This window comes from Fodinicurvata fenggangensis DSM 21160, from assembly GCF_000686045.1.
GTDB lineage: Bacteria > Pseudomonadota > Alphaproteobacteria > Kiloniellales > DSM-21159 > Fodinicurvata > Fodinicurvata fenggangensis.
On sequence record NZ_JMLV01000002.1, the window covers coordinates 1 to 224,414 of the forward strand.

Annotated in this window: 235 protein-coding genes, 3 tRNA genes and 2 pseudogenes (1 of these 240 running past the window's edge); 149 read left to right on the forward strand and 91 right to left on the reverse strand. The window is 63.0% G+C overall.

The genetic code is table 11. The features are described from left to right. The 17 genes and pseudogenes from BP38_RS0103055 to BP38_RS0103130 form a co-directional block, all read right to left on the reverse strand. Positions 1-541: phage tail protein (locus BP38_RS0103055; RefSeq protein ID WP_026986526.1), on the reverse strand; the 541-nt coding region annotated here is incomplete at its 3' end. Positions 542-737: 196 nt separating this feature from the next. After that, entirely contained in the window at positions 738-1,412 is a 675-nt protein-coding gene (locus BP38_RS0103060; RefSeq protein ID WP_026986527.1) for a hypothetical protein, read from the reverse strand. A gap of 197 nt (positions 1,413-1,609) precedes the next feature. Next, positions 1,610-3,256: a DNA primase family protein gene (locus tag BP38_RS21615; RefSeq protein WP_051608913.1), complete on the reverse strand. Its 1,647-nt coding sequence runs from the start codon at positions 3,254-3,256 to the stop codon at positions 1,610-1,612. Positions 3,257-3,392: 136 nt separating this feature from the next. Continuing rightward, positions 3,393-3,968: a hypothetical protein gene (locus tag BP38_RS21620; protein ID WP_026986528.1), complete on the reverse strand. Its 576-nt coding sequence runs from the start codon at positions 3,966-3,968 to the stop codon at positions 3,393-3,395. Between the two features lie 119 nt (positions 3,969-4,087). Further along, positions 4,088-4,783 (reverse strand): class I SAM-dependent methyltransferase, encoded by a 696-nt coding sequence (locus BP38_RS0103075; RefSeq protein ID WP_026986529.1) that lies wholly within the window; start codon positions 4,781-4,783, stop codon positions 4,088-4,090. Beyond that, positions 4,780-5,145: a DUF4031 domain-containing protein gene (locus BP38_RS0103080; RefSeq protein ID WP_026986530.1), complete on the reverse strand. Its 366-nt coding sequence runs from the start codon at positions 5,143-5,145 to the stop codon at positions 4,780-4,782. Before BP38_RS0103080 ends, BP38_RS0103075 begins: the two co-directional genes overlap by 4 nt. Further along, positions 5,146-5,706 carry an aminotransferase-like domain-containing protein gene (locus tag BP38_RS23070; RefSeq protein ID WP_026986531.1) on the reverse strand — a complete coding sequence of 187 codons (561 nt, stop codon included), beginning with the start codon at positions 5,704-5,706 and terminating at the stop codon, positions 5,146-5,148. Continuing rightward, a complete protein-coding gene (locus tag BP38_RS23075) occupies positions 5,679-5,897 on the reverse strand; it encodes an Acb2/Tad1 domain-containing protein (RefSeq protein ID WP_245602308.1) in 219 nt (72 codons plus the stop codon). The genes BP38_RS23070 and BP38_RS23075 overlap by 28 nt, the downstream gene beginning before the upstream one ends. Positions 5,898-6,153: 256 nt before the next feature. Next, positions 6,154-6,216 (reverse strand): annotated as a pseudogene (locus BP38_RS23290) (hypothetical protein); the annotation flags it as partial. Further along, entirely contained in the window at positions 6,213-6,587 is a 375-nt protein-coding gene (locus tag BP38_RS0103095; RefSeq protein WP_155992173.1) for a hypothetical protein, read from the reverse strand. The gene BP38_RS0103095 and the pseudogene BP38_RS23290, both read right to left, overlap by 4 nt. Beyond that, positions 6,584-7,135 (reverse strand): hypothetical protein, encoded by a 552-nt coding sequence (locus tag BP38_RS0103100; protein ID WP_026986534.1) that lies wholly within the window; start codon positions 7,133-7,135, stop codon positions 6,584-6,586. Before BP38_RS0103100 ends, BP38_RS0103095 begins: the two co-directional genes overlap by 4 nt. Further along, entirely contained in the window at positions 7,132-7,548 is a 417-nt protein-coding gene (locus BP38_RS0103105; RefSeq protein WP_026986535.1) for a DUF4326 domain-containing protein, read from the reverse strand. Before BP38_RS0103105 ends, BP38_RS0103100 begins: the two co-directional genes overlap by 4 nt. Next, positions 7,548-8,228 (reverse strand): hypothetical protein, encoded by a 681-nt coding sequence (locus tag BP38_RS0103110; RefSeq protein ID WP_026986536.1) that lies wholly within the window; start codon positions 8,226-8,228, stop codon positions 7,548-7,550. The genes BP38_RS0103105 and BP38_RS0103110 overlap by 1 nt, the downstream gene beginning before the upstream one ends. Next, positions 8,228-9,514, reverse strand: coding sequence for a CHC2 zinc finger domain-containing protein (locus BP38_RS0103115; RefSeq protein ID WP_026986537.1), 1,287 nt, complete (start codon positions 9,512-9,514; stop codon positions 8,228-8,230). The genes BP38_RS0103110 and BP38_RS0103115 overlap by 1 nt, the downstream gene beginning before the upstream one ends. Continuing rightward, positions 9,511-9,906 carry an ASCH domain-containing protein gene (locus tag BP38_RS0103120; RefSeq protein ID WP_026986538.1) on the reverse strand — a complete coding sequence of 132 codons (396 nt, stop codon included), beginning with the start codon at positions 9,904-9,906 and terminating at the stop codon, positions 9,511-9,513. Before BP38_RS0103120 ends, BP38_RS0103115 begins: the two co-directional genes overlap by 4 nt. A 2-nt stretch (positions 9,907-9,908) precedes the next feature. Continuing rightward, positions 9,909-10,436, reverse strand: coding sequence for a hypothetical protein (locus BP38_RS18725; RefSeq protein ID WP_051608914.1), 528 nt, complete (start codon positions 10,434-10,436; stop codon positions 9,909-9,911). Then, the gene (locus BP38_RS0103130) at positions 10,424-11,083 is read right to left on the reverse strand and encodes a hypothetical protein (RefSeq protein WP_026986539.1); all 660 of its coding nucleotides are present in this window, start codon (positions 11,081-11,083) and stop codon (positions 10,424-10,426) included. Before BP38_RS0103130 ends, BP38_RS18725 begins: the two co-directional genes overlap by 13 nt. A 76-nt stretch (positions 11,084-11,159) precedes the next feature. Between BP38_RS0103130 and BP38_RS18730 the strand changes: the two genes are divergently transcribed. Further along, positions 11,160-11,360 carry a hypothetical protein gene (locus BP38_RS18730; protein ID WP_035723499.1) on the forward strand — a complete coding sequence of 67 codons (201 nt, stop codon included), beginning with the start codon at positions 11,160-11,162 and terminating at the stop codon, positions 11,358-11,360. A gap of 5 nt (positions 11,361-11,365) precedes the next feature. Here BP38_RS18730 and BP38_RS18735 read toward each other — a convergent pair whose 3' ends face one another. Beyond that, positions 11,366-11,611: a hypothetical protein gene (locus tag BP38_RS18735; RefSeq protein WP_035723502.1), complete on the reverse strand. Its 246-nt coding sequence runs from the start codon at positions 11,609-11,611 to the stop codon at positions 11,366-11,368. A gap of 95 nt (positions 11,612-11,706) precedes the next feature. On the opposite strand from BP38_RS18735, the gene BP38_RS0103145 reads away from it, so the two are divergent. Continuing rightward, the gene (locus BP38_RS0103145; protein WP_035723505.1) at positions 11,707-12,423 is read left to right on the forward strand and encodes a helix-turn-helix domain-containing protein; all 717 of its coding nucleotides are present in this window, start codon (positions 11,707-11,709) and stop codon (positions 12,421-12,423) included. A gap of 89 nt (positions 12,424-12,512) precedes the next feature. Beyond that, positions 12,513-12,848 carry a hypothetical protein gene (locus BP38_RS0103150; protein ID WP_026986542.1) on the forward strand — a complete coding sequence of 112 codons (336 nt, stop codon included), beginning with the start codon at positions 12,513-12,515 and terminating at the stop codon, positions 12,846-12,848. 59 nt (positions 12,849-12,907) lie between these two features. On the opposite strand, the gene BP38_RS0103155 is transcribed toward BP38_RS0103150, so the two are convergent. Genes BP38_RS0103155 through BP38_RS18745 form a run of 5 tightly spaced genes read right to left on the reverse strand, consistent with a single transcriptional unit; the run spans position 12,908 to position 15,095 of the window. After that, entirely contained in the window at positions 12,908-13,342 is a 435-nt protein-coding gene (locus tag BP38_RS0103155) for a DUF6941 family protein (RefSeq protein WP_026986543.1), read from the reverse strand. Beyond that, a complete protein-coding gene (locus BP38_RS21625; RefSeq protein ID WP_051608915.1) occupies positions 13,339-13,749 on the reverse strand; it encodes a helix-turn-helix domain-containing protein in 411 nt (136 codons plus the stop codon). The genes BP38_RS0103155 and BP38_RS21625 overlap by 4 nt, the downstream gene beginning before the upstream one ends. After that, positions 13,721-14,224 carry a hypothetical protein gene (locus BP38_RS0103165; RefSeq protein ID WP_155992175.1) on the reverse strand — a complete coding sequence of 168 codons (504 nt, stop codon included), beginning with the start codon at positions 14,222-14,224 and terminating at the stop codon, positions 13,721-13,723. Before BP38_RS0103165 ends, BP38_RS21625 begins: the two co-directional genes overlap by 29 nt. A 44-nt stretch (positions 14,225-14,268) precedes the next feature. Continuing rightward, entirely contained in the window at positions 14,269-14,637 is a 369-nt protein-coding gene (locus tag BP38_RS0103170; protein ID WP_026986545.1) for a hypothetical protein, read from the reverse strand. Next, complete coding sequence (locus BP38_RS18745; RefSeq protein ID WP_026986546.1) at positions 14,634-15,095, reverse strand: helix-turn-helix transcriptional regulator; 462 nt, start codon at positions 15,093-15,095, stop codon at positions 14,634-14,636. Before BP38_RS18745 ends, BP38_RS0103170 begins: the two co-directional genes overlap by 4 nt. Before the next feature lie 175 nt (positions 15,096-15,270). Here BP38_RS18745 and BP38_RS0103180 point away from each other — a divergent pair, with 175 nt between their 5' ends. The 8 genes and pseudogenes from BP38_RS0103180 (at position 15,271) to BP38_RS18750 (ending at position 19,272) form a co-directional block, all read left to right on the forward strand. Continuing rightward, positions 15,271-15,594: a hypothetical protein gene (locus BP38_RS0103180; protein WP_026986547.1), complete on the forward strand. Its 324-nt coding sequence runs from the start codon at positions 15,271-15,273 to the stop codon at positions 15,592-15,594. Beyond that, positions 15,591-15,857, forward strand: coding sequence for a hypothetical protein (locus BP38_RS0103185; protein ID WP_026986548.1), 267 nt, complete (start codon positions 15,591-15,593; stop codon positions 15,855-15,857). Before BP38_RS0103180 ends, BP38_RS0103185 begins: the two co-directional genes overlap by 4 nt. Next, positions 15,854-16,972, forward strand: coding sequence for a DUF5131 family protein (locus BP38_RS0103190; protein WP_026986549.1), 1,119 nt, complete (start codon positions 15,854-15,856; stop codon positions 16,970-16,972). Before BP38_RS0103185 ends, BP38_RS0103190 begins: the two co-directional genes overlap by 4 nt. Next, the gene (locus tag BP38_RS0103195; protein ID WP_026986550.1) at positions 16,969-17,505 is read left to right on the forward strand and encodes a hypothetical protein; all 537 of its coding nucleotides are present in this window, start codon (positions 16,969-16,971) and stop codon (positions 17,503-17,505) included. The genes BP38_RS0103190 and BP38_RS0103195 overlap by 4 nt, the downstream gene beginning before the upstream one ends. Before the next feature lie 2 nt (positions 17,506-17,507). Continuing rightward, positions 17,508-17,759: a hypothetical protein gene (locus tag BP38_RS0103200; protein WP_026986551.1), complete on the forward strand. Its 252-nt coding sequence runs from the start codon at positions 17,508-17,510 to the stop codon at positions 17,757-17,759. A gap of 118 nt (positions 17,760-17,877) precedes the next feature. Then, positions 17,878-18,114 carry a hypothetical protein gene (locus tag BP38_RS0103205; RefSeq protein ID WP_026986552.1) on the forward strand — a complete coding sequence of 79 codons (237 nt, stop codon included), beginning with the start codon at positions 17,878-17,880 and terminating at the stop codon, positions 18,112-18,114. Then, positions 18,107-18,250 (forward strand): annotated as a pseudogene (locus tag BP38_RS23295) (helix-turn-helix domain-containing protein); the annotation flags it as partial. The gene BP38_RS0103205 and the pseudogene BP38_RS23295, both read left to right, overlap by 8 nt. Before the next feature lie 17 nt (positions 18,251-18,267). After that, positions 18,268-19,272, forward strand: coding sequence for a tyrosine-type recombinase/integrase (locus BP38_RS18750; protein ID WP_051608916.1), 1,005 nt, complete (start codon positions 18,268-18,270; stop codon positions 19,270-19,272). A gap of 10 nt (positions 19,273-19,282) precedes the next feature. Here the strand turns inward: BP38_RS18750 and BP38_RS0103215 are convergent. After that, positions 19,283-19,358, reverse strand: a tRNA-Ala gene (locus BP38_RS0103215). 150 nt (positions 19,359-19,508) lie between these two features. After that, positions 19,509-19,853, reverse strand: a complete 345-nt coding sequence (locus tag BP38_RS0103220) for a TIGR02300 family protein (RefSeq protein WP_026986553.1) — start codon at positions 19,851-19,853, stop codon at positions 19,509-19,511. 134 nt (positions 19,854-19,987) lie between these two features. On the opposite strand from BP38_RS0103220, the gene aroA reads away from it, so the two are divergent. Genes aroA through rpsA form a run of 3 tightly spaced genes read left to right on the forward strand, consistent with a single transcriptional unit; the run spans position 19,988 to position 23,933 of the window. Beyond that, positions 19,988-21,373 carry a 3-phosphoshikimate 1-carboxyvinyltransferase gene (aroA, locus tag BP38_RS0103225; RefSeq protein WP_081816430.1) on the forward strand — a complete coding sequence of 462 codons (1,386 nt, stop codon included), beginning with the start codon at positions 19,988-19,990 and terminating at the stop codon, positions 21,371-21,373. Positions 21,374-21,405: 32 nt separating this feature from the next. Continuing rightward, entirely contained in the window at positions 21,406-22,083 is a 678-nt protein-coding gene (gene cmk / locus BP38_RS18755; protein ID WP_035723508.1) for a (d)CMP kinase, read from the forward strand. A 44-nt stretch (positions 22,084-22,127) separates the two neighbouring features. Next, the gene (gene rpsA, locus BP38_RS18760) at positions 22,128-23,933 is read left to right on the forward strand and encodes a 30S ribosomal protein S1 (RefSeq protein ID WP_281174377.1); all 1,806 of its coding nucleotides are present in this window, start codon (positions 22,128-22,130) and stop codon (positions 23,931-23,933) included. 88 nt (positions 23,934-24,021) lie between these two features. Here rpsA and BP38_RS0103240 read toward each other — a convergent pair whose 3' ends face one another. Beyond that, positions 24,022-24,429, reverse strand: a complete 408-nt coding sequence (locus BP38_RS0103240; RefSeq protein ID WP_026986555.1) for a DUF2442 domain-containing protein — start codon at positions 24,427-24,429, stop codon at positions 24,022-24,024. Beyond that, positions 24,422-24,628: a DUF4160 domain-containing protein gene (locus BP38_RS0103245; protein WP_245602309.1), complete on the reverse strand. Its 207-nt coding sequence runs from the start codon at positions 24,626-24,628 to the stop codon at positions 24,422-24,424. The genes BP38_RS0103240 and BP38_RS0103245 overlap by 8 nt, the downstream gene beginning before the upstream one ends. A 302-nt stretch (positions 24,629-24,930) precedes the next feature. Here BP38_RS0103245 and ihfB point away from each other — a divergent pair, with 302 nt between their 5' ends. The 11 genes from ihfB to BP38_RS0103300 all read left to right on the forward strand — a co-directional run bounded on the left by ihfB (position 24,931) and on the right by BP38_RS0103300 (position 33,893). Further along, positions 24,931-25,209 (forward strand): integration host factor subunit beta, encoded by a 279-nt coding sequence (gene ihfB, locus BP38_RS0103250; protein ID WP_026986557.1) that lies wholly within the window; start codon positions 24,931-24,933, stop codon positions 25,207-25,209. A 54-nt stretch (positions 25,210-25,263) separates the two neighbouring features. Further along, the gene (locus BP38_RS18765) at positions 25,264-25,605 is read left to right on the forward strand and encodes a LapA family protein (RefSeq protein ID WP_162175115.1); all 342 of its coding nucleotides are present in this window, start codon (positions 25,264-25,266) and stop codon (positions 25,603-25,605) included. 36 nt (positions 25,606-25,641) lie between these two features. Continuing rightward, positions 25,642-26,580 (forward strand): bifunctional Delta(1)-pyrroline-2-carboxylate/Delta(1)-piperideine-2-carboxylate reductase, encoded by a 939-nt coding sequence (gene lhpI / locus BP38_RS0103260; protein WP_026986558.1) that lies wholly within the window; start codon positions 25,642-25,644, stop codon positions 26,578-26,580. 60 nt (positions 26,581-26,640) lie between these two features. Then, a complete protein-coding gene (pyrF, locus tag BP38_RS0103265) occupies positions 26,641-27,357 on the forward strand; it encodes an orotidine-5'-phosphate decarboxylase (protein WP_026986559.1) in 717 nt (238 codons plus the stop codon). 89 nt (positions 27,358-27,446) lie between these two features. After that, the gene (locus BP38_RS0103270) at positions 27,447-28,244 is read left to right on the forward strand and encodes a hypothetical protein (protein ID WP_026986560.1); all 798 of its coding nucleotides are present in this window, start codon (positions 27,447-27,449) and stop codon (positions 28,242-28,244) included. Further along, on the forward strand, positions 28,241-28,891 hold the full coding sequence (locus BP38_RS0103275) for a phosphoribosylanthranilate isomerase (protein ID WP_026986561.1): 651 nt from the start codon (positions 28,241-28,243) through the stop codon (positions 28,889-28,891). The genes BP38_RS0103270 and BP38_RS0103275 overlap by 4 nt, the downstream gene beginning before the upstream one ends. A gap of 153 nt (positions 28,892-29,044) precedes the next feature. Next, on the forward strand, positions 29,045-30,259 hold the full coding sequence (gene trpB, locus BP38_RS0103280) for a tryptophan synthase subunit beta (RefSeq protein ID WP_026986562.1): 1,215 nt from the start codon (positions 29,045-29,047) through the stop codon (positions 30,257-30,259). Beyond that, positions 30,256-31,101: a tryptophan synthase subunit alpha gene (gene trpA / locus BP38_RS0103285; protein WP_211250225.1), complete on the forward strand. Its 846-nt coding sequence runs from the start codon at positions 30,256-30,258 to the stop codon at positions 31,099-31,101. Before trpB ends, trpA begins: the two co-directional genes overlap by 4 nt. Beyond that, positions 31,098-32,123: an acetyl-CoA carboxylase, carboxyltransferase subunit beta gene (accD, locus tag BP38_RS18770; protein WP_081816432.1), complete on the forward strand. Its 1,026-nt coding sequence runs from the start codon at positions 31,098-31,100 to the stop codon at positions 32,121-32,123. Before trpA ends, accD begins: the two co-directional genes overlap by 4 nt. Beyond that, complete coding sequence (locus tag BP38_RS0103295; RefSeq protein ID WP_026986564.1) at positions 32,107-33,417, forward strand: bifunctional folylpolyglutamate synthase/dihydrofolate synthase; 1,311 nt, start codon at positions 32,107-32,109, stop codon at positions 33,415-33,417. The genes accD and BP38_RS0103295 overlap by 17 nt, the downstream gene beginning before the upstream one ends. Then, positions 33,417-33,893, forward strand: coding sequence for a TspO/MBR family protein (locus BP38_RS0103300; RefSeq protein WP_026986565.1), 477 nt, complete (start codon positions 33,417-33,419; stop codon positions 33,891-33,893). Before BP38_RS0103295 ends, BP38_RS0103300 begins: the two co-directional genes overlap by 1 nt. 18 nt (positions 33,894-33,911) lie before the next feature. On the opposite strand, the gene BP38_RS18775 is transcribed toward BP38_RS0103300, so the two are convergent. Further along, a complete protein-coding gene (locus BP38_RS18775) occupies positions 33,912-34,475 on the reverse strand; it encodes a GNAT family N-acetyltransferase (RefSeq protein WP_081816433.1) in 564 nt (187 codons plus the stop codon). A gap of 235 nt (positions 34,476-34,710) precedes the next feature. Next, positions 34,711-35,655, reverse strand: a complete 945-nt coding sequence (locus BP38_RS0103310; protein WP_026986566.1) for a LysR family transcriptional regulator — start codon at positions 35,653-35,655, stop codon at positions 34,711-34,713. A 153-nt stretch (positions 35,656-35,808) separates the two neighbouring features. Here BP38_RS0103310 and wrbA point away from each other — a divergent pair, with 153 nt between their 5' ends. From wrbA to BP38_RS0103345, 8 genes are all read left to right on the forward strand, one after another. Then, complete coding sequence (gene wrbA / locus BP38_RS0103315; RefSeq protein WP_026986567.1) at positions 35,809-36,414, forward strand: NAD(P)H:quinone oxidoreductase; 606 nt, start codon at positions 35,809-35,811, stop codon at positions 36,412-36,414. 48 nt (positions 36,415-36,462) lie between these two features. Beyond that, positions 36,463-37,182 carry a pirin family protein gene (locus BP38_RS0103320; protein ID WP_026986568.1) on the forward strand — a complete coding sequence of 240 codons (720 nt, stop codon included), beginning with the start codon at positions 36,463-36,465 and terminating at the stop codon, positions 37,180-37,182. A gap of 40 nt (positions 37,183-37,222) precedes the next feature. Beyond that, positions 37,223-38,194: a glutathione S-transferase family protein gene (locus tag BP38_RS0103325; protein WP_026986569.1), complete on the forward strand. Its 972-nt coding sequence runs from the start codon at positions 37,223-37,225 to the stop codon at positions 38,192-38,194. Positions 38,195-38,294: 100 nt separating this feature from the next. Continuing rightward, on the forward strand, positions 38,295-38,540 hold the full coding sequence (locus BP38_RS22490) for a hypothetical protein (protein ID WP_155992177.1): 246 nt from the start codon (positions 38,295-38,297) through the stop codon (positions 38,538-38,540). A 60-nt stretch (positions 38,541-38,600) separates the two neighbouring features. Then, positions 38,601-39,299: a pyrimidine 5'-nucleotidase gene (locus BP38_RS0103330; RefSeq protein WP_026986570.1), complete on the forward strand. Its 699-nt coding sequence runs from the start codon at positions 38,601-38,603 to the stop codon at positions 39,297-39,299. A gap of 124 nt (positions 39,300-39,423) precedes the next feature. Further along, a complete protein-coding gene (gene dapD / locus BP38_RS0103335; protein ID WP_026986571.1) occupies positions 39,424-40,284 on the forward strand; it encodes a 2,3,4,5-tetrahydropyridine-2,6-dicarboxylate N-succinyltransferase in 861 nt (286 codons plus the stop codon). 14 nt (positions 40,285-40,298) lie between these two features. Next, positions 40,299-41,450 (forward strand): succinyl-diaminopimelate desuccinylase, encoded by a 1,152-nt coding sequence (dapE, locus tag BP38_RS0103340; protein WP_026986572.1) that lies wholly within the window; start codon positions 40,299-40,301, stop codon positions 41,448-41,450. Further along, a complete protein-coding gene (locus BP38_RS0103345) occupies positions 41,447-42,019 on the forward strand; it encodes a hypothetical protein (RefSeq protein ID WP_026986573.1) in 573 nt (190 codons plus the stop codon). The genes dapE and BP38_RS0103345 overlap by 4 nt, the downstream gene beginning before the upstream one ends. A 6-nt stretch (positions 42,020-42,025) precedes the next feature. Here the strand turns inward: BP38_RS0103345 and BP38_RS0103350 are convergent, their stop codons facing one another. The 4 genes from BP38_RS0103350 to apaG form a co-directional block, all read right to left on the reverse strand. Then, on the reverse strand, positions 42,026-43,471 hold the full coding sequence (locus BP38_RS0103350) for a TrkH family potassium uptake protein (RefSeq protein WP_026986574.1): 1,446 nt from the start codon (positions 43,469-43,471) through the stop codon (positions 42,026-42,028). 105 nt (positions 43,472-43,576) lie between these two features. Continuing rightward, positions 43,577-44,062 (reverse strand): DUF3291 domain-containing protein, encoded by a 486-nt coding sequence (locus tag BP38_RS0103355; protein WP_026986575.1) that lies wholly within the window; start codon positions 44,060-44,062, stop codon positions 43,577-43,579. Positions 44,063-44,254: 192 nt separating this feature from the next. Next, positions 44,255-44,878: a GTP cyclohydrolase I FolE gene (gene folE, locus BP38_RS18780; protein WP_051609020.1), complete on the reverse strand. Its 624-nt coding sequence runs from the start codon at positions 44,876-44,878 to the stop codon at positions 44,255-44,257. A 150-nt stretch (positions 44,879-45,028) separates the two neighbouring features. Beyond that, positions 45,029-45,421 (reverse strand): Co2+/Mg2+ efflux facilitator ApaG/CorD, encoded by a 393-nt coding sequence (apaG, locus tag BP38_RS0103365; RefSeq protein ID WP_026986576.1) that lies wholly within the window; start codon positions 45,419-45,421, stop codon positions 45,029-45,031. Between the two features lie 174 nt (positions 45,422-45,595). Here apaG and BP38_RS0103370 point away from each other — a divergent pair. From BP38_RS0103370 to greA, 4 genes are all read left to right on the forward strand, one after another. Further along, positions 45,596-45,669: transfer RNA gene (locus BP38_RS0103370), tRNA-Gly, on the forward strand. 26 nt (positions 45,670-45,695) lie between these two features. After that, on the forward strand, positions 45,696-46,694 hold the full coding sequence (dgcA, locus tag BP38_RS0103375) for an N-acetyl-D-Glu racemase DgcA (RefSeq protein WP_051608920.1): 999 nt from the start codon (positions 45,696-45,698) through the stop codon (positions 46,692-46,694). Positions 46,695-46,860: 166 nt separating this feature from the next. After that, positions 46,861-50,121 (forward strand): carbamoyl-phosphate synthase large subunit, encoded by a 3,261-nt coding sequence (gene carB, locus BP38_RS0103380; protein WP_026986578.1) that lies wholly within the window; start codon positions 46,861-46,863, stop codon positions 50,119-50,121. A gap of 115 nt (positions 50,122-50,236) precedes the next feature. Next, positions 50,237-50,713 (forward strand): transcription elongation factor GreA, encoded by a 477-nt coding sequence (greA, locus tag BP38_RS0103385; protein WP_035723515.1) that lies wholly within the window; start codon positions 50,237-50,239, stop codon positions 50,711-50,713. A gap of 54 nt (positions 50,714-50,767) precedes the next feature. On the opposite strand, the gene BP38_RS0103390 is transcribed toward greA, so the two are convergent. Further along, the gene (locus BP38_RS0103390) at positions 50,768-51,268 is read right to left on the reverse strand and encodes an Lrp/AsnC family transcriptional regulator (RefSeq protein WP_026986580.1); all 501 of its coding nucleotides are present in this window, start codon (positions 51,266-51,268) and stop codon (positions 50,768-50,770) included. 332 nt (positions 51,269-51,600) lie between these two features. Between BP38_RS0103390 and BP38_RS0103395 the strand changes: the two genes are divergently transcribed. From BP38_RS0103395 to BP38_RS0103430, 8 genes are all read left to right on the forward strand, one after another. After that, entirely contained in the window at positions 51,601-51,963 is a 363-nt protein-coding gene (locus tag BP38_RS0103395) for a helix-turn-helix domain-containing protein (protein WP_026986581.1), read from the forward strand. Positions 51,964-52,179: 216 nt separating this feature from the next. Beyond that, positions 52,180-53,145: a thioredoxin-disulfide reductase gene (gene trxB / locus BP38_RS0103400; protein WP_026986582.1), complete on the forward strand. Its 966-nt coding sequence runs from the start codon at positions 52,180-52,182 to the stop codon at positions 53,143-53,145. Positions 53,146-53,324: 179 nt separating this feature from the next. Next, on the forward strand, positions 53,325-54,212 hold the full coding sequence (locus tag BP38_RS0103405; protein WP_026986583.1) for a LysR family transcriptional regulator: 888 nt from the start codon (positions 53,325-53,327) through the stop codon (positions 54,210-54,212). A gap of 415 nt (positions 54,213-54,627) precedes the next feature. Beyond that, a complete protein-coding gene (locus BP38_RS0103410; protein ID WP_026986584.1) occupies positions 54,628-54,825 on the forward strand; it encodes a hypothetical protein in 198 nt (65 codons plus the stop codon). Positions 54,826-54,948: 123 nt separating this feature from the next. Then, positions 54,949-56,052 (forward strand): PA0069 family radical SAM protein, encoded by a 1,104-nt coding sequence (locus BP38_RS0103415; protein WP_026986585.1) that lies wholly within the window; start codon positions 54,949-54,951, stop codon positions 56,050-56,052. A gap of 163 nt (positions 56,053-56,215) precedes the next feature. Further along, positions 56,216-56,395, forward strand: a complete 180-nt coding sequence (locus BP38_RS0103420) for a hypothetical protein (protein WP_022727608.1) — start codon at positions 56,216-56,218, stop codon at positions 56,393-56,395. Between the two features lie 35 nt (positions 56,396-56,430). Next, positions 56,431-57,072, forward strand: coding sequence for a ribonuclease HII (gene rnhB, locus BP38_RS0103425; RefSeq protein WP_026986586.1), 642 nt, complete (start codon positions 56,431-56,433; stop codon positions 57,070-57,072). A gap of 172 nt (positions 57,073-57,244) precedes the next feature. After that, entirely contained in the window at positions 57,245-58,282 is a 1,038-nt protein-coding gene (locus BP38_RS0103430) for a site-specific DNA-methyltransferase (RefSeq protein ID WP_051609021.1), read from the forward strand. Between the two features lie 27 nt (positions 58,283-58,309). On the opposite strand, the gene mutY is transcribed toward BP38_RS0103430, so the two are convergent. After that, the gene (gene mutY, locus BP38_RS0103435; protein WP_051608921.1) at positions 58,310-59,401 is read right to left on the reverse strand and encodes an A/G-specific adenine glycosylase; all 1,092 of its coding nucleotides are present in this window, start codon (positions 59,399-59,401) and stop codon (positions 58,310-58,312) included. A 78-nt stretch (positions 59,402-59,479) separates the two neighbouring features. Here mutY and BP38_RS18785 point away from each other — a divergent pair, with 78 nt between their 5' ends. The 9 genes from BP38_RS18785 (at position 59,480) to BP38_RS0103480 (ending at position 68,414) form a co-directional block, all read left to right on the forward strand. Beyond that, positions 59,480-59,995 (forward strand): DUF721 domain-containing protein, encoded by a 516-nt coding sequence (locus BP38_RS18785; protein WP_051608922.1) that lies wholly within the window; start codon positions 59,480-59,482, stop codon positions 59,993-59,995. Between the two features lie 189 nt (positions 59,996-60,184). Continuing rightward, on the forward strand, positions 60,185-60,805 hold the full coding sequence (locus BP38_RS0103445) for a DsbA family protein (protein ID WP_081816435.1): 621 nt from the start codon (positions 60,185-60,187) through the stop codon (positions 60,803-60,805). Positions 60,806-60,863: 58 nt separating this feature from the next. Then, entirely contained in the window at positions 60,864-64,349 is a 3,486-nt protein-coding gene (gene smc, locus BP38_RS0103450; protein ID WP_026986590.1) for a chromosome segregation protein SMC, read from the forward strand. 190 nt (positions 64,350-64,539) lie between these two features. Continuing rightward, positions 64,540-64,884, forward strand: a complete 345-nt coding sequence (locus BP38_RS18790) for an AtpZ/AtpI family protein (RefSeq protein ID WP_051608924.1) — start codon at positions 64,540-64,542, stop codon at positions 64,882-64,884. 28 nt (positions 64,885-64,912) lie between these two features. Beyond that, positions 64,913-65,668: a F0F1 ATP synthase subunit A gene (locus BP38_RS0103460; protein ID WP_022727616.1), complete on the forward strand. Its 756-nt coding sequence runs from the start codon at positions 64,913-64,915 to the stop codon at positions 65,666-65,668. A 72-nt stretch (positions 65,669-65,740) separates the two neighbouring features. After that, positions 65,741-65,965 carry a F0F1 ATP synthase subunit C gene (locus tag BP38_RS0103465; protein ID WP_022727617.1) on the forward strand — a complete coding sequence of 75 codons (225 nt, stop codon included), beginning with the start codon at positions 65,741-65,743 and terminating at the stop codon, positions 65,963-65,965. Between the two features lie 76 nt (positions 65,966-66,041). Then, positions 66,042-66,629 (forward strand): F0F1 ATP synthase subunit B family protein, encoded by a 588-nt coding sequence (locus BP38_RS0103470; protein WP_051608925.1) that lies wholly within the window; start codon positions 66,042-66,044, stop codon positions 66,627-66,629. Next, positions 66,629-67,111, forward strand: a complete 483-nt coding sequence (locus tag BP38_RS0103475; RefSeq protein ID WP_026986593.1) for a F0F1 ATP synthase subunit B family protein — start codon at positions 66,629-66,631, stop codon at positions 67,109-67,111. Before BP38_RS0103470 ends, BP38_RS0103475 begins: the two co-directional genes overlap by 1 nt. Before the next feature lie 85 nt (positions 67,112-67,196). Further along, positions 67,197-68,414: an argininosuccinate synthase gene (locus tag BP38_RS0103480; RefSeq protein ID WP_026986594.1), complete on the forward strand. Its 1,218-nt coding sequence runs from the start codon at positions 67,197-67,199 to the stop codon at positions 68,412-68,414. Between the two features lie 282 nt (positions 68,415-68,696). On the opposite strand, the gene BP38_RS0103485 is transcribed toward BP38_RS0103480, so the two are convergent. Next, the gene (locus tag BP38_RS0103485; RefSeq protein ID WP_026986595.1) at positions 68,697-70,064 is read right to left on the reverse strand and encodes a glutamate--cysteine ligase; all 1,368 of its coding nucleotides are present in this window, start codon (positions 70,062-70,064) and stop codon (positions 68,697-68,699) included. A gap of 156 nt (positions 70,065-70,220) precedes the next feature. Beyond that, positions 70,221-70,985 (reverse strand): 16S rRNA (uracil(1498)-N(3))-methyltransferase, encoded by a 765-nt coding sequence (locus tag BP38_RS0103490; RefSeq protein WP_026986596.1) that lies wholly within the window; start codon positions 70,983-70,985, stop codon positions 70,221-70,223. 72 nt (positions 70,986-71,057) lie between these two features. On the opposite strand from BP38_RS0103490, the gene ubiA reads away from it, so the two are divergent. Both ubiA and BP38_RS0103500 read left to right on the forward strand, forming a co-directional pair. Next, positions 71,058-71,993 carry a 4-hydroxybenzoate octaprenyltransferase gene (ubiA, locus tag BP38_RS0103495; protein WP_051608926.1) on the forward strand — a complete coding sequence of 312 codons (936 nt, stop codon included), beginning with the start codon at positions 71,058-71,060 and terminating at the stop codon, positions 71,991-71,993. Continuing rightward, the gene (locus tag BP38_RS0103500) at positions 71,993-72,673 is read left to right on the forward strand and encodes a class I SAM-dependent methyltransferase (RefSeq protein ID WP_026986598.1); all 681 of its coding nucleotides are present in this window, start codon (positions 71,993-71,995) and stop codon (positions 72,671-72,673) included. Before ubiA ends, BP38_RS0103500 begins: the two co-directional genes overlap by 1 nt. An 84-nt stretch (positions 72,674-72,757) precedes the next feature. Here BP38_RS0103500 and BP38_RS18795 read toward each other — a convergent pair whose 3' ends face one another. Beyond that, positions 72,758-72,970, reverse strand: coding sequence for a DUF4170 domain-containing protein (locus tag BP38_RS18795; protein WP_051608927.1), 213 nt, complete (start codon positions 72,968-72,970; stop codon positions 72,758-72,760). 181 nt (positions 72,971-73,151) lie between these two features. On the opposite strand from BP38_RS18795, the gene BP38_RS0103510 reads away from it, so the two are divergent. Next, on the forward strand, positions 73,152-74,654 hold the full coding sequence (locus tag BP38_RS0103510) for a UbiD family decarboxylase (RefSeq protein WP_026986599.1): 1,503 nt from the start codon (positions 73,152-73,154) through the stop codon (positions 74,652-74,654). A 70-nt stretch (positions 74,655-74,724) separates the two neighbouring features. On the opposite strand, the gene nhaC is transcribed toward BP38_RS0103510, so the two are convergent. Beyond that, on the reverse strand, positions 74,725-76,263 hold the full coding sequence (gene nhaC / locus BP38_RS18800) for a Na+/H+ antiporter NhaC (protein ID WP_051608928.1): 1,539 nt from the start codon (positions 76,261-76,263) through the stop codon (positions 74,725-74,727). 146 nt (positions 76,264-76,409) lie between these two features. Further along, a complete protein-coding gene (locus tag BP38_RS0103520; protein ID WP_245602310.1) occupies positions 76,410-77,096 on the reverse strand; it encodes a class I SAM-dependent methyltransferase in 687 nt (228 codons plus the stop codon). A gap of 139 nt (positions 77,097-77,235) precedes the next feature. On the opposite strand from BP38_RS0103520, the gene gloB reads away from it, so the two are divergent. Together gloB and BP38_RS0103530 are read left to right on the forward strand one after the other, a co-directional pair. Continuing rightward, on the forward strand, positions 77,236-78,006 hold the full coding sequence (gene gloB, locus BP38_RS0103525) for a hydroxyacylglutathione hydrolase (RefSeq protein ID WP_026986601.1): 771 nt from the start codon (positions 77,236-77,238) through the stop codon (positions 78,004-78,006). 193 nt (positions 78,007-78,199) lie between these two features. Beyond that, a complete protein-coding gene (locus BP38_RS0103530; protein WP_026986602.1) occupies positions 78,200-78,625 on the forward strand; it encodes a cupin domain-containing protein in 426 nt (141 codons plus the stop codon). 33 nt (positions 78,626-78,658) lie between these two features. Here BP38_RS0103530 and phbB read toward each other — a convergent pair whose 3' ends face one another. The 3 genes from phbB to BP38_RS0103545 all read right to left on the reverse strand — a co-directional run bounded on the left by phbB (position 78,659) and on the right by BP38_RS0103545 (position 82,099). Then, positions 78,659-79,381 carry an acetoacetyl-CoA reductase gene (gene phbB / locus BP38_RS0103535; RefSeq protein ID WP_026986603.1) on the reverse strand — a complete coding sequence of 241 codons (723 nt, stop codon included), beginning with the start codon at positions 79,379-79,381 and terminating at the stop codon, positions 78,659-78,661. 165 nt (positions 79,382-79,546) lie between these two features. Then, complete coding sequence (locus tag BP38_RS0103540; RefSeq protein ID WP_026986604.1) at positions 79,547-80,722, reverse strand: acetyl-CoA C-acetyltransferase; 1,176 nt, start codon at positions 80,720-80,722, stop codon at positions 79,547-79,549. Positions 80,723-80,854: 132 nt separating this feature from the next. Next, positions 80,855-82,099, reverse strand: a complete 1,245-nt coding sequence (locus tag BP38_RS0103545) for an alpha/beta fold hydrolase (RefSeq protein ID WP_026986605.1) — start codon at positions 82,097-82,099, stop codon at positions 80,855-80,857. Between the two features lie 436 nt (positions 82,100-82,535). Between BP38_RS0103545 and phaR the strand changes: the two genes are divergently transcribed. Beyond that, a complete protein-coding gene (gene phaR, locus BP38_RS0103550; RefSeq protein ID WP_026986606.1) occupies positions 82,536-83,183 on the forward strand; it encodes a polyhydroxyalkanoate synthesis repressor PhaR in 648 nt (215 codons plus the stop codon). A gap of 20 nt (positions 83,184-83,203) precedes the next feature. Here phaR and BP38_RS0103555 read toward each other — a convergent pair whose 3' ends face one another. Then, the gene (locus tag BP38_RS0103555; RefSeq protein ID WP_081816437.1) at positions 83,204-84,955 is read right to left on the reverse strand and encodes a putative bifunctional diguanylate cyclase/phosphodiesterase; all 1,752 of its coding nucleotides are present in this window, start codon (positions 84,953-84,955) and stop codon (positions 83,204-83,206) included. Positions 84,956-85,635: 680 nt separating this feature from the next. On the opposite strand from BP38_RS0103555, the gene BP38_RS0103560 reads away from it, so the two are divergent. Next, positions 85,636-85,962: a helix-turn-helix domain-containing protein gene (locus BP38_RS0103560; protein WP_245602311.1), complete on the forward strand. Its 327-nt coding sequence runs from the start codon at positions 85,636-85,638 to the stop codon at positions 85,960-85,962. 47 nt (positions 85,963-86,009) lie between these two features. On the opposite strand, the gene hisI is transcribed toward BP38_RS0103560, so the two are convergent. Continuing rightward, positions 86,010-86,420: a phosphoribosyl-AMP cyclohydrolase gene (gene hisI / locus BP38_RS0103565; RefSeq protein ID WP_035723522.1), complete on the reverse strand. Its 411-nt coding sequence runs from the start codon at positions 86,418-86,420 to the stop codon at positions 86,010-86,012. Further along, positions 86,420-87,523: a CobW family GTP-binding protein gene (locus BP38_RS0103570; protein WP_026986610.1), complete on the reverse strand. Its 1,104-nt coding sequence runs from the start codon at positions 87,521-87,523 to the stop codon at positions 86,420-86,422. The genes hisI and BP38_RS0103570 overlap by 1 nt, the downstream gene beginning before the upstream one ends. A gap of 327 nt (positions 87,524-87,850) precedes the next feature. Here BP38_RS0103570 and BP38_RS0103575 point away from each other — a divergent pair, with 327 nt between their 5' ends. The 3 genes from BP38_RS0103575 to BP38_RS18805 are packed head-to-tail and all read left to right on the forward strand — an operon-like array spanning position 87,851 to position 89,887. Beyond that, positions 87,851-88,582: a hypothetical protein gene (locus BP38_RS0103575; RefSeq protein WP_026986611.1), complete on the forward strand. Its 732-nt coding sequence runs from the start codon at positions 87,851-87,853 to the stop codon at positions 88,580-88,582. Next, complete coding sequence (locus tag BP38_RS0103580) at positions 88,545-89,288, forward strand: TIGR04283 family arsenosugar biosynthesis glycosyltransferase (RefSeq protein ID WP_051608929.1); 744 nt, start codon at positions 88,545-88,547, stop codon at positions 89,286-89,288. Before BP38_RS0103575 ends, BP38_RS0103580 begins: the two co-directional genes overlap by 38 nt. After that, entirely contained in the window at positions 89,285-89,887 is a 603-nt protein-coding gene (locus BP38_RS18805) for a TIGR04282 family arsenosugar biosynthesis glycosyltransferase (protein WP_035723525.1), read from the forward strand. The genes BP38_RS0103580 and BP38_RS18805 overlap by 4 nt, the downstream gene beginning before the upstream one ends. Positions 89,888-89,900: 13 nt before the next feature. On the opposite strand, the gene moaB is transcribed toward BP38_RS18805, so the two are convergent. The 3 genes from moaB to BP38_RS0103600 form a co-directional block, all read right to left on the reverse strand. Continuing rightward, positions 89,901-90,437 carry a molybdenum cofactor biosynthesis protein B gene (gene moaB, locus BP38_RS0103590; RefSeq protein ID WP_026986613.1) on the reverse strand — a complete coding sequence of 179 codons (537 nt, stop codon included), beginning with the start codon at positions 90,435-90,437 and terminating at the stop codon, positions 89,901-89,903. A 38-nt stretch (positions 90,438-90,475) separates the two neighbouring features. Next, entirely contained in the window at positions 90,476-92,329 is a 1,854-nt protein-coding gene (locus BP38_RS18810; protein ID WP_051608930.1) for a lytic transglycosylase domain-containing protein, read from the reverse strand. Between the two features lie 139 nt (positions 92,330-92,468). Then, entirely contained in the window at positions 92,469-93,344 is an 876-nt protein-coding gene (locus tag BP38_RS0103600) for a uracil-DNA glycosylase (protein WP_035723528.1), read from the reverse strand. 219 nt (positions 93,345-93,563) lie between these two features. Between BP38_RS0103600 and BP38_RS0103605 the strand changes: the two genes are divergently transcribed. Then, positions 93,564-95,216 carry an electron transfer flavoprotein-ubiquinone oxidoreductase gene (locus BP38_RS0103605; protein WP_026986615.1) on the forward strand — a complete coding sequence of 551 codons (1,653 nt, stop codon included), beginning with the start codon at positions 93,564-93,566 and terminating at the stop codon, positions 95,214-95,216. Between the two features lie 39 nt (positions 95,217-95,255). On the opposite strand, the gene chrA is transcribed toward BP38_RS0103605, so the two are convergent. Next, positions 95,256-96,485: a chromate efflux transporter gene (gene chrA / locus BP38_RS0103610; RefSeq protein ID WP_035723531.1), complete on the reverse strand. Its 1,230-nt coding sequence runs from the start codon at positions 96,483-96,485 to the stop codon at positions 95,256-95,258. A gap of 223 nt (positions 96,486-96,708) precedes the next feature. On the opposite strand from chrA, the gene BP38_RS18815 reads away from it, so the two are divergent. Then, positions 96,709-98,502 (forward strand): tetratricopeptide repeat protein, encoded by a 1,794-nt coding sequence (locus BP38_RS18815; RefSeq protein ID WP_051608931.1) that lies wholly within the window; start codon positions 96,709-96,711, stop codon positions 98,500-98,502. A gap of 24 nt (positions 98,503-98,526) precedes the next feature. Next, a complete protein-coding gene (locus BP38_RS0103620; RefSeq protein WP_051608932.1) occupies positions 98,527-99,408 on the forward strand; it encodes a 4-(cytidine 5'-diphospho)-2-C-methyl-D-erythritol kinase in 882 nt (293 codons plus the stop codon). Positions 99,409-99,419: 11 nt separating this feature from the next. On the opposite strand, the gene pdxR is transcribed toward BP38_RS0103620, so the two are convergent. Further along, positions 99,420-100,949, reverse strand: coding sequence for a MocR-like pyridoxine biosynthesis transcription factor PdxR (gene pdxR / locus BP38_RS0103625; RefSeq protein WP_026986618.1), 1,530 nt, complete (start codon positions 100,947-100,949; stop codon positions 99,420-99,422). 120 nt (positions 100,950-101,069) lie between these two features. Between pdxR and BP38_RS0103630 the strand changes: the two genes are divergently transcribed. After that, a complete protein-coding gene (locus tag BP38_RS0103630; RefSeq protein ID WP_026986619.1) occupies positions 101,070-101,753 on the forward strand; it encodes a pyridoxamine 5'-phosphate oxidase family protein in 684 nt (227 codons plus the stop codon). Between the two features lie 135 nt (positions 101,754-101,888). Beyond that, entirely contained in the window at positions 101,889-102,779 is an 891-nt protein-coding gene (locus BP38_RS0103635) for a dihydrodipicolinate synthase family protein (RefSeq protein WP_026986620.1), read from the forward strand. 5 nt (positions 102,780-102,784) lie between these two features. Here the strand turns inward: BP38_RS0103635 and BP38_RS0103640 are convergent, their stop codons facing one another. The 5 genes from BP38_RS0103640 to BP38_RS0103660 all read right to left on the reverse strand — a co-directional run bounded on the left by BP38_RS0103640 (position 102,785) and on the right by BP38_RS0103660 (position 107,655). After that, positions 102,785-103,627 carry an aldo/keto reductase gene (locus BP38_RS0103640; protein ID WP_162175117.1) on the reverse strand — a complete coding sequence of 281 codons (843 nt, stop codon included), beginning with the start codon at positions 103,625-103,627 and terminating at the stop codon, positions 102,785-102,787. A 184-nt stretch (positions 103,628-103,811) separates the two neighbouring features. Continuing rightward, a complete protein-coding gene (locus BP38_RS0103645; RefSeq protein ID WP_026986622.1) occupies positions 103,812-105,176 on the reverse strand; it encodes an MBL fold metallo-hydrolase RNA specificity domain-containing protein in 1,365 nt (454 codons plus the stop codon). A gap of 318 nt (positions 105,177-105,494) precedes the next feature. Beyond that, on the reverse strand, positions 105,495-105,974 hold the full coding sequence (locus tag BP38_RS0103650) for a hypothetical protein (RefSeq protein ID WP_035723534.1): 480 nt from the start codon (positions 105,972-105,974) through the stop codon (positions 105,495-105,497). Between the two features lie 2 nt (positions 105,975-105,976). Continuing rightward, entirely contained in the window at positions 105,977-107,332 is a 1,356-nt protein-coding gene (locus tag BP38_RS0103655) for a carboxymuconolactone decarboxylase family protein (RefSeq protein WP_026986624.1), read from the reverse strand. A 77-nt stretch (positions 107,333-107,409) separates the two neighbouring features. Beyond that, entirely contained in the window at positions 107,410-107,655 is a 246-nt protein-coding gene (locus tag BP38_RS0103660) for a glutaredoxin family protein (protein ID WP_026986625.1), read from the reverse strand. A gap of 21 nt (positions 107,656-107,676) precedes the next feature. Here BP38_RS0103660 and BP38_RS0103665 point away from each other — a divergent pair, with 21 nt between their 5' ends. Continuing rightward, positions 107,677-108,711 (forward strand): LysR family transcriptional regulator, encoded by a 1,035-nt coding sequence (locus BP38_RS0103665; protein ID WP_026986626.1) that lies wholly within the window; start codon positions 107,677-107,679, stop codon positions 108,709-108,711. A 68-nt stretch (positions 108,712-108,779) separates the two neighbouring features. Here the strand turns inward: BP38_RS0103665 and BP38_RS0103670 are convergent, their stop codons facing one another. The 5 genes from BP38_RS0103670 to BP38_RS0103690 form a co-directional block, all read right to left on the reverse strand. After that, the gene (locus BP38_RS0103670; RefSeq protein ID WP_026986627.1) at positions 108,780-109,784 is read right to left on the reverse strand and encodes a pyridoxal-phosphate dependent enzyme; all 1,005 of its coding nucleotides are present in this window, start codon (positions 109,782-109,784) and stop codon (positions 108,780-108,782) included. Positions 109,785-109,803: 19 nt separating this feature from the next. Beyond that, positions 109,804-110,487 carry an amino acid ABC transporter permease gene (locus tag BP38_RS0103675; RefSeq protein WP_026986628.1) on the reverse strand — a complete coding sequence of 228 codons (684 nt, stop codon included), beginning with the start codon at positions 110,485-110,487 and terminating at the stop codon, positions 109,804-109,806. Positions 110,488-110,498: 11 nt separating this feature from the next. Then, positions 110,499-111,191: an amino acid ABC transporter permease gene (locus tag BP38_RS0103680; protein ID WP_026986629.1), complete on the reverse strand. Its 693-nt coding sequence runs from the start codon at positions 111,189-111,191 to the stop codon at positions 110,499-110,501. 139 nt (positions 111,192-111,330) lie between these two features. After that, positions 111,331-112,119: an ABC transporter substrate-binding protein gene (locus BP38_RS0103685; protein ID WP_026986630.1), complete on the reverse strand. Its 789-nt coding sequence runs from the start codon at positions 112,117-112,119 to the stop codon at positions 111,331-111,333. 32 nt (positions 112,120-112,151) lie between these two features. Continuing rightward, the gene (locus BP38_RS0103690) at positions 112,152-112,889 is read right to left on the reverse strand and encodes an amino acid ABC transporter ATP-binding protein (protein WP_026986631.1); all 738 of its coding nucleotides are present in this window, start codon (positions 112,887-112,889) and stop codon (positions 112,152-112,154) included. Between the two features lie 465 nt (positions 112,890-113,354). Here BP38_RS0103690 and BP38_RS0103695 point away from each other — a divergent pair, with 465 nt between their 5' ends. Both BP38_RS0103695 and BP38_RS0103700 read left to right on the forward strand, forming a co-directional pair. Next, positions 113,355-113,777, forward strand: coding sequence for a VOC family protein (locus BP38_RS0103695; RefSeq protein ID WP_026986632.1), 423 nt, complete (start codon positions 113,355-113,357; stop codon positions 113,775-113,777). Between the two features lie 112 nt (positions 113,778-113,889). Beyond that, the gene (locus BP38_RS0103700; RefSeq protein WP_051608934.1) at positions 113,890-114,957 is read left to right on the forward strand and encodes a DUF2332 domain-containing protein; all 1,068 of its coding nucleotides are present in this window, start codon (positions 113,890-113,892) and stop codon (positions 114,955-114,957) included. A gap of 15 nt (positions 114,958-114,972) precedes the next feature. Here the strand turns inward: BP38_RS0103700 and BP38_RS18820 are convergent, their stop codons facing one another. The 4 genes from BP38_RS18820 to BP38_RS0103720 form a co-directional block, all read right to left on the reverse strand. Beyond that, on the reverse strand, positions 114,973-117,069 hold the full coding sequence (locus BP38_RS18820; protein ID WP_162175118.1) for a PAS domain S-box protein: 2,097 nt from the start codon (positions 117,067-117,069) through the stop codon (positions 114,973-114,975). Between the two features lie 20 nt (positions 117,070-117,089). Next, positions 117,090-117,380 (reverse strand): circadian clock KaiB family protein, encoded by a 291-nt coding sequence (locus BP38_RS0103710; protein WP_026986634.1) that lies wholly within the window; start codon positions 117,378-117,380, stop codon positions 117,090-117,092. After that, on the reverse strand, positions 117,367-119,079 hold the full coding sequence (gene kaiC / locus BP38_RS18825) for a circadian clock protein KaiC (protein WP_051608936.1): 1,713 nt from the start codon (positions 119,077-119,079) through the stop codon (positions 117,367-117,369). Before kaiC ends, BP38_RS0103710 begins: the two co-directional genes overlap by 14 nt. Before the next feature lie 254 nt (positions 119,080-119,333). After that, complete coding sequence (locus BP38_RS0103720; RefSeq protein WP_322098937.1) at positions 119,334-119,612, reverse strand: DUF1674 domain-containing protein; 279 nt, start codon at positions 119,610-119,612, stop codon at positions 119,334-119,336. A 12-nt stretch (positions 119,613-119,624) separates the two neighbouring features. Between BP38_RS0103720 and htpX the strand changes: the two genes are divergently transcribed. The 5 genes from htpX to BP38_RS0103745 all read left to right on the forward strand — a co-directional run bounded on the left by htpX (position 119,625) and on the right by BP38_RS0103745 (position 124,745). Then, positions 119,625-120,497 carry a zinc metalloprotease HtpX gene (gene htpX, locus BP38_RS0103725; RefSeq protein ID WP_026986636.1) on the forward strand — a complete coding sequence of 291 codons (873 nt, stop codon included), beginning with the start codon at positions 119,625-119,627 and terminating at the stop codon, positions 120,495-120,497. Between the two features lie 299 nt (positions 120,498-120,796). After that, positions 120,797-121,939, forward strand: a complete 1,143-nt coding sequence (locus BP38_RS0103730) for a DUF2336 domain-containing protein (protein ID WP_026986637.1) — start codon at positions 120,797-120,799, stop codon at positions 121,937-121,939. Between the two features lie 61 nt (positions 121,940-122,000). Beyond that, positions 122,001-123,560, forward strand: coding sequence for a PAS domain-containing sensor histidine kinase (locus BP38_RS21630; protein ID WP_162175119.1), 1,560 nt, complete (start codon positions 122,001-122,003; stop codon positions 123,558-123,560). Positions 123,561-123,660: 100 nt separating this feature from the next. Next, positions 123,661-124,392, forward strand: a complete 732-nt coding sequence (locus tag BP38_RS0103740) for an AzlC family ABC transporter permease (protein WP_051608939.1) — start codon at positions 123,661-123,663, stop codon at positions 124,390-124,392. Next, entirely contained in the window at positions 124,389-124,745 is a 357-nt protein-coding gene (locus tag BP38_RS0103745; protein ID WP_026986639.1) for an AzlD domain-containing protein, read from the forward strand. Before BP38_RS0103740 ends, BP38_RS0103745 begins: the two co-directional genes overlap by 4 nt. Before the next feature lie 6 nt (positions 124,746-124,751). Here the strand turns inward: BP38_RS0103745 and BP38_RS0103750 are convergent, their stop codons facing one another. Genes BP38_RS0103750 through rpmH form a run of 7 tightly spaced genes read right to left on the reverse strand, consistent with a single transcriptional unit; the run spans position 124,752 to position 130,514 of the window. Continuing rightward, complete coding sequence (locus BP38_RS0103750) at positions 124,752-125,957, reverse strand: phosphoglycerate kinase (protein WP_026986640.1); 1,206 nt, start codon at positions 125,955-125,957, stop codon at positions 124,752-124,754. A gap of 42 nt (positions 125,958-125,999) precedes the next feature. Next, positions 126,000-126,911 carry an acetylglutamate kinase gene (gene argB / locus BP38_RS0103755; RefSeq protein WP_026986641.1) on the reverse strand — a complete coding sequence of 304 codons (912 nt, stop codon included), beginning with the start codon at positions 126,909-126,911 and terminating at the stop codon, positions 126,000-126,002. Positions 126,912-126,940: 29 nt separating this feature from the next. Then, a complete protein-coding gene (gene yihA / locus BP38_RS18835) occupies positions 126,941-127,624 on the reverse strand; it encodes a ribosome biogenesis GTP-binding protein YihA/YsxC (protein ID WP_035723535.1) in 684 nt (227 codons plus the stop codon). 5 nt (positions 127,625-127,629) lie between these two features. Further along, a complete protein-coding gene (gene yidC, locus BP38_RS18840) occupies positions 127,630-129,609 on the reverse strand; it encodes a membrane protein insertase YidC (protein ID WP_081816442.1) in 1,980 nt (659 codons plus the stop codon). Between the two features lie 23 nt (positions 129,610-129,632). Beyond that, entirely contained in the window at positions 129,633-129,944 is a 312-nt protein-coding gene (yidD, locus tag BP38_RS22070; RefSeq protein WP_081816443.1) for a membrane protein insertion efficiency factor YidD, read from the reverse strand. Beyond that, complete coding sequence (gene rnpA, locus BP38_RS0103770; RefSeq protein ID WP_026986642.1) at positions 129,941-130,375, reverse strand: ribonuclease P protein component; 435 nt, start codon at positions 130,373-130,375, stop codon at positions 129,941-129,943. Before rnpA ends, yidD begins: the two co-directional genes overlap by 4 nt. Positions 130,376-130,379: 4 nt before the next feature. Beyond that, a complete protein-coding gene (rpmH, locus tag BP38_RS0103775; RefSeq protein WP_022727677.1) occupies positions 130,380-130,514 on the reverse strand; it encodes a 50S ribosomal protein L34 in 135 nt (44 codons plus the stop codon). Positions 130,515-130,928: 414 nt separating this feature from the next. On the opposite strand from rpmH, the gene BP38_RS22495 reads away from it, so the two are divergent. The 4 genes from BP38_RS22495 (at position 130,929) to BP38_RS0103795 (ending at position 136,114) form a co-directional block, all read left to right on the forward strand. Next, positions 130,929-131,870, forward strand: a complete 942-nt coding sequence (locus BP38_RS22495) for a hypothetical protein (RefSeq protein ID WP_155992179.1) — start codon at positions 130,929-130,931, stop codon at positions 131,868-131,870. Positions 131,871-132,405: 535 nt separating this feature from the next. Next, entirely contained in the window at positions 132,406-133,197 is a 792-nt protein-coding gene (locus tag BP38_RS18845) for a TVP38/TMEM64 family protein (RefSeq protein WP_081816444.1), read from the forward strand. Beyond that, on the forward strand, positions 133,194-134,621 hold the full coding sequence (locus BP38_RS0103790; protein WP_026986644.1) for a dihydrolipoyl dehydrogenase family protein: 1,428 nt from the start codon (positions 133,194-133,196) through the stop codon (positions 134,619-134,621). The genes BP38_RS18845 and BP38_RS0103790 overlap by 4 nt, the downstream gene beginning before the upstream one ends. Positions 134,622-134,677: 56 nt before the next feature. Continuing rightward, positions 134,678-136,114 (forward strand): sensor histidine kinase, encoded by a 1,437-nt coding sequence (locus BP38_RS0103795; RefSeq protein ID WP_162175120.1) that lies wholly within the window; start codon positions 134,678-134,680, stop codon positions 136,112-136,114. Positions 136,115-136,239: 125 nt separating this feature from the next. Here BP38_RS0103795 and BP38_RS0103800 read toward each other — a convergent pair whose 3' ends face one another. Continuing rightward, positions 136,240-136,623, reverse strand: a complete 384-nt coding sequence (locus BP38_RS0103800; RefSeq protein ID WP_155992181.1) for a hypothetical protein — start codon at positions 136,621-136,623, stop codon at positions 136,240-136,242. A 584-nt stretch (positions 136,624-137,207) separates the two neighbouring features. On the opposite strand from BP38_RS0103800, the gene BP38_RS0103805 reads away from it, so the two are divergent. Further along, on the forward strand, positions 137,208-137,903 hold the full coding sequence (locus BP38_RS0103805) for a response regulator transcription factor (protein ID WP_026986647.1): 696 nt from the start codon (positions 137,208-137,210) through the stop codon (positions 137,901-137,903). A gap of 52 nt (positions 137,904-137,955) precedes the next feature. Here the strand turns inward: BP38_RS0103805 and BP38_RS0103810 are convergent, their stop codons facing one another. From BP38_RS0103810 to BP38_RS0103825, 4 genes are all read right to left on the reverse strand, one after another. Then, complete coding sequence (locus tag BP38_RS0103810) at positions 137,956-138,339, reverse strand: MerC family mercury resistance protein (protein ID WP_026986648.1); 384 nt, start codon at positions 138,337-138,339, stop codon at positions 137,956-137,958. A gap of 32 nt (positions 138,340-138,371) precedes the next feature. Then, positions 138,372-139,244: a class I SAM-dependent methyltransferase gene (locus BP38_RS0103815; RefSeq protein WP_026986649.1), complete on the reverse strand. Its 873-nt coding sequence runs from the start codon at positions 139,242-139,244 to the stop codon at positions 138,372-138,374. 29 nt (positions 139,245-139,273) lie between these two features. Further along, on the reverse strand, positions 139,274-139,642 hold the full coding sequence (locus BP38_RS0103820) for a DsrE family protein (protein WP_026986650.1): 369 nt from the start codon (positions 139,640-139,642) through the stop codon (positions 139,274-139,276). A gap of 201 nt (positions 139,643-139,843) precedes the next feature. Next, the gene (locus BP38_RS0103825; protein ID WP_026986651.1) at positions 139,844-140,173 is read right to left on the reverse strand and encodes a DMT family transporter; all 330 of its coding nucleotides are present in this window, start codon (positions 140,171-140,173) and stop codon (positions 139,844-139,846) included. 210 nt (positions 140,174-140,383) lie between these two features. On the opposite strand from BP38_RS0103825, the gene BP38_RS0103830 reads away from it, so the two are divergent. Further along, a complete protein-coding gene (locus BP38_RS0103830) occupies positions 140,384-141,097 on the forward strand; it encodes a hypothetical protein (protein WP_026986652.1) in 714 nt (237 codons plus the stop codon). A 16-nt stretch (positions 141,098-141,113) separates the two neighbouring features. Here the strand turns inward: BP38_RS0103830 and BP38_RS0103835 are convergent, their stop codons facing one another. From BP38_RS0103835 to BP38_RS18850, 3 genes are all read right to left on the reverse strand, one after another. Beyond that, positions 141,114-142,322: a class I SAM-dependent rRNA methyltransferase gene (locus BP38_RS0103835; RefSeq protein ID WP_026986653.1), complete on the reverse strand. Its 1,209-nt coding sequence runs from the start codon at positions 142,320-142,322 to the stop codon at positions 141,114-141,116. Between the two features lie 42 nt (positions 142,323-142,364). Then, positions 142,365-143,567 carry a multidrug effflux MFS transporter gene (locus tag BP38_RS0103840; RefSeq protein WP_026986654.1) on the reverse strand — a complete coding sequence of 401 codons (1,203 nt, stop codon included), beginning with the start codon at positions 143,565-143,567 and terminating at the stop codon, positions 142,365-142,367. Positions 143,568-143,688: 121 nt separating this feature from the next. Then, positions 143,689-144,075: a thiol-disulfide oxidoreductase DCC family protein gene (locus tag BP38_RS18850; RefSeq protein ID WP_051608941.1), complete on the reverse strand. Its 387-nt coding sequence runs from the start codon at positions 144,073-144,075 to the stop codon at positions 143,689-143,691. Between the two features lie 74 nt (positions 144,076-144,149). Here BP38_RS18850 and dapB point away from each other — a divergent pair, with 74 nt between their 5' ends. Then, on the forward strand, positions 144,150-144,947 hold the full coding sequence (dapB, locus tag BP38_RS0103850; RefSeq protein WP_026986656.1) for a 4-hydroxy-tetrahydrodipicolinate reductase: 798 nt from the start codon (positions 144,150-144,152) through the stop codon (positions 144,945-144,947). A 2-nt stretch (positions 144,948-144,949) separates the two neighbouring features. On the opposite strand, the gene BP38_RS18855 is transcribed toward dapB, so the two are convergent. Beyond that, positions 144,950-145,510 carry a DUF2244 domain-containing protein gene (locus tag BP38_RS18855; RefSeq protein WP_081816445.1) on the reverse strand — a complete coding sequence of 187 codons (561 nt, stop codon included), beginning with the start codon at positions 145,508-145,510 and terminating at the stop codon, positions 144,950-144,952. A 296-nt stretch (positions 145,511-145,806) separates the two neighbouring features. On the opposite strand from BP38_RS18855, the gene BP38_RS0103860 reads away from it, so the two are divergent. The 5 genes from BP38_RS0103860 to BP38_RS0103880 all read left to right on the forward strand — a co-directional run bounded on the left by BP38_RS0103860 (position 145,807) and on the right by BP38_RS0103880 (position 150,914). Beyond that, the gene (locus tag BP38_RS0103860; RefSeq protein WP_026986657.1) at positions 145,807-147,126 is read left to right on the forward strand and encodes a tetratricopeptide repeat protein; all 1,320 of its coding nucleotides are present in this window, start codon (positions 145,807-145,809) and stop codon (positions 147,124-147,126) included. Between the two features lie 8 nt (positions 147,127-147,134). Then, the gene (locus BP38_RS18860) at positions 147,135-148,370 is read left to right on the forward strand and encodes an MFS transporter (protein WP_035723536.1); all 1,236 of its coding nucleotides are present in this window, start codon (positions 147,135-147,137) and stop codon (positions 148,368-148,370) included. Positions 148,371-148,606: 236 nt separating this feature from the next. Further along, positions 148,607-149,299, forward strand: coding sequence for an NnrU family protein (locus BP38_RS0103870; protein ID WP_035723537.1), 693 nt, complete (start codon positions 148,607-148,609; stop codon positions 149,297-149,299). A 53-nt stretch (positions 149,300-149,352) separates the two neighbouring features. Then, positions 149,353-150,129, forward strand: coding sequence for an ABC transporter ATP-binding protein (locus BP38_RS18865; RefSeq protein ID WP_035723540.1), 777 nt, complete (start codon positions 149,353-149,355; stop codon positions 150,127-150,129). Then, positions 150,126-150,914, forward strand: a complete 789-nt coding sequence (locus tag BP38_RS0103880) for an ABC transporter permease (protein WP_026986659.1) — start codon at positions 150,126-150,128, stop codon at positions 150,912-150,914. Before BP38_RS18865 ends, BP38_RS0103880 begins: the two co-directional genes overlap by 4 nt. A 129-nt stretch (positions 150,915-151,043) precedes the next feature. Here the strand turns inward: BP38_RS0103880 and BP38_RS0103885 are convergent, their stop codons facing one another. Next, positions 151,044-151,439, reverse strand: coding sequence for a (R)-mandelonitrile lyase (locus tag BP38_RS0103885; RefSeq protein WP_026986660.1), 396 nt, complete (start codon positions 151,437-151,439; stop codon positions 151,044-151,046). Between the two features lie 363 nt (positions 151,440-151,802). Between BP38_RS0103885 and murJ the strand changes: the two genes are divergently transcribed. The 7 genes from murJ (at position 151,803) to BP38_RS21635 (ending at position 158,923) form a co-directional block, all read left to right on the forward strand. Continuing rightward, positions 151,803-153,377 carry a murein biosynthesis integral membrane protein MurJ gene (gene murJ / locus BP38_RS0103890; RefSeq protein ID WP_026986661.1) on the forward strand — a complete coding sequence of 525 codons (1,575 nt, stop codon included), beginning with the start codon at positions 151,803-151,805 and terminating at the stop codon, positions 153,375-153,377. 66 nt (positions 153,378-153,443) lie between these two features. Next, complete coding sequence (gene trpS / locus BP38_RS0103895) at positions 153,444-154,472, forward strand: tryptophan--tRNA ligase (RefSeq protein WP_026986662.1); 1,029 nt, start codon at positions 153,444-153,446, stop codon at positions 154,470-154,472. A gap of 352 nt (positions 154,473-154,824) precedes the next feature. Then, positions 154,825-155,736, forward strand: coding sequence for a sulfite exporter TauE/SafE family protein (locus BP38_RS0103900; protein ID WP_026986663.1), 912 nt, complete (start codon positions 154,825-154,827; stop codon positions 155,734-155,736). After that, a complete protein-coding gene (locus BP38_RS0103905; protein WP_035723542.1) occupies positions 155,733-156,479 on the forward strand; it encodes a TIGR02186 family protein in 747 nt (248 codons plus the stop codon). The genes BP38_RS0103900 and BP38_RS0103905 overlap by 4 nt, the downstream gene beginning before the upstream one ends. Positions 156,480-156,520: 41 nt before the next feature. Continuing rightward, a complete protein-coding gene (locus BP38_RS0103910) occupies positions 156,521-157,048 on the forward strand; it encodes a universal stress protein (protein WP_035723545.1) in 528 nt (175 codons plus the stop codon). A 130-nt stretch (positions 157,049-157,178) separates the two neighbouring features. Then, positions 157,179-157,736, forward strand: a complete 558-nt coding sequence (locus BP38_RS0103915; protein ID WP_026986666.1) for a NifU family protein — start codon at positions 157,179-157,181, stop codon at positions 157,734-157,736. An 83-nt stretch (positions 157,737-157,819) separates the two neighbouring features. Further along, positions 157,820-158,923, forward strand: a complete 1,104-nt coding sequence (locus tag BP38_RS21635; RefSeq protein ID WP_162175121.1) for a glucosaminidase domain-containing protein — start codon at positions 157,820-157,822, stop codon at positions 158,921-158,923. A gap of 43 nt (positions 158,924-158,966) precedes the next feature. Here the strand turns inward: BP38_RS21635 and BP38_RS18875 are convergent, their stop codons facing one another. Further along, positions 158,967-160,043 (reverse strand): polysaccharide deacetylase family protein, encoded by a 1,077-nt coding sequence (locus tag BP38_RS18875; protein WP_081816477.1) that lies wholly within the window; start codon positions 160,041-160,043, stop codon positions 158,967-158,969. 197 nt (positions 160,044-160,240) lie between these two features. On the opposite strand from BP38_RS18875, the gene BP38_RS0103930 reads away from it, so the two are divergent. From BP38_RS0103930 to BP38_RS18910, 24 genes are all read left to right on the forward strand, one after another. Then, on the forward strand, positions 160,241-160,870 hold the full coding sequence (locus BP38_RS0103930) for a malonic semialdehyde reductase (protein WP_437123988.1): 630 nt from the start codon (positions 160,241-160,243) through the stop codon (positions 160,868-160,870). Further along, a complete protein-coding gene (gene tsaB / locus BP38_RS0103935; protein WP_035723548.1) occupies positions 160,867-161,583 on the forward strand; it encodes a tRNA (adenosine(37)-N6)-threonylcarbamoyltransferase complex dimerization subunit type 1 TsaB in 717 nt (238 codons plus the stop codon). The genes BP38_RS0103930 and tsaB overlap by 4 nt, the downstream gene beginning before the upstream one ends. Continuing rightward, positions 161,580-162,116: a GNAT family N-acetyltransferase gene (locus tag BP38_RS0103940; protein ID WP_051608943.1), complete on the forward strand. Its 537-nt coding sequence runs from the start codon at positions 161,580-161,582 to the stop codon at positions 162,114-162,116. Before tsaB ends, BP38_RS0103940 begins: the two co-directional genes overlap by 4 nt. Positions 162,117-162,302: 186 nt before the next feature. Further along, a complete protein-coding gene (locus tag BP38_RS0103945; RefSeq protein WP_026986670.1) occupies positions 162,303-162,707 on the forward strand; it encodes a Ros/MucR family transcriptional regulator in 405 nt (134 codons plus the stop codon). Between the two features lie 102 nt (positions 162,708-162,809). After that, positions 162,810-163,283: a Fur family transcriptional regulator gene (locus BP38_RS18880; protein ID WP_051608944.1), complete on the forward strand. Its 474-nt coding sequence runs from the start codon at positions 162,810-162,812 to the stop codon at positions 163,281-163,283. Between the two features lie 57 nt (positions 163,284-163,340). Continuing rightward, entirely contained in the window at positions 163,341-164,177 is an 837-nt protein-coding gene (locus BP38_RS18885) for a GNAT family N-acetyltransferase (RefSeq protein ID WP_051608945.1), read from the forward strand. A gap of 20 nt (positions 164,178-164,197) precedes the next feature. Continuing rightward, on the forward strand, positions 164,198-165,088 hold the full coding sequence (locus BP38_RS18890) for a lysophospholipid acyltransferase family protein (protein ID WP_155992225.1): 891 nt from the start codon (positions 164,198-164,200) through the stop codon (positions 165,086-165,088). Between the two features lie 74 nt (positions 165,089-165,162). Continuing rightward, positions 165,163-166,572, forward strand: a complete 1,410-nt coding sequence (gene miaB / locus BP38_RS0103965) for a tRNA (N6-isopentenyl adenosine(37)-C2)-methylthiotransferase MiaB (protein WP_026986671.1) — start codon at positions 165,163-165,165, stop codon at positions 166,570-166,572. Beyond that, positions 166,569-167,600 carry a PhoH family protein gene (locus BP38_RS18895; RefSeq protein WP_051608947.1) on the forward strand — a complete coding sequence of 344 codons (1,032 nt, stop codon included), beginning with the start codon at positions 166,569-166,571 and terminating at the stop codon, positions 167,598-167,600. The genes miaB and BP38_RS18895 overlap by 4 nt, the downstream gene beginning before the upstream one ends. Further along, positions 167,597-168,130 carry an rRNA maturation RNase YbeY gene (gene ybeY / locus BP38_RS18900; protein WP_081816446.1) on the forward strand — a complete coding sequence of 178 codons (534 nt, stop codon included), beginning with the start codon at positions 167,597-167,599 and terminating at the stop codon, positions 168,128-168,130. Before BP38_RS18895 ends, ybeY begins: the two co-directional genes overlap by 4 nt. After that, complete coding sequence (locus tag BP38_RS0103980; protein WP_081816447.1) at positions 168,127-169,086, forward strand: hemolysin family protein; 960 nt, start codon at positions 168,127-168,129, stop codon at positions 169,084-169,086. Before ybeY ends, BP38_RS0103980 begins: the two co-directional genes overlap by 4 nt. Further along, positions 169,083-170,687 carry an apolipoprotein N-acyltransferase gene (lnt, locus tag BP38_RS0103985; RefSeq protein WP_026986673.1) on the forward strand — a complete coding sequence of 535 codons (1,605 nt, stop codon included), beginning with the start codon at positions 169,083-169,085 and terminating at the stop codon, positions 170,685-170,687. The genes BP38_RS0103980 and lnt overlap by 4 nt, the downstream gene beginning before the upstream one ends. Before the next feature lie 169 nt (positions 170,688-170,856). Further along, positions 170,857-171,321, forward strand: coding sequence for a helix-turn-helix domain-containing protein (locus BP38_RS0103990; protein WP_026986674.1), 465 nt, complete (start codon positions 170,857-170,859; stop codon positions 171,319-171,321). A gap of 113 nt (positions 171,322-171,434) precedes the next feature. Continuing rightward, positions 171,435-172,607: a methionine adenosyltransferase gene (metK, locus tag BP38_RS0103995; protein WP_026986675.1), complete on the forward strand. Its 1,173-nt coding sequence runs from the start codon at positions 171,435-171,437 to the stop codon at positions 172,605-172,607. 8 nt (positions 172,608-172,615) lie between these two features. Further along, entirely contained in the window at positions 172,616-173,311 is a 696-nt protein-coding gene (gene trmB / locus BP38_RS0104000) for a tRNA (guanosine(46)-N7)-methyltransferase TrmB (RefSeq protein ID WP_026986676.1), read from the forward strand. A 168-nt stretch (positions 173,312-173,479) separates the two neighbouring features. After that, positions 173,480-174,043 carry a ribosome maturation factor RimP gene (rimP, locus tag BP38_RS0104005; protein ID WP_245602314.1) on the forward strand — a complete coding sequence of 188 codons (564 nt, stop codon included), beginning with the start codon at positions 173,480-173,482 and terminating at the stop codon, positions 174,041-174,043. A gap of 5 nt (positions 174,044-174,048) precedes the next feature. Further along, complete coding sequence (gene nusA, locus BP38_RS0104010) at positions 174,049-175,584, forward strand: transcription termination factor NusA (RefSeq protein ID WP_026986678.1); 1,536 nt, start codon at positions 174,049-174,051, stop codon at positions 175,582-175,584. A gap of 10 nt (positions 175,585-175,594) precedes the next feature. Further along, on the forward strand, positions 175,595-176,254 hold the full coding sequence (locus tag BP38_RS18905; protein WP_245602315.1) for an RNA-binding protein: 660 nt from the start codon (positions 175,595-175,597) through the stop codon (positions 176,252-176,254). After that, positions 176,211-178,865: a translation initiation factor IF-2 gene (gene infB, locus BP38_RS0104020; RefSeq protein WP_437123989.1), complete on the forward strand. Its 2,655-nt coding sequence runs from the start codon at positions 176,211-176,213 to the stop codon at positions 178,863-178,865. The genes BP38_RS18905 and infB overlap by 44 nt, the downstream gene beginning before the upstream one ends. A gap of 40 nt (positions 178,866-178,905) precedes the next feature. Next, positions 178,906-179,364, forward strand: a complete 459-nt coding sequence (gene rbfA / locus BP38_RS0104025; protein WP_026986680.1) for a 30S ribosome-binding factor RbfA — start codon at positions 178,906-178,908, stop codon at positions 179,362-179,364. Continuing rightward, positions 179,348-180,274, forward strand: coding sequence for a tRNA pseudouridine(55) synthase TruB (gene truB, locus BP38_RS0104030; RefSeq protein WP_026986681.1), 927 nt, complete (start codon positions 179,348-179,350; stop codon positions 180,272-180,274). Before rbfA ends, truB begins: the two co-directional genes overlap by 17 nt. Positions 180,275-180,292: 18 nt before the next feature. Beyond that, complete coding sequence (gene rpsO / locus BP38_RS0104035; protein ID WP_026986682.1) at positions 180,293-180,562, forward strand: 30S ribosomal protein S15; 270 nt, start codon at positions 180,293-180,295, stop codon at positions 180,560-180,562. A gap of 232 nt (positions 180,563-180,794) precedes the next feature. Continuing rightward, entirely contained in the window at positions 180,795-182,915 is a 2,121-nt protein-coding gene (gene pnp / locus BP38_RS0104040) for a polyribonucleotide nucleotidyltransferase (RefSeq protein WP_026986683.1), read from the forward strand. A gap of 148 nt (positions 182,916-183,063) precedes the next feature. After that, a complete protein-coding gene (locus BP38_RS18910; RefSeq protein ID WP_211250226.1) occupies positions 183,064-183,480 on the forward strand; it encodes a hypothetical protein in 417 nt (138 codons plus the stop codon). A 10-nt stretch (positions 183,481-183,490) separates the two neighbouring features. On the opposite strand, the gene BP38_RS0104050 is transcribed toward BP38_RS18910, so the two are convergent. Beyond that, positions 183,491-184,441 (reverse strand): radical SAM protein, encoded by a 951-nt coding sequence (locus BP38_RS0104050; RefSeq protein ID WP_051608950.1) that lies wholly within the window; start codon positions 184,439-184,441, stop codon positions 183,491-183,493. A 265-nt stretch (positions 184,442-184,706) separates the two neighbouring features. Here BP38_RS0104050 and BP38_RS0104055 point away from each other — a divergent pair, with 265 nt between their 5' ends. Beyond that, the gene (locus BP38_RS0104055; protein WP_155992185.1) at positions 184,707-185,978 is read left to right on the forward strand and encodes a multidrug effflux MFS transporter; all 1,272 of its coding nucleotides are present in this window, start codon (positions 184,707-184,709) and stop codon (positions 185,976-185,978) included. Between the two features lie 166 nt (positions 185,979-186,144). Beyond that, a complete protein-coding gene (gene lpdA / locus BP38_RS0104060; RefSeq protein WP_026986686.1) occupies positions 186,145-187,545 on the forward strand; it encodes a dihydrolipoyl dehydrogenase in 1,401 nt (466 codons plus the stop codon). A 6-nt stretch (positions 187,546-187,551) separates the two neighbouring features. On the opposite strand, the gene BP38_RS0104065 is transcribed toward lpdA, so the two are convergent. Continuing rightward, on the reverse strand, positions 187,552-187,902 hold the full coding sequence (locus BP38_RS0104065) for a 4a-hydroxytetrahydrobiopterin dehydratase (protein WP_281174380.1): 351 nt from the start codon (positions 187,900-187,902) through the stop codon (positions 187,552-187,554). A 59-nt stretch (positions 187,903-187,961) separates the two neighbouring features. On the opposite strand from BP38_RS0104065, the gene BP38_RS0104070 reads away from it, so the two are divergent. The 4 genes from BP38_RS0104070 (at position 187,962) to BP38_RS0104085 (ending at position 193,967) form a co-directional block, all read left to right on the forward strand. Beyond that, entirely contained in the window at positions 187,962-188,375 is a 414-nt protein-coding gene (locus BP38_RS0104070) for a metallopeptidase family protein (RefSeq protein WP_026986688.1), read from the forward strand. A gap of 130 nt (positions 188,376-188,505) precedes the next feature. Next, positions 188,506-191,199 carry an AMP-binding protein gene (locus BP38_RS0104075; protein ID WP_026986689.1) on the forward strand — a complete coding sequence of 898 codons (2,694 nt, stop codon included), beginning with the start codon at positions 188,506-188,508 and terminating at the stop codon, positions 191,197-191,199. 88 nt (positions 191,200-191,287) lie between these two features. After that, the gene (locus BP38_RS0104080; RefSeq protein ID WP_026986690.1) at positions 191,288-192,709 is read left to right on the forward strand and encodes a homospermidine synthase; all 1,422 of its coding nucleotides are present in this window, start codon (positions 191,288-191,290) and stop codon (positions 192,707-192,709) included. Between the two features lie 163 nt (positions 192,710-192,872). Next, on the forward strand, positions 192,873-193,967 hold the full coding sequence (locus BP38_RS0104085; protein WP_026986691.1) for a hypothetical protein: 1,095 nt from the start codon (positions 192,873-192,875) through the stop codon (positions 193,965-193,967). 46 nt (positions 193,968-194,013) lie between these two features. Here BP38_RS0104085 and BP38_RS0104090 read toward each other — a convergent pair whose 3' ends face one another. Continuing rightward, entirely contained in the window at positions 194,014-198,888 is a 4,875-nt protein-coding gene (locus tag BP38_RS0104090; protein ID WP_026986692.1) for an NAD-glutamate dehydrogenase, read from the reverse strand. A 313-nt stretch (positions 198,889-199,201) separates the two neighbouring features. On the opposite strand from BP38_RS0104090, the gene BP38_RS18915 reads away from it, so the two are divergent. The 9 genes from BP38_RS18915 (at position 199,202) to cyoD (ending at position 209,184) form a co-directional block, all read left to right on the forward strand. After that, entirely contained in the window at positions 199,202-200,092 is an 891-nt protein-coding gene (locus BP38_RS18915; protein WP_051608952.1) for a MurR/RpiR family transcriptional regulator, read from the forward strand. 193 nt (positions 200,093-200,285) lie between these two features. Further along, positions 200,286-201,656: a glutamine synthetase family protein gene (locus BP38_RS0104100; RefSeq protein WP_026986693.1), complete on the forward strand. Its 1,371-nt coding sequence runs from the start codon at positions 200,286-200,288 to the stop codon at positions 201,654-201,656. A gap of 12 nt (positions 201,657-201,668) precedes the next feature. Further along, positions 201,669-203,060: an aldehyde dehydrogenase family protein gene (locus BP38_RS0104105; RefSeq protein WP_026986694.1), complete on the forward strand. Its 1,392-nt coding sequence runs from the start codon at positions 201,669-201,671 to the stop codon at positions 203,058-203,060. A gap of 57 nt (positions 203,061-203,117) precedes the next feature. Continuing rightward, positions 203,118-204,293, forward strand: coding sequence for an iron-containing alcohol dehydrogenase (locus tag BP38_RS0104110; RefSeq protein ID WP_026986695.1), 1,176 nt, complete (start codon positions 203,118-203,120; stop codon positions 204,291-204,293). Next, a complete protein-coding gene (locus tag BP38_RS0104115) occupies positions 204,293-205,162 on the forward strand; it encodes a type 1 glutamine amidotransferase (protein WP_035723553.1) in 870 nt (289 codons plus the stop codon). The genes BP38_RS0104110 and BP38_RS0104115 overlap by 1 nt, the downstream gene beginning before the upstream one ends. Positions 205,163-205,303: 141 nt before the next feature. Continuing rightward, complete coding sequence (gene cyoA, locus BP38_RS18920; RefSeq protein WP_211250227.1) at positions 205,304-206,218, forward strand: ubiquinol oxidase subunit II; 915 nt, start codon at positions 205,304-205,306, stop codon at positions 206,216-206,218. Continuing rightward, entirely contained in the window at positions 206,208-208,247 is a 2,040-nt protein-coding gene (gene cyoB / locus BP38_RS18925) for a cytochrome o ubiquinol oxidase subunit I (protein WP_081816449.1), read from the forward strand. The genes cyoA and cyoB overlap by 11 nt, the downstream gene beginning before the upstream one ends. Beyond that, a complete protein-coding gene (gene cyoC / locus BP38_RS0104130) occupies positions 208,244-208,855 on the forward strand; it encodes a cytochrome o ubiquinol oxidase subunit III (RefSeq protein ID WP_026986697.1) in 612 nt (203 codons plus the stop codon). Before cyoB ends, cyoC begins: the two co-directional genes overlap by 4 nt. Then, positions 208,852-209,184 carry a cytochrome o ubiquinol oxidase subunit IV gene (gene cyoD / locus BP38_RS0104135; RefSeq protein WP_026986698.1) on the forward strand — a complete coding sequence of 111 codons (333 nt, stop codon included), beginning with the start codon at positions 208,852-208,854 and terminating at the stop codon, positions 209,182-209,184. Before cyoC ends, cyoD begins: the two co-directional genes overlap by 4 nt. Before the next feature lie 12 nt (positions 209,185-209,196). On the opposite strand, the gene cobT is transcribed toward cyoD, so the two are convergent. After that, positions 209,197-210,231: a nicotinate-nucleotide--dimethylbenzimidazole phosphoribosyltransferase gene (gene cobT / locus BP38_RS0104140; RefSeq protein WP_026986699.1), complete on the reverse strand. Its 1,035-nt coding sequence runs from the start codon at positions 210,229-210,231 to the stop codon at positions 209,197-209,199. A gap of 176 nt (positions 210,232-210,407) precedes the next feature. Here cobT and cobS point away from each other — a divergent pair, with 176 nt between their 5' ends. The 4 genes from cobS to BP38_RS0104160 all read left to right on the forward strand — a co-directional run bounded on the left by cobS (position 210,408) and on the right by BP38_RS0104160 (position 213,414). Next, positions 210,408-211,160: an adenosylcobinamide-GDP ribazoletransferase gene (gene cobS, locus BP38_RS0104145; RefSeq protein WP_035723558.1), complete on the forward strand. Its 753-nt coding sequence runs from the start codon at positions 210,408-210,410 to the stop codon at positions 211,158-211,160. Positions 211,161-211,179: 19 nt separating this feature from the next. Continuing rightward, positions 211,180-211,824 carry a histidine phosphatase family protein gene (locus BP38_RS18930; RefSeq protein ID WP_051608953.1) on the forward strand — a complete coding sequence of 215 codons (645 nt, stop codon included), beginning with the start codon at positions 211,180-211,182 and terminating at the stop codon, positions 211,822-211,824. Between the two features lie 47 nt (positions 211,825-211,871). Beyond that, complete coding sequence (locus BP38_RS18935; RefSeq protein ID WP_051608954.1) at positions 211,872-212,621, forward strand: lipid-binding SYLF domain-containing protein; 750 nt, start codon at positions 211,872-211,874, stop codon at positions 212,619-212,621. Positions 212,622-212,775: 154 nt separating this feature from the next. Next, positions 212,776-213,414, forward strand: coding sequence for an SCO family protein (locus BP38_RS0104160; protein WP_026986702.1), 639 nt, complete (start codon positions 212,776-212,778; stop codon positions 213,412-213,414). Positions 213,415-213,417: 3 nt separating this feature from the next. Here BP38_RS0104160 and BP38_RS0104165 read toward each other — a convergent pair whose 3' ends face one another. After that, positions 213,418-213,744: a DUF167 domain-containing protein gene (locus BP38_RS0104165; RefSeq protein ID WP_026986703.1), complete on the reverse strand. Its 327-nt coding sequence runs from the start codon at positions 213,742-213,744 to the stop codon at positions 213,418-213,420. Positions 213,745-214,042: 298 nt separating this feature from the next. Between BP38_RS0104165 and BP38_RS0104170 the strand changes: the two genes are divergently transcribed. Next, positions 214,043-214,456, forward strand: a complete 414-nt coding sequence (locus tag BP38_RS0104170) for a universal stress protein (protein ID WP_026986704.1) — start codon at positions 214,043-214,045, stop codon at positions 214,454-214,456. A gap of 46 nt (positions 214,457-214,502) precedes the next feature. Next, positions 214,503-216,152 (forward strand): BCCT family transporter, encoded by a 1,650-nt coding sequence (locus BP38_RS0104175; protein ID WP_026986705.1) that lies wholly within the window; start codon positions 214,503-214,505, stop codon positions 216,150-216,152. 82 nt (positions 216,153-216,234) lie between these two features. Here the strand turns inward: BP38_RS0104175 and BP38_RS0104180 are convergent, their stop codons facing one another. Beyond that, positions 216,235-218,280 carry an ATP-binding protein gene (locus BP38_RS0104180; RefSeq protein WP_026986706.1) on the reverse strand — a complete coding sequence of 682 codons (2,046 nt, stop codon included), beginning with the start codon at positions 218,278-218,280 and terminating at the stop codon, positions 216,235-216,237. A gap of 105 nt (positions 218,281-218,385) precedes the next feature. Between BP38_RS0104180 and BP38_RS0104185 the strand changes: the two genes are divergently transcribed. Then, complete coding sequence (locus BP38_RS0104185; protein ID WP_035723560.1) at positions 218,386-218,754, forward strand: group I truncated hemoglobin; 369 nt, start codon at positions 218,386-218,388, stop codon at positions 218,752-218,754. Between the two features lie 203 nt (positions 218,755-218,957). Then, positions 218,958-219,392 (forward strand): GFA family protein, encoded by a 435-nt coding sequence (locus tag BP38_RS0104190; protein ID WP_026986708.1) that lies wholly within the window; start codon positions 218,958-218,960, stop codon positions 219,390-219,392. Positions 219,393-219,644: 252 nt separating this feature from the next. Here BP38_RS0104190 and BP38_RS0104195 read toward each other — a convergent pair. Further along, a tRNA-Gly gene (locus tag BP38_RS0104195) sits at positions 219,645-219,719 on the reverse strand. 132 nt (positions 219,720-219,851) lie between these two features. Between BP38_RS0104195 and BP38_RS0104200 the strand changes: the two genes are divergently transcribed. From BP38_RS0104200 to BP38_RS0104225, 6 genes are all read left to right on the forward strand, one after another. Beyond that, positions 219,852-220,397: a prolyl-tRNA synthetase associated domain-containing protein gene (locus tag BP38_RS0104200; RefSeq protein WP_051608955.1), complete on the forward strand. Its 546-nt coding sequence runs from the start codon at positions 219,852-219,854 to the stop codon at positions 220,395-220,397. 165 nt (positions 220,398-220,562) lie between these two features. Further along, positions 220,563-221,507, forward strand: a complete 945-nt coding sequence (gene trxA / locus BP38_RS0104205) for a thioredoxin (protein WP_035723564.1) — start codon at positions 220,563-220,565, stop codon at positions 221,505-221,507. Beyond that, on the forward strand, positions 221,504-222,190 hold the full coding sequence (locus tag BP38_RS0104210) for an LON peptidase substrate-binding domain-containing protein (RefSeq protein WP_026986711.1): 687 nt from the start codon (positions 221,504-221,506) through the stop codon (positions 222,188-222,190). The genes trxA and BP38_RS0104210 overlap by 4 nt, the downstream gene beginning before the upstream one ends. Positions 222,191-222,222: 32 nt before the next feature. Next, positions 222,223-222,426 carry a Trm112 family protein gene (locus BP38_RS0104215; protein WP_026986712.1) on the forward strand — a complete coding sequence of 68 codons (204 nt, stop codon included), beginning with the start codon at positions 222,223-222,225 and terminating at the stop codon, positions 222,424-222,426. 27 nt (positions 222,427-222,453) lie between these two features. Next, positions 222,454-222,837: a gamma-butyrobetaine hydroxylase family protein gene (locus tag BP38_RS0104220; RefSeq protein WP_026986713.1), complete on the forward strand. Its 384-nt coding sequence runs from the start codon at positions 222,454-222,456 to the stop codon at positions 222,835-222,837. A gap of 85 nt (positions 222,838-222,922) precedes the next feature. Then, positions 222,923-223,429 (forward strand): PAS domain-containing protein, encoded by a 507-nt coding sequence (locus BP38_RS0104225; protein ID WP_026986714.1) that lies wholly within the window; start codon positions 222,923-222,925, stop codon positions 223,427-223,429. Between the two features lie 21 nt (positions 223,430-223,450). Here the strand turns inward: BP38_RS0104225 and BP38_RS0104230 are convergent, their stop codons facing one another. Further along, positions 223,451-224,414, reverse strand: the 3' portion of a protein-coding gene (locus tag BP38_RS0104230) for a UbiH/UbiF/VisC/COQ6 family ubiquinone biosynthesis hydroxylase (protein ID WP_051608956.1). It continues 329 nt past the right edge of the window; the window shows 964 of its 1,293 coding nt (coding positions 330-1,293); its start codon lies off the right edge, out of view — the gene reads right to left on this strand; it ends in the stop codon at positions 223,451-223,453.

The window sequence follows — 224,414 nt, forward strand, 5'->3', positions numbered from 1 at the left end:
GGCGCCGGTCGTACTGCCGCTGCAGGTTCCTGGGCAGCCGCTCCTCGACGAGGAACTGCAGGGCGGCCCGCACCTGCTCGTCGATCATCGTGTCCGGCACCGAAGGCCCGAACAGCGGATCGATCGGCAGGCGGTCCTTGCCCCTGCGCTTCATGACCAGCTTCTGGCCCTGCCGCGTCGTGACGATGAAGCTGCCCTTGTAGAGCTTGCGCGATCCCCAGGCCTTGGCCGTCACACCCTTGCGGGTCTGCCGCGCCGAGAAATGGATCAGGTTGCGTGGCCGCCCGGAGGCGATGATCCGCGCCTCCAGCCGCTGGCGCGAGGCGTGCAGGATCTGCAGCGACTTGCGCGCCGTCGTCACCTTGATGCCCATGATCTTCGCGATCTTCCGGGCCGCCTCGGTGCGGGTCTGCCGGGCCGTCTGGTTGATGGCCTGGCGTGCGACCTCGCGCCCGTCCTTCTCGCCCATGGCCCGCAGCATGGCGTTCCACTCGCGATCGTTCCACTTGACCTGGAAATCACTGCGCCGGCGAGCGGCCATGATCCGGTCTCCGAAAACGCACGACGGCGGCGCCGCCGGGCCCGAGGGGGCAGATCCGGTGGCAACCGCCGTCGTCAGTTGAACAGGGAGGCTTCACGTCTGGGAGACGGACGCTCAAACGAAAAACGCCCGGCGGGAAAATCCAGCCGGGCGCACTTCAGCGTCACGAACACTCTGTCAATACACTTCATGGAAGTCAAGCAATTCTGCGCATCCTGTTTTCGCGGGCCGACAGGGGGTCCTCCTCCCAGGGCCGCTCCGGCAGGTCGAACGGCTTCAGCACCAGACGCCGCAGCGCCTTCTGCTCGACCTCGGCCTGGAGCGTCCGCAGCGCCTGCCACCACATGCGGTAGATGATGCGGCGCCGGCCGATCTCCGCGCCGTTGTCCTCCAGCTCGAGGACGCAGTAGCGGGCCTTGCTCTTCGGCGCCGTCATCTCCTGCACCCGCATGACGTTGCGCTTGCGGTCGAACACCCGCTTCGCCTTCATGCGCACCACCGGCAGGTCCCGGCCCCAGTCCGGGGCCGCGCCGTTGCGGGCCGCCTCCTGTACCAGCAACAGCGACGGCCGCTCCAGAACCCGGTCCGCCGTCAGCCACAGGGTCTCTGCATCGGGATGGACCTGCGGGCCGTGGCGATCGCTGCTGCCCGTCCCGTCCACGAAGGTCCCCAGCACCGAGTAGCGCTCGACGGCCCAACAGCCATCCGCGCTCACCCCCGGCCGGAAGTCCTGCGGCCCGGTGCGCAGGTACTTCAGCGCCTGGTCCGCCCGCTCCCGCGCCACGGCCCAGTGCAGGGCCTCGTCTATCCGCAGCTCTTGGCCTGTCCGACTGACAGGACTGAACCCCTTATTTTCAAACTGTTCAGTCATTTTCCTGTGTGTTTCCAATCCATTGAATAGTCTGAATGGTTAAGCCCAAGGTTCCGCGCGTACGAGACAGCTTGAAGGAAGCCCCATACGCGCGGGAGCTACCGGGAACTGTTCAATCCCTTCAGGATCATGATTTCCCCCTGTCGATCAGTGCCTTATGGCTGAACAGTAGTTTCATCGACTGAACCCTTTACCCTTCAGTAATCGGCCGGATCGAGCCCGCTGCGCCCGACGATGCGGTCCAGCTGACGGAAATTGAGCGTGACCTCCTGGTACTCCTGGCGGCCGGTCTTGCTGCTGCGCGCCTTTTTCACCCCCCGGTCGCGCAGGCAGAGGCCGAAGCGCGTGTTGCTGACCGGCTCACGCCCGTTCGCCTTGGCCCACTCCGCATAGGCCTCGAAGAAGTCGGCCGAGGTGATGCTGTGTCCCTTGGCCTCGTCGCCCGCGATCACGACGTCCTTGAAGAAGTCGGCCAGCGGGTCGTTCTCGGCCCGGTACTCTTCCGATGCCTGGGTGACCACATCCGGCGGCGCAAGGCCCTGCTCCCGGTACAGGCGATAGCCCTCCAGCATCCAGTTGAAGATCCCCGTCGCCTCCTCCTCCAGGATACGCTCGGCCAGTTGCGTGTCCTTCGCCTCCTCCGGCACCTGCACCGGCCAGGGCAGCACCTGGATCCGTCGCCAGGTCCCGTGGTCCTGGCCCTGGATCTTCGGTGGGTTGTTGAAGGACAGGATGATCTTGTGCGTGGGATCGAACTCGAACTGCGCGCCGTGCAGCGGCCGCACCGTGATCGGCTCGCCCCCGGCCTGTGTCTTGATGGAAGACTCGGACAGCTTGGTCCCGCTCTCCGGCTCGCTGGCCAGAGCCAGCCGCTTGTCCACCAGGCGCACCAAGTCCGGCGTGGCATCGCCCCCGGACTTGAACTTGTCCTGGGCAAAGGTCGAGAACGGCAGGGTCACCGTATAGTCGCCCAGCACGTGCCGGAAGATCGACAACAGGGTGGACTTGCCGTTCGCCCCTCGGCCGTACCAGCAGAAGATCACCTGCTCCCCCACCAGGCCGGTCAGGCAATAGCCGGCGACCCGCTGGATATAGGCGCGGATCTCCGCCTGGGGCTGCACCTGCCCCAGGAAGGTGCGAAATCGCGGACAATCCGCCCCCGCGTCATAGGTGACAGGTACCAGGTATGTGCTCAGGTCCTGCCGGTCGTGCGCGTCACAACGGTGGCCGCCGTCCGGCAGCAGGCGCAGGGTCGTACTCTCCAGGGTCAGCAGGTTGGGGTCCGCGTTGAAGTCCTTTTCCGAGCGTAGCAGGTACGGTGATGCCATCTGCAGCATGGACGCCACCCGGGACGAATTGCCCGATTGCACGGCCCAGGCGAAGTGCCGAGAGATGCGCTCCCGACGTTTCTTCTGCGCCGCCTTGAACTCGGTCTCGCTGTCGAAATCGCCCACGTCCGGTGGCGGGTCTCGCTCCAGCGCCCGCGCTTCCTCGATGATCGATCGGCTGACCTGGTGGGCCAGTTTCTGCGCCCGCTTCCAGGCGCCCTGCTGGCGCCAGACGCGTCCGTCCCAACTGGCCCAGCCGTCCCGCATGTCGCGGTGCAGCTCCTCCAGCACGACCAGGTCATGGCCATGCCGCGCCAGCAGCCGGTGCGCGTTCCCCCAGTCGTTCAGCGGCAGGTCCGCCAGCTGGCGGTCATCCACCGGCGCCGGTTCCCCCGGTGCGGCATTGGCCAGGGCCTCGAACACGGCCATCGCCCCCGACAGGGTCTCATCATCCTCCCCCAGCACATCAGGGGTCGGGGATTCGCTGTTCAGACCCTTCCGGTTCTCGTCGCTCACGACGCACCCCCTTGCATCCGGAGAAAGCGCCGTGGTTGGATAGCTACAATTCTGCCTAGTAACAGGAGTTCTGGTTTAATGCGCCAGGTTGCGTTCCCACAAAAGCCGCCGGATAGGACGAAACAACCCCCCGTGCCTAACCGAAAAGACGAGAAACCAGCGCCTCCACCGCCGCGGCCGCGTCCAGAGCCGCCCAAACGGCCGCCGCAAAAGCCAGGAAAGAAGCCCTGAAGGCCAGACTGGCAGACGCCTTCACACTCTCCGCTCGCCTGCTCATGTCGGTTTCGTTGCGATCCATCGCTCGCTGTAGCCAAGCCAATTGGTCGGCGCGGGCCTCCACAAGAGTCACGGCGTCCCGGAAGTCCTGATACCATTGTTCTGGCGCATTGCCTGGCAAAGTGAAATGGCCGGGACGGAATGCCCGCCAGGCATAGACCGCCGCCAGACCCAGGGCCACGCCTGCACCTACCAGGAAGATGCCCACACCCAAGGGCAGCCCACCAGCCTGGAAAAGGCCGGCGGTCGTTCCGAACAGGATCATCGCCGCCGTCGTGTAGACCGAGAAGATCACAAGGGCGCGTTGATCGGCTGCCAAGGCCGTTTGCAGCTGGGCCTGCAGGTGCAACTCCCCTTCGCGCAGAGCCTCTTTCACAACTTCCTCGGAAACATCCTGCAGGTCCGGCACTTCGCTCAGGTAATCGCGTTCCGTCATCGGCTGGTTCCTCTCGTGTTGCGGACAGCAGAGGTGCTGTGCAGGCCGTATCGTAATACCTATCCTGGACCTTCACTAGATCACCTCCCCCTCACCTTTTGTCAGTGTCCTGGCCTCGCTCACTGCGCCTTCGCCTCCTGCGGCTCATAGTCCGCCAGCTTCTCCAGGCGCTTGCGACAGGGCGGAATCCAGTCGAAGGCCGGCCCCTGGAAGCCATGGCGGGAGCGATAGACGGGCTGGACCCACACGATCCAGCAATAGCTGGTGGCCGAAGACGCCTGGCGGTCCAGCCGGCCCTTCAGCATCGGCACCCGCTCGCAGAACTGCAGGATCCACTCCGGCGGCCGTGGCTCGAACAGCCGCTTGTAGCGGCCTCCGCCCTCCAGAAAGGCCGTTCGCACCAGCAGGGCCACGCCCTCCCGCGCGACCTCGAGGCCCCGCAGAGCGAAATCCTCCGCCTTGTTGAAGGGCGGATTGGTGATGATCCAGTCCGGTTGGTGCTTGTGGTGCCGGAAGTCGATGGGCGGATCCTGGTCCAGCAGCGTCCCGTCCGCCAGGAAGTCATAGACCGCGCCATGGCCATAGTCGTGGATGTCGCTGGACGTGACCTGCCGGAAGTATTCGGCCAGCGGTCGGGCCATGTAGCCCTCGCCGCAGGCCGGCTCCCACACCGTATCGCGCTCGATCGCACCATAGGTGGCCAGGTGTTCGCACAGCGCCCGCGTCCCCCAGGGCGGCGTCGGGAAATAGTCCAGGCCTTCCGGCGCGTCACTGCGGTTCTGCATGACGGCCATGGAGGTGTTCTGACCACTCATTCCGCTGCTGACTCCCCAACCTTTAATGCCCTCGCCTTGGCAACCAGATCCAGCTTCCGCTGACCCGACGCGATCAGGCCGGGCGAGCACTCCTCTTCCCCCAGAGCGATCAGCTGCCGTCCGGCATGCGCCAGGGCCTCATAGCGATCGCACTCCACCGCCCCGTCCTGGACGGCCATGGCCCGCTTGCTTTGGCTGATGTCGAAGTGCACCCAGCTGGCCTTCGGCGGTTGCTGCAGCCACCGGCGCGCCACGCCGATGCGATCGGCCATGGCCAGCAGCTCTTCCCGGCTGTCCGCCCACATGTGGCACATCTTCATCCGGCCATAGGGTATGGCCACGTCGTCCACATAGACCGCCATCTAAGCCGCCTCCCCTTTGTCGCTCTTGGTGTCCCCGCCCTTCGTCCGCCGCAGGTGACAGCGGGTATGGTGCTCGGCGCAGTACGGCGAGCCCTCTTGCACCGCCGCGCCGCACTTGTCGGCGTCCGTGAAGGGTCCGTTCCCCGCCAGGTACTGACAGCTGCGCGGGCGCCAGCCGGTCGACTGGGGCCGGAGAGCTGTCTTCAGCAGCTGGGCCGCACGCTCCGGATCCCGCTGCGGTGGGCCGCCGGGCTGTGTCCCGGCCTCACCTTCCGTGCTGCTGCCGGGCGGCGCCTGGCGCGTGTTGGCGGTCAGGGCCCCGGTCGCGGTGATGCGGATCCGCCGCGCCGACTCGCTGATGACCAGCACCTCGATCCAGCCCCGCCGGCGCAGCTCGGCCATCCACTGGACGCCGGTGGTGAGCGATCGGCCGATGCGCTGTGCGATCATGCGGTTCGAGGGCGCCGGCAGCCGCCGGGCCGCCAGATCGGCCAGCCAGCCATAGAGCTGCTGCAGCTCGCCCTCGATGCCGTCTATGCGGTGATGTGCTTCACCGCCCACATGACCGCTTCCTCGGCCTTGGTCTTGGCCAGGCTGAGTTCGCGCGACTGACCTGCAGCCTCGATCTGATCCAGAAGCTCCTGCCCCTTGTCCTTGATCGCCTGCATCTGCTCTTTCTCGGCCTCGCTCAGAACCCGGTACTGATGACGCATGGTGTTGTTCTGGGTGCGGTGATCGCTCGTGCTCTCCATGATTCTCATCCTTTTTGAAGGTAGTGGGTGCCGGGTTCTCTCCCCCCGGCGAAGTCACGTCCATTCTCTCAGACGTTGCAGATGCCGACCGCCCGGCATCAGGCCTACTCCCGGCATCGTCAGACGGGGCCTTCGTCTCGATGATGCCCGGCTCACCGCCCTCTTCCGGTTTCGCTTGGGGTTCCGTCTCCTCTGGCACAGGGCGCTGCAGAGCCCGTTTCACCGTCCGCTGGCTCACCCCGAAGGTCATGGCGATGGTCGCCACCGTGGTGCCCTGTGCCGCCATGTGCTGGATGGTCTCCCGCTCCTCCTGGGTCATGACAGCCCCTCCGCCCAGGCGATCAGCTCACGCCGCTCCTTATCAGTGGTGTTCTCTTTGCCAGCCAGCGTGGCCTTCAGCTCCTGGACCGCATGAAACAGGGCCGCGTCTCGGGTCTCGGCGAACTTCCCCCACTTCGGCCCGACGTGGTATCCGCCGCCCCAGCTCGACAGCTGGAACTGAGTCGCCCACATCCACAGGCCGTCATCGTGCTGGTGCAGCTCGATCCGCGCCTTGTTCCAGGCATTGCGCGGATGCGGCAGACACAGCGTTTCGTGCGCTTCTCCGTCCACGGTCGGTCCATAAGGATCGACAGGCTTGCGAATGGCTGGAGGCATCAGGGCATCGAAGATCGAGAGCTGCTGCATCACGCCACACCTCCCAGCCAGGCCCGGTCCCGGTCGATCCACTTGATCAGCTGCACCTTCGCGTGACTGATCGCCTGCCGGCGCTCGCCGCAGGCCTCGAAGACGCCCTGCTCAGAGTAGAGTGCGAACTGGGCTTGCCACCGCAGCACCTGGCGAATGTGCAGGCTGCCGTCCGCTTCCTGTGACCTGAGGGACGGGCAGTGCTCCATGCAGATCGCCGCGCAGCGTTTGTGCAGCAGCGGCTCGACCTGGAGGATGTCACCGGGCTTGAAGGCATGCAGATAAGGCCTGGCCTGCGACAGGCTGACCTTCGTAGCGGTCTTGAGCAGGCGCCCGCAAAGATCGCAGCGGCCGTGCGCGATCGCGGCACGCTGACGAACCACATGGGGCGAGCCAAAGCGGGGCTTACCTTCGCCCCGCTCTACCTTTTGACAGATCGCCAGACGGCCGCCGGCATAGGGACAGGCATCGAGGAAGAAATCCTCCTCAGCCGTCCAGGCGACAGTCCAGGGCACCGGCACGCCACCATAATGCAGGAGTTCCGGCATCATCCACCCTCCCGGTTCGCCAGGTCCAGCAGCACGTCGGCATGACAGGGCTTGTCCAGCGAGCACCAGCAGGCCAGGTCCCGTCCGCGCAGCTCGGGCAGTCTCTCCAGGATGGCCGTGCGTGTCGGGTATCCGGCCGCCGCCTCGAGCGCGAACGATATCTTGCCGGTGTAGGTTCCACCGCCGGTCAGCCCGCTGTCCAGCAGGTGGCGATAAGCATCCACACAGCAGCGATAGGGATGGACAGCGCCGTTCTCGTCCTCCCAGACGTGGCGCTCGAAATCGGGCGAATGCGGGCAGCCATAAGGCCAGCTGCAGGACGTGATATTGCCGAAGACCGAAGGCCGCCCGACATAGACGGCCCCCGCCGGCATCCGCCACCCCTTGGTGCGCTTGCGCTGGATCCGCTGTGGCATCAGGCGACCTCTTTGCTATCGATGATGGGTGAATCCGCTTCGACACATTCGCGCCGGCGCAGTGCACGGCAGATACCTGTGGTCAATTCCCGGCCGGCACAGAGCCACCTCAAGAGGTCCATCATGTCGCGCCGCGTGGCACGCTTCGGCACCGCAATCCGCAGGTTGCCGCAGAGCTGGTACAGCTCATCACGCCACAGCATGTCGAGAGCGGCCGCAGGCAAGGTCTTGTTCAGGGCCGGCTTATCGATATTCCATCGCTCCAGGCCGTCAAAACCGCCTTCCACGGCCCGGCGCTTTCTGGGGTATACCCACACTCCCATTCGGCGCAGATCGTCCGGCAGGTTGCGCATGAAGTACTGCCCGTCCCGTTCGTAGTGCGCAGCCCATTGGTTGGTGCGCTGCTCGACCAGGAATTTCTCATGGATCGCGGCATAGGCATGATGCGCCACGTCCTGCATGGCCCGCATCTGGTCTTCCAGCCGGTGCAGTTTGTCCCTCGCGGACTTGATCTCGACCGCCACAATCTCGGCCGGGCTCACAGCCAGGACATCAATGCGATTGCCCAACTGCCAAGCATTGATCTCGTGGATGATGCGCGCCTCGGGCCGGTTCCGGCGCAGGTGCGCAACGACCTCGGTTCGGATCTCGGCTTCGGCTTCGCTGCGATACGCTGGCATCACGCCGCCTCCCCGGCCGTCACGGCCCCGCCGCGGACGTACCAGTCCGCGAAGTCCAGGCCCTCCGGCGGCCGCGTGCGGCGCACCCGCCGGCCCTCGTGCCGGCCCCGGCGCTCGGCCCGGTCATAGACCGCGCGTGCCGAGTCTGGATCCTTGTTGTCGCTGTCCTCCGCGATCACCCAGGTGGCACACCCGGGCGGCAACCACAGGCCCGGCTGGCTCAGGTCCGGATCGCGTGCCGGCAGGTAATTCCGCCGCTGCTTGCCCGTGCGTGGATCCTCGACCCAGGGCCGCTGAGGGTGCTGCACGCGCCGCGCGCTGCTGTCCCCCGGCCCGGCCAGGTTGTTCAGGCTCAGCGCCGCCCAGAAGGACGGCAGCTCGCGGATCTGCCCGTCGGCCTCGGCCTGCGCCATGGCCAGATAGAGCGCCAGCGTCGTCTCGATGCCCTCGGCCGTGACGATCTCCGCGCCGCCGGCCGTCAGGCGCAAGGCCCCGCCGCTGTAGCGCCCGATGATCTTCTTGGTGGCCCAGGGCTGGCCGTCCGCAGAGCGGCCCCAGATGCGCCGGCCCTTGCCGTCGGCCTCGCCCGTCCCGTCGAACAGCCAGGTGCAATGCACCGCCGTGATCTGCCCGCCGCCCTCGGCACGGCAGCCCGGGCCCTGCACCGCCGCCACCAGGGCCGGGCCGCTGCCCGCCTGGACCGGTGCGCCGCGCTCGTCTTCGCCCCAGTAGGGCAGCGCAGCGTGACAGCGTAAGGACGCGGGCAGCCCGCCGATCAGCGCGAAGTCCGCCGGATCCAGCCCCAGCCGGTTGGCCAGGTAACGCTCCGCTAGGGTTCCGGCGATCGGCCCTGCGCCGCGCCAGATATCCAGCACCCGTTTCGATTGCCGGTGCCGTGCGTCCTGGTCCTTGGCCAGGCGCCGGCGGCTGTCTTCTTCAGCCCGCGCCTTGGCCCGGGCCTCCGCCTGGGTCCGCTGCGCCTCCGGCAAGCGCGCCAGGCCGGCCATGTCCTCCAGTAATTCCAGGGACTCACCGAAGGACAGGCCGGCCAGCCGCTGCGCCAGCTCCAGCACGTCGCCATGCGCCCCACAGCCGAAGCAGTGGAAGAAGTCCTGCCCCTCCCGGATCTTGAAGCTGGGCGTCCGCTCGTTATGAAAAGGGCAGCAGGCCACCCGCTCCCGGCCCCGCCGCTTCAGCGGCAGGCCCAGCCGCTCCGCCACGGCCGCCAGCTCCAGGCGGTCCTTGACGGCGGTCACGCGTGCTTCGGTGTCCCGGCGATCGGTCATGACGACAACTGCTCCCTCCAGTTGAAGAAGCCGAGCGCACCGCGAACCAAGATGAAATCAACCGGTCGGGCATTGGCGAGAACGAAGCCAAAGCGCCCAACGAACCACGGGCTGTCGCTTACCTCGACGCAATCGATAATCTCGGCCGTTCCGATGATCCCGCCACGAAGAAAGTCGCGCGGTGAAGAGGCCGGAATCCTCTCCCAACCTATGCAGCTTGCCGCGCTGTAGAATTCCTCTTGAGTGCAGCCCTTGGCGGCATGAATGCACACCGGCCCGCGATATCGTGTCCTCCAGTCGCGGTTCTCGATGTCCTTTCCGGCATGCAGGATGGCCCAGGCCCAGGGCTGCCGGATCGAAAGGGCCAGCTTCGGAAGTTCTGAATACAACATGCCTACAGCCGCTCTGCCGTACCGGGCCGCGAGATCGGCCCGTCGCACCCGGCCCCGATCTGCCCGGGGTCTTCGGCCACGAAGTCCTTGAAGTGGATCCAGCCCTTGGCGCAGTGGAATCCCCACTGCCGCACCCGCGGCCCGGTGATGAAGAGGCTCCAGCACACCCGGCTTTCCATCCGGTGATAGTCCGGCCGGATCAGCTCGAGGCGATGCGGCGTTACCGCCCGGCGGAATGTCAGGCTGCCCGGCTGCCGCAGCTGGCGCCCGCCCTTCAGAACCTCCACATAGCCGCCGGCCAGGATCAGGCTGGCACTGCACCAGGGATGGTCGTGCAGGGCGCGGTCGTCGTCGTCGCGCAGCACCTGGTGCAGGTAGATGTTGAACAGCCGGTTGCGTGGCAGGATCCACCAGCGGCGCATGTACGGCGCCCGCTCACCGCCGATCACGAAGTCCGGCGGCCGGTGATCGATCCGCCGCAACAAGAAATGCAGCAGCCGCTTGGCCGCCGGCTTACTCAGGATCCGCATGGCTCGATCTCCCTTCCTCTCAGAACACGCGCCGCCCCCGGCCGGCCCAGACGGTCGCGCCGCACGCTGGTCCGGGCGTCCAGGTCCTGGGGCAGCAGCAGCGCCAGGGTCAGGACGATGCCCAACCCCGCCTTGACCGCGCCCGCCTTCAGCGCCAGGGACCGCGCAGCACCCGGCGCAGCCGTATCTCCATCCAGTGGTGCAGCCGCGCCAGGGCCGTGTGGCGCCAGGCCTTCCGAGTGTGATGCCACGCCCGCCGCTGATGCCGCCGCCGCAGGCGCAGGTGAATCTGTCGTCGGATTCTGGGCAGCAGCATCGGCGGCCAGCTCCTCTTCCAGTCGTGTCAGGGAAGCGCGGATGCGCGTGATCTGGTGCGCGACCGAGGACTCCTGCGCCTCGAGGACGGGCGCGAAGAGGTAGTCCAGGAAGCCCTCGCCCCACAGGTCGACCATGGCCAGCAGGTGACGGAACTGGGGCACCTGCCCGGCCTTCCAGCTCTCGGCCGTGCGCACGCTGACCCCGATCGTCCGCGCCAGAACCTTCGCCGGCCAGTCGCGCAGCCAGATGGCCAGCCGCCCGCCGACCTCGGCCACAGGGCTGTCGGGATCGCCGGCCTGCTGAAGTAAAGCGATGGTAGCCGCCGACATGGATTTACACTCCCGTTTCTGTAGGCTGAGCCAGAAGGAGAGAAGAGCCGCGCACCACGGAAAGGGAGCGACCACCATGCCGACGACCACACCGCCCGCCGGCCCCAGGGGTCAGGCCGGAGAGAGCGAACCGCAAAGGCTGCGCCGTCATGCGCAGCGCCTGCGGCGAGAACTTCAGGACCGGCCTTATCTTCAGCCAGACCTGAGAGAGGCCATGACCGAGGGTGCTGACTGGCTCGAGTCGGCAGCGAACAGCCTGGATGCGGACGGCGCGTAATGACATCAGGCCGCCTCGCTTTCCGGCTTGGGCCTGGGAATGTCGTCGGGCCACTCCAGGTCTTCGGGCCAGTTGTTCGAAAACCACTGAACAACCTTGCCGTAGGTGGCAATCGTGCAGGTTCTCCCCTTCCGAAGGCGGTCGAAGAACATGCCCTGGTCATAAGCCAGCGTCGCGACCCTCGCGTGAGACCGGCCCGTGTGCTGGCAGTAGGTATCTGCCAGGCGGATTATGTGTGTCGTGAAGTCCATGCGCGGATACTGCGGAACATTTACCGCGCTGTCAACATGGAATGAGGAATACTTACCGCGTGACCGAACAGGCGAAAGTGCGGCATAAATTCCGCATGAAGTTTCCAAGACTGGTTAAGCTTATTGACGAGGCAGTGCAGGCCCGTGGCTGGAGCGACAAGGCTGCTTCACGGAACGCGGGCCTGAATGAAGAGGCCGTGCGCTCAATCAAACGCGGTCACGAGCCCAGCCCAAAGACATTGATGGCACTGGCCAAGACCCTGGATATTGAGGAAAGCGTGCTGTTCGGATCTCTCGCAGCGGACGATCCGCAAGCGAGTAGCGCGGTCACCCCGGACCATCCCCCACTTTACAACGGCACCTTGAAAAGCGGTTTCATCGAAGTCGGAAACGAGGAGTATGCCAGCCTGCCAAGGTTCGATGCCAAGCTGTCCGCCGGTCCCGGTTCGCTCATGGAACAGGATCCCGAACCCTTGGGCTATCATTTGGTGGAAGCGCAGTGGCTGAAGGCCATTACGAGCACCATTCCCAAGAATCTGATCATCGTTATGGTCGACGGCTACTCTATGGAGCCGACCTTCTACAGCGGCGACTGGGTGCTCGTCGACACCACACAGCGCCGCGTGTCCGACCAGGCCATATTCGCGCTGCGGGTCGCGGAAGTGATGTGGATCAAGCGCCTGCAGCCCATGCTGAGTCTCCAGAAGATCCGCATGATATCCGACAACGAGCGCTACTACCCCGAGGATCTGGACGAACACCAGCTGCAGATCATCGGCCGCGTCGTCGGCTTGGTTGCACGACGGATCTGACCCCACAACCAAGCTGGACAAGGCTCGACCTGTCGCGCACACTTCCGGCTGCATCGACTGGGGTCATACAATCGAACAGGGGGAATCACATGGCACTCATCACCTGCCCGGAATGCTCGAGCCAGGTCAGCGACACCGCCTTCAAGTGTCCACAGTGCGCCGCACAGCTGCGCACACCCAAGCGGGGCTTCTGGGGCAAGCTGTTCAAATGGGGCTTCATCGTCTTCAACGTGATCATGGTGGTCTGGCTGGTCGGCTACTGGATGGAGCTCGGCGAGATGACCAGCGGATCCGTCAGCGATGCCGAGCGCACCGGCCAGGCCATCGGCGGCACCATCGGGACCGGCCTGCTGCTCGTGCTCTGGGTCATGGGCGACATCATCCTGGGCTTCCTGGTGCTCTTCACCCGGCCGAAGGCAGCCTGAGCCGCAAAGCAAAAGCCCCGCCAAATGGCGGGGCAGACAGCTTCGAGCTGATGTCAGCATCAAGTCTTGTGCATCTTGTCGACACGCACCTCCAGCTTGCCTACCTCGATCACGTTGTCCTCGATCTGCGCCGTCACCTTCAGCTGACCTTCCTGGCTGATGACGGCCCCCTCGAAGACGATCTGTTGACTGACGGTGAACTGTTTCACCTTGTCGGAGTCACCTTCTATGGTTTTCAGGTCCTTGGGGTCCAGGCCCACATCCACGACACCCGAGGTCTCCTCCCCACCGGGGAAGGTAAAGGTCATGTGAATCTTGTCCGGAACCGGCTCGCGCTCGAAGACCAGGTCGATGACCATGCAGAGCTGCGGCAGGGTATAGGGCAGCTCCCGCTGCACCGTCATGGCGCCGGTGTAGACCCCCACATAAGTATGCTTGCGGGAGACCTCCTGGCGGATGTCATCGCAGAACAGGACGTAGCCGTGAATGCTCATGGCTCGGCCGGCTCCAGGGGCTTCACCCTAGCCGGGCCGCCGGAGACCTCGCCCTGGAATGAGAAGCGTGTCAGGCCGGGATCGTCGGTGCTCTCGGTCTCCGGCTGATTGCCAAGCCGCACCCAGCTTGGGCGCGGCTGCTCCGTGTCTTTCACCAACCGGAACTCGATATCACGGCCCAGGGCATCAGCCATTTCAGCGATGCTCCTCAGGGTCAGGTTGGCACTGCCGTTCAGGCGCCGCGTGATCACCGACTTGTTGACGCCGACCCGGTCGGCCAGTTCCTGCTTTGTCACGCCGTTCTCTTTCTTCTCGTCCAGATAGGCGTTCACAAGGGCATCACGGACACCGCCTATGAAGCGGATGACCTTCCGGCGTTTAGGTGTGATGGCAAGTCGATAGGACATCTTCAACCCTCGTGCTCTGCAGATGCTTCGGTTCGTCCAGCGGCAGAGACTCCCGAAAGCGCAGAACCGCTTCCTTCATGGGCCTCGAGAGCCTTTGCTGCTTCATGACTTTCTTCATGTTGGCCGTGACCCCGATGAAAATATCGTAGGCCGCGAACCACCCCAGGATCCTGAGGTCCGTGGTCTTGAACTCCCAGATCCCCAGCGCGGACGCCGATATCGCCTTGATATCAGCATCGTGGTTCAAGCGTTCGCCCATCTGTATCTTCTCCAGGAGATCGACGAACTGTTCGGCCGGTGACAGCCTGGCATCGTGGTCGCGCGCATGGTCTGGCAACTCCTCGTCCACCCAACGGATCAGTTCAGGTGACGCGTAGAAATATCGCTGTGGCAAAGAGCTTGATCCATTCAGGGCATCCAACCAGATCAGCTGCTCGCTCTCGCATAAATTGGCGATGGTTGCCATAAGAGTCAACTTAGCATTCGTGGTGCCACTGTGTCATGGTGTCCCACGGACCCTCACTGCAGCGCCTCCCAGCTCTTCTCCTGTTCCTCCAGGCAGAACGCCACCATCCCGAAATCCATGCCAATGGAATCGGTCCATTGCTGCGCGCAGCCCCGCCACATCACAGCCGCCGGATCGCGCTCCTCATAACGCCGCTCCATCTCCTCGGCGGGGCCGAACTCATGACGTTCCCTGAAATCCCTCAGGTCGGCCACGGCCTTCTCTTCCTCGTCCCGACAGAACTTCTGCATGGAGAAGTCGTCCGGCCACTCGGCTTCGCAGCGCTCTTTGATCACCGCCTCGGCAGGCGGCGCATCGTCCTGCGCCCAGGCCGGCAGGGCCTGCAGGCCCGCCAGGATTATTGCTGTAACTGCATGCTTCATCGTTGGGTTCCCTCCATCAGGTCGTCGATCACCCGGGCCTTCAGATAGCCCTCGGCATCGTCTGTCACTTCGCCCGTCTCCAGGTCCGTCAGCTCCTGGATCCGGTCCACGCGAAAGGTGCGCAGGTCGTCCGCCTGGTGGCACCAGGCATAGAGATAGAGCGCCTTCTTGCGCTGCACCAGGCGCAGGGTATCCACCTCGCGCTCCGTTACCTCGCCGTCGGCCGCCTCATAGACCAGGCACAGGGGCCATTCGTCCAGGTTGTCCGGACCGTCCATGTCCACCAGGCGGTCGTCCTCCGCCTCGCGCCGTGCCCTCGGCCGGGCCTGCGGCCGGGACGCGGCCTTCTTCTTCCGCGCCTTCTCCACCCGCTCCTTGTCCGACGGTTTGAAGTAGATGGCATAGATGCCGGCGGCCACCAGGACAATCAGCGTGATGACCATTTCCCCGCCCGTCATGTCGCCCCCTGAGTCTCAGCCTCCCATGGCAGGAAGATTGCGCCCTGCCGCGCTCTTGCACCCAAGAGTAGCAGGGGCATTGCTGAATGCACAGCGGTATATATTCCGCGCTTTTCTATTGACGCGGTAAACTTTCCGCAATACCGTCCTGTTCTCTAGCAACAGGAGGCACCCCATGTCCCCACTCCAGATCCTGCACGCCAGCTACGACGGCCCCATCCCGGCCGACCGGCTGGCCGCCGCCCGGGAGGCCGAGCGCCATTACCGGCCAACGCCCCAAGCCCGCATCGGTCGCGTGCGGCGCAAGCCCCACGTGACGATCGAGACCATGGCCGCCGCCATGCTCGAGCGCTACGCCGCCGAGGGCGCCTGCGCCAAGAGCGACCTGCTGCGGCTGGGCTTCACCGAGAGCGAGATCCGCGACCACGCCGAAGCGGCCGCCGACCTGGCCCGCCACCGCGCCGAAGCCCGCGGCCTGACCGTCGGAGGTGCGTCATGACCATCCCGACCGACATCCCCACGGCCATCCCGCCACGCCGTGCGGCCCAGGCCATCCGAGAGGCCCGCGGCCTGCTGGACCGCGACCCCATGAACGCCGTGGCCACGGCCTGCCTGCACAGCCTCAGCCACCACCCGCACCCCATCGTGCGCAACGAGGCCGAGGACGCATTGCAGCAGGCCAGCCCCGGCACCCGCACCATCGCCCAGGCCCGCGCCGACCACCGGCCCCAGGGCGACAACTTCGTGGAGCTGCGGCCATGAGCGACAAGAGCAAGATCGAATGGACCGATGCGACCTGGAATCCCATCACCGGCTGCAGCGTCGTCAGCCCTGGCTGCACCAACTGCTACGCCATGAAGCTGGCGGGCACGCGCCTGAAGGATCACCCCAGCCGCAGCGGCCTGACCGACGACAGCAAGGCCGGCCCCGTCTGGAACGGCCAGGTCCGCCTGAACGAAGACTGGCTGGACCAGCCCCTGCGCTGGAAGAAGCCGAGGCAGATCTTCGTCTGCGCCCACGGCGATCTCTTCCACGAGAACGTGCCCGATGAATGGATCGACAGCGTCTTCGCGGTGATGGCCTTGGCACCGCAGCACAGCTTCCAGGTGCTGACGAAGCGCCCGGATCGGATGCAGAAGTATGTATCAGCAGGAGATCATGAGGATTCCGATCTGTTTGAACGGATTGCTGATGCAGGCGCACGAATGGTCGAAGACGGCGACCTCGCCTACTCCGATCTGATTTACACGCAATGGCCCCTCCCCAACGTCTGGCTTGGCGTCAGCGCAGAGGATCAGGCGCGTGCCAACGAGCGGATCCCGCACCTTCTGGAGACGCCGGCGGCAGTTCGGTTCGTGAGCGCTGAGCCACTGCTGGGGCCGATCAATCTGAAGAACATCACGCCGCCCGGCGGACCCATGGACATCATGCTCCCCTTGGCGGGACTGACTTGGCGTGTATCCGGCTCCGGATCGCGCCTGTCGGGCCAGCATGCGGCCCTCGACTGGGTCATAGCCGGCGGCGAGTCCGGGCCGGGCGCGCGGCCCATGCTCCCCGACTGGCCCCGCGCCCTGCGCGACCAGTGCCAGTCGGCCGGCGTGGCCTTTCACTTCAAGCAGTGGGGCGAGTGGCTACCAATCGGCCAAAGCCTCCCCGGATGCGGGAAGGTCCACGGCGCGACGGCGGTCAAGCCGGGTCGAATGAAACTGCACTACGGCGGCACATCCAGTCAGCCGCCGAAACACGCCTTCGCCGATCGTGGCGTCGAGTTCGCCGCGACTGATGATGGTCTCCTAACATTGCGCGTCGGCAAGCGCGCCGCCGGCCGCCTGCTCGACGGCCGCACCTGGGACCAGTTCCCGGAGGTGGCATCATGACCGGCCTCACCGACAAGGACCTCCAGCTGCGCAGCCTGCGCCGCGCCGAGACCCACCGCGTCCTCGGCACCGGTGTCGGCAATGACCTGGTGCGTGAACTTACCGATGTCGCCCATCTGATCAGCCTGCTCAGTGCGACCAAACAGGCCGGTGACGATGCCGATACGGCCCTGCTCTGGAACCGCCTCCCTGCCGCCTGGCAGAAAGCCAAGAGCCTCCTGGACGAGATCCAGCGGCACCGCGACCGCACCGCCGAAGAGGCGTCCCGCCGCGCCGCGCTCGAGGACTCGCGACAGCAACAGGGGCTGCCCGTCCACCTCGCCGCCGCAAACACCGAGCAGATCATCGCCATCGCCGAAGCCGCTGTGTGGCGCCAACTGGCGCTGCAGGCCATGGACGAGGCCTGGGACCAGGGCGACACCGCGGCCGAACGCGAGGCCGTTGCCGAGGTGCTGGAGATGGAGCGGCGCCTGGCCGGCTGCATCCTGCCACTCACTCCTAAGTCCATGCACCACCAGAGCAAAGGAGAGTGACCATGCAACAGCGTGACCAGATGCGACAGCGCGACGACAAACCACGCGCACCGCGCAGCGGCGGCCTCGGTCCTAACCAGATGGCCTGGTGCCGCAAACGCCTGGGCCGCGGCTTCACCGATGGCGCACGTGCCGCCACTCAGGCCCAGCGCGACTACGAAGACTCCCGCCTCCGGCTCAAGCCGAATGGCGGACAACAGGCACCCCAAGCAGCCGGGGGACCGACGGCTGTAGCCGCCACGCCAGAGCGCTGAGTGCGGCAGCCCGCAGCGGACGTGCGGGCCTCAATAGGAGCTGATTGGCACTGACCGTTGGATCTGACAGCCGCCGGCCGCGTCCGGGCCGGTGGCCTCAAAGGAAGGAAGCAAGGGCATGACGCTGACACTCGAGCCGGAGACCGGGCGCACCCCGCCCAAGGTCTGGCGCCTGATGGCCGATGGCACGCGCCGCGGCACGATCTGGATCGACCCGATCGGTCAATACTGCTGGGCGCTCTACCCCACCGACAACATCGGTCCCACCGAGTCCGGCGTCTGCGAAGACCACCAGTCGGCCGAGATCCTGATTTGCGCCGCGCACGAACAATACTATGGAGGCGAGGATGGCTGAACCCGCACGCCCCTACACCACCCGCCAGCTGGCCCAGCGGTGGGGCTGCAGCGAGCAGCACGTGCGCAACCAGATCGAGCGCGGCCACTTGCATAGCTTTCGAGTCGGGCGTTTAATCCGCATCAGCAGGGAAGAAATCGAAAGGTTCGAAGCATGCGGCTCGTCTACTTCCGGGGAAAATGGTGCGTCTACTGGCGAGACGAGTCCGGACCCCGTCGCGTCTCTCTCGGCACTTCGGACAAGGCAGAGGCTGAGCGCCGCTACCTGGACTGGCAGTCAGACCAGCGCAGATCGGAGTCGCTGACCACCGTCGGTCAAATCGTCGAGGCCTATTTCAAGGATCGTGAGGCCCGCAAGCCTGGTTCCGCGCGCCGCCATGCCTGGAAGGGCGCGCGTGAGACCTTTGGCGATCTGCTGCCGCGCCATGTCACCCGCGATATCTGCCGGACATACACTGAGCGCTGCCGAAAAGCAGGCCGCTCGGACGCCACCATTCGCGATCGCCTCTCCACCATCGCCGCTGCCTTGCGCTGGCACGATCCTGCCACGCCAGCCGTGATCGAGATGCCGCCGCCTCCACCGCCGCGCGATCGGCGCCTGTCCCGCGAAGAGGCGGTGCGGCTGATCGAGGCCGCACGGCCCACGCCGCACCTGCATCTCTTCATCGTCCTGGCGCTGACCACGGCCGCGCGCAAGACCGCCCTGCTCGAGCTGACCTGGGACCGTGTAGACCTGGACCGTGGCCGCCTGGATCTGGGCGAAGGCGACGGCAACAAGCGCCGCGCCCGACCGCCGATCAACGAGTCGGCACGCTTCGCCCTAGTCGCTGCGCGCCAGGCCGCCACTACGGATTATGTGATCGAATATGCCGGCCGCCAGGTGGGCGACATCAAGAAAGGCTTCGCCCGCGCCTGCGAGCGCGCCGGCCTCCAGGGCGTCAGCCCCCACACGCTGCGCCACACTGCGGCCGTCTGGATGGCCGAGGCCGCCGTGCCCATGAGCGAGATCAGCCAGTACATGGGTCACACCACGACGGCGGTCACCGAGCGCGTGTACGCTCGCTATTCCCCCGACTACCTGCGCCGCGCAGCCAGTGCTCTGGAGATCGACACAGGTTCACTTGTACAAAAGAGAACTACGCGGCGGAAAGCTAAGTAATTGAAAAGATTGGTGGAGCCGAGGGGAATCGAACCCCTGACCTCTACAATGCCATTGTAGCGCTCTCCCAACTGAGCTACGGCCCCATCCTTGGGATATGCCCGCCATTTTCCGGCGCGACGGGCTGGGAAACTAAGTGGCGTTCCGGGTCTTGGCAAGGGAAAAATCATGTCCCTCTTGCCACTCTGCCATGCCCCGGAACAGCCCGCAGAATCAGGGGCAGAATCAAGTCTTGATCAGGTCTTGTCTTCTTCCTCGTCATCGCCGCCGACCTTGGCGATGTCCTCCTCTTCGCCCAGGTCCGAGGCATCCTCGAGCGCGTCGTCCTCGACCTCGATTTCCAGGTCCTCGGCCAGCTCGAGATCGTCACCCTTCGCCTCGGGCTCTGCGGCGGCTGCGGGCGCTTCCTTCTCGACCGCCTTGGCACGGCTGGCGCCCTTGCCCCGCTTGCCGCGCAGATGCGCCTCCGGGTCGAACTCGGTGCCGCAGGACGGGCAGACGATGGGTGTGCGAAGCATGTCGTAAAACTTCGTCCCGCAACTCTGGCACTGGTGTTTCGTGCCCCATTCCGGTTTGGCCACACCTACCTCCGTGACGTCTGATATTCAGGTTGCGGGCATTTGCCATGCTCCCCTTGGCCTGTCAAACCCATTCCTTAAGGGAACGCCGCATTTCTCGCCCGGCGGCGCAGAGGGCTTGGGCTTCGCGCGCGGTCATGCTAAAGACCCGCGCGAACCGATCCCTCAACCACACCGGACCCGAAGAACGCGTGGCTTCGCTGACCGCCCATCCCTCTCAGGCCCTCGCCGGCCGCCTTCAGGTTCCCGGCGACAAGTCCATTTCCCATCGTGCCCTGATGCTGGGGGCCCTGGCCGTGGGGCAGACCCGAATCTCCGGCCTGCTGGAGGGTGAGGACGTATTGAACACCGCCGCCGCCATGCGCGCCCTGGGCGCCGAGGTCACCCGCGAGGAAGACGGCACCTGGCAGGTCTGGGGCCGCGGCGTGGGCGGTCTGCGCGAGCCGGAGGATGTCCTGGACTTCGGCAACAGCGGCACCGGCGCCCGCCTCGCCATGGGCCTGGTGGCCGGCCAGCCGGTCAATGCCGTCTTTACCGGCGATGCCTCGCTGCGGCGGCGGCCTATGGCGCGCATCACGCAGCCGCTGGAGGAGATGGGCGTACGCTTCGTGGCCCGCGAGGGCGGGCGCCTGCCATTGACGGTCAGCGGCCCGGAGGCCCTGCGCCCGATCAGCTATCGCCTGCCCGTGGCTTCGGCCCAGGTGAAGTCCGCCATCCTGCTGGCCGGCATTGCGGCGCCGGGCAAGACCAGCGTCATCGAACCCGCCCCCACCCGCGACCACAGCGAGCGCATCCTGCGCCATTTCGGCGCCGAGGTGGAGGTGACGGATCGCGACGACGGCCGTCATGTCATCCTGACCGGCGAGGCCGAGCTGACGGCGGTCCCGGTCAATGTCCCGGCCGACCCCTCTTCGGCCGCCTTCCCGCTGGTGGCGGCGCTGCTGCTGGCGGACTCGGAGATCACCCTGCCCGCCGTGGGCATGAATCCCCTGCGCACCGGCCTGTTCACCACCCTGCGCGAGATGGGCGCCGACCTGGTGGAGGAAGCCCCGCGCCAGGAAGCGGGCGAGCCCGTGGCCGACCTGCGCATTCGTGCCGGGCGGCTGCAGGCCGTGACGGTCCCGGCAGAGCGCGCACCCTCGATGATCGACGAGTACCCCATCCTGGCCATCGTCGCCGCCTGCGCAGAGGGGACCACCCACCTGGAGGGCCTGGCCGAACTGCGCGTCAAGGAAAGCGACCGCCTGGCCGCCATGGCCCGCGGCCTGCAGGCCTGCGGCGTGCAGGTGGAGGAGGGCCACGACAGCCTGACCATCCACGGCTGCGGCGGCCCGCCGCCCGGCGGCGGCACCATCGAGGCCGACCTGGATCACCGCATCGCCATGTCCTTCCTGGTCATGGGACTCTGCGCGCAACAGCCCGTGACGGTGGACGACGCTGGTCCCATCAACACGTCCTTCCCCGGTTTCACCGAGGCCATGCGGGCACTGGGGGCCGAGCTGCGCCCCCTGGACAGCGCGTGACGAGTGGACAGCGCGTGACGAGGCAAGGCCGCATGGCAGGAAAGCAGGACAGCGTCATCATCGCCATCGACGGGCCGGCGGGCGCCGGCAAGGGCACACTGGCCAAACGGCTGGCCGAGGCCTTCGACTATGCCTATCTGGACACCGGCACGATCTACCGGGCCGTGGGCGCGCGCCTGCTGGATACCGGCGCCTCGGCCAGCGACAGCGCCGCCGCGCTGGAAGCGGCCCATAACCTGGATCCACGCGACCTGGAGCGCAGCGACCTGCGCCGCGAGGCCGTCTCCGGCGCCGCGTCCGAGGTTGCAGTCCAACCCGCTGTCAGGCAGGCTCTGCTGGAGTTCCAGCGCCGCTTTGCGGCCTGTCCGCCGGAGGGCAAGGCGGGGGCCGTCCTGGACGGCCGGGACGTCGGAACAGTCATCTGTCCGGACGCCGACGCCAAGCTTTTCCTGACCGCCAGTCCCGAGGCACGGGCCGGCCGGCGGCATAAGGAGTTGCAGGAAAGCGGTGTGGAGTCTATATACGCGCGCGTCCTGGAAGACATAAAGGCTCGCGATGAACGGGACAGCTGCCGTGCGGCGGCCCCGCTCAAACCGGCCGAGGATGCCGTAACACTGGATACGACGGCCCTGAACGCCGACGAGGTTTTCGCACAAGCGCTGCGGATCATCGCGGAAATAACGGGAAGAACCCCCATCCAGCAACGATAAGCCCGAAAGTTTTTCGGGAAGACCGCCGGATCCAACCGGCAGGCCTGAACACTGAACCGAAAGGAACCATAATGGCCACCAACACTGCGGCCCAGCCGCAAGAGAAAGAATCATTCGCCGCCCTGCTCGAGGAATCCCTCGGCGAGGTCGGCTCCCTGGAAGGCACGGTCCTGAAGGGGCGTGTCGTCAACATCGAGAATGAAAGCGTGATCATCGATGTTGGCCTCAAGTCCGAAGGCCGTGTCGCACTGCGCGAATTTGCCAAGGCCGGCGAGGACAGCGAACTCAAGATCGGCGACGACGTCGAGGTCTATCTGGAGCGCATGGAGGACAAGAACGGCGAATCCATGCTGAGCCGCGACAAGGCCCGCCGTGAGGAGTCCTGGAACCACCTCGAGAAGGCCTTCGACGACAGCAAGCGCGTGACCGGCACGATCTTCGGCCGCGTCAAGGGCGGCTTCACCGTCGATCTCTCCGGCGCCGTTGCCTTCCTGCCCGGCAGCCAGGTCGACATCCGTCCGGTGCGCGATGTGACGCCATTGATGCACACCCCGCAGCCTTTCCAGATTCTCAAGATGGACCGCGCCCGCGGCAACATCGTCGTCTCGCGCCGTGCGGTGCTTGAAGAGGATCGCGCCGAGCAGCGCAGTGAGCTGATCGCCAACCTGCAGGAAGGCCAGATCCTGACCGGTGTCGTGAAGAACATCACCGACTACGGCGCCTTCGTGGACCTGGGCGGTGTCGACGGCCTGCTGCACGTCACGGACATCTCCTGGAAGCGCATCAACCACCCCTCCGAGGCGCTGGCCATCGGACAGCAGGTGCAGGTGCAGATCATCCGCTTCAACCCCGAAACCCAGCGCATCAGCCTGGGCATGAAGCAGCTGGAAGCCGACCCCTGGGAAGGCGTGGCCGCCAAGTACCCGGTCGGTGCCAAGTTCGAGGGTCGCGTCACCAACATCACCGACTACGGCGCCTTCGTGGAGCTGGAAGCCGGCATCGAGGGCCTGGTGCACGTCTCCGAGATGAGCTGGACCAAGAAGAACGTCCATCCGGGCAAGATCGTCTCCACCTCCCAGCAGGTGGAAGTGGTCGTCCTCGACGTGGACGAGGAAAAGCGCCGCATCTCGCTGGGCCTCAAGCAGGTCCAGGCCAATCCCTGGGAAGAGCTGCTGGAGAACTATCCCGTCGGCTCCGAACTGGAAGGCGAGATCAAGAACATCACCGAATTCGGTCTGTTCGTTGGCCTGCCGGGCGAAATCGATGGCATGGTTCACCTGTCCGACCTGGACTGGAACCGTCCGGGCGAGGAGGCCATCCAGGACTACGAGAAGGGCCAGGTCATCAAGGTCAAGCTGCTGGAAGTGGACGTCGAGAAGGAGCGTATCTCGCTGGGCGTCAAGCAGCTTGAGTCCGACCCCTTCGAGAGTGCCAGCGAAGGCATTCGCAAGGGCAGCTCGGTGACCGGCACGGTGACCGAGGTCAACGACAACGGTGTCGAGCTCGAACTCGCCGACGGTGCCACCGGCTTCATCCGCAAGGCGGAGCTCTCCCGCGACCGGGCCGAGCAGCGTCCGGACCGCTTCGCCGTGGGCGAGAAGGTCGACGCGAAGGTGACCACGGTCGACAAGAAGACTCGCCGCATCAACCTCTCGATCAAGCAGCTGCAGATCGCCGAGGAGAAGCAGGCCATGGCCGAATATGGCTCCACCGAGTCCGGTGCCAGCCTGGGCGAAATCCTGGGGGCGGCCCTGTCCCAAGCCAAGGCCGGGACCGGCGAAGGCGAGAAGACGGACGAGGCCCAGGATCAGGCAGAAGATCAGGACGAGGACGAGAAGAAGGACAGCTGAGGCAGTCCTTCATCCCGCCTGACGACAAGAGGGGCACGGACCACAGGGTCCGTGCCCCTTTTTCTTTGTGTCCGCCTGAACGGTAACTTCAACCACGCGCCGTTTTTCTGGGTCGCCCGCCCTTTCGACCATTCTCGCGCGCGGCGGCGGCCTTGGAGATCGAGCTGGCCTTGCCGGCATGACGGGCCATGAAAGAGCGCGTCCCGAGCAGCCCGTTCAGCAGATCTGGCACTGAAAGGTCCACATCAAGCGCTTCCCAATGCAATCCGTAACCTGCCCCCAGGATCACGATATCCGAAAGCTCTTCGGTCCCGGCCGCCTCCAACCCTTGTGCCGACCGTGCCGGAAAGGCGAAGGCACAGCCATTGGTCAATTCAACGACGACGCGCTGGCTTTTCGGATCATAAGACGCAGCTGCGGCACGCGGCTCTTCTGCACGCGCGGCTCGGCCTCGCTCGAGAGCTTCATCGATTTGCCTGTCCGTCAGTTCATCCATGGATTTCTTTCCATCGTTCCAGGAAGTCCTCCTGCCGCCGTGCCACCAGTTTCATGGCCCGGCGGACATCACTTTGCTTCATGCCCTCGGCCCAAACCAACTCGGGTCTCCCATCCGGACCAGTCAGGTTGATCTTTACCTGACCACTGCCGAACAGGTGTACATGGGCTGGCACGTGATCGTTCGTGAATATCACCACGCGCAAGCCTTGCTCTCGATATATAGTTACCATGGCATAAAATAAACCCATCGCGATAGGTTATTTACGTGAACGTGCGCCCTCATGGCTATGGAAAGCTGCCTGCCGAAACAATAACCATGAATTGCCGAGACGGCCGTGCGATTGTCTGAAGCTGCCGAAATTCCCAAACTATCTACTTGTTATGCAAGGATATTCCTTGACCTCTTTTCAAGCCTCTGGCACCTTTTAGAAGGAGCCCTGCAAGGTTTCCATTTTTGCGGGAATGCGGCACTCTGGCGTTACTGGGGGCGGAACGAAGCATGACAAAATCCGAACTGATCCAACGCATAGCGGAGATGAATCCGCATCTCTATCACCGTGATGTCGAACGCATCGTCAGCACGATATTCGAGGAAATTGCCGAAGCCCTTTCCCGCGGAGACCGGGTCGAACTGCGCGGCTTCGGTGCTTTTTCCACCAAGCAGCGTGACTCCCGCGTCGGGCGGAACCCGCGCACGGGCGAAGCCGTCCAGGTCGAGGCTAAGTCCGTTCCCTATTTCAAGACCGGAAAGCAGTTGCGCGAGCGACTGAACGAGTGATCGCGCTGGCTTCGCAGCCCGAAGGCAGGCATCCCAGAACAAGGTAAATTGGCCGTGAAGCTTTTGAGTTGGATCATCTCCATCCCCCTGCTCGTCATAGGCGTGGTCTTTGCCGTGGTAAACCGGCAGAACGTGGATGTGCTGGTCTGGCCCTTCGGCATCGAACTGCAGGCTCCCCTGTTCCTGGTCATCCTCGTCGCCCTGTTCCTGGGATTCCTGATCGGTGGACTGCTTGCCTGGTTCTCCGCTCAGGCCGCACGCCGCCGCCAGAAGCGCCGGCAGAACGAGCAGATACGCTCGCTCGAGCATCAGCTCGAGGACCTGCGCCGCGGCCGCGACAGCGCCCCCGCCAGCAGCTCGCAGAAACTGCCTGCTTCCGAGTCCGCCAACCGCTAGACAGTTCTTTCAGCACTGGAAGGAGACATCCGCCCGATGCGCATGGTATCCGCGGAAGACACGCGCAACAGCCTGGACTTCCCCGCACTGGTCCGCACACTGGAAGCGGCCTTCGCCGGCGATGCCGAAGTCCCGGTGCGCCATCATCACGCCATTCCCCGTCCAGGTGAACAGGACGCGACCCTGCTGTTGATGCCGGCCTGGGACACGCATGGCCCCACCGGCATCAAGATCGTGCGCGTCACCCCGGGCAACGCCGAGCGCGGCCTGCCGGCCATCATGGGCATCTACCTGCTGATGAACGAGGTCACGGGCGAGCCGGAGGCCATGATCGACGGCCAGATGCTGACGGTGCGCCGAACCGCTGCGGCTTCGGGGCTGGGCGCAGACTTCCTGGCCCGCAAGGACAGCAGCCGCCTGCTGATGGTTGGCACGGGGGCCCTGGCGCCACACCTGATCGAAGCCCACGCCAGTGTCCGTCCCATCCGCGAGGTCAAGATCTGGGGCCGCAACCCGGACAAGGCCGCCCGGCTGGCCAAGGACCTCGACAGCGACGCCATGAAGGTCGAAGCGGTCGAGGACCTGCAGGCCGGCGTCGAATGGGCCGACGTCATCTCCTGCGCAACGCTCAGCCGCGAGCCGCTCGTTCGCGGCGAATGGATGCAACCGGGCCAGCACCTGGACCTTGTCGGCGCCTTCAAGCCGGACATGCGCGAAACCGACGATGCCGCCGTCCAGGGCTGCCGCATCTTCGTCGACACGCATGCCGGCGCCCTCAAGGAAGGTGGCGACATCGTCCAGCCGCTGGAGGCCGGTGCCATCGACACGTCCGACGTGGTTGCCGATCTGTTCGAACTGGCCCGCGGCGAATCGCCGGGCCGCCGTTCGGACGAGGAACGGACACTCTTCAAGTCCGTGGGCACGGCCCTGGAGGACTATGCCGCCGCGCAACAGGTGCTGCAGCGCCTGTCCTGAAACCCGACCGGCCAGGACGCGCCCCGTGGTGTGTCGTGGCCCCGACAGCGAGACCCTGTCATGACGGACGGACTGGAGTCTGTTTTCATTGCCCTCGATACGGCGGATCCGCTGCGCGCGCGGCAACTCGTGCGCACATTGGGCGAAGGACCGCGTACGGCCGGTTACAAGGTCGGCAAGGAGTTCTTCACCGCCCATGGCCCCATAGGCACGCGTGAAGTCACCGACGGCTTTCCCCTGTTCCTGGACCTGAAGTTCCACGACATCCCCAATACCGTTGCGGGCGCCATTCGCAGCAGCCTGCAACTGCACCCGGCCATCGTGAATGTCCATGCCTCGGGCGGGCCGAGCATGATGCGGGCAGCGGCCGAAGCCGCGCGCGAAGCGGCTGAGCAGCAGCAAATACCGCCCCCCTGGGTCGTCGCCGTCACCGTTCTGACCAGCCTGGATGATCAGGACCTGAAGGCTGTGGGCCAGACGGGCCCGGTCCTGGACCAGGTGGTGCGCCTGGCCACCCTGGCCCAGGACTGCGGCCTGGATGGCGTGGTCTGCAGCCCGCGCGAGATCGGCGATCTGCGCCATCACTGCGGCCCCGACTTCCGCCTTGTGGTACCTGGCATCCGTCCGGACTGGGCGGTCAGCGGCGACCAGAAGCGCACCCTGACCCCGCGTGAAGCGCTGGACGCCGGGGCCGACCGCCTGGTCATCGGCCGACCGGTCACCGAAGCGCGCGATCCCCTGGAGGCCCTGCAGCGCCTGGCGGATGACCTGGCCTGAAGGCAACGGACTCGGCCCACGGGCGGAAATGAATCTCTCTTTTCATTTTTTCCGTGACGCTGGACCTGCGCAAAGAAATAGTTGACCCCATGGAAGAATTCGACTTCACCAGCTTGCCGGACCAGCGGCCTCTGCAGCCCCTGTCGCTGGGCCAGGCCTTGCCGCAGGTCATGGGCCTGCTGAAGGCGCACTGGCGCCGGCTGGCCGAGCTGGCCCTGCTGCCGATCCTGATCAGCTTCGGCCTTGCCGGTGCCTTTACCCTGATAGGGCTGGGCGGACCGGCCAGCTTCTTCATCCTGGGTGTGGACCTGTTCCTTTCGGTCTGGTTCTCGGTCGCCGTCTATCGCTACTGGTTCATTGCCGCGCCAAGCCGGCGACAGGATTACATTCCCGCCTGGCGCGCCCGCGAGCTGCGCTTCTTCGTCCGCGGGCTGGGCCTTTTCTTCATGATCTCGGGCGTCGTCGTCCTCTGTCTCATGGCCTTTGGTGGCTTTGCCGGCACCCCCAACGGCATGCCGGCGCTGGGACCGGGACTGGTGGTCGGCATCCTGGCCGGACTGGTGGTGGCGGTTGGCTTCTCGTTCGTCCTGCCGGCGGCCGCACTGGGAACAGGCTACTCTTTCCTGCGCGCCGTTCAGGAGGCCAAGGGCATCCTGCTGCCCTTCTGCGGCCTGCTGCTGGTCACCATCCTGCCGGTAGACCTGGGATTGAGCCTGGTCAACTTCCTGCTGCTGTCCCTGGAGCAGGGCGTGGGGCTGTCCATACCCGGCATTGTCTTTGCCGCCGTGGCCAATTATGTCTCGCTCTCCGTAGCCGCAACCGTGCTCTCCGTGGTTTTCGCCCGGCGCACCGGTTGGCCGCTGCGTGTGGAGAGGAACGCGACATGAGCCGGCCCGAGGTCAAGATCTGCGGAGTCAATTCGCCCGAGGCAGCCGACGCCGCGGCGCGCCATGGCGCACGCTATGCCGGACTGGTCTTCTATCCACCCAGTCCGCGCTCGGTGGACAAGGCCCAGGCTGCAATGCTGGCCCGTCATCTGCCGGAAGGCGTGCTGAAGGTTGGCCTGTTCGTCGATCCCGACGACAGCCTGCTCGGCGAGATCCTGCAACAGGTGCCCCTGGACATGATCCAGCTGCACGGCAGCGAACCCCCCAAGCGCGTGGCAGAAATCCGCAGCGCTCACGGACGTCCGGTCATGAAGGCCGTGAAGGTGGCAAAGCACGAGGACCTGGAACAGGTTGCCGAATATGAATTCGCCGCCGACATGATCCTCTTCGACGCCAAGGCCCCGAAATCCATGACCAATGCCTTGCCGGGCGGCAATGCCCTGTCCTTCGACTGGCGACTGCTGGCTGGCCGGAAGGGACGCTTGCCCTGGATGCTTTCAGGCGGCCTGAACGCCGATAACCTGGCCGAAGCCGTCTCCATCAGCCAGGCGCCGGCCGTGGATGTGTCCTCCGGTGTCGAGGACAGCCCCGGAAAGAAAAATCCCGACCTGATCCGCGCATTCCTGGAAAAGGCACGCAGCCTCTAGGAAAATGAAGTGCCAGGATGCTGCAAACTGCGGCTTCTGGCGTTGCGGGAGGCGGCGTAATGCGGCAAAGTGCAGGCCTATCATCCGGTCGCGTGCCGGATGGGCGGGACAGGGTCCCGGCTCGCTCTTGCACTCGTTTTACAGACATTCAGAATGACCGAACCGCTCAATACCTACAGATCCGGGCCGGATGAATTTGGCCACTTCGGAATTTTCGGCGGGCGCTTTGTCGCCGAAACCCTCATGCCCCTGGTGCTCGAGGTTGAGCGCGCCTACGACGAGGCTGGCGCGGACCCGGACTTCAAGCGGGAACTCGAATACTATGCCCAGCACTACGTGGGACGGCCCAGCCCGCTCTATCACGCCGAGCGGCTGAGCGAGTACCTGGGCGGCGCGCGGATCTACTTCAAGCGCGACGAGCTGAATCACACCGGCGCGCACAAGATCAACAACACGCTGGGGCAGATCCTGCTGGCGCGTCGCATGGGCAAGACGCGCATCATTGCGGAAACCGGCGCCGGCCAGCACGGCGTGGCTACGGCCACGGTCTGCGCCCGCTTCAACCTGCCCTGCGTGGTCTACATGGGCGCCACCGACATGAAGCGGCAGGCGCCAAATGTCTTCCGCATGAAGCTGCTGGGCGCCGAGGTCATCCCCGTGGAAAGCGGCACCGGCACCCTGAAGGATGCCATGAACGAGGCGCTGCGCGACTGGGTCGCCAATGTGGACAGCACCTTCTACATCATCGGCACGGCCGCCGGACCGCACCCCTATCCGGCCATGGTGCGCGATTTCCAGTCCGTCATCGGGCGCGAAACCCGCGAGCAGATCCTGCAGGCGGAAGGCCGCCTTCCGGACACGCTGGTGGCCTGCATCGGCGGCGGCTCCAATGCCATCGGCCTGTTCCACCCCTTCCTGGACGAGCCGGATGTGAAGATGATCGGGGTCGAGGCCGCCGGCCATGGCCTGGACAGCGGCGAGCATGCCGCCTCCCTCAACGGCGGCGAACCCGGTGTGCTTCACGGCAACCGCACCTACCTGCTGCAGGACGACGATGGCCAGATCATCGACGCCTATTCCATTTCGGCGGGCCTCGACTACCCCGGAATCGGTCCCGAGCACTCCTGGCTGCATGAAAGCGGCCGGGTTGACTACGCAGCCGTGACCGACGAGGAGGCGCTGGAAGCCTTCAAGCTCTGCACCGCCACCGAAGGCATCATCCCAGCCCTGGAGCCCAGCCATGCCCTGGCCCAGGTGATGAAGGTCGCTCCGGAGCTGCCGCGCGATCACCTGCTGGTGGTCAACCTCTGCGGACGCGGTGACAAGGATATCTTTGCCGTAGCCGAGAAGCTGGGGGTGGAACTGTGAGCACTGCGACCTCCGTCCAGATTGCCGAAAGCCGTATCGACGCCCGCTTTGCCGAACTGAAGGACCAGGGCCGCGCCGGCCTGGTCACCTTCATCACTGCCGGGGATCCAGACACCGAGACCACCTATCAGCTGCTGCGGGCCCTGCCCGAAGCCGGCGCCGACCTGATTGAGGTCGGGATGCCATTCTCCGATCCCATGGCGGACGGTCCGGCCATCCAGGCCAGTTCCCAGCGGGCCCTGAAGAACGGCATATCGCTGGCCAAGACACTCGAAGTCGTGCGGCGCTTTCGGGCCGAGGACAGCAAGACACCGGTCATCCTGATGGGCTACTACAACCCCATCTATCACATGGGGGTCGACAAGTTCCTGACCCTGGCCAGCGAGGCCGGCGTCGATGGCCTGATCATCGTCGACCTGCCACCGGAAGAGGACCGCGAACTCTGCCTGCCGGCCATCCAGGCCGGCCTGCACTGGATCCGCCTGGCCACGCCGACCACCGATGACAAGCGTCTGCCCAAGGTGCTGGAGAACACCAGCGGTTTTCTCTACTACGTTTCCATCCTTGGCATAACCGGGACGCGTGCTGCGGCCGCCGAGGAAGTGGGCGCCGCCATCGAGCGCATCAAGCGCCACAGCAAGCTGCCGGTGGCCGTTGGTTTCGGCATACGCACCCCGGAACATGCCGCCGCCATCGGCAAGGTGGCTGACGCGGCCGTTGTGGGCTCGGCCATCGTCGAACGCATTGCCGAAGGTCTGGACGAGAACGGCAAGGCCGGCGCGGGCCTGGTCGACTCCGTCACGGAGCTGGTGCGCAACCTGCGAACGGGACTGGACCGATGAACTGGATCACGAACTATGTGCGCCCGAAGCTACAGGCGCTGGTGTCTTCCAAGAACGAGGTTCCCGACAATCTCTGGGAAAAGTGCCCGGCCTGCGAGCACATGGTCTTCCACCGCGAGCTGGAGGAGCAGCTGCGTGTCTGTCCGAACTGCGGCCATCACATGCGCATCGGTCCCACCACGCGCATGAAGCTGCTGTTCGACGAGGGCAAGTACACCCGCATCTCCTTGCCGGAGACCATCCAGGATCCCCTGAAGTTCCGCGACCGTGAGCGCTATACCGAACGCCTGAAGAAGGCGCGCTCCAAGACCGGCGAGCAGGACGCCATCCAGGTGGCCCACGGTACCATCGGCGGGCAAAAGGCGGTGACGGCCATCTTCGACTTCTCCTTCATGGGCGGCTCCATGGGCGTGGCCGTGGGTGAGGGCCTGCTGGCCGCGGCGAAACTGGCCGTGGAGAAGGATGCGGCACTCATCACCATTCCCTCCTCCGGCGGGGCGCGCATGCAGGAAGGCATTCTTTCCCTGATGCAGCTGCCGCGCAGCGTCATTGCCGTGGAGATGGTGAAGGAAAAGAACCTGCCCTACATCGTCCTGCTGACCGACCCCACCACGGGCGGGGTCTCGGCCTCCTTCGCCATGCTGGGCGATATCCAGATCGCCGAGCCCGGCGCGGTCATCGGTTTTGCCGGCGCCCGCGTCATCGAGGAGACGATCCGCGAAACCCTGCCGCCCGGATTCCAGCGCGCCGAATACCTGCTGGAACACGGCATGCTGGACATGGTCGTGCCGCGCAACGAACTTCAGGAAACGCTGGGCCGGACCCTGAAGCTGCTGCGCGAGCCCCTGCTGGGCGAAGCTCTGCCTGCTTCCGGCAAGGGCAAGAAAGCCGCATCCAAGGCGGCCGCCTCAGACGAGGCAAAGGGCAGCAGCACGGCGGAGTCCGAAAAGCCCGCCGCGAAGGACGAGAAATCCGGTAAGAAGCCGGCCAAGCCCGAGGCGGAGCGTGTCACAGAACAGTGACGCCGTCCTGGCGCGTCTGAATCGGCTACATCCCAAGATCATCGACCTTTCGCTGGGCCGGGTGGAAAACCTGCTTGCAGCGCTCGGCCATCCCGAGCGGCAGCTGCCTCCCGTCGTCCATGTGGCCGGCACCAACGGCAAGGGCTCGGTGCTCGCCATGCTGCGCGCCATGCTCGAGGAAAGTGGCCGCGCCACGCATGTCTATACCTCGCCGCACCTGGCACGGTTCCACGAACGCATCCGCCTGTCCGGCCAATTGATCTCCGAGCCGGACCTGCTGGCCCTGCTCGAGGAATGCGAGGCCGCCAACGGCGAAGCCCCCATCACCTTTTTCGAGATCACGACAGCCGCGGCCTTCCTGGCCTTCGCGCGGCAGCCTGCCGGTATCCTTCTGCTGGAAGTCGGGCTGGGTGGCCGGCTGGATGCCACCAATGTCGTCGCGCATCCGGAATTGACCATCCTCACCCCGATCTCGATGGACCACATGCAGTATCTGGGCGACAGCCTGGAGAAGATCGCCCGGGAGAAGGCCGGCATCCTGAAACCTGACGTGCCGGCCATCATAGGCCTGCAACCCCCTGAAGCCCTTCAGGCCATTCAGGACCGCGCCGAGGAAGTGGGCGCACCGCTCTTCATCCAGGGGCGTGACTTCGATGTGGAGCGACAGGGCAACGAGGTTCTCTTCCGCCAGTCGTCCGGCGAGACACGTTGGCCCTTGCCGGGCCTGCCCGGCCCGCACCAGGTCGAGAATGCCGGTCTGGCCCTGGCAGCCGCCCGGCAGCTGAACGCCTTCCTGCCGGACCCGGCATCGGTCGCCCGGGGCCTGAAGAAGGCCTCCTGGCCGGCCCGCCTGCAGCACCTGAGCGAGGGGAACCTGCCCGCCAACCTCCCTCAGGGCTGGGAGCTCTGGCTGGACGGCGGACACAACGCCGCCGCCGGCCAGGCGCTGGCCCGCGCGCTGAACGCTTTGCCCGACAGCGCAGAGACCAAGCCCCTGGACCTGGTCTACGGCATGCTGAACAGCAAGACGGCCGCGGCCTTCCTGGAACCTCTGGCGCCGCTCGTCCGACAGCTGCGCGCCGTGGAAATTCCGGGCGAACCCAATTCCCTGAGCGCCGAGGAGGCCGCCTGGCACGCCCGTGAGTGCGGAGTCCGTGCCGAACCGGCGTCAAATCTCTCCCAGGCCCTGCAGGATCTGGTACAGTGCAGTGCGCAACCGGGGCGTATACTGATCTGTGGATCGCTCTACCTGGCCGGTGAAGTGATCCGACAGAATGAAGGGGAGACAGTCTGATGCAGGGACGGCGTAACTGGCTGGTCCTGGTGGGTTTCCTGGTCCTGACCCTGGCAGTGGGACAGATCGGCAGCCTGCCCACGCGCGCCGCACTGGAAAGCTGGTACAGCAATCTGACCAAGCCCGCCTTCACGCCGCCAGACCTGGCCTTTCCCATCGTCTGGACCCTGATCTACATCATGATGGCCGTTGCGGCCTGGCTGGTCTGGTGCCGGGGCGGCTGGCGCCGGACCAGGGGCGCACTGGGCCTCTGGGGCCTGCAACTGGCCCTCAACCTGCTCTGGACCTTCCTGTTCTTCGGCCTGCGCAGTCCGGGCCTGGCCCTGCTGGAAGCAATTATCCTGCTGCTGGTCCTGGCGGCCACCTTGGTGGCCTTCGACCGGCACAGCCGAGCAGCGGCCTGGCTGCTCGTGCCCTACCTGCTGTGGACCGGCTACGCGATCGCACTGACCTTCGAAATCTGGCGGCTGAACTGAGCCCCGCCGGAAAGCGCTTCAGGAAACCTGCCGAACGCTGTCCGCGTCTCCTGTCTCGAGGTCCCTAGTCTCGACGGGCAGGGCCGCGCTTTCCTCGCGCCCGATCATGCCCTGGACCTCGTCCAGTGCCCCGGGTTTCAGCTCCAGCACCTGGAAGCGCGGCGGATCCACCGGGCCCGGCAGGATCAGTCCATAGCTGACGGCGGACTGGAAGCCGAAAGGCACGTAATAGGAAGGCTCGCCCACGACAACGCAGATGCTGTGCCCCTGTTTCCGGGCCTCGGTCAGGCTGTGATAGACGAGGCCCTTGCCGATCCCCCGGCCCTGCTGCGCCGGCTCCACGGCCAGCGGCCCCAGAAGGATCGCAGGCGTCTCCTCGATGCGGATGGGCCAGTAGCGGATGGAGGCCAGCAGGCTGCCATCCTCATGCACCGCCACGAAGGACAGCGCCTTGATAGGCCGTATCTCCTCACGCAAGCGATAGACCGTCTTGCCGTGGCGTTCGTGACCGAAGGTCCGGTCCAGCAGTGGGTCGATCAGCGGGCCGTCCGAGGGCCGTTCGGGCATGAATTGGTGTGTCATTTGAAGCAATCCGTTCGAAGCTATGAAGAAGACAGGAGCGTTCCGCAACAGGCGCTACCTGGCCCCGTTGCGTGCTGCCGGTTGTTCACCGGCTCTCTCTTCGTCGTTCGAACGTATGTGTCATCTCGCGGTCTTCTTGGCTTCTGAAACGGCGTGACTCTTAGCCATATAGCACGAGGGTTTTGCGGAATCCACCGAAAGGCGAACAAGACAGCCCTGCGGGCGACACAGGTACCTATCCCGTGGCCTGCCCCCGGCAGGCTTCGCGCAAGGCCTGGTCCCAGGTCGGCTCCTTGCCGAAATGCTGCGCCAGGAAGTCGATGAAGACCCGGACCTTCGGCGAAAGGTGCCGGCCGGCCGGGTAGACGGCGTGAACGGCCCCCAGTCCATCGTCCATCCAGTCGGGCAGGACCGGGACAAGCTGGCCAGTCTGGAGGTCCGCGCCTGCAATGAAGGTCGGCAGGTAGGCGATGCCCAGGCCGGCGACAGCGGCCGCACGGATGGCCTCACCGTTGTTCAGGCGCAAACGGCCGCTAACCCGGATCCGGCGCTCGCCATCGGGCCCGATCAGGCGCCAGTTGTCGCCTGATGCCTGATAGCTGTAGAGCAGGCAGGAATGTGCCGCCAAGGCCTCTGGACTCTGGGGCGCACCCTGTTCCTCAAGATAGCTTGGCGCGGCACAGAGCACGCGTCGATTGGGAGCCAGGCGCCTGGCGATCAGGCTTGAATCCGAAAGGACTCCGATCCGGATGGCCATGTCATAGCCCTCTTCGACCAGATCCACGGGACGGTCGTCGAAGGCGGCATCCAGGTCGATTTCCGGAAAGCTTTGCAGGAAGAGGGGCAGCAGGGGCGCCACCTGCAGGGTACCGAAAGACATGGGCAGGTTGACGCGCAGGGTTCCGCGCGGCGCATCCGACAGGCGGTGCACGGCCTGGTTGGCGGCCTCCGCCTCGTTCAGCATGCGCCGGCAGCCCTCGTAATAGCTGCGGCCCGCTTCGGTCAGGGACAGCTTGCGGGTGGTGCGATTCAGAAGGCGCGTGCCCAGCCCCTCCTCCAGGCGCGAGATCGTCTTGGATACGGCAGACTTCGAAAGATTGAGGTTACGCGCAGCAGCGGAAAAGCTGCCGCTTTCGACCACGTTCACGAAAACCGCCATGGAAGGCAGGAAGTCAAACATCGCCCAATCCGTCTGCTTCGTCGGTAGGTTTCTCCAGGAGAAACGATGAATTGAATTTGTACGCTCTTATCATACCTACGGAAACAAACATATAATCAAGTCAGCCGTTCAGAACAGCGGCAACGGATTTCACATCAGCGCACGGAGACAACAATGACCAAGGTTCTCGTTCTCTACTATTCAAGCTACGGACACATCGAAACCATGGCCCAGGCCGTTGCGGACGGGGCCAGGCAGGTGGACGGCGCCGACGTCACCCTGAAGCGTGTTCCGGAACTGGTTCCGGAAGAGGTCCGCAAGAACTCCGGCTACAAGACCGACCAGGCGGGCGAGGTCCTGCAGGATGTCAACGAGCTGGAAAACTACGACGCGATCATTGTCGGCACGCCCACGCGCTTTGGCAACATGACCAGCCAGATGCGCAACCTATGGGACCAGACCGGCGGGCTCTGGGGCAATGGCAAGCTGATCGGCAAGGTGGGCAGCGCCTTTACCTCCACCGCCAGCCAGCATGGCGGGCAGGAAACGACGCTGACCTCGATTCACACCACGCTGCTGCATCATGGCATGGTGATCGTGGGCGTCCCCTACAGCCACCCCGGCTTGACCAACATGGAAGAAATCAGCGGCGGCACACCCTATGGCGCCAGCACACTGGCCGGTGCCGACGGCAGCCGCCAGCCCAGCGAGAACGAGCTGGACATTGCCCGCTACCAGGGCCAGCACGTTGCCGAAATTGCCCGGAAGCTGAAAGGGTAAGCATGCGGGACGGCCAGGTTCGTCCCTTGTCCCCAAGGAGATGCGGTCATGATTGAAGCACGCCCGTTCGAACAGCTCGGTCACTTCGAGACCGGCTGGCTGAACGCCAAATATCACTTCAGCTTCGCGAACTACCATGACCCGTCTCGCATGGGGGTCGGCCCCTTGCGTGTCTGGAACGACGATACCGTCGCTCCGGGCCGGGGATTCGACATGCACGGCCACCGCGACATGGAGATCATCACCTATGTCCGCGAGGGCGCGATCACGCACCAGGACCACCTGGGCAACGAGGGGCGCACCGAAGCAGGCGATGTTCAGGTCATGTCCGCCGGCAAGGGCATCCTACATGCCGAGTACAACTACGAGGACAAGCCAACCACCCTGTTCCAGATCTGGATCCTGCCAAACCAAGCCCAGCTGAAGCCGCACTGGGAAACGCGCAGCTTCCCCCGGGCGGAACGGGCCGGCGAACTTGTGCCGCTGGCCTCGGGTCGCAGCCACCAGGACGCCCTGGAAATCCACCAGGACGCCGCCCTGTTCGGCAGCCTGCTGAAGTCCGGACAAAGCCTGGAGGTATCTCTCGAACCCGCGCGGCAAGCCTACCTGGTCCTGGCGACAGGCCGGGTGGAGGTTGCGGATGCGGACGCCTCCCCTGAAACATTGAAAGCCCGTGACGGGGCCGTCATCACGGATACCCCTCGGGTGACAGTTACCGCCCGGGAAGACAGCGAACTGCTGCTGGCCGACCTGCCCGTCACGCAGTGAACGGGCACGACCGAGCCGGCGAACGAGGAAAGGAAAGACAATGGGACTGCTGATCGACGGTCAATGGCACGACCAGTGGTACGACACGGACAAGCATGGCGGCCGCTTCGAGCGCGATGCCAGCGCCTTCCGCAACTGGATCACTGCCGACGGCAGCCCCGGTCCTTCCGGCGAAGGCGGCTTCAAGGCCGAGCCCGACCGCTATCACCTCTATGTCTCGCTGGCCTGTCCCTGGGCGCACCGGGTCTTGATCTTCCGCAAGTTGAAGAAGCTGGAGGACCTGCTGCCCGTTTCCGTCGTGCACTGGTACATGGGCAAGAACGGCTGGGAATTCCGCGAGGAAGACGGCGCGACAGGCGATCCGCTGTTCGGCTTCGACTACCTGTATCAGCTCTATACCAAAGCCAAGCCCGACTACAGCGGACGCGTGACCGTCCCGACCCTCTGGGACAAGAAGAAGGGCACCATCGTCAGCAACGAATCAGCCGAGATCATCCGCATGCTGAACACGGCCTTTCAGGATTACACTGACGTCGATCACGATTTCTACCCGCCGGAGCTGCGCGAGGAAATCGATGCCGTGAATGCACGCGTCTATGACACGGTGAACAACGGCGTCTACAAGTCGGGTTTCGCCACCACGCAGCAGGCCTACGAGGAAGCGGTAATCCCGCTGTTCGATTCCCTGGACTGGCTTGAGGAGCGACTGTCCCGGAACCGCTACCTGGTGGGCGATCACCTGAGCGAGGCCGACTGGCGGCTGTTCACGACGCTGATCCGCTTCGATCCGGTCTATGTCGGCCACTTCAAGTGCAACCTGCGCCGAATCGTGGACTATCCAAACCTCTGGGCCTACACCCGCGAACTCTACCAGATGCCGGGCGTGGCCGAGACGGTGGACCTGCACCACATCAAGCATCACTATTATGTCAGTCACGACATGATCAATCCGACCGGCGTGGTCCCCAAGGGCCCGATCCTCGACTACACGGCGCCGCACGGGCGGGGGTGAGCGAACTGGCGCCCGCCCGGAAATTGACCGATGCAGGCAGGCCGCGATCTGCAGTAAGCTTCCCTCAGATACGACAGAGAACAGGACGGGAGCGTATCCGATGGCACTTACCAGGACAGGCAAAGCCAATCTCCAGCTGGCCTGTGTCGCGTCCACACTCCTCCTGGCGGGCTGCGGGAGCTCCGGTGGCTGGGCCGAAGATCGCGCGCCCTACGGCCACATGCCGCCGCCGGGCGAATGCAGGATCTGGCATCCCGACCGGCCGGCGGGTCAACAGCCCCCACCTGGGCCCTGCCACGAGATTCACGAGAACGTGCCTCCAGGCGCTTCGGTGATACGCGGCTGAAGGGCAAGAACGGCTGTCTGGCCCTTGCCCCCGGCGCCCCTTTGCGCCACCTTCTCTGCCATGCAGACCAAAAACGCTCCCCAGACCCCACCGCCGCATCCGCGCGAGGTTGAAACCTGGCTGTTCGACCTGGACAACACGCTCTACCCGGCCTCCTGTCGCCTGTTCGACCAGATTGACCGCCGCATGGGCCTGTTCATCGAGCAGCGCTTCGGCCTGTCCGCGGAAGAGGCCCGGCGCATGCAGAAGTCCTTCTTCCATTCCCACGGCACGACTTTGCGCGGCCTGATGACGGAGCACGCCATCGAGCCGGGGGACTACCTGGACTTCGTCCATGACATCGATCTGTCGGGCCTGGAGGCCAACCCGCGCCTGGATGCTGCCCTTACGGCCTTGCCGGGCCGCAAGGTGATCTTCACCAATGCCGATACCGCTCATGCCGAGCGCGTCCTGGAACGCCTGGCACTGACCCGCCATTTCCAAGCCATCTTCGATATCCGTGCGGCCGCCTTCGTGCCGAAGCCCGATGAAGGCCCCTATGATCAGATTCTGGAGAACCACGGCCTGGCTGCCGAACGGACGGTCTTCTTCGAGGATTCGGCGCGCAACCTGAAACCCGCCCATGCCCGCGGCATGACCACCGTCTGGGTGCGACACGAAGCCAACTGGAGCGCGCCGCCCGACGAAGGCGACTACATCCACCATCACACCGAAGACCTGGCCAGCTGGCTGGAAGACCTGCAGGACAGGCGGGGCTGACCGCAGGTTTCCGGCTGCAAAAGCCAGCTGACGCGATTGACTTGAACCGGGGCCTGCCGCATCTTCTGCCGCGCCCGATAAACTGGCCGCCTGGCCCAACCCCGTGAGCAGAGACGTCAAGACAATGCAGACAGAAGACCTGAAAGGCGTCATCGAGAACGCCTGGGAAGAGCGCGACAAGATCACCCCCAAGACCGAGGGCGTGGTCCGGGATGGCGTGGAACTGGCCCTGGAGGGCCTCGACAGTGGTCGTTTCCGGGTTGCCGAACGGCACGAGGACGGCGAATGGCACGTCAACCAGTGGCTCAAGAAAGCCGTGCTCCTGTCCTTCCGCCTGAACGACATGACCGTCATGCCGGGCGGTCCGCGCGACGTGAATCACGGCGAGGCGGTCTGGTTCGACAAGGTCCCCTCGAAGTTTGCCGGCTGGACCGAAGAACATTTTCGCGAGGCCGGTTTCCGCGCCGTCCCGAACTGCACGGTCCGCCGCTCGGCCCATATTGCGTCGGACGTCGTCCTGATGCCCTCCTTCGTGAACCTGGGCGCCTACGTGGACAGCGGCACCATGGTCGACACCTGGGCTACCATCGGTTCCTGTGCCCAGATCGGGAAGAACTGCCATATATCCGGCGGCGCCGGCATCGGCGGCGTCCTGGAGCCCCTGCAGGCCAATCCGGTGGTCATCGAGGACGGTGTCTTCATCGGTGCGCGCTCCGAGGTGGCCGAAGGCGTGATCGTGCGCGAAGGTTCGGTCCTGTCCATGGGGGTCTACCTCGGCGCTTCGACCACCATCATCAATCGTGAGACCGGCGAGAAGTTCCGCGGCGAGGTGCCGTCCTACTCGGTGGTGGTCCCCGGCTCCATGCCCGGCAAGCCCCTGCCGGACGGCTCGCCCGGCCCCAGCCTCTACTGCGCCGTGATCGTCAAGCGCGTCGACGAAGGTACGCGCGCGAAGACCTCGATCAACGAGCTGCTGCGCACCTGAAGCAAGAGGTTGTCATGTCATCCGGCGTTCTGGATCCCGTTGACCTCACCCAGCGGCTGATCCGCTGTCCCAGCGTGACACCTGCCGAAGGCGGGGCGCTGGACCTGCTGCAGGCGGAACTGGAAACCTTGGGCTTCACCTGCCACCGCCTTGTCTTCTCCGAGGATGGCACGCCAGACGTGGACAACCTCTACGCCCGCCTGGGCACCGCCGCCCCGAACATCTGCTTTGCCGGGCACACCGACGTGGTGCCCACCGGCGATCCCGCTGCCTGGAGCTGCGATCCCTTCTCGGGCGAGCTGCGGGACGGCATGCTCTTCGGGCGCGGCGCCTCGGATATGAAGGGGGCGGTCGCTGCCTTCGTCGCCGCCGTATCGGCCTACCTGGCGGCCCAGGGCGCGCCTGCCGGTTCCATCAGCCTGCTGATCACCGGCGACGAGGAAGGCCCCTCCATCAACGGCACCCGAAAAGTGCTTCAGTGGCTGGCCGAACAGGGGGAAAGGCTCGACGCCTGCCTGGTGGGCGAACCCACCAACCCCGGCGAACTGGGTGACATGATCAAGATCGGCCGGCGTGGCAGCATGAACGGCTGGTTGACGGTCCGCGGCGTGCAGGGCCACACCGCCTATCCGCATCTGGCGGACAACCCCGTGCACCGGCTGGTCACCATGCTGGCGGCCCTGACGGCCGAACCGCTGGACCAGGGCAGTGAACACTTCCAGGCCTCGACCCTCCAGGTCACCACCGTCGACGTGGGCAACCCGGCCACCAACGTCATTCCTGGCGAGGCACGGGCAACCTTCAACATCCGCTTCAACGACCTGCACAGCGGCGCGTCGCTGGAATCCTGGCTGCGCGAAACCCTGGACCGCATCGGCGGGGACTATGACCTGCAGATCAAGCTGTCGGGGGAGTCCTTCCTCTGCCCGCCGGGGCCCTTCAGCGAACTGATTGCCAGCTCGGTCGAGACGGAAACCGGGCGCCGCCCCGAGCTTTCGACAACCGGCGGCACCTCGGACGCGCGCTTCATCAAGGACTATTGCCAGGTCGCCGAGTTTGGCCTGGTTGGTCAGACCATGCACAAGATCGACGAACGCACGCCGGCCGCTGATGTGGAAAGCCTGGCCCGAATCTATCATCGCATCCTGCGGGGCTACTTCACGTGAAGGCGCCGGCCCTGGGTGAAATCCTCCAGGCCTTCTACGGCAGTTGGCGCCTGGCTCGGTTCGATCCACAGGGCCTGTCCTACCTGGGCAAAACGGGCGATGATTTCCGCAAGTCCTTCTTTGCCGCCGTGATCGTCCTGCCGGTCTGGCTGGTCCTGCTGCACCTGCATGTTCGGGAACTGGAGATCACTGCCGGCTGGCCGACCATCCTGGCCATCCAGTTGCCCGCCTATATCATCTCCTGGACGCTTTATCCCGTGATCATGGACGGCCTTTGCCGGCAGATGGACCGCGACGCGCACTATTTCCACTACATCACCGCCTTCAACTGGATCCGCGTGCTCCAGACCCTGGTCTTTGCCGCAGCCACGTTGGTGGGACTGCTGCTGCCCGGCAACCTGTCGGTGGGCCTGACCTTCATCGTCCTGCTGGCCGTGCTGGTCTATCACGGCTTTGTGGCACGCCAGGCCCTGCAGGTGGGGCGCGGCACGGCTGCCGCCCTGGTCTTCCTGGATTTCTTCCTTGGGCTCGTCATCACCGTCTGGGCCGATAGTGCACTGCTGAACTGATGCGCTTCAGCCGCGCCAGAAATGCGGCGTGAAGAGGATCAGGACGGTAAACAGCTCCAGGCGCCCCAGGATCATCCCGGCCGCCAGCATCCACTTGGCGGCATCGGGCAGGCTGGCGAAGGTCGAGGCCGGCCCGATGGTCTCGCCAAGGCCTGGCCCCACGTTCGAAATCGCTGTGGCCGCCCCCGACAGCGCCGTTATGAAGTCCATCCCTGTCCAGCCGAGAACGGCCGCCAGGACGGCAAAACTGGCGATATAGAGAAAGAAGAAGCTCATGACCGACAGGGACACCTGTTCGGTAATGGGTTGCCCGTTGTAGCGGGCGATGAAGATGCCGTTGGGCTGCATTAGGCGCTTCAGCTGTGTGCGGGCTGTGGCATAGAGGATCTGGAAGCGGAAGACCTTGATCCCGCAGGACGTGGAACCGGCACAGCCGCCGATGAACATCAGCAGGAAGAAGACCGCCAACGCGAACCCGCCCCAGAGATCGAAGGCCGCCGTGGCATAGCCGGTGCCGGTCATGATCGAGATGGCGTTGAAGGTGGTGAAGCGCAGGGCTTCCAGGGGCGCCAGACCCGATTCCAGGAACAGGTAGGCCGCCAGGGACAGGATGGAAACGGCCATGATGCCCAGCATGGCTCGGATCTGCGAATCGTGGAGCAGGGCGGACAGGTTGCCGTGCATGGCCCGGACATAGAGCACGAAGGGGATGCTGCCCATGATCATGACGCCGCTGACGGCGTAATCCAGGGCCGCCGAATCGTAGTGGCCTATGGAGTCGTCGTGGGTCGAGTAACCGCCCGTGGCGATCGAGGTGAAGGCATGTGCAATGGAATCGAAGCCGCTCATGCCCAGGAACCAGTAGATCAGCGCAGCCAGCAGGGTGAAGCCCATGTAGATCAGCAGGATTTCGCCCGCGATCTGGGCTGCACGCGGCAGGACCTTGTCGGTGTCGAAGGCCTCGATTCGGAAGAGCTGCATGCCCCCCACCCGCAGCATCGGCAGGATGGAGATGGCCGTGACGATGATACCGATTCCGCCCAGCCACTGCAGCAGGGCGCGCCAGATCAGGATGCCCCGCGAGGTCTCGTCCAGACCGCTCAGCACCGTCGCACCGGTGGTCGTGATGCCCGACATGGACTCGAAGAAGGCATCGGTATAGCTGAGCCCGGCCGAGGTGAAGGTGAACGGCAGGGCGCCGAAGACCGCGATCACGACCCAGATCATGGTGGTCATCAGGAAAGCCTGGCGCAGGCCCATTTCGCGCCAGTTGCTGCGCGTGGTCAGGATCAGGCTGATGCCGACGAAAAGCGTGAGCGCCGAGGTCGCGGCAAAGACCTGCCAATCGGGACTGCCGTCGCCCAGGTCGACCAGCGCCGGAAGGATCATGGCCAGGGCCAGGACAGAGAGGATCAGGCCGTTGACGAAGAATACCGGCCGCAGGTCAAGCATGCGTTATCCTGGAAACGGTCCGAGAGATGAAGCGTCGGCATGGTAAGGGCAGGAACCGTGCTTGTCAGCCGGCAATGCATGGGGCACGGCACGTACGCGGAGGTCCTAGGCACAACGATCCAGTACCGGGCTATCTTCGTCTCCAAAGGCAGGGGACCTGTAGGGCTGTCTGAAGGTAAAGGCCTGGGCTGTCGGTCCATGCCGTTGCAGATGCTCCAGGCGCTGCCGTCCTTCCGCAACATCCGGACGGTGTCCGGCGGGCACCCACCAGAGCGCCTGGAAAATGTCCAATCGCTCAAACCACTCGCGTCTTCGGCGCATGATGTCCAGATGGGCCGGCGTGCGATAGACGAAGGCGGCCAGGGACTCGATGTCCGCCCACACGGACATGTTCACGAGGATGTTCGGATCGTCATAGGCCTGGATATCGGTTGCGTTTTCGCCCTCGCCAATCAGGCGCCAGACGAATCCGGGCTGCTGCTCGGCGATGGCGTTCACGCGATCCAGGTTGGCCACGAAGTCGCGGTTAACAGGATCCTCCATGGGAACGCGAAACTTCGCGATGTTGATCTGTGCAAGCTGGTACTGCATGGGCACATTCCCCTTCGGCTCATCCGCTTGAACACCAGCTTAGCGCGTCGCTGCTTCGGCGTGAAGCCAAGAAGCGCGGGCCGATAGGCAACACCGCCCACTCCGCCGGTTCTGGCGTGACAAGAGCTTCACGATGGTCGGCTGGCGCGGCACCGGCGCAACCTCGGCGCCTCGCGCCAAGTATAGCGCTACCTAGTGGTTGCCAGGCAGACCGATCAGCGAGAGGAACTCGCGCCGGGTGTCGGTGTTGTTCCGGAACGCGCCCAGCATGCGGCTGGTCACCATGCCCACACCGGGCTTGTGCACGCCGCGGGTTGTCATGCACTGGTGCTCTGCCTCCACCACCACGGCCACACCGCGCGGCTCCAGCACATCCTGGATGATGTTGGCGATCTGCGCCGTCATCTTTTCCTGGATCTGCAGGCGCTTGGCATAGGCTTCGACCACCCGGGCCAGCTTGCTGATGCCCACGACGCGCCGCTTGGGCAGATAGGCCACATGCGCCCGGCCGATGATCGGCACCATGTGGTGCTCGCAGTGGGACTCGAAATCTATGTCCTTCAGCAGGACCATTTCGTCATAGCCATCGGTTTCCTCGAAGGTGCGCCCCAGGATTTCCATGGGATCCAGATCGTAGCCCGAGAAGAACTCCTCATAGGAGCGCACAACCCTCTGCGGGGTGTCCTTCAGGCCTTCGCGCGCAGGATCGTCCCCTGCCCAACGGATCAGGGTTTCCACGGCCTTTTCCGCCTCCACACGCGTGGGACGATCGGGTGTTCCGGTCAGGTCGCCCTCGGCTCCCTTGACGCGGGAAATCTGGCTGCTGTTCACGCACTCACTCCTTGGTACGGCAATGAACCTGCCCTTGCATCCTTGTAGCGGCAGGCCGGATGGCAATCTGGTTCAGATACGTCGGATATACGCACAGAAACGCTGACAGGATTACATGCCGTCAGGCTTGGCAAGTCAATTGACCTGCATCTGCTCGTAGGGGCTGTCCAGGGAAAAAGCCGGAATCGCGACTTCGAACTGCTCCCCCTCCTGGGTCACCATTTCATAGCTGCCAACCATGATCCCGCTGGGCGTCGCCAGGGGCGCCCCGCTGGTGTATTCATAACTGGCGCCCGGCTCCAGGACCGGCTGCTCGCCGACCACGCCAGGGCCGCGCACCTCCTCGACATGGCCGTTTGCATCGGTGATCTGCCAATAGCGGTTCAACAGCTGCACCGTCTCTGTGCCCTCGTTGCTGATGGTCACATGGTAGGCCCAGACATAGTGGTTCTCGTCCGGGGCCGACTGCTCCTCGATGAAATAGGGCGTGACGGAAACCGTTATGGTACCTGTCGTCTGGCTGTACATGTTGTCGCTTCCATTGCTCGGCATCGCTTTGTCACAGGCATGACCTTTCACGCCTGTTAGCGCAAGTGGGCATCTGTTACGGTAGAATGAAGGGGCATCCTGTACCGCTCCTCAACGCCGCTCTATCGTTGCCTTTCGGAGAATCTTGTTGTAGCTCTTTTGAAGTGGTGTGCTGCGGGTGTAGCTCAATGGTAGAGCAGCAGCTTCCCAAGCTGACGACGGGGGTTCGATTCCCCTCACCCGCTCCAGTTTTCCTCTTTCCCGAAAGCCGGCCATGACACGCTCCATTACCCTTCACTGCCATCGTGCTTCCTGGCCCATCCGCGGCAGCTTCCGAATCTCGCGCGGCAGCAAGTCGGCGGCCGAAGTCGTGATCGTCGAACTCTTCGAGGACAGCGTGCGTGGCCGTGGCGAGTGCGTGCCCTATGCGCGCTACGACGAAAGCCTCGAATCCGTCATCGAACAGCTCGAGGCCCTGGCGCCAGCCCTGGCAGAGGGTGAGATCGCGGACGGCCAGGCCGTCCAGAACGCCTTGCCGCCCGGCGCCGCCCGCAATGCCCTGGACTGTGCCTTCTGGGACCTGGAGGCCAAGAAGAGCGGAACGGCCGTCTGGAAGCTGTGCGACCTGGAAGAGCCCGATACCATCACCACCGCCTACACACTGTCCCTGGACAGCCCCGATGCCATGGGGCATGCCGCCGCGAACAACGCCGCGCGCCCCTTGCTGAAACTCAAGCTGGCCGGCGGAGAGGGCGACCTGGAGCGCGTGCGCGCCGTGCGCGCCAATGCTCCGGACAGCCGCCTGATCGTGGACGCCAACGAAGGCTGGTCGGTCGAGGATTACCACGCGCTGGTGGACGAGCTGGCCGCCTTGCAGGTCTACATGATCGAGCAGCCCTTCCCCGCCGACCAGGATTCCGTACTGCGCGACCTGCCGCGGCCAGTGCGGGTCTGTGCCGATGAATCCTGCCATGATTCGGCGTCCCTGCCTGAACTGCAGGGCAAGTACGACATGGTTAACATCAAGCTGGACAAGACCGGCGGCCTGACCGAGGCGCTCGAACTGCGCCGCAAGGCACGGGCCGAGGGCTTCGAGATCATGGTTGGCTGCATGCTCGCCTCCTCGCTGGCCATGGCACCGGCCACGCTGGTGGGCCAGGGCGCCGAGATCGTCGATCTGGATGGCCCGCTGCTGCTCAGCAAGGACTGCTCGCCCGGCCTGGTCTTCGAGGGCAGCCGCATCCTGCCGCCCCCTCATGCCCTCTGGGGCTGAGCCGAAGAGTCACACGCCAGGGGTCGAAAGCGCCTTTCACGCTTCCGAATTCGCTTAAGGCCTTTCCTTTCGGGACGTCTTCTGGCACATAGCCTGCTTCAGCAGACAGTCTTCAGATCCATTGGCCTTGCGCCGTGAAAACACGGCGCAGCTTTCGAGTGCGCGCATGCCGAAAAGAACAGACATCCAATCCATTCTCATCGTCGGGGCCGGTCCCATCATCATTGGCCAGGCCTGCGAGTTTGACTACTCCGGCGCCCAGGCCTGCAAGGCGCTGAAAGAGGAAGGCTACCGGGTCATCCTGGTGAACTCCAACCCGGCGACCATCATGACCGATCCCGGCCTGGCCGATGCCACCTACGTCGAGCCCATCACGCCGGAGTTCCTCGAGCGTGTGATCGAGAGCGAACGTCCCGACGCGCTGCTGCCGACCATGGGCGGACAGACCGCTCTGAACGCCTCGCTCAAGCTGTACGAGTACGGCGTACTGCAGAAGTACAATGTAGAGATGATCGGCGCCGATGCGGATGTCATCGACAAGGCCGAAGACCGCCAGCGCTTCCGCGAAGCCATGGACCTCATCGGGCTGAAGAGCCCCGCCTCGCGCATGATCAACAGCTATGACGAGGCCCTGGAAGCACTCGACCTGGTCGGCCTGCCGGCCATCATCCGCCCCTCCTTCACCCTGGGCGGCACCGGCGGCGGCATCGCCTACAACCGCGAGGAATTCGAGGAGATCGTCAAGAACGGCCTGCGTGCCAGTCCAACCAACGAGGTGCTGATCGAACAGTCCGTCCTGGGATGGAAGGAATATGAAATGGAAGTGGTCCGCGACAGCGCGGACAACTGCATCATCATCTGTTCCATCGAGAACATCGATCCCATGGGCATCCACACCGGCGATTCCATTACGGTCGCCCCTGCGCTGACGCTGACCGACAAGGAATACCAGTTGATGCGCAATGCCTCGATTGCCTGCCTGCGCGAAATCGGGGTGGACACCGGTGGGTCCAACGTGCAGTTCGCGGTCAATCCCGAGACCGGCGAAATGGTGGTCATCGAGATGAACCCCCGCGTCTCGCGGTCCAGTGCGCTGGCCTCGAAGGCGACCGGCTTCCCGATTGCCAAGATCGCGGCAAAGCTGGCCGTGGGCTATCACCTGGACGAGCTGCAGAACGACATCACCAAGGTGACACCGGCCTCCTTCGAACCGACCATCGACTACGTGGTCACCAAGATCCCGCGCTTTACCTTCGAGAAGTTCGCCGGCACCGAGGCCCTGCTGAGCACCTCGATGAAGTCCGTCGGCGAAGCCATGGCCATCGGTCGCTGCTTCCAGGAATCCTTCCAGAAGGCATTGCGCTCCATGGAAACCGGCCTGACCGGGCTCAACGAAGTCGAAATCCCCGGTGCCGTCACCGAAGACGGCAAGGTAGACCGCGAAGCCATCCTGACCCACCTGACCAAGTCCATCCCCGAGCGGGTGCTGGCCGTGGCCCAGGCTTTCCGGTTCGGCCTGAACGAGGAGGAGGTGCATCGTGCCACCCATATCGACCCCTGGTTCCTGGCCCAGATCGCCGAACTGGTCCGTGACGAGGAGCAGCTGCGCCGCGCCGGCTTGACCGACGACCCCGCCGGCCTGCTGAGCCTGAAGCGCAAGGGCTTTTCCGATGCGCGCCTGGGCGAGCTCACCGGCCAGGATTCCGCTCAGGTGACAGCGCTTCGCGAAGGGCTCCAGGTTCATCCGGTCTACAAGCGAATCGACACCTGTGCCGGCGAATTCCCGGCGCAAACCTCCTACATGTACTCGACCTACGAGGGCGGTGACGGCCATACGGCCGAATGCGAATCCGACGTCAGTGCGGCCGACAAGGTCATGATCCTGGGCGGCGGTCCCAACCGCATCGGCCAGGGCATCGAGTTCGACTACTGCTGCGTCCACGCCGCCTACGCCCTGAAGGACGCCGGGTACGAGACCATCATGGTCAACTGCAACCCGGAAACGGTGTCCACCGACTACGACACCTCGGACCGCCTCTACTTCGAGCCGCTGACCGAGGAGGACGTGATTGCCATCGCCCGCAAGGAGCAGAGCCGGGGCCGCCTGTGCGGCGTGATCGTGCAGTTTGGTGGCCAGACACCGCTGAAACTGGCCCAGGCGCTGGAGATGGCGGGCGTGCCCATTCTCGGCACCTCGCCCGATGCCATCGACCTGGCCGAGGACCGCCAGCGCTTCCAGCAGCTGTTGGGCAAGCTGGAGCTGAAGCAGCCGGCCAACGGCACCGCGCGCACGCTCGAGGAAGCCGTGCGCTGGGCCGAACAGATCGGCTATCCGGTCCTGCTGCGCCCCTCCTACGTCCTGGGCGGCCGCGCCATGGAGATCGTTCATGACGAGGGGGAACTGCGCAACTACATCCGCAATGCGGTGAAGGTGTCCGGCAGCAACCCGGTGCTGATCGACAGCTACCTGCGCGAGGCAACCGAGATCGACGTGGATGCCATCTGCGACGGCGACCAGGTCTATGTGGCCGGGATCATGGAGCATATCGAGGAAGCCGGCATTCACTCCGGCGATTCGGCCTGCTCGCTGCCGCCCTACACCCTGGACGACGCGCTGATTGAAGAGATCGAGCGCCAGACGGCCGAACTGGCCCGCGGCCTGGATGTGGTCGGCCTGATGAACGTCCAGTTCGCGGTCCAGGACCGGGACATCTATATCCTCGAGGTCAATCCGCGCGCCAGCCGGACCGTGCCCTTCGTCGCCAAGGCAACTGGCGTGCCCGTGGCCAAGGTGGCCGCCCGGGTCATGGCCGGCGCCGATCTGGCGCAGTTCAATCTGGAGCGCTCGAAACGCAACCACGTGGCGGTCAAGGAAGCGGTCTTCCCCTTTGCCCGCTTCCCGGGCATCGACGTCGTCCTGGGGCCCGAGATGAAATCCACCGGCGAGGTCATGGGCATCGATCGCGATTTCGCCCGGGCCTTCCTGAAGGCCCAGCAGGGCGCAGGCGTGAAACTGCCGCAAAGCGGCAAGGTCTTCGTCTCCGTGCGCGACGAGGACAAGTCCCTGGGGGCCGAGCTGGCCAGCAAGCTGATCGCGCTGGGCTTCGGAATCGTGGCCACCAGCGGCACGGCGGCCTGGCTGGAGGCGCGCGGCCTGAAGGTGGAAAGCGTCAACAAGGTGCGCGAAGGTCGGCCGCATGTCGTGGACCGCATGATCGACGGCGATATCCAGCTGGTCTTCAACACCACGGCCACGCGCAAGGCCATTGCGGACTCCTTCTCGCTGCGTCGAACGGCCCTGACCAACCAGATTCCCTACTACACAACAATGGCAGGGGCCGAAGCCGCCGTGCAGGCAATTGAAGCAGCCCGCACCGGTCATCTTGAAGTTGCTCCCTTGCAATCGTACTTTAAGGGGTCGTTCTAGGGGCTTCGGGGTTTCCGAAACCGGCCGAAACAGCGAGTAATCACCCCTGCGGGACGGATCGCCCGGCGGGGTCAGTGGGATTTCCACTGCAATTGCGGAGGTTTTTGTCGTCGAGATGAGTGAAAAGGTTCCCATGACAGCCAGCGGCTACGCTCGGCTGGAAGAAGAATTGCGGCACCTGCGCAGCGTGGCGCGGCCCGAGGTCATCAAGGCCATCGCCGAAGCGCGCGAGCATGGCGATCTGTCAGAGAACGCGGAATACCACGCCGCGCGCGAGCGACAGTCCTTCATCGAGGGGCGTGTTGCCGAACTCGAGGACAAGATTTCCCGCGCCCAGGTCATCGACCCCTCCAAGCTGTCCGGGGATACCGTCATGTTCGGTGCCACGGTCGAGGTGGCCGATGAGGACACGGACCAGGAATCCACTTTCCAGATCGTGGGCGAAACCGAGGCCGAGGTGAAGGAAGGCCGCATCGCGGTGACAAGCCCGCTGGCGCGCGCCTTGATCGGCAAGCAGGAAGGCGATTCCGTCGAAGTCATGACGCCCAAGGGCACCAAGGCCTACGAAATCCTGAAGATCAGCTATATCTGAGGCAGCAGCTCGTCGTAACGGGCCCCGCACCAGCAGGGGCCGTTATTGTGACGGCTATTCGCCTTCGTCCGCCGGCGGCGCTGTCATCTCGTCGATGGGGACCCCAGGTCGGTCGGACGATGTTCGAATCACCTGCACGGTCAGGACAGTGGAGACATGGGGCGCCGAGGTCAGGCGCTGAGTCAATTCGTTCTCGTGCGCCGTGTTGCGCGCCACAACCTTAAGCAGAAAATCGTGTGGGCCCCGTGCCATGTGACATTCGCGAATTTCGGGCCAAGCCGCCATGGTCTCCTCGAACTCCTGCAGCACGGCCTCGCTTTGGCTGTCGAGCCCCACCAGCGCGAAGAACATGACCTCGAACCCCAGGGCCTCGGCATTGACCTCGGCATGATAGCCCTTGATGTAGCCGGCCTCCTCCAGGGCACGCACGCGCCGCAGACATGGCGGCGCAGAGATGCCCACCCGCTTGGCCAGTTCCACGTTGGTCATGCGCCCCTCGGCCTGAAGGTCCTTGAGAATCCGCATGTCGATGCGGTCCAGCTTGACGCGGGGCATGGAGGGTTCTCCCTTTAGGTGTTGCGCGATTGGTGCCCTGGGCACGCTGCACGGCGCATTGGTATCGCAGTAGATGTCATCAAACAACGCGCCGCGCAAGAATATTACTTTCCCTGTACGTTATGCAAGCGAAGTCGTTATGCAGTATCGTTTTTTGAGTGACTTTATAATAATGAACTCACCGATCCCGGGCTTCCGAGATACGCCTATTCGAAGAATTTTCCACAGTGCGGCTTGCTGTTTGTCATCGAAAGGTTGTATGATTGACGGGTCGTATATGTCACTGTGCGCACAATCATGAAATGGAAGACACCAACTAAGGATAAACAATCATGTATCATCCAACAGATGTTCATATCGGCCGGAAGATCCGCGAGAAACGCGTGTCGCTCGGCATGAGTCAGAGTGCCCTGGCAGAGGCACTTGGCATCACCTTCCAGCAAGTCCAGAAGTATGAAAGCGGCGCCAACCGCGTGGGCGGTAGCCGCCTCTGGGACATGAGCAAGGCGCTTGGCGTTTCGGTGACCTATTTCTTCGAAGGCCTTTCCGGCCCGGGAAACAAGGCCCCCATGCCCAAGGAACCCCCGCTCAGCCGCCAGAGCCTTGAGCTGGCCCGGGCCATCAACGCGATTCCCGAAGGCGAGTTGAAGAACCAGGTGGTCAAGCTGGTCAAGGCCTTCGCCAAATCGGCCTGACGGCCGCGGACTGTCGAGCCTGGCATCGCACAGTGACGTATTCTGTACGGCCAAATGCCGTGCACATGAGAAAAAGAAAAGACAGCCATGCTCGACGCCATGGGTTGTTAGCGGCCTGTGCAGGAACTAGATTGCCGTGGGCAACGGCCGATCAAGGATCCGCACAGGCCGCTTTTCTTTTACGCGGCGAAACCAGCAGATACGAGTACAGCGAAAATGAGCGAGACGAAGCACAGCAAGGTTCTGATCCTGGGATCCGGTCCGGCCGGCTATACGGCAGCCGTCTATGCGGCACGCGCCAATCTGGAACCAATGCTGATCCAGGGACTACAACCAGGCGGACAGCTCTCCATCACGACCGATGTCGAGAACTACCCCGGTTATGCGGATCCGATCCAGGGGCCCTGGCTGATGGAGCAGATGCAGGAGCAGGCGCGGAATGTGGGAACCGAACTGGTCAGCGACATTATCGTGAAGGTAGAACTCGACAGCCGGCCTATTCGCTGCCATGGCGATTCCGGTACGATCTATACCGGCGATACGCTGATCATAAGCACGGGCGCCCAGGCACGCTGGCTGGGCCTCGAAAGCGAAACGCGCTTCATGGGTGCGGGCGTCTCTGCCTGTGCCACCTGTGACGGCTTTTTCTACCGCGGAAAGAAGGTTGCCGTTGTTGGCGGCGGCAACACAGCTGCGGAGGAAGCACTGTTCCTGACCAACTTCGCGGAAAGCGTGACCTTGATCCATCGCCGTGACGAGCTGCGCGCCGAAAAGATCATGCAGGAACGGCTGTTCCGCAATCCCAAGATCGATTGCATCTGGGACAGCGTGGTCGAAGAGGTGCTTGGCGAAGACAACCCGCCGGGCGTCACCGGTCTGCGCCTGCGCAATATCAAGGACGGCAGCACCCAGGAGATCGAGACCGATGGCTTGTTCATCGCCATCGGGCATGATCCGGCCACCAAACTGTTCCAGGGCCAGCTGCCCATGGATGACGAGGGCTATATCATTACCGCCCCCGATTCCACGGACACAGGCGTGCCTGGCGTCTTCGCGGCGGGCGACGTAAAGGACAAGGTCTATCGCCAGGCCGTCACAGCGGCAGGCATGGGCTGCATGGCCGCCCTGGAGGCCGAACGGTTCCTGTCCACTCAGGAAGTGACAAGCGAAGCTGCCGAGTAGTTCCGCGCTGCCACTGCCGCATTTTAGTTTTTTCCTTTTAAAACAGATCGCGGGCGGAAGAATTTTCCTTTAGGGTTTCTTCCTGGGCCTGAGGTAGTCTTGGCCAGCAGAAATTGCATGGCTTGAATTTGCAATACAAGGGGGAGGCCCGTCCGCAGAGGCGCCGGGCCGTCTGTGTCATGGATTGGGATAAACTGCGTATCTTTCACGCCGTTGCCGAAGCGGGTAGCTTCACCCATGCTGGCGAGGTCCTGAACCTCAGCCAGTCGGCTGTCAGCCGCCAGATCAGTGCTCTGGAAGACAGCCTGAAGGTGCCGCTCTTCCATCGGCATGCCCGCGGCCTGATCCTGACCGAGCAGGGTGAACTGCTTTATCGCACCGCACACGAGGTCTTTGCCAAGCTGGCCATTACCGAGGCCCAGCTGACTGAAAGCCGTGACCGGCCCCGGGGGTTGCTGAAGGTCACCACCACCGTGGCCTTCGGCTCCACCTGGCTGGCGCCGCGCCTGCGTCATTTCATGGATCTCTATCCCGACATCGAGTTGCACTTGATCCTGGATGACCGGGAGCTCGACCTGTCCATGCGTGAAGCCGACGTTGCCATCCGCATGTCACCGCCCCGGCAGGGCGATCTGATTCAGCGCCACCTGTTGAACGTCCATATCCAGGCCTATGCCGCACCCGCCTACCTGAAGAAGCATGGCCTGCCCCAGAGCGTGGAGGAACTGGACAAGCACCGACTGGTTGTCTACGGCCAGGACACGCGGCCTCCGGTCCCCGACGTGAACTGGCTGTTGCGGAGCGGCACGGCCACGGGCATGCGCCGGCCGGCCCTGACCGTCAACAACATCTACGCCATCATGCAGGCCATCTCCATGGGGGCTGGCATCGGCAGCCTGCCGGAATACATGATTCAGCAGGACAGTGACCTGGTCCAGATTCTCCCCGATCTGGAAGGCCCCAGGATCGATGCCTACTTCGTTTATCCCGAAGAATTGCGCGGAACCCAGCGTATCGAGGTTTTTCGCGACTTCCTGCTCCGGCAAGTAGCGGAATCCCGCTTGTAATACGCGTGAGCGGAGAACATCTGTTGCGAAACGGCAACAGGTGTGTAGCTATGCGACAGTCGCATGGCCCATTTGCTTGTTTGTGCATAGACAATCGGGGGGTAAAATCCCATTTTCCTAATCAGACGATGTTGCGACGCAGCATCCCTGAGAGCCCGGCGTTAGCGCCGGTCTCTGGTCCGGAATCCCTTCCGGACCCAGGGCCTTCGGGCGCGCCCCTCGCGCAGAAGGTCCTACGTCTCCCAGACGTGAAGCCTCCCTGTTCAACTTGCCGGGAACCTTTTGGTTCCCGGCATTTTTTTGTCTTTTTTCGTCCGGAAATTGCCACGCCACCGGCCTTCGCGGTGTCCTTGATCGCCTGGTGAGCAGTCCCACCTGCCTGTCAGTATTCCAAGACAGAAGGACTCTTCGAAGCATGGAAAATCTGACCCCGAATGAGCGTGAACTCCACGAAACCCTGAAGGAACTGCGCGACTCCCTGCTGGAATATGATCGCCGGCAGGACAATCCTATCGACTGGCCGGAACGGGTCGACAAGGCCTTCCAGACGACGGATTCCGTGCTGCACAAGACCGAGAACAAGGCCGATTCGAGCCTCGGCAGCGCGGGTTAGAAGGAATCACGGCTTAACGGAATCGCTCTTCGGTTCCGTTAAGCCCCCTGATCCGCTTCTGCAATAGGAAGTCGGAAGTATAATGTTCTTGTTTTGTTCTATTCTCCCTCTTATTCTGGAGACATGAACAGGACTTCCACAGACCCGCCCTCTGACCCCCGGCACCCGGCCGACAGGCCGCGCAAGGGCCGCGGCGCTGTCGGCAACCCCGAGGGGCGTTTCGAGCAGGAAAGCCGTCGCCGCGAGCATGACGGCTGGGACTTGGAAGAAGACGAGCCCGGGCTGCAAACCGTTGTCTATGCTGACGCGGCGCGCTCCATCCTGTCGCACAATGACTCCCCCGATGTACCACTCTCCCGCTCGCTCAACCCCTATCGTGGCTGCGAACACGGTTGTATCTACTGCTTCGCGCGCCCCAGTCATTCTTATCTGGGTCTGTCACCGGGGCTGGATTTCGAAAGCCGCATCTTCGCCAAGCATGCCGCCGCAGACCTGCTGCGCCAGGAACTGGCCAAGCCTTCCTATCGTGTGGAGGTCATCGCGCTTGGTTCCAACACCGATCCCTACCAACCGGTGGAGCGCAAACTGCGTATCACGCGCTCGGTCCTGGAGGTACTGCTTCAGGCCCGCCATCCCGTCACCCTGATCACCAAGTCCACACTGATCCTGCGCGACCTGCACCTCCTCCAGGAGCTGGCCAACATGAATCTTGTGCGGGTTTGCCTGTCCATCACCACCCTGGACGGCAAGCTGGCGCGCAACCTGGAACCGCGCGCCGCGACTCCGATGAAGCGACTCGCCACGCTGCAGCGCCTGAAGGAGGCCGGCATTCCGGTCACCGTGCTTTCGGCGCCCATGATCCCGGGGCTGAACGACAGCGAGCTGGAAGCGATTCTCGAGGCTGCCGCCCAGCGCGGTGCCGACAGGGCCGGCTACGTCCTGCTGCGACTGCCTCACGAGTTGGGCCCGTTGTTCGAGCACTGGCTGGACAACCACCTGCCGGAACGAAAAAATCGCATCCTTAAGCTTGTCAAGGAGACCCGGGCCGGCCATCTCTATGAAAGCCGTTGGGACACGCGGATGAAGGGTCGGGGTGTATATGCCGATCTGCTCCGCCAGCGATTCGAGACAGCGACACGGCGATTGAAGCTGAATCGGACAGAGAATCCCCTGGACTGCGAGCGCTTCCGAGCCCCCCGTGATCCACGGCAATTCGAGCTTTTCTAGGAGCTTACGTCACGGAATCATGACTTACCGCAGTCCGCCATGCTGTAAATGCATTGCTGCGCTGCAAGATGTAGGTTCCATGACGCATCAGCTTCCTTTATATGAATGCGATAAATTCGTCACATTGACAGATATACAGAAGCTGAAACGACAGGAAGATCTGATGGCCCGGAACCGTAGTGAAAGTGTGAAAAAACCCGAAAGCGATCGCCAGCACGAGACCAAGAAGCGCAAGTGCCTGATGTGCGCCCAGAGCTTCAGTTCGGCTTGGCCTGGCGAGCGTATCTGCCCCTCCTGCAAGCAGACCCAGGCCTGGAGCGACGGCCACGGCATGGCGGCCTGAGGCCGCAACAGGGCAGTGCGTCCGCGTCTGTCCCCATGCCCGACTACACACTTGAAACAGAACTCGGTGCCCGCGACAACCGGCAAATCATCGGTCTCGACGAGGCCGGACGTGGCCCCTGGGCCGGGCCGGTTGTCGCGGCAGCCGTGTGGATTTCTCCGGCAGACCTTGCCGAGCCCTCCCTTCAGCACCTTAACGATTCCAAGAAACTGACTGCACAGCGTCGGGCCAGTCTGAGTACGGCTATACGGGAAAGATGCCGCTTCGGCATCGGACAGGCCAGCGTTTCCGAGATCGATCAGCTCAATATCCTGCAGGCCAGCCTTCTGGCCATGCAGCGGGCAGTGGCCGCCCTGGACTTCCTGCCGGATGGTGCCATCGTCGATGGCCTGCATGCACCGGAATTGCATTGTCCACACCGGGCGCTGGCACGGGCCGACGGGCTCAGTGTCTCGGTTGCGGCTGCTTCGATCCTGGCAAAGGTGACGCGTGACCGCCTGATGGAACAGCTCGACGAGACCTGTCCCGGTTATCACTGGAATCGCAATCGCGGCTACGGCACAGCGGCCCATCGCAAGGCCCTGGAGCGGCTCGGACCCAGCAGATATCACCGTCGCTCCTTCCGCCCCATACAAGAACTTGTGTCCAGACTTGAAAACAAGACTGTAACTAGTTGATTCTCACGAAAGACTTGACCGCGAATCCTGCGTGACTCAGGATACCTCCGGACTTCAGGCTACGGGGGAGTATCGGGGCATGGCCGCGGTTACGGAAAAAAGCAGCAAGAAACGCAACATCGAGCGCGACTCTGGCGACGGCCGCCTGGTTATTGGCGATTCCGCCGAGATCATGCGCGACCTGCCCGCCGGCAGCGTCGACATGATCTTCGCCGATCCACCCTACAACATGCAGCTGGGGGGCGACCTGACCCGTCCGGACAATAGCCGTGTGGACGGTGTGGACGACGAGTGGGACAAGTTCGCAGACCTCAAAGCCTACGACAGCTTTACACGCGACTGGCTTGCTGCCGCCCGCCATGCGCTCAGCGAGGACGGATCCCTCTGGGTCATCGGCAGCTATCACAACATCTACCGGGTGGGCAGCATCCTGCAGGAACTGGGCTTCTGGATCCTGAACGACGTCATCTGGCGCAAGTCCAATCCCATGCCCAACTTCCGCGGACGCCGCTTTACCAATGCCCACGAGACCCTGATCTGGGCCGCCAAGTCCGAACGTTCGCGCTACGTCTTCAACTACGAATCCATGAAGGCCCTCAATGATGACCTTCAAATGCGCAGCGACTGGCTGATCCCGATCTGCTCCGGACATGAACGCCTGCGCGACAAGCAGGGACAGAAAGCGCATTCGACCCAGAAGCCCGAAGCCCTGCTCCATCGCATCCTCATGGCCTCGACCAAACCCGAACAGCTTGTGCTCGACCCCTTCTTCGGCAGCGGAACGACCGGCGCCGTGGCCAAACGCCTTCGCCGGCGCTGGATCGGTATCGAGCGCGAGGAAGGCTATGCGGAATTGGCCCGCAAGCGCATCGACCGCGTCGAGCCGATCGCCGACCCGGAGCTTCTCGAGATCAAGCAGAAGCGCGCCGAACCGCGCATCCCCTTCGGCTGGCTGGTGGAACGCGGCCTGCTGGAGCCCGGCACGGTGCTCCATGATCCCAATCGCCGCCTGACCGCGAAGGTCAGGGCCGATGGCACTTTGATCTGCAGCGGCCCCCAGGGTGACCACCATGGCTCGATTCACAAGGTGGGCGCCGCCGTCCAGGGCGCGACGGCCTGCAACGGCTGGACCTTCTGGCACCTGAATGTGGAAGACCGCTCCGTCCCCATCGACATGCTGCGCCAGAAACTGCGCGCCGAACTCAACTGAGCTCCGTCCGCCTCCGGAAGCTTTCCCTCAGGCCCAGCCCTGCTTGATGGCATGGGCGATGACCTTGCGCATCACGGAGGGCAGGGCCTGGTTGCCCAAATCCTCCGGCACCACCCAGCGCCCGCAGGGCAGCTCACAGTGGCCGCGGGCCGCCCAGACGCGGAGCTGCAGGCGGAAATGCGTGAAGGTGTGCGAGATCTGGCCCGGCAGGACCTGCCAGTCGGTGGCCAGCGGCGCCTGTGCCAGCGCCTCCCGGTCATCGGGGGGTGTCTGCGTCCAGTCCGTTGAGGGCACCTCGGTCATGCCGCCCAGCAACCCCTGCTCAGGACGCCGGCGCAACAGCACCGCGCTGTCGTCCGGCCGGATCAGCCAGAAGGCAACGCCCTGCCGCAAGGGCTTGTCCTTCCTGGCCGCCTTGCGTGGCAGGGTCTCGGCTATGCCCCGCGCCCGCCCGGCACAGTCCTCGCCAAGGGGACAGAGCATGCAGCGCGGCCGTGCCGGCTGGCAAATGCCCGCACCCAGGTCCATCATGGCCTGGGCGAAATCCCCAGGCCGTCCGTCCGGCACAAGGCGCTTCATGAACGCATGGATCTCCGGTTTCGCCTTCGGCAATTCGCTCTCGATGGCGAACAACCGGCTGATCACGCGCTCTATATTTCCATCCACTGGCGCTTCCGGCTGGTCGAAGGCGATGGCCGCAATGGCCGCCGCCGTATAGGGGCCGATGCCAGGCAGATCCTGAAGCTGGTCCGCCGCCTGGGGAAACTCTCCACCATGGACCTCCGTCACGACCTGGGCGCAGCGATGGAGATTACGTGCCCGCGCATAGTACCCCAATCCCGCCCAGGCGGTCAGAACATCCTCCCGATCCGCCGTGGCCAGGTCTGCGACGGTGGGCCAGCGTTCCAGGAAGGCCTCGAAATAGGGTTTTACGGCCGCCACCGTGGTCTGTTGCAGCATGATTTCCGACAGCCAGACATGATAGGCATCGGGCCGCTGTCCGGGCGGCGCGCGCCAGGGCAGCACCCGGGCATGGCGGTCGTACCAGGCCAGCAGCTTGCCGGCGATCCGTTCGGCAATGGCAGGGGACAGGCATTCAGCAGCGGTTGAAGACGACATCCTGGCCCTTATAGTTAAGACGACGAGACAGGCAAGTCCGGCCAGACCGGTGACCCCAAACAGAGGACGCCCCACAGCGTGAACGCAGCCTCCTCCAAAGACCGCTCAGAACGTGGCGCAAGCCCGCGCAGTCTTTCGCGCCTGCTGCGGGATGTCACGGCCCCGGCGCTGTCCAAGCGCAGCCGGGCCGAGGCCAGCCTGATCCTGGATTGGGCAACAGTCGTCGGGACCGACCTGGCAAGCAAGGCCCAGCCCGCGCGTCTGAGCTTTCCGCGACGCGCCGAGCGCCGCGGCGCCACACTCCTCCTGCGGGTCGATGCCGCCCATGCCCTCGACATTCAGCACCAGGAACCGCAGATCATCGACCGCGTGAACAGCCACTTCGGCTACAGCCTGGTCAGCCGCCTGAAACTGGAGCAGGCACCGCTGCAGGCGCGCCAAAAGACCCAGCGGAAGTCGCCGCAACTGCCCCCGCCCCTGCCACGCGAAGAAGGCAATCGTCTGGAACAACAGCTGGAGGAAATCGATGACGGCCAACTGCGCAGCGCGCTCCAGCACCTGGCTGAAGCCGTGGAAGCCCGGAAACGGAAGTGACACAAAGCGCGACCTTGCTTTTGCCAGATTGTTGCCTGACACAGGACTTTGAAATGCGGCTGCCGCCATACCGGCGGGCAGTCTGCTGTGGAACATGACCCGGACGGAAGAATTCGCAGCTGTGGATATCTGCAGTCTTGAGAATCGGACAGGCTCCACGTAACATCCACTAGATATGGTAGGTGAAACATGAAACGCAGGCATATACTGTTATCCGCAGCCTCACTGGCCTTGATGCCGCTTTTGCCGCGACTCTCGCCCGCACTGGCGGATGCCACAGAGGTGGGCGAGAGCGAGCGCATCATTGGCGATGCCGACGCGCCCATCACAATCATCGAGTATGCCTCACTGACCTGCCCGCACTGCGCCAGTTTCCACACCGACACCCTGCCGCAGCTCAAGAGCGAATGGCTGGACGAAGGCAAGGCGCGGCTGGTTTATCGCCATTACCCGCTTGATGGGCTGGCACTGCGCGCCGCCATGGTCACCGACTGCCTGGAGAAGGACCGTGCCTTCTTCGGCATGCTGTCCGCCCTTTTCAAGGATCAGCAGCAGTGGGCCCGCGCCGAGGACCCCATTGCCGCCCTGCAGAAGCACGCGCGGCTGGCAGGTCTCGGCGAAGAGCGCTTCAACAGCTGCATCGAGGATGAGGAGGGCATGAACCAGGTCATTCGCAAGCTGGAACAGGCCCGCGAGACCTACGAGGTTCAATCCACGCCCACCTTCATCATCAATGGCCGCAAGGTCGAGGGCAATCGCTCCTACGAAGACCTTGTGGAGATCCTGGAAGAGGTCCAGGAGGACACCTGACCGGCTTTCGCTCCCCAGGGACCGGCGGCCGGCGCTAGCTTGAGAGGACACAGACGCCTTGGTCCAGTTTGTCAGGCTTCGATTGAGCGGCTTCAAGTCCTTCGTTGATCCGACGGAGCTGCTGATCGAGTCCGGCACGACCGGAATCGTCGGCCCGAACGGCTGCGGGAAATCCAACCTGGTCGAGGCGCTGCGTTGGGTCATGGGCGAAACCTCTGCCAAGCGCTTGCGTGGCGGCGAGATGGACGACGTCATCTTCGGCGGCAGCTCCAACCGCCCGCCGCGCAACCTGGCCGAGGTCGGCCTGTCCCTGGACAATCACGATCGGACGGCACCAGCCAACCTGAACGATCAGGACGAGCTGGAGATCATCCGCCAGATCGAACGCGACAAGGGCTCCACCTATCGCGTGAACGGCCGAGAGGTTCGCGCACGCGACGTCCAGCTGCTGTTCGCCGATGCGGCCAGCGGAGCCCAGTCCACCGCCATCGTCAGCCAGGGCCGCGTCGGCGCACTCATCAATGCCAAGCCCGCGGACCGGCGCATGCTTCTTGAGGAAGCCGCCGGCATCTCCGGTCTGCACTCGCGCCGTCACGAGGCGGAGTTGCGGCTGAAGGCGGCCGAAGCCAACCTGGAACGCCTGGACGATGTGGCCGGCACCATGGAAAGTCAGCTGCAGTCCCTGAAGAAGCAGGCGCGCCAGGCCACCCGCTATCGCAACCTTGCCGACCAGCTGCGCCGGCAGGAAGCTTTGTTGCTGCATCTGGAATGGCTCGAGGCCCGTGCCCATCAGGAACGCGCCCGGGAAGCGCTGAAGGCTGCCAAGGAAACTGTTGATGGTCTGACGCAGCAGGCCGCCACCGCAGCCCGGGAACAGGCCCAGGCCGCCAATGCCTTGCCCGAATTGCGCCAGCAGGAAGCCGAAGCCTCCGCCGCCCTGCGGCGCCTGGTCTCAGAACGCGACAGCCTTCAGGCCGAAGAGACCCGCATCAAGGAGGCACGGGCCCAGGCCGAGGATCGGCTGTCGCAGATCGACAGTGACCTGAAGCGCACGGCCAACCTGCTGGAGGATGCCTCCGAGGCACGCCAACGCCTGCAGGACGAGCGAGCCCAGCTTCAGGAGGCCGGAGAAGGCGAGCAGGCTGCCCGTGACGACGCCATCGCCCGCCGCGACGGCCTGTCTGAAGAGCTCAGTGGCCGTCAGGACGATATCGACAGCCAGGCGGAAGCCATCGCCAATGACGAAGCCCGCCGCTCCACTCTGGAACGACGCCTGGCCGACATGGAGGACCGGGCCCGTAAGCTGGAAGAGCGCATAGCGCTCCAGGCCGGTGAGGAGCGCGACCTGAAGGCGCAACAGCCGACAACGGACTCCATGGAGGCGGCGGCACGCGCGCTTGAGAACGCCGAGAGCGAGGCCGAAACGCTGCAGCAGAGCCTGGAGGAAATCACGGGAGAGATCAGCGACCTGCGCAGCCAGCGCGAAAGCCTGGCTGAACGTCACCGTGCACAGGCTGCCGTCTGCACCCGCTTGGAAACCGAGCGCAACACCCTGACCCAGCTCCTGGAAAGCAGCGCCGGCGAAAGCGGTCCGCCGCTTGCCGATTCCCTCAGCGTTGAACGCGGCTATGAAGCAGCGCTGGGCGCGGCGCTGGGCGAAGACCTGGAAGCGCCCGTGCTGCAGGGCGATAACCTTGGCAAAGACGCGCCACCGCTTTTCTGGACGACACTGCCCGACCTGGACAGGGCTCCGGCCTTGCCCCAGGGCTGCACCCCCCTGACCCAGTATGTCGGCGGCAGCCCCGCCCTCGCACGACGGCTGTCCCAGACCGGCCTGGTGGAAACGGCCGAACAGGCCGGCCGCCTTCAGGCCAGTCTCCAGCCCGGGCAGCGCCTGGTCACGCCGGATGGCGACCTTTGGCGCTGGGACGGTTACACGGCGTACGCCGAAGCGCCCACGGCCAGTGCCCAGCGCCTGGCCCAGCGCAACCGCCTGAGCGAACTCGAGGGCGAACTGGACGAAGCCGAACGGGCGCGCAAGACCATCGAAGCGGAAGACGAAAGCTTGCGCGAACGCCTGCAGGCCGCCGAGGCCCGGGAAAAGGACTCGCGGCTGGCCCTGAAGAGCAACCAGGAAAAGCTGGACAGCGCCCGAGAGGCCCAGGCCCGCCTGGAGCGGGAAACGGCGGCCATCAGTTCGAAACTGGAAGCCGTGGCGGAGTCCATTGCCAACCTGGAGACTGAAAAAGCCGAGCTGAATGCGGATCTGGAAGCGGTGCGCCAGGAACAGGCGGACCTTCCGGACACCACCGCGGCCCGCGCCCGGCTTGAGGAGGCCCGGCAGGAATTGGGCGATCTGCGCAGGCAGCATAACGAGGCCGATGCCGAACTGGGACGCCTGACGCGGGAAGCGCGCGAGCGCAGTGCCCGGCTTGAGGCCATCGGGCGTGAAGAGGCGACCTGGGAGCGTCGGACGGCAGAGTCCGACCAGCACCGCAAGGAGCTGGAAACACGCCGCGAAGCGGTGCGTCAGGAACTTGACTCTCTATCGGCCCGCCCCGAGGAAATTACCGCACAGCACGCGGCCCTGGCCGAGAAGATCGCCGAAGCCGAAGAGGCGCAGCGCAAGGCCGCCGACGCATTGGCCCAGGGGGAAACCCGCCAGCGCGAGGCGGACAGCGCCCTGAAGCAGGCCGAACAGGCGGTGGCCGAAGCCCGCGAAACCAGGGTCCGGGCGGAAGCGAGCGTGGAACAGGCCGAACAGGCCCTGGATGCCCATGCCCGCCGGGTGCGCGAACAGCTTGACTGCGTGCCGGATGCCCTGCTGGAGCAGGCCGGGCTGATGCCCGACCAGGACTTGCCGGAGCGGGACGAGGTGGCGGCCAAGGTGGAGCGTCTGCGCGGTGAACGCGAGCGCATGGGACCGGTCAACCTGCGGGCCGACACCGAGGCCGAGGAGCTGTCGCAGCAGATCGAGGAGATCGCCCGGGAGCGCGAGGACCTGACGGCGGCCATTGCCCGCCTGCGCCAAGGCATATCCAGCCTGAACCGCGAGGGCCGCGAACGCCTTCTGGCCGCCTTCGAGCAGGTGAACCGTCACTTCACCCAGCTCTTCACCCGGCTGTTCGGGGGCGGCGAGGCACACCTGCGCCTGACCGAGGCCGAGGACCCCCTGGACGCCGGCCTGGAGATCATGGCGAGCCCACCGGGCAAGCGGCTCCAGGTCATGTCGCTTCTGTCGGGCGGCGAACAGGCCCTCACCGCCCTGGCCGTTCTGTTCGCCGTCTTCCTGACCAACCCTGCTCCGGTCTGCATCCTGGACGAGGTGGATGCCCCACTGGACGATTCCAACGTGGACCGCTTCTGCGACCTGGTGGATGAATTGGCGCACAGCCTGCAGACCCGCTTCCTGCTGGTGACCCACCATCGCCTGACCATGGCCCGGGTCGATCGCCTGTTTGGCGTAACCATGTCCGAGCGCGGTGTCAGCCAGCTGGTCTCGGTGGATATGGAGGAGGCCGAAGCCCTGCGCGAGACGGCCTGAAAAGCCGCAGATGCCGGGGGTTTGAAACGCATGCCGACCCGCCGCCCGGAAACCGGGGATTGAGCCTTGACGGGGATGGGGTCCCTCCGTATGGTTCGCGCGCCTTCCGGCACGTCGGGGGCGACAGGAGGGGGCAAGCGGCCGGCACGGCTCCAGTTTCATCGGAGATATCCGATAGGGAGACAACACGATGTCGGATCCGCGAAAATCCTCGCCTTTCGAATCCCTGGACAAGCGGCTCAAGGCGGTCCGGGACCGGCGGAGCAAACGTGAAGGCAAGAGTTCTACGGCACGCGGGAGCGGCGGAAGCAGCGGCCTGGGTGTCGGTATGCGGATTGCAACCGAGATTGTCGCCTCAATCGGCGTCGGGGTTGTGATCGGACTTTTTTTGGACGCACAGCTGGGAACGAAACCCTGGCTGATGCTTCTGTTCATCTTGCTCGGCACGGCCGCCGCGTTCTACAACGTGGTGCGCGTTGCCAAGGGGATGGAGCGCAGGAGCAAGGAAGATAGGGACAATTCCCGGCCGAAGTGACGGCTGACCATAGACCGCGAGGGGCAAGGTGGCGACGCAGGATACGCAGGACGGCGGTTTTCCCGTAGATCCTCTACACCAGTTTGAGATCACGCCGTTGATTCCGATCAACATTGGCGGTCTTGATCTGTCATTTACGAATTCGGCCTTGTGGATGCTGATCACCGTGGGTGTCATCAGCCTCTTCATGATCGCCGCTATGCGCCATCACGAACTGGTCCCGGGCCGGCTGCAGAACTGCGCCGAGTTGCTGTACGAGACCATTGCCAACATGGTGCGCGACAACGTGGGCAGTGAAGGGCGCCAGTACTTCCCCTTCATCTTCTCGCTGTTTCTCTTCGTGCTCTTCGGCAATCTCCTGGGGATGATCCCTTCGTCGTTCACCTTCACGAGCCATCTGGCCGTGACCTTCACGATGGCCATCATCATATTCATTGCCGTGACCATCATCGGTTTCGCGCGCCACGGGCTCGGCTATTGCCGCATGTTCTTCCCGCACGGCGCCCCGGCCTGGACAGCCGTCATCCTGGTGCCGATCGAACTGATCTCCTATCTTTCGCGGCCGATCAGCCTGTCGATGCGTCTGTTCGCCAACATGATGGCCGGACACATCCTGCTGAAGGTCTTCGCCGGTTTCGTCCTGCTGATGGGCGTTGCAGGCGTGGTCCCGCTGGCGGCCCTGCTGGGCATCACGGCACTGGAATTTCTGGTTGCGGTGCTGCAGGCCTACATCTTCACCATTCTGACCTGCGTCTATCTGCACGACGCCATCCACATGCACTGAGCGGCAGCGGACAGTCGACAGGAACGGAACTCACCCCAGAATCCACACGCGGATAATCCAAGGAGCGTAAAAATGGAACTCGAAGCAGCTAAGATGATTGGTGCCGGTCTGGCGACCCTGGGCATGATCGGTGCCGGCCTCGGCGTCGGTAACGTCTGGTCCAACTACTATGCGGCCATTGCCCGCAACCCGGCCGCCAAGGACGAAATCGGCGCCAACATCTGGATCGGCTTCGCCGTGACGGAAGCGATCGCGATCTTCTCGCTGGTGGTCGCCCTTCTGGTCCTGTTCGGCTAACACGTTCCCCGCCCCGGGGCTGCTGACCGGCCGCCCCTGGGCTTCAGGTTCGAACCAGACGACAGGATCCTTCGGTATGGTCAAACTGCCCGCAGCGCTGCGGATTGCCGCTCTGTCCGCCGCCGCCACCTGTATTTCAGGGGTGGCGCTGGCGGCCGAAGAGGGCGGTCTGCCGCAAATCAGTCAGGTCGATACCTACGCCAGCCAGATCTTCTGGCTGTTCGTGACCTTCGGTCTTCTCTACATCGTCATGTCCCGCGTGGCTCTGCCGCGCATTGGCGACGTGATCGAGGAACGCCGCGACAAGATCGACGACGACCTCATGCGTGCGGAGACGATCCGCTCGGAGGCCGAGGATGTCCTGGCCGAGTACGAAAAGGCTCTTTCCGTTGCTCGTGAAGAGGCTTTGGGCATCCAGCAAAAGACCAGTGACGAGGTGAAGGCCAAGATGGACGAGCGCCACGAGGCCTTCTCTCAGGAACTGGCCGAACGCACCCGCGAGGCCGAGGAACGGATCGCCGCCGCCAAGAGCGAGGCGCTCAAGGACCTGGCTTCCGTGGCCTCCGAAACGGCCGCCGCAACCACCGACAAGCTCGTCGGTTTCACGCCCGACAGCAAGGCGGTCGACAAGGCCGTCCAGGCCGAGATGAAGGAGCGTCTGTGATGTTTTCCAGCGAATATACCTGGATCACGATCGCGCTGCTGCTGTTCCTGGCTCTGGCTGCCTGGAAAGGCCTACGGCCAATGCTCGCCAAGCTGGACTCGCGCAGCGAGCGCATCCGCAAGGAGATCGAGGAAGCGCAAGCCCTGCGTGAAGAAGCGCAGAAGCTGCTCGCCGACTACAAGCGCCGTCAGCGCGATGCGCTGAAGGAGGCCGAGGAGATCGTCGAGCATGCCAAGACCGAGGCTCAGCGCATTCGCCAGAACTCCGAGAAGGAGCTGGAGGAAAGCCTGCAGCGTCGTGAGCAGATGATGATGGACAAGATCAGCCAGGCCGAGGCGGATGCCATCGCCGAGGTCCGCAACCAGGCCGTCGACGTGGCCATTGCCGCCGCTGGCAAGCTGATTGCAGAGAACCTCGACAAGGACGGCCAGAAGGCCCTGACCGAATCCTCCATCGAGACCGTCGGCAACAAGCTGAACTGAGCCCGCTGATCGCCCGTCACAGAGAGTGCGGCGAGCGGGCTCCCTTTCCCTGTCAGGAGCAGGCCCCCGTAGGTGGTATATAAAGATGGGTGATGTGAAGAAAGTGGTGCTCGCCTATTCGGGCGGCCTCGATACCTCCGTTATTCTGAAATGGCTGCAGGAAGCCTACGGCTGCGAAGTCGTGACCTTCACCGCCGATCTCGGCCAGGGCGAGGAGCTCGAGCCCGCCCGCAAGAAAGCCGAGATGCTGGGCATCAAGCCCGAGAACATCTATATCGAGGACCTGCGCGAGGACTTCGTCCGCGACTATGTCTTCCCGATGTTCCGGGCCAATGCACTCTATGAAGGCCTTTACCTGCTTGGCACCTCCATCGCCCGCCCGCTGATCTCGCGGCGCCAGATCGAGATCGCGCGCGAGACCGGCGCCGATGCCGTCGCCCACGGCGCCACCGGCAAGGGCAACGACCAGGTCCGCTTCGAGCTGGCCTACTACGCGCTCAACCCCGATATCCGGGTTATCGCCCCCTGGCGTGAATGGGACCTGAACTCCCGCACCAAGCTGATCGATTTTGCCGAAAAGCACCAGATTCCCATCGCTAAGGACAAGCGCGGCGAGGCCCCCTTCTCGGTGGATGCCAACCTGCTGCACATCTCGGCCGAGGGCAAGGTGCTGGAGGATCCCTGGGACGAGCCCCAGGAATATGTCTATTCCCGCAGCGTTGCGCCCGAGGACGCGCCGGACAAGCCCACCTACATCGAGGTCGAGTTCGAGAAGGGCGACCCCGTAGCCATCGACGGCCAGCGCCTCAGCCCGGCCGCCCTCCTGACCGAGCTGAACCGCCTGGGCGGCGCCAACGGCATCGGCCGCCTGGACCTGGTGGAGAACCGCTTCGTCGGCATGAAGAGCCGCGGTGTTTATGAGACACCGGGCGGCACGGTTCTGCTGGCCGCCCACCGCGGCATCGAGCAGATCACCCTGGACCGTGGCGCGGCCCACCTGAAGGACGAGGTCATGCCGCGCTATGCCGAGCTGATCTACAACGGCTTCTGGTTTTCACCGGAACGCGAGATGCTGCAAGCGCTGATCGACAAGAGCCAGGAGCATGTGAACGGCACGGTGAGGCTCAAGCTCTACAAGGGCAACGCCACCGTGGTCGGCCGCAAGTCCCCCGACAGCCTCTACAGCATGGCGCACGTCACCTTCGAGGAGGATGACGTCTATGACCAGCGCGACGCCGAAGGCTTCATCAAGCTCAATGCCCTGCGTCTGAGGCTTTTGAAGCGCGGCCACACGCAAAACTGACAGGTCTTTGCAAGAGAATGAATAAGCGGCTTGCCGGCCGCTTATAGAGTACCGCGCACGTCACCCGATTTTCCAGCACCTCTGTTGGCGCCAGGCTGATGGCAAAATGCCTAAGCTTCTTATGGAATGCCATATCCTTGCATTTCTTCCATCTGTTGGAGGAAATGCAAGGATCACTCTACGCTTCTCAACAACAACTGGCATATCCTTGACTATCAGACGGCTTCTGCCTCCGTCCAAAGCAAGCTATGATACGTTCTGTGAAAGCGCATCGGCCCAAGATTAGTACTTGAATTCCTCGAAGACGTGGCTGACGTCCCCCTGCCAGCGGCCGTGATAGAGCGCCAGCAGTTCGTCGGCTGGTGTCTGGCCGGTGATGACGATCTCGCGCAGTACATCCAGGAAGATGCGCTCGTCCATGCCTTCGTCGTTCTGTCGGGCACGGGCGCGCAAGCCCTCCGAGGCGATCTCCAGCGCCTGGGTGGCCAGGTCGCCCACCGTTCCCTGGTGGAAGGGCGTGTCCAGGGCCAGGCGCGGCACCTCGGCGCGCAGGTATTCATGATCTTCCAGCGTCCAGGCGCGTACCAGGTCCTCGGCCGCTGACAGGGCCGTCTCGTCGTACAGCAGGCCGACCCAGAAGGCCGGCAGGGCACAGAGCCGCCGCCAGGGGCCGCCGTCAGCCCCGCGCATCTCCAGGTAGCGCTTCAGGCGCACCTCGGGAAAGGCCGTGGTCATGTGGTCTTCCCAATCGCTCATCAGCGGGATCTCGCCGGGGAGCGCCTCCAGGCGGCCTTCCATGAAATCCCGGAAGGACAGGCCGCTGCAGTCGATGTACTCGCCGTCGCGGTAGACGAAGTACATCGGCACATCCAGCATGTAGTCCACATAGCGCTCGTAGCCCATGCCGTCCTCGAAGACGAAGGGCAGGATGCCGCAGCGATCAGGATCGGTGTCGGTCCAGATATGGCTGCGATAACTCTTGAATCCGTTGGGCTTGCCCTCGGTGAAGGGCGAGTTGGCGAACAGAGCCGTCGCCAGCGGCTGCAGCGCAAGCGAAACCTGGAACTTGCGCACCATGTCGCGCTCGTCGGCGAAATCCAGGTTGGTCTGCACAGTGCAGGTGCGCAGCATCATGTCCAGGCCAAGGCTGCCCTTCTTGGGCATGTAGTCGGACATGATCTTGTAGCGCCCCTTGGGCATCCAGTTCATGTCCTCGCGCCGCCATGTGGGCGCGAAGCCCAGGCCCAGCATGCCGGCGTCCAGGGGGTCGCAGACCTCCTTCACCTCGGCCAGGTGTGTGTTCACCTCGGCACAGGTCTGGTGCAGGTTCTCCACCGGTGCACCCGACAGCTCCAGCTGGCCGCCCGGCTCCAGGGTGATGTTGCAGCCGTCCTTCACAAGGGCGACGGGCTTGCCGTTCTCCTTGGACAGAGTCCAGCCGAAGCGCTCGGCCATGCCTTCCAGGATGGCGCGAATCGAGGCCGTCCCCTCGTAGGGCAGGCTCTTGAGTGTCGTGCGTTCGAAGCCGAATTTTTCGTGCTCCGTGCCGATACGCCAATCGGCGGCGGGTTTGGCGCCCGTTTCCAGGTAGCGAACGAGCTGCTCCTTGCCGGTGATCGGATCACCCTTGGATTGCGGAGGGGCTGACATGGGAAAGCTGCGGACTCACTGAGCTGTGAACAGATAGAGGGTCATTGCAACGTGAATTGCCGGTATCGGCAGTTTGCTGCATTCTTGGCCTGCATCAGAGCGAGCCTGGACCGTTGTCGTCAAGCATCTTTGCCGCAGGGCAGGCATCCGCCCACCTCAACGCGGCTGCAGATTGCGGAATTTGGGCGTTTCCGCCCAGTCGCCGCCAAGCGCCTGCATCACCGACAGCGCCGCGATCACGGCCGTGTCGGCACGCAGGATACGTGGGCCCAGGCCCACCGGGCAGGCCGCCGGATGCCGTGCGATCATGGCCTGTTCGCGTTCATCGAATCCACCTTCCGGACCGGTCAGCAGGGCACGCGCCCCCGTCTCGTTCACAATCTCGTGAATCGGTCGGCCACCTCCACTCTCGTCGGCAAAGAGAAAGGGTTTGTCGTCAGGCCAGTCGTCCAGCATTCGTTCAAGTTTCACCGGATCGGCCACTTCGGGCAGGGCGATCCGCTCGCACTGTTCGGCCGCTTCGCGGACGGCCGTGCGCAGACGCTGGACATTCACCCTGTCCACAATTGTCCTGTGGGTCAGAACCGGTTGCAGGCGTGTGCAGCCCAGCTCCGTCGCCTTCTCGACGATCCAGTCGATACGCGCGCGCTTGACCGGCGCAAAGAATACGGTCAGCTCCGGCTCGTCCTCTTGCGGCCGCGATTGCGTTTCCACCTTCAGGGAAGCCCAGCCCTTGCCCAGCGCCTCGACCCGGGCCAGCCATTCCCCGTCCCGGCCATTGAACAGCGCCAGTTGCGCCCCCGGTCTCAGGCGCAGGACCGAGCGCAGGAAATGCGCCTGCTCAGGGCCCAGGCCCAGGACCGGCTCCTCGCCCAGCTCGTCTTCCACATAAAGACGCGTGGCCAGCTTGACGTCCTTCATTCGGAAATCCGCAATTCTTTTTTAATAAGCGTGATCTTGAGCCCGAGGCCCGGCCCGCGCAAGATACGCGCCATGATCTCTTCGGCAAACAGGCATTCAGACGCAAGCGACATCGTTCCCAACAACTGGCTGGAACGTCAGCTGCCCAGTGCTTGGCGTCCCTATTCCCGCTTGGCCCGTCTGGACCGCCCGATCGGGACCTGGCTCCTGCTCTTCCCCTGCTGGTGGTCCATTGCCATGGCCGAGGTCGCAAGCGGACAGGCGCCGAATCCCTGGCTCTATCTGCTGTTCGGACTGGGCGCCATCCTGATGCGTGCAGCAGGCTGCACCATCAACGACATTCTGGACCGGCATTATGACGGACAGGTCGCGCGCACCAGCACCCGCCCTCTGCCCAGCGGCCAGATCACGCTGAAACAGGCCATTGCCTTTCTCGCGGCTCTGCTCGCAGGCGGCGCCGTCATTCTCTTCTCGCTCACGTCAGCGGCAATCCTGCTTGGCCTGGCATCTTTGCTGCTGGTCTTCCCCTATCCGCTCATGAAGCGCATCACCTACTGGCCGCAGCTCTGGCTGGGATTGACCTTCAACTGGGGCGCCCTGATGGGCTGGGCCGCCGTCCACGACAGCCTGGGCTGGCCGCCTGTCCTGCTCTACCTGGCCGGCATCTTCTGGACACTGGGTTACGACACGATCTATGCCCATCAGGACAAGGAGGATGACGCCCTGATCGGCCTGAAGTCCAGCGCGCTGAAGCTGGGTGCGCGCACGCGTCCCTGGCTGGTTGGCTTCTATAGCGCCTGTGTCCTCCTGATGGGCGCCGCCGGGGCTAGCGCGGCTCTTCCATGGCCCTACTACCTGGGCCTGGCAGCCGTAGCCGCCCATTTCACCTGGCAGGTTGCCACGCTGGACATGGACGCCCATCGCAATTGCCTGGCCCGCTTCCGTGCCAACCGCTTCGTGGGGTGGCTGCTCCTGGCCGGGCTTGCCTTGGCCAGCCTGGTCGCCTGATGGACAACCCCGAGAGGGATCCGTCCGTCGCCCGCGCCTTCGTGCGGAACAACACAGCGATCGAGACACCTACTCTGGTACCGGAAATCCCGCTGCATCTGGCCAGCAAGGTCATGCCCTTGTGGCATGCCACCGAAGAGGAACTGGAACAAATGGAGATACCGCCGCCCTACTGGGCCTTTGCCTGGGCCGGTGGACAGGCGCTCACGCGATTCCTGCTGGACAATCCCGACAGGGTGCGTGGCAAACGGGTGCTGGACTTTGCCGCTGGAAGCGGCCTCTCCGCCATCGCCGCCGCACGCTGTGGTGCGCGGGAGGTCGTCGCTTCGGAAATCGACCCCCTGGCCCTCGCCGCGATCCAGCTGAATGCCGAACTTAACCAGGTCCAGCTTCATGTCATGGACGAAGATTTCCTGGGTCGCGGGGACGGCGCCTGGGACCTGCTGCTGGCCGGAGACGTCTGCTACGAGCAGCCCATGGCCGACCGGGCCTTCGCCTGGCTTGCCCAGCAAGCGGCCGCCGGCGCTGATGTCCTGATGGGAGATCCCGGGCGCAGCTATCTTCCTGCGCAGGGCCTGGAGGCACTTGCCGTCTACAGGGTGCCTACCAATCGTGAACTGGAGGACAGTGAGGTGCGCCGCACTACGGTCTGGCGCATCCTGCCCAGCGAAGGGGATTGACCTCTCCTTGCGGAGGGATCGTTCAGGGCTGCGCGGCCCAGGGCAGGAATCCGTGAACCGCGCGAAAGCGGACAACCCTGTCGGTCAGTCCGTGCAGGGCGGTGCCAGGTCCTGGTCCATGCTTTCGATGCGATAACGCGTCTGCGCATCGTCAACGGTTGACCAGGCGCGCCGGGCCCATTCGGCCTTGGCCTGATTGTAACTTCCGAAGGGACCTATCCACTCTTCCCCGCCTTCGCGAGGAACCCGGAAGCTGGTATCCTTGTATTCACCGCCAACCACCCAGTATTGTTGCATTTTTAAGGCTATCCCGTTTCTTGCCTTTGAACTCTGCGGTAACACTAGATACTTAATACCCCCGCGCACAGCATGCAAGCATGCCCACTGGGAAGTTTCCTCGCCAAGACCGCGGGTTTCCTTATAGTCTGAGCGTAACAAGTCTAGCGATCATGGCGCGCCTGGCAGCGAAGGAGAATTCATGCCCTACAAGTCCCTGCGTGATTTCATGGAGCGTCTGGAGCGCACGGGCGATCTGAAACGCGTACAGCATCCCGTCTCACCCGTTCTGGAAATGACCGAGATTCAGACCCGGCTGCTGGCCGAGGGCGGACCTGCGGTCCTGTTCGAGACTGTCCGACACCAGGGACAAGGCTATGACATGCCGGTGCTGGTCAATCTCTTCGGTACGGTGGAGCGCGTGGCCTCGGGCATGGAACGCACACCTGAAGAACTGCGCGAGGTAGGCGAAACGCTGGCCTTCCTGCGCCAGCCGGAACCGCCGGGCGGCTTTCGCGAGGCCTTCGAGATGATGCCGCTTCTCAAGAAGGTCATGGCCATGAAGCCCCGCACGACCTCGCGGGCGCCCTGTCAGGAGATCGTTCAACAGGGCGACGAGATCGACCTGGACGCTCTGCCGATCCAGACGTGCTGGCCGGGGGAACCGGCGCCGCTGATCACCTGGCCGCTGGTGGTGACCAAGGGGCCCGGCAAGGCGCGCGAGGACGATTTCAATCTCGGCATCTACCGCATGCAGAAGCTGGATGGGAAACGCACCTTGATGCGCTGGCTGAAGCACCGCGGCGGCGCCCAGCATCATCGCCGCTGGGGGCAGGAAAAGACCGAGCCCCTGCCCGCTGCAGCCGTGCTGGGGGCCGATCCGGGCACCATCCTGGCAGCCGTCACGCCAGTCCCGGACACCCTTAGCGAATACCAGTTCGCAGGCCTGCTGCGCGGACAGAAGGTAGAGCTGGTCGACTGCAAGACCGTGCCCTTGAAGGTACCCGCCGAGGCCGAGATCGTCCTGGAGGGCTACGTCAGTCTCGAAGACTACGAAGACGAGGGCCCCTATGGCGATCATACGGGCTACTACAATTCGGTGGAGTCATTCCCGGTCTTCAACATCACCGCGATTACCCGTCGGCGCAAACCCATCTATCTCTCCACCTTCACAGGCCGGCCGCCCGACGAGCCCTCGGTCCTGGGCGAGGCACTGAACGAGGTCTTCATCCCGCTGATCCGGCAGCAGTTCCCGGAGATCACGGACTTCTGGCTGCCGCCCGAAGGCTGCAGCTACCGCATCGCGGTGGTCTCGATGAAGAAGGCCTATCCCGGCCACGCCAAGCGCGTGATGATGGCCGTCTGGTCCTATCTGCGCCAGTTCATGTACACCAAGTTCGTGATCGTCGTGGACGACACCATCAATGCCCGGGACTGGAAGGATGTCATGTGGGCGATCTCCACCCGCATGGATCCGGCGCGCGACATGACGGTGATCGAGAACACCCCCATCGACTACCTGGACTTCGCCAGCCCGGAATCGGGCCTGGGCTCGAAGGTAGGCCTGGACGCCACCGACAAGTGGCCGCCGGAGACTCACCGTGAATGGGGCCAGGAAATCCGCATGGACCCGGACGTGGTGAAGCAGGTCGACGCGATCTGGGACCAGCTCGGCCTGCCCGGCAGCGGCCGGTCGATCTGGTAGATCTTGCAGTCCCCGAACGAATGAGGGCCGGCGAAATGCCGGCCCTCTTCAAGCGAACCGTTCCCTTGGCCTATTCGGCCGGTTTCGGTTGGGTCTCCATGCCCTTCGTCGGGTCCTCGTAACCCTGGTCGGTCATGTCCTTGATGGCCTCGTTCTGCTTGCGCCACTGCTGGACCTCCTCTTCCGTCGCCTTGGGAGAGAAGAGCCCGGTTATGGCATAGAAGATGCCGATCACGGGCGCCGTCCAGCAGGCAAAGGCCAGAGGTATGTAGAGAAGGTTCACGAACTCCCCGTCCGCGATACCGAGCCCCAGGGCCGTGATCACGAAAGCACCACCGGCGTTCCAGGGAATCAGCGGCGACATCAGCGTGCCGCCCTCTTCGGTCGCACGCGACAGGTTAAGCGTCGAATAGCCCATTCCGCGATAAACCGGTGCGTACATGCGTCCCGGAAGGGCAATGGACAGGTAGGGGTCGCCCGCCACCAGGTTCGTGGCGAAAGAGGCCCCTATGGCAGATGACTGGACACCAGCGAAGCTGTGTACCTTGGTCAGGATCGCGTTGATGATGGTCTCCAGGCAACCGGTGCGTTCGAGCGCACCGCCAAAACCCAGCGCGATCAGGATCAGGGAAATGGTCCACATCATGGACTGGATACCGCCAGAGTTCAGCAGGCTGTCGATCTCGGAAACACCGGTCTCGATGGAATAGCCACTGTTGGCGTAGCTGAAGACCTCGTGCATGCCGGATCCCTGGAACAGCATCGCCATGAGGCCGCCCACGACAACGCCGGCAAACAGCGAGGGAATCGGCGGCTGCTTCATGATCGCAAGCGCGATCACCAGCAAGGCCGGCAGCAACAGCCAGGGAGAGATCAGGAAGTTGTCCTGCAGCGCTGTCGTGATGCTCTCGATGCGCCCGAAGGAACTCTCCCCCGACTCGAGCAGGGTATAGCCCGCCACTCCATAGATCACCAATGCAATCAGCATGGCGGGTATCGTGGTTGGCAGCATGTTGCGAATATGATCGAAGATGTTCACGCCGGTCACGGCAGGCGCCAGATTGGTCGTGTCCGACAGCGGCGAGATCTTGTCGCCGAAGAAGGCGCCGGAAACCACGGCCCCGGCGGTCCAGTACATCGGAATGCCGAAGCCTTCGCCAATCCCCATGAGCGCCAGGCCGACCGTTCCGACCGTTCCCCAGGAGGTGCCCAGGGAAACGGAGACCAGGGAACAGAGAATCATTGCCGCGGCAAGAAAGACTTCCGGACTGAGGATGACCAGCCCGTAATAGATCAGGGTCGGCACCGTGCCACTGGCAATCCACACGCCAATGATCATGCCGACCACGATCAGGACGGATACCGAGGGCAGGGATACATTGATGACGTGAAAGACGCCATCCTGGATGTTGGGCCACTTGTGGCCCAGCTTCTTGCCCACCATGGCAGTGATCGCCAGCCCTATGGCCAAGGGGATGTGCGGGGTGAAATTATCGAATACGAAAAGCTGCAGTCCCAGGACCAAGAGCGTCAGGACAACGGGCACCAGGGCCAGGAGAAGTGTAGGTTTCTCGACCGGCCCCTGTTCCGTCTGATCAGTACTGCTCATGCGACTCCCCTTATGGCTTGTTTTTATGGACGAGACCGGATTGTGAGTCCGGACACGAAAACGGACGGTCGCACTCCTTTGCGCTGGCGTACAGCGTTAAAATGCAACCGTCCTGGAGTCTTTCTTATTTTCTTGTGCAGTCAGGGTCAATACCTGCGCGAGGCAGGCGTTGGACGTACTACCTGTGGCAGAGACCAGGTCAGACGCCGCCGTTCGGCGGCCCGCAGCGGACGCACGGCATAGACCTGCTTGCTGACCTCGACGATGTTCACTCCTGCGAAATGCGAGGAGACCCGACGGCCGATCCGCTCCCAGGCCGGTGCCGTGCGCAGCAGGGCGCGGGAGTGCGTAGGCGGTATGAAAAGGGCCTGGGTGCTGCGCAGGGGCGTAAAGCTGTGTTCGCGTAGCAGGCGCGATAACTGCATCTGACTGTAGGGGTGGCCATAACCGAAGGGCGTGCGTTCGAACCGGGCCCACAGGCCGCGCCTGTTGGGAACCACGATGATCAGGCGGCCCTCTCCCTTCAGAACACGCCAGACCTCGTTCAACATGTCGCGCAGGTAGTCGGAATTCTCCAGGCAATGGACCAGGAGGACACGGTCCACGGAAAAATTCGTAAGCGGCAGTTCCGTCTCGTCCACCAGCGCCACGCTGTTGCGCCCTTCACCGGGCCAGCGCATAACCCCCTGCGTTAGGGGCATGAAGGCAAAAAGACGTGCGGCCTCGTGGAACTGCCTCAGGTAAGGCGTGGCATAGCCCATCCCCAGGACCTCAAGGCCGTGCAGATCGGGCCAGAATGCCCGCAGCCGACGGCGGATGAGATGGCGTGCCATCTCTCCGGTGGGTGTTTCGTAGAACTCCCGATAATCAACGGCATCATTCCACATGGGGGTACAATAGCACAGGATTCGGACTCATATGAATGGATTGCAGAGTCCACAGGCAACAGATCAGCAAGGTGAAGTTCCAGCCATGGCCCAGCTCGAGATACAGCAGATTCCCGTCCTTAGCGACAACTATGTCTATCTGGTTCGCGAAGCCGACAGTGGCGCCGTGGCCGTGGTGGACCCGGCCGTCTCCAAGCCGGTGCTGGAGGCTGCCAAGCAACTCGGCTGGACGATCACGCACATCCTGAATACGCACCATCACCCTGACCACGTGGGCGGAAACCTGGAAATCAAGAAGGCCACCGGCTGCCGCATCATCGGGCCGGCCCCGGACGAAGCCCGCATCCCCGGGATCGACGAAGCCGTGAACGAGGGCGACATCGTGAAGCTGGGCGAGGCCGAGGCGGAAATCTTCTTCGTGCCGGGCCACACCCGTGGCCACATTGCCTTCTGGTTCCCTGAAAGCCAGGCGCTGTTCTGTGGCGACACGCTTTTTGCGCTGGGCTGCGGACGCCTGTTCGAGGGCAGCCCGGCACAGATGTGGGACTCACTGCGCAAGCTGCGTGAATTGCCGGACACCGCCGCAGTTTACTGCGCTCACGAATACACGCAGAACAACGCACGCTTTGCGCTCAGCATCGAACCCGACAACAGCCAGCTGCAGGAACGTGCACGACAGATCGACAGCCTGCGCAAGGACGGAAAACCGACCGTTCCCTCGCACCTGGGCGAGGAGAAAGCCACCAACCCTTTCCTGCGCGCCGATGACCCCGCCCTGGCGACCGCCCTGAACCTCCAGGGCCGCTCGGCCCAGGAATGCTTTGCGGAAGTGCGTCGACGCAAGGATGTTTTCTGAACCACCTTGCAATCCGAATGGGACCTGATCTCCAGGCAGCTCGCAGGAGCTGGGCACCCCTGAGGCGTATCTGCTGCTCATGGTCAGTGGCGCCGAAAGACGCTGTAGGGTGCAACTGCTGGCTTGACCGCAGGCGGGACCGGGATGATTCTCCGGTCGGTTTTCGTCATACAGATATAAGAGAGGCTCCGAGATGACCAATCCCGATGAACTGATCCGCCTGCTGGGCCTGGAGCCGCATCCCGAGGGCGGTCGTTACCGGGAAATCTATCGTGCCAAGGCCGCAGAAGGCGAACGCAGCAGCGTCACGGCTATCTATTACCTGCTGCGCGCCGGCGAACGCAGCCACTGGCACAGGGTGGATGCCACCGAGATCTGGCACTGGTACGCCGGTGCGCCGCTTGCCCTACACCTAAGCAGTGACGGCCGGACCAGTGAAATTCACCGGCTGGGCACCGACTTCGCCAGTGGCGAGCGGCCCCAGGTGGTGCTTGAGCCCCATGTCTGGCAATCGGCGGAGAGCCTGGGCGATTGGACCCTGGTGGGTTGCACCGTCGCTCCAGCCTTCGAGTTCTCGGGATTCGAGCTGGCCCCCGAAGGCTGGGCGCCGGGACAGTAAGCCACCCCGACAGGGCGGGGCAGCAAGGTCTCGTCAGTACATATGCTGGCCACCGTTGATGGACAGTGTCGAACCGGTCACGAAACCGGCATTGTCGGACACCAGGAAGACGACACCGCGTGCAATCTCCTCCGGCTGTCCGAGCCGACCCACCGGGATTCGAGCGACGATCTTCTCAAGGACATTCTCGGGCACGGCGCGGACCATGTCGGTCTCGATATAGCCCGGCGCGATGGCATTCACCGTGACGCCTTTGCCGGCCCCTTCCTGGGCCAGGGCCTTGGTGAAGCCGTGGATGCCTGACTTGGCCGCGGCATAGTTCACCTGGCCATACTGGCCGGCCTGGCCGTTGATCGAGCCAATGTTGACGATGCGCCCGAACCCTTTCTCACGCATGGATTCGATCACACAGCGGCAGAGGTTGAAACAGGATGTCAGGTTGGTGTCGATGACAGCCTGCCACTGCTCCGGCGTCATCTTGTGGATGGTGCTGTCACGCGTGATTCCGGCGTTGTTCACCAAGACTTCAACCGGCCCATGCTCCTGCGCGATCTTCTCGATCCCGGCCTTGACCGCCTCGAAATCCGAAACGTCGAACTTGGCGACGGCAATTCCGGTCTCTTTCGAGAAGGCCTCGGCCGCTTCATCATTGCCGCCGTAGTTGGCAACGACCCGATACCCTTCGTTCTTGAGGGCGACACAGATTGCCGCGCCAATGCCGCGTGTACCACCGCTTACCAAAGCCACTCTGGACATACCTTTTTCTCCCTGTCGTTTTATGCGTGACGTCCTGTCCTTGTCTTTAGCGGTCCGCTACCTACGGGACCTGTTTCCGAATAGACTTGGCCGGCCCGTCCGCACTTGGAGCAGCCCCTGGCAGGCCGTTCTTCCCTGTCAGGACAGGACAGGGCTTCACTGTCGTCAGTCGCGGGCCAGGCACATGGCAATACCCATGCCACCACCAATGCACAGCGTGGCCAGACCCTTCTTGGCGTCGCGGCGGCCCATTTCGTGCAACAGGGTGGTCAGGATGCGTCCACCGGACGCACCGATGGGATGCCCCAGCGCAATGGCACCGCCGTTCACATTCACCTTTTCGGGGTCCCAGCCCATGTCCTTGTTCACGGCCAGGGCCTGGGCGGCAAAGGCTTCATTGGCTTCGATCAGGTCCAGGTCATCGGCCGACCAACCGGCTTTTTCCAAGGCCTTGCGGCTGGAGGGGATCGGCCCTGTGCCCATAATAGCAGGATCCACGCCGCAGGTCGCCCAGGAGGCGATACGAGCCAAGGGTGTCAGGCCGCGCTTTTCGGCCTCCTTGGCGCTCATCAGGACAACAGCCGCGGCCCCGTCATTGATGCCACTGGCATTGCCGGCCGTGACCGTCCCCTCCTTGTCGAAGGCGGGGCGCAGCTTGGCCAGGCTTTCGCTCGTGGTGCCATGCTTGGGATGTTCGTCTTCCTCGACCACGTTCTCGCCCTTGCGGGTCTTGATGGTCACGGGAACGATCTCCTCCTTGAAGCGGCCCTCTTTCTGCGCAGCTTCCGCCTTCTGCTGCGAATTGGCGGCGAAGGCATCCTGCTCATCGCGGGTCAGCTGCCACTTCTGCGCCACGTTTTCGGCGGTGTTGCCCATGTGATAGCCATTAAAGGCATCCCAGAGGCCGTCTTTGATCATGGTATCGACAAACTTGACGTCGCCCATCTTGTGGCCATTGCGCAGGTGTGCGCAGTGTGGCGCCTGGCTCATGGATTCCTGGCCGCCCGCCACGACAATGGAGCTGTCGCCGATCTTGATGGCCTGGTAGCCCAGGGCCACGCTGCGCAGTCCGGAACCGCACAGCTGGTTGATCTGGTAGGCTGTCTTTTCCTGGGGAATGCCGGCCTCCATCGCGGCTTGGCGTGCCGGGTTCTGTCCGGCACCGGCCGTCAGAATCTGCCCCAGGATGGCTTCGTCCACTTCGCCGCCCTCGACTTTTGCGCGCTCAAGCGCGGCGCCGATGGCCACCGAGCCCAGATGCGAGGCGGCCACACTGGACAAGGTCCCACTGAAGGCCCCGACCGGCGTACGCGCAGCGCTGACTATTACAACATCCGACATTCTGGCTTCCTCCTGGATTCAAGTATTCCGACCATTAAGCTTGGGGCGAAATCGCGGAATTTTAAGGAGCCGCCCCGATTTTTGCACTGCAATACGACCAGAGAGTACAATCTGCCTCCCGAAAGGGACAAGCTAAGAAACCGCTTTTCCCCGCATCCAGTCGCGCAGCGGCTCCCAAACGCGCGTACGGGCACCGCGGCTGGCAACCATGCCGATATGGCCGGCCTTTGGCCGGTGAATTGTACAATCCGGCAGGGCCTCTGCCAGGGCCAGGGCCGAACCCGGCGGTACAATCCTGTCCTCGGAGGGAATGATCGCGAGGCTGGGCAAATCGACAGCATCGGGACGCACCGGACGGCCGGCCAGCCGCCACTGCCCTTCATGCGCGCTGTTCTGGGCATACCATCCGCCCAGGCATTCCCGGGCGACGGGGGCCGCCAGGGGCACGCCATCGTTCAACCAGTCTTCCAGGGCCACGAAGGAACGGGCCTGCGCACTCTCCGGATCCAGGTGAGCAAAATGCCGGAACTTGCGCGCCGTCGCCATCGGATCGACCAGGGCAAAAAGCGACTGCAGGACGTCCACCGGCAGTTCGCCCAGGATGTCCATAACGCCCCCCCAGCTTGCCAGGGCTGCCCGCCCCAGGGCGGCCTGGCCCGGCGTGGCATGAAAATTCCATGGTGTGGCCAGCAGGGCCAAGGCGCTCAGGTCGTTCTGGCGACGCTGTGCCAGCGCCAGGGCCAGCAGCCCGCCCATGCAATAGCCAAGCAGGAGTGGCCTGGCCCCGGTTTCCTGCCGCACTGCATCCAGCGCGCTCTCCAGGTAGCCGGCGATGTAATCGGTCAGCGAAAACCTGCGTTCAATCTCCCCCGGCGCACCCCAATCCATCAGGAAAACACGAAACCCCTGTTCCGCCAGCCAGCGGGCCAGTGAGCAGCTGTCCGAAAGATCCAGGATGTAGCCGCGGTTGATCAGCGAGGGAACGAGCAGGACCGGAGGGCCATCTCCGCCGTAGTCCAGAAGGCGCGCCGAGCCTTCTGACCAGAGGACAGGAGGGTCATCCAGGTTTCTTCGATAGGCATGGCGCCTGTAGGCGGTGATGCCATCAAGAAGCTCCGTCTGGCGCTTTCGGATTTGCCGGTCCAGTGCGCTTGCCAGATTTTCCGGATCGCTTTCTCTGCGTGCCAGTTCCAGCCGCAGCGCCTCCTCTTCGCTGCGCAGGGCTGGAGGAAAGTTCTGCAATCCGTTGCTCCAACTCGGCCAGGCGAGTCTCGATCCGTTCCAGATCGCCTGGGCCAGGCCCAGATGCAGCATCAGCGGGCGTGGTCCCAGTCTCGGCTTCCTTGAAGCTACGGCTTGTGCGTCCACTTGCCCCATGGGTCCTGTCTTCTTTCCTGCCTGTATCGGCCTGCGCGTCGGACGGATATGCATTCATTCCGGCAGAGGAACTATTACCCCAGCCGGTACAAGCCGCCCAGTTCCGCACCTGTGTCATCCAGGCGGCCGTCAGGCTGTCCAGCGCCTGCCCCAGTTCCGGATCCGCCGCCCGCAGCGAAGCCTCCCGCTCCCTCAGATCAAGGTAGCGCTCGGCCAGATCGTCCAGGTCGCTTGCGTGCCGGGTCTTGCCTTCATTCTCCATGATGGTCGCATTATAGCGTTCCGGTTGCGACAAGGCCATGACACAGGCCAAGGACGGTAAAAGCAGGCATCGCCGCAATGCGGGGTGATTGACAGTGCCCCGCCGGGGGCAGCACTATTCCTTCACACCGCAAGCATGCGCGGTGCATGCCACAACCCAGTGAGGCGTAGAACCTTGGAGAAATCAGAACGGACCGCCGATTCGGCACCGATTACCATCAAGAAGTACGCCAATCGCAGACTGTACAATACCGCAACCAGCAGCTACGTCACCCTGGACCATCTTTGCCAGATGGTGAAGGAGGACGTCGATTTTGTCGTCTATGATGCCAAGAGCGGCGATGACATTACCCGCTCCGTCCTGACCCAGATCATCGTCGAGGAAGAGGCCAAGGGCGAGAACCTGCTGCCCATTTCCTTCCTGCGCCAGTTGATCTCGTTCTACGGCCACGGCATGCGCTGGATGCTGCCCAGTTACCTTGAGCAGACCATGGAAGCCTTCGCCGCCAACCAGGAGGCCATTGCCAAGAACATGCAGGACACCGTGGGCGGGGTCTTTCCCTTCGGCAACATGGAGGAACTGGGAAAACAGAACATGGCCATGCTGCAGCGCACGATGAGCATGTTCACGCCCTTCGCCGGCGAAGGCGATCCGAACACGCAGGCGGGCCAGAGCCAGGAGCCGACAAGCGGTGCCAGTTCGACTGGCAAGGAAGAAGCCTCCACCAGCGCCCAGAACCGCGAGGAACAGCTCGAGCAACTGCAGAAACAGGTCGAGCAGCTTCGCGATGAACTGGGAAAGCTATCGAAAAACAGGAAATAAGGTCCGACAGGGCCGGTCCCTCAGATAAGCTGCAGGTCCTTCTGCCCACCAAGCAGGATGGACGAAGACCTGTGCCCGCCGTCCAGACCGGGCACGCCTGACTGATTTCGCCAATTCGGTGCGACTTCCGGCATGCCGAAATAATACCCCTGGATCATGTCCAGGCCTTCACGCGCCAGATAGGCCGCTTCTTCCCCCCGCTCGGCCCCCTCGGCCAGGGTCTCCAGCTTGAAGGCGCGGGCCAGGCTCAAGAGGTTGCGCAGAAAGAGCTGGTTTTCCGGCGAGCGGGAAATGTCCCGTATGAAGGACCGGTCGATCTTCACCAAATCGACGGTCAGGGCCTTCAAGTGATTGAAGGTACTGAAGCCGGCTCCGAAATCGTCCAGGGCCACACGGCTCCCCAGTTCGCGCACCTGGGCCACGAAACAGGCCGTCTCGTCCACGTCCAGCAGGGCCGCCGTCTCGGTAATCTCGACAATCAGGCGACGCGCCACCTGCGGACGGCTTTTCAGGCGCCGCACCAGGGTGCGAAGCCAATCGTGATCGCCGGCCGTCAGCCCCGAGATGTTGAGCGCGAGCGTGATGCTGGGATGGCGCTCAAGGTCGGAAAGGACCAGGTTCAGCACGTGCAGGTCCAGCAGGCGCATGAGGCCCAGCTGTTCCACGGCAGGTATGAACTTAGCCGCCGGAATCAGGTTGCCCTCGGCATCCTGTAGCCGTGCCAGGCATTCATGGAAGCGCACGGCATGGGTCCTGGCATCGACCACAGGCTGATAGGCCAGGCAGAGACGACCGTCCGTCAGCGCATTCTTGACGGCATTTCCGGTTTCCATGCAGGCGCGCACCCTTTGGCGGTGCTCCTCGGAGACCGCATAGAAAGAGATGCAATCGCGACCGGATTTCTTGGCGTCGAACAGGGCGCTTTCCGCCTTGGCCATCAGGTCCAGGGCATGCCCCTCGTCCTCGGCAAACAGCACACCGCCTATGGAGGCCGAAAGATGCAGTTCGCCTTCCACGATCGACACGGGCGCTTCGCGTACGCAATCCCTCATGGCCTGGGCAACGCGGCGCACCTGCTCTTCGGGACTCGCTCTCAGGATCAGGCCAAAACGATCTCCGCCTATGCGTCCAAGAGAATCACCAGGACGCAAGGACTTCTGGATCCGCCGGGTAACCTCGATCAGGACGGCATCGCCCGCCTCATAACCATAGACGGAATTGATACGTGCCAGGGAATCCAGGCCCAGGACAAGGAAAGCGCCCTCGTGGCTCTGGTCGGCCTGCGTGTCGAGAAGTTCCTGAAGAACCTCGCTCAGGGACAGGCGATTTGGCAGGGCGGTCAGGTCATCCTGACAGGCCAGGCGCTCGAGACGGGCTTCCTGGTGCTTGCGTTCGGTGACACGGCGTATCACGCCGCAAAGGATTCCATGACCGCCCGCACCATCCTGCTGAAGCGCACCTCGGTCATGCAGCCAGTGATAGTCGCCCTGGCCATCCTGGAAACGGTATTCGCAATCATAGGCCCCCTGCCCCAGCAGGTGGTCATCCAGGATCATCTGTCGCCGCATACGATCTTCCTGCGGCACTCTTTCGAGAAAGGCGGACAGGGTTTCGGGGACCTCATCCTGGGTCAAGCCCAGGCAGGATTCGAGGCTTCCCAACCATTCCAGCGTGCCCTTGGAAAGGTCGAATCGGTAGACCAGATCACCCGCGGTCTCCACCGCCCGGTGCCAGTCCTGCCATTGCGAAGCGCTTTGTTCTTCCGGCCTCACCGCTTTTTGCCCCTACCTGGTACAAGCTTTTGTTGACCGCCAAGCCTCACATCTTGCGAAGCCCTGTGCGTAAGGAGATAGGACAGCATCGGTTCCACATCTTAAGAAATAATGAAGTTCACCTGGCTCACTCCAGCCACGAAAGCCCGCCCCCCGGAACTCGGGAGGCCCGGAAAAATTTACTCATTCTTTATCTGCATTGTCCGCATGCAAAGGCAAACCGTCGAGCCCCCTCCATGCCGGTCGATCGGGCAGCGCAGAAGACAGGATCAGAAAAAATCCTTTATTTACAGAGCGATATCCCATTCTGTGACATCCCCGCCTCTTCATAGCCCAAAAAAGGTCACGACTTCTTTCGGCCCGAACCAGTGAAAGGAATGCAGGAAAGTTCAACCAAAATACTACCTTTAGTTTACTCCTTATACGAGTATAAAATCTAAATCTATTTCGTCCAGTGCGTTTATCATAACCCTTAAAATCCGCACGAGATCCCCGTGACAAAAGCGCTCAGGCAAAATCACGTAACAGATATGCAGTTTTTCATATAACTTTTAGTTGCCTTCGGAAATGCAGAAAAGGCATTGTCTGCACTTGGTATACAATCGGCGAAGGCAACCTTCACGTTCAAGCGTCTGAGAAATATGGATAACCCCAATCGAAATATCGAGCAGTCCGTAGGAATGCGCATTCGTCAACGCCGGACCGAGCTGGGCTATACGCAGCAACAGCTCGCACAGCGCGTCGGCCTGACCTACCAACAGATCCACAAGTACGAGCGTGGCACCAACCGCATTTCGGTGGCGCGACTGGTCGATATCGCCGAAGCGCTGGAAATCCAGATCCCCTATTTCTTCGAGGACATCTCCACCAATCAGGCCCCACGACCCCTGACACAGCCACGGCTGGGGCTGGACATGGCGCGGAACTTCTCCTCAATCGCCGATCCTGATTGCCGCGAAGCACTGGCACGCCTCTGCCGGGCCGTGGCACGGGCGTCCGGGACCTGATCCGGCGCCCCCACCAGACAGGTCTCCATAAGAACCTACTGACAGCCTTATCTCAATTCCTTGGACGAGGGCACCGAGATCACCTGCACGCTGTCCCCACGCACGGCATGGAAGAAGCAGTTGGGACGATTCGTATGACAGGCCGGCCCCGTTTGCTCGACCAGAAGCAGGATGGCGTCCCGATCACAGTCATAGCGGAATTCGACAAGCCGCTGTGCATGTCCGGAGCTTTCCCCCTTGCGCCACAGCGCCTGCCGGGAACGCGACCAGTAGCAGGCCCGCCCTCGGCGCAGCGTCTCCGCGACCGCCTCGGCATTCATCCAGGCCAGCATCAGGACCTCGCCGCTGTCATGCTGCTGTGCGATGGCGGGGACCAGGCCCGCCGTATCGAACTTCAGTGAGGCGATCACCTCTTCGATAACCGCCTCGCTGGCTGGCGTCGAAAATTCATCCGTCATTATCCTGCCTTGTCTGCTGGCTGGCTGGACTCAGCCACTTCAGCGGCTTCGCGTGGAGCGGTCAGGGAATCCAACAGCTTCTCGATCCACTGCTGTGACACGTCACGGGTGATGAAGACCAATCGCGTCGATCGGTCCGCATCCGGCCAGTCATCCATCCAGACCACCGGATGGAAAAGGTGCTGGACGCCGTGAATCACGGCCGGCTTCTCGGGTTTTTCCTCAATGTTCACAATGCCCTTCACGCGCAGAATATCCGGGCCCCGGTTGGCCACCAGAAGCTCAAGGAACAAGGTGAAGCCCGCCACGGATACGGGTTCCTCACGCACCACGGAAAAGGCGCGAATGCGGTCATCGTGGCGATTGACATCGTGCCCGCCATCGCCATGCCCGTTTTCGTGATGGTCGTGATCGTGGCCGCCCTCGCCGTGCGTCGCGCGATAGGCCTCCTCCTGCAGCCAGCGACGCACATTCTCGCCGCGCTCCTCCAGGGCATAGAAACCGGCACCGAACAGCACGTCGGGTGCGATATCACCCAGGACGGCCTTTTCCTGCCGTGCCCCGGGGTTGAGGTTTTCCAATCGCGCTTCCAGCGCGGCGCACTTCGCTTCGGGCAGATCGCTCTTGGTGATGACCAGGCGATCGGCTACGGCCGCCTGCTTCACGGCCTCCTCATGCCGATCAAGGGTGGCAAGGCCGTTCACACCGTCGATCACTGTGATCACACCATCGAGCCGGAAGCGTGCGGCCAACTTCGGATCATTCATCAGGGTGTGTAGCACCGGCGCCGGATCGGCCAGCCCCGTGGTTTCGATGACCACGCGAGAGAAGGGCGCAATCTCGCCGCTCTCGCGCTTGGTGAACAAGGTGTCCAGCGTCGTAACCAGGTCCCAGCGCACGGTACAGCAGAGACAGCCGCTGTTGAGCTCGACAATCTGCTCTTCGCTATCGGCCACCAGGACATGGTCAAGACCAACCTCACCGAACTCGTTCACGATCACGGCCGTATCGGACAGTTCGGGGCGGGACAGCAGATGGCGCAGCAGTGTGGTCTTCCCGCTGCCCAGGAAGCCCGTCAGGATGGAAACCGGTATCAGAGACAAGACATCACCTCACTTCACTGCTGTGCATGACCGCGGCAGGTCTGCGGCCCGACAGCCCCATTTTCTCTGGCTTCAAACCGCAAGTGTAACGCGGCCGCGGGACAGAACAAGAAAGCCTGTACGAATGACAGGATCTTTTGCCGGCTGACTTGATGCTACACGCTTGGCAAACAGCTCTGTCTTCGTATCATGCCCGCGTATAGGGTAGACATCTTACTTGGCCAGCCTGCCGACTTGGTGGAGGGTGGACAGATCGACGTTTTGAGCCCGAATTTACCTTTACCCTTGTTGAGTCCGTCGCACCCCTGCACTGGAGCCGCCTGAAGAATGTCCTTGGGTTTTCGTGATCCCCATGAACGCCGCCGCAAACATCGGCGCTGGACAGTGATCAAGTTTTTCATCTTCCTGGGACTTCTGGGCGCTGTTGGCTGGATGGCCTATGGCATGGGCCTGCAGATCGGCCAGGGCGAGAGCGATGCGCTGCGCCAGCAGCTGGCCGACAGCCGCGAACAGGTGCGCACACTGCTGAGCGAGAACGGGCGACTGGAAAACCAGCAGCAGGCCGCCCAGGAACGTGCCAGACAGTTGGAACAGCGCTACGAGGAGGACGTCCCGCAAGGCGAAATGGCGCAACTTCTGGACCTTGCCCGGACAAGGATCGAGGAGGGCGTGGATATCGAGCGGCTGGCTTTCGTCCTCGAATCCGTCAGCCGTGACCGCGACTGCAGCGGCCCCACCGGAAGCCGGCGCTTCCTGGTCAGCACACCAATTTTTGCCAATGAGGGGAACAACAGCGCCAGCTTCGGCGACGGTGCCGTTACACTCACGGCCTCGGGAGAATCCGCCGTGAACGAAGACGGCAATCCCGAAGCCTGGTTCGACCCAGAACAACCCCTGAGCGTGACGGCAACGGTTATCGGTGGTGAGGAGTCCCAGTTCGAGGGAGAACTGCCGCTGCATTTTTCTGTCGTGGAATCCAACCGCGAACATCGCTTCACGGTTCAGGCGCAGCAACGCGGATATGTCGAGGTCACGCACGAACGCTGCAGCTTCCCCTGATTCACGCAGCAACGTGCCCAGCCTTTCGTTCATAATTCCCACGTACAATGCGGGTACAGGGTTGGCGAACTGCCTGGAAAGCTTGCTGCAGCAGCCTGACTCGGACCTTGACCTGGAACCAGAGATCCTTGTCTCCGATGGCGGCTCGTGCGACGGGACGCTTCAGTTGGCCCGTGATCGGGGCTGTCGCATCCTGCAAGGACCGCCCGGCCGTGGCGGACAGCTGCACAGGGGCGCTCTGGCATCCCGCGGGGAGTGGCTGTTCTTCCTGCATGCGGACTGCCGGTTGCCGGCCGACTGGCCAACGCCGGTTGAACGTTTCATGACGACTGAGAAGAATCGGAACATGGCGGGCCATGGACGGCTGCAATTCGCCAGCGCGGAGAGTGCGGCCCGGCGCGTGGAACGGCTGGCGAATTGGCGGGCCGAAAAACTGGGCCTGCCCTACGGCGACCAGGGCCTGCTGATCCACAGGTCCATGTATGACAGGATTGGCGGCTATCGCGACATGCCCCTCATGGAGGACGTGGAGCTTGTCCGGCGGCTGGGCCGCAGGCGCCTGAAGCCACTGGGTCTGGAGGTGACGACTTCGGCCGAGAAGTACGAGCAGCAGGGCTGGTGGAAACGCCCCAGCCTCAATCTCTGCCGGCTTGCCCTCTTCCTGCTGGGTGTCTCTCCGGAACGCCTGGCGCGAGGTTACCGATGAAGTCGCCCGCCCGTCTGATCATCATGGCGCGACAGCCGCTTTTCGGTACGGGAAAGCGGCGCCTGGCCGCGGAATGTGGGGAATTGGTCGCCTGGCAGTTTCAAAGACGCAACCTGGAACGGCTGATCCGGACACTCGGGAACGACCCACGCTGGCAACTGGAGTTGGCCCTGACCCCTCGTTCAAGCCCTGCGCCTGTCCCCCTGGCACGGCGCCTTCCCCGCCACAGCCAACAGGCGGGAGACCTGGGCCAGCGGATTCTGGGGGAACTCTTTCCCCCTCATCGGAAAACGCCTCCCAGACCCTGCCTGGTCATCGGCGCCGATATTGCCGCCGTTCGCCCCCGTCACATCCTGCTCGCCCTCAGGGCAATGCACCACCGCGACTGGGTCCTGGGACCGGCCGAGGATGGCGGCTTCTGGCTGATCGGCACAAGAGTGAACAGACGCAAGGCACCAGACTTCACAGGAGTACCCTGGGGAACGGCACAGGCTTTCGAGATCGTGAGGCAACGCTTGCCGGGAAGCTGCACCCTGGTCGACAGGCTGTACGACGTGGACGAGGCCAGCGACCTGGAGCGCTGGTGCCAGAACCGCTGAAGAGTTCTCGGCGTCAGGCCAGCTGTTCACGCAGCCTGGGCATGAGTTCCACCAGGTTACAGGGGCGCTGCCGACTGTCCAGTTGGGGACGAAGCACTTCTTCCCAACCATCACGGCAGGCACCGGGCGAGCCCGGCAGGGCGAAGAGATAGGTGCCGTTGGCAACACCGCCCAGGGCCCGTGACTGCAGAGTCGAGGTTCCGATCTTCTGGTAACTGATCCAGCGGAACAGCTCGCCAAACCCCTCGATCTCCTTTTCCAGAACCATCCGGAAGGCTTCGGGCGTGACATCCCGGCCAGTGACCCCTGTGCCGCCTGTGGATATCACCACATCCACCTCAGGGTCTGCGATGCAACTCTTCAGGAACACCGTAATCGCTTCGACCTCGTCCCGGCAAATCTCGCGCCGCGCAACCTGATGGCCATCGCGCCCGATCATCTCCTCCAGGCGGTCACCGGACTTGTCATCGGCCCGCGCACGACTGTCGGAAACCGTCAGGATCGCAATCTTCACCGAGAGAAACGGTAGGTTTTCGTCAATGGGTGCCATGCGGGCTGGTCCTTCGCCACCGCCCCAGCAGGGGGCTTTCAGTCATAGGAGGCGTAGCGCGGCCAGTCGCCACTGGCCATGTCCTCCAAGGAAGACGGTATTTGACCCAGGCGCTTCCTGTAAATCCACAGATTGGTCAGCACACGCCGGACAAATTGCCGCGTCTCGTAGGATGGCAGGCTTTCCAGGAACAGCAACGGATCCTCAAGAACAGCGCCCTTGGAATCGGCCAGTTGCTCTTCCCACTTCTGCAGGTTACCGGGCCCGGCATTGTAGGAAATCATCAGGCGAATCAGGTCCTCACCCACCGACGGATATTCCATCAGATAGAGCAGATACTGCTGGGCGTAGGCCAGGTTGATGTCAGGCTTGTCCAGTGGCTGTCCAGTGATCGGTTTCAGGCTTTCCCGCTTTCGGGCCAGATAGCGCGCCGTTGCGGGCATGATCTGCATCAGGCCCCGCGCACCCAACCCGCTGCTGACATGCGTCTGGAAATTCGATTCCTGCCGCATGAAGGCATACAGCAGGGCCCGGTCCACCTGGAATCCACCGTGAGGCTTCCAGGGCGGAATGGGATAGAGCCCCACGTCCAGCGAGCCCATCATGTCGTCCGAGCCCAGTTCGCCAACCATGATATCCGCCAAACGGTAGGCCAGCGAAGGAACCCCGGCCCGGTCGGCCAGATAGAGCACACCCTCGACTTCTTCTCCACTCAGACTGCCTTCCAGCAGGGCGAATTCCTCGCGGGCCCTCTCCTCTTGCCCCGCCTGGGCAAGCGCCACAGCCCGGGCGATACGCGGCCGCGCCATGAGGGATTCCAGAATTCTAGAGGCCGGTGCATAGCGGGCAAAATCGAAGCGTGGCTGCAAGCCCAAGGCATAGTGAGCCATCAGCCCATAGAAGGTGCGCGGATACTTCAAAGCTGCGCGCAGCCAGCGGCTCATTTCCTGCGGGCGTTCCTGTTTCAGCGCGGCCCGGGCCGCCCAGTAGGCACCCGCCGCCCGCTGGTTGTCCGTTGCGGCCGGCGAAGAGGCCAGGGCAACGAAATACCCGCGCGCCCGGACCAGGCGCCCCTGGCGCCAGGAGGAAAGGCCGCCGATCCAATGGGCGCGAGGTGCGTGTTTCCAGGCTTTCTCCGTTGCCTTCTCGGCCAACGCCAGGGCCTTGTCCAGGTTGCCCTGGAAGTACCAGCCATGCGCAACAGTGCCCAACGCCTGCGCCAACTCGGGCCGGCTCAGGATCTTCTGCGCATCCGCCTTGGCCAGCCTTTTCTCGCTGATCGTCAGGCGCGTGTTCAGGACATTGCTGCGAATCTGTGCCAGCAGGCCGCGGGCCTGCTCACGAACAGCCGCGCTACGGTTGTCACTCACCTGCGAGTCCTGCACCGGCTCGCTGTCCATCTCCAGATTCAAGCTGCCACCGTTGGCAGGTGCAGGCGGCGTGACATCCCCGGAGGGGCGGCGCTGCATGGCCAGCTTGTGAACACGCTTCGCGCCCGGATGATCGGCATAGCTCTTCAACCACTGCGACAGTTCGCGATAACTCGAGCGATAGGCTGTGGGATGCATGTAGCGCTGGAACAGCACATGCCCCATCAGGCGGTCATCCCCCAAACGGGCAATCACGGCATCGGCCGCGGACCAGCGGCCCGCTTCCTGAAGTGTGAAGATTTCGCGATACCGTCGTTCGTCCGAAGCCGACAGAACCTTCGGCAAGCCGTCGCGTTGCGACGGACCGATCTGTGGCAAGGCAGCCGTTTTCGTATCATGGATAATGGCAGGCGTGGTCTGTGCCGCAGCCCCGTTGTCAAAGACGGTTTGTCCGGACAAAACAGCAAACAGAACCATCACCACTATGGCGCAGGACCTGCGCCATGTGATTTCTGTCAGCACGAAATCTTCCTTCCGCCCGTTTTCCTCTTCAATGCCCCGAAGGCATTTTATTCACTTTCCCGGAATCTTCCAGCCATAGAAGCGCCGAAGTTATCCACAAGCCAGGACAGTCCCGGCATGCCCTCGCAGACGGCCGGATTCACCCGATCTCCGGTTTCGCCTCGCCACGCAGCGCGGCCCGGAATGCCAGCATGTCGCGCCAGGCATGGCGTTTCTGGGCCGGCTGGCGCAGAAGATAGGCCGGATGCAGGCTGGCGATCGCGGGGATGGGTGCTGCCATTCCCTCATGCTGGTACGAGAACCACTTGCCGCGCAGGCGGGTAATTCCCTGGGTTGTTCCCAGCAGGGTCTTGACCGAGACATTGCCGATCATCAACAGCAACTCGGGCCGGATCAACTCGATCTGGCGCTCCACGAAGGGCAGGCACAATCCGATCTCGCGCGTATCCGGCGTCCGGTTGCCCGGTGGGCGCCAGAAGAGGATGTTGGTGATATAGACTTCTTCGATGGCGATGCCGGCGCTTTCCAGCATCGTGTCCAGCATGCGGCCGGCCGCTCCCACGAAGGGCTGCCCTTGGATATCCTCGTCTCGCCCCGGCGCCTCACCGATCAGCATCACCTTCGCAGAGGTGCTGCCACGATAGATCACGGTATTGCTGGCGGACTTCTTCAACTCGCAGCCTTCGAAAGCCCGGATCGCCTCGTGCAGACTGTCCAGGTCGCTGGCAGCGGCAGCGGCATCGCGTGCGTCCTGCAACACGGCTTCAGCCGGCTGCAGCGGCCCTTGCTCACCGGGACGCCAGACGGGCGGCTGTCCATCGCTCGGCCCTGCCCCGCCGCCACGTTGCGTTGCAGAGGCCGCTGGCGCCGCTGTCGGCGGAGGCGGTGGCACGGGGGCTTGCGTCGGAGGGGGATCCGATGCGCAAAAGCGGTCGTGGGGCGACTCCTCCAGGGCTTCATCGGCGCCCATCTCGACCAGCCACTCCAGGGCAGCCCGTGCTTCTCTGTTGGACATTGCAGACGTCATGGTCTGAAATTAGCAGCCCTTCCCCCGGGAAGGAACGGCAATCACCGCCACGGGACCATGACGAAAAGACCAACCGGAAGGCGGACCGGGATAAGAACCGGTCGCCGTGACAGTTTCGCCCGGGAGCGCTAGTAGGTTTCCTGGTCGAAGGAACGGGACCCACCGGCCAGGATGGGTCGGGGGATCCAACAAGGGAGAATGAGATCGATGGAACGCGAATACATGGACTACGATGTCGTCATTGTGGGCGCCGGGCCCTCCGGACTGGCCGCGGCCATCCGCCTGCGCCAGCTGGCCGCCGAAAGCGATAACGACATCTCGGTCTGCGTTCTCGAGAAGGGTTCCGAGGTCGGCGCTCACATCCTCTCCGGCGCCGTGCTGGAGCCGCGCGCGCTCAACGAACTGATACCCGACTGGAAGGACAAGGGCGCGCCGCTCAACACCCCGGTGGGAGAGGAGAAGTTCCTCTTCCTGACCGAAAACAAGAGCTATTCCCTGCCCGTCTCGCTGCTGCCGCCGCAGACCCAGAATCACGGCAACTACATCGTCTCGCTGGGCAACGTCTGCCGCTGGATGGCCGAGCAGGCCGAGGCACTGGGCGCCGAGATCTATCCCGGCTTCGCCGCGGCCGAAGTGCTCTACACCGAGGACGGCGCCGTTGCCGGGGTGGCCACCAACGACATGGGTGTGGCCCGCGATGGCAGCCAGAAGGACGGCTACATGCCGGGCATGGAGCTGCGCGCGAAGTACACGCTGTTCGCCGAGGGGTGCCGCGGGTCTTTGACCCTGGATCTGGAGAAGCGCTTCGGCCTGCGCGATGACAGCGATCCCCAGACCTACGGCATCGGGCTGAAGGAGCTTTGGGAACTGGACCCCTCCCAGCACAAGGAGGGACTGGTCCTGCACTCCTCAGGCTGGCCCATGGACGACAAGACCTGGGGCGGCTCCTTCATCTATCACCTGGAGAACAACCAGGCCTACATCGGCTATGTGGTGGGCCTGGACTACCAGAACCCGCATCTCTCGCCCTTCCACGAGTTTCAGCGCTTCAAGCTTCATCCGGCCATCAAGTCGATGCTGAAGGGGGCCAAGCGCATCTCCTACGGCGCGCGGGCTCTCAACGAGGGTGGTTACCAGTCGGTGCCCAAACTGGCCTTCCCGGGCGGCGCCTTGATCGGCTGCACGGCCGGTTTCCTGAATGTGCCCAAGATCAAGGGCAGCCACACCGCCATGAAGACCGGCATGATGGCGGCCGATTCGATCGCCGAGCGCATGGCCGGCGGTGACGAAGGCTATGGCACGCTGGACAACTATGAAGAAACCTATCGCAACTCCTGGGTCCATGATGAGCTTCACAAGGCCCGCAACCTGCGCCCGGCCACGGCGCGCTGGGGCATGACGCTGGGCATGCTCTATGGCGGCATCGACCTGAAGCTCTTCGGCGGCCGACTGCCCTGGACGCTGCATCACAAACACCAGGATCACGAGACGCTGAAACCGGCCGACCAGATGCCGAAGATCGACTATCCCAAGCCGGACAACGAGATCACCTTCGACCGCCTGTCCAGCGTCTTCATCTCCAACACCAATCACGAGGAGGACCAGCCGGTCCACTTGAAGCTGAAGGACGAGTCGATTCCCATCGAGCACAATCTGCCGCTCTACGACGAACCGGCACAGCGCTACTGCCCGGCCGGTGTCTACGAGGTGGTGCGCGACGACGACGGCTCGAATCCGCGCTTCGTGATCAACGCCCAGAACTGCGTCCACTGCAAGACCTGCGACATCAAGGATCCCAAGCAGAACATCGTCTGGACCACGCCCGAGGGCGGGGGCGGACCCAACTACCCGAACATGTGACGGTGCGGCCAGCCGCGGGGGCGTTTCAGAAGACCTGTTTCAGAAGACCTGGGCGACCACGGCCCCCGCCACCGCCGTTGCCACAACGACCAGCCAGGCCGGCAAGCGCCAGAAGGCCAGCAGGGTGAAGGCCAGCAGCACCAGGGCAAAGTCGCTGGGTGCGCGCACGCCGCTTGTCCAGACCGGATGGTAGAGCGCCGCCAGCAACAGGCCGACCACGGCCGCATTCACGCCCAGCAACGCCCGGCGCATGGGCTGGAAATGTCGCAGCCGCTCCCAGAAGGGCAGAACTCCAATCACCAGCAGGAACGAGGGCAGGAAGATCGCCACCAGGCAGATGGCGGCCCCGATCGCCCCGTTGGGCACCGGCCCCATCACCGTGCCCAGATAGGCGGCAAAGGTGAACAATGGCCCCGGCACGGCTTGGGCCGCGCCATAGCCGGCCAGGAAGCTGTCCTCGCCAACCCAGCCTGGCGACACCACCTCGGCCTGCAGCAGGGGCAGGACGACGTGACCGCCGCCGAACACCAGCGCCCCGGAGCGATAGAAGCTATCGAATAGCGCCAGTGCCTGTGCAGGGAACAGTCCGGCCAACAGCGGCAGGCCCGCCAGCAGAAGGAAGAAAACCGCCAGGGCCGCCACCGACAGGCTGCGCGGCACCCTAATGTCCAGCGGTGTGTGGTCGGTATCGGTCTCGGCTTTCAGGAACAGCCACCCGATCAAGCCGCCTGCCAGGATCACCCCCACCTGGCCCAGGGGATGCGGCCAGACCACCAGCAGGGTGGCACCAGCCACCGCCAGTGTTCGGCGCTCCCGGTCCGGGCAGAGGCTGCGCCCCATGCCCCAGACGGCATGCGCCACCACGGCCACGGCGGCAGCCTTCAGGCCGCGCAGGTAGTCGCCGTTCATGTCGCTGCCCAGCGCCAGGACACCGTAGCCAAAGACCATCAGCAGCAGGGCGGACGGCAGGGTAAAGGCTGTCCAGGCCGCCAGCGCACCTGGCAGGCCGGCCCGCGCAAGGCCGATGCCGAGCCCCACCTGGCTGCTGGCCGGTCCCGGCAGGAACTGGCCAAGCGCCACCAGATCGGCGTAACTCTTCTCGGTAAACCAACCGCGGTGGGTGACGAATTCCTCCCGGAAATAGCCCAGGTGCGCCACCGGCCCGCCGAAAGAGGTGAGGCCGAGGCGCAGGAAGGCAAGAAAAACTTCCAGCCAATCGCCGTGCCCCTGCCTGGCCGGCTTTCCGTTCTGACTCTTGTCCTTGCTCATACTGCCCCCGCCGTTTGTGCTGTTTTAGGACAGATTGCCTTTGCGGGGCCAGCCTTCCGATGCAGCCTTGCGGCTCGGATCACCCCTGGACGGCCAGGTCATGGCGCTTGTGCACCTTCGGAGACATTGAGACGCCTGCAGTTCTGGCATAGATTCTCTCCCATGCGTCGCCAGCGCCTCAATCCCGATTCCCTCGGGCTCCGTCATGCATTAGGTTGTCTTCATGATTGCACGCCTCCGCTCCACACTGCTCGCCGTCCTTCCCATTGCATTCCTGGCCTCTGGCTTCGGCGAAAGTGACGGCCAGGCCGGCGCCGCTGAAGCGCCGCCAGACAGCAGCAACCTTCTCGCCTCGACGTCCGGCCAGGGCACGGCCGGAAACGGGCTCAGCCTGCTGCGCGGGGGCTCGAAGTACGGTCAGTACCTGGCCGCCCTGATTGCCGAGGGTGAGCAGGACCTGTCCAGTGCCGCCGATTTCATGCAGAACGTCCTGTCCCAGGAACCGGATAACGAATCCCTCCTGGTTCACAGCTTTATCCTGCAGGCCACCGAAGGCCGCTTTGACAAGGCCGTCGCGTTGGCCCAGCGCATGGAGGGGCACGGAATCATCCAGCCGATCGGTCAGCTGGCCCAGGCCACGCAGGCCATGATCGATGGCGATGCGGAACGCGCGGAAACCCATCTCGCCAAACAGCCGGCCCAGGGCATCAACAGCGTCTCCAACCCCTTCCTGCTGGCCTGGGTCAAGGCCGCCCAGGAGGACGAGCAAGCCGCGCTGGAGCAATTGGACACACTGGAGCAGGACGGCGGGCTCCTCCCACTGGTCGAATTGCACAGGCTGCTGCTGAACGATTGGTTTGGCGACACAGAAGCCGCCGAGGCTGCAATCGAAACCCTTCTGCAGGGTTCAAACGAGCTTTCCCTGCGCATCATCCGGGTGGTGGGTAACTATCTGGAACGCCATGGCGACCGCGAAAAGGCCCGGGAGCTCTATGAGGAACAGCGGGCGCTTGATCCGGAAAGCCTGGTCATTGCCGACATGCTACAGCGCCTGGACCAGGACGAAACGCCGCCCGCGCTGGTGGAAGCGCCACGACAGGGCTATGCCCAGGCGCTCTTCGATATTGCCAGCATCCTGGGCCAGGAAAACCTTGTACAGTACGCCATCATCCATGCCCAGTTCGCCCTGGCCAGCGAGCCGAAACTGACCCTCACGCGGGTACTGATCGGTGAAATGCTGCAGCAGGCCGGCCGCTCCCGGGCGGCCATCGACGTTTACCGGGCCATGCCTGAGGATTCACCCTTTGCCTGGTCCACGCGGCTGCGTATTGCAGAAGAACTCTACAACCTCGATCGAATGGATGAAGCCCTTGCCGAACTCGAAACCCTGGCGGAAATGCGTCCGGAGCGTTTCGAGCCGCATTATCGCATGGGCAACTTCTATCGCATGGAGGAGCGCTTCGAAGACTCCGCCGAGGCCTACAACAGGACCATTGAACGCCTGGGCGAGCCCCAGCCGCGGCATTGGAGTCTCTATTATTTCCGCGGAATCGCCTTCGAGCGTACGGATCGCTGGGACCAGGCCGAAGCCGACTTCCTGAAGGCGCTGGAACTGCAGCCCGAACAGCCCTATGTCATGAATTACCTCGCCTATTCCTGGGTCGAGCAGAAACGCAATTACGACCGCGCCGAGGAAATGCTGCTGCAGGCCGTCGAAATGCAACCCGAGGACGGGCACATCGTCGATTCCCTAGGCTGGGTCTACTATCGCCTGGGCCGCTTCGAGGAAGCCGTGGAGCAACTGGAAAAGGCCGTGGAACTGCGCCCGCAGGACCCGATCATCAACGATCATCTGGGCGACGCCTATTGGCAGACCGGGCGCAAACGCGAAGCCCGCATCCAGTGGAGTCGCGCACTCAGCCTGGAACCAGAAGAAGACGAGATTTCCGAAATCGAGTACAAACTGGAAGAGGGTCTGCCAGAAGACGAGGTGCGCGAGGAAGGCCAGCCCATTTGAGCGCGACGCCAAGGGCCGTAAAGTATGACGGAGACTCCCGCCACAGGGCCGCTTCTGCAACCCGCGCAAGGCCTTCATGAATTCGCACCGGCCAAGGTCAATCTCTGGCTGGAAGTGACCGGGCGGCGTGATGATGGCTATCACCTGCTGGATAGTCTGGTGGTTTTTGGCGAGGTCGGCGATTGGCTCGAGGCCTGCCCGGCCGAGTCCTTTTCTCTAGAGATTAACGGCCCCTTTGCCGCCCCCCTGAGGCAGGGGGCGGACAATCTGGTCGTCCGGGCCGTAAAGGCCTTCTGTGCCACGACAGGACTGAGGCCAGGCTTCCGTTTGAAACTGACCAAGAACCTGCCCGTGGCCGCCGGCCTGGGCGGCGGTTCGGCTGATGCAGCCGCGGCCCTGCGTCTGCTGGAAAGACTTCAAGGTCTGCAATTGCCCGAGGAGACACGTCAGGCCCTTGCCCTGGAGCTTGGCGCCGATGTCCCGGTCTGCCTGGAAGGCCGGGCAACGCATATGCAGGGAATTGGTGAGCAACTGACCACTCTGTCCGCGTTTCCCCGGCTGCATCTGCTGCTGGTCAACCCCGGCGTGCCTGTCTCCACCGGCGCCATCTTCCACCAGCTGGCCCCGCCCTGGACGGAACCGAAGGAGGCACCACGGATCGAAACGGATCCGGAGACCCTTCTTGGGATGCTGCACAGCCGCCGCAACGACCTGGAAGCCCCAGCCTGTGCACTGGCCCCCGAGATCACGAGGGTTCTGACGGCGCTGAGAAATACGCAAGACTGTGCCCTGGCACGCATGAGCGGCAGCGGAGCCAGCTGTTTCGCCCTCTATTGCAGCAGCACGGCACGGGACCAGGCGGCTTCACGGTTGCGCCAGGATCATCCCGAATGGTGGATCGCCTGAGCGCTGTGCCCTCAGCCGGCTTCTGTAAGGGCTGACGCCAACGCCCGAACCGCCCAGGGCATTTCCGAACGCGCGGTGGCGGCAAACCCCAGCAACAGTCCCTGCTGCCCGGCCCGTCTCTCTGGTGCCAGGCAATAGTCGCTCAATGCCTGAACCATCAACCCGCGCGCTCGGGCACAGGCAGCCACGGCCTGGTCTCGGCCCGCCAACCCGGCCGGCAAACGGGCCACCAGATGCAGACCGGCGTCCAGCCCTTCCAGCCGGACCTCTTCGGGCAAGCGCCTGGCGCAGAGCTGGCGCAGGCAGGCCTGCCGCTTGGCATAGATCAGGCGCATGCGCCGTACATGGGCCGCGAAGTGCCCTTCCTTCATGAAGGCGGCCAGCACTGGCTGCATGGCCAGGGGCGGGTGATCCTCGATGGCACGCCGCAAGCGGCGCAGGGGCTCCGCCAGCTCCGGCGGCACCACCAGATAACCCAGGCGAATGCCCGAGAAGAGCACCTTCGAGAAGCTGCCGATGTAGAGCACCCGCTCGGCCCCCTCGTCCAGGCTTTGCAAGGGGGAAAGGGGGCGGCCCGCATAGCGGTATTCGCTGTCGTAATCGTCTTCGACGATCCAGCCGTCGTTCGCGCGTGCCCAGCGCAGCAACTCCAGGCGGCGCGCCAGCGACAGGGTGACACCTGTCGGGAACTGCCGCGCCGGGGCCATGGCGGCCAGGCGGGCACTGGGACCGGCCAGGGCTTCCTCCACGCAAAAGCCCTCGCCATCCACCGAGACCGGAGAAGGCTCGGCACCGGCCGCCAGCAAGGGGGCCCGGAAGCCGTTGTAGCCCGGATCCTCGATCCACACGCGGTCTCCAGGGTCCAGCAGCAGGCGGCAGGCCCAGGTCAGGGCCTGCTGCGACCCGCTGGTGATGAAGATCTGCTCCGGATCGACCTTCAGCGAACGCACCCCGCCCAGATAATCCGCGATGGCCTGGCGCAACTCGGGCAGGCCCGCCGGATCCCCCTGCTTCAGCAACAGGGGATCGGGCGCGCGCCAGAAACGTCCGGCCAGACGTCCCCAGACGTCGAAGGGAAAATGCCGGCCGTCCGGTGCACCCACGGAAAAGGGGGCAAAGGCCGGCAGCCCGGTGGGCCGCTGCTGTCCGACTCCGTCCAGGATCCTGCGCGCCCGCTGCGCCAGCACCGGCCCCTTTGGCGCCAACCTGTGCGGTTGCGGTGAAGAATCCTGTGCCTCTGTGGCGCCTTGGGGCTGGAGGTCTTCGGGCAGCACTCGGCTGACGTAGGAGCCGGCGCCCACTCGCGCGATGATATACCCCTCCGCGGCCAGCTGCTCGTAGGCACTCAGCACCGTGTTGCGCGAACAGCCGGACTCCTCGGCCAGCAGGCGACTGGAGGGCAGGCGCGTATCGGCTGCCAAACGCCCGTCCAGCACGGCCTGGCGCAGTTGGGCATAGATCTGAATATGAAGCGGCGGCGCGCTCGGCCCGCGCTCCAGTGACAGGGCGATCAGGCGGGCGCGCGAGACCTTTCGCGACATGGCTTTGGCATTCCTTAAAAATGGCTCTAATGATTTTCTGATTATGGACCTTTTGGAAAAGCCATTCCAGCGCCATGATTGCCGCATCATCCTTGCCGCCCACAGCAGACGAGCGCATTCATGCCCGAGTCCCGAAACCATTCGCCTTCAGCAGATCACTTCCAGGTCACCGAGCGCACGCGCCTGCGCCGGGCGAACAAGCGCGCCGTCACCGAGCGCGATGAGGTCTATCGCGTGCTCGACGCCGGCCTGGAATGCCATGTGGGCTACGTCATCGACGGCCAGCCCTATGTCACGCCCACCGCCTACGTGCGTCTGGGCGACCGGGTCTACTGGCACGGCTCCTCGGCCAGCCGCATGCTGAAGCAGTTGAAGAAGGGCGTGTCCGTCTGCTTCACCGTCAGCTTCCTGGACGGCGTGGTCTTCGCGCGTTCCGGCTTCCACAGCTCCTTCAACTACCGCTCGGTCATGGCCTATGGCACCGCCGAACTGGTCAAGGACGAGGCCGAAAAGACAGCGGTTCTGGAAAGCTTCGTGGAGCGCATCACGCCCGGTCGCTGGGCCGATCTGCGCGAAGTCACCGCTCAGGAGCTGAAGGCCACCAGCCTGCTTTCACTCAAGCTGGAGGAAGTCGCCTGCAAGATCCGCGAGGGTGGGCCCATCGACGACGAGGAGGACTACGAACTGGACATCTGGGCCGGCGTCGTCCCCATCACCCGCGAGATCGGCCAGCCCGAGCCCGACAGCCAGTTGAAGGAAGGCGTCACGACACCGGAGTACGTACGAAAGATTCGGCTTGGGTGAGGGTCCGACCTAAGTCCCGTACATACCGGGCAAAGCCGGGCGCTTGGCTCGGGGGCTCCGTCCAGGTGCACAATTGCCAGGTTTTCGTCTGGCCTGCCGGCCAGTTCATGTCCCACGTCATCAGGAGCATCAGCAATGTTCACGGGCCTCAGCGCCTTTCCCTTGACTCCCATGAACGAAACCGGCGTCGACGAAACCGCCTTTGCCGGACTTGTAGAACGATTGGTATCTGCCAATGTCGATTCCATTGGCAGCCTGGGCTCAACCGGAAACTATGCCTACCTTACACGGGCAGAACGCGCGCGGATTGCAGAGCTTTTCGTTCAAATTGCAGGTGACATACCTGTCATCGTCGGTATTGGCGCCTTGAGAACACGCGACGTCCTTGCCTTGGCTGAAGACGCGCAAACGGCAGGTGCAAGTGGGATCCTCCTGCCACCCATGTCCTATCAGAAACTGTCCGACGAAGAGGTCTTTCGTCTCTACGAGACTGTTTCGCACAGCCTCTCCGTGCCCCTCTGCGTATACGACAACCCCGGCACCACGCATTTCGAGTTCAGTGTGGAATTGCACGGTCGGATTGCGCAGCTGCCCAAGGTCTCCTCCATCAAGATCCCACCCGTGCCACCGGATCCGGAGGCGGCCGCGAAACGGATCGAGCAATTGCGCAAGGTCATTCCCGCCGATGTGAGACTTGGCATCAGCGGCGATGCCCTGGCTGCCACAGGACTGAATGCAGGCTGCGAAGCCTGGTATTCGGTGATCGGCGGCCTTTTCCCGGAAGCCGCCATGGCCATTACACGGGCGGCACAGGCTGGCCGGAAGACAGAGGCCACCAGGTTGTGCGAGCGCCTAAAACCGCTCTGGACACTGTACAAGCAACACGGCAGCTTGCGGGTGGTTGCCACCGCTGCAGAACTGCGCGAACGCGTTGCCCGCCCCTGCCTGCCGGAACCCCTCTTGCCCTTGCAGGATGCGGATCGGCGGGAGCTGACGGCCTGCCTGGACGAACTGGAACTGTTCTGAGGAGTCTAGAGCGCGGCCATCGTCTCTCGCATGCGCCGGCGCTGACTCTCATCCGGCAGGGCGCCGAAGCCCGCCTGCATGTTGTCCATCAGGTGCTCGGGCTTGCTGGTCGCCGGGATCGTCACCGTGACCGACGGGTGGCTCAGGACGTACTTGAGCGCAAACTGGGCCCAGGTCTTGCAGTCGAACTCGGCCGCATAGTCTGGCAGGGGCCTGTCCCTCACCAGGCCGAAGAAGCGGCCGTCGTTGAAGGCCCGGTTGACGATGACGGCAATGCCGCGATCCGCAGCCAGCGGCAGCAGGCGATCTTCGGCCTCGGGGGTCATGATCGAATAGTTGAACTGGACGAAGTCCATGTCCTTCGTCTTCATCTCCTGTTCCAGCTTCTCGAAGGCGCTGGTCCGGAAATGGGTAAGCCCGATATAGCGGAAACGGCCTTCGGCCCGCATATCCGTCAGCGTTTTCCACTGGGTTTCCAGGCCGATGAAGTTGTGGATCTGCATCAGGTCGATGGGCTGACCCAGCAATTCGGCCGAGCGCGCCATCTGTTCGATGCCGGCTTGCCGACTCTCGCTGCGCACCTTGGTGGCCATGAACAACCGCTCGCGCACACCCACCTCCCGCGCGATGCGGCCGATATTGGCTTCGGCATTGCCATAGCTGGGCGAGGTGTCCAGGAACGTGCCGCCCAGCTCCGCGAACTCTTCCATGACCGCAGCAAGGGCCTCCAGCTTGGCAGCGTCTTGGCCCTCGAACGCGCCGGACGAGCCCAGGCCCATGACCGGCATCTCTTCCCCCGTCCCCGGGATGGGGCGCTTGCGCATCCCTGAGCCTGCGGTCGCCATCATGGCAGAAGCCGTGGACCCAGGCAGGAGAGACGGCGGCAGGAGGGACAGTCCGGTGATCCCCGCCCCCGCTTGCAGAAAATCCCGTCTGCCAAAGGCCCTGCTTATCCCTTTTCGAAAACAGCGGGTCATTCTCTCCCTCCCTTTGCTTGGACATCAGTTACATGGGCATCAGGTACTTGGAGCGTCAGGCAAGTTCGACCTGATCCCGGTAATCCGGCACCTGGCAGGTCCAGTCCAGTTCTTCCTCGATGCGATGGCGGAGCGCATCGGCCGCAGCCGGTTCGCCGTGGGTAATGAAGGTTGTCTTGGGAGGCTTCTCGAAATTCTTCAGCCAGTCCATGATCTGGTCAGCATCCGCGTGGGCCGACAGCATCTGAAGATTGACCACCTCGGCACGAACCGGAACATAGCCGCCGTGAATCTTCACGCTCTCCGCACCCTCCGTCATGGAAGCGCCGCGCGTCCCGCCTGCCTGAAAGCCTGTAAAGAGAATGGTGTTCTTGGGATCCCGGGCATAGTGCTTGAGATGATGAAGTACACGCCCGCCCGTCGCCATGCCGCTGGCCGAGATGATGATCTTGGGCATCGAGTCCTGATCCAGGGCCTTCGAATCCTCCACTTCGCGCACATACTCGGCCACGCCGCAGGCCTGGCGGCGCTGCCTGAGCGTCAGCTTGTGCTCTCCGCCATCGCCACAGAAGATCTCGCTGGCATGGATCGCCATGGGACTGTCCAGAAAAACTGGCAGGTCAACGATTCGTTTTGCCGCCTTGAGGCGCTCCAGGTGATAGAGAAGCGATTGCGCGCGCCCGACCGCAAAGGAGGGAATCAGGATCGTTCCACCGCGTGCCGCCGTCCGGTTGATGATCTCCTCAAGCTCATCCTGCGGATCCTGCTCTTCGTGGCGTCGATTTCCATAGGTAGATTCCACCAGCAGGTAATCAGCCTGCTTGATGGGCGTCGGGTCCACCATGGTGGCGCTTCCCGGCCGGCCCAGATCGCCGGAGAAGACGATTCTGCGATCATCGCAGTGCACCTCCACGATCGCCGCCCCCAAGATGTGGCCCGCCGGCTGGAAGCGGATTGAAACCCGCTCGGAGATCCTCTGCCAACTGCGAAAAGCCACTGGAGAAAAATAGGTCAAGGACACCAAGGCATCCTCCGCCGTATAGAGTGGCAGGGCTGGATGGTGCTTGGAAAAACCATGCCGATTGGCGTATTCGGCATCCTTTTCCTGTAAATATCCACTGTCGGGCAAGAGCAGCCCACAGAGGTCGCGGGTGGATTGGGTCGTTAGAACAGGGCCCGAAAAGCCCTTCTTCACCAGCAATGGCAGATAGCCGGAATGGTCCAGATGCGCATGGGTGAGCACCACGACATCAATGCTTTCCGGGTCGACGGGCAAAGGCGCCCAGTTGCGCAGACGCAGCTGCTTGAAACCCTGGAACAGACCGCAATCGACCAGGACACGCAGGCCTTCGACCTCGAGAAGATACTTGGAGCCGGTAACCGTTCCGACACCCCCGAGAAACGTCAGGCGCGGGATCAAAGCCTGGCCGCCTTCGCCTTGCCCGGAAAAGGCTCTCCGCAGGCCGTCATGGTTGAGATGTATCGCCTAGGAATCGATGCAAGATACATAGAGGCCCCTATTGTTAGCTTCCCGGCATCGCAGCACAAATGAAGCGCTTCGGAAAGCCTGCAACGAATCTTGGATCGGTCCTCAACCCTCTTCAGATAGTAATAAAGAACCATACCGCGGTTCGAGGAATAAGCATGAGCGCAGGATGGCCCCACAAGCTGTCGTAACACCCCCAGCACGCAAACCGACAATGAGCAGGGCTAGGCCGGGACGTCCCCGGAACAACAATCATCCCTTCATGGCAAGCACCACCACCTGCAACACCACGACCCCCAAAGCCAGGAAGAGGCCCATGTGGTGCAGGGCCGCGAGCTGTCCGAGACCGCGACGTACTACCTCGATATCACCCTCGGAATCGGCACCCTCCACGGCGGCAATACGCTCGGACAATTGACTGAGCGGGTATCCCAGGCCGAGCAGAAGAAAGGCCAGCACCAACAGGGCAGGCCAGGCGAAGTCCAGCTGCCAGGCCTGTAGCAGCAGCAGGAGTGTTCCCGACGCCATCGTGGTCTTCATCGTCGGCGGAAGGAGGCAAATCACCCGCTTCAACTGCGCATGAACAAGGCGGGCTTCGCCATCGTCCACGCACGCGCTCAGGGGGTCTCTCATGAGGCACCAGACAGCTTTCTCGATATAGGAAAGCGTCAGGAAGATCCCGCAGGCGAACGCAAAACAGGCCGTTGCCAGGGCCGTGATGATCGTGGCCATGCTCATCTGGCTCCGTCGGCCTCGGACCGCGAAGCAGCAGCACGAATTAGCGCAGGATCCGGATAGCGCAGGCACAGCGTATCCGACTCAAGAGCGTGCGCCTGCAGGTAGGCGCTGACCTCAGGCTCCATTCCGGGCTTCGTGATCGCCGCGAAGCGTTGAACGAGGCCCGCAACCGAGCAGACCGTGATCAGCTGGACCAGTTCGCGCGCGGTATAGGCCTGGATCGCCGGTTCAATGAAACGGCGCGGCGTTGTCAGGGGCGATTGGGCGGACAGCCAGGCCAGGGTCAGGGCGGCACGCTCCTGTTCGGTGAAGCAGTCTTCACCGACTTTCCGCTGTTTTGCGGCCTCGAAACAATGCCGCACCCGCTCCACGGCCTGCTGCGTCTGTCCGGCCATCTGACAGGCCATCCAGCCTTCCACCGCCGCAAGATAGTCGTGGCCCTTGGCGATGGCCGAGACCCGCGCCATCAGATGCTTGAGCTCGGACGGAATGGAAGAATGCGCCCGAGGCTGCATCATCTCGGCATAGAAAAGCGCATGTCGTGCACGCAGGTCATCCGGCCAGGCTTTTATCCACGATGGCAGAAGGCCAAGTTGCTGCCTGGCATAGCGCTCAACACCACCGGCCTTGGCGACAAGGCCGTCATAGGCGGCCAGCATGTCCTCGAGGCTGGGACCGCCTTCGGGCAAGGGGTGATCCAGATTGCCATAGGCGGAGTGCGTGCTGACGGCATGGCGTCCGGGCTCGATACCGGCCCGCGACTGCGCCTGCCCGGCCCATTCCCGCTCCACGTCCACGCCTGTCAGGTCGTTGAAGACGTTCAGGAAACCGAAAGCCGAGGCCACCATCGCCGTGGCCATGACAGCGGCCTCCGAATCCGTAGCGGAGTCACGCGCCTGCGAAGCCAGGGAGCGAATCTCCTCCAGGCGACGAGGCAGGACAGCGTTGCGTGCTGCTTCCGCGGCCAGCTCCGCCAGGGCAAGCTCGTAGGGTCCCATTTCCGCGTTGTCCCCGGCCTTTCCGCCACGCACCTGCTGCATGAGCGCTGGAAGGCCAAGCGAGGTCTCGCCTCCGGCCGCTGTCATATGGATCCGGCAGTAGTTGCAGCCATGCGCATCGGAGATGGCCAAGCCTGTGGCCATCATCGTCCGTTCGCCAAGAACCTCCCGACCGAAACGGATGGCGCCGAGGTTGTGGGCATAGACGAACAGCTTGTAGGCCTCGGGCCAGTGATGCATGTAGCGGAAGCAGTTCGGCCAGAACCCGAAGAAACTCTTGTAGAAGTGCAGAATGGGCCATTGCTCGGGATCATCGCTTCTGGTGCCGTCGCTTTCCGGAATGATCCGGTTCAAGGGCAGGTCCTCTGCCCCTGCCTCCAGCTCCGCGTCCGACAGCCCTTCCGTATCCGGCTGGGCCTCCGCGCAGGCAATCAGCTGGTCGAGTCCCCGGCCTCCGCAAGTGCCCGAAGATCCTCCGAGCCATTGATGTGAAGATCGCCAACAAGGATCTGGGGCACCGTGGCGACACCGGTCAGGTAGACGCTGAGCGCCGCCGTTCGCCGAGAGCTGGCGATATCGCATTCCGTAAAGGGATACCCCCTTTCCTCGAGTGTTGTCTTGGCTGTCTCGCAATAGGGGCAGGCGGGCTTCGTGAAGAGTTTTATCATTTCAGGCATTTCCCACTCTCGTTCTCGTGCATGACCGAGGCCGAGAATGAGGGTAAGTATCCCTATCGTGAACCGATCGATAGCGAACGTATCGTTCCAGAAACGGAACAACCCATGAATGATTTCGACCTGAATGACCTGCGCCTCTTTGGCCTCATCGCCAGTACGGAGGGTCTCAGTTCCGCTTCACGCAGGTTCGGGATTCCCAAGGCGAGTCTCTCGCGCGCGTTGCACAGGCTCGAGCAGGCAGCGGGCGCCCCCTTGTTCGACCGTGTGAACAGAGGCCTGCGCCTGACACCGCTGGGGACCAGCCTGCTGCCCACGGCCGAAGCGGCCGTCTCCCTGATGCTGGATGCCGATGAAGCCCTGCGGGTCAGCAAGGAGGAACCTCAAGGCCCTTTGAGGATTGCCGTCAGCGCCCTGTCCGGACAGACGCTCCTGGCGCCGGTGATTGCCCGCCTGGCCAGGAACCATCCGAAAGTCAGGACCGAGTTGAAGATAACCAGTGGCGGCCCGGATCCCGTGGCCGAACAGCTTGACGTGGTTATCCGCATCGGCCGTCCGAGCGAGCCCTATCTGGTCTCGCGGCGCATTATCAGTTCCCCCCTGGCATTGTATACCCTTCGCGCGCAAACCCGCGATGGTGCCCTCGAGCGTCCGGAGGACGTGGAGGCCTTGGGTCGAATCGTCACCGATGTGGACGATGTGGCTCGGGATTGGGTGCTCAGGAACCGAAAAGGCCATGAGATTCGCATGACGAGCGAGCCCCTGATCCTGCTCAGCGATCCCTCCGTTGCCCTTAGCCTGCTCAGTGCCGGAACGGGGGTGGCCTTCCTGCCCCGTTTGTATGCCGATCCGCTCGTGCGCGATGGCACTCTGGTCCGCGCCTTGTCCGACTACACGGGACCGGAGGTGGAACTCTATGCCTCCCTTCCGCCCCGGCGCAGCAGCGTTCCGGCCGTTCGCGCCTTTCTCGACCTGCTGGTCCAGCACACGGCCCGCCTGGAGCGCGCCCGGCACTCCGAGGATCTTCCCGAAGCGGACCTCACGAGAAAGAGACCATGATTGCACGGCAGCCCATCGTCTCTGAGGCACCGGAAAGTCTCCTTTCCTGATCACAACCGAAAGCCCTCTCAAAGCCTGTCCAGTCCAAGGGCTCCGGCCTGAGTGAAGAGACTTGGAACTCCGCCCGTATGAATCAGGCACGTTGCGGACTCCGGCGATATCTCTCCCTGTTCGATCAGGTCGAGGGCGCCGGCAAAGGTCTTGGCCGTGTACGTCGCCTCCAGCAGCATGCCCTCGAGGGCGGCCACGGTTTCCAGGGCGGATATCGCCTCCGGCGTGGGCATGTCATAGCCCGCGCCGAGATAGCGCTCGTGATATCGCACGAAGGAGGCCGGCTTCACGGAAGGTGTCACGCCGGTATGTGCGCAGAGACGCGCGAACAGGTCCTCCACCAGATAGGCCAGCCTGTCGATCCCGTATTCCACGCTCACCAGGTGTACGTGGAAGGGGGCGCCCGCGAGGGCGCAGCCGAACAGGAACCCGGCCTCCGTCGGCCCCATGGATCCCGGCAGGATAACGTTCTCCAGCGCCGCATCCTGCTCTCCGGCCTGCGCGATCAACTCCGCGGCACAGGCCACGTAGCCGAGCGCGCCGACGACCGGGTCTCCGACGATGTAGCATCGATGCCCCGAGCCCTCCATCTGCGCCGCGAGCTCGGCCAGACAGCGGCTGCGCTCATCCTCGTCCATCGGTCCCAGGAACCTGGTTTCGGAGCCGTAGAGGCGGGACAACAGCAGATTCCCCTCCGCCTTTGCCGGCGTGTCGTCGTTGTGGAGGACGATGCAGTGCAGGCCGCTTTTCGCGGCCGCCGCAGCCGTCAAGCGGCATTGATTCGACGTCGTCCTGCCGGCCACCAGCAGCGTGTCGACCTGCCGGGCCAGGGCCTCGCCGAGCCAGAATTCCAGGCTGCGCAGCTTGTTGCCACCCATCCCCAGCGTCATGCAGTCATCGCGTTTCGCATAGAGTCCGTGATGCCCGACATGGGCGGCCAGTCGGTCGAGCCGTTCCAGCGGCGTGGGTCCGGGCACCAGCCGATAGCGCGGGAGGCCCGAGAGAGCGGTTTCCACCGGCATTGATCTTCCCCTTGCGGAATTAGCGCATCTTCAGGGTCACGCCGCCGATCCGCTTCTCGGCCCAATCCGCGAACTTCAGGACCGGATAGCAATAGACGAAGTACAGAGCGGCAACGCAGACATAGATCAGCAGGAGGTCGCCCGGAAAGCGCAAGGAGGCAATTTGGCCCTGCCGCGTCAGTTCCGATAGTCCCACGACGGACAGGATGGCCGTGCTCTTGATGATGATCACGAAGACCCCGCTCATGGGGGGAATGATCATGCGCAGCGCCTGGGGCAGCACGACGTACCACAGGGATTGCGCCTTGGTCATGCCGACCGCCCTGGCGGCCTCGTCCTGGCCTTTCGGCAGCGCGGCGATCGCACTGTTGACGATCTCGGTGACGTAGCTGCCGGTGTAGAGGCACAGGGTGATCACCGCCGCCTGCATGGAATCGAACTGCAGCCAGGCCACACCGAGCTCCGGCAACAGGTAATAGAAGATATAGAGCTGCACCAGGAAGGGAGAGCCGCGGAACAGGTGAATGTACAGCCCGATCAACGCCGTCAGTCCCGGGATGCGCAGGCTGCGCAAGGTCCCCAGCACCATGCCGATCAGCGAACCGACGACAATGCCGATAATGGTGATCCGGAAGGTCAGCCACAGCCCCTCGAGCAGGAAGGGCGTGATGCTCTGAATCATCTGTATCTGGTCCTGAAACATCCTGTTCTCCCTTACGCCGGCTGATACCGGCCGCCGTGCAGGCGCCGCTGCACGACATTGGATAGAACGAGCATGCCTGCGTATATGAGCAGATAGCAGACAGCGACGGTCAGCAGGCCCTCGTTCGGCATGACGTTCTCGTGCATCACGGTAAGGCCGGCTCGCATGAGCTCGAAGACCGCGATCAGGCTCAGGAGCGAAGTGTCCTTGATCAATACCGCGGTTTGCCCGAGCAGTGTGGGAATCACGTTGGCAAAGGCCTGCGGCAGGATGATCAGCACCATGCGCTGATGGCGTTTCAGGCCCAGGGCGGTGGCGGCCTCGTGCTGGCCCGCGTCGACGGACTGGATGCCCGACCTGATGATCTCGGCCATGTAGGGCATCGTGTGAAGCGTAAGCGCAATGATGCCCGAGACGGTCTCCGTCAGGATGCCGACACCGCCGAACAGCTCCGGCAGGCCGTAGTAGACCAGATAGATCTGCACCAGCAGGGGGGTGGCGCGTATGAACTGTATATACGCTGCCGCCGGCCGCCACAGCAGGCCCGTCTTCGACATGCGCAGACCGGCAAGCAGGACCCCGAGGACAATCGAAAGGACAAGACAGACCGCGCTGATCCAGAGCGTCGCCCAGATACCCTGCAGGAAGGTATCGGCATAGTTCAGCACCACGCGCAGGTTATAAAATTGGGCGATATATTCCATCGATGATCGGCCTTACAGAAGCGGGAGTGCGCTCGCGCGAACGCACTCCCGCCAATGTCGCGAAAGGCCTGCTGGTTATCGCAGGCCAACCCGCATCATGACTTGCGTGACCTCGATCCTGAGGGATGGCAAGTCCGGATCAGTGATCCTCCTCCCAATCCTGGGAGTTCCACCAGTAATCGAGAAGCTCACCCAGTTCGCCGGAATGCTCGGTGAAGCGGATGTAGTTGTCCATGAACATCAGCAGGTGGACCGAATCCGGCCGCGTCGCGAAGCTCAGCGGCTCCTTGCGCAGGGTTCCCTCGAGCACCTCGAATTCGGGGTAGTCCTCCAGGAATGCCTTGATGGTGCCGCTGTCGCTTATGCCCGCATCGACGCGTCCCGAAGACACGGCCTGGGCGGTGGCCGCGGTGCCGCCCTGATACTCCTTCATGGTCAGGTCCGGCAGCTTAATGTCCGCGGCCGCTGCATAGGTGCTCGCCTCCGGGGCGCCGATCGTGGCGCCGTCTTGCTTGAGATCTTCCCAGTGCGTGTAGCCCTTGTCCTTATTCGCGAACGCAATGATCTCCGTGAAGAAGATCGGCTCGGTGAACAGCAGCTGCGTGGCGCGCTTGGGCGTCGGCGTCATGTCCGCCGCGATCAGGTCCGCCTTTCCCGACAGCAGCGCGGGAATCAGGCCCTGCCAGCTGTAGTCCTGCAGCTCGAGTTCGACACCCATGTCCTCGGCCATGTTGCGGACGATCTCGACGGCCAGGCCCGTACGATCCCCATTGGCATCGACGAAGCTGATGGGCGGACCCTGCGTCTGGACCGCAACACGCAAGGTGCCGCGTTCCATGATGTCTTCCATCGTGCTCGCACTGGCTGTAGCGGCGGTGCCGAACACGACAAGGAATGCCATGGCCGGCAATGCTCGTAACAGTCTCATCAAGGTATTCATTTCTCCCCTTCTCCTTTGCGTTAGAGGATTTGGTTCAAGAACTCCTTTGTTCTTTCGTTGTCCGGAGCCTTGAAGAACATTGTCGGGGCTCCTTCCTCGACAATCTTGCCCTGGTCCATGAATATGATCCGGCTGCCCACATCCTCCGCGAACTTCATTTCGTGGGTCACCACCATCATTGTCATGCCTTCATCGGCAAGTTCTCGCATAAGCGCCAGAATTCCCCCGACAGTCTCGGGATCGAGCGCCGAGGTGGCCTCATCGAACAGCATGACCTTCGGATTCATCGCGAGCGCGCGGGCGATCGCGACGCGCTGCTGCTGTCCTCCGGACAGATCCCCGGGAGGGGCATCCGCCTTTTCCGGGATTCCGACACGGGACAACAACTCCCTGGCCCTGGAAACCGCCTCGTCCCGCGAGCGCTTCAGCACGACCGTTTGCGGCAGCACGATATTCTCGAGGGCCGTCTTGTGCGCAAACAGGTTGAAATGCTGGAAGACCATTCCGACGTTGGCGCGCAATCGATTCAGATTGCTTTGCGGATTGGTCACCTCGATGCCATTTACGGTGATCCGACCTTCATCGACGCGTTCAAGGGCATTGACCGTACGCAGCAGTGTACTCTTGCCGGACCCCGAGGCCCCGATAATAACGACGACCTCCCCTTGCCTGACCGTCGCCGAAACCTCGTCCAGTGCCCGGACCTTTCCGGCACGTGGAAGCTTGAAGCTTCGGGACACGGCCTCAATACTCACCATAATAGCTTCGGACTGGTGGCTACGTGCGTTTTCCATTAACCTAGAAAAATGGTCCTTTCTTTCTATTTTTGAGCCTAGTTTCCGCATAACGCAGGCGTCAAGGACACCACTGCTCAATACCACCCCGGACAGGCTGGACTGCCTTTTTGACGCCCATCCGATCTTCCCCTGAAACCTTAGCTAGTGTGCGGCGCATTCCTCGTGACGCCGGTGTCGACATTTGTGAGGCAACGAAAGGGAGAAACGGCACCTTTTTAGTGGGAGCAACCGCGCTATCTCGTCTCACGTGGGATATTGAAGCGATTTGTCCGCATTGCTAGGAAACGGGTGTCTAAAAAGGAGAGATCGGTGCAGTAGGTTGGCCCGATCCCTGCAACAGCGGGTCCTGACCTTCGCGTTTTGCGGTGAGTCCCATGACCTTTTACGCCGGAGCAATGGTGCACCGGCAAACAATGAGGTCTTGGTATGCAACAGCAGATTTCCGTCATCACCCTGGGTGTCGCCGATACCCAAATCTCTCGCCACTTCTATACCGAAGGCTTCGGCTGGACGCCGGTTTTTGAGAAACCCGAAATCATCTTCTATCAGATGAACGGGTTCATCCTCGGCACCTTTCGGAAGGACGCCCTGGAGGCTGACATGAACCGTACTGGCCTGAGGCAAGCGGGCGCCTTCTCGCTGGCCCACAATGTTACCGCCAAGGAGGAAGTCATACCGCTCATGGAGCGGCTGGTCGAGGTTGGTGGCCGGATGATTCGCCCGGCTGACGCGCCACCTCATGGCGGGTTTCGCGGCTATGTCACCGACCCGGACGAGCACGCCTGGGAGATTGCCTGGAACCCAGTCTGGCCGATCGACGAGCGGGGTCATGTGACCTTCGGCACTTGAAGAAGCATAATCCAGGTACGGCGAAACAGAACTGCCTTTCGCATAGGAACTTCGCTCGATAGGAGCCGGAGACGCCCTTGCCTTGTTCCGCCGAAACCACTTCCATGGACTCATGAAGCAAAAGCCTTCTTGTGCGAAGATCACGTCCGACCTGCCCACGGCCTTCCTGAAGCAGGCCGAAGCCTGCCGGAAGTTTGGATCGCCCTTCATGGGGCGGCTGATGGTGCTGCTTGCCGAAAACTGGCCGGACGACACGGCACTGGCTGGGCGCTTTGCACGCTGGGACGGCGATCTGGGCCCCGCCGGTGCCTCACTGCCCCTGCGCGTGGCAGGCGGGCTTCATGCTCTGGTTCTGATGGGCAGGGATGCGCGACTGGCAGCTTCCTATCCGCCCAACCAGGTTGACGATGCTCAACTCTGCGCAGCCGTCCTGGACGCCCTACGAAAGCACGATGATTTCCTTTGCGAATGGACGGAACGACCGCCACAGACGAACGAAGTCCGGCGCAGCGCCGTGTTGATCGCCGCCGCCCACTGGCTCGACGCGCGCTTCGGCCTACCCCTGCAGCTTTCGGAACTGGGGGCCTCTGCAGGATTGAACCTGATGTTCGACCGTTTCGCCCTGGATATCGCCGGACAACGCTGGGGCCCGCAGGATACCGGCGTGCGCCTCACGCCGGACTGGCAAGGCCCCTTGCCGCCCCAGGCCCAGCCCCGGATTACGGACCGCCGTGGCGTGGACCTGACGCCCCTTCAGGTCGGCCAACCTGAGGATGACCTGCGTCTCATCGCCTATCTCTGGCCCGACCAGCCGGAACGCCTGGTCCGCACCCGTGCGGCCATGGCGCTGCAGGAAGCAACGATCGACCGAGGCGACGCCGTGGACTGGCTGGAAGCACGCCTGGCCTCATGCCAGCCTGGCTGCCTGCACCTCGTCTACCACACCATCGCCTGGCAGTACTTTCCAGCAGAGCGACAGGCGCGCGGGAGTGACCTGCTCGAGTCGGCAGGACGCACAGCCCGCGCGGACAGCCCTCTGGCCTGGCTGGCCATGGAAGACGATGGCGCCCCCAACGGAGCCGCCGTGTCCCTCCGGCTCTGGCCGGGCGACTTTCGCCTGGATCTGGGGCGCGCCGGTTTCCACGGCCAGTGGGTGAAGTGGCACACAGACAGCAGATGACCGGCAAGACCGGGCTCAGGTACGTGATTTCGCCTGACCCAGAACGCTTCTCAACATTTCCGCCAACTCCTGCCTGCGGTAGGGTTTCTGCAGCAGGAATTCGCTGGAAATCTCTTCCCTGCCGGGCACGCCTGCTGCGTGGCCGGAGGTGAACAGGATCGGCAACTGCGGGTATTTTGCGGAAACCTCGCGCGCAAGTTCCCGGCCGTTCATGCCGCCCGGCATGATGATGTCGGTGAACAGCAGATCGACATTCCTGGACCGCTTCAGGATTTCCAGGGCCTCGAGGCCGCCGGAAGCCATCAGCACCTCATAGCCCAGGCTCTGTAGCTGTCGGCAGACATAATCGCGAACCGCAGCGTCGTCCTCGACGAGCAGGATCGTCTCCTCTCCCGCGCTATCGACCGCAGCTATAGCCGTTCTTGTCTCGCCCTGCGCGTCCGACTCCGATTGCGGCAGATACAATTCCACGCGCGTTCCTTCGCCCGGCGTCGAAGCAATGTTCACGAAGCCGTTCGATTGCCGGACAAAGCCGTAGACCATGCTTAGGCCAAGCCCGCTGCCTTCCCCGACAGCCTTGGTCGTGAAGAAGGGCTCGAAGACGCGCTTGAGCGCGGCCTCGTCCATCCCCGTGCCCGCGTCCTCCACGGCCACCATGACGAACGACCCCTCGGCCTTTGTGTCCTGCACCCTGCCCATCACATCCGCCGCCGATGCATTGGCGGTTTCCAGCACGATGCGCCCGCCTTCCGGCATGGCATCGCGTGCATTGATGCAGAGGTTGAGAATGGCGTTCTCCAGTTGTCCTGGATCCACCAGGGCCAGGGCAACGTTCTCGTTCAGGGCGAGCTGGATCTCGATGGATCCACCCAGTGTTCGGCGTAGAAGCTCATCCATCTCGCCGATCAATCCATTGATATCGATGGATTCGGACTCGAGAGCCTGACGGCGCGCGAATGCCAGCAGCCTGTTCGTGAGTTGGGCGCCCCGCTCGGCAGTCTTGACGATCATCTCCGACATCTGCCGTAAGTCGTCATTTCCGGAAAGGCTGTCCGCAAGTAATTCCGCATTTCCCAGTATGACCGTCAGCAGGTTGTTGAAGTCATGTGCCACGCCGCCGGTCAGATGCCCGATGGCCTCGAGGCGCTGTGCCTGACGCAGCTGCTCCTCGATCTCCAGTTGCGCGGTCATGTCGCTCAGCATGACGCAGACAGCGGTCTCATTCCCCCATTCGATGGTGAAGGCGCGATTGTCCATGATCACGACGCTGCCGTCCCGGCGCTTGCCCTTGACCTTGTATAACGCGGGGGCCTCCCTTCCGTCCGAGCGGGCCTCGCTGTAGTTCGTGATCCGCGCGTGTTCCTCTTCGGCAAAGAGGGCTCGACTGTCCCCCAACGCCAGGACATCATCGGGACTGTCATAGCCGAGCAGGCGGGCAAGCTCTCGATTGACAAGGATGGGTTTGAAGTTCCTGTGAACCAGGATTCCGACCTTGGCCTGGTCGACCAAGCGTTCCAGTCGACGCCGCAGTTCATCCGCCTTCTGATGCGCCTGATGGCGATCCGTGACATCGACATGCATGACCACGGCGCCACTCTGGCCGTCCCGATCGAGAGCCGTGACGATCAGCAGGGACCAACATTCTTCGCCCGCGGAATGCCAGGAATATTCCTGCGTGTATCGCGATCTCCACCGGTTCAATACGCTGCGAATTCCTGCAGCCGCATCGCCTGCCCAGGAGGCGTCCGCTCCAGTGGCCGACTCGCAGATATCCAGGTAGTTCTGCCCCACCGTCTCCTCGGGTCCGGCTTCGCTGCTTTTCTCTGCAAGGCTTCGCCAGGCGTCATTCACGGCCAGGATGCGTCCGGAATGATCGAGCAGGGCGACATGCGCCGGCAATGCATTCAGGATGGCCGCCCGCTCTGAGGCGTGCTGGCGTTGTACAGTCTCCATTCGCTGCAGTTCGCCCTGGATGTCCGGCAGAAGGTAACTGGTGCCCGATTCGAAATGGAAAACCGAATCCGCCGTGTTGCCCGTCAATTCGTTGATGCGCTGGTAGGTTCGGTGAAGGACCTCTACCAGCTCCGAAAGTTCGTCCTGGTTGTCCTGCAACAGGTAATTCCCTCGGCCCATCACACCCGGGCCCCCAGGCCAACAGCCTCGAAAAGCGCAGTACGATCCTGCAGGCTGCCAACAATAACGCGTCTTGATTCCCCATTGAGCACGACGAGCTGCGGGGTCATGAGGACATTGTCCTCAAGCGCCCTTTCGGGAGACTGGGTGACATCAAGGACCTCGATGGAATAGCGCTCCGCCAGGTGCTCGCGGCAGAAAGCTTCCAGGTTCGAACGGGCGCGTTGTGAGTTGGGCAGTTCGCCGGCTACATAGAGGCAGAATTTTACGACCGCCTCACTGCTGTTCATCGCCGCCTCCCCCCTCCTTCCAGGTTTCCCTGTCTTTCCTCAGGCGGTGGAGTTGCTCCGTGGTCCTCGATTTCTCCTCGTCGACTTCCTCGTAACGCTCATGCACGGCGTTTTCTTCCTCGCGCCTGAAGACGAGCCGGTCCTGTAGCAGTGCGATCTGGTGCTCCAGATCCGAAGTCTCGGCCTGCAGGCGCGCCTGCTCCTGTGCCGCGTGCGCTTCACGTTCTCGCCTTGCCAGCTTTGCCTCGCGCTCGCGCGCCCAGCGCATGGAGCCCATCAGCACCTCTCCGTCCGCCGTGTAGACCTCGTTCAGGTCGATGCCATCGCTTGACAGCAGAAGCTCGCGCACCTGATTCGAATGCCCGGTCCCGCGAGACTTGACGATGGAGAGCGCCCGATTGCGCTCGCCGGCATGAACGACATAGCTCAGGTGCAGCCAGCTATCGGCTATGGCGGATATCTGAAGAGGATTCGTTTCCTTGGACTCAGCCCCTTCGTGGAGCAGGCTGGTGCACATCACCGTCATGCCCGCGGCCTTGGCCCAGTCGATCATGCGCTCCGCTACGCTGGGAGCTCTGCTGATGTTCCCGGACTTCGCGAGCGCGGACAGGGGATCGATGACAAGACAGGTGGCAGCGTGCTCGACCGCCAGTTCACGGATCCGCAGCAGATGTGTCTCCGCACTGCTTGTCAGTGCCCTCAGGCTCAGCATGCGAAGTCGCCCGGACTGAATATGAGGTTCGAGTCGAACCGATACCGAATCAAGGTTGCGGACGATTTCGTCGCTCCGGGAATCGAAGCTGATGAACAGGACGTTTTCGCCCCGCTCGCAGGCCGCTGCGGCGAAGGCGCCGCTCAGCGTGGTCTTGGCCGTTCCCGGCGAGCCTGTCAGCAGGACACTCGAGCAGCGGAAATAACCGCCCTCCAGCATTTCATCGAGCCTGTCGACCCCTGTCGACAGTCGTTCGTCACTCGCCGGTATCTCGGGATAGTTCCAGTTTGACGTGAACGCCACCTCAATGCCGGAGGTGCCGATAATGTAGGGCACTTCGTTTTCCTCGAAGGCCGATCCCCGATACTTGCAGACCCGAAGGGAGCGCTGGGAGACACCTTCCTGGATAGTGTGGTTCAACTGGATGGAGCAGTCGACCATGAACTGCATGAAATCGAGTGGCTGGAGCCCCGGAATGACGAACGAGTTCCTGACTGACTTCATGGTGATGACAGCCGTCAGCTCATGCTTGAGCAACCAGTTGTGAAGCCGGAAAACCTCACGGCGAACACTGCCGGTGTCGGGCATCAAGACCAGGATGATATCAATGGCATCGAAGACGATGCGTTTTGCGCCCATGGCGGACACACGCACTTCGAGCGCCGCCAGCATGCCCTCGATATCGAACTCGCCCGAGTGAAGAAGCCCGATATCGGGCTGGGCGTCGAGGAAGAACAGGTTCTCGCGCTCCAGACTGTCCAGGTCCCACCCGAACGTCCGGGCATTGCTCTTGATGCGCTGTGCGCTTTCCTCGAACGCCACAAAGATACCGGGCTCTGTACAGGTTTGTGCGCCTTCGACAAGCATTTGAAGCGCGAAGACCGTCTTGCCTGAGCCGGCATCGCCGGCAACCAGCGTCGTCCGTCCGGTCGGCAGGCCACCTCCGGTGATGCCGTCAACACCTTTGATATTCGTGAGTGATTTCAAAATTACATGGGCCTAAGCTATTTAATTCTAATATGATTAAATGTTTATGGATCCCAGATTATCAAGTAATCAAAACTACAGCAATGAATCAGTAGAAAACCTACAGTATACAAGGTTTATCTTTCCGTATTCTTGCAGAAAAATCATACCTCAGCTCTGCCCATAAGCTGAAATTATGAAACAATCTATACGACCTGCAGTCTCCTGTTTCAGGAACTGCATGCGTATTTATTTCGTCTGCTTCGCACCCACGCTCAGAAGTCGTAGCAGATACCCTTGCGTTCCCAATCTCCGTAACGCGTGGGCTCGGGGCCGTCCGGACCGCCCAGTTCATGCACCTTTCCCGGCGACGCCTCACCGGCCGGGCTTGCGGCCTCGCCAGCCTTCACTGACGCAGGGGCTGGGGCGGCACTCTTGGCAGTGCCCTTCTGCTGCAAAGGCTTTGCACGGTGGGACCGGAAGTGTTTCATGCCTTCTATATGGCATCCGTAAAGCGGCACGCCAAGACTTGAACGCACACCGCCAGAGCCCATCTTACTATCGCCATGAGTTACTTCCGCACCGCACTTCTGCTCGCCGCAATGACTGGTCTATTCCTCGCCGTCGGCTTCATGCTGGGCGGACAGACCGGCATGCTGATCGCACTCGCCATTGCCGTGGCGATGAACTTCTACGCCTACTGGAACTCCGACAAGGTGGTCCTGCGCATGCACAAGGCGCGCGAGGTCGACCGGCAGTCTGCCCCCCAGTTTTACGGCATCGTGGAACAGCTGGCCGAGCGCGCCGAGTTGCCCATGCCCAAGGTCTACCTGATCGAGAATGCGCAACCCAACGCCTTTGCCACGGGCCGGAACCCGGAGAACGCCGCCGTGGCCGCCACCACCGGCCTGCTCAAGCGCCTGTCTTCCCAGGAAGTCGCCGGCGTTATGGCGCACGAACTGGCGCATGTGAAAAGCCGCGACACCTTGATCATGACCCTGACGGCCACTCTGGCCGGTGCAATCTCCATGCTGGCCAACTTCGCGCTTTTCTTCGGTGGCAACCGCAACAACCCGCTGGGCCTGATCGGCACGATCCTGGTCATGATCCTGGCACCGCTGATCGCCATGATGGTTCAGATGGCGATCTCGCGCTCGCGCGAGTACGAGGCCGACCGAATCGGCGCAGAGATCTGCGGCCAGCCACTCTGGCTGGCCTCGGCCCTGGATAACATCCAGGCCGCCGCGTCCAGGATCGACAACGAGGCGGCCGAACGGAACCCGGCCTCGGCCCACATGTTCATCATCAATCCGCTGCACGCACGCCAGCTGGACAGCCTGTTCTCGACCCACCCCAGTACCGAGGACCGCGTCGCCCGGCTGCGTGAGATGGCCGGACAAACTGCCGCCGCAGGAAAAGCTCCGAGCCCCTGGGGCTGATCCAAGTTCCCGGCCAGCGGCCAAGCTTGCCTCCTCGGTTAATCATTTTAACATGAAAGTCATACGGCTGGATTCGATTCGGAGTCCGGCCGCGACTTATCTGCGTGCGATTCGGCCAAGCAAAGGAATTACCGAGGATTTTAACGAATCATTTAAGTCTTTGACGCAGAGTCACTTCTCAAACGGGGAACCAATATTTTCGAGCCATGGGACCACTTGAAACACAAACCGAAGAATCGGGTAACAACGTGGGGAGCGCGATCCGCCATGGCAAAACCGGTAAAGGATACTTCCGCGTCGTGGACAAAGAAGATCTGACAGAACTGCTGAACCTGGCCCGCGACCGCAGCACGGAAGGGCGCCGAACCCTTGTGGCCACGATCGGGGACCTGTTCGAAGGCCAGGGTGAAACCCTGACCGAGCGCGAACGCGCGTTGATGACGGACATCCTGAACAAGCTGATCCAGGAGGTGGAGACCGTCGTCCGGCGGGAGCTCAGCCAACGCCTGGCCGCACGTGAGGACGTGCCGCGTGAGTTGGTTCTGATGCTGGCCAATGACGAGATCGAAGTGGCACGGCCCATCCTGCTGGCCAGTGAAGTTCTCAAGGATGCCGACCTGATCGAGATCATCCGCCACCGCAGCATGCAGCACCAGCTGTCCATTGCCATGCGCCGCAAGGTCAGCGAATCGGTATCCGACGCCTTGATCGAGAGTGGCCACGTGGACGTCATCAAGGCCCTGCTGGACAATCCCAAGTCCCGCCTGTCCCACGCGGCCATGGAATACCTGGTCGAGGAATCGCGGCGAGTCGACACCTACCAGGAACCATTGGTCCACCGCAGCGACCTGCCGCAACCCCTGGCACGACGTATGTGCCTCTGGGTCAGCGCAGCCCTGCGCTCGCACATCCTGGCCAATCACGAAATCGACCCAACGGAACTGGACGACCTGCTGGAAGCCATCATTGCCGACTCCTCTTCCGAAAGCATTGCGCGCGAGGAAATGCCGGAAAGCGCCGCGCGGGAGTTGGCGCGCACCTACCGCGAGGAAGATGAACTGACGCCGGAATTCCTGGTGAAGGTCCTGCGCGAGGGTGAAGTCTCGTTGTTCGAGGCGCTGTTCGCGGAAATGAGCGGTCTGCGCATGCGCCTGATCCGACGCATTGTCTATGAACCGGGCGGCGAAGGCCTGGTCATCGTCTGCCGGGCCCTGAAGATCGAAAAGCCTGTTTTCACCTCCATCTTCCTCATGAGCCGCAAGGGCCGGCCCGGCGATCAGAAAATGGACCCCAACGAGCTTTCCCGTGTCCTGGTGCTCTTCGATCGCGTCAAACCAGAGGCGGCAGAAGCCGTCCTGAAACGCTGGCGCAGGGATCCGGATTATCTCTATGCCGTACAATCTGTGGAATCATCGCGCGGAAAGTCGCGGCGGACCACGTGACAAGGAAACGACATACCCCTTGCCGACCGCGGCAAAGATCGACGGCGAAAGGACTCATAAGATGTCCGGCAACGGCCTGCATCTGAGCGTATCAAGCCAACAGGAAGGCACGGACAGGCGCGCAGCCCCACCCAAAGATTTGGCTGCGCTTGCGCACGAACACCTTCTGGAGCAGGCGCCCCCCTTCTGTGTTGTCGACAATCTCGGCCAGGTCGTCAGCGAGAACGCTGCGTTCGACGAGCTGCTGCCTGAACTGCTGAGCCGGGCCGAAAGCGGCAATAGCCATCATCTGGGTCCCCTGGCCGCCTTTGCCAAGGAGATCGAGCAACTCCAGTGCACACAGGAAAGCTGGAGTCCCCCCCTGGAAAGCCGGCTACGCCTTGTGGATGCCGCCGGGCAGACTCTTCACCCCCAGCTGCGTGCCTATGCGGACGCGGAGGGGGACCTGAAGCTCGTGTCCGTGCGTTTCCTGCCTGACGAGGATGCCAACCGCCTGCGCCGCCAAAGCACCGAGGCACGCGAGCGCTTCGAGGATATTTCACGCCTGGTTTCGGACTGGGTCTGGGAAACGGACCGGGACCTGAAACTGACCTATATCTCGAATAGCGTTCTGGAAACCCTGGGGGCACATCCACGCAGCTTCATCGGGCGTTCGCTCTCGGTCCTGTTCAGCGGAGACACCTCGGCCCTGGACAACCTGACACAGGAATCGAGCCGACGCCCCTTCCGCGACCTGTCCCTGACTGCGCAGAGCACCGACGGCAGCATACGTCATATCCTGGTCAGTGCCGTACCGATCTTCAGCCAGACGGACGGCATCTTTCACGGCTTTCGCGGCACGGCACGCGACATCACCGAGTTGCTGTCCCGGGAATCAGCCCTGTACAAGCATATCGAACTGGCCGAAAGCGCAAACCGGGCCAAAAGCCAGTTTTTGGCCACGGTCAGCCATGAGCTTCGCACCCCGCTGAACGCCATCATCGGTTTTTCCCAGCTTATGGAGACGGAAACCTTCGGTCCCTTGGGCAATGACACCTACAAGGGCTACACGCAGGACATCCTGCACAGCGCCCAGCATCTGCTGGAACTCATAAATGACGTCCTGGACGTCTCCAAGATCGAGGCTGGGCGCATGAATCTGAACGAGGAGCGCCTCGACTTCTCGCAACTGGTCACCTCGGCCCTGCGCATGGTGCGCGAAAAGGCCTACGAGATGCAGATCACCCTGGATACCTCTGTCGAGAACCTCCTGCCTCCGATCAAGGGCGACATGCGCGCCCTCCTCCAGGTCTTGGTCAACCTGCTGGGCAATGCCGTGAAGTTCACCAACGAGGGCGGCCGGATCCGCCTGGAAGCTGGCCTCGATCCCGAGGGGCGCCTCGTCTGCCGGATCCAGGACAACGGCATCGGCATGACACCCGAGGAAATCGACACCGCGCTCACCCCCTTTGGACAGGTGGACAGCCAGCTTTCCCGGCGCTTCCCGGGTACAGGTCTCGGCCTGCCGCTGGCGCGCGGACTGATCGAACTGCACGATGGAGAGCTCCAGGTCGAGAGCACACCCGGCGAAGGCACCCTCGTGTCGATAATCCTGCCGGCTTCGCGGGTGTTGCAGGCCTGACATGCAATCCGCCCCACTGGCGCTATCTTTCGGGACGGGATAGCTTCCCCCGAAACCCGAGGGGGAGCGCACCATTACCACTTCGCAAGACCAGAGCGATTTGCCGGCCAGGCCACTGACCCATACCCGGGCCTTTGCCCATGGTTTTCGCGACGGCCTGTCCGTTCCAGGATTCGTCCTGATCTCAAGTTTCCTTGGGTTCGGCGCCCTGATCCGTCAAAGTGAGTTCACCCTGTTCCAGGGCCTTCTGTCGACGGCCACCGGCTGGGCCCTGCCGGCCCAGATTGCCATGGTCGAACTCTATACCGCCGGTGCCTCCTTCCTGGTCATCGCCCTGGCCGTGGCGCTCACCAACGTGCGCCTTCTGCCCATGACGGTGGTGCTCATGCCGATACTGCGCAGCAGATCGACACCCCGCTGGGTGCCCTATGTCATCGTCCACTGGCTCGCGATTACCGGATGGGCCCAGGCCTTGCGGGTCTGCCCGGAACTCCCGCGACCCGTCCGGATTTCCTACTTCATGGGATTCTCTATGGTTCTTTGGCCGGGGGCCATGCTGGGAACCATGCTGGGCTATTACCTGGCAGGCAGTGTCCCGTTGGCCATCTCCTTGGGCCTGGTCTTCCTGAATCCCATCTACTTCATGCTGGTCTTCGCCTCCGACCTACGCATCAAGACCCGCGTCTGGGCGCTATGTCTGGGGGCTCTCCTGGGCCCTGTCCTGCACCTCTACCTGCCGGACATGTCGCTGCTGGTTACGGGCCTGGTTGCCGGCAGCCTGGCCTTCGTCATAGGGGGCGGACTGTCCCGCAAGAAGCAGAGCGCATCATGACGGAAACACTGACCAACTGGGGGCCCTATATCGCGCTGGCGATAACCTTTGCGGTCACCTATGGCTGGCGAGCGCTTGGAGTGGCTCTGTCCGGGCGCATCCGGACGGACTCGCCCATCTTCGAATGGGTCACCTGTGTCGCCTATGCGCTTCTGGCCGGCCTGATTGCCCGCATGATCGTCCTGCCCCTCGGATCCTTGGCTGAAACTCCGATGATCGATCGTCTGAGTGCCGCACTGCTGGCTCTGGCCGTCTTCTTGCTGACACGGAAAAATCTGTTCCTGGGTGTATTCAGCGGCTTTGCGTGCCTGGTTCTGCTGACCTGGGGGCGCGCCGGCTTTGCGTTCGGCTGACCCGGTTCAACCCGCCGAGTCGCGCAACGCCTGGACGCCCGGTAGGGTCTTGCCCTCCATCCATTCCAGGAAGGCCCCTCCCGCAGCGGATACATAGGACAGGCGATCCAGGACCCCGGCCCGAGCCAGCGCGGAAACGGTGTCCCCGCCACCCGCCACCGACAGAAGCCGTCCCTCCGCCGTCAGGTCGGCCACGGCTTCAGCCACCACATTCGTGCCGGCATCGAAGGGTTGTGTCTCGAACGCACCCAACGGCCCGTTCCAGACCAGTGTCCGGCAGTCGCCCAGGCGCTTGCGGATCTGTTCCGAGGTCATGGGCCCCACGTCCAGGATCATGCGATCATCAGGCACGTCACGCACGGCCACGACATCATGCGGCGTATTGGGCGCCAGCTTTTCGGCCACCACGGCATCGGTCGGCAAGAGGATATCGCAATCGGCCTGCTTGGCGCGGCGCACGATGTCCTCGACGGTCTCCGCCATGTCCTTCTCGCAGAGCGAGGCCCCCACGGGCACGCCGAAGGCGTGAAGGAAGGTATTGGCCATGCCGCCGCCGATCACCAGCAGCTGCACCTTTTCCACCAGGTTGCCGAGCAGCTCGAGCTTGGTGGACACCTTCGCGCCGCCGACGATGGCGGCCACCGGCCGTTCGGGATTCTCCAGCGCCTTTTCGAGGTGCTCCAGCTCCTCCTGCATCAACCGGCCGGCGGCAGCCGGAAGGCGCCGCGCCAGGGCCTCGACCGAAGCATGCGCACGATGCGCGGTCGAGAAGGCATCGTTGACATAGAGATCCCCAAGCTTTGCCAGGCTATCAGCGAAAGCGTCTTCGTTCGCCTCCTCGCCCTCGTGGAAACGCAGGTTTTCCAGCAGCAGGACCTCGCCATCGTTCAGCTGCGCCACGGCCTCTTCGGCCGGCGCCCCGATGCAGTCCTCGGCGAAGGCCACCTTGCGGCCCTTCAGCAGGTTCTCCAGGGGTTGTAGCAAGGGACGCAGGGACAGGGCGGGATCCGCCTTGCCCTTGGGGCGCCCGTAATGGCTCAGCAGGATGACCTTCGTACCGCGTTTCAGCAGGTCCTGCAGAGTCGGCAGGGCGCGCTCGATACGGGTGGCATCGGTGACCACTCCGTTTTCCATGGGCACATTGAAGTCGACGCGGACCAGCACGCGCTTTCCGGCAACGTCCAGGTCATCCAGGGTACGGAATGCGGTCATGATCCTTCCTCTCTCGGCTGAACCGGCTGACGTGAATCACCACTAACTGCGGCGGATCAGCGTGCCCACGCCCTGGTCGGTGAAAACCTCCAGCAACAGGGCATGCGGCACGCGCCCATCCAGGATAACGGCGGCATCCACGCCCTCCTCGACGGCCGTGGTGCAGGTCTGAAGCTTGGGCAGCATGCCGCCCTTGATCGTGCCATCCTCGGTCAATTCCTTGACACGCTCCAGGGACAGTTGCAGCTGAAGCTCGCCGTTCTTGTCCATCACGCCGGCCACGTCGGTCAGAAGCAGCAGGCGCACGGCCCCGACCGCACTCGCGATCGCGCCGGCCACCGTGTCGGCATTGATGTTATAGGTCTCGCCGTTGACGCCAACCCCTATGGGCGCAATCACCGGAATCATCCCGGCCCGCTCCAGCGCGCCCAACACCTGCGGATTCACGTGCTTGGGCTCGCCCACGAAGCCGAGATCGAGGATCTGCTCGATGTTGGATTCCGGGTCCCTGTGGCTGCGGCGCAGCTTCTGGGCCTGGATCAGGCTGCCATCCTTGCCCGAAAGGCCGATGGCCGTGCCGCCGGCCGAGTTGATGGCATTCACGATCGCCTTGTTGATGGACCCGGACAGGACCATCTCCACGATCTCGACGGTCTCCGCATCGGTCACGCGCAGGCCATCGATGAACTCGCTCTGCACCGACAGACGCTCCAGCATCTCGCCGATCTGCGGGCCGCCGCCGTGCACCACGATGGGATTGATTCCCACCTGCTTCATCAGCACCACATCGCGGGCGAAGATGGTCGCCAGTTCGCCGTCGCCCATGGCATGGCCGCCGTACTTGATGACCACGGTCTTGCCGGCATAGCGGCGCATGAAGGGCAGCGCCTCGGTCAGGGTCCGCGCCGTACGCAGCCACTGCTTGGTTTCGCCGAAGTTCTTCGATCCTGTCATGGGGCTCCTCTCGTCTCAGCGGCGCAAGCTTATCCCGCCTGACGTGGCAACGCCACCGTCGCCAGCTCGGCGCGCAGCTCAGGAATGCCAAGGCCTGCTTGGGAACTGGTCACCATCACGTCGGGATGAGCGGCGGGATGCGTCTTCAACTCGCCGGCCATCGACACGATCACCTGGGCCAGGGCCTCCTGCTTTATCTTGTCGGTCTTGGTGAGCACCGCCTGATAGGAAACCGCCGCCTTGTCCAGTTCCTTCATGATCTCGCGATCTGCGGTCTTCAATCCATGGCGCGAGTCCACCAGCAACAGGATTCGACGCAGCTGGGGCCGTCCCTTCAAATAGGCGCGGGTCAGGCGGGTCCAGCGGGCCACATCGGCCTTGGGCGCCTTGGCATAGCCATAGCCGGGAAGGTCGGACAGCATCAGGCGGCCGCCCAGGTCAAAGAAGTTCAACTGCTGCGTACGCCCGGGCGTATTCGAGGTGCGCGCAAGGGTCTTCCGTCCGGTGAGCGCGTTGACCAGGCTGGATTTGCCCACATTGGACCGCCCGGCAAAGGCCACTTCCGGCAGGTCGCTGGCCGGCACCTGTTCGGCATCGGCGACCGACAGCAGGAACCTGCACTCGGCAGAGAAGAGAAGGCGCCCTTCCTCCAGCCAGGCCTGGTCCGGGCCCTCCGAACCAGTTTCTTCGGCATCAGGATCCCGGCTGTCCATGGCGGCTACTTTTTCTTCTTGCCCGTAGTGCCGGAGCCGGTGTTGCCGGAGCCCTTGTTGCCCCCCGAACCCTTTTTCTGCTGTGGGTTCGTGGCCTTCTTCGCGCCCGCATCGGCCTTGCCATTCGCTTCATCGGCAGCCGCAGCGTCCTTGCTGTCGCCGGCATCGTCGCCGGTTGTCGCCACCGCCGTCTGCTGCTGGCTCGCCTTGCGGCCGATGGGGGCGCCGGCCTGCTTCATGATGACGTACTGCTGCATCACCGAAAGCAGGTTGTTCCAGGTCCAGTAGACCACCAGCCCTGCCGGGAATCCGGCCAGGAAGAAGGTGAAGATCAGCGGCAGGAACATGAAGACCTTGGCCTGCACAGGGTCCGGCGGCTGCGGGTTCAGCAGCTGCTGCCCGTACATGGACATGCCCATCAGGATCGGCCAGATGCCGATGCTCAGGATATCCAGGGGTCCCAGGTCCGGCACGGCATAGGGCAGCAGGCCGAAGAGATTCAGGATCGAGGTCGGATCGGGCGCAGACAGGTCCTGGATCCAGCCGAAGAAGGGCGCATGCCGCATCTCGATGGTGACGAACAGCACCTTGTAGAGCGCGAAGAAGACCGGGATCTGCACCAGGATCGGCAAGCAGCCCGAGGCCGGATTGGCCCCTTCCTTCTTGTAGAGCGCCATCATCTCCTGGTTCAGGCGCTGGCGGTCGTCCGAGAAGCGCTCCTTGAGGCGCATCATCTCGGGCTGCAGCTTGCGCATCTTCGCCATCGAGCGATAGGATTTGTTGGCCAGCGGGAAGAACAGGATCTTGATGAAGACCGTCAGGATCAGAATCGCCACGCCGAAGTTGCCCACCAGGCCGGCAATCCAGTGCAAGGCCAGGAAGATCGGCTTGGTCAGGAAGTAGAACCAGCCGAAGTCTACGGCCAGGTCGAACTTGGGAATGCCTTCCTGGTCGCTGTAGCGATCCAGCAGCGTGACCTCCTTGGCACCGGCAAACAGCCGTGTCACCTCACTGGTCGTCTGCCCCTCGGAAAGCTGCCGACCATTGTAGAGGACGTCCGTCTGGTACTTGGCCTGGTTGTTGCGCCCGCTATAGAGGAAGCGTGTCTCCACCTCCTGCTCCTGGTCGGGCACCATGGTGACCATCCAGTACTTGTCGGTGATGCCCAGCCAGCCGCCACGGGTCGTGGCGGAAATCCGTCCGTCGTCGCGCAGGTCGCCGTAGCTGATTTCGCGCAACTCGTCGTTCAGAACACCGATCAGACCTTCGTGCAGGATGAAGAAGTCGGTGGTCTCCGGCGTACCGGTGCGTGAGATCAGGCCATAGGGCGCAAGCGTCACATTGTCGCCGCCCGTGTTCTCAACCTCCTGGGTGACCGTCACCATGTAGTCGCGGTCGATTGCATAGGTGCGTCGGAAGGTCAGCCCCTCCTCATTGTCCCAGCGAATCGTGACAGGCGAGTCCGGGGTAAGCGTTTCGCCGTCCTCGACCTCCCATTCGCTGTCCGACTGCGGAACGGGCACACCATCGCCGCCGGCCGCCCAGCCGAAATCGGCATAGTAGGGGCGCGCCGAGCCCACCGGATCCAGCAGCTCGATGTTCGGGCTGCCCTCTTCGATGGTTTCGTGATAGCGCTTCAGGGTCAGGTCATCCAGGCGGCCGCCAATCAGGGAGATGGAGCCCTCGACCTTCGGCGTGTCGATGGCCACACGCGGGCCGCTTTCCAGGATTTCGTCGCGCGCGGCGTCAGGGTCGACATCACTCAAGGCCTCGTCCAGGGCCTCCGGCCGCTCCTGAAGCTGCTGATTGCGCCCGGCATCGCCCTCGTCCATGGACGGCGCTGACCCCGGCGTCTGCGAGGCCGACTCTTCCGTGGACGGACCGTCCTGGGCCTCCTCCTCCTGCGGTGCTTCGATGAAGTACTGGAATCCCAGCAGGATGACCAGAGACAGCAGGATGGCGAGGAAAAGGTTCTTCTGTTCCATGAGGAAAGCGGCTCCGAGGTGCTTCAGAAGGATCTGCGCGAAGCGGCGGGTGGTTTAGCGGAGGTCTGGCGGGTTGTCTCCGCTCTTTCCGGTACGGGGTCGTATCCCATTCCTCCCCAGGGATGGCAACGTAAAATACGTCTGAAGGCCAACCAGCCACCCCGGAAAGGACCATGGCGCCGCAGGGCCTGGATGGCATAGGCGGAGCAGGTTGGGCTGTAGCGGCAGGATGCCGGCAATAACGGAGAGATGACCCATTGATAGAATCGCACCGGGGCAATCAGTCCCAGAACCAGAGCCTGTCGCGCGATTCTGAATATGCCGAATTGGGTCATTGCTCCATTGCCGCCGTTTTCCGCCTGTCCTTGCCCGCATTCCGATTTTCGACCTGCTTCAGGGCCGAACGCAGGTCCGTAAGCAGGGCGTCGAAGGGACGCTCTGCCGTATCCCCGCGCGCAATCAGGACATAGTCGGTTCCTGGCCGGCCGCAGTCCGGCAGAATCTCTGCCGCAGCTGCACGTAACCGGCGCCGCGCGCGATTGCGAACCACCGCATTGCCGACCTTGCGGCTTGCCGTCAGGCCAACACGCATGCCGCAAAATGGCGAAGCGCCCTGCCGATCCGACAGAGCGCTGTTCTCCGTTTCTCTTCCGCGCGCATAGACCTGGAGCACCAGGCCGGGCCGGGCCGCCTTTCGTCCACGCCGGGCTGCCCGAAGGAACTCGGACCGCTTCAGCAGCCGCCCTGCCTTCGGGACTGTGGCCATGGGCTCAGGCGCTCAGACGCTTGCGACCCTTGCTGCGACGCCGGGCGATAACCTTGCGGCCATTGGCGGTCGCCATGCGGCTGCGAAAGCCATGACGGCGCTTGCGGACCAGCGCGCTGGGTTGATAAGTGCGCTTCACCCTACTTCTCCATCGGTGTTTGGCAGATTGGTGGGCTGTATAGAGGCCGCCTGCCGACCTGTCAATGTCGCCGGCAGGCAGAAGCCCTCATATCACACTTACCTACTGCTCACCGGAAGGTGAATGGTCTGGCGGAGCCTGTGGCTCTACCTGTTTAGTTCCGACATGCAGTAGATAAAGTGAAGTTTGAATCTTTGCTGCAGAGACATTTAGGCTTTCCATATGAATTCAGAGCAAGTGAGAACCTCCAGTGTCTTCGACCTTCGTGCTGACCACCGCACATAACGAAGTACAGTAGAAATCATTTACAATGTCGCAACGAAGCCAGTGAATAGACGCTGACAGAAAATCTTGATAAGCTGAGTCCCTTGGGCACAAGTGTGCTTTATAAACATTCGGCTGCGAAAGATCGGCATGGCAGAATACCTGATCGCGGGAAACTATGGTGATAAGGTTCACACAAATATACATAGCGAGTTAATTAGGAGAACAGATCGCGGCTACTTTCTCATTAAGCCCGCCAAGACGAAACCGGTACGTTTGCTTCATGTGAAGAATTGGTTGGGCCCCAAAACCCTTTCATTAGACAGCCTTAGTAATGTACTCCTTGATATTCCCGGTTTCGACGGACGACAACGTAGCGGAACCTATATAATTGAGCCCCTAAGGGCAGGGTTAGGCCATAGCGTTGGTCGGGTCGCTCGTCCTACTATGGGCTGGGGTGCTGCACTCGCTACGATTGATAATGAAACACAAAGGGTTATCGCAAATCGGATAAGGTACTCGGTTCATCTGCACGAAAGACTTCTTGAACTCGGTAACACTATAGATCTTGTTCGGGAAAATCTGCCAGTCTTTGGAAACAGTACCAGAGATATTCTCATGGTGGCTTGTCTGGAGGTCGAAGCGCTTTTTAAGCTTCTGATGTTCAAGGATTATCAGGCTGAACGTGGAAATATTGAGCGATATTGGAGAGTATCTAAACACGCAAAGCTTCCGGATTATATAGTCTCACTCGCGGAAGCCCCTGAACTAGGAGAAATAAGGCCTTTCAGTGAGTGGAGTGACGAAGGGGAGGTTTCTTACCGACCCTTGCCATGGTATCAGGCATACAACTTAGCGAAGCATAATGCTGTTCGCGGAAACGAAGTTGCGAATTTAGAGCATGCATTAACTGCCATTTGCGCTGGCGTCGTACTCATAAATGCTCTGCAAGGTTCTCACGGGCTAACCCTGAGCAAGCGCGTAATTGAGTCCTTCCGTGGATCGTTCCAGATGATAGGTAAGCCTAGTTGGTCACCAGGAGACTACTACTATAAAGTTCCTGGCCAAGATCTTCAAATAACACCCCTTTAAAGCCTTAGAATACAAATGTGATCAGTGTGCAATTTATGCTAGCTTCTACATTTCGTCATAAAGGTGATCTTTGCGATAGGTAGAGTTTAGCTGCTCGATCGGGGACGCCCTTCGGTAATTTTCTTGCGGGCAGATACTCCGGCTGCTTTCTGAAGAAATTGGGATAGATGGGGCGTCAGAGTACTGCCTAAGCATGGCCCTCTAGTAGCCTGAACTACAATATAATTATGCTCGCAAAAACACTCGCGCTAGCATAAGTATCAGATTGGTGAACGCCGCTGCGCAACAAATGTCCAGGCCTTTAAGGTGGATAAGGACAGCCCTTGCCTGACCGCACAATCAGCGGGAATAAGAGCCGGTACATAAATTACTCTTCTGCATTCAGCTGAAACCTCACTTCCGTGAGAGCCGCAAACTCGCGCCCTCACCCAGCGCTCACCGTAAGGTGAATGGCCAGAGTGGCCGTTTCATTCTAGGCTCGCCGAAATGAAACAGCCCGCCGGCCGACAGGCCCGCCTAGGAACACGCGCAGATCATGTCTCAGAAGAATCCCCAACCCCTTTCGCCAGGCGCAAAGGAAACCGGCCACAGCCTACAGGCAAAACTGCTGCGCAGCCTGCCGCTCGGCCTGCTCCTGGTTACGGGTGCGCTGCTTTGGTTCGGTCTCGGTCTGGGGGATTACGTATCCTTTGCAGCCCTGCAGGAGCATCACGGCCGTCTCGAGGACTTCGTGGAAGCGAATTTCCTCTTTGCCCTGCTCGGTTTCATGCTGCTCTATGCCCTCAATGTCGCCTTCTCGCTTCCGGTCGGAACTTTGCTGACCCTGGCTGGCGGATACCTCTTCGGCATCCTTCCAGGTGCCATCGCCGTGGTGTTCGCGGCCACACTTGGGGCCATGGCTGTCTATCTGGCGGCCCGCACCGCCCTGGGAAACTTCCTGAAGCGTCGCAGCGGCAGTGCCTTCGACAGGCTGCGCGAAGGTTTCCGTGAAAACGCCTTCAGCTACCTGCTGGTCCTGCGCCTGATTCCCTTGTTTCCCTTCTGGCTGGTCAACCTGGTGCCAGCCTTTGCGGGTGTGCGCGCCGGCACCTTCTTCTGGGCAACACTGCTTGGCATACTGCCGGGCACCCTTGTCTATGCCGCGGCCGGCAACGGCCTGGGCCGGATCCTTGAAGCCGGGGACACGCCAAATTTCGGACTTATCTTCCAGCCCGAGATCTTCGGCCCCTTGATCGGCTTGGCCCTGCTGTCCCTGCTGCCGGTTCTCTACCGCCGCTGGAAAGCGCAGAAGCAGGTCCGCAACGACGATGAAGGACAGATCCGATGAGCCTCCAGGAAATGAAATGCGATATCTGCGTCATCGGTGGGGGCTCGGCGGGTCTCTCCGTGGCGGCCGGAGCGGCCCAGATGGGCGCCGACACGATCCTGGTCGAACGCGGGGAAATGGGCGGTGACTGCCTGAACAGCGGCTGCGTGCCGTCGAAATCCCTGCTCGCCGCGGCGAAAGCCGCGCGCAGTGGAAACAAGGCCGCCGCCTTCGGTATAGGTTACGATCAACCACGAATCGATTTTACGGCCGTACAGACCCATGTGCAGGAGGTCATAGCCGGGATCGCCCCGCATGATTCCGTGGAGCGTTTCGAGAAGCTCGGCGTCCGGGTCCTGCGTGACAACGCAAGCTTTCTCTCACCACAGGAGCTCGCCGTGGGTGAGCGGCGTATCACTGCCCGGCGTTTCGTCCTGGCCACCGGCTCGCGCGCCTTGATTCCCCCTGTATCCGGACTTGCCGAAACACCCTATCTGACCAACGAGAGCATCTTCGCGCTGAAGGAGTGCCCGGATCACCTCATCGTCCTGGGCGGCGGCCCCATCGGCTGCGAGTTGGGTCAGGCCTTCCGCCGTCTTGGCGCGCGCGTCAGCCTTGTCGAAATGAATCGCCTGCTCCCTCGGGAAGACAGCCAGGCGGCCTTGCTCCTGCAGGGGCAACTTCAGGCGGAAGGCGTCGAGATTCACGAAAATGCCGGCATGTCCGCCGTCCATCAGCAGGATGGCAAGATCCAGGCCCGACTGAAAAGGCAAGCGGGTGAAGATATCCTGGAGGGCAGCCATCTTCTGGTGGCAACGGGACGACAGCCGGTCACCGACGGCCTGAACCTGGAAGCGGCGGGAGTTACCCACGACCGGAAGGGGATAGAGGTGGACGCCCGCCTGCGCACCAGCAATCGTCGCATCTTTGCCCTCGGCGATGTCGCCGGCGGGCCGCAGTTCACCCATGCCGCCAGCTACCAGGCCGGCATCATCCTGCGCAACGCGCTTTTCCGCCTGCCGGCACGTGTCGACTACAGGGCTCTGCCGCGGGTGACCTACTGCTCACCTGAACTGGCCCAGGTTGGACTGACAGAGGAAGAGGCGCAGCAGCGGGGCAGAAAGGTCGAGATTCTCCAGGCTGACTTTGCCGACAACGATCGCGCCCGTTGCGAGCACGAGACGGATGGGTTCATCAAGGTTGTGGCCACAGGGTCGGGGGTCGTCCTGGGTGCCACGATTGTCGGACCCCAGGCCGGGGAACTCATCCTGCCGTGGAGCCTGGCAATCGCGAAGGGAATGAAACTTTCCGCACTCGCCGGTATCATCGCCCCCTATCCCACGCTCTCGGAGATCAGCAAGCAGGTGGCCGGCAGTCATTATACACCGAAACTCTTCTCTTCCCGCACGCGTCGGCTCGTGCGCCTCCTTCTGCGACTGGGGTAAGCGAAAGGATGGCCTTTCACGAATCGCAAGGATCGGACAGGGAAGCGAAGCAAACAGTGGGGAACGGAAATGGCCGGAAGCCGCGCCGCTTTTCGCTGCCACCGCTGCATCGCAGTCTCTCCGCCCGGCTGCTGCTGCTGACCATCATCTTCGTGATGTTGGCGGAGGTGCTGATCTTTGCGCCCTCGGTGGCCAACTTCCGCCAGAACTACCTGCAGGAGCGCCTGGCCGCTGCACATCTGGCGGTCCTCTCGCTGGAGGCGACGCCGGACCTCATGATCGACGAGGACTTGACCTACGAGCTGCTCTCGCACGTTCCTGCCGAATCCGTCATGCTCTACCGTCCTGGCCGTTCGCCTTCGCTGACCCTGGCCATAAAGGACGTCCCCGAACCAGAAGCCGTCTATGACCTGCGCGAGGCCGGTTTCTTCACGCTGATCGGCGATGCCTTCATGACCCTGCTGCGCAGCGAGGATCGGCGGATCGAGCTCTGGGGGGTCTCGCCGAAAGACAATGACTCCGTGGTCCGGATGCTCCTGATGGAAGGTCCGCTCTGCGAGGAGATGTGGGCCTTTGCCTGGCGAATCCTGGGACTGTCCCTGCTGATTTCGGTGATCACGGCGGCCCTTGTCTATGTCACGCTGCTCTACGTCCTGGTGCGGCCCATGCGGCGTATCACCGAGAACATGATTGCGTTCCGCGAGGATCCCGAAGACGAAAGCCGCATCATTCGCCCCTCGAGCCGTCGGGATGAAGTGGGCCTGGCCGAACGCCAGTTGCGCGATCTGCAGCGCGCACTGCGCGCTTCCCTGCATCGCAAAACGCGGCTGGCCGCCATCGGCGTGGCCGCCACAAAGATCAACCATGACCTGCGCAACATCCTGTCCACCGCACAAATCTCCTCGGACAGCCTGGCGGAAAGCGAAGACCCCAATGTACGCCGGGCCTTTCCCAAGCTCATGCAGACCCTGGACCGGGCCGTCGGACTCTGCAGCCACATCCTGAACTTCGCCCGCGAGGGGCCCATCCACCTGGAGATCGCGCCGCTGGACCTGGAAGAACTCCTGAATGAGGTTGGCACAAGCCTGCAACTGGACCATGAAGACGAGCGCGACTGGCAGGTTCACCTGCCCGACAGCCTGAACCTGCATGGCGATCGCCAACAGCTTTACCGGGTTTTTATGAACCTGGCGCAGAACGCCTATCAGGCTGGGGCCACCAGAGTCGATGTCCAGGGTCGGGCCGAAGACGGCCATCTCTATCTGGACATCTACGACAACGGCCCCGGCCTGGCACCACGGGCACGCGAGCGCCTCTTCCAGCCTTTCGCTGCCTCGGCACGCAGTGGGGGCACTGGCCTCGGACTGGCGATTGCCCGGGAAATCCTGCGCGCCCATGGCGGGGACATCACGCTGCTACGGTCCGATGCCCAGGGCACCAGCTTCCGCCTTACGCTGCCGCTTTCCCAGAACGGCAGCCAGCCGGTTCATTAGAGCTCCATCCCGGTCTTTCTGGAAATGCAGGGCCATATAGAGGAAGGGCCATGCCAGGCTTTTTAAAGTCTGGCATGGCCCTGTTTACGGAAAGCGAAACGGCCTCTTTCAGTCGGAAGGGGCGGTCAACGACCGTAATTCCTCCCGTGCACTTCGACCGTTGGCGGCACGTCATTTATTTGCCGATAGCCGTTAAGATTGTAGTACTCGATAAAGCCGGGGCGCGCTGCCAACTGCGGGACCGCATCCCAGGTTCCGAATCGTGCATTCTGATTGAGTGAGCCGTCGCCACTATAGCCTTCAAGGCCGGGGTTATCGGCCAGCTGACTGCCGACCCCTGCACCGGAAGCGTCAAACGAAGGAAGGCTCATTCCAGTGTGGTAAGCGGTCTCTGTGGCAACATGACCGCCTTCATAGCCTTCCAGACCGGGATTGTTTTGGGCCACGGCCGGCAGGGCCAAGATAGCCGTCAGGGCAAAACCAACGGCGGGCAAGTATAACTTGTTCATGTTAAATATCCTTAGGGAAATATTGTGTTATGAGGGCTTCTTCAGAAAACCGTCTTTCTACAAAATATAGATAGGATTTAATAATAATTTATCCAATCACATTATTTATTTATTTCAAAACTGCATAGGCACTTGAAATCGAAATATCGGTAAAACTTCCACAAGAAAGCCTGTTAACTGAATAGCGCTGAGAATTTTTCGGGATAACTCGGAAAATACCTTACCCGAAATCAGCACGGCAGGCGGAAGGGAAGCTTCTGGCACCAACGCCTTCCCGGATTGCTCTCCATAATCGGCACACAGGCTTTATTGATCTGGCTGGTGGCATACCCGGTTTCCTTCCTGCCTCGCGCCAGCCCTTGAGGTTTTGTATTTTCCTGGCCCCGGGAAGATCACTGAATCGTGAATTGCTCATCCTGATAACTGGCTGCATTTATTGCTCAGCCAAGGATCGAGCAGGGCCCATGAAGCTGGTGTCTCATGGGCTGAAAACCTCGACATCATGAGAAGTTGATCATTCAGAACCTCACGATAACAGGGGTAGGAATATTGAAAACAATATTCAGGATTTATCGAGGGGAACTATGAATCAGAGTAAATGCTCCAGCATACTATTGGTTGATGATGACGGAGATCTTCGCTCATCTATTGCGGACCAGCTCGAAATATACGATGAATTCACGATACATCAATCCGGAAGCGCCTCCGAGGCACTTGGACTCATCAAATCCAATCACTTCGACGCACTTATACTTGACGTTGGATTGCCCGATATTGATGGCCGGGAACTCTGTCGCCTGGCACGCCAGGCCGGCGTAGGATCACCCATTATCATGCTGACGGCCATGGACAGTGATGCCGATACTGTTCTGGGACTCGATGCGGGCGCCAACGACTACATCACCAAACCCTTCCGCCTGAATGTCCTGGTGGCGCGACTGCGCGCCCAGCTGCGTCAGCACGAACAGAGCGTCGATGCTGTTTTCTCCATTGGTCCTTACAGCTTCAGCCCCGCCACCAAGTTGCTGCTCGCCCAGGACGGACAGCACAAGATTCGATTGACCGAGAAGGAAGCGCAGATTCTCAGGCACCTCTATCGTGCCGGCAGCAAACCCATCGATCGGGAGACCTTGTTGACCGAGATATGGGGCTACAGGCCCGAGGTCACGACACATACTCTGGAGACCCATATCTATCGGCTGCGCCAGAAAATCGAGGATAGCCCAGAACATCCCAGGATAATCGTCACGGAAGGCGATGGTTACTGCCTGCTCTGTTAGGTCACCCTGAAACGGGGACCGCCTCTTGGGGCGCAGGTCGACTCCGACCTGGTCAGCGATTTTTCAGGGCGGCTGCGAAGTCTGTCGCCACACCAGCGATCAGCAGCACAAACCCCATGCCCTCCAGAAGCACATGATAGGACCCCAGGAGGACATAGAATATCAGTGCGGCGCCTGCACAAACCAGTAACAGAGGCAGGATCCTGCGATGTTTCGTGAAACCGGCCGCTATGGCCAGCACGGCAACGGCCGTGGCGCTCAGGATTGTCGCACTCCAGATCGTTTCATTGACGGACAGACTGACCCCCAGCAGGGAAAGGATCAGCACCAGCCCCAGGGTGCCGTAGCAGGACAGGAAGGCCACCAGGGCGGCCCCGGCGCCTACCAGGCTTGTGTTCCTGCGCCCCTTCAGCCTTTCCTGACCTACTCCACTCATGACTCTGCCTTCCCTGCAATACCACCCCGGATTCAACCGGGATTGCGGGCGCTGACCATCCATGAACTGGACCCAAGGACGATTCCTTCCTCGGTCTCGTGGCGGGCCAGTTCCTGCTTCAAGGCCGCAGCAATCTCGTCGTGCCTCTGTTCGGCAATCTCGCCGGCTTCCCGATAAACTTCGCCTGCAGGGCCCAGGGCCAGTTGAAAGTCGACGGCCTCGTCCGGATTGCGTCCAACCAGCAAGGGCGCATCGATCCGTTCGAAGCTGATGTCGCCGTAGCCGGCAACCTCGAGCTGCTTGGTGACCACAGTGCTGTCGGCCATCGAGAAGGGTCCGGGCCCACAGGTCCGGGCATCCTCTCCTGGCGGCGGCAGGAAATCCTTGATGATCGCCTTGGGCAGTCCAAGCCAGGGATTGTCCTCTATGTCCCGCCAGACGATCATCGTCATGACCCCGCCGGGTTTCAGGCTGGTGCGCATGTTGCGAAGCGCGGCCACGGGATTCTCGAAGAACTGCGTCCCGAAACGGGAAAAGCAGAAATCGAACTCCGGCTCGAAGGGATAGCTCTGAACATCGGCCTCGATGAAGGTCACGTTATCGATCTTCGCCTTGCGGGCATCCTCCCGGCCAAAGGCAAGAAAGCCTTCGCAGCAATCGATGCCCAGGACGGATCCTTCGGGTCCGACCCGACGCGCCAGCTCGATGGCCGTATCGCCAAAACCGCAACCGACATCCACCACATGGTCGCCCGGACGGACGGGAAGTTTCGGAAAGACCCGCTCACTGTGGTGGGTCAGGCCGTCCACCAGGATATGCCGCCAGCGCACGAACTTCGGAACAAGGACCTCGTTCCAGAAGTCGACGTATTCATTCCTTTCGTCCTGATTTACCGCTTCACTCATGGCTGTTCCTCCCGGTTATGGGTTTGGTTTCAGAAACTCAGTGTCGCCGCGCCGGCCCGGATGCGTTCATGCATGGGACTGGCACCGCTGATGACGACGCCGTCCAACAGGTCTTCTTGGCTGTAGCCGCGCGCCTTTACACAGGGCGTACAGGCCCAGAGGACCTCGCCACGCTGAAGGAAGTCCTGGACCAGCGCGCTCAGGGGCTCCAGGGGCTCGACCTGGGTCAGGTCGGCCGCTTTCTTGCGGACGATGTCGACGGCGGAGCTTGTCAGGAATATCGAGACCTTCAGTCCCGCTGTGAGGCCGCCGTTGGCCACGGTGAAGCCGACCGAGGACCTCTCGTCCTCGGGCCCATGGGTCATCAGGACCACCAGTTCCCTTGAAGAATCGTTCATCTCACCCTCTCTTTTCCAACCATGCTGCAGGCCAAACCCTGTTCTGCTGCAGTCTGGAAAAGTCGGGCAGGAAAGTCTTGGCAGTGGGTGAAGCCGTCTTTCGCATTCTGCGAAGCGGGAAGGCTTCAACTTGCCTTTGCCAGGCCTTCTGCGGGCGCGCCTACGGCCTCACGCCCGGCCACTGGCGACGTCTCTGCCTGTCTAGTGAGCCACGGTCTTCGAGAAGAGGTTGATCACCAGGACGCCGGCCACGATCAGGATCAGGCCCACCACGGCCGGCAGGTCCAGCGGCTGGCGGAACCAGAAGACCCCCACCAGTGTGATCAGCACGATCCCAAGGCCAGCCCAGATCGCATAGGCGATACCCACGGGCAGGCTGCGCAGCACCAGGGCCAGGAAATAGAAGGCCGCGGCATAGGTCAGCGCGGTTACCGTCGAAGGCAACGGCCGCGTGAAACCCTCCGACAGCTTCAGTGCCGAGGTGCCGATCACCTCGAAAACAATGGCAGCCACGAGATAGAGATAGACCATCGGGCATCCTCCTTCCTGAGCGAACCTCCGGCATAAGGGACCGCCAGTCCGCAAGCTCAACCTGTCCCGGCTGTCGGGATTGCACAAGCCCTCTTCCTGCTGTCGCCACGCCTTGCAGCGCGACATCATTCCCCCTTGGCGCAACGTGCTGGCACGTTAGAATACTGCACGACAGACAAAGGGCATTAGAAAAGATACAGGAAGGACCTCATGGGCAAGGCAGTTGTCGGCTTTCTCGCAACCCTGGTCGCACTGGGCGGGCTTATGGTGGCCGCGAACAGCGCTCTGGGCATCACCTATTACATCGGGCTGGCCGTCACGGTGCTGGGCATCCTGGTCACCTTCGGCGCCATCAAGCTGCACTATGACGAGGTCGAGAAGACCCTGCCGCAGGAAACCGATCCTGCACCTGCACAGAAGACGCAAGCCGCCCGTGCATCGGAAGACGCATCAACTGAAGAGATCGTGAACATCCCGTCCTCCGCACACCTGCCGGCGGCACGCGCCTCGGACCGCGAACCCTTCCTGGATACAGCCGCCCGGCGCTGGATCAAGGGGGTCGGCATCGGCATCCTGGGTCTTTACGGACTCTTCCTTGCGGCCGGTGCCACCGGCGGCTTTGCCTACTACGGCGGCCTGGCGCTGACCCTTCTCTGTGTGCTGGCGATTTTCCGGATGATCGGGGCCGCCACCAGCGGAGACGCGGACAGCAATGCTCCCCTGATTCCCGCACCAGAGAGCGGCCTCAAGCGCTGGTTAGCCGGCATCGCCTCGGGTCTGGTCGCACTTGTCGCCCTGTTCCAGGCGGCCGCCAGCGTGAACGGGCCCGGCTATTACATCGGGATGATGGTGGCCGTGGCCGCGCTGTTCTACATCTTCCATCTGATGAAGGTCGGCTACGACCGCTTGGAGCAGCAGGGCTGATCCCACGGCCCTGGCGTCAATCCAGGGCCAGCACCAGCGCCTTGAGATACGCGCTTTCCGGCAAACCCGGATGAATGGGATGGTCCGGCCCCGCGCCGGCTGACCGCAGGACACGCGCCTTGCGCCCCGTATCCTCGATGCCGCGACGCACCTGCTCGGCAAAGCGCTCACGCTCCACGTGGTGCGAGCAGGAACAGATCACCAGATAGCCATCTTCCGCCACCTGCGCTGCCGCCAGGCGCGCCAGCTTGCGATAGGCGCGCAGGCCCTGGGGCAGGTCCTTCTTCGCCTTCACGAAGGCCGGAGGATCGGCAATCACCAAGTCATGACACTCCCCCTTGAGGGCCAGGTGGTCGAGCGCGGCAAAGGCATCGGCCTTGCGGAAGTCGCAACGCGCCGCCACGCCATTGGCCTCGGCCGCCTGGCGCGCCAGGTCCAGGGCAGCCGCCGAGCGGTCCACCAGGGTCACTTGCTCGGCGCCGGCCAGCGCCGCCTGCAGGCCAAATCCTCCGGAAAAGCTGTAGAGATCGATGACGCGCCGGAGTCCAGCCCCCTGCACCAGGCGCCGCACGAACGCGCGGTTGTCCCGCTGGTCATAGAACCAGCCGGTCTTCTGTCCGCCCGCGCTGTCGGCAAGGTAGATGGCCTCGTTCTCGCGCACCTCCAGAGGGCTCGGGAAGGGGCCGCGCAGGTTTTCCACCCCCTGCTCCAGGCCTTCCAATTGCCGGGCCGTGGTGTCGTTGCGCAACAGCAGATGGCTTGGTGCCAGAACACGCTCGAGCGCTTCCAGCAGCTCCGCTCGCAGGGCCTCCATGCCCGCAGAGTTGATCTGCAGCACCAGGCTGTCCCCGAAGCGGTCCACGATTGTTCCTGGCAGGCCGTCGGCCTCGGCGTGCACCAGGCGATAGTAGGGCTCGTCAAATAGGGCCTGCCGCAGCGCCAGCGCATGGCGCAGGCGTCCCTCCAGGAAGGTGCTGTCGATCACGCTGTTTGCGTTGCGGCTGATACGTCGGGCGGCGATCAGGGGGTGCCGGTTGAACAGGAAGATTCCCAGCGCCTTTCTGTTCGCGGTTTCCAGGCGCACCGGCACGCCGGGCGGCAACCCGCGCGCTGTCTCGTCCATTTCGATTTCGTTCGAAAAGGCCCAGGGATGGCCCTGCTGAATGCGGCGCTCTGTCTTGGGTTTCAGGCGCACCACCGCGTAATCGGAAACTGTTGTCTGCATGGCGCGCAAGGATAGCGCTGGAAACCCACCTGTCCAGCAGGATCAGGCCGGCGTTTCCTGTTGCCTTGTCCTGGGGATCATGGTGACCAGAAAGACCAGCACCATAACCGCCGACAGCAGCATCATGGCCGCCATGGCCTTCGGGCTGCCGTCATGCAACTGCCCCACCGCAATGCCGGCCAGGGCCGCCGCGCCCATCTGCAGGAACCCAAGCAGCGAGGAGGCCGCCCCCGCCATGCGCGGATAGGGCCCGATGGCCCCGGCCATGGAGTTCGGCATCACCAGCGCCGTGCCACAGAAATAGATCACCGCGGAAACCACGACACTGTAGACCGAATCCACCTCCAGGAAGGCCGTCGCCATCCCATAGCCGGCGCCCAGAAGACCCAACAGCCCACCGATCAGGATCATGCGGGCCTTGCCCAGACGCACCGACATCCGGCCGCTGAAGAAACTGCCGGCGATGTACCCCATCACCGTGGTGGCGAAACAGACACCGAAAGCATCGGGGCTCAGGCCGTATTCGTCGATCAGGGTGAAGGAAGACCCGGATATGAAGGAGAACAGGCCGGCGAAGCTGGCCGCACACGCAAGGCTGAAGCCAAGGTAGCTGCGGCTGCGCGCAAGCGTGGCGTAGTTCAGCAGGATGCGGGCGGGTTGCACGGCTGTCGGATCGGGATAGCGGTTGGTCTCCGGCAGCAGGCGATAGACACCGTACAAACAGGCCAGGCCGAACAGGAAAAGCGTGACGAAGGTGGCACGCCAACCGAACAACAGGGTGACATAGCCGCCAATGAAGGGGCCGAGGGCCGGTGCCAGCGCCATGGCCATGGCCACATAGGACAGGGCCTGGGCCGCACGATCGGGCCCGTAGATATCGCGCACGATGGTCCGCCCCAGCACCGGGCCCGCTCCCGCCCCGACAGCCTGGAAGAATCGCGCCAGGATCAGGTTGCTGCCATCCGTTGCCAGGGCACAGGCCAGAGTTGCCAGCAGGTAGAGAGCAATTCCGCCTTTCAGGACCGGCCGCCGGCCAAAACGGTCGCTGAGCGGCCCATAAATCAGCATGGCCACGCAAAAGCCGGCCATGAAAACCGAGAGGGTCAGCTGTGCATCGGCCGTGGACATCCCCAACACCTTGGAAAGGATGGGAAGTGCCGGCAGGTAGAGGTCCGTTGACAAGGGCCCGAAGGCCACAAGTCCGATGATCAGGACCAGCAGGGTACGGTTGCTGGAAAGGGACATGAAAGCTCGAAGTCTGTTCTTCTTTTCTGGCGCGCCAAGCTAGTACAGAGGGATCGTCACACCGAGTGCCGATCCCACAGGGCTCCTATGCAGTCGCACGTGCCCGGCGGCGCCCCTGCTGTCAGACCTCATCCTCGCAATCGCACCCGCGCCGCCCGGTCAACCAGGGTCGGATCACAAGGAAGGCGCAATAGAGCCCTTCGGCCAGCCAGAGAAATGGCGGCAGCGCCACCACTGGCGCCAGCCAGCGAAACCCCGGCAGGAGCCGCCACACCTCCACGAAGGCCCGCGCGCCGCTCAACAAGCGTCCATCGGGACAGCGCACATAGATGCGCCGAAGCGCTTCACGGCGCGGCAGGCCTTCGGCCACCATGCCCCGGCTATCGCGCGAAACGTCATGCCAGGCGATTCGGCCCTTCCGGTCCAGCCGGGCATAGAAGGCAACTTCGCGCTGGCAAAGCGGACAGGCCCCGTCATAGAAAAGCGTCAATCGGCGGTCATCTGACATGGTAGCTCTCGACATAGCATGATGGCTTCGCTAGGGAAGCACAAAGCTTGGATCCGGAGGCATGAATGGCGGATATCGGTATCGGAATTGTGGGCTGCGCGGGGCGTATGGGCAAACGCCTCGTAACCCTGGCCAGTGAGACTGAAGGCTGCCACCTTTCGGGCGGCACCGTGCGGCCCGGAAGCGAAGCCAGCGGCCGTGACATCGGCGAACTGGCCGGTGTTGGCCACCTTGGCATCTCTGCCGGTGACAGCGCCGAGGAACTGTTTCGTTCAAGCGATGCCGTCATCGACTTCACCACACCGGACGCCGCCAGCGAGAATGCTCGGCTGGCCGCCGAACACACAACAGCCCTGGTGGTGGGCACCACTGGCCTGGCGGAAAAGCAGAAAGCCGACCTGGAGGAAGCGGGCCGCAAGATACCCGTGGTCCATGCCCCCAATATGAGCCTGGGCGTGAACCTGCTGAGCCTGATGGTGGAACGCGTGGCCGCGGCCCTGGACGAGGACTTCGATATAGAGGTTCTGGAGATGCATCACCGGCACAAGGTGGATGCGCCCTCGGGCACGGCCCTGGCCCTGGGCGAGGCGGCCGCCCGTGGCCGCGGCATCGACCTGGAGCCGCATGCCCAACGCGTGCGTGACGGACATACCGGCCCGCGCAAGCGCGGTGACATCGGCTTTGCCACCCTGCGCGGCGGAGACGTGGTGGGCGAGCATTCCGTCATCTTCGCCACCACGGGCGAACGCCTCGAGTTCGCCCACAAGTCCGGCGATCGGGATATCTTCGCCCGCGGCGCCCTCAAGGCCGCACTCTGGACCAAGGGCAAGGCCGCCGGATTTTACAGCATGCGCGACGTTCTGGGCCTCTGACCCTACCCCGCCGCACCCCGCGGCAAGGCATCAGTGCTGCGCACCCGATCCAGGGCCGCCTGCAGCGCCTGAGCCAGGCTCAGGCGCTCCTCCGCTGTCAGGAAGCTGCCGATCACCAGACTCTTGCCGTGGGTGCGCAGGGTCAACTGGCTGTCGTGTTCGGGCGGGTCGCGCATGTCGATACGCAGCCAATAGGGCTGCAGGCGCCAGCGCGTCTCCCCGCCCCAGTGATTGACGCGCCGCACCACAAGATCGTCGCGCGTCAGCACCAGCTGCTCGAACATCCGCGCGCGCTTATAGTTCACGCGAAAGGCAATATAGACCAGCAGGAACTCCAATCCCATGAAGCCCACGACGGGCCAGGCGCCGGCCAGGAAGAAACCTAACCCGGCACAGAACCCGAATCCGGCGATCAAGCTCATCAACAGAAGGAACCCACGCGGCGACAAACTGCGGTGCGGCATCAGCACCGCATCGAAGAGGATATCATCGGGCGCAACCTCGGACTGGCGATTGTTGGCCGCAAGCTGTCCCGGTGTGTCGACCTGCGGAAAATCGGACATGCATCATGATATGCTGCCTTTTGTCTTCACGTAAAGCTGTCACCTGGCCATTTGCTGGAGCGTCCGGCAGGACGGCCAGATTGGCCCCACTTTCGCATGGCTGACATCGAGCTGTAACCGACCCTCCAAGACCGCCTGTTCAAGCAGGACAACCTACAAGCTTCCCTCCAGAACCACAGTGAGAACGCCGGAAATTGCACGCCCCATCTGGTTCCAGGGATGCAAGTGCTTCCTGCATGCCGTATAAGCGGCGTAACAAACGCTGAGCGCCGCCCGCCCCATAGGAAGAGCCTGCCATGTCTCGCGTTGACAGTCGCGACCTGCCTCTCACGACCAATTCCGACCTTGCAGCAGAACGCTATCGCCAGGGTGTGGATCTGCTCCTTTCGGCCTGGCCCGGTGCCGCGGACGTCCTGGACCAGGCCATTGATGCCGACCCAGAATTCGCGCTCGCTCATGCTGCGCGCGCCCGGCTTCATGCCATCCGTGGCGAGATGCCTCACGCCCGAAGGCGAATTGAAGCGGCAGAAGCCATTCTTGGGCGAGACGGAAACGAGCGCGAGCAAAGCCATGTGGCGATTCTGTCCCGTGTCATTGACGGCCAGTCGGCAGCGGCCCTGAAACAGGTCTGCACGCACCTCGACAGCTGGCCGCGCGATATCCTGATCTTCTCCTTGCCCCTTGGCGCCTTCGGCCTCTTTGCCTTTTCCGGGATGGCGGAGCACGACCAGGCGCGGGTGGATCTCTGTGAGCGCCATGCGCAGCACTTCAAAGCCGATGATTGGTGGTTCCTCACCTACCGCGGGTGGGCCCATACCGAAAACGGCAATCTGACCCTCGGACGGGACCTCACTGAGCGCGGCCTGGATCAGCGCACGGAGAACGCGAACGCAGCGCATGCTCTGGCCCATGCGCTTTATGAAGCGGGCGCAATCGAAGAGACGGAAAGGATGATCTCCGAATGGCTGCCAGACTATGATCGCAGCGGAACGCTCCATGGCCATATCGCCTGGCACGCGGCGCTGGCAGCGCTGGAGCGTGGTGATGTCGAGCGCGCCCTGACAGTCTACGCCGATTCCATCCGCCCAGAAGTTTCTCTCGGGCTGCCAATCAATGTCGTCAGTGACACGGCCTCCTTCCTGTGGCGTCTCCAGGCCTACGGCCATGATGTGCCGGAAGGACTGTGGGAGGAGGCGGCCGCCTATTCGGAAGGATACTTCCAGAAGGCGGGCCTCGCGTTCATCGACGTCCACATGGCCATCCTCGCGGCAGCGACCGGTGACCGGTCCGCAGTTGAACGGCGTGTAGAGGCTTTGACGCGCCTGGTCGATTCGGGCGCCCTGGGTGCGGGGCCGGTGGCACCCGCCCTCTGCCAGGCAGTCCTGGCTTTTGCAGAGGAACAGTACAAGGCCTGCATACGCTTCCTGGAGCCGGTCGCGGACGAGGTCGTACGCATTGGGGGCAGCGGCGCCCAACGACAGATGATCGAGGACATGCTTCTCCTCGCCTTCATGCAGGGCGGCGAACCTTCCAAGGCCCGTGACCTTCTTGATCGACGGCTGCATCGTCGCACTTCACCGCGCGACATGCGCTGGCGCGATTCAGTCACGGGATGAGATTCTGAATGTCCAATGCGGAGACCAACGCTGCGAAAGAGCGCGTCCCTGCGGCCCATACCGGTCGGGCCGATGTCCTGAGACTGATGTTTGCCCAGGCGCTTGGCGGCGCAAACGCGGCCATCGTCTATGCAACAGGCGCCATCGTCGGCAATACGTTCGCGCCCAGCAAGGAACTGGCCACCTTGCCAATTACCGTTTTCGTGATCGGGATGGCTGCCTGCACCCTGCCGGCCGGTGCCATCGCCCGGCGTCATGGGCGCCGCGCCGCATTCCTGATGGGCACGGGGTGCGGCGTCATTGCGGGCCTGTTGGCTGCACTGGCGATCGTATTGAACTCCTTCTGGCTGTTCTGCGCAGCAACCTTCTTCGGTGGTGCCTATGCCGCGGTGGTCCTCTCTTTCCGCTTCGCTGCCGCCGACTGTGTCTCGCCGGAGCGCCGCCCCCGGGCCTTGTCGATCGTCATGGCAGGAGGCGTGTTCGCCGGGGTGATCGGACCACAGCTTGTCACCTTCACCATGAACCTGTGGGAGCCCCACCTCTTCGCGGCGACTTTCCTGGCGCAGGCCGTTGTTGCCGCCCTATGCGGATTCATTCTTCTCGGAGTCCAGGTGCCAAAGCCAACGGCGGCAGAGGTCAGGGGCGGCCGCCCCCTCGGGGACATCCTGCGCCAGCCCCGCTTCATCACCGCCGTCATCTGCGGCGTTGTGTCCTACATGCTGATGAACTTCATCATGACGGCGGCGCCCCTAGCAATGCACCTCAACGACCTGTCGCAGGAGATGTCCAATCTTGGCCTGCAATGGCACATCATCGCCATGTATGCCCCAAGCTTCATTACCGGAAAGCTGATCACTCGTTTTGGCGCCGCGCGCGTGGTGGCAAGCGGTTTGGCGTTGACGGCGACATCAATTGCCATTGGCCTCACCGGCGTTGACGTCATGCATTTCTGGCTGACGCTGATCCTGCTCGGTCTTGGCTGGAACTTCGGCTTCGTGGGGGCATCCGCTCTGGTCCTGGAGTGTCACCGTCCCGAAGAAAGGACCCGGGTGCAGTCACTGAATGACTTCGCCGTTTTCGGAACCATGGCCGTCGGATCCTTCTATTCTGGCAGCCTGCTGACAGCCCATGGCTGGGATGTGGTTCTCTGGGTGTCGTTCGCACCGCTCGCCTTCGCGCTGGGGGCACTGGCCCTGAACGAAAGATTGCAGCCGAATCCAGGGGTCAAACAGGCAGGCACCTGATGAATCGCATGGCTCCAGGCGGGCTGTGCCTTGGAAATTCACAAGGGTTTGTCCTCCATGACTCTTTTCTGCCTGTTGTAATCCTCTTTGCGCGCCGCGCTGCGGAGAAACAGGGTATTTTGCGAGCGCAGCCACACGCCATGAGCACAGGCCGGCAGACAGCAAAGCTCCTCGGATGCTCGTTTTACTGCAAGTCTTGTTGAAGTCCTATCAGTCTGCAGCATAGACTGCGCGCCATGGTCGATCTCAACGAACTCTTCGCCGCCATCGTGCTTTTCGTGGGAAGTCACTTCCTGCTGTCCAGTGCCGCGTTTCGCACGCGTCTGCTGGACCGGCTGGGCGAACGTGGTTTCCGTCTGGCTTATTCTCTGGTTGCACTCGTCACCTTCGCCTGGGCGCTGCAGGCCTATGGCGCTGCGCCGCGGATCCCCCTGTGGACACCTGTCCCGGCGCTGGCCTGGGTTCCGATCCTGATCATGCCCTTCGCCTTCATCCTTGTGGTGGCTGGGATGAGCACGCGTGCGGCCACGGCCCTGGGTCAGGAGGAAGCCGCAAAGGCCCAGGACCCTGCACCGGGCATCCTGCGCGTTACCCGGCACCCCTTTCTCTGGGGCGTCGTGCTCTGGGCCGTCAGCCACATCATTGCCAACGGCGACAGCGCCAGCCTGTTGTTGATGGGCGGCTTCCTCGTGCTGGCGCTGGGCGGCATGCATCACATCGACCAGCGGCGCGAAGCAAAACTGGGCGGAGCCTGGGGTCCCATGAAGCTGACCACCTCGGCGGTGCCCTTCGTGGCCATCGCCACAGGCCGGACACGCATGGACTGGCGCGGCATCGGGATATGGCGGCCGGTTCTGGGACTGGCCGCCTATGTAGTCTTTCTCTACCTGCATCCGCTTCTGTTTGGTGTCATGCCCCTGCCGCACTAGATCGGACATGCGGGCGCCCCTCCTGGGGAACCGCCCTGTTCCACACCGGAGTCATGCCCTTGCCGCAACACGACGAGGCCATCCGTGTTCAGGCCCTGAACAAGCATTTCAACGGCGTCGCCGTGGTGAAGGATGTCAGTTTCACCCTGCACCGCGGTGAAACCCTGGCGCTGCTGGGCGCGAACGGAGCGGGCAAGACCACGACCATCTCCATGTTGCTGGGCCTGCTGCTGCCGACCTCGGGCACCATAACGGTGCTGGGCGAGGACATGCTGCGCCACCGCTACCGCCTGCTACAGCGCATGAACTTCTCCAGCCCCTATGTGGACCTGCCGCGCCGGCTGAGCGTGCGCCAGAACCTGATGTTCTTCGCCCGCCTCTACGGCTGTCCCAAGCCCAAGGCCAGGCTTGAGGAACTGGCCCAGGACCTGGATCTCGCGCCGCTCTGGCGCAAGTCGACGGGCAAGCTCTCCTCGGGCCAGAAAACCAGGGTCTCGCTGGCCAAGGCGCTGATCAACGCACCGGAGATCCTGCTGCTCGACGAGCCCACGGCCTCGCTGGATCCCGACACCGCCGACTGGTTGCGCGGCTACCTGCAGGACTATCAACGGCGCAGCGGCACCGCCATCCTGCTGGCCTCGCACAACATGAGCGAGGTGGAGCGTCTGGCCCATCAGGTACGCATCATGCGTGCCGGCGAGATTGTCGAGAGCGGAACGCCGCGCGCGCTGCTGGACCGCCATGGCCGCGCCAACCTGGAGCAGGTCTTTCTGGACATCGCCCGCAACCAGCGCCAGGCCGACAGGACCGTTGAGGAGGCCCTCTCATGACGGGCCGCCTCTACGCCATGTGCCTGCGGCACCTCTACCTGCTGGGCAGTTCCTGGCCGCGCATTTTCGAGCTGATGTACTGGCCGACCGTGCAGATGGTGATCTGGGGTTTCATCACCATGTACCTGCTGCAGCTCTCCTCGGTGATCGCCCAGGCCAGCGGCCTGCTGGTCTCGGCCGTCCTGCTCTGGGACGTGCTGTTCCGCGGCCAGTTGGGCTTCAGCCTCTCGTTCCTGGAAGAGGTCTGGTCGCGCAACCTGGCCAATATCGTGGTCAGTCCGCTGCGCCCCATCGAGTTCATGGCCGCGCTCACCTTCATGAGCCTGATCCGCACGCTGATCGGCGTGGTCCCCGCAGCCCTGCTGGCCATCGTCTTCTACGAGGTCTCGGTCTTCGCGCTCGGCCTGCCGCTGCTGGCCTTCTTCTCCTGCCTACTGGTCCTGGGCTGGTCCATCGGCATGATGGTCTCCGCCCTCATCCTGCGGGTCGGCCAGGGCGCGGAATCCGTGGCCTGGCTGGCGATCTTCCTGATCGCCCCCATCAGCGCCATCTACTATCCCGTGGACGTGCTGCCCCCGGCCTTGCAGGTTCTGGCCTGGGCCCTGCCCACCGCCCCGGTCTTCGAAGGCATGCGCGCCATCCTGCTCGACGGAACCTTCCGGTTGGACCTGCTGGTCCATGCGCTTGCCCTCAACGCCGTCTACCTGGCGCTTGGCATGTTCTGCTTCCTCTACGCCTTCCACGTGGCCCGGCGCCGGGGCCTGCTGCTGCAGGTGGGCGAGTAGGCAGAGGGCCCCTTTCCCTGGCACAGCGACCATCCGGCCCACGCCCGATCTACGGCGCGCCTTACTACGGCTGTTTCCTGTGCGACCCCGATGGCCACAAGATCAAGTCCATGGTTTCGAGCGCCAAAATCAGCCGAGGTAGTCTTCGTCCGAGACCTGCTCCATCCATTCGACGGCCGCACCATTCTGCGGCTCGGCAATGGCAATGTGGGTCATGGCGGTCTTGTCCGTTGCGCCATGCCAGTGCTTCTCGTCCGGCTCGATCCAGACGATGTCGCCCGGCCGGATCTCTTCCTTGGGTCCGCCTTCACGCCGTATCCAGCCCAGGCCTGCCGTGACGAACAAGGTCTGGCCCAGGGGGTGGGTGTGCCACGCCGTGCGGGCACCGGGCTCGAAGGTCACGATGGCACCGCCGACCCGCGCGGGTTCCGGTGCCTGGAAAGGGCTGTCGATGCGCACAGTACCGCTGAAGTACTGGTCGGAACCATTGGCTGACGGCTTCGACCCGTTACGTTGAATATCCAATTGATGGCCTCCGTGACTCTGTGAATCGATTCTGTTGCTCCGTGGCGATGGCGAGCGAATTCAACGCCATCCTCCACCCTGCGGGCACAGTTCCTCGACCGGAATTGCTGTTGGGTGCAGCCAAGCGGACCATGCCGATGACAAAGCGGCAGCAAACATCCGCGTTCCCTCCACTCATGGTTCTTAATTTATGAGTGAAGACCCTATCAGATAAGACCCTATGCACTGCACCGACAATATCCTGGAAATTCATGCCCGGAGATTCATCAATGAGGTGGAAAGACCTCGTTGCATCAATCCAGGGCCTCCGCTCCCAACTCCGGCCTTTCTCGCGGCACGCGGATCGGCTAGACACTGCCTCTTATGGCACTCCTGCGTTCCTTCGCCACGGTCGGGGGGCTGACGGCGGTCAGCCGGGTCCTGGGCTTCATTCGCGACATCCTGATCGCCGCCGGTCTGGGCAGCGGGCCGGTGGCGGATGCCTTCTTCGTCGCCTTCCGCTTTCCCAACCTCTTCCGCCGCCTCTTCGCCGAGGGCGCCTTCAACGCCGCCTTCGTGCCGCTCTTCTCGGCCCGGCTCGAGCAGGAGGGACCGGAGGCGGCGCGGCGATTCGCCGGCGATGTCCTCTCGGTGATGCTTTCGGGCCTGTTGCTCTTCACTGCGCTCTGCCTGGCGCTCATGCCCTGGATCATGCAGGTGATCGCGCCGGGCTTCACGGACAACTCCGAGAAGTTCGCGCTGACCGTGGAACTGACCCGGATCGCCTTTCCCTACCTGCTGGCCATGGTGATCACGGCCCTGCTCGGCGGCGTGCTCAATTCGCTCTACCGCTTTGCCGCCGCCGCGGCGGCGCCGATCATCCTCAACCTCTTCTTCATTGCCGCGCTGACGGTGGCCCTGCCGTATTTCGCCACTGCGCCGGGCCATGTGCTGGCCTGGACGGTGACCCTGGCCGGCCTGGCCCAGGTGATCTTCCTGGCCGTCTGCGCCGCGCGCGCCGGCATGTCGCTGCGCCTGCCCCGGCCGCGCCTGACGCCGGGGGTGCGCCGCCTGCTGGCGCTGATGGTGCCCGGCGTGCTCTCGGCCGGCGTGATGCAGATCAACCTGCTGATCGGAACGATGATCGCCACGCTGCAGGCGGGCGCCGTCTCCTATCTCTACTATGCCGACCGCGTCTACCAGCTGCCGCTCGGCATCCTGGGCATCGGTATCGGCGTGGTGCTGTTGCCCGACCTGTCCCGCAAGCTGCGCGCCGGCTCCGGCGAGGCAGCGCGGGACAGCCTGAACCGGGCGCTGGAATACGCCCTGTTGCTGACCCTGCCGGCCACCTTCGCGCTGGCGCTGATCCCCGAAAGCCTGGTTGCCGGCCTGTTCCAGCGCGGCGCCTTCGACGACCAGGCCGCCCGGGCCACCGGGCAGGCGCTGGCGGCCTTCGCCATCGGCCTGCCGTCCTATGTGCTGGTGAAGCTGTTCCAGCCGGCCTTCTTCGCCCGCGAGGATACCCGCACGCCCTTCCACCTGACCGTGATCGCCATCCTGGCCAACGTGGTGCTGTCGCTGCTGCTGTTCTGGCAGATCGGCTTCGTCGGAATCGCATTGGCCACGGCAATTTCGTCCTGGCTGCATGTGGTCCTGCTGCTGGTGGTGCTGTCGCGGCGCGGATTCCTGGAGCCGGACCGGCGCCTGCTGCAGCGCTGCCTGCGCAGCCTGCTGGCCAGCGCGCTGATGGGCGGCCTGCTGCTGTTCCTGGCGCCGCTGGTAAGCGGGTGGCTCGAACTCGGTCCCCTGGGACAGGCGGCGGCCCTGGCCCTGCTGGTCGGCAGCGGATTGGCTGTCTATTGTCTGGCGGCCCTGTTGCTGGGTGCGGTCACCCTGGCCGAGCTCAAGTCCCTGCTGCGCAGGCGTGGCCGGCAGGAGCCGCCTCAGAGCACAGCTTGACCCCACGCCGGTCAGGGGCGATAAACCGGCCGGTTTTCTTCTTCCAGTGATGATGGTCGCATAAGCATGAAGCGTATCTTCTCCGGCGTTCAGCCGACCGGGAACCTGCACCTGGGCAACTACCTGGGCGCAATCCGCCATTTCGTCAGCCTGCAGCACGACTACGACAGCATCTTCTGCGTCGTCGACATGCACGCGATCACGGTCTGGCAGGATCCGGCCGAGTTGCGCGCCCATACGCGCGAGATCACGGCAGCCTACCTGGCGGCGGGCATCGACCCCAAGGCCTCCATCATCTTCAACCAGAGCCAGGTGCCCGCTCATGCGGAACTGGCCTGGATCTTCAACTGCGTGACCCGCATCGGCTGGCTGAACCGCATGACCCAGTTCAAGGAGAAGGCGGGCAAGCATCGCGAGAACGCCAGCTCGGGCCTCTATGTCTATCCCAATCTGATGGCCGCCGACATCCTGGCCTACAAGGCGACGCACGTCCCGGTGGGCGAGGACCAGAAGCAGCACCTGGAACTGGCGCGCAACGTGGCGCAGAAATTCAACTACGACTACGAAGTGGATTTCTTCCCCGTTATCGACCCCCTGATCCTGGGCAGCGCCACGCGGGTCATGTCCCTGCGGGACGGTTCGCGCAAGATGAGCAAGTCCGACACCTCGGACATGAGCCGCATCAACATGACCGATGACCGGGACACGGTGGCCAAGAAGATCCGCAAGGCCACCACCGATCCTGAACCCCTGCCGGGACCCGATGTGCTGGACGACGCCGGCAACCTGCCCGAGGAGACCCGCAAGCAGCGGCCCGAAGCCTACAACCTGCTGGGCATCTTCGCCACTCTGGAAGACCGCGACATGAAGTCGGTCCTGACCCAGTACGAGGGTGCCCAGTTCTCGCAATTCAAGAAGGACCTGACGGACCTTGCTGTCAGCCGCCTGGGCCCCATCGGCGAGGAAATGAAGCATCTCTTCACCGACAACGAGCATGTGGACGCCGTCCTGCGCGACGGGGCCGAGCGTGCGAATGCCATCGCCGAACCGGTCATCCGTGAGTGCAAGGATCTTGTCGGTTTCCTGCGTCCCTAACGGTTTGTTTCCAACATCCGGTTCCGTTGGAACTGCATAGAGCTCCGTTCAGGATGCAAACCGAAACATCGGAAGTACCCGGTGGCAGGATCACCATGGCACGGGCGCGCGCAGCGGGTGTCCAGTCACTGGTATGGGCTTGACGGATCGGCTACCCTTGACCGATCACAAGACGTGCCGGGCATTGGACTTGGCCGCGGAAGCAGGTAAGTTCGGGTTCGGGCCCAGCGCGTGTCGCTGCAGGACGGCGCGCGTTCGACGCATGCAGGGAGTGCATCTTGATCGCCAGACAACGGCTGCCGGGTACAGAAGTCTCCGCTGAGTCCAGCGGCGGGAGGCCCTGAGCGCCGCTATGCAGATCTACCTGCCGATTGCCGAAATCTCCGTCGACGTTTTCCTCCTGCTCGGACTCGGCTCTGTGATCGGCTTCCTGTCCGGGATTTTCGGCGTTGGCGGGGGTTTCCTGATGACGCCCCTGCTGGTGCTGATCGGCATCCCCCCGGCCATCGCCGTGGCAACCCAGGCCAATCACGTCGTCGCTTCCTCGGTATCAGGCGTGTTCGCACACTGGCGGCGCGGCAATGTCGATTTCAAGATGGGGGCTGTCCTGGTCGGCGGCGGTTTCGTCGGCTCGACCCTGGGCGTCGCGCTGTTCTCGCTGTTGCGCGAAATGGGCCAGATCGACCTGGTCATCAACCTGTCCTATGTGACCCTTCTCTCCATCGTCGGCGGCATGATGCTCTGGGAAGGTGTCCGGGCTTTCCTGCGTCGGCGCAGCAAGCTGGCCCCCGGCAAGCTGCATATCCACACCTGGGTCCACGGGCTGCCGCTGAAGACCCGTTTCCGCAAGTCGCGGCTCTATATCTCCGCCCTACTGCCCTTCGGCATCGGTCTCATGGTCGGTGTCATCAGCGCCATTATGGGTGTGGGCGGCGCCTTTGTCCTGGTGCCCCTGATGATCTACCTGCTGGGTATGCCGACGGCCGTGGTCATCGGCACCTCGCTGTTCCAGATCATCTTCGTATCGGCCAACGTCACCTTCCTGCAGGCGAGCCAGAACCAGACCGTGGACCTGGCCCTGGCCATGCTGCTGATCGTGGGCGGCGTGATCGGTGCCCAGTTGGGGGGGCGGCTCGGGGCCCGCCTGCCCGGGGATACCCTGCGCATCCTGCTGGGAATCCTGGTCCTGGCCGTGGCGGCGCGCCTCGGCTTCGAGCTGGTGGCCACACCCGACGACCTCTACAGCCTGGGGATCGAGCCATGAGGGGACGGCGCCTGATCCTGCTTGTGCTGCTGGTCGCCGGCCTGACCCTGCCGGCACGGGCATTGCCCCTGGTGGCGGATCTTTCGAGCCACCTGGTGGCCATCACCACCGGCTTTACCGGGTCCGAGGTTCTGATGTTCGGCGCCATCGAGGAGCCGGGCGACATCGTCGTGGTGGTCCGCGGGCCCGAAAGCGAACAGCGCGTTATGCGCAAGAGCCGTGTTGCCGGCATTTGGATGAACACGGCCGGCATGGTCTATCGCGACGTCCCGCGCTTCTATGCCATTGCCAGCAACCGCCCCCTGGACGAGATCGCAGAGGAGTCCGTCTTGCAGAATCAGGAATTCGGCGTCTCACGCCTGCGCTTCAGCCCAAAGGACAGCGCCCGCCTGGACCCCGAGGATGCCGGCAAGTGGCGCCGTGCGCTGATCCGCCGCAAGCAGGAGGCCGGGCTCTATTCCCGCAGCACTGGCCGCGTGGCCATTCTCAGCGACCGCCTGTTCCGAACCTCGGTCTACCTGCCGACCAATGTGCCCACGGGCATTTACTCCGCCGAGATCTACCTGCTCCAGGATGGGCAGGTGGTGAATGCCCAGTCCACGCCACTGGCCGTCAGCAAGGTGGGAATCGAGGCGGACCTCTATGCTTTCGCCTACGACCGTCCCGCATTGTACGGTCTCGTTGCCGTCCTGACCGCACTGATGGCAGGATGGTTCGCACATCTGGCCTTCCGGCGTAACTGACCGCATGGCAAGCGCCCTGGCCCCGACAGTGGAATCGGATCATGGATGAAGACAACGACAACAAGCCGGAGACGGCAGCTTCTGCGGACCATCAGACGGAAGGCAACACCGAGCGTGTCATGCTGGTCGTGGTCGACGAGTCCAAGGAGCTTGAGGTCGCCCTGCGCTATGCCTGCCGTCGCGCCCGACACACCGGAGGGCGCGTTGCCCTTCTCAATGTCCTGGAACGCTCGGAGTTCCAGACCTGGCTGGGGGTTGGCGAGCTTCTGGCCCAGGAAGCCCGCAGCGAGGCCGAACAGCTGCTGCAGCGCGCGGCCAAGCGCGTGACGGAACTGGCGGGGTCCATGCCGATCCTCTATCTGCGCGAGGGCGTGACCAACGACGTGCTCTTCAAGCTTCTGGATGAAGAGGACAGCATTTCCATCCTTGTCCTGGGCGCCAACACGGGACAGGGAGGACCGGGCCCGCTGGTTTCGTCCCTGACCGGCAAGTTCGTCGGACGCCTGCGCGTGCCCTTGACCATCGTCCCCGATAACCTGACTGAAGAGCACATCGACGCCATCTCTTGATGCCCTGCATTGCCGTTATGCATGCGGTGAACTTGAACTTCGGCCCAAGCTGCTCCACTTTCCTGTCAGGCCACTCTGGCCAATGATGGTCTGCGAATTTGGTTCGTGGCGAACGCAACAGGGCGACAGAATGTTTATTCAGACGGAAGAAACTCCGAATCCGGCGACACTGAAGTTCATCCCGGGACAGCAAGTCATGGAGAAGGGAACAGCCAGTTTCGAGACGGCCGAGCAGGCACAGGTCTCTCCACTGGCGCGCCGTCTATTCGAGATCGAGGGCGTGTCTGGCGTGTTCTTCGGTCAGGACTTCATCTCGGTCAGCAAGGCCGACGACAAGGAGTGGTTCGTCCTCAAACCCTCCATCCTGGGCGCCGTGATGGAGCACTTCGTAGCCAAGCGTCCGCTTTTCGACGCCGAGACCCAGGACGCCGACGAAGGCCAGGATCACGGCGAGGACACCGAGATCGTCTCGACCATCAAGGAGCTCCTGGACACGCGGGTCCGCCCCGCGGTTGCCCAGGACGGCGGCGACATCGTTTTTCACGGCTTTGATCGGGGCGTGGTGTACCTGCACATGCAGGGCGCCTGCGCAGGCTGTCCTTCTTCGACGGCAACACTGAAAATGGGTATCGAGAACATGCTTCGGCACTACGTGCCGGAAGTGGTGGAAGTTCGCGCCATCAGCTGATGGTTTATACACAGTCTCCACAGCGGTCGATCGGGGCAGATTCGGCCGGTGCGGAGCTATTTGTTCGGGAAAGTACGAAAGCGATGGACGGAATACGGCGGTGGTTCGGCCGCGGCACAGAGGGGCCTGTGCTCGGCCTGGTACTGGCAGTGGGCTTGACGGCCCTGTTTGCGCAATTCGAGACTGGGCAGGACTCGGGCATGACGGCAGGCCTGGACCTGCCCAGCATCAACCCGGTGGATTCGGCCCAGGCACAAGAAACGGAGCCGGCCAGCAAATCGGGCGAGCCCGTTAGGGATCCGGCGCGTCAGACGGCACGCCGCGGCCCTGTGGTCGAGCTGCCAGACCTGACGCAACCCGATTTCAGGAACATCGAGGTTGTCGCGCCGGCCAGCACGAAAGACCTCCAGAGCAATTTCGAACGTATTGACTACCGCCTCTCGGATGTACGTGAAGGCCAGGCTGAGGTTCCCCGGGTCTATGTGACCGGCCTGCCGCGTGACCTCGACGAACTCTCCTCGGTGGACGACAAGAAGCGCGCTTTCATCCGCAGTATCCTGCCACTGGTGCTTCTGGCCAACCAGGAGATCGAGGAGAAACGCAGCCATATGCTGGCCCTGTTTGATAAACGCGAAGCCGGTGAGACCCTGGAGGCCGGCGAACAGGCCTGGCTCGACGAACTGGGCGAGCAGTACGGTGTCGAAGACAGCAATCCGGAAGCCCTGAAGCGGCGCGTCGATGTTGTCCCCGTCAGCCTGGCCCTGGCCCAGGCCATCGTGGAAAGCGGCTGGGGAACATCACGTTTCGCCCTGGAAGGGAACGCTCTTTTCGGACAGCGCACCTGGGGCAAGGCCTCCCAGGCGCTCGTCCCCAAGTCTGACCGTGCGGTCCGCGTTCAGGCCTTCGAGGACCTGATGGCCTCGGTGCGTTCCTACATGCACAATCTGAACACGCACGCCGCCTATCGCGGCTTCCGGCATCAACGGGCCGAAGCCGTGGCACGCAAGGACACACTCGACGGTTATGACCTGGCCGCGCAGCTGGAGGCCTATGCAGAGATCAACAATTATGTTGATAAGCTGCGTGGGCTGATCCGGGCCAATGACCTGCGCGAGCTGGAAGCGGCGCGACTGGACGAAAGCAGCAGCTTCTACGCCCGTCTACGCGCGTTTGAAACCGGCCGCTGAGCCCCGGGACGGCCTCCGTTGTCACGGCTGTTGACGACAGCTATCAGTTCTCGGGGACCAGGAACTGGCGACCGAACCAGCGCCAGCGTCCACTTGCAATCGGCAGCGTGCAGTTCAGGCGCGTGCGTCCCTGGGCCAGTGGACCGTCAAAGCGCAACTCGATGCGACGTTCGAGTGTTTCCAGCTTAACGTCGGGACCGCTGCTGTAGCAGGACAATTGATCCAGGGGGCCGGCAGCTTCGTCGACCGTGAAACCGGCAACCGGTGGATTGTCCTCTTCACTGACCAGCGGGTTCGCGGGCGTTACGTCCCTGACCGGAAGCGGCAGGGCATTAAGTATCGTATCCAGGCGCTCCGGGTCGCTGTAGTTCTCGTTCAAGGCAAAGCGCGGAAGGTTGAAGCGGTTCAGCGTGACACCGACCGCGCCCGAATGCTGACCGAAAGCTGCCGTGAAACCGGCGTTTGCGACCAGCTCCTGCACCTCCGTGGAGCTTTCGCCATAGGGATAGGCGAAAAGCGCTGGAACCTGACCCAGCTCCTTCTTGAACCGTGCGTTGGCGCGTCGGATTTCCTCTTCGTTCCGTTCCAGGCTTTCCTGGGGCATGCTGGGGTGAGAGGCCGTCTGGTGCCCGATGGTGACCAGGTCGCTTTCGGCCATCTCACGCAGTTCGTCCCAGGTCATGTAGGGGGCCGTTTCCCGGTCAAGGACATCGGTGGCCACGAACAGTGTAAAGGGCAGACCGGCTGCCTCGAGGCGCGGCCAGGCTTCCGTATAGACCGAACGATAGGCATCATCGATGGAAATGGCCACGGCATGCGCGGGCAAGGGCGTTTCCGAATCCAGGGCCGAAACGATCTCCGACAAAGCCAGGACCTCGTAAGGCCCGCTTTCCAGCTTCTCCAACTGTGCCTCAAACTGATCAAGGGTCACATTGGTGCTGGGATAGTCGCTTTCCCCGAAACGGTGGTACATGAGCACATTCGCGCCCTTGTTCAGCTCGGCCTCGCTTACCTGCGCTGCAACCGGAGAGAGGGTGCAGAACGCGAGGACCAGCCCGAGCGTTCCCGCCCGGCAAGTCGCTTTTGGTCGGACAGGTCCTGTTTCACAGTCGTGCTTCATGATCCGGAAAGCCCCCACTGGGCACGGCCGAACGAAAGCCCGTCCTGGCCTTGCCACTGTTTCAACCTTCAAACTACGTCAGTGGCCCACGCAGCGACAAGCCTTCAAAGGTAGATCTTGCCCTTTTCCGACTGTGGCACCACGTGCCACCTGTGCCCAAGCGACCAACTTTCAGCACAGGAAAAGGAGACACAAAGGTGGAAGAAAACATGGATGCCGCGGACGCTCCCGAATCGAAAAGCCTCGACCAGGAGGCCCTGGACCAGATCTTCCTGCAGGCGCGCACCCATAATGCCTGGCAGGATCGTCCCGTCCCCGACAGCCTGCTGCAACGTCTCTGGAAGACGGCGTGCATGGGACCGACCAGTGCCAACTGCCTGCCCATGCGCCTTGTCTTCGTGAAATCCGTGGAAGCCAAGGAACAACTGCGCCCCCACTTGGCCAAAGGGAACGAGGACAAGACCATGAAGGCACCGGTCACAGCCATCATCGGCTATGACACGGAGTTTCATGAACAGCTGCCGCGCCTCTTTCCCCATGCGGATGCCCGCTCCTGGTTCGCCGGTGACAGCAAGCAACAGGCCCGGGAGGAAAACGCCTTCCGCAATGGCAGCCTCCAGGGCGCCTACCTGATCATTGCCGCGCGCGCCCTGGGACTGGATTGCGGTCCCATGTCGGGTTTCAACAAGGAAGGGGTGGACAAGACCTTTTTTGCCGGTACGACAGTACGCTCGAACTTTCTCTGCAACCTGGGCTACGGCGATCCCTCCGTACTGCATGATCGCCTGCCACGCCTTGAATTCGACGAGGCCTGCCGCATCGCATGACTGCTTCGACATCCGCTTCCCGCGTCATCCTTGCCATTGACACCTCGGGCTCCGCTGGGTCTGCCGCCCTGGCCCGCGATGGCCGTGTGACAGCCGCCCGATTCGAGATTCGCACACGCGGGCATGCGGAACGCCTGTTGCCCATGATCTCCGAAGTGCTGGAAGAGGCCGAAACAGGCTACAGCGACATAACGGGTCTGGCCGTGAGCGTGGGGCCCGGCAGTTTCACCGGCGTGCGCGTCGGGCTGGCCACGGCCCGAGCGTTTGCCCTTGGCCTGGACTGCCCCCTGCTCTGTCTGGACAGCTTTAGCCTGCTCGCCGAACAGGCGCACGAAGCAGGCTACAACCGGACTGCCGAAAACTCCCCCCTGGCGGTCCTGATCGACAGCCGGCGTCAGGACTTTTTCCTGCGCAGCTACGCGCCAAGCGGAGAACCGCTGGGACCGCCGCTCAGCTGCACACCCGAGGAGCTGGCTGGACAACTGCCAACAGCACACCCCTGGCTTGCCGGAGATGCCGCAGCGCGTGCAGCAACTTTGCCGGGCCTCGAGATGACCGCCGGCAGGGTCCTGGAGTCGGTATGCCACTGCGATGCGCGTACGCTTGCGCGCTGGGCCAGTAATCCTCGTGCCCAGGAACAGAGCCTGCCGGCCGCACCGCTCTACCTGCGCGCCCCGGATGTCAGCTATCCCAACAAGGTCGCGGCAAAATGAGACCCGGCCCCATTGGTCAGGAACACCTCCAGACGCCCCCCTTCCGGATTGTCACCGGGAGTGAAGCCGACCTGCCGGAGATGGCGACAGCCCATGGCCTCTGCTTTCCGGAAGACCCCTGGAGCCAGGAGACACTGCAGAGCCTTCTGCAACTGCCGGGATATCGCCTGCGCCTGGCGGGTCCGCCCCAGGCATCAGGTCCCGACGCGACAGCCCCCACGGCAACACCCACGACGCTGTCCGGCTTCTGCCTGTTCCGCACGGCTGCGGACGAAGCGGAGATCATTACACTGGGCGTGACCCCACAGACCAGGAGATGCGGCCTGGCAGGCGCATTGCTGCAGGATCTCTTCAGTCAGGCTCGCCAGGCCAATGCCCGCCATCTGTTCCTGGAAGTAGCCGAGGACAATGGATCAGCTGTTGCCCTCTATTTGAAGGCCGGATTTACCGTAAAGGGACGCCGTCCGGGTTATTACGACCATGGACGGCCGCAACCAGTGGACGCTCTGGTTATGGAGTATCATCTTTATTAGTTTCCCAATTCTTGCTTCTATTTTCCTTGATTGTCAGCAAGAGGACTTTTCCCTTCCCCACACAAATCACCCTGAAATGTGACAAAAGCGCACAAAGAGAAAAATACTTGCTGCAACAGAAATGTGTATTGTCATCCAAGAGAAAGATTATATATAAAGGCTCGAAACTGTTAAAGAGAAAGAGCGATGAGCGAAGAGCCAAAAATCAGCGAACTATTATCACTGACCAGCAACATAGTCGCAGCCCACGTTTCCAATAATGCCGTGGCACCTGCTGACGTACCCGGCCTGATTCGCGAGGTCTATTCGACCTTGGCAAATGTAGGCCAGGATACTGTGAAGGAGCCCGAGAAGCCGACCCCGGCCGTTGCAATCAAGAAGTCGATTACGCCCGACTATCTGATCTGTCTTGAGGACGGCAAGAAGCTGAAGATGCTCAAGCGGCACCTGAAGACGGCCTACAACATGACGCCGGAAGAATATCGCGAGAAGTGGGGACTGCCGGCCGACTATCCCATGGTTGCTCCCAATTACGCCCGGCAGCGCAGCAAGCTGGCCAAGGACATCGGTCTCGGCAAGCGTGCAAAGTAATCCATCGCTTCCCGCCGGCAAGGCCGCTCAGGAAATCCATTGCGTAGCATCCCCCCGTTTCGGCTATAATGCCTATGGATCAGGGAAAGCTGCGAGAAGGTGATGCCGGAACGTATTGAGCAACTTTGCGCCGAACGCGGGCTGAAAATGACCGAGCAGAGGCGCGTCATTGCACGCGTCCTGTCCCAGGCCACGGACCATCCCGATGTCGAGCAGCTCTACCAGCGTGCCTCCGAAGTGGACCCGCGCATCTCGATTGCAACGGTCTACCGCACTGTCAAGCTGTTCGAGGAATCCGGTATTCTGGAACGCCACGACTTCGGCGACGGGCGCTCGCGTTACGAAGAGGCGACCGAGGACCATCACGATCACCTGATCGATATGCAGAGTGGCGACGTCATCGAATTCTACAATGAAGAGATCGAACGTCTGCAGCAGGAAATCGCTCACAAGCTCGGCTACCGCCTGATCGATCATCGCCTGGAACTCTATGCGGTCAAGCTGAAGGATTGGGAAAAGGACGGGCCCATTCAGGAATCCGAGGCGAGCGTGAAACGCCGCAGGCGTGTGGGCTGATCCGTGGGGCATGCCGCAGGGGACAGCCGGGATTTTGTGAACAGGGAAAGCGATAACATGGAGTTGACAGCGGACGGATTGCCGCGGCCTGTCGATGTGAAGTCCAAGGACCTGCATATTCGACTGGCCGAGACTCCGGACGAGGTTCGGCTTGCACAACAGCTGCGCTATCAGGTTTTCGTCGAGGAAATGGCGGTCGTGCCCTCGGACGAAATGCGCCGCGAAGGCCGGGAATTCGATTCCTATGACCCCTACTGCGATCACCTTCTGGTTTTCGACAACTCTCCCGACGCCTCGCCACAGAAAGTGATCGCCACCTATCGCTTCATGCGTCGTGAGCAGGCGCGCAAGGCGGGTCAGTTCTATACCCAGGGCGAATACGACATCTCGCCCTTGCTGGATTATCCCGGCGAGATCATGGAACTTGGGCGTTCCTGCGTTCATCGCGATCACCGCACCGGTATCGGCATGCAGGTGCTCTGGCGCGGCATTGCCGCCTATGTCATGCACTTCAACGTGGACCTGATGTTCGGCTGCGCCAGCCTGTTCGGCACCGACGTGGACAAGCTGGCACTGCCGCTCGCCTATCTGCACCACAACCACATTGCGCCCGAGAACCTGCGCCCGCGCGCCCTGCCCGAACTCTACACCGACATGAACCTGCTGACGTCGGAGGAGATCGATGCGAAGGCAGCCCTGATGAGTCTGCCGCCGCTGATCAAGGGGTACCTGCGCCTGGGTGGCTGGGTCGGCGACGGTGCCGTGGTCGATCATTCCTTCGGCACGACCGATGTCTGTGTCGTGGTCAAGACCGATGGCGTGACCGAGAAATACCGCAAGCACCTGACCCGCGGCGAGGGCGAGACACGCCCGACCTCCGGTGAGGGACACTGAGGGATGTGGGTACACGGACAGTGAGTGCCACGCCGACCGCTGCCCTGGGATCTCCCCTGCTGTCCTTGCGGCGGATCCTGCTGTTCACGATCTTCACCCTGGTCCTGCTGCCCGTTCAGGCCGTTCTCGTCGCGCTGAGCGCGGACAGGGCGCGCGATTTCCCCTACTGGTACCATCGCCAGGTCTGCCGCATCCTGGGCATCGAGGTGCAGCGCCGCGGCCAGCAGTCCGAAGACGCCCCCACGCTGTATGCCTGCAACCACGTCTCCTACCTGGACATTCCCGTCCTGGGCCGCTGCATCAAGGGCAGCTTCATTGCCAAGGCCGAGATCGCGCACTGGCCCTTCTTCAGCTGGCTGGCCAAGCTGCAGCGCTCGGTCTTTGTCGAGCGCCGTTCAAGCCGCACGGCCGATCACAGGGACCAGATCGCAAGCCGCCTCGAACAGGATGACAACCTGATCCTCTTTCCCGAAGGCACAAGTGGTGACGGCAACCGCGTCCTGCCCTTCAAGTCCGCCCTCTTCTCGGTGGCCGAACGGCGTCCTCACGACCAGCCCTTGACAGTTCAGCCCGTCTCCATCACCTACAGCCATCTCGACGGACTGCCGCTGGGACGCTTCCTGCGGCCCTATTTTGCCTGGTACGGCGACATGGAGCTGCCGGACCATGCATGGCGGGCCCTGGGCTTGGGACGCCTGACCGTCATCGTGGAATTTCATCCACCGGTGACGCTGAAGGACTTCGGCTCACGCAAGGCCCTGGCCCAGCACTGCGAGGCGATGGTGTCGACCGGTGTCATGCGGGCCCTGACGGGCCGCGAACCCGAGGATGAAAGTCGCGACGAACGGGACGACAGCCTGGAAGACAGCGAGAAGAACCCCGACGAGGATGCCGGCGTTGTCGCGCGCTGATCTCTGGTGCTAATGTGTAACCATGGTGGGGTCGGGAAATCCGCCACCCCCCAAAGAACGATGCGAGTTGGAGTGTGACGAAGGGCCTCTACATCAAGACCTACGGCTGCCAGATGAATGTCTATGATTCCGCCCGCATGGCGGATCTGCTGGCGCCACTTGGCTATGGCGACGTCGCGCAGCCCGAGGCAGCCGACCTGATCATCCTGAACACCTGCCACATTCGCGAGAAGGCCAGTGAAAAGGTCTTTTCGGAGTTGGGACGTCTGCGCCATTTCAAGGAACAGGCGGCCGCCGACGGCCGGCAGATGCTGCTGGCCGTTGCAGGCTGTGTGGCCCAGGCCGAAGGCGAGGAGATCGTCCGGCGTGCGCCGCAGGTGGACATGGTCTTCGGTCCCCAGACCTATCATCGCCTGCCGGAACTTGTGGCGCGCGCCACCGAGCATGGCGAACGCGGCCTGGTGGACACCGACTTCCCGGTGGACTCCAAGTTCGATTCCCTGCCTGAAGAGCATCTGGGCGACGAAGCCTCGGCTTTCCTCTCGATCCAGGAAGGTTGCGACAAGTTCTGCACATTCTGTGTCGTACCCTATACGCGCGGTGCCGAATTCTCGCGCCCTGTCACAGCCATCGTCGCCGAAGCCGAAAGCCTGGCCCGGCGCGGTGTGCGCGAGGTCACGCTGCTGGGCCAGAACGTCAACGCCTATCATGGCGAGGGACCCGACGGACGAACCTGGGGCCTGGGCCGCCTGTTGCGCCGTCTGGCCGAGATCGAGGGGCTGGAACGCCTGCGCTACACCACGTCGCATCCGCGTGATGTCGACGATGAACTGATCGCCGCGCATCGCGATGAACCCAGGATCATGCCCTTCCTGCACCTGCCGGTGCAGTCCGGTTCCGATCGCATTCTCGAGGTCATGAACCGCAAGCACACGGCCGATTTCTACTACCGTGTCGTGGATCAACTGCGCACGGCCCAGCCCGACCTGGCCTTGTCCTCGGATTTCATTGTCGGCTTCCCGGGCGAGCGCGACGAGGATTTTGCCGACACTTTGAAGCTGGTCACCGATATCGGCTTCACCCAGGCCTATTCCTTCAAGTACAGCCCGCGTCCCGGAACTCCGGCTGCGGATATCGCCGAGCAGGTACCGGCCGACGTGGCCTCGGAACGGCTGGCCACGCTGCAGAACCTGCTGAACGAACAGCAGATGGCCTTCAACCGGGCCCTGGTAGGGCGGCGCATGCCAATCCTGCTCGAGCGGCCGGGCAAGTATGAGGGCCAATTGATCGGACGCAGCCCCTACATGACCTCCGTGGTCGTGGAGGCCCCGTCCCGGCTGATCGGGCAGTTGGTGGACGCCGACATCCATGAAGCCCATGCCAACTCACTGAGCGGCTCCGTTGTCACGAGAGAGCCCGGAGACGGCATGTCCCCTGCCGCAGCCAGCGGCGAGGCAGAGAGCGAAACGAGGGCCACAGCTTGACCGGCGATCCGCTTCAGATCGAATTCGACGACAATTCTCTGCTGCCGCTGCTGTTCGGCCAACACGATGAAAACCTGGTGCGCCTCGAACGCCAGCTGGGCGTCTCACTGTCCTCTTTCGGCAACCTCGTTACCGTCAGCGGACCGGAAGACTCCCGCATGGCGGCCAAGCAGGCACTTCAGGCCCTCTATCAACGCCTGAAGAAGGGCATGGATGTGGACAGCGCCGAGGTGGATGCCGCCGCCCGCCTGGCCTCAGGGCGCAGCGCGGAAGGTTCCGAGACTTCACTGAATGCAATGCACGGCGGAGACTTGAAGCTGATCACGCGCAAGCGCCACGTCACTCCGCGTTCGCCGGGCCAGATCGCCTACGTGAAAGCCTTGCTGTCCAATGAGCTGGTCTTCGGCATCGGGCCGGCCGGTACCGGGAAGACCTATCTGGCCGTGGCCACGGCCGTCAGCTTCCTGATGAAAGGTCAGGTCGACCGCATCATTCTCTCACGCCCCGCGGTGGAGGCCGGCGAACGCCTGGGTTTCCTGCCCGGCGACATGAAAGAGAAGGTCGATCCCTACCTGCGGCCGCTCTACGACGCCCTGCATGACCTGATGCCCGGCGACCAGGTGGCGCGGCGCATGGAAACGGGCGAGATCGAGATTGCGCCCCTGGCCTTCATGCGCGGGCGCACCCTGTCCAATGCCTTTGTCATCCTGGACGAGGCCCAGAACAGCACGCCCGTGCAGATGAAGATGTTCCTGACCCGCCTGGGCGAGAATGGCCGCATGGTGGTGACCGGCGACCTCAGTCAGGTGGACCTGCCACGCGGCCAGCCCTCGGGCCTGCGCGATGCGGCCTACCTGCTGGCACAGCTTGACGGTGTCGGTTTCGTGCAGTTCACGGATACGGACGTGGTCCGCCATCCCCTGGTCACCCGGATCGTGCGCGCCTACGAGAACCGGGATGCCGGGGGCACGCGGGAAAAGGACCTCTTCGAACGCTCACCCCGGGGCCAGGAGGTCGAGGAGTCATGAACGACGAACCTCCAAGTCCCTCGGGACTGACCGAATACGCCCGAGACATCGACATCATCCATGAAAGCGAGGCCTGGCAGGCGGCCCTGCCGGAGGCAGATGCGCTGTTGCACGAAACGGTCCTTCTGGGACTGCGCGGACTGGAGGAGAACCTGGAGGTCTGTGTGGTCCTGGCGGACGACCTGCTTCTGCAGGAATTGAACCGGAATTTCCGCGACAAGGACCGGCCCACCAACGTCCTCTCCTTCCCCAGCGACGACCTCCTGCCCGACGGCATGCGCCTGCTGGGAGATGTCGTGCTGTCCTATGACACCTGTGCAGATGAAGCCCGCGAACAGGGCAAGAGCCTGCGTGACCACGCACGCCACCTGACCCTGCACGGTGTTCTTCACCTGCTGGGCCATGATCACGAAGCGGCGGAAGACGCCGAGGAAATGGAAAGACTGGAGGTAGAACTGCTCGCCGAACTGGGCGTTGCCAATCCCTATGCGGAAGGCACGCGCGAGCCGGCGGGAAAAGGCGAACCATGAGCGGACAAGAAACGACTTCAGGCCTGTCTGACGACACAACGAACGGTTCCAACGGATCCTCTGACGAATCCGGAGGGCTGGCCCGCGCCCTTGGCTGGATCATGGCGCGACTGCGCGGACGCAACGGCGAATCCCAGCAGTTGCGCGACACCCTGGAAGAGATCATCGGGGAAATCGACGAGAACGACGAGGAAGCCAACTCGCCGATCAGCGGTCACGAGCGCATGCTGCTGGCCAATGTCTTCAAGCTGCGCCACCTGACAGCCTATGACGTGATGGTGCCGCGCGCCGATATCGTGGCCGCTCCGCTTGAGACTGGCTATGACGAACTGGTCGAGATGCATGCGGAGGCCGGGCACAGCCGCCTGCCCGTCTATCGGGATTCCCTCGATGACGTGGTGGGCATGGTTCACATCAAGGACGTGATCACAGGCACCCGCGAGAAGTCGCGATTTCGCCTGGCCAATATCCTGCGGCCCATCGAGTTCGTGGCCCCCTCGATGCGTGTCCTCGACCTGCTGCTCGAGATGCGGGTCAAGCGCAGCCACATGGCCCTGGTGGTCGATGAATTCGGTGGCATCGATGGCCTGATCACCATCGAGGACCTGGTCGAGGAAATCGTCGGCGAGATCGACGACGAGCACGACGAGCAGGAAGCCCCCAAGATGACCTGGCGTCAGGATGGCACACTGGTCGCCGATGCCCGCACCCCTATCGAGGACTTCGAGGAGGAAGTGGGCGCGATCCTTTCCGAGGATGAACGCGAGGAGGATATCGACACCCTGGGCGGACTGGTGTTCTACTTGGCCGGACGCATTCCGGCGCGCGGGGAACTGATCCATCATTCCGCCTCCGGAATCACCTTCGAAGTCCTGCAGGCCGACCTGCGACGCATCCGCCGGCTTCGCATCCGAGACCTGCCGAACACCCCGCAGGGAGCGGACACGGACTCGTGAACAGCAGCACCTCGACGAGCAGTCGGCAGGCTTTCGCCGGCTGGCTGGACAGCTGTGCGAAGCGCCTGCGCGACCTCACTGGCTGGCGGCGGGCCGGGCTGGCCATACTCCTCGGCGCCCTCTCTGCCACGGCCTTCGCCCCTCTGTATCTGGTCCTGCTGCTTGTCCCGGCCTACAGCGGCCTGCTCTGGCTGCTCGATGGCGCACAGCGGGACCGCCAAGCCGTTCTGATCGGCTGGTGCTTCGGGTTCGGCCAGTTCGTCGCCGGTCTCTACTGGATTGGCATTGCCATGACCGTGGACCTGGCCAAGTTCGGGTGGTTCATGCCGGTTTCCGTGGGGGGGCTTTCGGCCGGCCTCGCGCTTTTCCCGGCATTGGCCATCTGGGCCACCTGGCGCTTCGGGGACCACGGGACCAGCCGTGTCCTGTTTCTGGCTGCTGCCTGGCTGGCTGCGGAATTCCTGCGTTCGGTCCTGCTGACCGGCTTTCCCTGGAATCTTTTGGGCTCGGCCTGGGCCTTCAGCTCCATCCCCTTGCAGGGTGCGGCCCTGCTGGGTGTCTGGGGCCTGTCCGCCCTGACGATACTGGCCGCCGCAGCGCCGGCCCTGCTGGCCGGTCCCTCACGCTCTCCAAGAGGCGGCCGGGCCGTCCTGGCTGCCTTCGGCGCCATCCTCCTGCTTTGGGTGGGTGGCTTCGTTCGTCTGCAGGCCGTGCCCGAGCCGGGCAGCGAGATGCAACCCGACAGCCGGTTGCGCCTCGTGCAGCCCAGCATCTCGCAGCAGGACAAGTGGCGCGCCGATCGGCGCGAGGACAATCTGCTGCAGCACATGCGCATGTCCATTGCCCAGTCAAATGAGCGGATAACCCATTATCTCTGGCCCGAGACGGCGGCGCCCTACTACTTGAACCGACAGCCACAGGTCCTCTCCGCCCTGCAGGACATCGTCCCCCCAGGCGGAGCCCTGCTGACCGGGGCCATGGCCCTGGACGGATCGGAAGATACTCAGGAACTCTACAATTCGATCTTCGTCGTGACACCCGAACAGGGAATCGCCGAGCGTTTCGACAAGTTCCACCTGGTCCCTTTCGGCGAGTACGTGCCGCTGCGCAGCCTGATCGACATGACCAAGATCACCGAGGGCACAATGGATTTCTCGCCTGGACCCGGGCCATCCATCCTGGAGGCACCGGGCCTGCCGCCGGCAGCACCCCTGGTCTGCTATGAAGTGATCTTCTCGGGCCGGATCGTGGACCCCGACTCACCGCGCCCCGAATGGATCTACAACGTGACCAACGATGCCTGGTTCGGACAATCCTCGGGACCTTACCAGCACTTTGCAGCGGCCCGACTGCGCGCCGTGGAAGAAGGCCTGCCGCTCGTGCGCGCCGCCAACAACGGCATTTCCGCCATGGTCGACCCCTATGGCCGCATACTGCAGCGCCTGCCGCTGAATGCGGTGGGCATCATTGACACGCAACTGCCCCGTCCCGCCGAGACCCCGCCGCCCTACGCGCACCTGGGCCGCTGGTCCGTCGCCATCCTGCTCGTCCTGCTGCTCGGCAGCAGTCTGGCCTTTCGCCATCGCGGCGCGAAAGAATGACGGCGCCACAGGTGTAACGTCTTGGAAACGTTCCATCTTTGTCACAGCATTGAACCCGGTCTCACCCCATCTCAACCATGCCGTCAGGTTGACGGCCTCTTTGCTTCTGTAATATCCAAAGCGCTCTTTTACGCTGGGAAGGTGCAAGCAAATCATGGCAGGAGGAAACATGGCGCGACGTGAAACCGGACGGCGCGGGCGCGGAAGCGGCCAGCCCAACCCCGTCGATGTACATGTGGGGGCCAGACTGCGCGAGCGTCGGACCTTGCTGGGATTGAGCCAGGAAAAACTGGGCGAGGCCCTGGGCCTGACGTTTCAGCAGGTTCAGAAGTATGAACGTGGCACCAACCGGGTCAGCGCCAGCCGGCTCTATGACCTCTGCCATGTCCTCGATACCGACATGAACTATTTCTTCGAGGATCTGCCCGAAGACGTTACCAGCCAGGCACCGGACCCTGCTGGCGGCTTGTCAGAAAGCGCCCAGAAAGCGAACGGCAAGGGCGACCCGCTGAACAAGCGCGAAACACTGGAGTTGGTGCGAGCCTATTACCGCATCCACGATCCCGAACTGCGCCGGCGGCTGTTCGAGATGACCAAGGCCCTGGGAAGCTTGAAAGCCAAGCCCGGAGAGTGACGTTCCAGCGTCTTTTTTGCTTGTCCCCCTGCCCCTGACTCGGCAGATTTCTGCGCTGTGACGTTCCTCCGACAGGAACAGCTTTCAAGGGCATCAGCAGGCGGGGGCCAGACGTGGAACACGGCAACTATCTCTTCACCAGCGAATCGGTATCTGAAGGCCATCCGGACAAGGTCTGCGATCGCATCTCCGACGCCATTGTCGATGCCTTCCTGTCCCAGGATCCGCAGGCGCGTGTCGCCCTGGAAACGCTGGCCACGACCAACCGGGTCGTTCTCGCCGGTGAAGTGCGCGGTCCCGCCTCCATTACACCAGCCGTCATGGAAGACGTCGCCCGGCAAGCCGTAAAGGATATCGGCTACGACCAGGACGGCTTCAGCTGGAAGGATCTCGAGGTCGAAGTCCTGGTGCATCAGCAGTCTTCAGACATCGCTGTCGGCGTGGATGCGGCCGGCAACAAGGATGAAGGTGCCGGCGATCAGGGCATCATGTTCGGCTTTGCCTGCGACGAGACCGAAAGCCTGATGCCGGCGCCGATCCACTTCGCGCATTCTCTTCTGCGCTCCCTCGCCGAGGCACGCCATTCGGGCGCCGAACCAAAGCTGGGTCCCGACGCCAAGAGCCAGGTGACACTCCAGTACGAGAAGGGCCGGCCCGCACGCACCACATCCATCGTGCTTTCCACCCAGCATGACGAAAGCCTGACACAGGACGAGGTGCGCCGGATCGTGCGCCCGCACGTGGTCAACTGCCTGCCCGAGGGCTGGATGTGCCCGGAAGACGATTTCTACGTGAATCCCACTGGGCGCTTCGTCATCGGCGGCCCGGACGGGGACTGCGGCCTGACCGGACGCAAGATCATCGTAGATACCTACGGCGGTGCTGCGCCGCACGGCGGTGGAGCCTTCTCCGGCAAGGACCCCAGCAAGGTCGACCGTTCGGCGGCCTATGCCGCACGCTACCTGGCCAAGAATGTCGTGGCCGCCGGTCTGGCCGAGCGCTGCCTGCTGCAGCTGTCCTACGCCATCGGTGTCTCCCGCCCCTTGAGTGTCTACATCCACACCGACGGAACAGCCCAAGTGGACACCGCGAAGCTGGAAAAGGTCCTGCGCGAACTGATGGATCTCTCGCCGCGCGGAATCCGCGAGCATCTGCACTTGAACCGGCCCATCTATGCCCGCACGGCCGCTTATGGGCATTTCGGGCGCCCGGCCGAAGCGGACGGAGGGTTCTCCTGGGAACGCCTGGACCTGGTCGAGGACCTGAAATCCGCCTTCAACGCCTGAGCCCGGTCATGTCCATTCAGGAAAGCCAGCGCAAGCTCTATGGTCGGCGCGTCGGGCGACCGCTTCGCGAAGGCCTGCGCGGCCTGATCGAGCAGGAACTCCCCGCCCGGGCCTTAACCCTGCCCGACAATCCGGAACAAGGGCTCGATCCGCAGGACTGCTTTGCGCAAACTCCCGACGAGCTGTGGCTCGAGATCGGTTTCGGGGGCGGCGAACACCTTGCCGCACAGGCCGAAGCGCACCCCAGTGTGGGCCTGATCGGCGTCGAATTCTTTCGCAATGGCATCGCGGCCCTGTTGCGCGACTGCCGCGAACGGAATCTGGACAATGTGCGCATCCTGGAAGATGACGCACGGCTGTTGCTGAACCACCTGCCGGATGACAGCCTGGACCGGGCCTTCCTTTTGTTCCCGGACCCTTGGCCCAAGACACGTCACCACAAGCGGCGCTTCGTGCAGCGGGAAACGCTGGACGCCCTGGCCAGGGTCCTGAAGCCGGGCGCCGAATTCCGACTGGCCAGTGATGACCCCGGCTATCAGGTCTGGATGCTGCGCCACATGATGGACCACCCGGCCTTTGAATGGACCGCGCGGCGTCCCCGGGACTGGCAGCAGCGTTGTCAGGACTGGCCGGCCACCCGCTACGAGGAAAAAGCGATTGCCGAAGGGCGCCAGCCGATTTTCCTGAAATTCAGAAGACGCTGAACTGCGCATCAAAAGGCTTGAAAAAAACCGCCGAGAGTCCTAGTTTCCGCCTATGCCATAGGGTACAACCTGACTGTGAAGTCGGTTGCGCCACAAAAAAATGGTGGGCCAGCGGCCCGCCTTTTTTTATTAGACCGCACGGGCTTGTGCGGAGGAGACAGCCGAACCGTGCCAGAGCATTCGAATGACAACGGGACAGCCGATCCCGAGTTGGCGCGGACCAGCGAGGGAAAGGCGGCAGAGGTCGAACGTATCATCGCCCCCTCCGTGGAGGACATGGGCTTCGAGATCGTGCGCGTCCAGTTGAGTGGCGGCGAGGGCCGACCGGTCCTTCAGGTCATGGCCGAACGGCCGGACGGTCACATGGGTATCGATGACTGTGCCGAACTCAGCCGGACGATTTCGGCCCTGCTGGACGTCGAGGACCCGATTGCCGGAGGCTACGAGCTGGAAGTCTCTTCCCCCGGACTTGACCGGCCCCTGACCCGGCTCAAGGACTACGAGCGTTACGCCGGGTTCGAGGCCAAGCTGGAACTCGAGGTGCCGCATAACGGCCGCAAGCGCTGGCGGGGACGCCTGCGTGGTCTGGAGAACACGACCGTTCTGCTTCAGGCAAGCGAAACGGGCGAGATTGAGCGCTTGGCCTTTGGCGATATTGCCAAGGGCAAGCTGGTACTGACTGACGACCTCCTAGCCGCAATGCAGGACGGATCGAACAGGAATAGGGATTGAACCAGATGGAATCGACGACCCTCCATCGTACGGAACTGCTTCAGGTGGCCGATGCGGTTGCCCGGGAAAAGGGCATCGAGGCAGATGAAGTGCTGCAGGCCATGGAACAGGCCATTCAGAAGGCCGGTCGCGCCAAGTATGGCCAGGAGCACGACATTCGCGCCGAGATCGACCGCAAGTCTGGCGAGGTCAAGCTGCGCCGCTGCCACACAGTCGCCGATCCTGTCGAGAACGAGTTCACCGAAATCGACCTCGAGGAAGCGCGCGCCCGCGAGCCGGAAGCGCAGCTCGGCGACGTGCTCAGCGAGGAACTGCCGCCCATCGACATGGGCCGTATCGCCGCCCAGACCGCCAAGCAGGTGATCGTGCAGCGCGTGCGCGATGCGGAGCGCGCGCGCCAGTACGAGGAATACAAGAACCGCGTCGGCGAGATCGTCCACGGCATCGTCAAGCGCAACGAATTCGGCAATGTCACGGTCGACCTGGGCCGCGCCGAATCCATGCTGCGGCGTGACGAGACCCTGCCCCGCGAATCGCTGCGCAACGGCGACCGCGTGCGTGCCTACATCTACGACGTGCGCGAGGAACAGCGCGGACCGCAGATCTTCCTGTCGCGCACTCATCCGCAGTTCATGGCCAAGCTGTTCACCCAGGAGGTGCCCGAGATCTACGATGGCATCATCGAGATCAAGTCGGTGGCCCGCGATCCCGGCAGCCGCGCCAAGATCGCCGTGATCAGTCATGACTCCTCCATCGACCCGGTGGGTGCCTGCGTCGGCATGCGCGGCAGCCGCGTGCAGGCCGTTGTCGGTGAGCTGCAGGGCGAGAAGATCGATATCATTCCCTGGTCGCCCGACCCAGCAACCTTCGTGGTGAACGCCCTGGCCCCGGCCGAGGTCAGCAAGGTGGTCCTGGACGAGGAACAGGGCCGCATCGAGGTTGTGGTGCCCGACGACCAGCTGTCGCTGGCCATTGGGCGGCGCGGCCAGAATGTCCGCCTGGCCACCCAGCTGACCGGCTGGGACATCGACATCATGACCGAGGAAGAGGAAAGCCAGCGCCGCCAGGAAGAGTTCCACCAGCGCTCCCAGGGCTTCATCGATGCCCTCGACGTGGACGAGGTCATTGCCCATCTTCTGGTGGCAGAAGGCTTTACCTCGGTCGACCAGGTGGCCTATGTGCCCATCGAGGAATTGACCGAGATCGAAGGCTTTGACGAGGAAGTCGCCGAAGAACTGCGCCAACGGGCACAGAATCACCTGAACGAGCAGGAGCGCAGTTACGAGGAGGCCCGCAAGGCCGCCGGCGTCAGCGACGATATCGTCAACATCGAGGGCGTGACTCCCGCCATGGCGGCCCGCCTCGGTGAGGCGGAGGTCCGGACGCTGGACGACCTGGGCGACCTGGCCGGCGACGAATTGATCGAACTGCTAGGCGACCTGGCCCCGGACGAGGAGACCGCGAACGCCATCATCATGGCCGCCCGCGCCCATTGGTTCGAGGACGAGGCCGGCACAGAGGAAACGGCGAAAGAGGAGTAAGCTCGACGGCATGATGGCGGCGGAAGAGATCGCGCAGACGGATAGGGACGGCGAAAGCCCGGCAGGCCCGCAACGGCGCTGCCTGGCCAGCGGTGCCGTGCGTCCGCGTGAAACTCTGCTGCGTTTCGTTGTGGGACCGGACCAGAGCGTGGTCCCCGACATTGCCAATCGGCTGCCCGGTCGCGGGCTCTGGTTGACGCCGGACCGTCGGATGGTGGAAAAAGCCGTGGCGCGCAAGCTGTTTGCCCGGGGCGCACGGCAGGCGGTGACGGTGCCCGAGGATTTGGCCGATCGCGTCGAAGGCCTGCTGCGGCAAAGCTGCCTTCGGTTGCTTGGCCTGGCACGCAGGGCTGGCGAAACGGCGGCCGGTTATGACAAGGTGCACGGGCTCCTGAAAAAAGGTGAAGCCGCCTTGTTGCTGCAGGCATCGGATGGATCCCGGGCGCCGCGCATCCGGCTGGCGACCCTTGGCGTCGGACAGACGCCGGGACTTGAGGTAATCGAGCTTTTCACGGCTAACGAGCTGGGAGAGGCTCTGGGACAGTCTCCACGGGTACACGTGGCGGTTCTCCCCGGCGGTCTGGCCGAACGGCTGCGGCGCGAGGCGGCGCGGCTGAAAGCGTATAATGCGGACGAATCCCGGCCGCAACGAGGACAAGCGAGCGTTTGAGAAGATGACGACTACGGACGAAAAGACGGACGGCAAGAAGCCGCTGACGCTGAACAAGGACAAGAAGCTCGAGCTCAAGAAGAAGATCGAGACCGGACAGGTGCGTCAGAGCTTCAGCCATGGACGCAGCAAGACGGTTCAGGTCGAAGTCAAGCGCAAGCGTGCCTATCGCCCAGAGGAGAGCACCGCCGAGGCCGCCTCCCAGCAGGAGGCCGAGAAGCAGCGCAAGGAAGCCGCCGCCCTGCAGGAACAGGCCGCCGAGATCGAGAACGATCACAACCTGACGCGTGCCGAACGCGATGCACGACTGCGTGCCATCGAGAAGGCGCGCGAAGAGGCCGAGCGCCGGGCCCGTGAAGAGGAAGAGGCCCGCAAGCGCGCCGCCGAAGAGGAAGCCCGCCGCCAGGCCGAAGAGGAAGAAGCCCGCAAGCGCGCCGAGGAAGAAGAAGCAAGCCGCCAGGCGGAAGCCGAGAGCGATGCCGAATCCGGTGCTGAGGCAACCGCGGAACCGGCCGAGAGCGCAGCTGGCGAACCTGTCGAGGAAAGCACGCAGAAGGCCGCTGAACCGCAGCCTGCGCCGTCAGCCGAAGACAAGCCCGCCGCCCGCAAGCCGGCGCAGCGCGAAGGCGAGGACAGCGAAGCGCGCAACAAGAAGCGTGGCGCTGCCAAGCAGCCCGCCCCTTCACGCGGCAAGACCGAACAGCGTCGCCGTCAGGGCAAGTTGACCATCACGCGTGCTCTCGACGAGGACGAGGAGGAAGAGCGCCAACGCTCCCTCGCCGCGGTTCGCCGCAGGCGGGAAAAGGAAAAGGAGCGCTCGCGCGAACAACTGCAACAAGGTTCCAAGATCATTCGAGACGTTGTCATTCCCGAGGCCATCACTGTCCAGGAACTCGCCAATCGCATGGCCGAGCGTGGCGGTGAAGTGGTGAAAACCCTCATGAAACTGGGGGTCATGGCCACCATCAACCAGACCATCGACGCCGATACGGCGGAACTCGTGGTCACGGAATTCGGGCACAATGCCCAGCGTGTCTCGGACGAGGACGTCGAAACGGGCCTCGAAGGCGGACCCGACCCCGAGTCTTCCCTGCAGCCACGGCCGCCGGTGATCACCGTCATGGGCCACGTGGACCACGGCAAGACCTCGCTGCTGGACGCCTTGCGTTCCACAGACATCGTGGCGCACGAGGCCGGCGGCATCACACAGCATATCGGCGCCTACCAGATCGTCGTCGAGGGCGGCAGCAAGATCACCTTCATCGACACGCCGGGCCACGCGGCCTTCACGGAGATGCGGGCGCGCGGTGCGAACGTCACTGATCTGGTCATCCTGGTGGTGGCCGCCGATGACGGCATCAAGGACCAGACCGTCGAGGCCATCAACCATGCCAAGGCGGCCGGGGTTCCCATCGTTGTCGCCATCAACAAGTGCGACAAGCCCGAAGCCGATCCCGAGCGCGTGAAGACCGAGCTGCTGCAGTACGAACTGGTCCCCGAGGACATGGGCGGCGATATCATCTGCGTTGAGGTCTCGGCCATCAGCCGCGAAGGCATCAACGACTTGGTGGAATCGCTCCTGCTGCAATCCGAACTCCTGGAGCTCAAGGCCAATCCCGAACGCGCCGCCAGCGGTGTCGTGGTGGAAGCGCGCCTGGAGCAGGGCCGCGGCTCGGTGGCAACCGTCCTGATCCAGCGCGGCACGCTGCGTGTTGGCGATATCTTCGTCACCGGCAGCGAGTCCGGTCGCGTGCGTGCCCTGTTGAACGACCGTGGAGATAAGATCCAGCAGGCCGGTCCATCCGAGCCCGTCGAGGTTCTGGGCCTGAACGGCACGCCGGAGGCCGGCGACGATTTCGTTGTGGTCGAGGACGATGCCCGTGCCCGCGAAGTAGCCGATTTCCGTGCCGAGAAGAAGCGCATGACCCAATTGGCCAGTGCAACCTCGGGCCGGGGTTCGCTGGAACAGATGATGGACCGCATCAAGGAGGGCGAAGCCCAGTCCATGCCGGTGGTCATCAAGTCCGACGTGCATGGTTCGCTAGAGGCCATCACGACGGCACTCGAGAAACTTGCCACCGATGAGGTGAAGATCCAGGTCCTCCATGCCGGTGTGGGCGGCATCAACGAGTCCGACGTCACGCTGGCCCGCGCGTCCGGCGCCCCGATCATCGCCTTCAACGTTCGCGCCAACGCCCAGGCCCGTGATCTGGCACGCCGGGACGGCGTGGAAATCCGCTACTACTCGATCATCTACAACGTGATCGACGACATGAAGGCCCTGCTCTCCGGCATGCTCGCGCCGGAACAGCGGGAGACCTTCCTGGGCTATGCGGAAATCCGCGAGGTCTTCAACATCACGCGCGTTGGCAAGGTTGCCGGCTGCATGATCACCGAAGGCCAGGTCAAGCGGGGGGCCAAGGTGCGCCTGCTGCGCGACAATGTCGTGATCCACGATGGCACGCTGAAAACCCTGAAGCGCTTCAAGGACGAGGTGAAGGAAGTGCAGCAGGGCTATGAATGCGGCATGGCCTTCGAGAATTACAACGACATCCAGGTCGGCGACCAGATCGAGTGCTACGAGATCCGGGAGATCGCACGCAGCCTGTAATCACAGGTGTCGGCAGGACCTTCGGCAAGGCGACAAGATCATGACACGCTCTTCGGGAAAAGCGCCCACGCAGCGCCAGCTGCGAGTGGGCGAGCAGTTGCGCCACCAGCTGTCGACCATTGTCAATTCCGGGCACGCACGTGACCCGGACCTTCAGGGTGTGAATGTCACCGTTTCGGAGGTTCGCGTCAGTCCCGACCTGAAGAATGCGACAGCCTTCGTCCTGCCGCTCGCCGGCCAGGAAGCCGCGCCCGTGGTCGAGGCCCTGAACCGCGCGTCGGCCTTCTTTCGCAAGGAGCTGGGAGCCCAGAGCGATCTGCGCTACACGCCACGCCTGAGCTTCCAGATGGATGCCTCCTTCGACGAGGCCCAGCGCATCGAGGAACTGCTGCGTCGCGAACGTGTGCGCCGCGACCTGGACGCCACGGAGACTTCGGAGACAGAAGACAGTTCGGATACAGACAACCCCGGGGCGGACGAAGATGGCACGACGTCGTAAGGGCCAGGCCATCAACGGATGGGTGGTGATTGACAAGCCCTCGGGAATCACCTCGACGGACGTGGTCAATCGCGTGCGCCGCCACCTGGATGCCCGCAAGGCCGGGCATGGCGGCACCCTGGACCCCCTGGCCACCGGTATCCTGCCACTCGCCCTCGGTGAAGCCACCAAGACCGTTTCCTATGTCATGGACGGTGACAAGACCTATCGCTTTGCATTGCGCTGGGGCGAAGGCACCGACACCGACGACGCCGAAGGCGAGGTGGTCGCGCGCAGCACCGTGCGCCCCACAGAGGCCCAGATTCGCGACGTCCTGTCCGGCTTCCATGGCTGGATCGAGCAGGTTCCGCCGGCCTTCTCGGCCATCAAGGTCGATGGCCAGCGCGCCTATGACCTTGCCCGTGACGGTGAAGAGGTGAGCCTGAGCGCGCGCCATGTCTATGTGGACTCGATCGAGCTGGTGGAAATGCCAGATAACGACACGGCCGTGTTCGAAGTCGCCTGCGGCAAGGGGACCTACATGCGCTCCCTGGCGCGCGATCTGGGTGAAGCCCTGGGCACCTGCGCCCATATTTCCGTGCTCCGGCGCCTGTCCGTAGGTGCCTTTGACGAAAGCCATGCAATTTCACTGGACAGCCTGGAGCAGCTGGAGCATGTTGCGGCCTGCGAGCAGGCCCTGCTTCCTGTCGAGACGGCGCTGGACGACATCCCGGCGTTGGCCTTGACGGAGACCGAGGCGAAAAGAATGCGCAGCGGCCAGGCGGTTTCCCTCCTGGCGCGTTCGCATCTACAGCGGCTTCAGGATCTCGAACCCGGCGACACCGTCTGTGCCATGACCGATGGCAGGCTGGTGGCCATAGCCCGTTTCGAGGCTGGAGAGCTGCGTCCGGTCCGCGTGATCAACCCTTGAAGAGTGAAAGGACTGACGATGTCGATTACGCCCGAGCGTAAACAGGAAATTATCCAGGAATTCGGGTCCAAGGAAGGGGATACTGGCTCCACTGAAGTCCAGATCGCCATCCTGACCGAGCGCATCTCGAACCTGACCGAACACATGCAGAGTCACAAGCAGGACTACCACTCCCGCCGTGGCTTGCTGGTCATGGTCGGGCAGCGCCGCCGCCTGCTTGACTATCTCAAGCGGAAGAACAAGAGCAGTTACGAGACCCTGATCAAACGCGTCGGTATCCGCCGCTAGGTCACAGGTACAATGACCGTCCTTCACAGACCCCAGACATCCCTTGACGGGGATGGGCTGTGTCTGACGATCCTCTGCAAGAACTATATCTCGAAGCGGGTGGCCGGCCGGCACACCCGCTTCGTGTGCAACCGGGCCGTCGCAAGCCGCGCCCCTGCCGGAAAGGCAGGTTCCGCGGTTTTCGCGGGTCCGGTCGTTGTTTCACAGCCGGCCAGGACACAAAGGACAAGACATGTTTAATATCACCCGCAAGGAATTGGACTGGGGTGGGCGCAAGCTCGTTCTGGAAACCGGGCGCATGGCACGTCAGGCCGACGGTGCCGTGCTGGCAAGCTATGGCGAGACGGTGGTGCTCTGCACAGCTGTCGGCGCCCGCAACCCCAAACCCGGTCTGGATTTCTTCCCCCTGACCGTCAATTACCAGGAAAAGACCTTCGCCGCAGGCAAGATCCCCGGCGGCTTCTTCAAGCGCGAAGGGCGGCCAACGGAAAAGGAAACCCTTACCTGCAGGTTGATCGACCGGCCGGTTCGCCCGCTGTTCCACAAGAATTTCCGCAACGAGACACAGATCATCTGCACGGTTCTCAGTCACGATCTGGAAAATGATCCCGACGTGGTGGCCCTGATCGGCGCCTCGGCAGCTCTGACCCTTTCCGGACTGCCCTTCATGGGTCCGCTTGGAGCGGCACGCATCGGCTATATTGATGGCGAATACGTCCTGAACCCGCAAATGGATGAACTGCCCAACTCCCAGCTGGATCTCGTGGTTGCCGGCACCCAGGACGGCGTGCTGATGGTCGAATCCGAAGCCCAGGAACTCAGCGAAGAAGTCATGCTGGGGGCCGTCAACTTCGGCCACGAGCAGATGCAGCCGGTGATCGACACGATCATCGCACTGGCCGAAGACGCCGCCAAGGAGCCCCGTGAGGTTCCCGAGGATCCGGCGGTCAAGTCCGAACTCTACAGCGAACTTCAGAAGGAATTCGGCAGCCGCCTGGCTGAGGCCTACGGCAATGCCGACAAGGTCGAGCGCCAGGCCGCCGTTGACGAGGTCCGCAGTGCGGCCGAGGAGCACATTGGCGAAGACGAGGAAAAGCTGGCTGTACTCGGCGGTGTGTTCAAGCAGCTGGAAAGCGACATCGTGCGCGGTCAGATCCTCAAGACCGGCCAGCGCATCGACGGCCGCGACACCCGGACAGTCCGCCCCATCGTGGGCGAAACCGGCATCCTGCCGCGTGCCCACGGCTCGGCACTCTTCACCCGCGGCGAGACGCAGGCCCTTGTGGCCGCCACCCTGGGCACCGGCCAGGACGAGCAGATCGTCGATTCGCTGGAGGGCGAGTTCCGCCAGCACTTCATGCTGCACTACAACTTCCCGCCATATTCCGTGGGTGAAGCCGGGCGTGTCGGCACGCCGGGACGTCGCGAGATCGGCCACGGCAAGCTGGCCTGGCGGGCACTGAACCCGGTCCTGCCGTCCAAGGAGGACTTCCCCTACACAGTCCGCCTGGTCTCCGAGATCACGGAATCCAATGGGTCCTCGTCCATGGCGACGGTCTGCGGGTCCTCCCTGGCCATGATGGATGCCGGTGTGCCGCTGCCCCGCGCCGTGGCCGGCATTGCCATGGGCCTCATCAAGGAAGGCGATGACTACGCCGTCATCTCCGATATCCTGGGTGACGAAGATCACCTGGGCGACATGGACTTCAAGGTGGCCGGCACCGAAGAGGGTGTGACCTCGCTACAGATGGACATCAAGATCACCTCCATCACCCGCGAGATCATGCAGATCGCCCTGGACCAGGCCAAGGAAGGGCGCCAGCACATCCTGGGCGAGATGGCCAAGGCCATCGGCACCGCGCGTGACAGTGTTTCGGGCCATGCGCCGCGCATCACCTCGATCAACGTGCCCAAGGACAAGATCCGTGACCTGATCGGCACCGGCGGCAAGGTGATCCGTGAGATCTGCGAGACGACCGGCGCCAAGATCGACATCGAGGACGATGGCTCGGTCAAGGTCGCCGCCACCAGCGACAGCTCCATGAAGGAGGCCCTGGACTGGATCGAGTCCATCGTGGCCGAACCCGAGGTCGGCAAGATCTATGACGGCAAGGTAGTCAAGATCATGGACTTCGGCGCCTTCGTGAACTTCCTGGGCCCCCGCGATGGCCTGGTTCACATCAGCCAGTTGGCCCAGGAGCGGGTCGGCAAGGTCGATGACGTCGTTAAGGAAGGCGAGGAAGTCAAGGTCAAGGTCATCGGCCTGGACGACCGCGGCAAGGTCAAGCTGTCCATGAAGGCCGTCGACCAGGAAACCGGTGAGGACCTGCAGGAGGCGGAAGAAACCGCCTGATCTGCGGTCTTCCCGCAAGGAATATCGGGCGCCGGCGGTTACTGCCGGCGCCCTTTTTCTTTGCGCAATGCCTTTATCACGTCGCCTTTCTGACCTATGTCATGGACAGGGGATATCGGGAGACAACAGCCGCCAATGGGAGACCAGCTTGAGCAACGAGGACGCCTACAACGATCCGGGATTCCGAGCCGCCAACCATCTGATCGGACGGCAGGACAGCGCGGACTGGGAACTTGATCTGCGTGAACTGGACCTGGCACATGCCTGTGCCTCGATCGACCGCATGGTCGAACGGAACCGTTTCGGAGAGGCCAAGTCCGTTACCGTCCGGCTGGATCCGGCCACGCCGGAAAGCGGAGAGACGCTCTTCCTGCCCATAGGGCGCTACCTCCTGGAGCTCATGCGCCGGGAACTGGTCTTGCGGTTCAATCCTCTGTCCGCTGACAAGGGTGCCGGATTCCTTGTGGAACTGCCGGGCCGCAGTGAAACACAGGCCTCGGAGTCCGAGGACGCCCCCGAGGCGGGCCCGCCGGATCCCGACTCGCACGAACCCACCGGCGCCTGAAGGCTTCTCTTTACCGCGCGCTGCAGGACGCACCGCCCAGGACGCAGAAACGCGCACAGTGGGGGTGATTGAGCGACACCTCATCCAGGGCTTCGGCCAGGCTCCCGCCCATGTCGTGAGTCCCGTCATGGGGCAACAGCGTGCAGGGTAGAACCTTGGGCCTCGGCTCGCCCTTGCGCTTGACCACCATGCGCGAGGAGGCGCACATGATCGAGTCCGGCGCCACCCCCAGGATCGACCAGCACTCTTTCGTGATTTCAGGCACTTCGGCCGTCTCGTCCATTTCCGGGAAGATCACCAGCTGGGCCGGATCGTCGGCATCCAGCGGCAGATCCAACTGCTGGAACAGGCGTGCGTAGCCGGCCCTGAGTGCGGCCTCGCCCTCTCCCGGAAGATCGCGTCCGGCAACGTCGATGGCAAAGCCCTGCTCCGCCAGCCAGCACAGGCCCTCGATGGCGGGGGCCCAGCTGCGTGGACCGCGCTCGGCTTCGTGCACTTTCTGGCCATAGTGATCCAGCGAAACGCGCAGGACCAGTTTGCCCTCCGCCAGCGGCCGCAGAGCCTTCAGCGCGTCTGCGCGCTTCATCATCGGTCGCATGGCATTGGTCAGCAGCAGCACGCGATAGCCGCGTTCCAGGCAAAGCTGCAGGATGTCGATGATTTCCGGATTCATGAAGGGCTCGCCGCCAGTCAGGCCGATCTCGCGCGTACCCAGATTCAAGGCTTCGATCTCGTCCAGGTACGAGGCCACTTCACCCCGTGAAATGTAGACCAGGCTGTCGTTCCGGGGGCTGGATTCGATGTAGCAATGCGTACAGGCCAGGTTGCAGAGCGTCCCCGTATTGAACCACAGCGTATCCAGCCGCTTCAGGGCCACATGGGCGCGGGCCGTCCCATCTGCTGTAACCTCCGGATCGCGGAACTTGATTTTGCTCTGCGGTCGTACTGTCATCGTTGTCATCTGAACTTGGGACTCCTTGCGGCTGCTTTCCAGTCAGACTTGCATGCTTGCTTTCGCTACGACAAGCACCCACCCGCCCTGTTCACGCAGGTTTGATCGCACAGCCCAGCGGACTCGGGCGCACTGCCCTGTCATTTGCGAATAGCGGCCTTGTCCCTGTGCGCCGCTCGTAAGCGTGGAAAACCAAGCCTTGATGCTGGTAATAATGGCGAACCTATTCGACCCGGGAGGAAACCCGGACGGCGCAACGGAGCAAGGAACCTTCATGTCCAAGGCCAGAGGCGACCAGGAGCCCGCCGCAAAGAGGGGTCCATCATCCCAGGAGGAAAGCCCCCATCCTGGCATGGGCTTTGCCGAGTTCGTCACCATCGTGGCGGCCATGATGGCCGTGAACGCACTTGCCATCGACATCATGCTGCCCGCCTTGCCTTCCATCGGTGGCAGCCTGAACGTCAGTGAGGAGAACCGCACCCAGCTGGTGATCACCGCCTACCTGATCGGCTTCGGTTTCACGCAGTTGTTCTACGGCACCCTGTCGGACCGCTATGGACGCAAGCCAATCCTGATCGCGGGCCTGCTGATCTACGCCCTGTTCGGGGCGCTCTCGGTCATCGCCACCTCCTTCGAGCAGTTGCTCTTTGCACGCCTGATGCAGGGGGTTGGCGCCGCTGCCAGCCGGGTCATCGCGCTGTCCCTGGTGCGCGACTGCTACGGCGGCCGCCGCATGGCCAAGGTCATGTCCCTGGTGATGATTGTCTTCATCGCCGTGCCGGTGGTCGCCCCTTCCCTCGGGCAGATCCTCGTGCTTCTCGGTCCCTGGCGTCTGATCTTCGCGGTCCTGACGGTCATGGGGCTCGTGCTCATTGCCTGGACCCTTCTGCGCCTTCCCGAAACCCTGCCGCCTGAGCGGCGTATCGCCATTTCCCCCAAATCCATCGTCACCTCATTCCGCATTGTCCTGTCCAACCGGATCACCCTTGGCTATGCGCTGGCAGCCACGGTGGTGATGGGCAGCCTGTTCGGGTTCATCAATTCGGCGCAGCAGATCTTTGTCGACGTCTTCGAGATCGGTGCCATCTTCCCGTTGGCCTTCGCCTCAATTGCACTCTTCATGGCCATGGCCTCGGTCATCAATTCGCGCATCGTGGAGCGGTTGGGCATGCGGCGGGTCTCGCATTCCGCCCTGCTGCTCTTCACGGCTGCGGGTATCGTCCACAGCCTGATCAACCTGGCCGGTCTGGAGACCGTTTGGCTGTTCATCGCCCTGCAGGCTGTCACCATGTTCGGCTTCGGGCTGGTCATGCCGAATTTCAATTCCATCGCCATGGATCCGGTTGGCCAGGTCGCAGGCACGGCCTCTTCCTTCCTGGGGTTCATTACCACGCTGGGTGGTGCTCTTCTCGGCTATTTCATCGGACAGGCCTTCAACGGCACCCCCCTGCCCATGGCCCTGGGTTTTGCCGGGCTGGGCATTGCGTCGATCATAATCGTACTGGTCACGGAGCAGGGGCGCCTGTTCCGCGGTGTCTACGACTGAGCGCTTTCCGGACCTGACGGCGATTGGCGATTAAAATTGACGCCGCGGCTTGTTATGCAGGCGGCTTTGCGGCAAGTTTGCCGCGCCGAATTGCATGACATGAACAGACGGTCGAAGCCCGGCTTGCCCACAACCAGGGTGCCGGATTTCCGGGGAGAGACAGCGGATGAGCAAGGAACAGAGCTACGACTTAGTTGTGATCGGCGGCGGGCCAGGCGGATACGTCTGTGCCATTCGGGCCGCACAACTGGGTATGAAGGTCGCATGCGTTGAAAAGCGCGAGACCCTGGGCGGCACCTGCCTCAACATCGGCTGCATTCCTTCCAAGGCCCTGCTCCAGGCCTCGGAAAAGTACGAGGAGGCCAAACACGGCCTGGGCGCTTTCGGCGTGAAGGTGGACAAGCTCTCGCTCGACCTGCCCGGCATGATGGGCCACAAGGACTCCGTGGTGGAGTCCAACGTGAAGGGCATCGAGTTCCTCTTCAAGAAGCACAAGATCGACTGGCTGAAGGGTACGGGTGAAGTCACCGGCAAGAGTGAAGTCACGATCGACGGCAAGACCAAGGTCGAGGCCAGGAACATCGTCATCGCCACAGGCTCCGGCCACATGGACCTGCCCGGCCTGGAGGTCGACGAGAAACGCATTGTTTCCTCGACCGGTGCGCTCTCGCTGTCGAAGGTGCCCAAGCACATGGTCGTGGTCGGCGGCGGCTATATCGGCCTCGAGATGGGCTCGGTCTGGCAGAGGCTGGGCGCCGAGGTCACGGTCGTGGAATTCCTGGACCGCCTTGTCCCCGGCATGGACAGCGATATCTCCAAGCAGTTCAAGCGCACGCTGTCCAAACAGGGCATGAAGTTCAAGCTGTCCACCAAGGTGACCGGCGCCAAGGTCAACAAGACCAACATCAAGCTTCAGGTCGAACCGGCCAAGGGTGGAGACGGCGAGGAAATCACCTGCGACAGCGTCCTGGTGGCCATCGGCCGCAAGCCCTATACGGAAGGCCTGGGGCTGGACAAGGTGGGCGTGGAACTGGACGAGCGCGGACGCGTGCGCACGGATGCCCATTACGCCACCTCGGTCGAGGGCATCTATGCCATAGGGGACGTCATCGAAGGGCCGATGCTGGCCCACAAGGCCGAGGAAGAAGGCGTTGCCGTCGCCGAGATCCTGGCTGGCCAGAAAGGCCATGTGAACTACGAGACCGTTCCCGGCATCGTCTATACCTGGCCGGAAGTGGCCTCAGTCGGAAAGACCGAGGATGCACTGAAGGAAGAAGGCATCGAGTACAACGTGGGCAAGTTCCCCTTTTCCGCCAATGGGCGGGCCAGGGCGATGAACGCCACCGAGGGCTTCGTGAAGGTACTGGCTGACAAGGCCACTGACCGCCTGCTGGGCGCACACATCATTGGCCCCGATGCAGGAAGCCTGGTCCACGAGGCCGTCATCACGATGGAGTTCGGTGGTTCGGCCGAGGATCTGGCACGCGCTTTCCACGGCCATCCGACCCTGAACGAAGTGGTCAAGGAAGCAGCCATGGCCGTTCATGGACGGCAGCTGCACAGTTGATGCGCTTTAGCCTTCGCCCGCCGAAGTGCGCGCCGCAAAACGTTCCATTTTCTGGGCCAGCTTGATGTCCAGGTCAGTCACACCGCCGGCGTCGTGGGTTGACAGGGTGATGTCGACGCGGTTGTAAACATTGAACCACTCGGGATGGTGATCCATCTTTTCTGCAGCCATGGCCACACGGGACATGAATCCCCAGGCCTCATTGAAAGACTTGAACCGGTAGGATTTGGCAATGGCGTCCCGTCCTTCGACTTCCTGCCAGCCTGGCAGGTCGGCAAGGGCGGACTTGCGGGCATCGTCGTGAAGTTTCTCGCGCATGGTGTCTGCCTGCTTCCTTTGTTTCTCGACAAAGTTCAGGTGGCGGTGCCAAGCTCTCCGGTCAAGGAACGGTTTTTATGCTCTTGAAGAGACAGTTAATGAGCCAGTCTGAACTACTGCACAGCTTCGGCGCACCGCCCAGCCTTCCGGACATGGAGGGCATGGCCAGGGAGGCTCTGATGGCCATTCCCCTGGAACTGCGGCGCTTTACCGGAGATGTCGCCATTCGGGTCGAGGATTTTCCGGATGAACAGGTTCTGGAGGCCATGGACCTGGAATCGCCCTTCGACCTGCTGGGACTCTATCAGGGTGTGGACCTGACGCGGCGTGGCTTCAGCGAACAGCCGGAAGATCTCGACATGATCTTCCTCTATCGCCGTCCCATACTGGATTACTGGTGCGAAAGCGAGGAAGACCTGACCCGTATCGTGCGTCATGTCCTGATCCATGAAATTGGCCATCACTTCGGTCTTTCAGACGAGGACATGGAACGCATAGAACAGTCACCCTGAGCGCAATGGCAGGGCCTGGACTCCCCTTGGAGCCTCGGCTGCCTGGTCCGCGACGCAGATCTCGAAGCTGCGGGACTGCACGGCAGGGTGAAAATCAGTTAGACCCGTCCTGAAACAGCTTCGAGGATTCATGGCGACACCCTCCAACACGACCCTTGGCCCAGGAGAAGCGGAAAGCCTGCGCGACCTCGTGTCCAGGCTGCCCGCACATGGCGGCCGCACCGCGATCGCATCGGTGCAGGGCGACTCCGTTGCCAGCATCAGCTACGCCGATCTGGGAGGACAAGCCGAAACGCTGGCCCGGGCTTTGCTGGCGGAAGGACTGGGTGCCGGCGATCACGTACTGCTGTTCGGCCCCAATTCCATCGACTGGGCGGTGGTGCGCCTGGCGCTGGCCTGCCTTGGCGCCGTCACGGTCGCCCTGGACGACCTGACAAGCGATGCCGAGCTGGAGGTTCTGGTCCCCGATTCCGGTGCCAAGGCCGCTTTCCTTGCCGAAGGCCACCTGGAGCGGGTCCGCGGGGTTGCCGAACGACAGGGGCTCGACCTCAAGCTCTATCGCCTGGACGGAAGCGGAGTTGGACCGGACAGTCCCCCGCACTGGCAGGACCTGCAGTCAGGCTCCAGCAGCGCCTTGCCGCCACTGGACCCTCACGACCCGCAGATGCTGGTCTATACCTCGGGCACCACAGGAACGCCCAAGAGCTTCTACCTCAGCCACGCCAACCTTCTGCACAACGTCCATGCCCTTCTGGAACAGCGGGTTGTCGCCCCGCGCGACCGGGTCCTGCTGCCCTTGCCGCTGCATCATGTCTTTCCCCTGACCATCGGACTGGTAACGGCCCTGGCCGGAGGCAGCACTCTGGTCCTGCCAGAAGGTGTGTCGGGACAGCAGATCATGACCGCACTGCGCATCGGGCGCGTCAGTGCGGTGGTCGGCGTGCCGAAACTCTATGCAGCGCTCTACTCCGGAATCCGCAGTCGTGTTGACTCGGCCGGCCTGCCCGCGCGCCTGATGTTCCGCCTTCTGTTCTCACTCTCCTATGCTTTGCGCCGCTATGCCGGCCTGCGCATCGGGCGGCAGTTGTTCCGTGGCCTGCATCGGCGACTGGCGCCCAATCTCTGGCTCCTGGCGTCCGGCGGGGCCCGCTTCGAGCCGGACCTGATTTGGAACCTGGAAACCCTGGGCTGGGACACCCGCAGCGGCTGGGGCCTGGCGGAAAGCTCTTCGATCCTGACCAATAACGGCGGGGGCCGGCATAAGAAGATCGGCACGGAAGGGCGCGTCCTGAAGGGCATGCAACTGCGTGTCGCGGAGCCTGACGAACAGAGCGTTGGTGAGTTGCAGGCGCGCGGACCCTCCCTGTTCCAGGGATATCGCAATCACGACCAGGCCAATGCCGAAGCCTTCACCGAGGATGGCTGGTTCCGGACCGGAGATCTGGGCCACATCGACAGCCAGGGCTTTGTCACCATCCAGGGCCGGGTCAAGGAGATGATTGTCCTGGGAGGCGGCAAGAACGTCTTTCCCGAGGAAGTCGAGAAGGTCTATGCCCAGCACTCCGCCATCGAGGAGATCGCGATTCTGGAGCAGAACGATTCCCTGGTCGCCCTGGTGGTGCCCAACCAGGCAGAAATCGGACGCGGCAATAACCTTCAGGTCGATCAGGTTATCCGCATCGCGCTCAGTGAACAGGGTCAGGGCCTTGCGCCCTATCAACGTCCAACAGGCTTTGCCATCAGCCGCGAAGCCCTGCCGCGCACCCGGCTTGGGAAGTACCAGCGCTTCAAGTTGCCCGAACTCTACCGGAAGGCCCGCGCCGGCATTACCGTGCGCTCCGACTCGGCGCTCGACGAAGCGGATCGGGCCCTGCTCGACAGCCCGCCTGCCGGCGAGATCTTCAGCTACCTGAAGTCCCGCTACCCGGATCGGCCCGTGGATCTGGATGCCTCCCTGCAACTAGACCTGGGCATCGATTCCCTGGAATGGGTGACACTGGCGCTCGAACTGGAACGCCGCTTCGGTTTCCAACTGTCCGACGAGGAAGCCGGCCAGATTGGCAGCCTGCGCGAACTGCTGCAGAAAAGCCTGCAGGAGGCCACCAGCGAGAGCGGGGATGAAAAGCCGCGCGAAATGCTCGCGCCGCTGTCCGAAGAAGAGCGCCGTTGGCTGGCGCCACGCCGCACCTACGAACACGCCCTCGGCACCGGTGTCTACGTGCTCGACTGGCTGCTGATGCGCGGCCTTTTCCGACTGACGGTGCGTGGCGAGGAACACCTGCCTCCTGTCGGCCAGGGGCCAACCATCTACATTGCCAACCACGTCAGCGACCTGGACCCCCTGGCCCTCTCCGCGGCCCTGGGGTACCGTCGGCTGTCCCATGCCTGGTGGAGCGGAGATCAGGGACGTTTGTTCAGCAGTCGCGCCGGTCGTCTTCTGGCCCGTTCGGCACGCATGTTCCCCGTCGATGAGCGGCGGCCCACTTCGGCCCTGTCCTTTGCCCTGGAGGTCCTGAAACGTGGCGAGTCGGTTATCTGGTTCCCGGAGTCATGGCGGTCTCCCGACGGAGAACTGCAGAAGTTCCTGCCAGGTATTGGCCATCTGGTCCTGAACGCACCCAAGGAGGTCCAGGTTGTTCCGGCCCGCCTGGCCGGGACCTTCGAGGCCATGCCACGCACCCGTCGGTGGCCCCGCCTCAAGGCGCTTCGGGTCAGCTTCGGCACGCCCATTGCCCGCGAACGCCTCGCCCAGGCGGAAACGCCTGAGGCCATGGCGGAGCTGCTGCGCGGCGAGATGGCCATCCTGCCGAAAAAACGACGCTGAATACGCTTCAAGCGGAGTTCGCTCGAATTTGGCTCGACGTCGATCCAAACAGTCTTTACAGCAGGCCGGAACCTGAAGGAGGGCAGTGATGACCGATACGACGCGTACGCTCGTCAATTTCAACGGCCGGATCGTCATGATCGGATTCGGCTCGATCGGCCAGGGTGTCCTGCCCCTGCTGCGCCGCCATATCGGCCTGGCGCCTGAGAACATTGTCATCATAAATCCCGATCCAGGACCCGAGCCAATCGCAGCGGAATACGACGCCGCCTACATTGCGGAGGGGCTTACCATCGACAATTACCGGGAATTGCTGAGCCGCTACCTGCGCGCTGGGGATTTCCTGCTCAATCTCTCCGTGGATGTCTCCTCGGTGGACCTGGTCCGCTATGCCCACGAGGTCGGAGCCCTCTATCTGGATACCTGCATCGAGCCTTGGCTCGGATCCTACGTCGACGACAATCTGACACCCTCACAGCGGTCCAACTACGCGCTGCGTGAGGAGATGTTGGCCACCCGGCGTGAACTGGGCGATGGCCCGGCAGCCGTCATCACGCATGGTGCCAATCCCGGCCTGGTCAATCACTTCGTGAAGGTCGCGCTTCAGGATATCGCCAGGGACCTCGGCCATCCCCTGCCAGAGGGCCAGGGCCAAAAGGACTGGAGCCGGCTGGCCCGCGACCTGGGGGTGTGCACCATCCACATTGCCGAACGCGACACGCAGCGCAGCCGCACGCCCAAGGATGTGGATGAATTCATCAACACCTGGTCCATCGACGGCTTCTACAGCGAGGGCCTGCAACCAGCAGAGCTGGGCTGGGGCACGCACGAGAAGGCCCTTCCGGCCGACGGCGCGCGGCATGGCTTCGGCGCCGACGCGGCGATCTACCTCGAGCGGCCTGGTGCCGCCACCCAGGTGCGGACCTGGACGCCGCAGGCTGGACCAATACATGGCTTTCTCATTACCCACAACGAATCCATCTCGCTGCCCGATTACCTGACCTGTCACGAGCACGGCCAGGTCGCCTACCGCCCCACGGTTCATTATGCCTACCACCCCTGTGACAGCGCGGTGCTCAGCCTCCACGAACTGGCCGGGCGCGGCTGGGAGATGCAGTCCCGCAAGCGACTGATCGTCGAGGAGGTGATCGACGGCATGGATGAACTGGGCGTCCTGCTGGCCGGACATGACAGGAACGCCTACTGGTATGGCTCGCAGTTAACAATTGAGGAAGCACGCCAGCTCGCACCGCATAACAATGCCACCTCACTGCAGGTGACCGTTGCGGTCCTAGCCGGCCTGGTCTGGGCCATCGAGAATCCCGCTGCCGGCATCGTGGAGCCCGAGGAACTCGACCATGAGCGGATTCTGGAAATCTCCGAACCCTACCTGGGCCGGGTGACCGGTGCCTACACCGACTGGACCCCTCTGACCGGGCGCGGAACCTTGTTCCGGGAGGACCTGGACCTGGACGACCCCTGGCAGTTCCACAACGTCCGTGTTGTCTGAGAGAACCCATTTTCAGCAGGACAGAATTTCCCGTGCTTCCCCGGCACCGGGAAAAAGATGCCGAGGGGACGCCGCTGCCCTGAAAACCTCTCAGGCAAGTTCTTGATTCTTCTTATGATTAATCCGAACCCGGAATTGGCATCGCTCTTGCTTCCAGGGTGGTATGAGCATGGGAATCGAAAGCCAGAACCACATACGCCAGAACGAGCAGGGCCCGCGCAACTACGGCGCCTACTCCGAAGGTGCGCATCGCCCCGGGGAAATGAAGGTCCCCGAGCATGATGACCTGAGCTTCTGGGACGTCCTGGATGTCGTCAATCCGCTGCAGCACATTCCTGGCGTCAACATGGCCTATCGCGCCATCACCGGCGACCAGATGGAGGCCCCGGCACGGATTCTGGGCGGCATGCTCTATGGCGGCCCGACCGGCTTCGTCTCTGCCATTGCCAACAGCCTGCTGGAAGAAGGCACCGGTCGTGACCTGGGGGAAACCGTGATCGCCCAGGTGTTCGGAGAGGATGCGGCTCCGATTGATGCCGGTGGACAGCAGTACGCCGCCGGCGAGCCAGTTGAACGCAGCGCAGCCGCCGAGCAGGCACCGGCACAGATGACCCAGAGCAATGATACCGCCCGCCAGTCGAGCGAAAGCACGCAGGCCGCCCCGTCCACAGGATCAGGGTCGGCGGAATTGACGGGCATGGATGCCTTGCGCGCCTTTGCCTCCGACCAGCAGGGCGCGCCGAACCCGGCCCAGCAAAGCTCGTCGATACCGGAGGATGAAACGGACGGCGACTATTATGCGCTGAACCCGTCAGCGACACTGCCGACAACAGCCGCCACGACATCCAATCCGGCAGACGGCGGCCGTCCTGGCGAGCTCCAGCAGGCCCAGGCGCCCCTGTCCGCCCCTGCGAGCCGGAACGCCAGCGGCCCTCCACCAGCGGACAGCTTCATGCCCCTGGATAAAGGCAGCCTGCGCGGCCGCACTGCAGCCTCGGCCGAACGCGCTCCACTTCCCGAAAGTGTAAGCGGTCCCGCGGCCGATCAGCAGATGTCGGCTGGCTCCATGCAGGGAGGAGAGAAGATGGGTCTGCCCGGATCTGCCATGAACGTAATGCCCGGGGAACCCAGGGATGAAAGCCGTCCGGCGCCCGCCGCCCCTGGCCTGTCGGACTCTGGCGGGGCGGGGACAGGTGGCAACGTAGCCGAACAGATGAAAGCGGCCCTACTGAAATACCAGGCTCTACAGGACGACTGATTCCCTGATTTGCCACAGCATCTCCCGCGCCCGGCAGATCTCCATCTCAGCCGTTGATCAAGGCTTTCAATTGCCGGTTGGCAACGGTCAGCATGGCCAGGTCGGGAGTCTGCGTGTTCAGGACCTCGCCAAGCAGCTGATCCAGGCGATTGACCTGCAGGAAACGCTGCTCGGTCCAGGCCTTCAGCGCTTCTTCCGGATCGCCTCCCTTCTCGGAGAGAGTCAGCACCTCGGCGGTGATGTCCGCCTGGTAGTCATAGATATCGTCGACCAGGGCCGTAATGGCAGAACGCGTCCAGGCTGCATCCCGGGGCAGGCGGCCGGCCGTCCGTCTCAGCCAGTCACAGCCGAAGCGTGCACCGACATCGAAGTAGAGACTGGCCGTCTTTGTGACGCTGCGGCCTGATGTCTGGGCCAGCTGGATGATGTCGCTGGCCGGCGTCATGTGTTTCAGGCCCGCCACGCGCCAGGCCAGGCTTTCCGGTACGCCGTTGGCCATGTATTCGCGGGCCTCCTGCTCCAGAAGCCCCTTGTCCGGTTCCTCCAGCAGGCTTGGCAGGGCCTCGAAGAGCTCCTTGCTGCCCTTGCCGTGCCGCTCCACCGTGGCACGGATATCCAGAGGTTTTTCACCCTGGCGCAGGAAGCGCAGGCTGATCCGCTCGGCAAGCCGGCCACATTCGGTCAAAAGCTTGGCCTGCAGGTCGGTGTTGACCTTGTTGTCCAGGGTTTCGATTTCCTGCCAGAGTTCCGGCAGTGCCAGGGAATCCCGGGCCGCCACATAGGCACGCAGCACCTGTTCGGGGCTCTCGCCCGTGCGCTCCATCATCTCGAAGACGAAGGTGATGCCCAAGCGGTTGATCACTTCGTTCGTTAATTGCGTCGCCAGGATCTCCCGGCGCAAGCGATGCTCCCGGGCGTACTTGGCATACTTCTGCTGCAGAGGCTGCGGGAAGTATGCCAGCAGGTCGCGGTCCAGCCAGTCATCGTCCGGCAGGTTGGATTCGACCAGCGGCTCGTAGAGCGTGATCTTCGCATAGGCCAGCAGCACGGCCAGTTCCGGTCGTGTCAGGCCGATGTTGGCCGTGGCCCGGTCCTTTAGCGTTTCGTCGTCCGGCAGGGCCTCCAAACTGCGATTGAGCAAATCCGCCTTCTCGAGGGCCCGTATGAAACGTGCGAAACGGTCCAGCAAACGCACACCCAGACGGTTGCTGATGCTGATGGTCTGGGTTTGCAGATAGTTGTCCTTCAGGACCAGGGCCGCGACCTCTTCGGTCATCTCCTCAAGCAAAGCATTGCGACGCTTGCGAGACAGCTTCCCGGCCTCGACCGCCCCGCGCAGCAGGATCTTGATGTTGACCTCGTGGTCGGAACAGTCAACGCCGGCCGAGTTGTCGATGGCGTCGGTGTTGATCCGCCCGCCGGCCAGCGCAAACTCGATACGGGCTTTCTGGGTCATGCCCAGGTTTGCGCCCTCACCGATCACGCGGACGTTCAGGTCACGCCCATCAACACGGATGGGGTCGTTGTTGCGATCGCCAACCTCAGCGTTGCTTTCCGAGGAAGCCTTGATGTAGGTGCCGATCCCTCCGAACCAAAGCAGGTCGGCCTGACTCTTGAGAATGGCCGTAACCAGCTCATTGGGCGTGACCTTGTCCTTCTCCAGACCGAAGCAGGCCTTCATTTCCGCACTGACCGGAATCGACTTGGCCTTGCGGTCGAAGACACCGCCACCCTTCGAAATCAGCTTGCTGTCGTAATCCGTCCAGCTGCTGCGCGGCTTCTCGAACAGGCGCTTGCGTTCCTTCCAGGAGGCCTCGGCATCGGGGTCGGGATCCACGAAGATATGCAGGTGGTTGAATGCACCAATCAGGCGGATATGTTTCGACAGCAACATGCCGTTGCCGAAGACGTCGCCGGACATGTCGCCCACGCCAATGACCGTGAAGTCCTCTTCCTGGGTGTTGTGGCCCACTTCCCGGAAGTGACGCATGACGGACTCCCACGCGCCGCGCGCCGTGATGCCCATTTCCTTGTGGTCATACCCTTCGGAGCCGCCCGAAGCGAAGGCATCGTCCAGCCAGAAGCCGTAGTCGGCGGCCACGCCATTGGCAATGTCCGAGAAGGTTGCCGTGCCCTTGTCGGCCGCAACCACCATGTAAGGATCGTCATCGTCGTAGCGCACGACATTCTCGGGAGGCACCACCTTGCCTTCGACCAGGTTGTCGGTAACATCCAGCAGGGCCCGGATGAAGGTCTTATAGGACTCGATGCCTTCGTTCATCACGGCATCGCGGCCGGCCTCAGGCGGCGGCAGGCGCTTGGGCACGAAACCGCCCTTGGCCCCCACAGGCACGATGACGGCGTTCTTCACCTGCTGGGCCTTGACCAGCCCCAGGATCTCGGTACGGAAGTCCTCGCGCCGGTCGGACCAGCGCAAGCCACCACGCGCCACGGCACCGAAACGCAGGTGCACCCCCTCGACCCGCGGCGAATAGACAAAAATCTCGCGGAAGGGGCGCGGCTGCGGCAACTCCTCCAGCATGTCGGCATCGAACTTGAAAGAGATGTAGGGCTTCAGCGTACCTGTCTCGTCGGGCTGGAAATAGTTCGTGCGCAGCGTGGAAAGGACGAGATTGAGGTATCGCCGCAGGATGCGATCTTCGTCCAGGTTGGTGACATCGTCCAACCCGGCCTCGATCTCCGTGACCAACTTTGCACAGTCCTTTTCGGTTTGCTTGCGATTGTGGGCCCGCTTCGGATCGAAGCGGCGCAGGAACAGCCCCGCGATCTGGCGGGTCAGTTCTGAATTCCGCGCCAGCGTATCCTCCATATAGGCCTGGCTGAAGGGAATCTGGGTCTGCCGCAGGAAGCGGCAGAAGGCACGCATGATCCGGATTTCCCGGGCGGCCAAGCCCGCTGCCAGGACCAATCGGTTGAATCCATCGTTCTCCAGCCTGCCGGACCAGACCAGCTGGAACACCTCGTGAAAGGCCTCCCGGAACTTCTCGACATCCAGCTCGCTCGAGGACTGGCGTTCCAGTTCGAAATCATGAATCCAGATCTCGTCTGGCGCTTCCTTGATCTTCTTCTGTTCGTCGTCCAGTTTCAGGACATAGGGCACTTCGCCGATAACCCGCAGGCCCATGTTCTCCAGCATGGGCATGACATCGCTGAGATGTACCGGTCGCTCCGGCACGAACACTTTGAAGTTCAACTGCTCGGCATCGGAATCGGCAGGCCGGTAAAGGTCCATCTCTATGGCATGCCCGTCGTCCAGCTTTTCCATAAGCTGGACGTCCTTCAGCGCCTGCTCCTCGGTGAACTGCTCCTTGTATGCATTCGAGAAGGCACGCCCATATCGGCGCAGCAGACTATGTCCACGCTGTTCGCCGTAGTGCTCGACGAGGCAGCGTTCCAGGCTGTCGACCCAGGAGCGCGCCGTATAGGCAATCCGGCTTTCCAACTCGCGGACATCCACCTTGGGCACCTTGCCGCGCTTGGTGGCCACGATGACATGCAAGCGCGCCAGGGGAGAATCGCCCAGCATGGTCTGGAAGGAACTGACTTCACCGGCGTAGGCCTCGGCCACGATGTGCTGAAGCTTGTGCCTCAGGTTCGTATCGAAGCGGTCGCGTGGCACGTAGATCAGGCAGGAGACGAAGCGCTCGAAGGGATCCTTGCGCACGAACAGGGCGGTGCGCTGACGTTCCTGCAGGTTCAGGATACCCAGGGCGATCTCGGTCAATTCCTCCTGGTGAATCTGAAACAGTTCGTCGCGCGGGAAGGTCTCCAGGATGTGCAGCAGCGCCTTGCCATTGTGGCTGCCGGGCACGAACCCCGCCTGCTCGATGGTCTCGTCCACCTTGTGGCGCAACAGGGGTATGTGACGCGGGCTGCGCGAATAGGCGGTCGAGGTGAACAGGCCAATGAACAGCCGCTCGCCGGTCACCTCGCCCTTGGAGTTGAAGGTCTTGATGGCAATGGTGTCCAGATGGGTCGGCCGGTGAACGGTGGAACGGCTGTTGGCCTTGGTGATGCGCAGTAGTTCAGGCTTCTTCAGCCAATCCTGGACATCGGCCGGCAGCTTACCCAGGTCGCGCAGGCCGTCGAAAACCGAGAATTGCGGATCGCGCAACAGCCCCAGGCCGCTTTCGGAATCGATCTCCGCCACCGCGCTCTTGCCCTTGCCGGTAAAGCGGTATTCCCGGAAGCCCAAGTAGGTGAAATGGTCATCATCCAGCCACTCCAGGAAGGCAATGCCCTCGGATATCTCGTCGCGCGGAAGGCGCGGCGGATCACGATCCAGCTCCTTGATGATGTCCCAGCAACGCTGGCGCATCAGGCGCCAGTCCTCGACGGAGGCCCGCACATCTTCCAGCACCGCCGCCAGAGTCTTCTCGACCTTCTTGTGACGGGATTTCGGCTGCTCGCTGATCAGCAGCAGCATGTTCGATTCCGGACGCCCCACGTTCTGCGGATCGGCTGGATCTGCAACGGAGCTCAGGTTGCCCGCATCATCCCGCTCGACCAGAAGGATGGGGTGCACCACCAGGTAGACCTCAATCTCCATCTGGTTCAGCGCCGCCGTCACGGAATCCACCAGGAAGGGCATGTCGTCATTGACGATCTCAAGTGCGCTGTGCTGGCTCGTCCAGCCGTCTTGCTTTTCATCGGGATTGTAGACCCGCAGCTTGGCCGTACGGGCCTGTCGCTGCCCCGCGAAGTGCCAGAGCGAGGCAATGGCCCCGGCCAGGTTCTCCGGTGTCTCGTCCAGGATATCCTCGGGCGGCGCATCCTCCAGGAAGGCCTTGGCGAATTCCTGCGCAACCTTGGCCTGGGCCGTGTCCTTCAGCCTGCTCTCAAAAGTCGACAACGTGCGGGAGACAAGATCCGACTTCTGATCCTCGCTATGGGTAACCATGGATCGCCCTCTTCTTTCCTGCCGATCACGCGGCACACCGGGAGTTGTTTTGTCTCGCTCGTCGCGGGAAAGCCTCAGGCAAGGCCGGCCCTGTTACCCGCAGTGCGCGACAAGAGCTTTCATATGCACGATAACACTGCCCGAAAAATCGGCAAGGTGGCAGATTGCTTTCCGCTTAACACCCGATATCCTGTTCCAGTCACTGGATATTCCGAGAGCGATCTTGCTCCAGGATTCAGGTGATTTCCCCTTGCGGCTTTGCCACAATCCACCGCCAGCAGAACTGCGAAATCACTGCCTTGAGGAACAGGGAATGCCGCAAAGCGCCACGGCCCCCAGGCCCGTTTCCGACCAGCTGCGAGACATCATGGACAGGCTGACGCCTTCCGAGCGCCGGGCGGCGCGCGTGCTGATGAGCCACTATCCCATGGCCGGGCTGGAAAGCATCACCGTCTTTGCCCGCAGGGCCGGGGTCAGCGGTGCAACCATCCTCCGCCTTCTCGGCAAGTTGGGATTCTCGGGCTATCCCGAATTCCAGTCGGTGCTGCGCAGTGAACTCACCACCCGTCTGTCCTCGCCGCTGGGACGCTGGGAGGTACAGCAGCAGGAGCAGGTGCCCGAGAAGGATTTTCTAAGCCGCTTTGGCGCCCAGGTCAGCGAGAACATCGAACAGACCATCGACAGGCTGTCGCGTAGCGAATTCAACGCCATCGTCGATCTGCTCTGCCAACCGAAGCGCCCGCTCTATGTCCTGGGCGGGCGTTTCACCTCGGCCCTGGCCCACTATCTCTTCCTGCACCTGCGTGCCGTGCGTGCCAACGTTCACGAAGTGGGTGGCCAGAGTGCGGCCTGGCCGGACCAGCTGCTGGACCTGGGACGCAACGATGTCCTGGCTGCCTTCGACGTGCGCCGTTACCAGCCCGATATTGCCGCCTTCGTGACCGAGGCGGCGCGGCGCAGGACACGCATCATCCTGTTCACCGACGAATGGATGTCGCCGGCTGTGGCCCAGGCGGACCACGTCATTGCGGTGCGAACTATCAGCCCCTTCGGCTGGGACTCTTCGGCCGCTCTTATGATGACGGTGGAGGCCCTGGTCGCCGCTGTCATGGACCGCTTGGGCGACAGTTTTGCTGACCGCCTGAAGGATCTGGAGACGGTGCGCACGGCCTGGGCCTTGCCAGTACCCGATACGGATAAATGAGCAGCTCAGAGGGAGCAGAAGACAATGAACAGATAATTTCAGAATTGACATTATTTATCAGAGTTGGAAAAAGTTATCCAAACTGGCCCTGCGGCCGCGCAAAGGCGCGCTGCTCCGGGCTTGAACTTGCAGGAAATCCTCATTTCGGCGCACGGAGGCTGTGCAGCCGAACAATCAGACAGGGAGTGGGAGCATGCGGGCAGCAGACGTGAAGACTGCGGAAGACGCCGTCAAACTGATACGCGAGCGTGACGTCAAGGACATCAAGGTTGCGGTCTTCGACAGCGACGGGATCATGCGCGGCAAGTACATGTCGCGCGACAAGTTCCTCTCGGCACTGGAAGGCGGCTTCGGATTCTGCGACGTGGTGCTGGGCTGGGATTCCCACGACCAGATGTACGACAACACCACCTTTACCGGCTGGCACACCGCCTACCCCGACGCGCAGGTGCGCGTGTTGCCCGAGACCTGCCGGGAACTTCCGCTCGAGGACAACACGCTTCTTTTCCTGGGCGAGTTCGCGGAAAAGGGCGAGGCGGTCTGTCCGCGCGGTGTTCTGCGCCGTGTGTTGCAGCGCGCTGCCGACATGGGCCTTGTACCCCATGCCGCTTGCGAGTTCGAGTTCTTCCTGTTCGACGAAACACCCCAGAGCATCCGCGAGAAGAACTACCAGGACCTGAAGTGCATCACGCCGGGCTTCTTCGGCTATTCCGTGCTGCGCAACTCGGTCTTCTCGGAGTTCTATCAGGACCTGATGCACCTGGGTCGCGAGATGGACTTCCCCATCGAGGGTCTGCACACCGAGACCGGCCCCGGCGTGCTGGAAGCCGCCATCGCCGTCGACGACGCCCTGTCCGCCGCCGACAAGGCCGCACTGTTCAAGACCTTCACCAAGGTACTGGCCCAGCGCAATGGCTGGATGGCCACCTTCATGGCCAAGTGGTCGCCCGACTGGCCGGGCCAGAGCGGCCACATCCACATTTCGCTGAAGGACTCCAAGAGCGGCGAGGCCGTCTTCCACGACCCTTCCAAGGACAATGCCATAAGCGACACCATGCGCCACTTCATCGGTGGCCAGCAGAAGCTGATGCCCGAACTGGCGGCCATGATCGCCTGCACGGTGAACAGCTACACGCGCCTGATTCCGGGCTTCTGGGCGCCGACGGCCGCGACCTGGGGCTTCGAGAATCGCACCACGGCCCTGCGCGCCATCGGTGGATCCCCCAAGGCGCAACGGGTGGAATACCGCATTTCCGCAGCCGACATTAATCCCCATATAGCACTGGCCGCCGCCCTTGGCTCCGGGCTCTGGGGCATCGAGAACAAAATCGAGCCGACAGCCCCGGTGGTGGGCAATGCCTACGAGAAGAAAACCACCCGCAGCCAGCAGCTGCCCCGCACCCTGAGCGAAGCCGCCGAACGGCTGCAGCGTTCCAAGGTGGCCAACGAACTGTTCGGCAAGGACTTCGTGGAACACTATGCCGCCACGCGCGAATGGGAAGATCGCGAGGCTCGCAAGGCCATTACGGACTGGCAGCTTAACCGCTACTTCGAGATTATTTGAGGAACCAACTAGATGACTGAAATGCTGAAGACCGTCAGCCCCGTTGACGGAAGCGTCTATGTTGAACGCCCGCTCGCCGACGAGGGCGAGCTGGACCGGGCCCTTGAGCGCGCCCGCCAGGGCCAGCGCATCTGGCGGAACACCCCTGTCGAGAAGCGCTGTGCCATTCTCAGCCGCGCTATCGACTATCTGGTCGAGCGCAAGGACCAGCTCTCCGAGCAGGTTGCCTGGCAGATGGGCCGCCCGATCTCCCAGGCTCCGGCCGAAGTTGGCGGCATGGAAGAACGCGCCCGCCACATGATCGAGATTGCCCCCGAGGCACTGGCCGACATCCGGCCGACGCCCAAGGACGGCTTCGAGCGTTTCATCCGACGCGAGCCCCAGGGCATTGTCGCCATCATCGCACCCTGGAACTATCCTTTCCTGACTTCGGTCAACGCCGTCATCCCGGCGCTCGCTGCGGGCAACGCGGTCATTCTCAAGCCCTCGCACCAGACACCGCTCAGCGCTGAGCGCTACGCCGAGGCCTTCGCCGCCGCCGGCCTGCCTGAGGGCGTCTTCCAGCCGCTGCACCTTTCGCATCCGGTCTCCGAAAAGATGATGGCCGATCCCCGCGTCAACTTCGTCTGCTTCACCGGCTCGGTGAAGGGCGGCCATACGGTGCAAAAGGCCATCTCGAACCACTTTGCCGGTGCCGGACTCGAACTTGGCGGCAAGGATCCGGCCTACGTGCGCGGCGATGCCGACCTGCAGCATGCCGTGGACAGCCTGGTGGACGGCAGTTTCTTCAACTCCGGACAGTCCTGCTGCGGGATCGAACGCATCTACGTGGATGCCAAGCTCTATGACAGCTTCGTCGAGGCCTTTGTCACACAGACCCGCGGATATCGCCTGGGCAACCCGCTCGAGGACGAGACGACCATCGGGCCGATGGTACGCCCCGCCGCCGCTGACTTCGTGCGCGGCCAGGTCAAGGAGGCTGTGGAGGCCGGCGCGCGCGCCCTGGTGGATCCCGCCGAATTCCCTGCCAACGAGGAGGGCTCTGCCTATCTGGCGCCGCAGGTCCTGGTGGACGTGAACCACGACATGCGGGTGATGCGTGAAGAAACCTTCGGCCCGGTTGCGGCCATCATGAAGGTGAACTCCGATGAAGAAGCCATCTCGCTGATGAACGACAGCGACTTCGGCCTGACGGCCGCCGTCTGGACGTCGGATGCAGAAGCGGCGCAGCGCATCGGCGACGCGGTCGAGACCGGCACCTTCTTCATGAACCGCTGCGATTACCTGGACCCGGCGCTGGCCTGGACGGGCATCAAGGACTCGGGGCGCGGCTGCACGCTATCGCGCCTGGGCTATGAATCGCTGACACGGCCCAAGTCCTTCAACCTTCGCACGAAGCTCTGACTTGCGTCACCAGAAGCAGCCAGCACGCGCGCCACGCTTTCAAGAGGACATCCGATCATGACCGAGCTTTCCGGTAACTGGGGCTATCCAACCAACATCTGGGCCGGACCCGGCCGCATTCACGAACTGCCCGAAGCCTGTCGTCAGCTGGGCATTTCACGCCCACTGCTGATCACCGATGCAGGCCTGAAGGATGCACCCATCGTCCAGGAAACCATCGACATCGCCGAAGGAGAGGGGTTGCACACCACGCTCTTCGCCGAAGTGAAGGGCAATCCGGTTGGCGAAAACGTGGATGCAGGGGTACGCGCCTACCGCGAGGGCGGCCATGACGGCGTCATCGCCTTCGGTGGTGGCAGTGGTCTGGATGCCGCGAAGGCCGTGGCGCTGATGGTCGGACAGACCCGCCCCATCTGGGATTTCGAGGATGTGGGCGATAACTGGAAGCGGGCCAATGCCGAGGGCATCGCCCCCGTGGTCGCCGTTCCCACCACCGCCGGCACCGGCTCCGAGGTGGGCCGTGCCTCGGTCATCACAAACGAGGCCACGCACGAGAAGAAGATCATCTTCCATCCCCGCATGCTGCCGGGAATCGTGATCGAGGATCCCGGTCTGACCATCGGCTTGCCGGCCAAGATCACGGCCGCCACCGGGCTGGATGCCTTCGTGCACTGCTTCGAGGCCTATTGCGCGCCGGGTTTCCATCCCCTGGCCGACGGTTTCGCCATCGAGGGCATGCGGCTCATCAAGGAATTCCTGCCGCGCGCCTACGAGAATGGCGAGGACATCGAGGCGCGGGCCAACATGCTGGCTGCGGCCAGCATGGGCGCGGCCGCCTTCCAGAAGGGCCTGGGCGCCGTCCACGCCATCGCGCATCCCGTGGGCGCGCTCTACGACACCCACCACGGACTCACCAACGCGATCATCCTGCCCTATGTCATGCAGTACAACCGTCCGGTCATCGCCGAACGCATGGACCTGGTCGGCCGTGTCCTGGACCTGCCCAAGGGCGGCTTCGACGGCGTCCTCGACTGGGTGCTGGAATTCCGGGAGGCGATGAACATCCCCAACAGCCTGGCCGAAATCGGCGTCGATGCGGAGCGCTCTGCCGACATCGGCCGCATGGCCATCGAGGACCCCTCGGCCGGCGGCAATCCCCAAAAGCTGACCGCCGAGACCCTCGAACACATCTTCCTCTCGGCCCAGAGCGGACTCCTGCGGGAGGCCGTGTAATGGCGCAGCTGCGCATCCTGGTGGTGGACGGCAACACGCCGCAGCTCAACGATGCGCATGCCTCGCTGGGCGGCAAGCGGACAGCCGACCACTACATTTCCGTGCTCAAGTCGCTGAATCCGGATGTGGAATGCGACAGCGTTCATCCTGCCGACACCTCGGGGGGCAGCCTGCCCTTGACCGGGGAACTGGCGGCCTATGACGGCATCGCCTGGACGGGCTCGGCTCTCAATGTCTACAACGATGAACCGGAAGTGAAACGCCAGGTCGAACTGGCCCATGCCGCCTTCGCCTCGGGCACCCCCATCTTCGGCAGTTGCTGGGGGCTGCAGGTGGCCACCGTGGCCGCGGGCGGCGAAGTCCGGGCCAACCCCCTGGGCCGTGAAATCGGTTTTGCCCGGCGCATCCGCCTCTTGGGGGAAGGCGGAACGCATCCTCTGCTGGCGGGCAAGGACCCGGTCTTCGATGCCATCTGCGTCCATCTGGACGAGGTTTCGGTAGAACCGCCTGGCATGACCGTCCTGGCCGGCAACGAGGTCAGCCGTATCCAGGCGGCGGAGATTCGCCACGACAACAGCGTTTGCTGGGCGGTCCAGTACCACCCGGAATATGATTTCAACGAGATCGCCACGGTTATCCTGCGCTACCGTGAACGCATGCTTGCCGACGGCTTCTTTGCCGACATGGCGGCGCTGGAACGCTTTACCGGCGACCTGAAGGCCCTGCAGGCCGATCCCGGCCGCAAGGACCTGAGCTGGCTCTATGGCCTCAACGGAATGGTCCTGGATGCCGCCGCTCGCAATCGCGAACTGGCCAACTGGCTGGACCATCTGGTCATCCCGGCTGCCCGCGAACGGGGACGGGGCTGACCCGATCGGCTGCAGATCTGCCCCTTCACTGCGCTTAATGGGTTGATCGCCTGCAGTGAAGCGTTCCACAATGCCACCGCGAATCGGGGAGAGCATCGGTGATCGCACGAGCCAGGGAAGGCGGCTCGGAACGGGGGGACGATGAAGGCGCGTGGATATCTTCGGGCTGCGGTGGCCTGTGGTTTTGCTGTCATGGTTGCCGGCTGCGGCCTGGCCGAGGCCCCGCTGATCGATCCGGCGGGACCGCAAGCCCTGGCGGAGCGCAACCTGCTGTTCACCGCCCTGGCCCTGATGATGCTCGTGGTGATCCCCGTCTTCGCCATGACCTTTTTTTTCATCCTTCGGTACCGCGCTTCGAACAGGACGGCGCGCTACGAGCCTGACTGGTCCTACTCCGGCCTGGTCGATACCATCATCTGGATCGTGCCGGCCCTGATCGTGATCTCCCTGGGGGTCCTGCTCTGGAACGCGACACACAGGCTGGACCCCTACAAGCAGCTGCACACCAAGGAAGAGGCACTCGAGGTTCAGGTCGTGGCCCAGGACTGGAAGTGGCTGTTCATCTATCCCGAACAGGGCGTTGCCTCGGTCAACGAGCTGGCCTTTCCCAGCGACCGGCCGCTTAGCCTGCGCATCACCTCCGACACGGTCATGAATTCCTTCCACATCCCTGCGCTCGCCGGCCAGATCTATGCCATGGCGGGCATGCAGACGCGGCTCAACCTCCTGGCCGACGCGCCCGGGACCTTCACGGGCCGCAACGTCCAGTACAGCGGCGATGGCTTTTCCGGCCAGCATTTCAAGGCAATCGCCCAGACAGGGGAAGACTTCCAGGACTGGGTGGAACAGGCCCGGCAGGCCTCGGACTCGCTTGATGCAGACAGCTACAAGGCGCTGGCGAAACCCAGCAGCAACCACCCCGTGACCTATTACGCGGACGTGAAGGCAAACCTGTTCCAGGACATCATTTCGAAATACGCCCCACGTCCTGGCCCCCCATCGGCGCAAGCCTCGGTCACCCCCGAATCCGCTGTGGAGTCCCGCAATGCTAGGTAAACTGACACTCGATGCATTGCCCTTCTACAGCTGGGTTGCCATGGGAGGTGCGGGCCTGATCGTCTTCGGCGGGTTTGCCGTGGTCGCGCTCATCACCTGGTTCGGTCTCTGGCGCTATCTCTGGACCGAATGGCTCACCAGCGTCGACCACAAGCGGGTCGGCATCATGTACATCGTGCTGGCCCTGGTCATGCTGCTGCGCGGATTCATCGACGCCATAATGATGCGCGCGCAGCAGGCCTTTGCACTGAATTCCGACGGCTACCTGCCACCCGATCACTTCGACCAGATCTTTTCCTCACACGGCACCATCATGATCTTCTTCATGGCCATGCCGTTCCTCTCGGGCCTGATCAACGTCATCATGCCGCAACAGATCGGTGCGCGCGACGTGGCCTTCCCCTTCCTGAACTCACTGAGCCTCTGGCTGAGTGCCGCCGGCGCCGCTCTGGTCATGATCTCGCTGGTGCTGGGCACCTTCTCCACAGCCGGCTGGACCGGTTATCCGCCCTATTCCGGCATCGCCCACAACCCCTCGGTTGGCGTCGACTACTGGATCTGGGCGATCCTGGTCAGCGGCGTCGGCACGACGCTGACCGGCATCAACTTCGTGGTCACGATCCTCAAGCGGCGCGCCCCCGGCATGAAGCTGATGCGCATGCCGCTGTTCACCTGGACCGCCTTCTGCTCAAGCCTTCTGATGATCTTCGCCTTCCCGGCGCTCACCGTAGTGGTCTCCATGCTGGCCCTGGACCGCATCTTCGGCCTGCATTTCTTCACCAATGCCGATGGCGGCAACATGATGAACTACATCAACCTCTTCTGGATCTGGGGGCATCCGGAGGTCTATATCCTGATCCTGCCGGCCTTCGGCGTCTTCTCCGAAGTCGTGGCCACCTTCTCGCGCAAGCGCCTGTTCGGCTATACATCCCTGGTCATCGCCACGATGGCGATTGGGCTGCTCTCCTTCACCGTCTGGCTGCATCACTTCTTCACCATGGGCTCGAGCGCCAGCGTCAACGCCTTCTTCGGCATCGCCACCATGGTCATTGCGGTGCCGACGGGGGTGAAGGTCTTCGACTGGCTGCTGACCATGTTCAGGGGCCGCATCGAGTTCCCTCCACCGATGCTCTGGACCCTCGGATTCATCGTGACCTTCGTCATCGGCGGCGTCACCGGCGTGCTGCTGGCCCTGCCGCCCGTCGACTATCTGATGCACAACACGACATTCCTGGTGGCCCACTTTCACAACATGATCATCCCGGGCGTCCTCTTCGGCTTCCTCGCCGGCTACATGTACTGGTTTCCCAAGATGTTCGGTTTCACCCTGGATGCACGTTGGGGGGCGCGCTCTTTCTGGTGCTGGATCATCGGCTTCTACCTCGCCTTCATGCCGCTTTACCTCTTGGGCTTCATGGGCATGCCGCGCCGTCTGGAGCAGTACAACGTTCCGGAGTGGCAGCCCTACCTGATCGTTGCCGCGCTGGGCGCCGTCGTTATCCTTGGCGGCATCGCCTGCCTGATCATCCAGCTGGCGGTCAGTATCCGTACGCGCCACGAACGGCGCGACCTGACCGGCGATCCCTGGGACGGACGCACCCTGGAGTGGATGACCGCCTCGCCGCCGGCCCCCTACAACTTTGCAGTCCTGCCCCAGGTGGAAAGCATCGATGCCTTCCACGAGATGAAGAAGCAGGGCAAGGCCGACCAGCGGCCACAGCACTACAGCGACATCGAGCTGCCGCGCAGCACAGCGGCCGGGGTCCTGCTGGGTGCCCTGGCCTTCCTGCTGGGTTTTGCCGTGGTCTGGCATATCTGGTGGCTCGCCATTGCTGCCCTGGCGGCCATTGTCGGCACCGTCATTGCACGCAGCTTCGATGACGACTGTGAGTTCGTCCTTCCTGCCGAAGAGGTCGAGCGCACCGAAACCCGTCACCACCAGTTGCGACAGGCCGCGGCGCGTTGGGCGGCGGACAGTGCCCGCGACCAGACCGCAGACTCCCCGGCACTCCAGGAACAGACGCCATGACGGTCCAGGACAGAGTCCATTCCCCCGAGGAAGGCGCCGCACAGGGAGGGGCTTACGAGGAGCGGACGCTCGGCTTCTGGCTCTACATGCTCAGCGATGCCGTCATCTTCGCCCTGCTCTTCGCGACCTACCTGGTCATGGCCGGCAACATCGCCGGCGCGCCCTCGCCGCAAAGCCAGTTCAGCCTGACCCACGCCTTCGGCGAGACTCTGCTGCTGCTGACCAGCAGTCTGACCTTTGGCCTTGCCAGCCTGGCCCAGAAAGCGAACCGGCCCAGGCTGCTTCAGGCCTTTCTGCTGGTCACCTTCCTGCTGGGCCTGGGATTTGTCCTGATGGAACTGGTGGAGTTCCAGGGCATGATTGCCGCAGGCGCCGGCCCGGACCAGAGCGGTGCGCTCTCGTCCTTCTTCGTGCTGGTGGGCACCCACGGCCTGCACGTCTCTGTCGGACTGCTCTGGATCCTGGTCATGATGAGCCAGGTGGCCCTGAAGGGGCTTACCGCCCCCGTGTCCTCGCGCCTCGCGCGACTTGGCCTGTTCTGGCACTTCCTGGACATCATCTGGGTGGGCATCTTCTCCGTCGTCTATCTGCCGGGAGTCCTGGAATGACCGATTCGTCCTCCAACAGTCCTGCAAGACCGGCCCTGCCGGGGCTGAAACGCTACCTGACCGGCTTCGTCCTGGCGCTGATCCTGACGGTCATTCCCTTTGCCCTGGTCGCCACCGGAAGCTTGCCACGCACGGAAACGCTGCTTGTCGTCGTGGCCGCCGCCGTGGTCCAGATCCTGGTCCACCTGCGCTTCTTCCTGCATCTGGGGGTCTCGACGACTCCCCGCGAGACGCTTCTGGCGATCGCATTTGCCTCGGTGCTGATCTTCATCATGATCGGCGGCAGCATCTGGATCATGTTCGACCTGCACCAGCGCATGTTTGCGTGAAGATGAGGCGACCTACTCCTCGACCGGCCCGCTGACCCCGGCCTCCTCGAAGGTCGCCATGCCGATGTGACAGGCTACGGCCGACTGCAGGATCTGGATGCCCAAGGTGGCGCCGGAGCCTTCGCCCAGGCGCATCCCCAGGTTCATCAGCGGGGTCTTGCCAAGCACCTCCAGCAGGCGGGCATGTCCGGGCTCGACCGATTGGTGGCCGACAATGCAGTGATCCAGCGCGCGGGAATCGGCAGCATGCAGCACGGCCGCCGCTGCGGTGCAGGCGAAGCCGTCCAGGACCACGGGGATGCGTCCCATGCGGCAAGCCAGGATGGCGCCAGCAATGGCGGCCAGCTCAAGGCCGCCCAGGCAGCGCAGGATCTCGAAGGGGTCCGTCATCTCGGTCTGGTTGGCCGCCAGCCCGGCCGCCACGGTCTCGGCTTTGCGCACCAGGCCCGCTTCGTCCACGCCGGTACCGCTTCCGACCCAGTCGGACGCTTCGCCCCCGAAAAGGGCGCAACACAGCGCCGCTGCCGAGGTCGTGTTGCCGATGCCCATCTCGCCGACGGCCATGACATCGAAGCCCTCTTCCACCGACATCATGCCGTAGGAGAGCGCAAGCGCGCAGTCCTCCTCGTTCATGGCCGGACCTTGGGTGAAATCCCCTGTCGGCTGGTCCAGGGCCATTTCATAGACCCTAAGGTCGGCACCCACGTTGCCGGCCAACTGGTTCACGGCGGCACCGCCATTGATGAAGTTCTGCACCATCTGCTCGGTCACGCTGGCGGGATAGGCCGAGACACCATGTGCCGTGATGCCATGATTCCCGGCAAACACCGCCACGCGCGGCCGGTCCATGGACGGACGCTTGCGTCCTTGCCAGGTGGCCAGCCAAACGGCAAGCTCCTCCAGCCGGCCGAGCGAACCCGCCGGTTTTGTCAGCTGCGTCTGATGCTGCAGGGCGGCCGTGCCCGCGTCCATGTCCGGTCCCGGAAGTTCCGGCAGAAGCTGCCGGATCTCTTCCAGGCTGGCATTTTCATCCTGGGAATCGCTCATGCTTTGTCCTTGTCCCGGCAAGGGTGTTTCACCCGGCCTGCCGTGCTTGTATTCTTTGTAAACTGACTGTTGCGGACTGTCCTACAGGCACCCGCCTGATGACAAGCACGTTGGCACGACTGGCACGAGATTGTGCCGAACGGCCCGTGGCAGGATCAGAACTGGAAAGGTGTGAAATGCTGAAGCATTGGAGTCGCGACCTTGCCCTGGCGCTCGGATTTCTGACGCGCCTGCCCGTGTCGCCACGCGGCTGGCCGAGCGATGCAGACCGCGTTCGCGCCCTCAGGGCCTATCCCCTGGCCGGTCTGCTGATCGGCCTTGCGGGTGGGATCGTCTATGCCCTGGCCCTCTGGCTCAATCTTCCACCACTTATAGCCGCGCTGCTGGCTCTGGCCACGCTGATGAAGCTGACGGGCGCGCTACACGAGGATGGCCTGGCCGACATGTGCGATGCACTTGGGGCGCCGGTCGACCGGGAGCAGCGCCTGGAGATCATGCGCGACAGTCGGATCGGGACCACCGGTGCCCTGGCGCTGATCGTCATGGTGACCGTGAAGGCAGCCGCCCTGGCGCACCTGGCCGAGGTGGAGGAGGTCATCGCTGCCCTGATCATCGCGGCGGCTGCCTCGCGGGCCGTGCTGCCCCTGGCCGCCTTTTTCATGACTCCGGCGCGCAGTGACGGGCTGGGGGCCGGATTGGGGGAACCCACGGGCAGTACCGTGCTCTGGGCCTGTGGCTTGGCCATCCTCATTTCCCTGCTTTTCAGTTCTTTCGGCTTTACCTTTGCCCTGATCGGACTTATCGCCCTCTACTGCCTGATCTTCCTGATTACCATCCGGAAGATCTTCGGCGGATACACGGGAGACATCATGGGGGCATTGCAGCAGTCAGTGGACGTGCTGGTCCTGCTGACAGCCGCCGCCTGGTAGGGAAAAGACGGAACGCTCAATGAACAAGACGACGCATTGGTGGTGGATTCGCCACGCCCCGGTCAACAGCGGTGGCATTATCTATGGCGACAACGATGTGGACTGCGATTGCAGTGATCCGCGGCTTTTCCGTCAAGTTGCCGAACGGCTGCCGCGCGATGCAACCTGGGTTACCAGCCACCTGCGGCGCACACGGCAAACCGCCGAAGCCTTCGCCAGTCATGCCGGCTTCGAGCTGGCCGAGATGCTTGTCGAACCGCGCCTGGCCGAGCAGGGCTTCGGGGACTGGCAGGGTCTGACACACGATCAGTTGCGCCAACGCGACGAATTCGACTGGCACCGCTTCTGGATCACGCCGGCCCGGACCCGCCCCCCGGGCGGCGAGAGCTTTGCCGACCTGATGGAACGGGTGCGCCAGGCCATGAACGACCTGCTCCAGGCGCACGCCGGACAGGACATTGTCTGCGTGGCCCATGGCGGCACCATTCGTGCCGCTTTGGGGGTGGCCCTTGGCCTGGAACCGGAACGCGCCCTTCGCTTTGCGGTTGATAATTGCTCTTTGACACGCATGGATCATTTTTCCGACACAGCCGAGCCCCCACATGATATATCGGCGGAGGATTCCTGGCGCGTGTCGCTGGTCAATTTTCCGCCTCAAAGTTGAGCTTTGATGCGAACTCACGAACAGGGACCACTGGGAAGGACAAGATCATGCACAGACTGGCCGTTGCACGACGTGCAAACAACCTGACAGCCCTGCGGCGCAGCCTGACGCTCGCACTCTGTTTCGCTCTGACGCTCATGGCCGCCCTGCTGCAGCAGGTGGCCACGGCCGCGGCCGACCAGAGGCAGGATGCCGAGGACATCGTCATCAAGGCAGAGACCACCCTGAAGTCCATGCTGCGTGACCCCGAGCAGGGTGAACTGGCCAACTATATCCGGCAGGCGGAAGCCGTTTTGATCTTCCCGCGCCTGCTCAAGGGCGGCTTCATCATCGGCGCCGAAGGGGGGAATGGCCTCCTGGTGGTCAAGGGGGATGACGACGAGTGGTCATCGCCAGCCTTCTATACCCTCGCTTCCGGCAGCATAGGGCTGCAGATTGGCGGTCAGGTTTCCGAGGCCGTCTTCACCGTCATGAACAAGGGGGCGGTGCAGTCCATCCTGAATGACCAGGTCAAGTTCGGCGGCGATGTTTCCGTGGCCCTCGGCCCCATGGGCAAGGGGCTGGGCGCCAGCACCACCACCAACATGGATGCCGACATGCTGGCCTTCTCACGCACCGAGGGCCTCTTCGGCGGCGGAGCATTGGAGGGCGCCGGCATGTTCCGCAAGGACGGCCTGAATGCCGCCTATTACGACGCGGCGGGGGTGGAACCGCAGCAAATCGTGATCGACCGGCGCTACCACAATCCCCAGGCAGATGGATTGCGCGAGGCGCTGCGCACGGCCACACAGCGCTAGGTACAAGACGGTTACTTTCGCACCGGCGCAGGTTCGGGGCAGATTGCCGCAGTCGAAGGCAAGGATTCAGCCTGGTGAACGGGATGAGAATGCCTAGATTCACGATCACATCCCGGTTTCTTTTCAATGCAGGTTTTCGGACTCGAACACAGTGATGCAATCCCGTCTTCTCAAACGCGCATTGGTCATCTTTGTCACCGGCTTTATCCTCCTGCTGCTCGGACTGGCAGCCGCCTGGTACCTGCGGGAGCCCTCTCCGGCACCCCAGGACCGCATTGAAAGCAACAGTTCCGGCGAAGCCAGGATCGGTGGCCCCTTCGAGCTGACAGACCAGAATGGCGAGATGCGCCGGGCCCGGCAGTTCGCGGGTGAGTACATGCTGATCTATTTCGGCTTTACCTTTTGCCCCGATGTCTGTCCCACCGCTCTGACGAACATGACTCAGGCGCTGGACATGCTTGATGAAGAGGCCCCGGCCAAGGCCGAACAGGTGGTGCCCATCTTCATAACCGTGGACCCGGAACGCGACACGGTGGAGGAAATGGCCAGCTATGCCCAGCACTTCCACCCTGACCTTGTGGCCCTCACGGGCACCAAGGACCAGATCGCCGCTGCGGCCAAGAAGTATCGTGTCTATTACGAGAAGGTAGAGGACGCCTCGGAAAGCGACTACCTGGTGGACCACTCCTCCTACATCTACCTGATGGGCCCGGAAGGAGAGTATCTGACCCACTTCACGCACCAGACCCCGGCCGACGAGTTGGCCTCCGGCCTGGAGCGCCACATCAAGTAGACTTCAGCATTCTTGCAATATCTTGTTCAGGCGTGCTTCCAGCGTGCTGCTCTCACCGCTGAGCTGAACCATTTTCACGCGCGACTTTGCGCCCGCGACGATTTCGATGTCACCCTTGCGCAGTTTCAGTTCCGAGGCCAGGAAATTGACCAGCGCCTTGTTGGCGGCCCCCTCGACGGGCGGTGCCTTCAGCCGCACCTGCAATAGGGTCTGCCCCTGTGAATCCTGAACAAGACCAGCCACACCATCACGGCTTGCTCGTGGCGTAAGGCGGACCCGAAGTCGGAGTCCTGCCTTGTTTACGCTGTAGGGCCTCTCCCACGGTTGCAATGGCTCTCCGCTTTCAAATTCAAAGTAACCGTTCCGATCCCGTCTGCTGGCGAACCGGGAAGATCAGCTTACGTCTTATTAGCTTTTGAGTTAACTTGCACAGGATGTGAGTTTCTTCCTAGTCAAGCTTGCCGGGAGAAACAAGAACTTGCGCCACTTGAAATGTGCATTCAGGCTTTGCGTTGGCACATACTGGTGATAGCGTCCTGACTTGAGTATTTCGCGCAGCCGGCTGGGATATACTCAAGTAACGCACCCCCTCATCCGGGGGTGCACCATCAGAAACAGGGGGAAACAGATGTACAAGAAAATTCTGGTTCCGGTCGACCTCACCCATGCCGAGAACCTTACAAAGGCCCTCGACACTGCAGCCGAATTGGCAAAGAGCTGGAAAGCAGAACTCTGCTATGTCGGCGTAACACCGGAAACGCCCTCTCCTGTGGCACATACGCCAAAGGAATACGGCGAAAAACTGGCCGCCTTTGCCAAAAAGCAGGGCGAGAGCCACGGCGTAAAGACGGATTCCGTCTACTATACCTCGACGGACCCGGCGATCGATATCAACAAGACCTTGCGCAAGGCGATCGAGGAATCGGGCGCGGATCTGGTGGTCATGGCCAGCCATGTGCCGAATGTCCTGGACTATGTCTGGGCCTCGCACGGCGGTTATATCGCCGAGCATGCCGACACCTCGGTCTTCATCGTTCGCTGATGAACAGGGGTCTCGTACAGAATATCTGACAAGGGAGGGGCATTAGATGCAGGAAGATCCTAATAAACCCAGCGAAGGGGAGGAAGCGGTTCCGGAGCCCGAGGGCGCGACCGAAACCATCGATACCGATTATCAAGTCGGCCAGGACAACATCCAACCCAAGATCGGCCCATTCGGGCTTGATATCCACAACCCGGTCTTCATGGTTTCCGGGCTCGTGGTGGTTGCCTTCGTGCTGGGGACCATCATTTTCCAGGATGCGGCAGGACCGGCCTTCGAGGATTTGCGGGGCTTTCTAACGTCCCGCTTCGACTGGTTTTTCCTGATCGCAGGCAACGTCTTCGTGATTCTCTGCCTGGCATTGATCGTCACCCCGCTGGGTAACGTCAGGTTGGGCGGCAAGGAGGCGACACCCGATCACACCTATTTCGGTTGGTTCTCCATGCTCTTCGCCGCGGGCATGGGCATCGGCCTCATGTTCTATGGCGTTGCCGAACCGATTGGGCACTACGGCACCGCAATGGGCGGCACGACTGTCGAGGACGGCGTTCGCACGGACTGGGCGCCCCTTGGCGGGGCCGAAGGCAATGAAGCGGAGGCACGCAGCCTGGGTATGGCCGCCACGATCTTCCACTGGGGTCTCCACCCCTGGGCGATCTATGCCATCGTTGCTCTGGCCCTGGCCCTCTTCTCCTTCAACAAGGGCCTGCCGCTGACCATCCGCTCCATGTTCTACCCGATCTTCGGCGACAAGGTCTGGGGCTGGCCGGGTCACATCATCGATATACTGGCCGTCTTCGCCACGCTGTTCGGGCTGTCGACCTCGCTGGGGTTGGGGGCCACCCAGGCCACCGCTGGCCTGAACTTCGTCTTCGGCCTGCCTGACGGCATCACCGCACAGGTAATCCTGATCCTCCTGATCACGGCCTTAGCGCTGGTTTCGGTGCTCCGTGGCCTGGAAGGCGGCGTCAAGGTCCTGTCCGAGATTAACATGGGGCTGGCCGCCATCCTCCTGTTCTTCGTGATCGTGGTGGGTCCGACAATCGCCATTGCGACAGGTTTCTTCAGCAATCTCCTCGCCTATGGTCAGGAACTGATCCCGCTGTCCAATCCCTTCGGACGCGAAGATGACAACTTCCGCCAGGGCTGGACATCCTTCTACTGGGCCTGGTGGATTTCCTGGTCGCCATTTGTGGGTATGTTCATTGCCCGTGTCAGCCGCGGGCGCACGGTGCGTGAATTCATCACCTGCGTGCTGATCATCCCCTCGGTGGTCTCGGTGCTGTGGATGACCGCATTCGGTGGCACGGCCATTACCATGATCAACGAGGCCGGTATGGGCCAGATTGCTGATGCAGCGCTCGAATTGAAGCTGTTCGAAATGCTGAACGGCTTGCCGCTTACGACAATCACCTCTCTCGTCGGGGTGGTCCTGGTGATTGTGTTCTTCGTCACTTCGTCCGACTCGGGCAGTCTGGTGATCGACACCATCACGGCCGGCGGCAAGATCAACGCACCGGTCAGCCAGCGTGTCTTCTGGGCCACCTTCGAGGGCTTGGTGGCGATCGCACTGTTGATCGGCGGTGGCTTGGGCGCTTTGCAGGCAGCGGCGGTCTCCACCGGTCTGCCGTTCGCACTCGTGCTGCTACTTGGCTGTTACGCCATCGTGAAGGGGCTTCAGCGCGAACCGCGGTGAAGCCTCAACATACCAGGCAGGAGAAGGGGCGCCGTGAAAGCGGCGCCCCTTTTTCATGGGAAGTAACTGCCGGGGAAATGCCTCAGGTCTCCCAGTCCACCTCTGCACGAGGGTCAGGCTTGTAGGTGAAATAGGTGCCTGTGTGGATTGTTCGTTCCAGGTGCTCGCCAAGGCTCGGATGATATTGGTCGATCCGATTGAGGGTGTATCGTAGCGAACGGGTTGCGCTGGTGCGTGCACGCTCGAAGCCATCACCGATGGTCCGGGCCCGATCATTCAGGCCAACGCCGCGGCGGAGTTCATCGATAAGAAACTGGCGGTCGGCCCGTGCCAGCTCCGCCCGATGCAGGTCGTTGGCAGCCTCCGCCTCCGCGATGTCCTCCTCCGTCTCGGCGAGCCGCTGCCGATATGCCTCGCGGGCCTTCGAATCGAACACCTCCAAACCGCATTGTACATCCATGCTGGAAGCATCCGCAGGGGCTGCGACCGGAAACGCGCCTCGCTCCACCGCCACCAGGTCGAGCACGTGAAAGTCACGGCCGGGTTCCGCCAGCAGGCGCTCCAGATAACGCATGCCCTTGAGGTCTTTCAGGCGCACGGTGCGGCCATCAAAGGTCACCGTTCGCATCTCTCCCTCGCGTCGAAAGACGCACTGTTCGCGGGTCGCCGCCGTCCCTACAGATACCGAGGGAATCTGTTCACGAGCCAATTCAGCCCAGGCCCCGGCGTTAAGTGCCTCAAGGGCTCGACAGGCGGCGTCAAGTTCCAGCTCGGCAGTGTTGTCGTCGCCCGCCGCTCGGTGGGCTGCCGCAAGCACAACACGCAGAGTCGCGGCCTCGAATGGCATTCGCAACGACACCCATTCCATAACGGCCTCACTCAGCAGGCGGATGGCCTCGCACTCCTGCCCGTCGTGCAATGCCAGGCGTCCCTTTGCGGCAAGCGCGGAATTCCGCAATGTGCGGCTCTGGTACATTTGGGCGATCTCGGAGAGATCGTTCGCGGCTGTACGGGCCGCCTGGGCATCACCGGCGGCCAGTGAGATAACCACCTGGGCCTCGCGCAGAGGCGCCCGCTGGAGGCCGCCTGAAGGCGGGCGCTCCTTCGAGGGAATGTCGAACGGATGCTCGAGGGCGCTTTCGATCATCGTCAGGGCTTCCTCGACCCGGCCCTGGGCCAGTCGCAGCAATGCAAGCCCTGGCTGAGGCAACCAGGCATTCTGGTGTGCCGCCAGAAAGGCTTCTTCAGCTCCGGCAAAATCGCCCTTGCGCAGCCTCGCGTTGCCGAGTTCGGTCAGTGGCCAGCCGAACTCGCGCCGCATCCAGGGGCGCAGCTCTTCGCACGCCAGAAGCGCCTCCTGCTCGGCTTCGTCACAGGGACCCCGCAGGCGCATGATCTCCGCCCGGTGCACCCGGCAGCGGCCGTTGAGCCCGCCGAACGCAGCCCCCTGGCGCCATCGTTCCATTGCTTCGGTCCATTCCTCAGCACGATCGTGCTGGCCGATCCACTGCATCGCACAGATAACCTCGCACCACATCTGGCCCGTGGTGAGGGGGTCGAGGTTGCCGGAGCTCAGTTCCACGGCAACATCGTCCAGCGCTTTCAGCCCTTCATCGATGTCGCCGTCATGGATCCGGACCCGTGCCAGAGCGACCTGCCCGATAATCGACGGCGGGGCCAGCCCGTGCCTTTCTCCCCCGTCCATGGCCTTTCGGGCCCAATGCCCCGTCCCCGGCATATCGCCGCACATCAAGCGCTCATAGGTCCGCACCGCGGCGAGCCACGCCCAGACCGGGCTGTCGGGCGCATCGTCCATCAGGCATTCCGCGCGTGACAGCCACGCACGGACGGTGGCCATAAGGCCCGAGTCCATCATCAGGTACATGCCCATCATGACAGCGGCGAAGGCCGCGCCGTGGGTTTGGCCGTCTTTCAGGTGGAGGTGATAAAGCTGTCCGTAGGCGTCCAGCGTTCCTTCCAGGTCGCCGGCGCCATACGCCGCCTGAGCCCGCAGCTCCAGCAGTTTGGCCGAGGGCGGCGTGGACAGTTCGCCGAGCAGTTCCTGTGCCCGGGCGAAGTCACCGGCATCGAGGGCAACACGAATCGGTGAAAAATCTGCTTCCGTCATCGCTCGGCACCCTTTGTCGCGGTTGTAACAAGGGTTGTTACGTCCTTCAGACGGGTGCGCGGTGCACCTGCCTGAAAACGCAATCCAGTGAAGGAGCATTTTGCCATGAGTGAAACGCTTTATGACAGACTAGGTCGCAAGGATGGTATCGACAAGCTCTGTAACCGCATCGTCGACCTCCATCTCCAGAACGAGGTCGTCAATCCCCGATACAAGGCCCTCACCGACGAGGAGACGGATCACGCCCGCGAGAAGGTCAAGGAGTTTCTCGCGGCCGGCTCCGGCGGACCGGTGGAGTACACAGGCCGGTCGATGATTGAAACGCATACCGGCATGAATGTCAGCGCGGCCGAATTCGTCGCCGTGGTCGACGATATCATGCAGGCGATGAGGGAGATGGAGTATCCGCAGCCGGTCTGCGACGAAGTGTTGGGCATAGCCTATTCGCTCAAGGAGGAAATCGTTCACAGATAAGCACGGGAACGGGTCAGTCTTGAGGGCGGGCCCTTGGCCCGTCCCTGTCCAACAGACCACTTGCGTGAATCTATCACGTCCCAAAACCGGATCCGATCTGAGTGCTTCAGCGCATTGTTCCAAACTTCAGAACAAGCGCCTGCCCTGGTGCCGATCGGATAACACTTGGTTCAACGCGCAAAATCCATGCGTGAGGAGGAGACATGAACAGCACCAAAAGCCATAAGGGACATTGCTTCTGTGGGGCCGTGGAACTGCTTGTCAGCGGCGAACCGGAGGCCATGGGTTACTGTCACTGCGACTCCTGCAGGCACTGGTCCGCCGGGCCGGTAAACGCCTTCTCCCTATGGAAACCGGACGCCGTCCAGATCATCAGGGGCGAGAAGAACGCCGTCACCTATCAGAAAACACCACAAAGCCATCGCAAATGGTGCAGAACCTGTGGTGGACATCTTCTCACTGAACACCCGGAACTCGACCTGACAGACGTCTACCCCGCGATTCTGTCCGAGTTTCCGTTCAGCCCGGGGGTTCACGTGCATTACCAGGAAACGGTCCTGCGGATACGGGACGGACTGCCAAAATTCCGGGACCTGCCCGAAGAGATCGGCGGATCCGGCATCAGTATGGAGGAATAGCGCACCTCCGGTTCAATCAATCCGGGTCATAGCCGGTGACTTTGAACTGATTGGCGCATTCGGCTGGTGTGTACTGGTGTGAAGAGGTCGACGACCCGATCGGACTCGTCAGCTTCATGGATTATGATCTGGGATATATCGACCTGGAGCAGAGAACCTTGCAGACCATAAGCAACCCTTTTGCAAATAGGGTGTAACCCATGCCTCAGGTACAAACTGTTACCTATGTCTTCGGGTCAGACATTGGGAAATTGGAGCGGGCGATGGGATTCGAACCCACGACCCCAACCTTGGCAAGGTTGTGCTCTACCCCTGAGCTACGCCCGCGTCCTGTAGGGTGTTGGGGATTTAACGCCTCGGACGGCGCAATGCAAGAGTCTTTCTGCAGAGTTTATGGAACGGTCGCTCGACGCCCCTTGGTGCTTTATCAGGCCGGATTTGCGCGCTAAGGTCGCTGCCATGAGCGAGACAGAGCAAAATGGTGAGGTCACGGCCCAACTGGTCGATGGCAGCACGCCCGCGACACCGGAAGCCCTTTTCGAAAAGCTGGATGCGCTGGATATCCCGCACCGAACGGTGGAGCACCCGCCGCTCTATACCGTGGAGGAATCCCGGAGCCTGCGTGGCGAGTTGCCGGGCGGCCATACCAAGAATCTCTTCCTGCGCAACAAGAAGGGCGGCATGTGGCTGGTCACCTGTCTGGAGGACCGGGCGATCGACCTGAAGGACCTGGGCGAACGCTTGGGGGGCTACCGCCTGTCCTTTGGCCGGCCCGAGCGCCTCATGCAGTACCTGGGTGTAATACCCGGGGCCGTGACACCCTTTTCCGTCCTCAACGACCATCAGGATGCGGTCCAGATGGTCCTGGATTCCGCGCTTTTGAACCACGATCCCCTGAACTTCCATCCCCTGGACAACGCCCGGACAACAGCGATTTCGCCAAAAAACCTGCTGAAGTTCCTGGAGGCGGTCGGGCACTACCCCCAGGTGATTTCACTGGATTGAATCGGAGCCTCCGGTTCGACGCGCGCTTTCTCCAACCTACGCACCCTTGTTTCGGGGCCTCCAAACCGCCACATTTGCGCTGTTGCCGGGCAACGGCCGTCAGGCTTTACGACGGCATGTCCGGTTCTATCTTGTCCAGTTAGCAGCAAGGCGGAGTTTTAAGACATGGAGCCTCTCATCGGCCTGTCCTCGTCCGGAAACGGGTCACAGGAGCAAGCCGGCGCAGCCGGAGACCTGATCAAGGAATCGAACCTGCAATCCTTCCGCGCCGACGTCATCGACGCTTCTATGCAGCAGCCCGTCCTGGTTGATTTCTGGGCCGAATGGTGCGGCCCCTGCAAGCAATTGGGTCCGGCGCTGGAGAAGGTGGTGAAGGAAGCGCGTGGGACCGTGAAGCTGGTCAAGATCGACGTGGACCAGAACCAGGAGCTTGCGCAGCAACTGCGCATCCAGTCCCTGCCCACGGTCTATGCCTTCTATCAAGGCCAGCCCATCGACGGTTTCCAGGGCGCGCTGCCCGAAAGCCAGCTCAAGGAATTCATCACGCGCGTGACCGAGGCCGCAGGCGTATCCGCACCCGGGGCCACGACCGAGGAATTGCTGCAGCAGGCGGAAGCCCAACGCAAGGACGGGCAGGCTGAAGAAGCCATGCAGACCTATATCTCGATCCTGGAGCAGGAGTCCGAGAATGCAGCGGCCCTGGCCGGCCTGCTGCGCTGCCGGATCGACCTGGGTGACACGGAAGAAGTTGAACAGGCCCTGGAAGACCTGAACGAACCGCTGCGCAGCAGCCCCGAGATCCAGGCCGTGCATTCGGCCCTGGAGCTTGCGCGCGAAGCGGCCGAAAGCGGCGATGCCGCCGAGCTGGAAGCCCGCCTTCAGGCAAATCCCGACGATCACCAGGCCCGCTTTGATCTGGCACAGGCCCACTTCGCCCAGGGCCGAAAGGAGGCCGCGGCCGAGGCCCTTCTGGAAATCATCCGCCGCAAGAAGGACTGGAACGAGGATGCCGCGCGCCAGCAGCTGGTGAAGTACTTCGAGGCCTGGGGCCCCAGTGATCCCGTGACCCAGGATGCCCGCCGGCGCCTGTCGTCGCTGCTGTTCGCATGACTCGGGACCCTTTCGGCCCCGGCTTTGCCGAGCTGCCGGACGAACTGCCCATCTTCCCCCTGCCCGGTGCCCTGTTGCTGCCGGGCGGGACCCTTCCGCTCAACATCTTCGAGCCGCGCTACCTTGCGATGCTGCGCGATGCCCTGGCCTGGCCGCGGCTGATCGGCATGATACAGCCCAAGCTGCCGTCCGGCCGTGAAGACGAGGATTCGGATGAGGACGTCGGTGCGGCCCCGCTCTATCAGATCGGCTGTGCCGGGCGCATCTCGGCCTTTCAGGAAAGTGGAGACGGCCGCTGCCAGATCACGCTGAGCGGGCTTGTGCGCTTTCGGGTTTCCGAGGAATTGCGAAGCCATGACGGCTACCGCCGCATCCGCCCCGACTGGTCGGCCTTCAAGGACGACTTCATCCCTCAAACCCTGCCGGAAAGCTTCGAGCGAGGACGCCTGCAGACGATACTGCAGGACTATTTCCAGCTGACCGGACTGTCCGCAGACTGGTCGTCCATCGAGTCTGCGCCGGGAGAACGCCTGGTGACCTCGCTGTCCATGATCTGTCCGTTCGACCCGCGCGAGAAGCAGGCCCTTCTCGAAGCACCGGACATGAACACGCGCGCGGAAACCCTGATCACGATCCTCGAGATGGCCGTGATGGAAGCGCGTGCAGGCACACAGCATCATTGAGCCGTCAGGATATCCCACGTGAGGATCGAGAGATGAACAGCCCGTCCGACAGCCCATCGACCAGTTCCGTGGACCCCAAGCTACTGGAAATACTGGTTTGTCCCCTGACCAAGGGGCCGCTGGAATACGACCGCGAACGCAATGAACTGATCAGTCGTCAGGCCAAGCTGGCCTATCCGATTCGCGATGGCATTCCCATCATGCTGCCTGACGAGGCACGCGCCCTCGACGACTGATAGCAAGGACCACGGGACAGAGCAGCCATGGGCGAGCACGATATCAAGCACCACCCGTCCGAGATCCGCTACGTCTCGGAGGACAAGCGACTGGAAGTGACCTTCGAGGACGGCCGGCACTTCTCCCTGCCGGCGGAGCTCCTGCGGGTGGAGAGTCCTTCGGCAGAGGTCCAGGGACATGCCCCCAGTCAGAAACAGATCGTGCCCGGACGCAGGCATGTGGGCATACTCGCCATCGAGCCGGTGGGAAGCTATGCCGTGCGCATCAAGTTCGACGACCTGCATGATACGGGCCTCTATTCCTGGGACTACCTCTACAAGCTCGGCGAACGCAGAGACGAACTCTGGCAGGAGTATCTGGACAACCTGGAAGCGCGGGGCCTGTCCCGCGATCCCCCCTCTCGCAGATAGCCGCCACTTCAAGGCAAACTAAAATAATTGCAATAGCTTCCCTATAGTTTAGCCTATTGGTTGATGCTGCCAACGGGGAGGTGACATGGCCGTGGATGCGAAGGCCTATGGCTTCCAGGAAGATGCCAGCGAGGCCGTACGCCATCTCTCCGCTCACCTGGACAGTCTGCGCGACGGTCGCACCATGCCGCCAAAATCGAAGCTCTTTCCCGAGGAGTTACCGCCCTCGCTCTTGCCCGGCCTCTTCGTGGTTCAGGTACTCGGCGACGAAGGGCCTGGCTCGACTGGACCCTGGCAACTCCGCTATCGCCTGGTAGGAACGCACATCGTGGACGCAAGCGGGATCGACTGGACCGGACAGGAACTGGGCCCGGCCTTGCTGGAAAACCGCTGGCAGAGCTATCGCGAGGCCTACGAAGCGCCATTGCGGACACGCCAGCCCACCTGCCATCGCCATGACTTCCGCAACTTCTCGGAGGGGCGCAGCTATTCCAGCCGGCGCTATCTGTTTCCCCTATGCGACAGCCAGGAGCGGATTACCCTGCTGGTGGGCTTTTTCGTCATCGAATCCGGAGCCTGGCGTTTCGGCTGACAGTCTTGCCGTAACACCGGCTCACAAAGGTTCGCCTCGCGTCAGCCGGGGCAGATCCCCGACCAGGCCCATGGCATGGCGCATGAAGAAACGCTTGAGTCCTGGCGTACGCTCCACGGCAGCGAAACCCAGGTCCCGCGCCAGGCGAACCGGAGGAATATCATTGGAGAACAGCCGGTTCAGGCCATCGGTGATCCCGGCCAGCATCATGTTGTCGAAACGCCGCCAGCGTTCATAGCGCTCCAGCACCGCGTCGGCCCCGATGTCCAGCCCAAGACGCCGGGTGTCGACGATGCATTCCGCCAGGGCCGCCACGTCCCGCAGGCCCAGGTTGAACCCCTGCCCCGCAATGGGATGGATCACATGCGCGGCATCGCCCAGCAAGGCGAGTCGGGTGTCGTGATAGCGCTGGGCATGCAGCAGGGACAACGGATAGGACCACCGCGGCCCCTCCACGGAAAACTGCCCCAGGGTGTCACCGAAACGCCGCTGCACCTCCCAGGCGAAATCCTTCGGCGCAAGAGCCATCATGCGCTCGGCCAGTTCGGGTCGCTCGGTCCAGACCAGGGACGAACGATGTCGCCCGGCGTCATCATCGCGCAGGGGCAACACCGCGAAGGGCCCGGACGGCAGGAAATGTTCGTGAGCCACCCCATGATGCGGACGCTCATGTTCCAGGGTACAGACCAGCCCATGCTGCCGGTACTGCCAAGTCCGGACGGGAATCCCCGCAGCCCGGCGCAGGGGCGAGTTGCGTCCCTCCGCCGCCACGACCAGGGCAGCACGAATTTCAACACCGCTGTCCAGAATCACCCGCGCTCCATTCGCATCACGCTGACTGTCGACCACCAGGTCGGGCGCATGCAGGCGAAACGTCTTCCGGCTGGAAAGCAACTGGTGCAGACCTCTGCGCAGATCGCGATTCTCCACGATGTGTCCCAGGGGTCCAAGGCCCAGCTCCTCGGAATCGTAATGCAGGAAGAAG

Bases quoted from the DNA above. Each gene is read 5' to 3' on its own strand.
- BP38_RS0103060 (WP_026986527.1), bottom strand. From the start codon at position 1,412: ATGACTGAACAGTTTGAAAATAAGGGGTTCAGTCCTGTCAGTCGGACA.
- BP38_RS21620 (WP_026986528.1), bottom strand. From the start codon at position 3,968: ATGACGGAACGCGATTACCTGAGCGAAGTGCCGGACCTGCAGGATGTT.
- BP38_RS0103075 (WP_026986529.1), bottom strand. From the start codon at position 4,783: ATGAGTGGTCAGAACACCTCCATGGCCGTCATGCAGAACCGCAGTGAC.
- BP38_RS0103080 (WP_026986530.1), bottom strand. From the start codon at position 5,145: ATGGCGGTCTATGTGGACGACGTGGCCATACCCTATGGCCGGATGAAG.
- BP38_RS23075 (WP_245602308.1), bottom strand. From the start codon at position 5,897: ATGGAGAGCACGAGCGATCACCGCACCCAGAACAACACCATGCGTCAT.
- BP38_RS0103100 (WP_026986534.1), bottom strand. From the start codon at position 7,135: ATGATGCCGGAACTCCTGCATTATGGTGGCGTGCCGGTGCCCTGGACT.
- BP38_RS0103105 (WP_026986535.1), bottom strand. From the start codon at position 7,548: ATGCCACAGCGGATCCAGCGCAAGCGCACCAAGGGGTGGCGGATGCCG.
- BP38_RS0103110 (WP_026986536.1), bottom strand. From the start codon at position 8,228: ATGCCAGCGTATCGCAGCGAAGCCGAAGCCGAGATCCGAACCGAGGTC.
- BP38_RS0103115 (WP_026986537.1), bottom strand. From the start codon at position 9,514: ATGACCGATCGCCGGGACACCGAAGCACGCGTGACCGCCGTCAAGGAC.
- BP38_RS0103120 (WP_026986538.1), bottom strand. From the start codon at position 9,906: ATGTTGTATTCAGAACTTCCGAAGCTGGCCCTTTCGATCCGGCAGCCC.
- BP38_RS18725 (WP_051608914.1), bottom strand. From the start codon at position 10,436: ATGCGGATCCTGAGTAAGCCGGCGGCCAAGCGGCTGCTGCATTTCTTG.
- BP38_RS0103130 (WP_026986539.1), bottom strand. From the start codon at position 11,083: ATGTCGGCGGCTACCATCGCTTTACTTCAGCAGGCCGGCGATCCCGAC.
- BP38_RS18730 (WP_035723499.1), top strand. From the start codon at position 11,160: ATGCCGACGACCACACCGCCCGCCGGCCCCAGGGGTCAGGCCGGAGAG.
- BP38_RS18735 (WP_035723502.1), bottom strand. From the start codon at position 11,611: ATGGACTTCACGACACACATAATCCGCCTGGCAGATACCTACTGCCAG.
- BP38_RS0103145 (WP_035723505.1), top strand. From the start codon at position 11,707: ATGAAGTTTCCAAGACTGGTTAAGCTTATTGACGAGGCAGTGCAGGCC.
- BP38_RS0103150 (WP_026986542.1), top strand. From the start codon at position 12,513: ATGGCACTCATCACCTGCCCGGAATGCTCGAGCCAGGTCAGCGACACC.
- BP38_RS0103155 (WP_026986543.1), bottom strand. From the start codon at position 13,342: ATGAGCATTCACGGCTACGTCCTGTTCTGCGATGACATCCGCCAGGAG.
- BP38_RS21625 (WP_051608915.1), bottom strand. From the start codon at position 13,749: ATGTCCTATCGACTTGCCATCACACCTAAACGCCGGAAGGTCATCCGC.
- BP38_RS0103170 (WP_026986545.1), bottom strand. From the start codon at position 14,637: ATGAAGCATGCAGTTACAGCAATAATCCTGGCGGGCCTGCAGGCCCTG.
- BP38_RS18745 (WP_026986546.1), bottom strand. From the start codon at position 15,095: ATGACGGGCGGGGAAATGGTCATCACGCTGATTGTCCTGGTGGCCGCC.
- BP38_RS0103180 (WP_026986547.1), top strand. From the start codon at position 15,271: ATGTCCCCACTCCAGATCCTGCACGCCAGCTACGACGGCCCCATCCCG.
- BP38_RS0103185 (WP_026986548.1), top strand. From the start codon at position 15,591: ATGACCATCCCGACCGACATCCCCACGGCCATCCCGCCACGCCGTGCG.
- BP38_RS0103190 (WP_026986549.1), top strand. From the start codon at position 15,854: ATGAGCGACAAGAGCAAGATCGAATGGACCGATGCGACCTGGAATCCC.
- BP38_RS0103195 (WP_026986550.1), top strand. From the start codon at position 16,969: ATGACCGGCCTCACCGACAAGGACCTCCAGCTGCGCAGCCTGCGCCGC.
- BP38_RS0103200 (WP_026986551.1), top strand. From the start codon at position 17,508: ATGCAACAGCGTGACCAGATGCGACAGCGCGACGACAAACCACGCGCA.
- BP38_RS0103205 (WP_026986552.1), top strand. From the start codon at position 17,878: ATGACGCTGACACTCGAGCCGGAGACCGGGCGCACCCCGCCCAAGGTC.
- BP38_RS18750 (WP_051608916.1), top strand. From the start codon at position 18,268: ATGCGGCTCGTCTACTTCCGGGGAAAATGGTGCGTCTACTGGCGAGAC.
- aroA (WP_081816430.1), top strand. From the start codon at position 19,988: ATGCTAAAGACCCGCGCGAACCGATCCCTCAACCACACCGGACCCGAA.
- cmk (WP_035723508.1), top strand. From the start codon at position 21,406: ATGGCAGGAAAGCAGGACAGCGTCATCATCGCCATCGACGGGCCGGCG.
- BP38_RS0103240 (WP_026986555.1), bottom strand. From the start codon at position 24,429: ATGGATGAACTGACGGACAGGCAAATCGATGAAGCTCTCGAGCGAGGC.
- ihfB (WP_026986557.1), top strand. From the start codon at position 24,931: ATGACAAAATCCGAACTGATCCAACGCATAGCGGAGATGAATCCGCAT.
- lhpI (WP_026986558.1), top strand. From the start codon at position 25,642: ATGCGCATGGTATCCGCGGAAGACACGCGCAACAGCCTGGACTTCCCC.
- pyrF (WP_026986559.1), top strand. From the start codon at position 26,641: ATGACGGACGGACTGGAGTCTGTTTTCATTGCCCTCGATACGGCGGAT.
- BP38_RS0103270 (WP_026986560.1), top strand. From the start codon at position 27,447: ATGGAAGAATTCGACTTCACCAGCTTGCCGGACCAGCGGCCTCTGCAG.
- BP38_RS0103275 (WP_026986561.1), top strand. From the start codon at position 28,241: ATGAGCCGGCCCGAGGTCAAGATCTGCGGAGTCAATTCGCCCGAGGCA.
- trpB (WP_026986562.1), top strand. From the start codon at position 29,045: ATGACCGAACCGCTCAATACCTACAGATCCGGGCCGGATGAATTTGGC.
- accD (WP_081816432.1), top strand. From the start codon at position 31,098: ATGAACTGGATCACGAACTATGTGCGCCCGAAGCTACAGGCGCTGGTG.
- BP38_RS0103300 (WP_026986565.1), top strand. From the start codon at position 33,417: ATGCAGGGACGGCGTAACTGGCTGGTCCTGGTGGGTTTCCTGGTCCTG.
- BP38_RS18775 (WP_081816433.1), bottom strand. From the start codon at position 34,475: ATGACACACCAATTCATGCCCGAACGGCCCTCGGACGGCCCGCTGATC.
- BP38_RS0103310 (WP_026986566.1), bottom strand. From the start codon at position 35,655: ATGTTTGACTTCCTGCCTTCCATGGCGGTTTTCGTGAACGTGGTCGAA.
- wrbA (WP_026986567.1), top strand. From the start codon at position 35,809: ATGACCAAGGTTCTCGTTCTCTACTATTCAAGCTACGGACACATCGAA.
- BP38_RS0103320 (WP_026986568.1), top strand. From the start codon at position 36,463: ATGATTGAAGCACGCCCGTTCGAACAGCTCGGTCACTTCGAGACCGGC.
- BP38_RS0103325 (WP_026986569.1), top strand. From the start codon at position 37,223: ATGGGACTGCTGATCGACGGTCAATGGCACGACCAGTGGTACGACACG.
- BP38_RS22490 (WP_155992177.1), top strand. From the start codon at position 38,295: ATGGCACTTACCAGGACAGGCAAAGCCAATCTCCAGCTGGCCTGTGTC.
- BP38_RS0103330 (WP_026986570.1), top strand. From the start codon at position 38,601: ATGCAGACCAAAAACGCTCCCCAGACCCCACCGCCGCATCCGCGCGAG.
- dapD (WP_026986571.1), top strand. From the start codon at position 39,424: ATGCAGACAGAAGACCTGAAAGGCGTCATCGAGAACGCCTGGGAAGAG.
- dapE (WP_026986572.1), top strand. From the start codon at position 40,299: ATGTCATCCGGCGTTCTGGATCCCGTTGACCTCACCCAGCGGCTGATC.
- BP38_RS0103350 (WP_026986574.1), bottom strand. From the start codon at position 43,471: ATGCTTGACCTGCGGCCGGTATTCTTCGTCAACGGCCTGATCCTCTCT.
- BP38_RS0103355 (WP_026986575.1), bottom strand. From the start codon at position 44,062: ATGCAGTACCAGCTTGCACAGATCAACATCGCGAAGTTTCGCGTTCCC.
- apaG (WP_026986576.1), bottom strand. From the start codon at position 45,421: ATGTACAGCCAGACGACAGGTACCATAACGGTTTCCGTCACGCCCTAT.
- dgcA (WP_051608920.1), top strand. From the start codon at position 45,696: ATGACACGCTCCATTACCCTTCACTGCCATCGTGCTTCCTGGCCCATC.
- carB (WP_026986578.1), top strand. From the start codon at position 46,861: ATGCCGAAAAGAACAGACATCCAATCCATTCTCATCGTCGGGGCCGGT.
- greA (WP_035723515.1), top strand. From the start codon at position 50,237: ATGAGTGAAAAGGTTCCCATGACAGCCAGCGGCTACGCTCGGCTGGAA.
- BP38_RS0103390 (WP_026986580.1), bottom strand. From the start codon at position 51,268: ATGCCCCGCGTCAAGCTGGACCGCATCGACATGCGGATTCTCAAGGAC.
- BP38_RS0103395 (WP_026986581.1), top strand. From the start codon at position 51,601: ATGTATCATCCAACAGATGTTCATATCGGCCGGAAGATCCGCGAGAAA.
- trxB (WP_026986582.1), top strand. From the start codon at position 52,180: ATGAGCGAGACGAAGCACAGCAAGGTTCTGATCCTGGGATCCGGTCCG.
- BP38_RS0103405 (WP_026986583.1), top strand. From the start codon at position 53,325: ATGGATTGGGATAAACTGCGTATCTTTCACGCCGTTGCCGAAGCGGGT.
- BP38_RS0103410 (WP_026986584.1), top strand. From the start codon at position 54,628: ATGGAAAATCTGACCCCGAATGAGCGTGAACTCCACGAAACCCTGAAG.
- BP38_RS0103415 (WP_026986585.1), top strand. From the start codon at position 54,949: ATGAACAGGACTTCCACAGACCCGCCCTCTGACCCCCGGCACCCGGCC.
- BP38_RS0103420 (WP_022727608.1), top strand. From the start codon at position 56,216: ATGGCCCGGAACCGTAGTGAAAGTGTGAAAAAACCCGAAAGCGATCGC.
- rnhB (WP_026986586.1), top strand. From the start codon at position 56,431: ATGCCCGACTACACACTTGAAACAGAACTCGGTGCCCGCGACAACCGG.
- BP38_RS0103430 (WP_051609021.1), top strand. From the start codon at position 57,245: ATGCGCGACCTGCCCGCCGGCAGCGTCGACATGATCTTCGCCGATCCA.
- mutY (WP_051608921.1), bottom strand. From the start codon at position 59,401: ATGTCGTCTTCAACCGCTGCTGAATGCCTGTCCCCTGCCATTGCCGAA.
- BP38_RS0103445 (WP_081816435.1), top strand. From the start codon at position 60,185: ATGAAACGCAGGCATATACTGTTATCCGCAGCCTCACTGGCCTTGATG.
- BP38_RS18790 (WP_051608924.1), top strand. From the start codon at position 64,540: ATGTCGGATCCGCGAAAATCCTCGCCTTTCGAATCCCTGGACAAGCGG.
- BP38_RS0103465 (WP_022727617.1), top strand. From the start codon at position 65,741: ATGGAACTCGAAGCAGCTAAGATGATTGGTGCCGGTCTGGCGACCCTG.
- BP38_RS0103470 (WP_051608925.1), top strand. From the start codon at position 66,042: ATGGTCAAACTGCCCGCAGCGCTGCGGATTGCCGCTCTGTCCGCCGCC.
- BP38_RS0103475 (WP_026986593.1), top strand. From the start codon at position 66,629: ATGTTTTCCAGCGAATATACCTGGATCACGATCGCGCTGCTGCTGTTC.
- BP38_RS0103480 (WP_026986594.1), top strand. From the start codon at position 67,197: ATGGGTGATGTGAAGAAAGTGGTGCTCGCCTATTCGGGCGGCCTCGAT.
- BP38_RS0103485 (WP_026986595.1), bottom strand. From the start codon at position 70,064: ATGTCAGCCCCTCCGCAATCCAAGGGTGATCCGATCACCGGCAAGGAG.
- BP38_RS0103490 (WP_026986596.1), bottom strand. From the start codon at position 70,985: ATGAAGGACGTCAAGCTGGCCACGCGTCTTTATGTGGAAGACGAGCTG.
- ubiA (WP_051608926.1), top strand. From the start codon at position 71,058: ATGATCTCTTCGGCAAACAGGCATTCAGACGCAAGCGACATCGTTCCC.
- BP38_RS0103500 (WP_026986598.1), top strand. From the start codon at position 71,993: ATGGACAACCCCGAGAGGGATCCGTCCGTCGCCCGCGCCTTCGTGCGG.
- BP38_RS18795 (WP_051608927.1), bottom strand. From the start codon at position 72,970: ATGCAACAATACTGGGTGGTTGGCGGTGAATACAAGGATACCAGCTTC.
- BP38_RS0103510 (WP_026986599.1), top strand. From the start codon at position 73,152: ATGCCCTACAAGTCCCTGCGTGATTTCATGGAGCGTCTGGAGCGCACG.
- nhaC (WP_051608928.1), bottom strand. From the start codon at position 76,263: ATGAGCAGTACTGATCAGACGGAACAGGGGCCGGTCGAGAAACCTACA.
- BP38_RS0103520 (WP_245602310.1), bottom strand. From the start codon at position 77,096: ATGGCACGCCATCTCATCCGCCGTCGGCTGCGGGCATTCTGGCCCGAT.
- gloB (WP_026986601.1), top strand. From the start codon at position 77,236: ATGGCCCAGCTCGAGATACAGCAGATTCCCGTCCTTAGCGACAACTAT.
- BP38_RS0103530 (WP_026986602.1), top strand. From the start codon at position 78,200: ATGACCAATCCCGATGAACTGATCCGCCTGCTGGGCCTGGAGCCGCAT.
- phbB (WP_026986603.1), bottom strand. From the start codon at position 79,381: ATGTCCAGAGTGGCTTTGGTAAGCGGTGGTACACGCGGCATTGGCGCG.
- BP38_RS0103540 (WP_026986604.1), bottom strand. From the start codon at position 80,722: ATGTCGGATGTTGTAATAGTCAGCGCTGCGCGTACGCCGGTCGGGGCC.
- BP38_RS0103545 (WP_026986605.1), bottom strand. From the start codon at position 82,099: ATGGGGCAAGTGGACGCACAAGCCGTAGCTTCAAGGAAGCCGAGACTG.
- BP38_RS0103560 (WP_245602311.1), top strand. From the start codon at position 85,636: ATGCGCATTCGTCAACGCCGGACCGAGCTGGGCTATACGCAGCAACAG.
- hisI (WP_035723522.1), bottom strand. From the start codon at position 86,420: ATGACGGATGAATTTTCGACGCCAGCCAGCGAGGCGGTTATCGAAGAG.
- BP38_RS0103575 (WP_026986611.1), top strand. From the start codon at position 87,851: ATGTCCTTGGGTTTTCGTGATCCCCATGAACGCCGCCGCAAACATCGG.
- BP38_RS0103580 (WP_051608929.1), top strand. From the start codon at position 88,545: ATGTCGAGGTCACGCACGAACGCTGCAGCTTCCCCTGATTCACGCAGC.
- BP38_RS18805 (WP_035723525.1), top strand. From the start codon at position 89,285: ATGAAGTCGCCCGCCCGTCTGATCATCATGGCGCGACAGCCGCTTTTC.
- moaB (WP_026986613.1), bottom strand. From the start codon at position 90,437: ATGGCACCCATTGACGAAAACCTACCGTTTCTCTCGGTGAAGATTGCG.
- BP38_RS0103600 (WP_035723528.1), bottom strand. From the start codon at position 93,344: ATGTCCAACAGAGAAGCACGGGCTGCCCTGGAGTGGCTGGTCGAGATG.
- BP38_RS0103605 (WP_026986615.1), top strand. From the start codon at position 93,564: ATGGAACGCGAATACATGGACTACGATGTCGTCATTGTGGGCGCCGGG.
- chrA (WP_035723531.1), bottom strand. From the start codon at position 96,485: ATGAGCAAGGACAAGAGTCAGAACGGAAAGCCGGCCAGGCAGGGGCAC.
- BP38_RS18815 (WP_051608931.1), top strand. From the start codon at position 96,709: ATGATTGCACGCCTCCGCTCCACACTGCTCGCCGTCCTTCCCATTGCA.
- BP38_RS0103620 (WP_051608932.1), top strand. From the start codon at position 98,527: ATGACGGAGACTCCCGCCACAGGGCCGCTTCTGCAACCCGCGCAAGGC.
- pdxR (WP_026986618.1), bottom strand. From the start codon at position 100,949: ATGTCGCGAAAGGTCTCGCGCGCCCGCCTGATCGCCCTGTCACTGGAG.
- BP38_RS0103630 (WP_026986619.1), top strand. From the start codon at position 101,070: ATGCCCGAGTCCCGAAACCATTCGCCTTCAGCAGATCACTTCCAGGTC.
- BP38_RS0103635 (WP_026986620.1), top strand. From the start codon at position 101,889: ATGTTCACGGGCCTCAGCGCCTTTCCCTTGACTCCCATGAACGAAACC.
- BP38_RS0103640 (WP_162175117.1), bottom strand. From the start codon at position 103,627: ATGATGGCGACCGCAGGCTCAGGGATGCGCAAGCGCCCCATCCCGGGG.
- BP38_RS0103650 (WP_035723534.1), bottom strand. From the start codon at position 105,974: ATGGCCACGATCATCACGGCCCTGGCAACGGCCTGTTTTGCGTTCGCC.
- BP38_RS0103660 (WP_026986625.1), bottom strand. From the start codon at position 107,655: ATGCCTGAAATGATAAAACTCTTCACGAAGCCCGCCTGCCCCTATTGC.
- BP38_RS0103665 (WP_026986626.1), top strand. From the start codon at position 107,677: ATGACCGAGGCCGAGAATGAGGGTAAGTATCCCTATCGTGAACCGATC.
- BP38_RS0103670 (WP_026986627.1), bottom strand. From the start codon at position 109,784: ATGCCGGTGGAAACCGCTCTCTCGGGCCTCCCGCGCTATCGGCTGGTG.
- BP38_RS0103675 (WP_026986628.1), bottom strand. From the start codon at position 110,487: ATGTTTCAGGACCAGATACAGATGATTCAGAGCATCACGCCCTTCCTG.
- BP38_RS0103680 (WP_026986629.1), bottom strand. From the start codon at position 111,191: ATGGAATATATCGCCCAATTTTATAACCTGCGCGTGGTGCTGAACTAT.
- BP38_RS0103685 (WP_026986630.1), bottom strand. From the start codon at position 112,119: ATGAGACTGTTACGAGCATTGCCGGCCATGGCATTCCTTGTCGTGTTC.
- BP38_RS0103690 (WP_026986631.1), bottom strand. From the start codon at position 112,889: ATGGTGAGTATTGAGGCCGTGTCCCGAAGCTTCAAGCTTCCACGTGCC.
- BP38_RS0103695 (WP_026986632.1), top strand. From the start codon at position 113,355: ATGCAACAGCAGATTTCCGTCATCACCCTGGGTGTCGCCGATACCCAA.
- BP38_RS0103700 (WP_051608934.1), top strand. From the start codon at position 113,890: ATGAAGCAAAAGCCTTCTTGTGCGAAGATCACGTCCGACCTGCCCACG.
- BP38_RS0103710 (WP_026986634.1), bottom strand. From the start codon at position 117,380: ATGAACAGCAGTGAGGCGGTCGTAAAATTCTGCCTCTATGTAGCCGGC.
- BP38_RS0103720 (WP_322098937.1), bottom strand. From the start codon at position 119,612: ATGGGCTCTGGCGGTGTGCGTTCAAGTCTTGGCGTGCCGCTTTACGGA.
- htpX (WP_026986636.1), top strand. From the start codon at position 119,625: ATGAGTTACTTCCGCACCGCACTTCTGCTCGCCGCAATGACTGGTCTA.
- BP38_RS21630 (WP_162175119.1), top strand. From the start codon at position 122,001: ATGTCCGGCAACGGCCTGCATCTGAGCGTATCAAGCCAACAGGAAGGC.
- BP38_RS0103745 (WP_026986639.1), top strand. From the start codon at position 124,389: ATGACGGAAACACTGACCAACTGGGGGCCCTATATCGCGCTGGCGATA.
- BP38_RS0103750 (WP_026986640.1), bottom strand. From the start codon at position 125,957: ATGACCGCATTCCGTACCCTGGATGACCTGGACGTTGCCGGAAAGCGC.
- argB (WP_026986641.1), bottom strand. From the start codon at position 126,911: ATGACAGGATCGAAGAACTTCGGCGAAACCAAGCAGTGGCTGCGTACG.
- yihA (WP_035723535.1), bottom strand. From the start codon at position 127,624: ATGGACAGCCGGGATCCTGATGCCGAAGAAACTGGTTCGGAGGGCCCG.
- yidC (WP_081816442.1), bottom strand. From the start codon at position 129,609: ATGGAACAGAAGAACCTTTTCCTCGCCATCCTGCTGTCTCTGGTCATC.
- yidD (WP_081816443.1), bottom strand. From the start codon at position 129,944: ATGACCCAATTCGGCATATTCAGAATCGCGCGACAGGCTCTGGTTCTG.
- rnpA (WP_026986642.1), bottom strand. From the start codon at position 130,375: ATGGCCACAGTCCCGAAGGCAGGGCGGCTGCTGAAGCGGTCCGAGTTC.
- BP38_RS22495 (WP_155992179.1), top strand. From the start codon at position 130,929: ATGGCAGAATACCTGATCGCGGGAAACTATGGTGATAAGGTTCACACA.
- BP38_RS18845 (WP_081816444.1), top strand. From the start codon at position 132,406: ATGTCTCAGAAGAATCCCCAACCCCTTTCGCCAGGCGCAAAGGAAACC.
- BP38_RS0103790 (WP_026986644.1), top strand. From the start codon at position 133,194: ATGAGCCTCCAGGAAATGAAATGCGATATCTGCGTCATCGGTGGGGGC.
- BP38_RS0103800 (WP_155992181.1), bottom strand. From the start codon at position 136,623: ATGAACAAGTTATACTTGCCCGCCGTTGGTTTTGCCCTGACGGCTATC.
- BP38_RS0103805 (WP_026986647.1), top strand. From the start codon at position 137,208: ATGAATCAGAGTAAATGCTCCAGCATACTATTGGTTGATGATGACGGA.
- BP38_RS0103810 (WP_026986648.1), bottom strand. From the start codon at position 138,339: ATGAGTGGAGTAGGTCAGGAAAGGCTGAAGGGGCGCAGGAACACAAGC.
- BP38_RS0103815 (WP_026986649.1), bottom strand. From the start codon at position 139,244: ATGAGTGAAGCGGTAAATCAGGACGAAAGGAATGAATACGTCGACTTC.
- BP38_RS0103820 (WP_026986650.1), bottom strand. From the start codon at position 139,642: ATGAACGATTCTTCAAGGGAACTGGTGGTCCTGATGACCCATGGGCCC.
- BP38_RS0103825 (WP_026986651.1), bottom strand. From the start codon at position 140,173: ATGGTCTATCTCTATCTCGTGGCTGCCATTGTTTTCGAGGTGATCGGC.
- BP38_RS0103830 (WP_026986652.1), top strand. From the start codon at position 140,384: ATGGGCAAGGCAGTTGTCGGCTTTCTCGCAACCCTGGTCGCACTGGGC.
- BP38_RS0103835 (WP_026986653.1), bottom strand. From the start codon at position 142,322: ATGCAGACAACAGTTTCCGATTACGCGGTGGTGCGCCTGAAACCCAAG.
- BP38_RS0103840 (WP_026986654.1), bottom strand. From the start codon at position 143,567: ATGTCCCTTTCCAGCAACCGTACCCTGCTGGTCCTGATCATCGGACTT.
- BP38_RS18850 (WP_051608941.1), bottom strand. From the start codon at position 144,075: ATGTCAGATGACCGCCGATTGACGCTTTTCTATGACGGGGCCTGTCCG.
- BP38_RS18855 (WP_081816445.1), bottom strand. From the start codon at position 145,510: ATGTCCGATTTTCCGCAGGTCGACACACCGGGACAGCTTGCGGCCAAC.
- BP38_RS0103860 (WP_026986657.1), top strand. From the start codon at position 145,807: ATGTCTCGCGTTGACAGTCGCGACCTGCCTCTCACGACCAATTCCGAC.
- BP38_RS18860 (WP_035723536.1), top strand. From the start codon at position 147,135: ATGTCCAATGCGGAGACCAACGCTGCGAAAGAGCGCGTCCCTGCGGCC.
- BP38_RS0103870 (WP_035723537.1), top strand. From the start codon at position 148,607: ATGGTCGATCTCAACGAACTCTTCGCCGCCATCGTGCTTTTCGTGGGA.
- BP38_RS18865 (WP_035723540.1), top strand. From the start codon at position 149,353: ATGCCCTTGCCGCAACACGACGAGGCCATCCGTGTTCAGGCCCTGAAC.
- BP38_RS0103880 (WP_026986659.1), top strand. From the start codon at position 150,126: ATGACGGGCCGCCTCTACGCCATGTGCCTGCGGCACCTCTACCTGCTG.
- murJ (WP_026986661.1), top strand. From the start codon at position 151,803: ATGGCACTCCTGCGTTCCTTCGCCACGGTCGGGGGGCTGACGGCGGTC.
- trpS (WP_026986662.1), top strand. From the start codon at position 153,444: ATGAAGCGTATCTTCTCCGGCGTTCAGCCGACCGGGAACCTGCACCTG.
- BP38_RS0103900 (WP_026986663.1), top strand. From the start codon at position 154,825: ATGCAGATCTACCTGCCGATTGCCGAAATCTCCGTCGACGTTTTCCTC.
- BP38_RS0103905 (WP_035723542.1), top strand. From the start codon at position 155,733: ATGAGGGGACGGCGCCTGATCCTGCTTGTGCTGCTGGTCGCCGGCCTG.
- BP38_RS0103910 (WP_035723545.1), top strand. From the start codon at position 156,521: ATGGATGAAGACAACGACAACAAGCCGGAGACGGCAGCTTCTGCGGAC.
- BP38_RS0103915 (WP_026986666.1), top strand. From the start codon at position 157,179: ATGTTTATTCAGACGGAAGAAACTCCGAATCCGGCGACACTGAAGTTC.
- BP38_RS21635 (WP_162175121.1), top strand. From the start codon at position 157,820: ATGGACGGAATACGGCGGTGGTTCGGCCGCGGCACAGAGGGGCCTGTG.
- BP38_RS18875 (WP_081816477.1), bottom strand. From the start codon at position 160,043: ATGAAGCACGACTGTGAAACAGGACCTGTCCGACCAAAAGCGACTTGC.
- tsaB (WP_035723548.1), top strand. From the start codon at position 160,867: ATGACTGCTTCGACATCCGCTTCCCGCGTCATCCTTGCCATTGACACC.
- BP38_RS0103940 (WP_051608943.1), top strand. From the start codon at position 161,580: ATGAGACCCGGCCCCATTGGTCAGGAACACCTCCAGACGCCCCCCTTC.
- BP38_RS0103945 (WP_026986670.1), top strand. From the start codon at position 162,303: ATGAGCGAAGAGCCAAAAATCAGCGAACTATTATCACTGACCAGCAAC.
- BP38_RS18880 (WP_051608944.1), top strand. From the start codon at position 162,810: ATGCCGGAACGTATTGAGCAACTTTGCGCCGAACGCGGGCTGAAAATG.
- BP38_RS18885 (WP_051608945.1), top strand. From the start codon at position 163,341: ATGGAGTTGACAGCGGACGGATTGCCGCGGCCTGTCGATGTGAAGTCC.
- ybeY (WP_081816446.1), top strand. From the start codon at position 167,597: ATGAACGACGAACCTCCAAGTCCCTCGGGACTGACCGAATACGCCCGA.
- BP38_RS0103980 (WP_081816447.1), top strand. From the start codon at position 168,127: ATGAGCGGACAAGAAACGACTTCAGGCCTGTCTGACGACACAACGAAC.
- BP38_RS0103990 (WP_026986674.1), top strand. From the start codon at position 170,857: ATGGCGCGACGTGAAACCGGACGGCGCGGGCGCGGAAGCGGCCAGCCC.
- trmB (WP_026986676.1), top strand. From the start codon at position 172,616: ATGTCCATTCAGGAAAGCCAGCGCAAGCTCTATGGTCGGCGCGTCGGG.
- nusA (WP_026986678.1), top strand. From the start codon at position 174,049: ATGGAATCGACGACCCTCCATCGTACGGAACTGCTTCAGGTGGCCGAT.
- BP38_RS18905 (WP_245602315.1), top strand. From the start codon at position 175,595: ATGATGGCGGCGGAAGAGATCGCGCAGACGGATAGGGACGGCGAAAGC.
- infB (WP_437123989.1), top strand. From the start codon at position 176,211: ATGCGGACGAATCCCGGCCGCAACGAGGACAAGCGAGCGTTTGAGAAG.
- rbfA (WP_026986680.1), top strand. From the start codon at position 178,906: ATGACACGCTCTTCGGGAAAAGCGCCCACGCAGCGCCAGCTGCGAGTG.
- truB (WP_026986681.1), top strand. From the start codon at position 179,348: ATGGCACGACGTCGTAAGGGCCAGGCCATCAACGGATGGGTGGTGATT.
- rpsO (WP_026986682.1), top strand. From the start codon at position 180,293: ATGTCGATTACGCCCGAGCGTAAACAGGAAATTATCCAGGAATTCGGG.
- pnp (WP_026986683.1), top strand. From the start codon at position 180,795: ATGTTTAATATCACCCGCAAGGAATTGGACTGGGGTGGGCGCAAGCTC.
- BP38_RS0104050 (WP_051608950.1), bottom strand. From the start codon at position 184,441: ATGACAACGATGACAGTACGACCGCAGAGCAAAATCAAGTTCCGCGAT.
- BP38_RS0104055 (WP_155992185.1), top strand. From the start codon at position 184,707: ATGTCCAAGGCCAGAGGCGACCAGGAGCCCGCCGCAAAGAGGGGTCCA.
- lpdA (WP_026986686.1), top strand. From the start codon at position 186,145: ATGAGCAAGGAACAGAGCTACGACTTAGTTGTGATCGGCGGCGGGCCA.
- BP38_RS0104070 (WP_026986688.1), top strand. From the start codon at position 187,962: ATGAGCCAGTCTGAACTACTGCACAGCTTCGGCGCACCGCCCAGCCTT.
- BP38_RS0104075 (WP_026986689.1), top strand. From the start codon at position 188,506: ATGGCGACACCCTCCAACACGACCCTTGGCCCAGGAGAAGCGGAAAGC.
- BP38_RS0104080 (WP_026986690.1), top strand. From the start codon at position 191,288: ATGACCGATACGACGCGTACGCTCGTCAATTTCAACGGCCGGATCGTC.
- BP38_RS0104085 (WP_026986691.1), top strand. From the start codon at position 192,873: ATGAGCATGGGAATCGAAAGCCAGAACCACATACGCCAGAACGAGCAG.
- BP38_RS0104090 (WP_026986692.1), bottom strand. From the start codon at position 198,888: ATGGTTACCCATAGCGAGGATCAGAAGTCGGATCTTGTCTCCCGCACG.
- BP38_RS18915 (WP_051608952.1), top strand. From the start codon at position 199,202: ATGCCGCAAAGCGCCACGGCCCCCAGGCCCGTTTCCGACCAGCTGCGA.
- BP38_RS0104100 (WP_026986693.1), top strand. From the start codon at position 200,286: ATGCGGGCAGCAGACGTGAAGACTGCGGAAGACGCCGTCAAACTGATA.
- BP38_RS0104105 (WP_026986694.1), top strand. From the start codon at position 201,669: ATGACTGAAATGCTGAAGACCGTCAGCCCCGTTGACGGAAGCGTCTAT.
- BP38_RS0104110 (WP_026986695.1), top strand. From the start codon at position 203,118: ATGACCGAGCTTTCCGGTAACTGGGGCTATCCAACCAACATCTGGGCC.
- BP38_RS0104115 (WP_035723553.1), top strand. From the start codon at position 204,293: ATGGCGCAGCTGCGCATCCTGGTGGTGGACGGCAACACGCCGCAGCTC.
- cyoA (WP_211250227.1), top strand. From the start codon at position 205,304: ATGAAGGCGCGTGGATATCTTCGGGCTGCGGTGGCCTGTGGTTTTGCT.
- cyoB (WP_081816449.1), top strand. From the start codon at position 206,208: ATGCTAGGTAAACTGACACTCGATGCATTGCCCTTCTACAGCTGGGTT.
- cyoC (WP_026986697.1), top strand. From the start codon at position 208,244: ATGACGGTCCAGGACAGAGTCCATTCCCCCGAGGAAGGCGCCGCACAG.
- cyoD (WP_026986698.1), top strand. From the start codon at position 208,852: ATGACCGATTCGTCCTCCAACAGTCCTGCAAGACCGGCCCTGCCGGGG.
- cobT (WP_026986699.1), bottom strand. From the start codon at position 210,231: ATGAGCGATTCCCAGGATGAAAATGCCAGCCTGGAAGAGATCCGGCAG.
- cobS (WP_035723558.1), top strand. From the start codon at position 210,408: ATGCTGAAGCATTGGAGTCGCGACCTTGCCCTGGCGCTCGGATTTCTG.
- BP38_RS18930 (WP_051608953.1), top strand. From the start codon at position 211,180: ATGAACAAGACGACGCATTGGTGGTGGATTCGCCACGCCCCGGTCAAC.
- BP38_RS18935 (WP_051608954.1), top strand. From the start codon at position 211,872: ATGCACAGACTGGCCGTTGCACGACGTGCAAACAACCTGACAGCCCTG.
- BP38_RS0104160 (WP_026986702.1), top strand. From the start codon at position 212,776: ATGCAATCCCGTCTTCTCAAACGCGCATTGGTCATCTTTGTCACCGGC.
- BP38_RS0104170 (WP_026986704.1), top strand. From the start codon at position 214,043: ATGTACAAGAAAATTCTGGTTCCGGTCGACCTCACCCATGCCGAGAAC.
- BP38_RS0104175 (WP_026986705.1), top strand. From the start codon at position 214,503: ATGCAGGAAGATCCTAATAAACCCAGCGAAGGGGAGGAAGCGGTTCCG.
- BP38_RS0104180 (WP_026986706.1), bottom strand. From the start codon at position 218,280: ATGACGGAAGCAGATTTTTCACCGATTCGTGTTGCCCTCGATGCCGGT.
- BP38_RS0104185 (WP_035723560.1), top strand. From the start codon at position 218,386: ATGAGTGAAACGCTTTATGACAGACTAGGTCGCAAGGATGGTATCGAC.
- BP38_RS0104190 (WP_026986708.1), top strand. From the start codon at position 218,958: ATGAACAGCACCAAAAGCCATAAGGGACATTGCTTCTGTGGGGCCGTG.
- BP38_RS0104200 (WP_051608955.1), top strand. From the start codon at position 219,852: ATGAGCGAGACAGAGCAAAATGGTGAGGTCACGGCCCAACTGGTCGAT.
- trxA (WP_035723564.1), top strand. From the start codon at position 220,563: ATGGAGCCTCTCATCGGCCTGTCCTCGTCCGGAAACGGGTCACAGGAG.
- BP38_RS0104210 (WP_026986711.1), top strand. From the start codon at position 221,504: ATGACTCGGGACCCTTTCGGCCCCGGCTTTGCCGAGCTGCCGGACGAA.
- BP38_RS0104215 (WP_026986712.1), top strand. From the start codon at position 222,223: ATGAACAGCCCGTCCGACAGCCCATCGACCAGTTCCGTGGACCCCAAG.
- BP38_RS0104220 (WP_026986713.1), top strand. From the start codon at position 222,454: ATGGGCGAGCACGATATCAAGCACCACCCGTCCGAGATCCGCTACGTC.
- BP38_RS0104225 (WP_026986714.1), top strand. From the start codon at position 222,923: ATGGCCGTGGATGCGAAGGCCTATGGCTTCCAGGAAGATGCCAGCGAG.